Below are 222,277 nucleotides of genomic sequence, written 5' to 3'. Positions count from 1 at the left end.
CCCTCCCGCCCCCCGCCAAGGGAGGAGGCAAGGCATGGACCCCGTGACGCTCGCGGTGCTGGAGGCGCGACTCTCGGCCATCGTGGAGGAGATGGGCGAGGCGCTGCTGCGCACCGCCTACAGCCAGATTCTGAACTCCTCGCGCGACTTCTCCATCGCCGTGACGGACGGGGCGGGCCGCCTCGTGGCGCAGGCCGACCACATCCCCGTGCATGTCGGCGCCATGCCCTTCGCCGCGCGCGCGGTGCGCGAGGCCTTCGCCGGCGAGATGCGCCCGGGCGACGTGTTCCTGCTCAACGATCCCTGGCATGGCGGCTCCCACCTGCCCGATCTCACCCTCGTCCTGCCCGTCTTCGCGGAGGGCGAGCCGCTCTTCTTCGCCGTGGTGCGCGCGCATCAGAGCGACATCGGCGGCGCCACCCATGGCGGCTACAACCCGGGCGCGACCGAGATCTGGCAGGAGGGGCTGCGCATCCCGCCCATCCGGCTCGGTGAGAACGGCGCTCTGCGGCCCGATCTGGTGGCGATGCTGGCACTCAACACCCGCATCGGGCGGGATTTCGAGGGCGACCTCGCGGCCATGCTGGGCGCGGCGAAGCTGGGGGCGGAGCGGCTCTCCGCCCTGGCCGCGCAGCACGGCGCGGCGACGCTGATGCAGGCGGTGGAGGAGATTCTCGCCCTCTCCCACGCTCATGCCGCGCGCATCCTGCAGGGCTGGCCGGATGGCACCTGGAAGGGCGAGGCCTTCCTGGACGATGACGGGCATGGCCGCACCGACATCGCCATCCGCGCCACCTGCACCAAAGAGGGCGGCACGCTGACGGTGGACCTCTCGGACTCCGACGACCAGGTGGCGGGCTTCGTCAACTCCTCCTATCCGAACATGGTCAGCGCGGTGAGCATGGCCTTCGCCTACCTGCTCGATCCGGAGGTGGCGAAGAACGACGGCGCCTTCCGCGCGCTCAAGGTCGTCGCGCGCGAGGGCAGCGTGGTCTGGGCGCGCGAGGGCGCGGCGGTGACGCTCTGCACCAGCCATTGCAGCAACGAGATCGTGGAGGCGGTGATCCGGGCCATGCAGCACTGCTGCCCCGGGCGCGCGATGGGCGGCTGGGGCCGGCGCTTCCGCATCGCGCTGACGGGGCGCGACGCGCGGCGGCCGGGGCGGCGCTTCGTCTGGCACCTGTTCCACGCGCGCCCGGGCGGCGGCGGCCATGCGCGCGGCGATGGATGGTCCTGCGCGGGGGAATGGCACAGCGTGGGCGGGCTGAAATTCGGCAGCGTGGAGATGGCCGAGGCGCGCTTCCCGCTGCATTTCCGCCACCACGAGTTCCTGCCCGGCTCGGCCGGGCGCGGGGAGTTCCGCGGGGGCTTCGGCGCGCGGCTCGAACTGGTGGTGGAGAGCGACGGGCCCGCGCGCGCCAACACCGCGGGCGACGGCGCGCGCCACGGCAGCGCGGGCATCTGCGGCGGCGAGGACAGCCCGCCCCACCGCTACGCGCTGCGCCGGGCCGACGGGTCGGAGCGGGTGCTGCGCACCAAGGAGACGGGCGTGGTCATCCAGCCGGGCGAGGTGATCGAGGTGCGCTCGGCCGGCGGCGGCGGATGGGGCGATCCCGCGCGGCGCGACCCCGCGCGCATCGCGGAGGACGAGGCGGAGGGGCTGCTCTGATGCGCTATGTGATCGGTGTGGATGTGGGCGGCACCTTCACCGACGTGGTGGGGGTGGACGAGGAGGGGAACGAGCACCTCGCCAAGGCCGCGAGCACGCCCGAGGACCAGAGCCTGGGCGTGATGCAGGGCCTCGCCAACCTCGCGGCGGCGTTGCGCCTGACGCTGGGGGAGCTGCTCGACTCCACCGTGCGCATCGTGCACGGCACGACGGTGGCGACGAATGCGCTGCTGGAGCGGCGCGGCGCGCGCGCGGCGATGCTCACCACCGAGGGCCACCGCGACGTGATCGCCATGCGCGAGGGGCTGAAGCCCGCGCGCTACGACCTGCGCCTGCCCGCGCCGCCGCCGCTGATCCCGCGCCGGCTGCGCCTTCCCGTGCGCGAGCGGCTGCGCCCGGACGGGCGCGTCGAAATCCCGCTCGACCTCGCCAGCCTGGACGCCGCCATCGCGGCGCTGCGCGCGGCCGAGGTGGAGGCGGTGGCGATCTGCTTCCTGCATTCCTGGGCCGATCCGCGCCACGAGCACGCGGCGGCCGCGCGCGTGCGCGCCGCGCTGCCGGGCGCCTATGTCACCTGCTCGGCCGATGTGCTGCCGCAGATCAAGGAGTACGAGCGCTTCTCCACGGCGGCGGTGAACGCCTATGTGGGCCCGCCCGTGGCCCGCTACCTCGGGCGGCTGGAGGAGCGGCTGCGCGCGGCGGGCTGCGCCGCGCCGGTCTTCGTCATCCTCTCGCATGGCGGGGTGACGCCGATCGCCGAGGCGGCGCGGCTGGCGGCCGGCACCGCGCTCTCGGGCCCCGCGGGCGGGGTGGCGGCGGCAGTGGCGCTGGCGCGGCGCGGGCTGGGCGCGGCGGCGGCGGAGGGTCTGAATCGGACGGGCCAGCCCCCGTCCGATGACCGCAGCGCCGAAGGGCGCGAAGGTCTGAATCGGAGGGGCGAACACATCGTCACCTTCGACATGGGCGGCACCTCCACCGACATCGCCCTCGTCACCGATGGCGCGGCGGCGCTGGGGCGCGGGCGCGAGGTGGGGGGCGAGCGCATCGCGCTGGACAGCCTCGACATCATCACGCTGGGCGCGGGGGGCGGCTCCATCGCGCATCTGGGCGCCGGGGGCACGCTGCAGGTCGGCCCGCGCTCGGCGGGGGCGCGGCCGGGCCCCGCCTGCTACGGGCGCGGCGGCACGGAGCCCACGGTGACGGACGCGAATCTCGTCCTCGGCTATCTCGACCCCGCCTCCTTCCTCGGCGGGGCGCAGCGGCTCGACGAGGCGGCGGCCCGGGCCGCGGTGGGGCGGCTGGCGGCGCAGCTCGGGCTTTCCGCCGAGGCGGCGGCGCTCGGCATCCATCGCCTGGTGAACGCGCGCATGGCCGATGGGGTGCGGGTGGCGACGGTGCGGCGCGGGGTGGACCCGCGCGGGGCCACGCTGCTCGCCTTCGGCGGCGCGGCGGGGCTGCACGCCAGCGCCGTGGCGCGGGATCTCGGCATGGCGCGGGTGGCGGTGCCGCTCTTCGCCGCCGGGCTCTCGGCCTGGGGCATGCTGCAGACGGAGCTGCGCTTCGAGACGGCGCGCAGCGTGCTCGGCGCGGAAGCCCTGCCGGAGGACGCCGCCCTGGCCGCGCTCTTCGCCGGGCTGGAGGAGGAGGCGCGCGCCCGCGTGGCCGCCTGGCATGGCGGGGAGATCGCGCTGAGCCGCGCCGCCGACATGCGCTATGGCGAGCAGGTGTTCGAGGTGAGCGTGCCGCTGGACGGCGTGCCCGCCACGCGCGAGGGGCTGCGCGCCGCCTTCCATGCGCGGCACCGCGCCCTGTTCACCTATGACCTGCCGGGCGAAGAGGTGGTGCTGGTCACGGCGCGGGCGGCCGCGCGCGGGGTGTTGCCGCCCATGCCGCGCCGCGCCGCGGGGGCGGGGCTGCCCGCCTCGCCGCTGGGCGAGCGGCTGTGCCGGCTGGAGGAGGGCGAGCGCGGCCTGCCCGTGTTCGCCTTCGAGGCCCTGGCCGCGGGGCAGACGCTCACCGGCCCGGCCATCGTGGAGAGCGCGACGACGACCGTGCTGCTGCTGCCCGGAGATGAGGCGCGGATGCGCGCGGAGGGCTGGCTGGAGATCGCGCCCGGCGCGGGATGAGCCCGCGCCGGCCGGAGATCAGAGCCGCACGCCCGCGGTCTGGAAGCGCTGGTCGGCCGTCTGCTGCACGCGCGTGTCCAGGACGAAGGCGGCGGCGGCGGCGACGGCGGCGGCGGCGATGATCCCGGTGATGATGGCCTTCATGCGGGCCTCCCTTTGGCCTTGACTGACCCAACCCTGGGCGGAGGGTTACGGCCAAATGGCGTCCGCGCGCAAGATCGCCTCGGCCTCGGCCAGTTCCTCGGGCGTGTTGGCGTTGAAGAAGGGATCATGCGGCGCGGTGGGCCATTCCGCCAGGGCCACGCCGTGCCGGGCCGTCCAGCGGTCGATCTTGCGCTCGCCGGCGGCGATGGCCGCGCGCAGGTCGGCCGCCAGCGCGGTGGGCCAGAGCGCGATGGGCGGGTGGGCGAAGCCGCCCGAGGCGGCGCAGGCCAGCGGCGTGCGCGCCGCCTCGCGCGCCGCGTGCAGCCGCGCCACGAGGTCGCGCGGCAGGAAGGGGGAATCGCCCGGCACCGTCACCACCCAGGGCAGGGGCGAGGCCTCCATGGCCGCGAGGATGCCCGCCAGCGGCCCCGGGTGGCCGGGCAGCGTGTCGGGCCAGACGGGCAGCCCATAGGCGGCGAAGCGCGCCGCCTCGCCATTGGCGTTGAGCGCCACGGCGGCCACCTGCGGCGCGAGCCGCGCGAGCACGTGATCGAGCATCGGCCGCCCGCCCAGAAGGCGCAGCGGCTTGTCGCCCCCGCCCATGCGGCGCGCCAGGCCGCCGGCCAGCACCACGCCCTGGGTGAGATCCCTCATGCGCCGGCGTCCAGCGCCTCGGCGCTGTTCTTGCGCCAGTGCTTAGCGCTCTCCTCCGGCACATAGCGGGTGTCGGCGTCGAAGATCAGGCGGGATTCGCCGGCCAGCACGGTGAAGCGCTTGCCCTTGGCGCGGCCGATCAGCGTCAGGTTCGCCTCGCGCGCCAGATCCACCCCCCAGGCGGTGAAGCCCGAGCGCGAGAGCAGGATGGGAATGCCCATCCGCACCGTCTTGATCACCATCTCGGAGGTGAGGCGCCCGGTGGTGTAGAACAGCTTGTCCGCGCCGGAGACGCCCTCGCGGAACATCCAGCCCGCGATCTTGTCCACCGCGTTGTGGCGGCCGACATCCTCCATGTAAACGATGGGCTGGTCGGCGCGGCACAGGGCGCAGCCATGGATCGCCCCCGCCTCGAGGTAGAGCGAGGGGATGGTGTTGATCCGGTGCAGCAGCCGGTAGAGGTCGCTGGTGCGCAGCCGCGCCTCGGGGTCCAGCCGCACCTGCGCGAAGCCCTCCATCAGGTCGCCGAAGGCGGTGCCCTGGGCGCAGCCGCTGGTCAGCGTCTTCTTGCGCAGCTTCTCCTCGAAATCCGTGCGCGCCTCCGTGCGGACGACGACGACGCCGAGATCCTCGTCGTAGTCCACCGCGGTCAGGCGGTCCTCGGCGCGCAGCATGCCCTGGTTGAGCAGATAGCCGACGGCGAGATCCTCGGGCCGGTCGAGGATCGTCATCATCGTCACGATCTCCTGCCCGTTCAGGTAGAGCGTCAGCGGGCGCTCCATCGTCACGCTGGTCTCGACGGGGCGGCCGGCCTCGTCGAGGCCGGCGACCCGCCGCGTCAGGCGCGGGTCGGCGGGGTCGGGGGCGACGCGCAGCTCGGTCAGGTCCATGCGCGCGATATGGCGCGCGCGGCGCGGCCGCTCAATGCCCGCGGCGGACGGGGCGCTGGATGCCGAAGGGGCGCATCAAGAGCGCCGCGCCGAAGCCGAAACCGCCGTTCAGCACCAGGCAGCGCAGCAGGCTGTGTGCGTCCAGCGCCGGCTCCAGCCCCTCGGGCGCGAGGGGGCCGAGGCTGACGGCGAGGGTGGCGCCCAGCCCGCCCGCCAGCGCGCCGGTCAGCAGATCGGGCAGATGCGCCCAGCGGATCAGCGCCGCGATGAGCACGCCCCAGGCGCCGCCCCAGAGGAGCTGCGCCGCCAGCACGGGGATGCCGAACCCGGCGAGCGCCGGCGCGGCGACCGGCGCGAGGTTCCAGCCTGGGCCCGGCATGGGGCCGAGCGCCCCGGCCAGGGCGGGCCAGTTCTGCGCGTAGTTGTGCAGCACATGCTGCGTGCCCTGGTGGAAGGCGGCGAAGGCCAGCGCCCCGCAGGCGAAGCCGAGCACGCCCACCTTAACGAGAGGATGACGCATCGCCCGCCCCTGTCTTGCCGGGGCGCGATCTTCGGCCCAGGCTCCCGCCCGCGTAAAGACATGCGAGGGACGATCCCGTGAACGGCGCCGAAAGCCTGGTCCACACCCTTCTCAAGAGCGGGGTGGAGGTGTGCTTCTCCAACCCCGGCACCAGCGAGATGCATTTCGTCGCCGCGCTGGACCGGATTCCCGGCATGCGCTGCGTGCTGGGCCTGCAGGAGAATGTGGTGACCGGCTGCGCCGACGGCTACTGGCGCATGACGCGCAAGCCCGCGGTGACGCTGCTGCATTGCGGCCCGGGCCTCGCCAACGGCCTGGCCAACCTGCACAACGCCCGGCGCGCGCGTTCGGGCATCGTGAACTGCGTGGGCGACCAGGCCACCTATCACCGCCCCTATGACGCGCCGCTGACGGCCGACACGGAGGGCTGGGCGCGCGGCGTCTCGCACTGGGTCCGCACCTCGGCGCGCGCGCGGGAGGTGGGGGCGGATGCGGCGGTGGCGGTGCAGGCCGCGCGCACCGCGCCGGGGCAGATCGCGACCCTCGTCCTCCCCTCCGACACCTGCTGGGACGAGGGCGGGGTGGTGGCCGAGCCGCTGCCCGTGCCCGCCACCCCCCAGGCGGAGATGCACGCCATCCGCGCCTGCGCGCGCGTGCTCCGCGAGAAGAAGAACGTGCTGGTGCTGCTGGGCGGGGCCATGGCGCTGACCGAAGGCGCGCAGATCGAGGCGAACCGCATCGCGGCCCACACCGGGGCGAAGCTGCTGGCCGAGACCTCCAACAGCCGCTTCCAGCGCGGCCGCGGCCGGCTGCAGCTCGAGCGCGTGCCCTATCCGGCCGATGTGGCGATCGAGCGGCTGAAGGAGGTGGAGCACCTCATCCTCGTCGGCGCCAAGGCGCCCATCGGCTTCTTCGCCTATCCGAACATGCCCTCCAAGCACTACCCGGAGCACGCGAGCGTGACGGTGCTGACGCGCCCCGAGCAGGACGCCGAGGCCGCACTGCGCGCCCTGGCCGAGGAGCTGGGCGCGCCGAAGGCGGCGATGCCCGACGCCGGCCCGCGCCCCGAGGCGCCGCGCGGCGCGCCCTCGCCCGAGGGGCTGGCGCGGCTGGTCGGCGCGCTGATGCCGGAGGAGTGCATCGTGGTGGACGAATCCGTGAGCTACGGCCGCGGCTTCTTCCCCGCCACCCACGCCACGCCCCCGCATGACTGGCTGCAGATCACGGGCGGCGCCATCGGCTGCGGCCTGCCGCTGGCCACGGGCGCGGCCATCGGCGGCGGCGGGCGGCGCGTGCTGAACCTGCAGGCCGATGGCAGCGCCATGTACACGGTGCAGGCGCTCTGGACCCAGGCGCGCGAGCGGCTGCCGGTCACCACCCTCATTCTCTCCAACCGGAAATACCAGATCCTGCTGGGCGAATACCGCAATGTGGGGGCCAACCCGGGGCGGACGGCGCTCGACATGATGGATCTGGGCAACCCCGACATCGGCTGGGCGCAGCTCGCCCGCGCCCTGGGGGTGGAGGCCGCGACGGCCACCACGCTCGAGGAGGTGGGCGACCTGATGACCCAGAGCTTCGCCCGCCCCGCGCCCTTCCTGATCGAGCTGGTGATTTGACGCGCGGGAGGGGATTCTCGCGGGGCACGCTTGCGCGCCCCCGACATCGCCCCATCTGCCGACTCGCCATTGACGGCGCGCCCCGCCAGGGGGGCGCGCCCGAACCGAGGAACCCACCGCGTCATGAACATCCAGGTGCCCAAGACCCAGCCCGCGGAGCCGACGGCCAGCGCCCTGCCGCGCCCGACCCGCGAGGAGGCCGAGGCCGCCGTCCGCACCCTGCTGCTCTGGGCCGGCGACGACCCGGACCGCGAGGGGCTGGCGGACACGCCCGCCCGGGTGGTGCGCGCCTATGAGGAGTTCTTCGCCGGCTACGCGACGGACCCGGTCGAGATGCTCGCCCGCTCCTTCGAGGAGACGGACGGCTACGACGAGATGGTGGTGCTGCGCGACATCCGGCTGGAGAGCCATTGCGAGCACCACATGGTGCCCATCATCGGCCGCGCCCATGTCGCCTATCTGCCCAACGGGCGCGTGGTGGGCATCTCCAAGCTCGCGCGCGTCGTCGAGGCCTATGCGAAGCGGCTGCAGATCCAGGAGAAGCTGACGGCGCAGATCGCCAACACCATCGAGAGCGTGCTCAAGCCCAAGGGCGTCGCGGTGGTGATCGAGGCGGCGCACCAGTGCATGACCACGCGCGGCATCCACAAGCCGGGCGTGTCCATGGTCACCTCGCGCATGCTGGGGGCCTTCCGGACCAATGACGCCACCCGGCGCGAGTTCCTGGCGATGATCGGCGGCTCGCGCGGGGTGCTGGAGGGCTGATCCGGGCGGCCGCCGGCCGTATCAATGGGACATGAGCACCGGCAGCGTGGCCTCGCGCAGCAGGGTGCGGGTCGCGCCGCCCAGCACCCATTCGCGCAGGCGGGAATGGCCGTAGCCGCCCATCACCAGGAGATCCGCGCCGAGGTCCGCGGCGGCGTTCAGCAGCAGCTCGCCCGCGCCGAGCTCGCGATTCGTCACCACCTCCACCGCCACCGGCAGCCCGTGCCGCGCCAGGTGGCGCGCGATGTCCGCGCCCGGCTGCTCGCCATGCGCGCCGGGCGTGTCCTCGGGGTTGGCGACGAGCACGGTCACCGCCTCGGCGCCGGCCATCAGGGGCAGGGCGTCGTGCAGGGCGCGGGCGGCCTCGCGGCTGGCGTTCCAGCCGATCAGCACGCGGCGGCCCGTGCGGGCGGGCGCGCCGGCATGGGGGACGAGCAGAAGGGGCCGGCCGCTGGCGAAGAGGGTCGCCTCCAGCAGCGCCATCGCCGCCGCCTCCCCGGGGTGGGGCTGGCCCATCACCAGAAGATCGGCGTGGCGGGCGTGGCGGGGCAGGATGCCGAGGGCCGCGCCCTCCTCCTGCCGCCATTCCCCGGCGAGGCCGAGAGGGCCCAGCGCCGCCTCGAAGGCCTCGCGCCCGCGCGCGGCCTTCGCCAGCTCCTCCGCGCGAAGCTCCTCGAGCAGGGAGGCGAGGGCGAGCCCCCCGCCGCCATCCGCGGCCGCGATGACGGGCAGCGGCACGTCCACCACGAAAAGCCCGGCCAGATGTGCGCCGAGCCGCTGCGCCAGATCGGCCGCGAGCGCGAGCCGCGGCCCCGGCGCGGCGCCGTCGAGATGCACCAGGATGTCCTTCACGCCCATGGGCGGCCATGTCCTTTCATGCGCCGCCTCGTCCTGCGCCGCCGGGCGCGGCGGGGGCCGAGGCCGGCCGGGATCGCGTCATCGTCCAGTGTGGCCCCGCACCCTGCGCCCCGCCTTGCGCCGGCGCAAGGCGCCCGGGCGGCGGACATGCGGTTCTCAGCCGGATTCGCGAAGAAGGGAGGGTGGCGATGCGCGTGGGCGTTCCGCGCGAGGTGAAGGTGCACGAATACCGCGTGGGCCTCGTGCCCGCCGCGGTGCGGGAGCTGGTCGCGCACGGGCATGAGGTGCTGGTGGAGAGCGGGGCCGGCGCGGCCATCGGCTTCGAGGACGCGGCCTATCGCGCCGCCGGCGCCGCCATCACCGCCGACGCCGCCGAGGTCTTCGCCGCCGCGGAGCTGCTGGTGAAGGTGAAGGAGCCGCAGCCCCGGGAATGGGCGCGGCTGCGGCCGGGCCAGGTGCTCTTCGCCTATCTTCACCTCGCGCCCGATCCGGCCCAGGCGCGCGGGCTGATGGAGAGCGGCGCCACCGCCATCGCCTACGAGACGGTGACGGACGCGCGCGGCGGCCTGCCGCTGCTCGCGCCGATGAGCGAGGTGGCCGGGCGCATGGCCGTGCAGGTCGGCGCGCGCTGTCTGGAGAAGGAAATGGGCGGGGCGGGCGTGCTGCTTGGCGGCGTGCCGGGCGCGCCCCCGGCGCGGGTGGCGATCCTCGGCGGCGGGGTGGTGGGGGCGAACGCCGCGCGCATCGCCCATGGCATGCGCGCGCGCGTGACGGTGCTGGACCGCGCCCCCGCCGCGCTGCGCGCGCTGGACATCGAGTTCGGCGGCATGGTGGACACGCTCTTCGCCACCCGCGATTCCATCGAGCGCGCGGTGCTGGAGGCCGATCTGCTGATCGGCGCGGTGCTCGTGCCGGGGGCGGAGGCCCCGCGCCTCGTCCCGCGCGAGCTGGTGCGCCGGATGCGCCCGGGCAGCGTGATCGTGGATGTGGCGATAGACCAGGGCGGCTGCGTCGAGACCTCCCGCCCCACCACCCATGCCGACCCGACCTATGTGGAGGAGGGGGTGGTGCACTACTGCGTCACCAACATGCCGGGCGCGGTGGCGCGCACCTCGGCGGTGGCGCTGAACAACGCCACCCTGCCCTTCGTCCTCGCGCTCGCCGACCATGGCTGGCGCGCGGCGGCGGCGGCGGACCCGCATCTGGCGCGCGGCGTCAACGTGCATGCGGGGCGCGTGGTGCATCCCGCCGTGGCGGCGGCGCTGGGAGAGGCGGCGCTGCCGCTCGAGCAGGCGCTGGCTGGGTGATACGGGCGGCGGCTACGCCGGACGTGTCTCGCACGCCGGGTTGCCACCACCCAACGCGGCAAGCCGCGTTGGGACCCGGTGGGGCGGCGGCGTGCCAAAACAAAGACATACCAGCGGCCGCACCGGCTCCTCAGGAGTCGAAATCAGCGGCCGCTGGTATGAGCGGGGCCAGGGCCCGCCCCATCACCGCGGCGGCAGCAGCGGCGCGAGGCGCCACATGGCCAGCGCGCCGAGCAGCGGCCCCGCCGCGAGCAGCGCGAAGGCCCCGCCCCAGCCCAGCGCCGGCACCGCCCAGCCCATGAGCTGGATCACCGGCACCGTCAGCAGGAAGCCCGCGCAGGTCTGCACCGTGAGCATGGTGCCCGTCAGCTCCGGCGGGGCGCAGAGCGTGGTGCAGGCGCTGAACTGCGCCGAATCCGCCACGACCGTGACGCCCCAGAGGAAGGCGAGCGCCAGCGTCAGCGGCAGGAACAGCCCCGCCGAGGCGCCCAGCAGCAGCGCGCAGCTCCCGCTCGCCAGCATCGCGGCGGCGGCCATGCGGGCGCGGTTGAAACGGTCCGCCAGCAGGCCGAGGCCCACGCAGCCGATGGCCCCCGCCCCCACCACCAGCGTGGTCCAGACCCCCGCCTCGCCCGGCACGCCCTGTGCGGCCAGGAACAGGCCGATCCAGGCCCACATGGCGTAGAGCTCCCACATGTGGCCGAGATAGCCGAGGTTGGCGAGCCGCAGCCGCCGGTCGCGCAGCGCCAGCAGGGCGTGGCGCGGGTCGAAGGGCGGGCGGCGGGTGGGCTGCGGCCCCTCGCGGAAGGGCAGGATCAGCAGCCCCCCCAGCGCCGCCAGCGCCCCGGCCCAGAGATAGACGGCGCGCGGTTCCAGGCTGCCCAGCAGCGCGGGCAGCGCGTGCGGCGCGGCCGAGCCGAGGGTGAGCGCGCCCACAACGAGCCCGATCAGCAGCCCCAGATCCCCCTTCGCCCAGCCCGAGGCGAGCTTCATCCCCACGGGATAGACGCCCGCCATGGCCGCGCCCGCCAGGAAGCGCAACGCATAGGCCGCCGCCCCGGCGGGGGGCAGGAAGGCCTGCGCCGCGGTGGCCGCCCCCGCCAGCAGCGCGGAGGCGAGGAAGAGCCGCCGCGCCGGCAGCCTGTCGGCCAGGGAGAGCAGCGCCGAGGCCAGCGTCCCCGCCACGAAGCCGAGCTGCACCGCCGCCGTCAGCCATCCCGCCTGGCCGGGGCTCACGGCCCCCGCGGCCAGCAGGGGCGGTACCGTGGCCGCGCCGGCGAACCACACGGCGGGCGCGAGCCCCACCGCGGCGGTCAGAAGCGCGAGGTGAAGGCTCTTGCGCGGGGCGCTCACGCCTGGCGCGCGCCGTCGCGCTCCACCATCAGGCGGCGCGCCTCGTCGGGGATGGGAAGGCTCGCGCCGTCCTGCGCGCAGACCAGCAGCGCGGTGCAGGAGAAGACGAGCCCCTTCCGCCACACCGCGTATTCATGGACGAAGCTGGTGCGGCGCAGGCTCGGCACGCGCAGCGTCAGCAGCACCTCGTCCAGGAAGCCGATGGAGCGGTGGTAGCGCGCCTCCAGCTTGGCCACCACGGGCCCCGGCGCGTCCGGCCGCAGCGCCTGGCCGAGCGAGAGCCAGTGCTCGATGCGCAGATCCTCGAACATGACGAGGTAGGCGGCGTGGTTCACATGGCCGTAGAGGTCGCATTCCGCCCAGCGGACGACATGCCGCCGCGCGATGGTCCAATCCCCCTCCACGCCGAACTCGTCCGGCATCGAACCCGTCATGCCGCGCCCTCCTGCTTTGGCGGGAGGCTGGCCGAAAAGCGGCGCGGCATCCACCCCCGGGGCGGCGCATGCCAGCGGCCGCCGGGATGACGCGGGCGGCCTCTCCGGCCGCCCCGTCAGGGCGGGGCGTAGAGGCTCTTGAGCTGGAGCCGGCGGATGAGGTTGCGGCACAGCGCGTCCACCTCGCGCCGGTCGGTGGTTTCGGGATGGACGCTGGCCCAGGCGGCGGCGAGGCGCCGCCAGAACAGGCCGAGGTCCACCAGCCGGTCGCGGAGCTGCGCCTGGCGCTGCACCAGCGCCTCCACGGCGGCGAAGCTGGATTGCCCCTCGAGCTCCGCCGCCGCGGCGCGGCGCAGCGCCTCCGCCGTCTCGCGCGGGACGGCGGAGAGCGGGCAGGCCTGACGCACCGCGAGGCCGAGCAGATCGCCCGACCAGCCGGCATCGCGCAGCAGCACGCGGGCGGTGGCGTGCACCATGCGCTCCATGCCCGCATAGTCGGGCTGCTCGGCGTGGGCGGCCAGCACGCTGGCATGGGCGCGCGCAAGCCGCTGCAGCGAGCGCGCGAGCCGGGCCACGCGCTCCAGCTCCAGCCGCCCGTCGGTGACGCAGCGCGCCGCGGCCATCTCGAACATCTGGGGGCCGGGGGGGATGCGGCGCAGCGCGGCCATGAAGGCCTCGCTGGCGGGCCCGGAATCGCGCTCCAGCGCGCCGACCAGGGCGGTGGTGGCGGCATAGAGGTGATGCTCGCGCGGCGGGGGCGGCGGTTCGCCCCGCAGGGTGGGGGGCACCGGGTCGCGCGGGGCCACCACCTCGACCAGGCGCAGCGCCGAGGGGATCAGCCGCAGCAGGCGGAAATCCCGGCTGCCGGGGGCGAGGTCGAGGGCGGAATGGGCCGTCTCCACATCGAGGACGAGGCGCACCGCATCGCAGCGCCGCACGAAGACGATCTGCCCGTCGGGGCCGCGCTCGAAGCCGAGTTGCGGGTCGTTGAGCCAGGGGGCGTCGAAGTCGAAGGCGGGCGGCGGCCAGGGTTCCTCCTCGGTCTCGCCGGGGAAGCGGACGGGGTCGAACAGGGCGGGGTCGGGCAGGCTCACGCGTCTCATCTGGCGCGTGCCGCATGAAGACAGGGTTAAGCCTTCGCCAGGGTGGCGCTGTCGCGGTCGCGCCATGCTCTCTATATGAGACGGGCGGCGATGCGGCCGCGCCGACAGCCAGGAGCCCGACGGTGCCCGAGGACGTGGACCCCGAGGACGAGTTTGTCACCGACGACGCCTATGCGGCCGGCCGCCAGGCCTTCTATGCCGGCGCCTCGGTGCTGGAGAACCCGATGGCGCAGACCGGCAACTGGGGGAAGGCCTGGTTCGCCGGCTGGCTCGACGCGCTGGCCGATGCGGTGACGGGCCATGAGCGCCAGAAGGCCGGCTTCGCCCGGCTGCTGCGCGCCGACCGCGCCGAGCCCTTCTGACGGGCCGCCCCCTCGCCTCGCCCCCGCTTCGGGCGTAAGCATGCCGGCGGGAGGGATGCACCGATGACCCCGATCAGCCTGGAGGCCATGGCCGCCTCCATCCCGGATGGCGCGAGCCTCGCGCTGCCGCCCGACAACTCGCTGCCCTCCGTGGCGCTCGCCAAGGCGCTGATCCGCCGCGGCGCGAAGGGGCTTCGGCTGATCGGCGTGCCCATCTCGGGCTTCGCGACCGACATCCTGATCGGCGCGGGCTGCGTGGCCGAGGTGGAGACGAGCGCGGTGACGCTGGGCGAGGCGGGCTTCGCGCCCCGTTTCACCGCCGCGCTGAAGGAAGGGCGCATCCGCATCCGCGACGCCACCTGCCCCGCCATGCACACCATGCTGCAGGCGGCCGAGAAGGGCGTGCCCTTCATGCCGCTGCGCGGGCTGATCGGCAGCGACATCCTGGCCCACCGGCCGGACTGGAAGGTGGTGGAAAGCCCCTTCGGCACCGGCGAGAAGATCGCCCTGCTGCCCGCCCTGCAGCCCGATGTGGCGGCCTTCCACGCCGTGATGGCCGACAGCGCGGGCAATGTCTGGGTGGGGCGGCGGCGCGAATGCGCCACGCTGGCGCATGCCAGCCGCCGCGTGCTCGTCACCGTCGAGCGCGTGGTGGAGGGCAATTTCCTGGAGGATGAGCGCCTCTGCCCCGGCGCCATCAGCGCCACCTATGTCGAGGCGGTGGCCATCGCCGAGCGGGGCGCGCAGCCGGCCGCGCTGCTCGACGAATACGGCTTCGACACGGCCCATGTGCTGGACTACGCGCGCGCCGCCCGCACCGAGGCGGGCTTCGCCGAATGGTGCGCGCGCCATGTCTTCGACGGGCGCGCGGTGGCCGCGGAATGAGCGCGATGTTCAAGCCCGAGGAGCTGCTCGCCACCACCATCGCGCGGCTGATCCGCGAGGCGCCGACGCGCCACATCGCGGTGGGCGCCGCCTCGCCCATCCCGGCCGCGGCCTGCTGGCTCTGCGTGAAGCAGGGCGATCCGCTCCGCCTCTCCCTGCTGCACAAGCGCACGGGCAACCCCTTCACCGAGGGCTCGCGCGAGCTGTTCGACCTGACGGGCCAGGGCCGGGTGGACCTGTTCTTCCTTGGCGGCGGCGAGATCGACGGGCAGGCGAACCTGAACCTGATCGGCACCGGTGAGTGGCCCGGCATGGCGGTGCGCTTCCCGGGCAGCTTCGGCTCGGCCTTCATGTACTACATGGCCGGGCGCACCATCCTGTTCCGCGAGGAGCATTCGCCCCGCGTGCTGGTGGAGCGGGTGGCGCACATCTCCGCCCCCGGCGTGAGCGAGCCGGGCGTGTTCCGCCGCGGCCACGCCCAGGCGCTGGTGACGGGGCGCTGCGTCTTCCGCTTCCACCCGGAGCGTGCGCGCTTCTCCCTCGCCTCCGTGCATCCGGGAGAGAGCGTGGAGAGCGTGCGGGCGATGACGGGCTTCGCCTTCGACGTGGAGGGCGAGGTGCCCGAAACCCCCGCGCCGACCGAGGCCGAGCTGGCGCTGCTGCGCGGCGCGGTCTGCGACGAGATGCTGGAAACCTATCCCGAGTTCTGCGCCCGCGTGTTCGGGCGGAAGGCGGCTGCATGACCGACGCGATCCCGATGACCGAGGGCCGCGCCCTCGCCACCGGCCCCGGCGCCCTGGCCGGGCTGCGCGTGGTGGACCTGACGCGCGTGCTGGGCGGGCCCTACTGCACCATGATCCTCTCCGACCATGGCGCGGAGGTGATCAAGCTCGAACCCCCGCAGGGCGACGAGGTGCGCGACTGGGGCCCGCCCTTCGACGCGAACGGGGATGCGAGCTACTTCCTCGGCGTCAACCGCAACAAGCAGTCGGTGGGGCTCGATCTCTCGCGGCCCGAGGGGCGCGAGGTGCTGCTGCGCCTGCTGGACGGCGCGGATGTGCTGATCGAGAACTTCAAGCCCGGCAGCATGGAGAAATGGGGGCTCGGCTACGAGGAGGTGCTCTCGAAGCGCTTCCCACGCCTGATCCATTGCCGCGTCTCGGGCTTCGGCGCGGACGGCCCGCTCGGCGGCTTCCCGGGCTATGACGCCATCGTGCAGGCGATGGTGGGGCTGATGTCCATCAACGGCACCGAGGATTCCGGCCCCACGCGGCTCGGCACCCCCATCGTGGACCTCGCCACCGGGCTCTATTCGGCCATCGCCATCCTGATGGCGCTCTACGAGCGCGAGCGGTCGGGCCGCGGCCAGTATTGCGACATGACGCTGCACGATTGCGGCATGGCGCTGCTGCACCCGCATGCGGCCAACTACTTCCTGGGCGGCAAGCGGCCGGTGGCCACCGGCAACCCGCATCCCAACCTCGCGCCCTACGCGAAGTTCCGCACGCGGACCTGCGAGATCTTCGTCGGCTGCGGCAATGACCCGACCTTCCGGAAGTTCTGCGCCTTCCTCGGCCTCGACGAGGTGGCGCGCGACCCGCGCTTCGCCACCAACGGCCAGCGCGTGGTCAACCGCGCGGCGCTGACGGAAATCCTCGACGCGCGCTTCGCGGAGGAGGACGGGCATGAGCTGTGCCGGCGCATGCTCGCCGCCGGGCTGCCCGCCGGCCCCGTGCTGCATGTGGACGAGGCGATGGCCCAGCCGCACACCGCCCATCGCGCGATGATCACCGAGAAGGACGGCTTCGTGGGGCTGGGCACGCCCATCAAGCTCTCGCGCACGCCGGGGGGAACCCGCGCCGCGCCGCCGCGCTTCGCCGAGCACACGCGCAGCGCGCTGGCGGCCAAGGGGTTCTCCGAGGCCGAGATCGCGCGGCTGGAGGAGGCGGGGGTGCTGGTGGAGGCGCGGCGGAGGTAGTTTCGGGGCTTCCCGCCGCGCGGGCGGCGGGGTATCTACGGCCCTGACGGACCCGTAGCTCAGCTGGATAGAGCGTTGCCCTCCGAAGGCAAAGGTCGTGCGTTCGAATCGCGCCGGGTCCGCCAAGTTTTTCAAGGGTTTCCGGCCACTCCCACCCAGGTCCGAAGGCCCGTCTTCCGGAAAAGATGCCATCCAGCATCCGGACGCCTGACAGCCGCACCGGATCGCCGCCCACTGTTCTTGCCGGACGACTCCTTGCCTGGGCTGGCCGGCGTAGCCGCCGCCCGAATCACACCCTGAGCCGCGCCCCGTTGTCGAAGCCCCGCGCCAGCGCCTCGGCCAGCGCCTCGCCGGCGGAATCGGCCGTGCGCAGCGCCTCGGGCGGCTCGCCCGGGAAGGCGATGGCGCGCAGCCGCGAGCGCACCGGCCCCGGATCGGCCAGCGCGACGCGAAGCGGCGTGCGCGCCACCTCCGCCGCCCAGCACAGCGCCAGATGGGCCGCCGCCGCCTTGGGCGCGGCGTAGAGGCCCCAATAGGCGGTGGGCGTCTCGGCCATCGCGTCGGTGACGATCAGCGCCCGCCCGGCGGGCGCGGCGCGCAGCGGCGGGTCGCAGCTCCGGATCAGCCGCCACAGGGCGGAGGCGTTGACGGCCACGCTCTCCGCCCAGTCCTTCGGCATGATGTGCGCGGCGGGCGTGAGCTTCGCGAGCACGCCTGCGGCGTGCAGCAGCATGTCCAGCCGGCCGAAACGCTCCACGATGGAGGGGCCGATCGCGTCGATCTGCTCGGCCTCCTTCATCAGGTCGAGCGGCAGGAGGGTGGCGCTGCCGCCAAGGGCGCGGATCGCGTCGTCCGCCTCCTCGAGCCCGCCCTGGGTGCGCGCGGTGAGCACCACATGCGCCCCCCGCGCGGCGAGGGCGATGGCCGCGGCGCGCCCGATCCCGCGCGAGGCGCCGGTGACCAGGGCGACCTGCCCCGCAAGCGGCCCCTGCATCAGAGCGAGGCCTTGAGCAGGCTCGGCCGCGTGTCGGTGTTGTCCGTGCGGTCGGTGAGCGGGATGGCGTAGGCGCCGGTGAAGCAGGCGTCGCAATAGGCGGGGCTGAGGTCGTCGCGGCCCGGCTTGCCCAGCGCGCGATACAGCCCGTCGAGCGAGATGAAGGCCAGGCTGTCCACGCCGATCAGCCGCGCCATGGCCGCGAGGTCGTGCTGCGCGGCGAGGAGCTGCTCGCGCTCGGGCGTGTCGATCCCGTAGAAGCAGGAATGGGTGGTGGGCGGCGAGGAGACGCGCATGTGCACCTCCGCCGCGCCGGCGTTGCGCACCATCTCCACGATCTTCTTCGAGGTGGTGCCGCGCACGATGGAATCGTCCACCAGCACCACGCGCTTGCCCTCGATCATCGCGCGGTTCGCGCTGTGCTTGAGCTTGACGCCGAGGTGGCGGATCTGGTCCGTCGGCTCGATGAAGGTGCGGCCCACATAGTGGTTGCGGATGATGCCGAGCTCGAAGGGCACGCCGGCCTCGGCGGCGTAGCCCATCGCGGCCGGCACGCCGGAATCGGGCACGGGCACCACCACATCGGCCGGCACATGGCTTTCGCGCGCGAGCTCCGCGCCGATGCGCTTGCGGCTCTCGTAGACGGGCGTGCCCTCCACGACGGAATCGGGGCGGGCGAAGTAGATGTACTCGAAGATGCAGAAGCGTGGCGGCGCGGGCTGGAAGGGCTTGAGGCTGCGGATGCCCGCATCGTCGATCACGACGATCTCGCCCGCCTCGATGTCGCGCACGAACTCCGCGCCCACGATGTCGAGCGCGCAGGTCTCGGAGGCGAGCACCCAGCCCTCGTGCAGCCGCCCCAGCACCAGCGGGCGCACGCCCAGCGGATCGCGCGCGCCGATCAGCGCGCCGTTGTGCAGCGCCACCAGGCTGTAGGCGCCCTGCACCTGCTTCAGCGCGTCGATCAGCCGGTCCACCACGGTCGCGTAGAGGCTGATGGCGATGAGGTGGATGAACACCTCGGAATCCGTGGTGGACTGGAACAGGCAGCCCCGCCGCACCAGCGCCCGGCGGAGCTGCCCCGCGTTGGTGAGGTTGCCGTTGTGCGCCACCGCGAAGCCGCCGAACTCGAAATCGGCGTAGAGGGGCTGGACGTTGCGCAGCGCCGTCTCGCCCGTGGTGGCGTAGCGGTTGTGTCCCACCGCGGCGCGGCCGGGCAGGGCGGAGATCACCTTGGCGTCGCCGAAGATGTCGCCCACCAGCCCCAGCCCCTTGTGGGCGTGGAACAGCCCGCCCTCGTCGAGGCTGACGATGCCCGAGGCCTCCTGCCCGCGGTGCTGCAGCGCGTGCAGGCCGAGCGCGGTGAGCGCCGCGGCGTCCTTGCCGTTCCAGACGCCGAAGACGCCGCATTCCTCGTGGAACCTGTCGTCGTCGGACCAGGGCAGCGCCATGCGATGGGCCTTCAGCTTCGGCTGCGCGCGGGGGGGCGCAGCAGGTCTTCCTGCGTGGGCAGGCGCCGCTCGGGGGGGGCGGCGATGCGGGGGCGATACTCCTCCGGCAGCAGCTCCACAAGCCAGCGCGCGCCGTCCACCACATGGGGCAGGGCGCGCGCCTCGCGCACCGGCTCGGGCCACTGGTCCACCGCGGGGAAGAGGAGCCCGGCCAGCACATAGGCCAGCATGCCGATCACCGCCCCGCGCGCCAGGCCGAACAGCGCGCCGAGCGAGCGGTCCACCCCGCCCAGCGCGCTCTGCTGCACCCGCCCGGCCAGCGCGTGGATCAGCAGCTTGAGCACGACGAGGATGGCGAGGAAGAGCCCGCCGATCACCAGCGCCTCGGACAGCCAGCGCGGCTCGATCACCCCCTCGATCACGGCCGAGACGGGCTGCTCCAGCCAGAAGGCCGCCAGCGCCGCGCCGATCCAGGCGCCGATGCCCAGCACCTCCCGCACGAAGCCGCGCAGGAAGGCCAGGATGGCGGAGACCACCATCACGAAGAGCAGGACGCCATCGACCCAGGTCATGGTGCGGCGCGGTATAGCGGGGGCGTCAGGGGGCGTCACCCTTCGCGGCCGGGCCGCGCCGCCGCACCGTGGCCGCCGCGAAGGGCGCCACCAGATCCGCGAGGTGGCCGATCTCGACGAGGCGCAGCCCCTCGATGGCCGGGGGCGGCTTGTTCCCGCGCGCCACGCGGCGCGGCAGCACCGCCCGGCCGAAGCCGAGCTTCTGCGCCTCGCGCAGCCGCTGCTCGGCCTGCGCCACCTGGCGCACCTCGCCGGAGAGGCCGACCTCGCCGAAATACACCGCATCCGCCTCGGTCGGCCGGTCGGTCATGGCGGAGACGAGGGCCGCGGCCACGGCGAGGTCCGCCGCGGGCTCGTTGATGCGCAGCCCGCCGGCGATGTTCAGGTACACGTCGGCCTGGGCGAAGGTCAGGCCGCAGCGCGCCTCCAGCACGGCGAGCAGCATGGCCAGCCGCCCCCCGTCCCAGCCCACCACCTGCCGCCGGGGCGAGCCGCCGGAGGAGGGGGAGAGCAGCGCCTGCACCTCCACCAGCACGGGCCGCGTGCCCTCCAGCCCCGCGAAGACCGCGCTGCCCGAGATGTTGCCCCGCCGCTCGGCGAGGAAGAGCGCCGAGGGGTTGGGCACCTCCATCAGGCCCCCCTCGGTCATCTCGAAGACGCCGATCTCGTCGGTCGCGCCGAAGCGGTTCTTCACGGCGCGCAGGATGCGGAACTGGTGGCCGCGGTCGCCCTCGAAGTAGAGGGTGGCGTCCACCATGTGCTCCAGCACGCGGGGGCCGGCCAGCGTGCCCTCCTTCGTCACATGGCCGACCAGCACCAGCGCGAAGCCGCGCGACTTGGCCAGCCGGATCAGCTCCGCCGCGCAGGCGCGCACCTGGGCCACCGTGCCGGGGGCGGAATCCAGCGTGTCGAGCCAGAGGGTCTGGATGGAATCGATCACCACCAGCGCGGCGCCGCGCTCGGCCTCCAGCGTGGCCGCGATGTCGCGCAGCGCGCCGGCGGAGGCGAGGCCCATGGGCGAGGCGGTGAGCCCGAGCCGCTGCGCGCGCAGCCGCACCTGCGCCACCGCCTCCTCGCCCGAGATGTAGAGCACGCGCCGCCCGGCCTCGGCCATGCGGGCGGCGGCCTGCAGCAGCAGGGTGGATTTGCCGATGCCCGGATCGCCCCCCACCAGCACCGCCGAGGCCGGCACGAAGCCGCCCCCCAGCACGCGGTCGAGCTCGGCGATGCCGGTGCGGTGGCGCGGCGGGGGCGCGCCCTCCCCGGCGAGGCTCAGGATCTCGATGCCCTTGCCGGGCGGGGCCTTGGCGGCGGGGCCGGGGCCCTGGCGCGCCGCCTCCTCCACCAGCGTGTTCCACTCGCCGCAGCCATCGCAGCGGCCCTGCCACTTGGGATGCGCCGCCCCGCAGGACTGGCAGACGTAGCGCACGCGGTCCTTCGCCATGGCTCAGGCCCCGGCCGGCGCGGCGCGCCAGGCCATCGGCACATGGCGGAAGGGCAGGGCGGCGAGGTCGAGCGCCGCGGGCCCCGGCGCGTCGCACTCGATGATGGCGCTGCAGCGCCCGGCGAAGGCGGCGCGGAAATGGTTCTTCGCCTTGTTCGCCAGCAGCCGCACCTCGTCGAGCGCGATGCCATGCAGGGCGAAGAAGGCGGGGTCCACCACCGCCTCCTTGCGCGAGGTCAGCACCACGCGCAGCCGGCCGCGGCGGATCACGGCGGTGGGGCCGAAATCCACCGGCGCGCCGTGCTCCATGGGCCCGGTGTTGAGGAAGCGCCCCTGGGTGAGCGCCTCCACCCGGCCCTCGAAGGGCACGGGCGGGCCGAAATCGGGCGTGGTGCGCCCGCCCAGCGGCCGCGCGAAGGCCCCGCCCGGCCCGGCCGCCTGGGCGGCCTGCACGGCGTCCGGGTCGTGCAGGAAGCAGAACACCGTCTCGACATCGGGCGCGCGCGCCACCAGCGCGCGCAGCAGCCCGGGCGTGTCCGCCGCGCCGCCGGAGAGCGGGTTGTCCGCCGGGTCGAGCAGCGCGACGAGGCCGGGCGGGGCGGCCAGCGCCGCCTCCAGCGCCGCCTCGGGCGGGGGCAGCGAGACGGCGAAGCGCGCGCGGCGCGCGGCGATGGCCTCCGCGAGCCGCCGCGCCAGGGCGCGCGCCGCCGCGTGCTCCTCCGCCCAGACCATCGCCGAGGGGCCGGCCCAGGGCGAATCCCCCCAGGCGAAGCCGCCGAACAGCGAGGCGTCGAGGATGGGCGGGGTTTCCGCCGCCGCCGCCTCGGCCCAGACCTCGGCCATGGGGCCGGCCTCGTGGCGCATGTGGAAGCTGTGCAGCACCATGGGCAGCTTCGCCAGCGCGCCATGGACGGGGCGGCCGGCCAGCGCGCGCTCCAGCAGCGCCAGCGCCCGGGCCGCGGCGGCGTCCATGTCCACATGCGGATAGGTGCGATAGACCGAGGCGCCGTCGAGCAGCCCGATCATCTGCGGCGAGACGTTGCCGTGGAAGTCGAAGCTCGCCACCAGCTTCGCATCGGGCCCGAGCGCGGCGCGCACGCGGCGGATGATGGTGAGGTCGGCCTCCGGGTCGCTCTCGGTGACGCAGGCGCCGTGCAGGGAGAGGTAGCAGCCCTCGAAGCCGCCGCGCGCCAGCCCCTCCTCCACCTCCTCCATCCAGGTGGCGAAGGCGGCGTCGGTCATCGGCCCGCCGGGCTGGGCGGCGGCGCAGCGCAGCACCGTGGCCCGCCACTGCGGGCGCGCGGCCAGGAAGGCGTCCAGCGCGCCGAGCTCCGTGGCCGTGCCGCGATAGCGCGCCAGCGCCTCGGGCCCCGCCACCCATTCGCGGCCCTGGAAGGCCGGGAGCGGCGTGGGCGCGGGGGCGAAGCTGTTGCCTTCGAACCAGAGGCGGGCGACGGCGATCCTCGGCATGGCGCCGTGATGGCGGCAGCGGCCGCGCCGCGCAACCCGCCCCTTGCGGCGCGGCCCCGCGCGCTCGATCTGAGGCCGATGCCCGACAGCCTCGCCGGCCTGCGCCTCGGCCTCGATCACAGCTACGCCCGCCTGCCGGAGCGTTTCCACGCCCGCGTGGCGCCCACCCCGGTGGCGGCGCCGCGGCTGTTGCGCCTCAACGCGCCGCTGGCGGAGGAGCTGGGGCTCGACCCCGCCCTGCTCGCCAGCGAGGCCGGGGTGGCCATCCTCGCCGGCAACGCCCTGCCCGAGGATGCGCAGCCCATCGCCATGGCCTATGCGGGGCACCAGTTCGGCGGCTTCACCCCGCGGCTCGGCGACGGGCGGGCCATCCTGCTGGGCGAGCTCATCGGCCCGGACGGCGCGCGGCGGGACCTGCAGCTCAAGGGCGCGGGCCGCACCCCCTTCTCGCGCGGGGCGGATGGGCGGGCGGCGCTGGGCCCGGTGCTGCGCGAATACCTGATCAGCGAGGCGATGCACGCGCTGGGCATCCCCACCACCCGCAGCCTCGCCGCCGTCGCCACCGGCGAGCCGGTGTTCCGCGAGACGCCCCTGCCCGGGGCGGTGCTGGCGCGGGTGGCGGCGAGCCACATCCGGGTGGGCAGCTTCCAGTATTTCGCCGCGCGCGGCGACGCCGAGGCGCTGCGCCTGCTGGCCGACCACGCCATCGCCCGGCACGACCCCGCCGCGGCGGAGGCGCCGCAGCCTTATCGCGCCTTCTTCGAGGGGGTGATGGCCCGGCAGGCGGCGCTGGTGGCGCGCTGGATGCTGGTGGGCTTCATCCATGGCGTGATGAACACCGACAACACCACCATCAGCGGCGAGACCATCGACTACGGCCCCTGCGCCTTCATGGACGCCTACGACCCCGCGACGGTGTTCAGCTCCATCGACCATTATGGCCGCTACGCCTATGGCGCGCAGCCGCGCATCATCGCCTGGAACCTCGCCCGCCTCGCCGAGGCGCTGCTGCCGCTCTTCGACGCGCGCGAGGACGCCGCGCTGGAATGGGCGCGCGCGGCCATCGGCCGTTTCCCCGCCCTGTTCGAGGCCGCCTACGCCCAGGGCCTGCGCGCCAAGCTCGGCCTCGCCACGGCCGAGGAGGGCGACGACGCGCTGGTCGCCGCGCTGCTCGCGCGCATGGCCGAGGCGCGGCTCGACTTCACCGCGAGCTTCCGCGCCCTGGCCGATGCGGCCGAAGGCGCCGCGCCCGAGGCGCTGGCCCCGCTGGGCGACTGGCTGGGCGACTGGCGCGCGCGGCTGGCGCGCGAGCCGGGCCCGGCCGCGGAGAAGGCGGCGGCGCTGCGCCGCGCCAACCCCGCCGTCATCCCGCGCAACCATCTGGTGGAGGAGGCGCTCTCGGCCGCGGTGGAGCGCGAGGATCTCGCGCCCTTCGACGCGCTGCTCGCCGTGCTGCGCCGGCCCTTCGAGACGCCGCCGCCGCGCTACGCCGCCCCGCCGCCGCCGGGCGGGGCGCCCTACGTCACCTTCTGCGGCACCTGACAGGGGGCGCGCGCGCCTGCGAGAGCAGATCGCCCATGGCTGGAATCCGCCATGGCGTGAATCTGCTCGGAATGACGCGGCGAGAGCGGTTTCCGGTCGTCCGGAAACCGCTCTAGCATCCCGGTCCCACACAGGAAGGGGGAACGGGCCATGCCAGAAGGGAGCATGCCGGCCGGCGGGGAGCAGGACGTGCTGGTCATCGGCGCGGGCTTCTCCGGCCTCTACGCGCTGCACGCGCTGCGCGACCGGCTCGGGCTTTCCGTCACCGTGCTGGAGGCGGCCGATGGCGTGGGCGGCACCTGGCACTGGAACCGCTATCCCGGCGCGCGCTGCGACAGCGAGAGCCACTCCTACTGCTACGCCTTCTCCGAGGAGCTGTGGCGCGAGTGGGAATGGACCGAGCGCTACCCCGGCCATGAGGAAATCCGCCGCTACCTGAACTGGGTGGCGGACCGTCTCGACCTGCGGCGCGACATCCGCCTGGGCCGGCGCGTCACCGAGGCGCGCTGGGACGAGGCCGCCGGGCTCTGGCGCGTGGCGACCGAGCAGGGAGAGCGCCACGCCGCGCGCTTCCTCATCGCCGCGGTGGGCTGCCTCTCCAGCGCCAACATCCCCGCCATCGAGGGGCTGGAGAGCTTCCAGGGCCGGGTGGCGCACACCGGGGAATGGCCGCGGGAGGGGGTGGAGCTCGCGGGCCGCCGCGTGGGGCTGATCGGCACCGGCTCCACCGGCATCCAGGCCGCGCCGGTGATCGCGGAGCAGGCGGCGCATCTCACCGTGTTCCAGCGCACGCCCAACTACAGCGTGCCCGCGCGCAACGCCCCGCTCTCGCCCGAGTTCCGGCAATGGGTGCGCGAGAACCGCGCCGAAATCCTGCGCGTGATGCACGCGACACCCAACGGCCACCCCTTCGCTGCGCGCGACCAGTCGGCGCTGGAGGTCGAGCCCGCGGAGCGCGAGGCGCTCTACGAGGCCGCCTGGGCCAGGGGCGGCATGCAGTTCCGCGCCACCTTCCGCGACATCCTGACCGACAAGGCGGCGAACGACACCGCCTCCGACTTCATCCGCCGCAAGATCCGCGAGATCGTGCAGGACCCGGAGACGGCGCGGAAGCTCACCCCCACCGACCACCCCTACGCCGCCAAGCGCCCGCCCATCGACAGCGGCTATTTCGAGACCTTCAACCGCCCCAACGTCACGCTCGTGGATCTGCGCGAGGATCCCATCGAGCGCATCACGCCGCGCGGCGTGAGGACGCGCTCGGGCGAGCACGCGCTGGACGTGCTGGTCTTCGCCACCGGCTTCGACGCGCTGACGGGCCCGCTGCTGCGGCTGAACCTGACGGGGCGCGAGGGCCTGACGCTGGCCGAGGCCTGGCGCGAGGGGCCGCGGAGCTGGCTCGGCCTCGCCGTGCCGGGCTTTCCCAACCTGTTCACCGTCACCGGCCCCGGCAGCCCCTCGGTGCTGACCAACATGCCCGTGGCCATCGAGCAGCATGTGGAGTGGATCGAGCGCTGCCTGCGCGAGATGCGCGCGCGCGGGCTCGACCGCATCGAGGCGCGGGCGGAGGCGGCGGCCCGCTGGGGGGCGGAGGTGAACGCCGCCGCCCAGGCCACGCTGCTGCCGATGGCCGCGAGCTCCTGGTATCTCGGCGCGAATGTGCCGGGCAAGCCGCGCGTCTTCATGCCCTATGCCGGCGGCATGGCGCGCTATCGCGCCCTCTGCGAGGAGGTGGCGGCGAAGGGCTACGAGGGTTTCGCCCTCGCCCGCAGCGCGCGGATTGACGCAGGGCGCGGAGTGGTTCCCAATCCCGCGCATGGGCCGGACGCCGCATGATCCGGCCTGCGCGAGGAGACGCCGGAGCATGATCACCCGCCGCATCATCGGCCTGCGCGGCCTTGCCCTTGCGGGGCTCGGCGCGCTCGCCGCCCCCGCCGCGCTGCGCGCCCAGGCCTGGCAGCCCAGCGGGCCCATCCGCATCGTCGTGCCCTTCCCCGCCGGCGGCACGACCGACATCCTCGCCCGCCTCTTCGCCCAGCGCATGACGGAGACGATGGGCGTCTCGGTGGTGGTGGAGAACCGCGGCGGCGGCGGCGGCTCCATCGGCGCCGATGTGGTGGCCAAGGCCGCGCCGGACGGGCAGACGCTGCTGTTCCACAACCTCACCTTCTCGACCACCACGGCCGCGCTCGAGTTCGTGAACCGCGCGTGCACTCCATCGAGCGGGATTTCGCGCCGATCAGCCTCGGCGCGAATGTGCCGATGATCCTGCTGGTGAACGCGCAGGTGCCCGCGCGCAACCTGACGGAGTTCGTCGCCTGGGCGCGGGCGCAGAACCCGCCGCCCTTCTACGGCTCCACCGGGCCCGGCAGCACGATGAACCTGGTGGGCGAAATCCTGAAGCGCGACGGCCAGTTCCAGATGGAGCACGTGCCCTTCCGCGGCGCCGCGCCGCTGGTGCAGGACATGCTGGCCGGGCGCATCGCCTTCGGGGGCGACCAGCTCTCCTCCTCGCTGCAGCACATCCGCTCCGGCGCGCTCAAGCCCATCGCCACCCTGGCCAGCCAGCGCCCGCGCGTGCTGCCCGAGGTGCCGACGGTGCGCGAGCAGGGCTTCCCGAACGCGGAGCTGCTGGGCTGGAACGGCTTCTTCGCCCCCGCGCGCACGCCTGCGCCGGTGCTGGCGCGGCTGCACACGGAAATCGCGGCCGCCGCGCGCCACCCGGCGGTGGCGGGCCGCATCCTCGAACTCGGCGCGGAGCCCGGCGGCAACAGCCCCGAGGAGTTCGGCGCCTCCGTCCACGCGCAGATCGCCGCGGTGCGCCCGCTGGTCCAGGCGCTCCGGATGCAGGTGGAGTGAGCGGGATGCGCCTTTCGCGCCGCGCGCTCGGCGCCTCCGCCCTGCTCGCCGCGCCCGGCCTCGCGCGCGCCCAGGCCTGGCAGCCGAGCGGGCCCATCCGCGTCGTCGTGCCCTTCGCCGCGGGCGGCACGACCGACATCCTCGCCCGCCTCTACGCGCAGCGCCTCTCCGAGACGCTGGGCGTGCCCATGCTGGTGGAGAACCGCGGCGGCGGCGGCGGCTCCATCGGCGCGGACCTGGTGGCGAAATCCCCGCCCGACGGGCAGGTGCTGCTGTTCCACAACTCCACCTTCTCGGCCACCACGGCGGTGCTGGAGTTCAACAACCGCGCGCCGCACTCCATCGAGCGGGACTTCGCGCCGATCAGCCTCGGCGCGCTGGTGCCCACCGTCGTGCTCGTGCATCCCTCCGTGCCGGCGACGAACCTCGCGGAGTGGATTGCCTGGGCGCGCGCCCAGCCGCGCCCGCCCTTCTACGGCTCCACCGGGCCGGGCAGCGCGGGGCACCTGGTGGGCGAGGTGCTGAAGCGCGACGGCAACTTCGACATGGAGCATGTGCCCTTCCGCGGCGCCTCGCTGCTGGTGCAGGAGATGCTGGCCGGGCGCATCCCCTTCGGCGGGGACCAGCTTTCCTCCTCGCTGCCGCACATCCGCTCGGGCGCGCTGCGGCCCATCGCCATCCGCTCCACCAGCCGCTCGCGCATGCTGCCCGACATCCCGACGGTGGCGGAGCAAGGCTTCCCCAACGCGGGATTCCTCGGCTGGAACGGGTATTTCGCGCCGGCCCGCACGCCCGAGGCGGCGATCGTGCGGCTGCAGGCCGAGATCGCGGCCGCCGCGCGCCACCCGCCGCTCGCCGCGCGGATCGAGGAGCTGGGGGCGGACCCGGGCGGCAACAGCACGGCGGAGTTCCGGGAGATGGTCCACGCGCAGGTGGCCGCGTTGCGGCCGATCGTCGCCTCGATCGGGCTGCGCACGGAGTAGCGGGCGCGCCGGCCTCACCTCCGCGGTGAATCGGCCGCGCAGAAGCCTCCCGCCGCCTCGCCCGAGAGCCAGGCGCCCGCCACCGTGCCGGCGAAGCGGCTGTGCGTCGCCTCGCCGGCGAAGAGCAGCCGGCCCTCGCCCAGCGGCCGCGCCAGCAGCGCGCGCGAGGCGTGATGGCCCGGCCGCGCATGGCTGTAGCTGCCGAGGAAGCAGGGATCATCGCCCCAGCGGGTGACGAGGCCCTCGCCCAGCGCGCCCTCGCCGAACATGGCGGCGAAATCCGCGCGGGCGGCGGCCTCGGTGGCGGCCGGGCCCTCGCGCAGCAGCGCCCATGCGCGCGCGCCGCCGACGAAGCCGAACACGATGGGCTCGCCGAAGGGGCGGATGATCCAGGACATGGGCTGCGGCGCCTCGGCGCTCACGGCGCGGCGCGCGGAGTGGAAGGGGGCCACGCCGACATCGCGCGCCAGGCGGAAGGCGAATTTCGTCAGCAGCCCCATGGGCAGGCCATGGATCGCCTCCGCCACCTCCGGCGGCAGCTCCGGCACGAAACGCAGCCCGCCCGCCGCCAGCACGCCGGTCGAGGCGGTGACGATGGCGCGCCGCGCGCGCAGCGCGCCCCAGGGCCCTTCCAGCACCACGCCCGGCCCGCGCCAGTCGAGCCGCGTCACCGCATGGCCGAGGCGGATCGGCAGCCCCCGCGCCAGCCGCGCCACCAGCCCGCCCACCCCCTCGCGCGGCAGCAGGTTGGGGCCCTCGAGCCCGGTCTTCACGTAATCCTCGAGCGAGATGCGGCAGAGCTCCGCCGCGTTGATCTGGCTGCCCAGCCAATGCGCGATGGTCGCCTCCCATGGCCCGCCGCGCGGCGCGGCCTCGCTCACCGCGCGGTCGGGCGTGAGGGGGGCGGCGGCGAGCGCGGCCTCGAAGGCCTGGTGCGCGCGCCAGTATTCCGCCAGCTCCTCGGCCGTGGCGAAGCGCGCGCCGAGGTGCAGGTGGCGCTCGCGCAGCGTGTCATGGTCCACATGTGGGCCGATGTGCGCGGCGAGCGGGTTCTCGCGCGCCTGGTGCAGCCAGGTCGCGCCATGGTCGAACACCGCGCCGAGCGTGGTGCAGGCGAAGGCGCGGCCGCCCACCCGGTCCTTCGCCTCCAGCACCACGCAGCCTCGGCCCGCGGCGGCCAGGGCGCGCGCCGCGGCGATGCCCGCCACCCCCGCGCCGAGGATGGCGACCTCCACCTCTGGATCGCTTCGCGCCATGCCCGCATCATGCCGCGGATCGAGGAGGACGCCCATGCCGCAACCACCGCCCGCCGAGCCCGGAATGCGCGAGGAGGAGGTGGACACGCCCGCCCTGCTGCTCGATCTCGACGCCTTCGAGCACAACCTCGCCGCCATGGCCGCGCTGCTCGCGCCCACGGGGACGAAGCTGCGCCCCCACGCCAAGACGCACAAATCCCCCGTGATCGCGCTGCGGCAGATGGCGCATGGCGCCATCGGCCAATGCGTGCAGAAGGTGGCGGAGGCCGAAATCCTCGCCTGGGGCGGCGTGCCCGACGTGATGGTGACGAACGAGGTGGTGGGCGCGCGCAAGCTGGCGCGGCTCGCCGCCCTCGCGCGCATCGCGCGCGTCTCGGTCTGCGCGGACGATCCCGCGCAGGTGGCGGCCATCGAGGCGGCGGCCGAGGCGGCGGGGGTGCGCATCCCCGTGCTGGTGGAGATCGACGTGGGGGCGGCGCGCTGCGGCCTGCCGCCCGGCCCGCCCGCCGTGGCGCTGGCCGAGCGCATCGCCGCCTCGCGCCATCTCAGCTTCCACGGGCTGCAGGCCTATCACGGCAGCGCCCAGCACATCCGCGAGCCGGAGCGCCGCGCCGCCGCCATCGCCGCCGCGGCCGAGCACGCCCGCCGCACCGTGGAGCAGCTCCGCCAGCGCGGGCTCGACTGCCCCGTTGTGGGCGGGGCGGGCACCGGCACCTTCGCGCATGAGGCGGCGAGCGGCGTCTACACCGAGATCCAGGCCGGCTCCTACGCCTTCATGGACGCGGACTACGCGCGCAACGAGCAGGCGCCCCCCTTCCGCCATTCGCTGTTCGTGCTGGCCACGGTGATGAGCGCGGCGAGCCCGCACATCGCCGTGCTGGACGCGGGCCACAAGGCCGTGCCCACCGACAGCGGCCTGCCGCTGGTGCAGGGGCGCGAGCGGGTGCGCTACGTCTCCGCCTCCGACGAGCACGGCAAGCTGCTGGTGGAGGACCCCGCCGACCGCCCGCGGCTCGGCGAGAAGCTGCGCCTCATCCCCGGCCATTGCGACCCGACGGTGGACCGCTACGACTGGTATGTGGGCGTGCGGAAGGGGCGGGTGGAATGCCTCTGGCCCGTCGCCGCGCGCGGGGCGATGGCGTGACCGCCCGGGGCGGGCGCGCTACCGCTTGCGCCAGGCCTGGGTGGCGCGCTCGATGCGCCCCGCGCTCGCGAGGTGCAGGAGCTTCAGCGCGACATTGATGGCGAGGATGGCCACCGCCATCGCCGCCGCCGCGCTCACCTGCCCCGCCTCGTCCATGTGGATCACCGCCACCGAGGCGGGCTTGGTGTCCGGCCCGTAGAGGAAGACCACCGCGCTCACCGTCGTCATCGCGTTGACGAAGAGATAGACGAAGATGTCGAGGGTGGCGGGAAGGCAGATCGGCAGCGTCACGCGCCAGAAGGTGACCCAGGCGGGCACCTTGAGGCTCGCGCCCACGCTCTCGAACTCCGGGTCGAGCTGGCGGATCGCCGTCACCGCCGTCAGGTGGCAGATGGGGTGGATGCCCCCTGCTCTGCGGCATCGCAGTGCCATAGCGTGGATGGTGTCGAGCCACACCACGCTGGAGAGGAGGCATCCGTGGAGGAGGTTACTACGATCGGCCTGGACCTGGCCAAGAACGTGTTCCAGGTGCACGGCATTGACGCGGCCGGGAACGCCGTTGTCCGCCGCAAGCTGCGCCGCGGCGAGGTGCTCCAATTCTTCGCGTCTTCGCCGCCATCGCTCGTCGGCATGGAGGCCTGCTGCAGCGCGTACTATTGGGCGCGGGAGATCGCGAAGCTCGGCCATGAGGTTCGGCTGATGCCGCCAGCGTACGTGAAGCCGTATGTGAAGCGGGGCAAGACCGACGCGGCAGACGCTGAGGCGATCTGCGAGGCGGTCACACGGCCGACGATGCGCTTTGTGCCGGTCAAGACCGAGGAGCAGCAAGCAGCGGCGATTGAGCTGAACGCGCGTGACCTCCTGGTGCGGCAGCGGACCCAGACCGTGAACGCGCTGCGGGGCTACTTGGGCGAGTACGGGCTCGTTGCGGCTCAAGGGGCTGCGAAGCTGTCCGAACTCATCGATGCGCTGCGGCGGGGCGACGTCGATGGCCTGCCGATCATGGCCAGAGAAGCTCTGCTCGAACTGATCGAGCAGATCGACTCTTTGGAGGAGCGCATCGAACGGATGGAGCGGCGGATGGTCCGTCGGGCGCGACAGGACGAGACGGCAAAGCGTCTCACTGCCATCCCTGGCATCGGCGCCATCACGGCGGTCGCGCTGCAGGGCCTGGTCCCGGATCCAGGCGGATTCGCTTCGGCGCGCCATTTCGCCTCTTGGCTTGGCCTGACGCCCAAGTCCCGATCGAGCGGTGGCAAGGAACGGCTGGGGCGCATCTCCAAACAGGGCAACGGGATGCTGCGACGCCTCCTGATCCTCGGCGCTACCGCGCGCTTGCGATACGCCCGGCGCGGCCACCACGACGGCGACTGGGGTGAGCGGCTGCTGGCGCGACGCCCGTTCAAGGTCGCTGCCGTGGCGCTCGCCAACAAGATGGCTCGCATTGCGTGGGCGCTTCTGACCAAGGGAGGGACGTACCGGACTTCCGCGGCCGCCGCCTGAGGCGCCGGCTGCGGAGACGAACTCGCCAGGGACCGCAGCTGGCGGGAGGCAAGGTGCAAGCACCGTGATGACAGTGAGGGGACCGGCGACCCGGTTGCGAGAGAGGCCGATACACCGTCCGCGCCGCAGAGCGCGCTTGGTAGATACGCCACTCGCACCGCGAAGCTCATCAGGGCCCGCGGCCGTACCGGCCGCCTCAGGAGGCCGGATACAAGACCGCACCCCGTGCCTTTCGACTGTCAGCTGGCGCTTTCGCCCTTGTCCCGCGGGGGGCATCCATACAAGACGGTGTAGAAGTGGATGATCGAGTTCAGCACCAGTATGGCGAGGGTGCCGTAGAGGAAGCCCAGCGGGTTCGCCGGGTCGTTGAAGAACAGGATGTAGGCGAGGCCGAGCACCAGCCCCGGCACGGCCAGCGGCAGCGTGGCCGCGAGCGAGAGCAGCCGCGGCAGCGGGCCGCCGACGCGCCCGCGCTCGATCATGTAGGCCAGCAGGAACACCAGCGCGGTGCCGAGCAGCGCCGTCCAGAAGGCGAGACGCACCGAGGTCCAGAGGCTGCCCCAGCCCGCGGAATCGAAGCGCGCGAACTCGTAGTTGGCAAGGGTGAGCTCCAGGTTCCACGGCCAGAAGCGGATCAGGCTGCCCCAGACCGCGAGGCCGACGAGGCCGAGGAGCATGGCCGCGACGATGAGGCAGAAGAGGAGGAGCGGCGCATCGCGCCCCGCGCGGGGCTTCGGTTCCAGCGGCACGGCGCGGCCCGAGAAGACGCTGCCCTGCCGCCTCTGCGCCCAGAGATCGAGCGCGAAGGCCCCCACCGCCGGCAGCAGCAGCACGAGGCCCACCACCGCGCCCATGTTGAAGTTCTGCTGGCCGATGACCTGCTTGTAGATCTCGGTGGCGAGCACGGGGAACTGCCCGCCGATCACCTTGGGGATGCCGAAATCCGTCACCACCAGGGTGAACACGACGACGCTCGCCGAGACGAGCCCGCCCAGCGCGCCCGGCAGCGTGACGGTGGCGAAGATGCGCCCCCGCCCCGCCTTGAGCGCGGCCGCCGCCTCGTAGAGCCGCCCATCCGCCCCCGAGAGCGCGACGGAGAGGATCAGCGCCGCGTGCGGGAAGCAGTAGAACACCTGCGCCATGACGATGCCGATGGGGCCATAGACGCTCTCCCCCATCAGCAGCCCGCGCGCCATGCCCTGGTTGCCGAAGAGATAGACCAGCGCCAGCGCCGGCAGCAGCGAGGGCGCCAGCACCGGCAGCAGCATCACCGCCCGGAAGGCCGGCTTGAACGGGATGCAGGAGCGCGTGAGCGCATAGGCGTAGGCGAAGGCCGCCGGCACCACGAGCAGCGTGGTCAGCCCCGCCGTCCAGAGGCTGTTCCAGGCGGAGGCGGCGAGGCTCGGCGTCGTCGCATAGACGGCGAAGTTGGCGAGGCCCGCGAAACCGCCCTGCGCGTCCTGGAAGGCGCGCACCATCAGCCAGCCGAGCGGCAGGACGAGGGCCACCAGCATCAGCAGCCCCGCCGCCCCGAGCGCGAGCCCCATCAGCCGCTGGTCGGCGGAAAGGGCGGGGCGCAGGCCCCGGCCGAGAAGCGCCTCAGCCATCGGGATAGGTCATCACCCGGTCGGCCGGGATGGCGACGCGCAGCTTCGCCACCCGGCCGAGATCGAGGCGCGGAATCTGCTCGGAAGGCACATCGGCCTCCAGCCGCACGCCCTCGGCCAGCAGATGCACGCGGCAGACGGGGCCGAGGAACTCCACCCCCGTCACCAGCGCCTCGAAGGCGCCCGGATGGCCCTCCGCCTCGGGGCCGAGGCGCACGTCCTCGGGCCGGACGAAGGCGCGCGCCGCCTGGCCGGGGCTGAGGGAGGCCGCGCCGTCGGCCTCGATGGAGACGGGGCCGGCGCGCAGCCGGCGCGGCGCCTCCACCTCGGCGGCGAAGCTGCCCGAACGGCCGACGAAGCCCGCGACGAAGGCCGAGGCGGGGCGGCGATACACCTCCTCCGGCGTGCCGATCTGCTCGATGCGCCCCTCGTTCATCACCACGATGCGGTCGGAGACGGAGAGCGCCTCCTCCTGGTCATGCGTCACCATGATCGTGGTCACGCCGAGGGATTTCTGCAGCGCGCGGATCTCGGTGCGCAGACGCGCGCGCACGATGGCGTCGAGTGCGGAGAGCGGCTCGTCCAGCAGCAGCAGGCCCGGGTGGTTCGCCAGCGCGCGGGCCAGCGCCACGCGCTGCTGCTGCCCGCCCGAGAGCTGCGCGGGATATTTCCGCGCATGCTCCTGCAGCCCGACCATGGCGAGAAGCTCGGCCACCCGCGCCTCCACCTTCTCGCGCGGCCAGGCAGGCCCGCGCAGGCCATAGGCGATGTTCCGCCGCACATCGAGGTTGGGGAACAGCGCGTAGGACTGGAAGACGATGCCGAAATCCCGCTCGCCGGGCGGCAGCAGCGTGATGTCGCGCCCCGCCTGGACGATGCGCCCCTCGCTCGGCGGATCGAGGCCGGCGATGGCGCGCAGCAGCGTGGTCTTGCCGCAGCCCGAGGGGCCGAGGAAGGAGACGAACTCGCCCTCGCGGATCTCGAGCGAGACGCGGTCGAGCGCCACGAAGCGCCCGAAGCGCTTCGTCACCTCCTGCACGGTCAGATAGACCGGCCGGGGCTCGGCGCGCGCCGCGAGGTCGAACATCAGTTGCGCGGGGCGGATTTGCCGTCGAAGCGGCGCGTCCATTCGCGCAGGATTTCTTCGCGCCGGGCAGCGATGGCGGCGAAATCCTGGTTCACCAGGCGCTGGGCGAACTCGGCCGGGTAGTTCTGCACCGAGGGCGCGACATCGGGGTGCGCCACCAGCGCGTAGAAGCGGCCGTAGAGCTCGTTCGCCTCGCGGCTCACCGTCCAGTCCACCAGCCGCCGCGCGGCCTCGAGGTTGCGGGTGCCGCGCAGGATGGCGGTGGCCTCCAGGTCGAAGCCCACGCCGTCGGTCGGCACGATCACGTCGATCGGCGCGCCCTGGTTGCGCAGCGCCACCGAGCGCATGTCGAAGCTGAGGCCCACGGCGTATTCGCCGCGCGCGGCGTTGTTGCAGGGCGCGCTGCCCGAGTGGGTGTAGACCTGGATGTTCTCGTGCAGGCGCGTCATGTACTCCCAGGCGGCCGCCTCGCCCTGCGCGCCCATCCAGCCCGCCACGGTGAGGAAGCCCGTGCCGGAGGAGGCCGGGTTGGGCATCGCCACCTGGCCGCGGAAGGCGGGGTTCAGCAGATCGGCCCAGGTCGAGGGGCGCGGCAGGCCACGGCTCTGGGCCACCACGCGGTTGAAGCAGATGGCGGAGACGAAGGCGTCCATCCCCGTCCAGGTCATCGGGCTGCGCGGGCTGCGGAAATTGGGGCGCAGCGCCTCGGCCCCGCGCGGCGTGTAGGGCTCGAGCATGTCCTGCGCCTCCAGCGCGAGGAGGCTGAACACGCTGAGGCCCCAGATCACGTCGGCGCGCGGGTTGGCGCGCTCGGCGATCAGGCGGGCGGTGATCACGCCCGTGGAGTCGCGCACCCAGGCGATCTCGATGCCCGGCACGGCGCGTTCGGCGGCCGCCTTGAAGGGGGCGAGCTGCTCGTTCTCCAGCGCGGTGTAGACCGTCAGCCGGGTGCGTTGCTGAGCCTCCGCGGCCCCGGCGGAGAGCGTGAGCGCGGCGAGGCCGGCGAGCAGAAGGCGGCGCATGAAGGCGTCTCCCTGTTGGCGAGTGGCGCGCGAGGTTGACCGGGCCCGGTTCCGGAGGGAACGCGGAGTGTGTGACAATGGCGTGAAATCCTCCGGCGCGGGCGGCGGAGTCTGGCCCCGCGCGGCCGGGCGGCTAGCTTCATGGCGCGGAATCGGGCAGGCGGGATGGGCAAGGCTGCGGATGTGATCATCGTGGGCGCGGGCATCCTCGGCCTCGCCCATGCGCTGGCGGCGGCGCGGCGCGGGCTGAAGGCGCTGGTGCTGGACCGCGACGCGCAGGCCAATGGCGCCTCGGTGCGCAATTTCGGCTTCGTCACCGTCACCGGCCAGCAGGCGGGGGCCTGCTGGCGGCGCGCCATGCGCTCGCGCGATGTCTGGGAAGAGGTGGCGCCCCAGGCCGGCATCGAGGTGCTGCAGCACGGCCTTGCGGTGCTGGCGCGGCGCGCGGAATCGGCCGCGGTGCTGGAGGCCTTCGCGCGCACGGAGATGGGCGCGGGCTGCGCGCTGCTCGACGGCGCCGAGGCGGCGCGCCGCTTCCCCGATCTCGCGCGCGGCGCGCCCCGCGCCCTGCTCTGGAGCCCGCATGAGCGCCGGGTGGAGAGCCGCGAGGCCATCCCGCGCCTGGCGGCCTGGCTGGAAGCGACGCAGGGTGTCGCCATCCGCCGCAACATCCTGGTGCGCGGCGTGGACGAGGCGGGGGTGGACACCAGCGCGGGCCGCTTCGCCGCGCCGCGCATCGTCGTCTGCCCCGGCGACGACTTCCTGACGCTCTTTCCCGAGCGCATCGCCGCGCAGGGCGTGACGAAGTGCAAGCTGCACATGCTGCGCCTCGCCGATCCAGGCTTCCGCCTGCCCGCGGCGGTGATGAGCGACCTCGGCCTCGTGCGCTACCTCGGCTATGCGGAGCTGCCGCAGGCCGAGGCGCTGCGCCACGTGCTGCTGCGCGAACAGCGCGCGCAGCTCGACAACGGCGTGCACCTCATCGTCGTGCAGTCGGCCGACGGATCGCTCGTGGTGGGCGACAGCCACCATTACGGAACCACGCCCGATCCCTTCCAGCCCGAGGCGGTGGACGCGCTGATCCTGGAGGAGTTCCGGGCCGCGCTCGGCATCGCCCCGCCGCCGGTGATCGCGCGCTGGACGGGCATCTACGCCTCCGCGCCCGACAGGCTCATGTTCCGCGACGCGCCGGCGCCCAACATCCGCCTCGTGATGGTGACGAGCGGCACCGGCGCCTCCACCGCCTTCGCCATCGCGGAGGAGACGCTGGCCGAACTTCTGGGAGAGAGCGCATGAGCACGCTGAAGGCTGTCATCCTCGACTGGGCGGGCACGGTGCTCGACCACGGCAGCCGCGCGCCCATGGGCGCCTTCGTCGAGGTGTTCCGCCGCTTCGGCGTGGAGATCACCATCGCCGAGGCGCGCGGCCCCATGGGGCTGGCGAAATGGGACCACATCCGCGCGCTCGGCCGCATCCCGCGCATCGCCGACGCCTGGCGCGCCGCCCATGGGCGCGACTTCGGCGACGCCGATGCGGACGCCATCCATGAGGTGTTCGTGCCGCTCAACGCGCAGGTGGTGACGCTGCCCGAGCACGCCGCGCTCATTCCCGGCGCGGCCGAGACCGCGGCCTGGCTGCGCGCGCGCGGCCTCAGGATCGGCAGCACCACGGGCTACACGCGCGAGATCATGGCGCCGCTGCTGCCGCTCGCCGCCGCGCAGGGCTACGCGCCGGACAACCTGGTCTGCGCGGGGGATCTGCCGCGCGGGCGGCCCTCGGCGCTGATGATGTACCGCTGCTTCCTCGAGCTCGACGTGGACCCCGCATGGGCCTGCGTGAAGGTGGACGACACGCCCCCCGGCATCGCCGAGGGCGTGGCGGCGGGCTGCTGGACGGTGGGCGTGGCGCTGACGGGCAACGAGTGCGGCCTCTCGCTGGCGGAGCTGGCCGCCTGCACGGCGGAGGAGCGCGCCGCCCACCGCGCCCGCGCCGCCTGGGCGCTGCGCGCCGCCGGGGCGCACCATGTGGTGGACGGCATCGCCGATCTGCCGCCCGTGCTGGAGGAGATCGCCGCCCGTGTCGCGCGGGGCGAGCGGCCCTGATACGCCCGGCCTGGCCGCCGCCCGCACCCGTCTTTGCAAGGCCGCGCGCCTCCGCTAAAGCGCCAGAAGGGGAGATTGCGGGGAGTTCATCTCCGCATGGGGACGCGGGTCCGGCAGCCTCGGCCCATCCGGCCGGCTCTGCTTCCTCCGGCGTCACCCTTGGCCGAGCGAGACGATGAGCGCGCCCCCCGTCGGACCCCCCCTGGTCGAAGCCCGGCAGATCGTGAAGCGCTTCGGCGCGCTGCTCGCGAACGACCATGTGGACCTGCGCGTGATGCCCGGCGAGGTGCACGCGCTGCTGGGCGAGAACGGCGCGGGCAAGTCCACGCTGGTGAAGATGCTCTACGGGCTGCTGCAGCCCAATGAGGGGCGCATCCTCTGGCAGGGCGCGCCGGTCGTGCTCGCCAGCCCCAAGGCGGCGCGGCGGCTGGGCATCGGCATGGTGTTCCAGCACTTCTCGCTGTTCGAGAACCTGACGGTGGCGGAGAACGTGGCGCTCGCCCTCGACGACGCGGCGCCCGTGCCGCGGGTGGCGGCGCGGCTGGCCGAGCTGTCCGCCGCCTATGGCCTGCCGCTCGATCCCGCGCGGGAGGTGTGGCGGCTCTCGGTGGGCGAGCGGCAGCGCGTGGAGATCGTGCGCTGCCTGATGCAGGACCCCCGGCTGCTGATCCTGGACGAGCCCACCTCGGTGCTGACGCCGCAGGAATGCGAGGGCCTCTTCGCCACCATCGCGCGCATCCGGGCCGAGGGGCGTTCGGTGCTCTACATCTCGCACAAGCTCGAAGAGGTGCGCCGCATCTGCGAGACGGCGACCATCCTGCGCCACGGCCGCGTGGTGGCCGCGACCGACCCGCGCGCCGAGACGGCGGCGAGCCTGGCGCGCATGATGGTGGGCGGGGATGTGCCCGCGCTGCGCCACGCGCCGGCGGGCGAGAGCGACGCGCCGGTGCGGCTCTCGGTGCGCGGCCTCTCCCTGCCCGCGGAGGATTCGCACGGCACGGCGCTGCGCGATGTCTCGCTCGACCTGCGCCGGGGCGAGATCCTCGGCATCGCCGGCGTGGCGGGCAACGGGCAGGAGGAGCTGTTCGCCGCGCTCTCGGGCGAGCGGCTCGCGCCGCGCGCGGGGCAGATCGTGCTGGACGGCGCGCCGGTGGGGCGCGAGGACATCAACGCCCGCCGCCGGCGCGGCGCGGCCTTCGTGCCGGAGGAGCGGCTGGGCCACGCCGCCGCCCCGCGCCTGCCGCTGTCGGAGAATGCGCTGCTCTCCGGCCATGCGGCCAACGGCTTCGTGCGCGGCGGCTTCCTCGACCGCGGGAGGATGCTGGGCTGGGTGGATTCGGTGACGCGCGCCTTCGACGTGCGCAAGGGCCCGCGCGACCCGGAGGCGCGCGCGCTTTCGGGCGGGAACCTGCAGAAATTCGTGGTGGGCCGCGACATCCTGCGCCGGCCGGCGCTGCTCGTCGTCTCGCAGCCCACCTGGGGGGTGGATGCGGGCGCGGCGAGCCTGATCCGGCAGGCGCTGGTGGATCTGGCGAGGGAGGGGGCCTCGGTGCTGGTGATCAGCCAGGATCTGGACGAGCTGCTGGAGATCGCGGACCGGCTGGCGGTGATCTTCCACGGCCGCCTCTCGCCCGCGCGGCCCGTGGCGGGGCTGACGCGCGAGGAGATCGGCCTGCTGATGGGCGGGGCGGGCTTCGGCACGAACAGCGAGGCGGCGTGATGCGCGCCGCCGATTCACGCCTCCGGGCGCGCGCCCTCCGGCGATCGGAGCGGGATTTCCGCGCCGCCGATTCACGCCTCCGGGCTCGCGCCCTCCGGCGATCGGAGGCGGGGTGATGCGCTTCGTCCTCGAACGCCGGGCCGAGACGCCGCTCGCGCTGCAGATCGGCTCGCCGCTGCTGGCGGTGGCGCTGACGCTGCTCTCGGCCATCGTCATCTTCGCCGCGCTGGGCCATGACCCGTGGCGGGCGCTGCACATCTATTTCGTGATGCCGCTCTCCGACTCCTGGGGGCTGCAGGAAGTCGCGGTGAAGGCGACGCCGCTGGTGCTGATCGCCGTGGGCCTGTCGCTCTGCTACCGCTCGAACAACTGGAACATCGGCGCCGAGGGGCAGTTCCTCATGGGCGCGCTGGCCGGGAGCTGGCTGGCCATCGCCACCCATGGCGCGCCCGACGGCTGGTGGCTGCTGCCCGCCATGCTGGGCTGCGGGGCGGTGGGCGGCGCGCTCTTCGCGCTGATCCCCGCGCTGCTCAAGACGCGCTTCGGCGCGAACGAAATCCTGACCAGCCTCATGCTCGTCTATGTGGCCGAGCTGCTGATGGACTGGCTGGTGCGCGGCCCCTGGCGCGACCCGCACGGCTTCAACATGCCGCAGACCGTGATCTTCGAGCCCGAGGCCACCATCCCGCTGCTGATGGAGGGCGGGCGGCTGAACATCGGCACGCCCATCATGCTGCTGGTGGTGGCGCTGATGGCGGTGCTGGTGGCGCGCACGCTCAAGGGCTTCGAAATCCGCCTGGTGGGCGAGGCGCCGCGCGCCGCGCGCTTCGCCGGCTTTTCCGAGAAGAAACTGACCTGGACGGTCTTCGCCATCTCCGGCGCGCTGGCGGGGCTGGCGGGCATCCTGGAGGCGGCGGGCACGGTGCGGCAGCTTCAGCCCAGCATCTCGCCGGGCTACGGTTTCACCGCGATCATCGTGGCCTTCCTCGGGCGGCTGAACCCGCTGGGCTGCCTGATCGCGGGCGTCTTCCTCGCCATCACCTTCATCGGCGGCGAGAACGCGCAAATCCTTCTGCGCCTGCCGCTGGACGTGACGCGCGTGTTCCAGGGGCTGCTGCTGTTCTACGTGCTGGCCTGCGATACGCTGCTGCTCTACCGCCTGCGGCTTGTGCGGGGGGCCGCGGCGTGAGCGCCCAAACAGAAGCAGCGCCCCCTTGCGAAAATCCGGCGGCAAAGCCGCCGGCGCGCCCGGCGTGGAGGCCCGGACCGCCCCGCGAGGGGCAGCCCGGCCCTCCCCGCTTCCGGCCGCACGGCGGCCGGCGCCGCCCGCTCCACCGTGCCGCCCGGCCCGCCAGTGGCGCGGCGAAGCCAAGCGCGCGGAGCGCGCGCCCGGCGTTTGAGGGCCGGACCGTCCTTCGAGGCAGAGGCCGGCCCTCCCTGCTTTTCCGGCCGCACGGCGGCCGGCGCCGCCCGCTCCCCCGTGCCGCCCGGCCCGCCAGTGGCGCGGCGAAGCCCAGCGCGCGGCGCGCGCGCCCGGCGTTTGAGGGCCGGACCGTCCTTCGAGGCAGAGGCCGGCCCTCCCTGCTTTTCCGGCCGCACGGCGGCCGGCGCCGCCCGCTCCACCGTGCCGCCCGGCCCGCCAGTGGCGCGGCGAAGCCAAGCGCGCGGAGCGCGCGCCCGGCGCTTGAGGGCCGGACCGTCCTTCGAGGCAGAGGCCGGCCCTCCCTGCTTTTCCGGCCGCACGGCGGCCGGCGCCGCCCGCTCCCCCGTGCCGCCCGGCCCGCCAGTGGCGCGGCGAAGCCAAGCGCGCGGAGCGCGCGCCCGGCGCTTGAGGGCACAAAATGACTCTGCTGGAAGCCATCCTTCTCACCGTCATCACCGCCTCCACGCCGCTGCTCATCGCCGCGATCGGCGAGCTGGTGGTGGAGCGCGCGGGGGTGCTGAACCTCGGCGTCGAGGGGATGATGATCATGGGCGCGGCGGCGGGCATCGCCGCGGCCATCACCACGGGCAACTCGGCCTTCGGGGTGCTGGCGGCGGTGCTGGCGGGGATGGCGCTGGCGGCGGTCTTCGCCTTCCTCACGCTCGGGCTCGCCACGAATCAGGTGGCGGCGGGGCTCGCGCTCTCCATCTTCGGCCTCGGCCTATCGGGCGTGGTAGGCGCGCCCTTCGTGGGCGTGCAGCGCGCGGGCATCGGCAGGATCGAGATTCCCCTGCTGTCGGAGATCCCCTTCCTCGGCCCGGTGTTCTTCGCGCAGGATCCCTTCGTCTATGCCTCCTTCGCGCTGGTGGTGGGCGTGTCGTGGTTCCTCTGGCGCAGCAAGGCGGGGCTGGTGCTGCGCGCCTGCGGCGAGAACCACGCCTCGGCCCATGCGCTGGGCTATCCGGTGCTGCGAATCCGCTTCCTCGCCATCCTGTTCGGGGGCGCCTGCGCGGGGCTGGCGGGGGCCTATCTCTCGCTGGTCTACACCCCGTTCTGGACCTCGGGGATGACGGGCGGGCGCGGCTGGATCGCGCTGGCCATCGTGGTCTTCGCCTCCTGGCTGCCCTGGCGCGCGGCCATCGGCGCCTATCTGTTCGGCGGCATCACCATCCTGCAACTGCACGCGCAGGGGGCAGGCGTGCCCGTGCCCTCGCAGCTTCTCTCGGCGCTGCCCTACCTCATCACCATCCTCGTTCTGGTGCTGATCATGCGGCTGCGGCGCGGCGGGGCGGCGGGGCCGGCGGCGCTGGGCACGCCCTTCGTGCCGGATCGCTGATCGGGCATGACATTTGCTTAATCCGGGATTATGACATCGCGCCGCCGCTTCGGCCGCGCAACGAGGAGACCGCTCTCGATGACCCTGTCCCGCCGCTCCCTGATGGCCGGCGCCGGCGCGCTGGCCGGCGTCTCGGCGCTGACCGGCCCTGCCGTCGCGCAGGGCGGGCCGCTCAATGTCGGCTTCATCCTGATCGGCCCGGTGGGCGATTTCGGCTGGTCCACCATGCACGACCAGGGCCGCCGCCGGATGCTGGAGGTGCTGGGCAACCGCGTCACCGCCACCCAGGTCGAGAGCGTCGCGCCGCCGGATTTCGACCGCGTGGCCACGCAGCTCGTCCGCACCGGCTCGCGCCTGATCTTCACCACCAGCTTCTCCTACTTCGCGCCCACGCAGCGCATCGCGCCGCAGCACCCGAACGTGATGTGGGAGAGCGCGACGGGCACGGCCACGGGCCCCAACCTCGCCATCTACAACGCGCGCTTCTACGAGGGGCGCTACGTCCAGGGCGTGATCGCCGCGCGCAAGTCGCGCAGCAAGACCATCGGCTACGTCGCCTCCTTCCCGGTGCCGGAGGTGATCCACGCCATCAACACCGTGATGCGCGGCGCCTGGAGCGTGGACCCGCAGATGCGCATCCGCGTGGTGTGGGTGAACGCATGGTTCAACCCGGGCCGCGAGGCGGACGCCGCGCGCGCGCTGATGGACCAGGGCTGCGACGTGATCTGCCAGCACACCGACAGCCCCGCGCCGCTGCAGCTCGCCGAGCAGCGCGGCAACGTGTTCGGCTTCGGCCAGGCCAGCGACATGACGCGCTTCGCGCCGCGCGCGCACCTCACCTCCAGCGTGAACAACTGGGGCGACTACTACGCCGAGCGCGCGCGCGCCGTGCTGGAGGGCAACTGGCGCCCGGCCGACACCTGGGGCGGGCTGGGTTCGGGCATGTTCCGCCTCGCCCCCTTCACGAACATGACGCCCGAGGAGGCGAGCGAGGCCGCGCGCATCCGCGACGCGCTGGCCAGCGGCGCGCTGCACCCGTTCGACGGGCCGATCGTGCGGCAGGACGGCCAGACGGTGATCCCCGCCGGCCAGCGCCTGACGGACGACCAGATCCGCGCGATGAACTACTTCTACCAGGGCATCGACGTCGCGATGCCGTGACGCGGAGCGGGGGCGGGCGTCAGCCCGCCTCCACGCCGACGAGCCGAGCAAGGCCGGGCGGCAGCACCCGGGCCTCGCCGGTGAAGACGAAGCCGGGCAGCGCCGCCCCGGCCGCGCGCAGCGCCTCCACCGCGGCCCGGGCCGCGGGCAGGGTGGTGGTGGCGGCGTTCACCACCGGCACCGTCGCGTCCGCCAGCGCCGCGAGGCGGCGCAGCGCATAGCTCTCGCCCGGCGGGCCGCCCACCATCAGGATCAGCTCGAACTCCCGCCGCAGCAGGCCGAGCAGCCGCTCGGCCTCGGCCATGCCGGCATGCGGGTCGGTCAGATGGCTGTGCTGGGACTCATTGGCCACCCAGAGCGTCTCGCAGGCGGTGGGGAAGGCCAGCACATGGCCCGGCACGCGCTCCTCCACCGGCTCGGGCGCGCCGCCCAGGGCGCGCAGATGCGCCGCGCCGTCGCTCTCCAGGTCGAGCAGCAGGGTGGGGCGGCGGGCGCGGGCGCCGGCCTCGAGCGCCAGGGCGCGGGCGAGACCCTGGCGTTCGTCCGCCCCCGCGCCGGCGGGCAGCAGCAGCACCGCCGCGCCCTCGCCGCGCCCGCGCCGGGCGTCGAGCAGCAGCGCCGCGAGCTCGGCCAGGGCCGGCTCCTCGCGCGGGGCCGGGCCGAGCGGCGGGAAGCCGGCCAGCGCCGGCAGGCCGAGCGTCTCCCGCGCCTCGGCCCGGGTGACGAGGCTGCGCCGCGTCGCCGTCAGCAGCAGCAGCAGCCCGCCCGAGAGGGTCAGGCCCCCGCTGAGCCCCGCGGCGGCGAAGAGCGGCGCTCGGCTCTCGCCCGAGAGCGGCGCGGTGGCGGGCTGCACCACCTGCACCGCCGCGCCGCCCGAGCGGCGGGCGTCCTCCTCCAGCCGCACCCCGGCCTCGCGGGTGGTGAAGGTGCGCAGGATGCCCTCCAGCGCGTCGCGCCGCCGTGTCAGGTCGCGCAGCACCGTCTCGGCGGAGAGCAGCGTGGCGCGGCGCTGCTCGGCCTCGGCGCGCAGGCGGCGCACCTCCTCGAGCTGCCGGCCGAGCGATTCCGCCTCGATCTGGAGCTGCGCCACCCGGGCGTTGAGCTGGTCCCAGGCGGGGTTGCGCACCTCGCGCCGGGTGGCGAAGCCGCTCTGCGCCAGGGTCTGCCGGGCGATGGCGATGCGCCCCTCCAGGTCGCGCAGCAGCGGGTCGCCGGGCGCGTAGTGGCGCTGCAGGTGCTCGCGCTCCTGCAGCAGCCGGGCGAGGGTGTTGCGGATTTCGTCATTGGGGCCGGCGGTGGCGGCGTCGCTGCCGGCGAAGACGCGCTCGGGCATCGCGGCCAGCGCCTGGCGCCCGGCGGCGAGCTGCGCCTCGGCCGCGGCGCGCTGCTCGCGCAGCGCGTTCTCGCGCAGCAGCAGCCCGTCCAGCCGGTTGGCGGCGAGGGCGATGTCCTGCGCGAGGTCGGTCACCTCGAAGCGCAGCTTGGCGGCGGCGATCTCGCGCTCCAGCTCGCGCAGCTCGGCGCTCTGGCGGCTCAGATCCTCGCCCAGCAGCCGGGCCGCGCCCTCGGCCAGCACCGCCCCGCGCTGGCGCAGATAGGCCTCGCCCACCGCGCGCACCAGGGCGATGGCGCGCTCGCGCTCGCTGGCGCGGGCGGTGAGGCGCAGGATGTTGGTGGAGGGCTCCGTCTCGGCCTTCACCAGCCGGCCCAGCGCCTCGGCGGCGAGGGCGAGCCGCGCCTCCGGCGTGGGGGGCGGGCGCCGCCAGGGCCAGAGGGAGGGCGAATCGATCCCCGGCAGCACGGTGGCGGGGCCCAGCCGCTCGGCGGCGGCGCGCAGCACGGGGGCGCTGGTGGCGATCTCCATCTCCGCCCGCACCACCTTGAGCTGCTCGACCGACATGACCATGGGCCCGAGCCCCGCGATGTCCTGCCCGCCCAGCGCCTCGCGGCTGACCTGGACGAGCATCGCCATCTCCGCCTGGAACAGGGGCGGGCGCAGCAGGGCGAGGCCGAGCCCTGCCGCCGTCGGCAGCAGGAAGGCGAGCAGCAGCGCGCGCCGCCGCAGCCAGGCGGTGGTGAGAAGCTGGGCCGGCGTGATCCGCGCCGCGGCGAGGGCGAGCAGGCCCGGCGCGGGGGGCGGGGTGGCGGCGGGGGGCGGCGCAGGCCGGGGCGAGGGCGGTCGCGCCAGCCTCCCTGCCTCCTGCGCGAGTTCCGACATGCCGCCGAGCGCTCCCGATGGCCCCCATGGCCCTGGGCGCAACATGGCGGAAGCGGCGCGGCGGCGCAAAGCGCCCGGGGCCGGCGCTCTCGCCGGGCGCGGGGCGGCTGGTCTAGCCTCGGCGCGTGAGCCCGCCCGCCGCCCCGCGCCCGCCCGCCCGCCCCCCCCGGGGCTTCGCGCGCGTGAGCGGCTGGCGCGCGCGCCTCGCCCGGCTGCTGCCCGAGCGCGCCCTGGCGCGCGATGGGGGCATCCTGTTCGGCGGCTTCTCGGTGCAGCTCCTGCTGCAGGTGGGCTGGCTGCTGCTGGCGCTGCGCGTCCTGGGCCCGGAGGGCTATGGGCTCTTCGTCGGGCTGACGGCGGTGACCATCGCCGCCTCCTACCTCGCCGGGCCTGGCTGCGAGCAGTTGCTGATCCGCCGCGTCGCGGGCGATGCGACGGCGATGCCCCGGGCCTTCGGCGCGGGGCTCACCGCCATCATCCTCACCGGGCTGCCGCTCGGGGCGCTGTTCCTGTGGCTGCTGCCGGCCATCGGGCTCGCGGCGATCGGGCCGCTGGCGCTCGGCGCCATCCTGCTGGCGGATCTCCTGCTCGGCCGTGTGGCGAACCTCTGCGCGGCGGTGTATCTCGCCACCGGCGCGGCGCAGCGGCAGAGCCTCGCCATGGTGGCGCTGAGCGCCACGCGCTGCGCGGCCATCGCGCTGGCCGGGGCGCTGCCGGGGCCGCTCGACCTGCAGGCCTGGGCCTGGTGGTATGCGGCCTCGGCGCTGCTGGGCGCGGGGCTCTGCCTCGGGCTGGTGCTGCGCGACCACGGCGCGCCGGTCTTCCCCGCCCGCCCCGGGGAGTGGCGCGACGGCGCGGCCTTCGCCGCCGAGGCGAGCCTGACCGCGGCCGCGGCCGATCTCGACAAGCCGCTGGTGCTCGCCCTGGCCGGGCCCGTGGCGGCGGGGCATTACGCGGCGGCGGCGCGCATCATCGGCACGCTGCTGCTGCCCATGCGCGCGCTGGGCTATGCGGTCTATGGCCGGCTGTTCCGGCTGGGGGAGGCGGATCGTGGCGGCAGCCTGGACTATGCGCGGCGGGTGCGGCCGGTGACGCTGGGCCTCGGCCTCGCCGCGGCGCTGGGCGTGCTGGCCTTCGCCGATCTCGTGCCGCTGCTGCTCGGGCCCGGCTATGAGGATCTGCCGCTGCTGCTGCGGCTGTTCTGCCTCTTGCCGCTGGCGCAGGCGCTGTTCGCGCTCGGGGCGGATGTGCTGAGCGCCACCCGGCTGCAGCCGGTGCGCCTCGCCCTTGTCGGGGCCTCGCTGGCGATGACGCTGCTGCTGTGCTGGGCGGTGCTGCCCTGGGCGGGGGCGGAGGGGGCCGCCCTGGCGCGCAGCCTGGTGGCGCTGGCCGCGGCCGGGGCGGTGTGGCTCCTGCTGCGCCGGCTGCTGCCCGGGGGCGCGGCATGAGCGCCGCGCCCGAGCCGCCGCCCATCCTCAGCGTGGTGGTGCCCTGCTTCGACCGGATGGAGCTGCTCGCGCGCAGCCTCGCCGCCATCGCCGACCAGCGCCTGCCCGGGGGGCAGGGGTTCGAGATCGTCGTGGCCGACAACCACCCCGACTCCCCCGCCCGCGCCCTGGCGGCGCGCTTCGGGGCGGTGCATGTGGCCGCCGCCCCGCACCGCAACATCGCCGCCGCGCGCAACCGCGGCGTGGCGGCGGCGCGCGGCCGCTACATCGCCTTCATCGACGACGACGAGGCGCCCGAGCCAGGCTGCCTCGCCGCCCATCTCGCCCTGCTGGAGCGCAGCGGCGCCGATGCCAGCTTCGGCCCCAAGGAGCCCGCCTTCGAGACCGGCGCGCCGCCCGACTGGGACCCGGAGGGCCATTACTTCCGCACCGATCTCGGCCTGCCCGAGGGCGCGGTGCTGGACCCGCTGGCCTGGTGGCATGGCGGCGGGCGCGGCATGGGCGCGGGCAATTCCATGATGCGGCGCGCCACCTGCCTCGCCGGCCCCGCCCCCTTCGACGAGGTGCTGGGCCGCGCCGGCGGCGAGGACACGGAGCTGCTCTTCCGCCTGGCGCGGCAGGGGCGGCGCTTCCTCTGGTGCCCCGCGGCGCGGGTGGTGGAGATGAACCTCGCGGGCCGCCTCTCGGCCGACTATATGCGCGCGCGGCTGGGGCGCAGCGCGCGGCACGGCGCGATCCACCGGGTGCGCTCCGCGCGGTGGCCCTGGCTGACGCGGCTCGCGGTCTGGACGCTGGGGCTGGGGCAGGCGGCGGTGCATGGGGCGCTCTGGGCGCTCACCGCCGGCGGCCCGCCCGCGCGGCGGATGCGCCACCGCTTCGGCGTGGCGAAGGGGCTGGGCAAGCTCGGCCTCGGCACGGGGCTGGATTTCGTGCGCGAGGGGTAGGCGATGCGGGCGGCGGCCCCTCCCGTATCATACCAGCGGCCGCTGATTTCGACTCCTGAGGGGCCGGTGCAGCCGCTGGTATGCCTTTGTTTTGGCGCGCAGCCGCCACACCGGGTCCCATCGAAGCAAAGCTTCGATGGGTGCCCGCCAACCCTGCGCGCCATACGGTCGGCATGTCATGCCGACCGTATCACCACTCCCCCCGCGCCAGACGGTCCAGCTCCGCCGCGAGCGGCGCGGCGCTCGCCTCGAAGGTGAAATGCGCGAGCGCATGGGCGCGCGCGGCCTCCCCCAGCCGGCGGCGCAGCGCCGCATCCTCCCACAGCCGAAGAATGGCGGCCGCCAGCGCCGCCTCGTCGCGCGGCGGCACCAGCAGCCCGGTCTCGCCATCCGCCACGTAGTCTTCGCTGCCGATGCCGCGCGTGGCGACCACGGCGCGGCCCAGCATCATGGTCTCCACGATCGTCACCTGGCCCGAGGCGGTGCTGTCATTGTCCACCGGCACCACGTTCACCCGCGCGCGCTGCGCCAGGGCGTGGCATTCCTCGAGCGAGAGGTGGGAGCGCAGCGCCACATGCGCGGGAAGCTCGAGCCCCTCCAGCGCATGCGGCCCCGCCACGATCACCCCGGGCAGGCCGAGCCGCGCCAGGGCCCGCAGCAGCGTGGCGTAGTCGCGCCGCGCCGTGCCCATGGCGAGGACGAAGGGCGCTTCTTCTTCCTCGGGCAGGGAGGGCGCGAGGGGCCGCACCGAGAAGGGGAGGAAGACGAAGCGCTCCCGCGGCAGGCCGAGCAGCGCGGCGTAGCTCTCGACCTCGCGGCGCGAATGCACGACGAGCCGCCCCACCCCCGCGAGCCCCGCCCGCGCCAGCCGCGCGCGCCAGCCGCCATAGGCGCGGCCCAGGTTGAAGCTCCAGCACAGGATGGGCCGCCGCCCGCCGGTCAGCCGGTTGAACAGGCCGAGGAAGACCGGAAGCTGCGGGAAGGCCGTTACGATCCCCACCGGCTGGCGCGGATCGCGCGCCGCCGCCCGCCAGCCGCGCCAGGCATGGCGCAGATAGTCGAGCCATTGCCGCGCGCTGGTGCGCGGGCGCGAGCGGTCATGCGCGTAATCGGCCGGGATCAGGTCGAAGACGTGCCGCCCGGGCGGGATGTGGTCCGTCATCCAGGGCATGCGCGGGGCGCGCTGCGAGGGATAGACGATCTTCCAGCGCATCGCCCTCATTCCCGCGGCCGCAGCGCGGCCAGGCTTTCGGCCAGCCCCTCGTCGAGCCCGATGCGCGGCGCCCAGCCCAGCGCGGCCTCGGCCTTCTCCCAGGGGTAGCGGGCGCGGCGGCGGAAGAGCGCGAGCTCGCCCGCGCCCGGCGACTCGCGCAGCGCCGCCGGCAGCAGGGGCGCGAGCGGCGGCAGGGCGCGCGCCAGCGCCTTGACCGGCAGGGCGAGCCGCGCCCGCCAGGCGAGCTCGGCCGGCGAGAGCGGCCGCGGCGCGAGGCCGAGCCCGGCCGCCAGCCGCGCGAGATACTCGTTCCACGTCACCGGCGCCGGCCCGCCGAGGTTGTAGAGCCCGGGCGGGCCCGTCAGCGCCAGCGCGATGGCCTCGGCCACGTCGCGCACATGCACGAGGTCCGCGAGGCCCTCGCCCGCCGCGCCGAGGGGGCCCAGCGCGCCGAGCGCGAGCCGCCGCGCCATGCGGCCGATCCAGAGCGGGTCGCCGGGGCCATAGACCAGGGCGGGGCGCAGGATCACCACCTCGAAATCGGTCACGGCCTCCACCAGCGCCTCCGCCTCGGCCTTCCAGCGCCCATAGGCGGAATCGCCGGGAGCGCGGGGGGTGTCCTCGCGCACCGCGCCCTCGGCCGCGCCATAGACCGCGACGGAGCTGAGATGGACGAAGCGCCGCACCCCGGCGGCGCGGGCGGCGGCGAGGAGGTTGGCCGTGCCCTCCACGATGCTCGCCCGCCCCTCCACCGCGGCGTGCACCACCGCCTCCACCCCCGCCAGCGCCGGGGGCAGCGTCTCGGGCCGCGTCACGTCGAGGCCGCTGCGGCGCGAGGCGGCGCGGACGCTGTGCCCGGCGGCGAGGCGCGCGCAGGCGGCGCGGCCGATGAAGCCATGGCCCCCGGTGACGAGCACCCGCATCAGCCCGGCGCCCCGCGCAGGAAAAGCCGCCAGAGCGAGACGGGCCCGCCGCCCGCCGGCAGCGCGTAGAGCCCCGTCAGCGCGCGCCAGCGCAGCTTGCCCAGCGCCGAGGCGAGGGCGAGGCGCAGCGCCGGCCGCGCCTCGGCCCGCGCGAGGGCGAGGCGGAGCGCCCCCAGCGCCGCCTGGGCCGCGCCCAGGGCCAGCAGCCGCGCCTCGGTGCGCCAGGGCGCGGCGCTGTTCTTGCGCGTCACCGCCACGAAGACCTGCCCGCCGGTGAAGGCGCGCAGCAGCGCGTAGTCGAACCCCTGGCGCGAGGCCGGCACCCATTCGCCCACCGGGAAGCCGGTGCGCCAGAGGAAGCGCGCGCCGCGCCGCTCGGCGCGCAGGAACAGGTCGAGATCCTCGCCCCCGCTGCGGCCGAAGGCGGGGTCGAAGGGCTCGGGGTCCATCAGGCAGGCGGCGCGGCTCAGCACCGCGTTGGCCGCGCCCATCACGGCGCGGCGCGAGCGGCGCGGCCCGCCGATGAACAGGCGCGCCCCGTCCGGCTCCCCCGTCTCGCGCGAGAAGAAGCGGCCCTCGGGGTCGAAGGGCGGGGGCGCGCCGCCCTCGTAGCGCGCGCGGACGGGGCCGAAGAAACCCTCGGCCCCGCCGGCCGCGATGGCCTCCAGCACGCCGCCCACCCAGTCGTTCAGCAGCTCGGAATCATCGTCGAGGAAGGCCACCCAGGGGGCGCGGCTGGCCGCCACGCCGGCGTTGCGCGCCACCGAGATCGAGGCGGGCTGGGCGTGGCGCAGCACCAGCCCGGGCAGCAGCGCCGCGCGCAGCGCGGCGAGCAGGGGCAGCGCACCGGCCTCGGGGCTGTTGTCCACCACCACCACCTCCACCGGCCGCCCGGCGCAGAGCGGGGCCAGGGCGCGGAGCAGCGCCTCCAGCGGCGCGTTGCGGCGGAAGGTGCAGATCACGACGGAGAGCAGCGGCGGCGCCGCGTCGGTCATGGGGGAAGCGGGGCTCCAGGCGGGCGGCGAGGATCGCCGGGATGCGGCCGGGCTGGCAGCCATGGCTGGGCGGGCCGCGGGGCGCGCGGCATGATGCGGGCGGAGGCGATGGGGATGCTGGATCGGCTGCGGCGGCGATGGCGGGGGGAGCTGGCGAAGCGCGCCGCGCGCTTCCCGGCGAGGCTCGCGCTGGACCGGCCCACCCTCTCCCTCACCTTCGACGATTTCCACGTCACCGCCGCCGAGACCGGCGCGGCGGTGCTGGAGGCCGCGGGGGTGCGCGGCAGCTTCTACGTCAATGGCGGCACCATCGGCGGGATGGGCGAGCTCGGCCCCTCGGGCGACGAGGCGCGGCTGCGCGCCGTGCATGCGGCGGGGCACGAGATCGGCTGCCACAGCTTCTCCCACGCCGACCTGTTCCGGCTGGACGCCGCGGGAATCGGCGCGGAGATGGACCGCAACGCGCAATGGCTGGCCGCGCGGCTGGGTGCGCGGCCGGTGAGCTTCGCCTACCCCTATGGCCGCACGCCGCTGCGCGCCAAGCGGGCGGCCATGGCGGGCTATCGCGCCGCGCGCGGCGTGCAGCCGGGCCTCAACGCGGGCGAGATCGACCTCGCCTACATCCGCGCCGCGCCGCTGGAGAGCGCCCGACGCGACCGCGAGCTGCTGGCGCGCATGATCGCCGAGGCGGCGGAACGCCGCGCCTGGCTCGTGCTCTACACCCATGACGTGCAGCCCGCGCCCGGCCCCTATGGGGTGACGCCCGATGATCTCGACTGGGTGCTGCGCGCCGCGCTGGCCGCGGGCTGCGCGGTGCGGCCGCTCGGCGAGGTGGTGGCGGGGCCGTGAGCGGCGCGGCGGCGCTGGCGGCGCCCGCGGCGGGCGGGCTGCGTGCGCGGCTCGGCCTGCTCTTCTGCGGCTTCGGCATCTACTACTACCTCGACGCGCAGATCCCCTTCCTCCGCCAGGCGGAGGGGGTGACGGCGGGCTCCGATCCGGTGAACGCGGCCGTGCAGCTCCTGCTGCTGGCGGTGGGGCTCGGCTATGCGCTGCGCGAGCCGCGCGGCATGGCACGGACGCTGCGCGAGGCGCTGCCCTTCCTCGGGCTGCTCGCGCTCGCGCTGCTCTCGGTGCTGTGGTCGCAGGCGCCGGGCGCGACCTTCCGGCGCTGCGTGGGGCTGGCCACGCAGTTCCTCTTCGCCTTCCTGCTGTTCCGCCACCTCGGCTTCGCCGCCTTCCAGCGGCTGACGCTGATCGTGGTGCTGGTGGCGGGGGGCATGAGCCTCGCCACCGCCGCGCTCGATCCCGCCACCGGCTTCGACACGGGCGACTACGCGAACGCGGTGCGCGGCGTCTTCCTGCAGAAGAACAATTTCGGCGGGGCGCTGCTCGCGGGCGCCTTCGCGCTCTCCTACCTGGTGCTGCGGCGCGGCGCGCTGGCCTGGCGGGATGCGGCGGCGGCGCTGCTGCTGCTCGGGCTGCTCGCCCTCTCGCGCTCGGCCACCTCGGCGGTGCTGGCGCTGCTGGTGATGGGGCTCACCCTCGCGCTGCTCTGGCTGCGGCGGGGCGGGCTGGCGGCGGGGCTCGCGCTGCTGGGCGCGGGGGCGGCAGCCACGCTCGGGCTGGCGTTCGTCGCGGCCTTCGGCGAGGCGGGCGTGTTCGAACTGCTCGGCCGCGACGAGACGCTGACGGGGCGCACCGATGTCTGGCGGGCGGTGGACCGCGCCATCGCCGAGCGGCCCTGGCTCGGCCATGGCTTCGCCGCCTTCTGGGTGGCCGGCGCGCGGCCGATGGAGCTGATCTGGCTGGAGCTGGGCTGGCCCGCCCCCGACTCCCACCACGGGCTGCGCGACATCGCGCTGCAGCTCGGCCTGCTCGGGCAGGGGGCGGTGCTGCTGGTGGCCGGCGCCACCGCCGTGCTGGCCCTCGTGCGGCTCGGCGGGCCGCGGCGGGTGCTGGGCCTCTGGACGCTGATGGTGCTGCTGGCGGCCGCCATCCGCGCGCAGACCGAGGCGAATCTGCTGCGCGGGGATTTCCTGCTGCTCGTCTGGGTCATGGCCTGGCTTGCGCTCGTCAGCCGCCAGGGGGAGGGGGCAGGCGGCGCAACCCAGGGGCCGCTGGGATGATACGGGCGGCGTCGCCGCCGCCCGGATCACTCCAGCACCTCCTCCGCCTCCGGCGCCTCGCCGAACAGATAGACCTTGCGCGGGCGCGCGGGCGTCCAGTCCGGATCGTCCCAGGCGATCATCTTGCCCGGGTTGAGCAGGCCGAGCGGGTCCGCCTCGCGCTTGAAGGCGAGCTGCGTGGCGTCCACATGCTTCATCCCGCCCTCCTCCAGCGTGTAGGCGTGCGGGTTGAAGATGGGCGCGCCCGCCTCCTCATGGAGGCGGATGATCTCGGCCAGACGCTCCTCCGTGCTGAAGCGGACGAGCTGCAGGCCGAAGCAGCACACCTCCCCGCCGAAGCGCACGTATTCGAGGTGCATGGGCACCTCATCGCCGAACATCGCGTGCATCTTCTCGACCAGCGCGAGATGCCCGGGTGCGGCGAAGAGCGTCTGCAGATAGGTCACGCTGCGGTCGGTCTTGAGCACCTGCAGCGTGGTGTGGTTCCAGGAATGCTCGTAGGCGGGCACCGCGGCGTCCTCGGTGCGGATGCGCCATCGTTCCACGCCCTTGTGGCGGGCCAGAACGGGCGCCACCGTCTCGATGTAGGGCGGGGCGAGCATGGCGAGCACCACCGCCTCGCCCTCGGGAATCAGCCCCTCATAGGCCTTGAAGTGCCGCTGCGGGATGGGCGCGTCGAGCACGCAGACGAGCTTCTTCACCACCCCGTCCATGCGCGTCAGCGCGTCGCCGAAGCGCGCGGCGTCCATGAAGCTCGGGAAGCCGTAGATCAGGTCCACCCAGTCCTCGGCGGGGGCGAGCGGCAGCTCCACCTCGGTGATCACGCCGTTGGTGCCATAGGCGTGGTTGGCCTTCTCGACCTCCGTCCCGCGCAGCTCCAGCACGCGCGGCGCGGCCTCCATCGTCACCACGCGCAGGCCGAGCACATTGCCCGGCTCGCGCAGGATGCCCCAGGTGCAGGAGCCGATGCCCGAGCTGCCGCCGGCGATGAAGCCGCCGATGGTGGCGGTGCGCCGCGTCGAGGGATGGAAGCGCAGCTCCCCGCCCACCGCCGCGCGGGTGTGGCGGTCCATCTCCAGCAGCTTCGCCCCCGCCTGCGCGCGCACGAGCCCGGGCCTCGCCCAGAGCACCCGGTTCATCTCGGAGAGGTCGAGCACCACGCCGCCCTCCAGCGGCATGGCCTGGCCGTAGTTGCCCGTGCCCGCCCCGCGCGGCGTGACGGGGATGCGCCGGGCATGGCAGGCGGCGAGGATCGCGATCACCTCCTCCTCGCTGCGCGGCAGCGCCACCGCATCGCCCTTCGCGCCGTTCAACTGCCGCTTGAGCACCGGGCTGTACCAGAAGAAGTCGCGCGATTTCTGCCGCACCAGCGCCGGGTCGGTGATCCAGGCGATGTCGGGCAGCGCGGCCATCAGGCCGGCGATGTCGTGGCTCATGCGGCGTCGTCCTCGGCGGGCGTGAAGTCCCGCATCTTGCCGGGGTTGAGCAGGCCGAGCGGGTCCGTCCTCCGCTTGAAGCCGAGCTGGTCGCCCGGCACGCGGCGATAGCCGGAACCCTCCTCGATGGTGAAGACATGCGGGTTGGCGATGCCGATGCCGAGCGCCTCGAAGCCGGCCATGATCTCGGCCAGGCGCTCGGCCCCGCGCCAGCGGATCACGGGCAGCGCCGTCATGGTCAGCCGCCCGCCGAAGCGCACGCATTCGGCGTGCATCCACACCTCGTCGGGGAAGAGGGCGGTGGCGGCCTCCACCGCCTCGACGGTGCCCTCGAAGGGGAAGCGGCATTGCAGGTAGGTCACGCCGCGATCCTTCTTCAGCACCTGCAGCGTGGTGTGGTTCCAGCAGTATTCGTAGAAGGGCGTGGCGTCCGGATCGCGCTCGGCGGCCAGCGTGTCCTGCTCGGCCACCAGCGCGCCGCCGTGCTCGCGCGCCATGTCCCGCAGCGCGATCATGCCCGCGGACGTGACCATGGCGAGAACGAGGGCCCGGCCCTGCGGCACGCGCTCGGCGAGGCCGCGGAAGAAGGGCGCGAAGACCGGCTGGAAGGCCGCGCACATCTTCTTCGCGACGCCATCGGCCAGCGCCAGCGCATGGGCGAAGCGCAGCGCCGCGCCGAAATCGGGAAAGGCGAGGCCCACATCCCGCCAGGGCTGCGCGGGCGCGAGCGGAATCCGCACCCGCGTGATGACGCCCGTGGTGCCATAGGTGCGGTTCACCGGATTCGCCGCATCGCCCGAGAGATCGAGGATGGCCGGCGGATCCTGCATGGTGGCGACGCGCACGCCATTGAGGTTGCCGCGCTCGCGCATCGTGCCGTGCGCGATGCCGCCCACCCCCGCGCCGCCCCCGGCCACGAAGCCGCCGATGGTGGCGCTGCGCTTGGTGCTGGGCCAGAGCCGCAGCTCGAAGCCGCGCTCGCGCGCCCAGAGGTCGAGGTCGATCAGCCGCGCGCCGGCCTCCGCCTCCAGAACGCCGTCTTCCAGCGCGATCGGCGCCGTCATCGCCGTCATGTCGAGCAGCACGCCGCCCTCGAGCGGCACGCATTGCCCGTAGTTGCCCGTGGCGCCGCCGCGCACCGTCACCGGCACGCCCTGCGCGCGCGCCGCGGCCAGCACGCGCAGCACCTCCTCCTCGCTGCGCGGCTGGGCCCAGAGCTCGGCCGCCTTGCCGTCGAGGCGCTGCTTCAGGATGGGGCTGTACCAGTAGAAGTCGCGGCTCTTGAGGCGCAGCAGGGCGCGGTCGTCGTCGTGCGGCACATCGCCGAGCGCCGCCTTCAGCGCGGCGATGTCACGCATGGGGCGTGGCGCCGAGCCAGGCGGCGATGTCGAAGCGCCGCACCTCCTCCAGCATCGCGGCGATCCTGCCGGCCGCGTGGTCCAGGATGGCCTCGCCCGCCTCGGCCGTGGCGCGTCCGGCGTCGCCCACCGCGCCGGCGGCGTTGAGGTCCTGCGCCTGCCAGGCGATGGCCGCGCCGCCGCCGGGGATGAGGTGCGGCGCCGCGTTCTCCGCCACCATCCAGGCGGAGGGGAAATCCCGCGCCTTCGTCATGTCCACGAGATCGGGCCGCAGGGCGAGCATGGCGCTCGTTTCCACGAAGCCCGCGTGGATGCCGTAGCGCGCCTCCAGCGGCGGCACGAGCCCGGGCGGCATGCCGAAGCGCGACCACATGGCGCCGACGCAGAACAGCCCGCACTCGATGCGCAGCCGCCGCGCCACGATGTCCATGATCTGCAACTGCCCGCCATGGCTGTTCAGCAGCACCAGCCGCTTCACCCCCGCGCGCGCGACGGAATGGCCGATCTCTGTCCAGAGCGCGATCAGCGTCTCGGGCGTGGAGGTGAGCGTGCCGGGGAAGCGCAGATGCTCCACCGAGCAGCCCACCGCCTGGGTGGGCAGCACCAGCACGGGGAACTCGGCGGGCAGGCGGTCCAGCACGCGGGCGAGCACGCCCTCGTTCAGCACCGCATCCACCGCGACGGGCAGATGCGGGCCGTGCTGCTCGATGGCGGCCACGGGCAGCACGGCCACCGTGTCCTCCGGCAGGGCGGCGAAGGCGGTCCAGGGCAGGTCGCGCCAGAAGCGCGTGGGAAGGGTCATGCGGAGGTCAGGCCCTCAGGTCGGATGCCGGAGGGAGGTAGCGCGGATCGTAGATCTCGTTCCAGGCCATGGGGCGGGCGATGTTGAAGGCCTCGCGCACCATGTCGATGCCGCGCTGCAGCCGCGTCGTGTCCACCTGGCCGAAGCCGTTGGCGCGGACATGGGGGGTGAAGGTGAGCTGCTCCAGCGCCATGCGCAGACGCGCCGTCTCGAGCGGCACGTCGGTCAGCGGCTCGCGCCGGCGCAGCACCTCGATGGCGCCCGGCGTGTCGTTCAGCGATTCGTACTGCGCGCGCACCAGGCCGCGGATCAGCCCCGTCACGGCCTGCGGGTTCGCCTCGGCCCAGCGGCGGGTCGTCAGCAGCGAGGTGGCGAAGAAATCCGCGCCGTATTCGTTGTAGCGGAAGGTCACGATGTCCTGCTCGGGAATGCCGAGGCCGCGCAGCGAGAAGATGCCCGAGGTGATGAAGCCCGTGATCGCCTGGGCGCGGCCCTGCGCCAGCATCGGCTCGCGCAGCGGCGGCGCGACGGACATCCAGCGCACGCTCGCGGCGTCGAAGCCGGCGGCCTTGGCGAAGGCGGGGAAGAGCTGGCGGCCCGCATCGGCGTCCGGCGCGGCGATGGTCTTGCCCGCGAGGTCGCGCGGATGGGCGATGTTCTCGCGCCGCAGCGTCATCGCCGCCAGCGCCGTGGCGTCGTAGATCAGGAAGGGCGAGAAGATGTCCGCCTGCGGGTTCTCCAGCCGGATGCGGATGGAGGGGTTGATGTCGGCCACCCCCACGTCGAAGGCCCCGCCCAGGATCTTCACCGGCACGTCGCCGGAGCCGAAGCCGCGCTCCATCGTCACGTTCAGCCCCTCGCGCCGGAAATGCCCGCGCTCCAGCGCCACCAGGAAGGCCGCCTGCGGGCCCTGGAAGGCCCAGTCGAGGGAGAAGCGCACGTTCACGAGGTTCTGCGCGTGGACGGCGGGGGCGGCGAGGGGCGAGAGCGCGGCAAGGCGAAGGGCGGTGCGGCGATGCATGGCGGGGCCTCCTGTCACGCCGCGCTTCTAGCAGCGCGCGGGGGGCCCGCGCCCGGGCGCGAGGCGGCCGGTTGCGCGCGGCGCGGGCGGGGCTGCCCAAGGCGGCGGCAGAACCGGCCGCGCCCCGCCGAGTCCCGCGCCATTCTCCGCGCCGGAACCGCCGCGCCCGCGCTAGCCTTGCGCGAGAGGAGGCCACCCCATGCTCGCCACCGCCACGCCGCTGCTGCGCCGCTTCTGGTATCCGCTCATGCCGCTCGCGACGCTGGCCGACGGGCCCCGGCCCTTCCGCCTGCTCGGGCAGGATCTCGTGCTCTGGCTCGATGGCGACGGAGAACCCGCCGTGATGGAGGATCGCTGCTGCCACCGCACGGCGAAGCTCTCCAAGGGATTCTACCAGGATGGCCGCCTCGCCTGCGGCTATCATGGCTGGGAGTTCGGCCGCGACGGGCGGGTGCTGCGCATCCCCCAGCTTCCGCCCGAGCGGCAGAATGCGGGCCGCATGGGCAGCCGCGCCTATCGCGCCGCCGCGCGCTACGGCTACATCTGGGGCGCGCTGGAGGAGCCGCTCTTTCCCATCCCCGATTTCGAGGAGGAGGCCGAGGGCTTCCGCCGCATCGACGAGTTCTACGAGGTGTGGAACTGCGCCGGGCTGCGCGTGATGGAGAACAGCTTCGACAACGCGCACTTCTCCTTCGTGCATCGCGCGAGCTTCGGCGACCAGGGCCACCCCGAGCCCGCGAAGCTCGAGATCGAGGAACACCCCGACGGCTTCCTGATGCTGACCGAGGTGCCCGTCCGCAATCCCGAGATCCAGAAGAAAGTGCTGAAGATGGAGAGCGACACCACGGTGCGCTCCATGCGCGGCCGCTGGTACATGCCCTTCCTGCGCAAGCTGCGCATCCGCTACCCCAACGGGCTCTCGCACAGCATCGTCACCGCCGCGACGCCGATCGACGACCGCACGAGCCAGATCGTGCAGTTCGTCTATCGCAACGACACCGAGGCCGAGGCGAAGGCGGAGGATGTGATCGCCTTCGACCGGCTGGTGACGGAGGAGGACCGCGACATCCTCGAAAGCACCGACCCCGATGTGCCGCTCGAGCAGGCCGGGCGCGAATACAACATGCCGAGCGACCGGCCCGGCGTGCTGATGCGCCGCATGCTCTCCGCCCTGCTGGCGCGCGAGGGGGGCGCGCCGCTCCGCGCCTCGGCGTGATGCGGGCCGGGTTGGCGGGCGGCGGCGTGCGGACCGCGGCCACCCCGCCTTCCCCACCCGGCGAAGCCGGCAGCGCCCCGCGCGGCCTTCGCCCCGGCGCTTCCCGAACCGGCCCGACCACCCCCATATGGCGGGCATGAACCTCATCGCCCCCGCGGTGTTCCAGCCCATCCGCCAGCCCATGCCGCAGCATGGCGGGCGGCTTCGCGTCGTCAGCCCCTTCGCGCCCAATGGCGATCAGCCGCGCGCCATCGAGGAGCTGGTGCGCGGCATCGAGGCCGGCGAGCGCGACCAGGTGCTGCTCGGCGTCACCGGCTCGGGCAAGACCTTCACCATGGCGAAGGTGATCGAGGCGGTGCAGCGCCCCACCCTCATCCTCGCGCCCAACAAGACCCTGGCCGCGCAGCTCTACGGCGAGATGAAGAGCTTCTTCCCCGACAACGCGGTGGAGTACTTCGTCTCCTACTACGACTACTACCAGCCGGAGGCCTATGTCCCGCGCACCGACACCTACATAGAGAAGGACAGCCAGATCAACGAGCAGATCGACCGGATGCGCCACAGCGCCACCCAGGCGCTGCTCGAGCGGCGGGATGTGGTGATCGTCGCCTCCGTCTCCTGCATCTACGGCATCGGCTCGGTCGAGACCTACTCGAACATGGTGGTGAAGCTCGAACTGGGCGGGCGCATCGCGCGCGAGGCGCTGCTCAAGGGCCTCGTCGAGCAGCAGTATCGCCGCAACGACGCCGCCTTCCAGCGCGGCGCCTTCCGCGTGCGCGGCGAGACCATCGACATCTGGCCCGCGCATCTGGAGGACCGCGCCTGGCGCATCTCGCTCTTCGGCGACGAGGTGGAGTCCTTGCGCGAGTTCGATCCGCTGACGGGCGAGATCACCGGCCAGTTCGAGCGAGTCTCGATCTACGCGAACAGCCACTATGTGACGCCGCGGCCCACGCTCACCCAGGCCATCGGCCGCATCAAGGCGGAACTGAAGGAGCGCCTCGCCGAGCTGGAGCGCGAGGGGAAGCTGCTCGAGGCGCAGCGGCTCGAGCAGCGCACCACCTTCGACATCGAGATGATGGAGACGACGGGGAGCTGCAAGGGAATCGAGAACTACAGCCGCTACCTCTCCGGCCGGAACCCGGGCGAGCCGCCGCCCACCCTGTTCGAATACCTGCCCGAGGGCGCGCTGCTCATCGTGGACGAGAGCCACGTCACCGTGCCGCAGATCGGCGGCATGTTCCGCGGCGACTTCAACCGCAAGTCCATCCTCGCCGAATACGGCTTCCGCCTGCCCTCCTGCACCGACAACCGGCCGCTGAAGTTCGAGGAGTGGGACGCCTTCCGCCCGCAGACCATCTTCGTCAGCGCCACCCCCGGCCCCTGGGAGATGGAGCGCACCGGCGGCGTCTTCGCCGAGCAGGTGATCCGCCCGACCGGCCTCGTGGACCCCGTCTGCGAAATCCGCCCCGTCGAGGGCCAGGTGGACGACCTGCTGGCCGAGGTGAAGGCCGTGGCGGCGAAGGGCGGGCGCACCCTCGTCACCACGCTCACCAAGCGCATGGCCGAGCAGCTCACGGAATACCTCACCGAGATGGGCGTGCGCGTGCGCTACCTGCACTCCGACGTGGACACGCTGGAGCGCATCGAGATCATCCGCGACCTCCGCCGCGGCGTCTTCGACGTGCTGGTGGGCATCAACCTGCTGCGCGAGGGGCTCGACATCCCCGAATGCGCGCTGGTGGCGATCCTGGATGCCGACAAGGAGGGCTTCCTGCGCTCCACCACCTCGCTGATCCAGACCATCGGCCGCGCGGCGCGCAACGCCGAGGGCCGCGTGGTGCTCTACGCCGACCGCATGACCGACAGCCTGCGCCGCGCGCTGGAGGAGACGGAGCGCCGGCGCGCGAAGCAGATCGCCTGGAACGCGGCGCACGGCATCACGCCGAAGACGATCCAGCGCGAGATCGCCGATGTGCTGAAGGATGTCTCGCAGGGCGACTACGTGACGGTCGAGGCGGTGGAGGGCGACGCCGCCGCGCAGTTCGTCGGCAAGGATCTGCGCGCCACCATCGCCGAGCTCGAGCGCCAGATGCGCGCCGCCGCGGCCGATCTCGAGTTCGAGACGGCCGCGCGGCTGCGCGACGAGATCAAGCGGCTGGAGGCGCTCGATCTCGGCCTCCCCGGCCAGGCGCTCTCGCCCAACGCGGCCGGGCGCAGCCTGCGCGAGGCCACGCCGAGGAAGGACTGGGCGCCGAAGCCGCTCGGGCCCGGCGGCGGGGGCTATGACCCGAAGCCCAAGGGCCGCCGCCGCAAGGGCCCTTAACCGACGGCCAGCAGCTCCACCTCGAAGACCAGCGTGGCGTTGGGCGGGATCACCCCGCCCGCCCCGCGCGCGCCATAGCCCATCTCGGGCGGGATGGTCAGGCGGCGATGCCCGCCCACGCGCATGCCCGCCACGCCACGGTCCCAGCCGGCGATGACGCGCCCCTCGCCGAGCGGGAAGGCGAAGGGCTCGCCGCGATCGCGCGAACTGTCGAACTTGCGGCCCTTCGTCTCGGGCGCCTTGGGGTCGTGCAGCCAGCCCGTGTAGTGCACCTCCACCCGCTTGCCGGCCAGCGCCATCGCGCCCTCGCCCGTGGTGAGGTCTTCCATCTTCAGAGGCATGGTGCCGACTCCCTGGTTGCGGCGATGAGGAATTCGCGGTTGCCCTCGGGGCCCAGGATGGGCGAGGGCTCCACTCCCAGAACGCGCCAGCCGGGCTGCTCCGCCCACCAGGCGGCGATCTCGCGGCAGAGGCGCGCATGCACCGCGGCGTCGCGCACCACCCCGCCCTTGGCGATGGCCGGGCCCACCTCGAACTGCGGCTTGATGAGCGCCACCGCCCAGGCGCCGGGCGCGCAGAGCGCCATGGCGGCGGGCAGCACGATGCGCAGGCCGATGAAGCTCGCATCGCACACCAGCGCGGAAATGGGCTCGGGGATCAGGCGCGCGTCCAGGTAGCGGGCGTTCACCCGCTCCATCACCACCACGCGCGGGTCGTTGCGCAGCTTCCAGGCGAGCTGCCCATGCCCCACGTCCACCGCATAGACCCGCGCGGCGCCGTGATGCAGCAGCACATCCGTGAAACCGCCCGTGGAGGCGCCCACGTCCAGCGCCACGCGCCCCTCCGGCGAGAGCCCGAAATGCGCCAGCGCGTGCGCCAGCTTCACGCCGCCGCGCGAGACCCATGGGTGGTCCTGCCCGCGCAGCTCCAGCGGGCGGCCTTCGGCGATGGTCTCGCCCGGCTTGTCGATGCGCCGCCCGCCCGACCAGACGAGGCCCGCCATGATGAGCGCCTGCGCGCGGCTGCGCGATTCCGCGAGCCCGCGCTCGACCAGCGCGACGTCGGCGCGCTGCTTCACGCGCCCCTCGTCAGGCCGTGGCGGGCACCGCCAGCGCCTCCTTGCCGAGCGCCGAGAGCGCCATCGCCACGATGTGCGGCGCGTTCAGCCCCGCGATGTCGTACTGCTTCTTCGGGCTGTCGTGGTCTATCCAGATGTCGGGCAGCGTCATCGGGCGCAGCTTGAGCCCGCGGTCGAGCAGCCCCTTCAGCGCCAGGTGGTGCATCACCAGCCCGCCGAAGCCGTTCACGCTGCCCTCCTCGATGGTGATGAGCACCTCGTGATGCCGCGCGAGCTGCTCGACGAGCGCGGTGTCGAGCGGCTTGGCGAAGCGCGCATCGGCCACGGTGCAGGAGAGGCCGTAGGTGGCCAGCTCGTCCGCGGCCTTCAGGCATTCGGGCAGCCGCGCGCCGTAGCTGAGGATGGCGATGTTCGCGCCCTCGCGCAGCACGCGCCCCTTGCCCAGCGGCAGCACGCGCCCGCGCGCCGGCAGCGGCTCGAGCCCCAGCCCCTCGCCGCGGGGATAGCGCACGCCCGAGGGCGCGTCGTCGATCGCGGCCATGGTGGCGACCATGTGCGCGAGCTCGATCTCGTCCGCCGCCGCCATCAGCACGAAGCCGGGCAGGCAGCCGAGATAGGCGATGTCGAAGCTGCCCGCATGGGTCGCGCCGTCGGCCCCCACCAGCCCCGCGCGGTCCATCGCGAAGCGCACCGGCAGGCTCTGCAGCGCCACGTCGTGGACCACCTGGTCGTAGCCGCGCTGGAGGAAGGTGGAATAGATGGCGCAGAAGGGCTTGAGCCCCTCCGTCGCCATGCCCGCAGCGAAGGTGACGGCGTGCTGCTCGGCGATGCCCACGTCGAAGCAGCGCTTCGGGAAGCGCTTGGCGAAGAGGTCGAGCCCGGTGCCCGAGGGCATGGCGGCGTTCACGGCCACGATGCGCTCGTCCGCCTCGGCCTCGGCGATGAGGGACTGCGCGAAGACCTTGGTGTAGGTGGGCGGGCCGGGCGGGGCCTTCTGCTGCTCGCCGGTGACGACGTTGAACTTCACCACGCCGTGATACTTGTCGGCGCTCGCCTCGGCGGGGGCGTAGCCCTTGCCCTTCTGCGTCACCGCATGCAGCAGGAAGGGCCCCTCATGGCCGGAATCGCGCAGGTTGCGCAGCACCGGCAGCAGGTGGTCGAGGTTGTGCCCGTCCACCGGGCCCACGTAGTAGAAGCCCAGCTCCTCGAAGAGCGTGCCGCCGGTCAGCAGGCCGCGGGCGTATTCGTCCGCGCGCTCGGCGGCGCGCTTCAGCGGCGCGGGGAAGGCCTTGGCCATCTTGCCCATGAACTCGCGCACCGAGAGGAAGGGGCGCGAGGAGATGGTGCGCGAGAGATAGGCGCTCATCGCGCCCACGGGCGGCGCGATGGACATGTCGTTGTCGTTGAGGATGACGATGAGCTTCGACTTCAGCGCGCCCGCATTGTTCATCGCCTCATAGGCCATGCCCGCGGACATGGAGCCGTCGCCGATGATGGCGATCACGTGGTTGTCGCGCTTCTGCAGGTCCCGCGCCACCGCCATGCCGAGCCCGGCGGAGATGGAGGTGGAGGAGTGCGCGGCGCCGAAGGGGTCGTATTCGCTCTCGCTGCGCTTGGTGAAGCCGGAGAGGCCGCCGCCCTGGCGCAGGGTGCGGATGCGGTCGCGCCGGCCCGTCAGGATCTTGTGCGGGTAGGCTTGGTGGCCCACGTCCCAGATCAGCCGGTCGCGCGGGGTGTCGAAGATGGCGTGCACGGCCACCGTCAGCTCCACCACGCCGAGCGAGGCGCCCAGATGCCCGCCGGTGACCGAGACGGCGCTGATCGTCTCGGCGCGCAGCTCGTCCGCCACCTGCTTGAGCTGGTCGTGGGAGAGGTTCTTGAGGTCGGCGGGGGAGCGCACCCTGTCGAGCAGCGGGGTGGCGGGGCGGTCGGCCATGCGTCAGTGTCTCCGCGCGATCACGTAGTCGGCGAGCGCGCGCAGCAGCGCCGCGCGCTCGGAAAAACCATCGAGGTGGGTGCGCGCCTGGGCCACCAGGCGTTCGGCCTGCAGCCGCGCGCGCTCGATCCCGAGCAGGCTGACCAGCGTGGCCTTGCCCGCACCCGCATCCTTGGCGGTGGCCTTGCCCACCTCCTCGGCGCTGGCGGTGGCGTCCAGCAGGTCATCGGCGATCTGGAAGGCGGCGCCGAGCTCGCGCCCGTAGGCGGCTAGCGCGTGGCGCTGCGCGGGCGGCGCCTTGCCCAGCACCGCGCCCGCCTCGGCCGAGAACTCGATCAGCTTGCCCGTCTTGAGAAGCTGCAGCCGGCCGATGGCGGGCTCGTCCAGCGGGCGCGCCGCCTGTTCGGCCATCATGTCCAGCATCTGGCCGCCGCACATGCCGCGCGGGCCGGCGGCGCGCGCCAGCAGCCGCACCAGCTCCACCCGCACCGCGGGGTCGGAGTGCGTCGCCTCGCCGGCCAGCACGTAGAAGGCCTGGGCCTGCAGCGCATCGCCCGCCAGGATGGCGGTGGCCTCGTCGAAGGCCTTGTGGGCGGTGGGCTTGCCGCGGCGCAGGTCATCGTCATCCATCGCCGGCAGATCGTCGTGGATCAGGCTGTAGGCGTGGATCATCTCGATGGCGCAGGCCACGCGCAGCGCCGCCTCGCGCGAGACGCTGAACTGCCGCGCCCCCTCCAGCACCAGGAAGCCGCGCAGCCGCTTGCCCCCGCCGATGGTGGAGTAGCGCATCGCCTCATACAGCCGCGCCTCGTCGCCCTCCACCGCGGGCAGCAACTGGTCCAGCGCGTGGTCGATCTCCCGTGCCGCCGCCGCCATCGCATCGGCCAGCGCAGAGGCGGAGAGGCCCGCCGATCCCATGTCCATTCCGATCCGTTGTCCTATTCCACGGCCCTGACCGAGAGGCCGTTGCCGCCTTCCACCACCGCCCGCACCTTCGCCTCGGCCTCGGAGAGCTTGTCCTCGCAATAGCGCCGCAGCGCCGTGCCGCGCTCATAGGTCTCGATGGCCTGGGCCAGCGTGACGCTGCCGCTTTCCAGCACCTTCACGATCCCCTCCAGCTCCCCGAGGGCCTCCTCGAAGGAGAGCGAGGCGATCTCGCGCATCTCCGGGCCGCCGGGGGCGGAGGAACGCTGCACGGACATGGCTCTCTCCCAACCCTGTTGGACTATAGCGTTCCCCCGGCTGGAACCCAATCTTCTCCCACGAAACCACAAGACCTCGGAACATTCCAGAGTCGAATCGAACTGCTCAGGCGCGCATCAGGCTCCGCACATGGGCGGCCGCCGAGCTGGCAAGGGCCGGCAGGTCATAGCCGCCTTCCAGCAGGCTCACCACCCGGCCGCGGGCATGGCGCTCCGCCACCTCGCAGAGCCGGTCGGTGAGCCAGGCGAAATCCGCCTCCGTCACGCGCAACTGGGCGAGCGGGTCGCGCGCATGGGCGTCGAAGCCGGCGGAGATGACCAGGAGTTCCGGCGCGAAGGCGTCGAGCGCGGGCAGCAGCGCGTCCCGCCAGGCGGCGCGGAAGGCGGCGCCATCGGCGCCGGGCGGCAGGGGCGCGTTGAAGATGTTGCCCGCCCCGCGCTCCTCGGCCGCGCCGGTGCCGGGGTAGAGCGGCATCTGGTGCGAGGAGCAGAACAGGATCGAGGGGTCGTCCTGCGCGCAGTCCTGGCTGCCATTGCCGTGGTGCACGTCGAAGTCGCAGATCGCCACCCGCGCCAGACCATGCGCCGCCTGGGCGTGGCGCGCCGCCACCACGGCGTTGGAGAACAGGCAGAAGCCCATGGGCCGGCGGCGCTCGGCATGGTGGCCGGGCGGGCGGGTGGCGCAGAAGGCCCGCCGCGCCTGGCCGCCGCACACCTCGTCCACCGCGCGCACCGCCGCCCCGGCGGCCAGCAGCGCCGCGCGCGCGCTGGCGTGGTTCATCACCGTGTCGGCGTCCAGCGCGACCATCTCGCCCGGGGCGGGGCGGATGCCGAGAATCGCCTCCACATAGTCGGGCGGATGGACGCGGATCAGGTGCTCGCGCGCCGCCTCCTCCGGCCGGTCGCGCAGCAGGTCGGCGAACTCCTCCGCCTCGAGCGCGCGCAGCACGGCGCGCAGCCGGTCGGGACATTCCGGGTGGCCCTCGCCCATGTCATGGGCCAGGCAATCGGGGTGGGTGAGCAGCAGGACGCTCACGGCGCGGCCCGGCGCCGCAGCAGGAAGCGGAACACCCCGCCCTCCTCGGCGGTGCTGGAGAGCAGGGCGTGCCCCGTCTCCTCGGCATAGGCGGCGAAATCCTTCACCGCCGCGGGATCGGTGGCGAGCACCGCCAGCGTCGCGCCGGGCGGCAGGGCGCGCAGCGCCTTGTTCGCCTTGAGCACCGGCAGCGGGCAGGACAGGCCGCGCAGGTCGAGCAGGGTGGACGCATCCTCCATCCCGTCAGATCAACACCGGGCGGGGCTGGACGGCAAGGGCCGCGTCGCGCCAGCCTCGGCGCATGCGGATCGGCGTGGATGTGGGCGGCACCAAGATCGAGGTGGCGGCGCTGGACGCGGCGGGCCGGGTGGCGCTGCGCCGCCGCGCCCCCACCCCGCCGGACTATGCGGGCGTCATCGCCACCGTTGCCGCGCTGGTGGAGGGGGCGGAGCGCGATCTCGGCGCGCGCGGCACCGTGGGGGTGGGGATTCCGGGCAGCCTCTCGCCCGAGACGGGGCGGGTGCGCGGGGCCAATTCCACCTGGCTGAACGGCGGGCGGCTGGACGCCGACCTCGCCGCCGCGCTGGGGCGGGAGGTGCGGCTCTCCAACGACGCCAACTGCCTCGCCCTCTCCGAGGCGGCGGACGGCGCGGCGGCGGGGCTCTCGCACGTCTTCGCCGTCATCCTCGGCACGGGGGTGGGTGCGGGCGTGATCGTGCACGGCAGGCTGCTCGAAGGGCGCAACCGCATCGCCGGGGAATGGGGCCACAATCCCCTGCCCTGGATGACGGAGGCGGAGTTCCCCGGGCCCGCCTGCTGGTGCGGGCAGCGCGGCTGCATCGAGACCTTCCTCTCCGGCCCCGCCCTCGCCGCCGACGCCGACGGGCCGGGCGCGCGCGACGCGGCCGGCCTGCCCGCGCGGAGGGACGAGGCGGCGCGCGCCGCCCTCGCGCGCCACGCGGACCGGCTGGCCCGGGCGCTCGCGCATGTGATCAACATCCTCGACCCCGAGGCCATCGTGCTGGGCGGCGGGCTCTCCAACATGGCGCATCTCTACGAGGCCCTGCCGCGCCTCATCCCGCGCCATGTCTTTTCCGACGCGGTGCGCACGCGGGTGCTGCGCGCCGCCCATGGCGACAGCTCGGGGGTGCTCGGGGCGGCGCGGCTCTGGCCCTGACGCGGGCGGCATCGCATGCCGCCCGTCTCGCCGCAGGGGTGACGTGGCGGCCGCCCGCCACGCGCGCGACGCGGAAACGTCATTTGCCCCGGCCGGTGGCGCGCGCCAGGACTCCGCGCGCGGAGGGCCACCCCATGGACGAGATCGAGGACATCGGCAGCAACCCGCGCGTGCGGGAGAGCATCGAGGAGATCATCGCGCGGAGATTCTCGCGGCGCGGCGCGCTGCTCGCCGCCCTCGGAACCGTCGCGGCGGTCGAGGCGGCCGCCCAGGGGGCCGGGCAGGGCCGCGGCCCCACCCCCATGCGGGGCGGCCCCTCCACCACCAGCTTCCCCGAACTCCGCCAGCAGCTCGCCATGGACCACGCCGTGGCCGAGGATCACGAGGCGCATGTGGTGATCCGCTGGGGCGATCCGGTGGTGCCCGACGCGCCCCCCTTCGAGCCCGCGCAGCTCTCGGCCGAGGCGCAGGCCATGCAGTTCGGCTACAACAACGACTTCATCGCCGTGCTGCCCATGACGCCCGGCGCGCCGATCGGCGATCGCGCCCTGCTCTGGGCGAATCACGAATACACCAACACGAACCTGATGTTCCCCGGCCTCGGCGGCAATCCGCGCGAGGCGCGGGCGCGCGTGACCGCGGCGCAGGTGGCGGTGGAGATGGCCGCCCATGGCGGCAGCCTCGTCGAGATCGAGCGCGTCGATGGGCGCTGGCGCCCGGTGGCGACGCCCCGCCTCAACCGCCGGATCACGGCGGACACGCCGATGCGCATCTCCGGCCCCGCCGCCGGCCATCCGCTCCTGCGCACCCAGGCGGACCCGACGGGGCGGGCGGTGCGCGGCACGCTGAACAACTGCGCGGGCGGCACGACGCCCTGGGGGACGATCCTCACCTGCGAGGAGAACTTCAACTTCTACTTCGGCGGCCAGAACCCCGACGCCGCCCAGGCCGAGGCGCTGCGCCGCTACGGCATCCGCCCCGAGGGCGGCTACGCCTGGTTCCGGCATGTGGCGCGCTTCGACATGGCGCAGGAACCGAACGAGCCCAACCGCTTCGGCTGGGTGGTGGAGATCGACCCCTACGACCCCGACTCCGTGCCGGTGAAGCGCACCGCGCTCGGCCGCTTCAAGCACGAGGGCGCGGCCCATGCTCTCGCGCCCGACGGCCGCGTGGTGATCTACATGGGCGATGACGAGCGCTTCGACTACGTCTATCGCTTCGTCACCGCCCGCCCCTGGAACCCGAACGACCGCGCCGCGAATCGCGACCTGCTGGACGAGGGCGTGCTCAGCGTCGCCCGCTTCGAGGCGGACGGGACGATGCGCTGGCTGCCGCTCGTGCACGGCCAGGGCCCGCTGACCGAGGCCAACGGCTTCGCCAGCCAGGCGGATGTGCTCATCCACGCCCGCCGCGCCGCCGATCTCCTCGAGGCCACGCCGATGGACCGGCCGGAGGATGTGGAGGCCAACCCCGCCACCGGCCGCGTCTATGTGATGCTGACCAACAACGACCGCCGCACCGCCGCGCAGGTGAATGCCGCCAACCCGCGCCCGGCCAACGCGCACGGCCATGTGATCGAGCTCATCCCGCCCGGCGCGCCCGGCCGCCCCGACCACGCGGCCGAGACCATGCGCTGGGGCCTCTTCCTGCGCGCGGGCAAGCCGGGCCAGGATGCGGGGGCCGAGTATCACCGCGCCACCAGCCAGGACGGCTGGCTCTCCTGCCCCGACAACTGCGCCTTCGACAGCAAGGGCCGCATCTGGATCGCCACCGACGGCGCGAACACGGCGGCCGGCATCGCGGACGGCGTCTGGGTGGCGGACACCATGGGCCCCGGCCGGGCGCTCACGCGGCTCTTCTACCAGGCGCCGATCGGCGCCGAGGTCTGCGGCCCCTGGATCCTGCCCGACGACAGCGCGCTCTTCCTCGCCATCCAGCACCCGGGCGAGGGCGGGGACAGCCATTTCGAGGCCCCCTCGACCCGCTGGCCGGACTTCGCCGCGGGCATGCCGCCGCGCCCCTCGGTCATCGCCGTCACCAAGAAGGGCGGCGGGCCCATCGGCTGATCGTCTTGCCGGCGGGGCGGGCGGCGCCCACCCTGCCGGCACCATGGAGGCGCTCTGCCGCGACTGTTTCGCGACCGACCCGGGCGAGGGCCCCGCCTGCCGCCGCTGCGGCGGGCGACGCCTGCTGCGCCACCCCGCACTCTTCTCCCTCGCCATCGCGCATGTGGACTGCGACGCCTTCTACGCGAGCGTGGAGAAGCGCGACCGGCCGGAGCTGCGCGCCCGGCCCGTGATCGTGGGCGGCGGGGCGCGGGGCGTGGTCTCCGCCGCCTGCTATGTGGCGCGCACCCGGGGGGTGAAGAGCGCCATGCCCATGTTCAAGGCGCTCGCCGCCTGCCCCGACGCCGTCGTCATCAAGCCCGACATGGCGAAATACGCGGCCGAGGCCGCGCGCATCCGCGCCATGATGGAGGCGCTGACGCCGCTCGTGCAGCCGCTCTCCATCGACGAGGCGGTGCTCGACCTCTCCGGGACCGAGGCGCTGCACCGCGCCCCGCCCGCGGTGGTGCTGGCGCGCTTCGCGGCCGCGGTGGAGCGGGAGGTGGGGGTGACCGTCTCCATCGGCCTCGCCGCCAACCGGCTGATGGCCAAGCTCGCGGCCGAGCGGGACAAGCCGCGCGGCTTCGCGGTGATCGGCCCCGCGGAGGCGGCGGCTTTCCTCGCGCCCCAGCCGGTGGGCGTGCTGCCCGGCATCGGCCCCGCCGCGGCGAGGCGGCTGGCGGCGGCGGGCATCACGCGCCTCGGCCAGCTCGCCGCGCTCGACGAGCGCGCGGCGCTGGCGCGGCTGGGCGAGGAGGGGCCCGCCCTGGCCGCCCGCGCGCGCGGCGAGGATCCGCGCCCCGTCACCCCGGGGCGCGAGGCCCGGAGCGTGAGCGCCGAGACCACCTTCGAGGAGGATCTCCGCAGCCTGGCCGAGCTGGAGGCGGTGCTCTGGCGGATGGCGGAGAAGCTTGCGGCGCGGCTCGGCGCCAAGGGGCTGGCGGCGGGGGGCGTGGTGCTGAAGCTCAAGACCGCGCGCTTCGAGACGCGCACGCGGCAGGTGCGGCTTCCCACCCCCTCCCGCCTGCCGGAGACGCTGTTCGAGGCCGCGCGCCCCCTGCTGGCGCGCGAGGCGGAGGGAACCGCCTTCCGCCTGCTCGGCCTCGGCGCGCAGCCGCTGCTGCCCGGCGCCGAGGCGGACCGGGGCGACCTCGCCGACCCCGAGGCGCCGCGCCGCGCGGCCAAATGGCGGGCGGTGGAGGCGCTGCGCGCGCGGTTCGGCCAGGGCGCGGTCGGCCCGGGGCGGGGGCTGCGGCGGAGGTGAGGGGGCGGCGTGCGATGCCGCCCCTGTCAGAGCGGCTTCTGCGCCCGCTCCAGCAGGCGCTGGAAGAAGCCCGGCTTCTTCGCCGGCGCGGCCGCGGCCTGTTCGGCCTTGCGCGCCTCCTCGGCCTCGGCGCGGGCGCGGCGCTCCTTGTCCTTCAGCCAGGCCTCGAGGCTCATGCCCGCCTTGGCGGCGCGCTTCTCCTCATAGGCGCGCTGGCCGGGGGTGAGCTTGCTCGCGTCCATGGGCGGTCCTCGGGTGGCTCGTCTCGCCGCGCTATGTGCCGGGGCCGCCGCCGCCCCGCAAGCCGGGCTTGCCCTCGCCCCGCCGCCGCGCGAGAGGGGGCGCATGGACGCGAAGGTGAAGGCGCATATCTGGGTCTCCATGGCCCTGCGGCTTTCGGACATGGCGGGCCGCCCGGCCGCCGTGCTGCGCAAGGGCGATCCGGATTCCGGCGGCATTCTCTGCGTGCTGCGCGCGCGCGAGGGACAGGTGGTGCTCGCCCAGGCGCGGGACGCCGAGGGCCGCCCGGCCTGGCTGCGCGGCACCGGCCCCGCCCCGGTGAGCGAGGAGGCCGCGAACGCCTATGTCGAGCGCCAGGTGAAGCGCGACCCCGACCTCTGGGTGCTGGAGTTCGAGGCGCCCGACCTGATGCCGCCCTTCGAGGCCCGGCTGATCTGATTCCCCGCCCCGCCCGCGCATGAAGGGGCTTTCATTTCGCCGCCGCCCTCCCTAACTGCGCCGGGGCCGGCGCGGCGCGCGCTCCGGGCCGACCATGCTCCAGGGGAACACGACCCGCTTGGCTGATCCCTCGCCCATGCCCTCCGCCGCCGCCTCCTGGCGCATCACGGCGCGGCGCTTCTGGCGGCTGGCCGGCGGCTTCTGGAGCGAGCGCGGCACGCGCGGCGAGGCGCTCTCCATCGCCGCGCTTCTCGCCCTGCTCGCCGGGGCCGAGGTGGCGCTGATGCTGCGCTTCAACACCTGGAACCGCGACCTGTTCGACGCGCTGGAGCGGCGCGACGGCGAGGCCGTGCTGTGGGAATGCCTCGTCCTGCTGCTCATCGTGGCGGGGTTCTGCGTGGCCTCGGCGGGGCAGCTCCTCTGCCGGCGGCGGCTCGCGCTCGGCTGGCGCAACTGGCTGGGCGCGCGGCTCACCGGGCTGTGGGTGGCCGCGGGGCCCGCCCTCACGCCGCCCAATGTGGACGGGCGCATCGCCGAGGATGTGCGCGTCTCCACCGAGGAATGGGTGGAGCTCTCCGCCTCGCTGCTGCACGCCCTCATCACGCTGGCCAGCTTCGTGGGCGTGCTCTGGGTGCTCTCCAACCATCCGCCGATCACGCTGGGCGGGGTGGAGTTCGGCCTCCCGGGCTATCTGCTCTGGTTCGCCATCCTCTACGCGCTGCTCGGCATGTTCGTGGCCGTGGCGGCGGGCCGCACGCTGATCCGCACCACGGACGAGCGCCAGGCGAAGGAGGCGGAATACCGCGCCGCGCTGGTCCGCGCGCGCGACACGGCCGCCCATGGCGGTGTGGACGCGCCGCGCCTGCACGGGCTGTTCGGGCAGCTCGCCCAGGCCTTCGAGCGGCAGTCCCGCGCCTTCGCCAAGCTCGAGTTCTTCGTCTGCGCCGTGACGCGCGTGGGCTTCGGCCTGCCCTTCCTGGTCGCCACGCCCGCCTATCTCGCGGGCGCGGTCACGCTGGGCTGGGTGATGCAGGCGGCGCAGGCCTTCCAGACGGTGGCCGAGGCGCTCTCCTGGCCGGTGAAGCACATGCCGCGCCTCGCCCAGTGGCGCGCCTCGGCCGAGCGCGTGCTGGTGCTGGCGGACGCCGCCCAGGCGCAGGCCGCCGCACCCGCCCCGCGCGCCGCCGCCCTGCCGGCCGCGGCGCAACCGGCGCAGGGCTGAGCATCTCGGGAATGAAAGGGCGCGCCGCATGGCGGAAGGCATCGAGGCGAAGCGCATGGTCCTGGCCGGCCGCGAATGGCGGGTGGCCGGCGCGGCGGGCGACAGCTTCTTCGAGCACGCCGAGCATCACGCCGAGGGCATGGCGGCGCTGGCCGCCGTTGCCGCCGCCGCGGTGCCGGAGGAGGGCGTGATCCTCGACGTGGGCGCGAATATCGGGCTCTCGGTGCTCGCGCTCGCGCCGCTCGTGCCGCGCGGGCGCATCATCGCCGTGGAGCCCGGCCCGCGCACCGCCGCCGCGCTGGCCGAGACGGTGGCGCTGAACGGCCTCGGCGCGCGCGTCGCCTGCGCCGCCCTGGCCCTTTCCGACGTGCCGGGCGAGGCGCTGTTCCACGACGCCGAACATTCCGCCGGCGCGCATCTGATGGACCCCGCGACGCTGGACGCCGCGAGCCTCCCCACGCTGCGCGTGCCGGTGACCACGCTCGACGCGCTGGTGGCGGAGCACGGCCTCGCCCGGCTCGACTTCGTGAAGATCGACGTGGAGGGCTTCGAGAGCGAGGTGCTGGCGGGCGGCGCGGCCAGCCTCGCGCGGCACCGCCCGCTGGTCTTCGCCGAGTTCAACGCCTGGGTGCTGCAGTGCAACCGCAACGCCAACCCGCGTGCGACGCTGGAAGACTGGCTGGCGCGCTTCCCAGTGGTGCACGCGCTGCGCGGGCAGGAGCCGCCGCTGCGCGTGACCCGGGCGAACCTGCTCGCCTTCCTGCACGATCACCTGGTGTTGCGCGGCTGCGCCGACGATCTGGTGATGGGCTGGGACGAGGGCTGGGTCGCGCGCTGGCGGCCGCCCCAGGCCTGATCAGCGCCGCGGCGGGATTTCGCTGATCAGGAGCTGCGCGGGCACGCGGCGGCCGCGGTCGTAATGGCCGATCCAGATGTCGTACTGGCCGGACATAGGGTTGGTGAACACGATGCCGGGATTGAGCCCGTCGAAGTCGTCGTTGCAGATCCAGCGCCCGTTGGGGAGGTTGATCACAAGCGTGGTGTCGGCGTTGGACCGCACGGAGATGTAGAGCGGCAGCCCCTGCCCCGCGCGGTAGTTCAGCCGCACGTCGGGCGCGTCCGCGATGGTGCCCACGCAGTTCGCCCCGCCCAGCCGCTCGGCCGGGATGTTCCCTCCGGCGGTGACGTTCACCACCTGCGGGTCCGGCATGAAGTTCGCGCTGAGGTTCAGCGTGCCGAAGGAGGGGTTGCGGTTGTAGTTCTGCGCGAGGACGGGCCCCGCCATCAGGGCCGCCACGGTCGCGGCGGCGAAGATCGCCCGAGGGATCATGCCTTGCCTCCCCGCCGGAGAGCCCGCGCGCCGACATGGCGCGCTCGCAAGCCCTCCGGCCCGGCGGGCCCCGTCTCGCGCGGGGCGACGCCGGGCGTGACGCTAGGGCGGATCAATCCGCCGTTTCAAGGGCCTCCCAGCGCCCGGGGCCCTGGTAGCGGCGCAGCACCCGCCCCTGCTCCGCGATCTGGAACAGGTGCAGCCAGCCATTCTCCACCAGGTTCCGCACCGGCGCGTGCCGGGCGAGGATGGCCTCCATCGCCGCCTCCGGCGCCTCGATCAGCACGTGCAGGCGCAGCGGCTCGTGCATCCAGCGCCGCCCGTCGTGCAGCGACTGCATGGGCAGGCCGGGCCGCAGGTCGCCGCCCTGGCCCTCCAGCACGCCGAGCCGCCCCACCACGTTGTGCAGCGTCTTGTTGCCGCTGCCCATGGCGGCGTTGTCCACCACCGAGCCATAGTATTGCAGGTTGATCCAGTTCGCCACGACCATGGGCGCGGTCATGATCAGCTCCAGCACGCCGAAGCCCTTGTCCTCCTGCCAGACATAGCTGTGCAGGAAGGCCCGGCCCTCGAGGTCGAGGCCCTGGGTGCGCGCGCGCGGCGCGACGATGAAGGCCGCGTTGTTCGCCAGCGCCCATTCCGGCCGCACTTCCGACCAGTCGGCGCTGCGGCGGCGGATGTCGGGCGCGGGATCGGCCGCGGCGGCGAGGCCGAGGCGCGGGGCGCGCATCGCCCGCGTCCGGGCCGAGGCGGCCGCGAGCCAGCCGCGCAGCTCCGCAAGGCCCGGGTGGTTCTCCGGCGCGTCGAACAGCGTCACCTCGTCGGTGGTGGTGTCGTGCAGGCCGGCGACGAAGCGCGTCGCCTCGGGGATGACGATCCCGCGCGCGGCGAGGCCCGCGCGCACCTCGGGGTCGTTCAGCACCATGGCGGCGACGCGCGCGTTGCTCTCGCCCGTGTGGCCGCCGCAGGCGCCGCAATCGAGCCCGGCGGCGTGCGGGTTGTTCACCGTGCTGCTGCCATGGCCGCAGAGCAGCACGAGCGGCGCGAAGCCATGGGTGAGCGACATGGCGCGCAGCACCGCCTCGGCCGCCTCCAGCCGCTGCGCGGGGGCGAAGCCGTTGGGCCGGCCGTGCCAGGGGCGCGGCTCCAGGCTGGGCGCGAGCGCGTCCAGCAGGGCGGGGTCGAGCCCATCCGCATCGCGCCCCTTGCGCCGCAGCAGCCCCTTGAGCAGCCCGCCCGCGGCGAGGAAGCCCGCCGTCTCGACATAGGCGAAGGAGGAGACGGCGGAGGCGCGGAAGCTCGCCCAGAGATCGGCCACGCGCCGGGCGAGGCCGCGCCGCTCGGCGATCGCGGCCTCGTCGCGCCCCGGCAGGGCCTCGCAGATGGTCAGGCCCGGGCGGAGCAGCACGGGGCATTGCTCGGCCCCTCGCGCATCGCCCAGCCGCACATATTCGAGCGCGAAGCCGAAGAAGCCCGCGAAGCCCAGCGTGGCGACGCGCGGCGAGACGCCCTCCAGCGCGCGGCGATAGAGCTCCGAGCGCACGTCGATGCAGAAGGCGGCCTGCACGGCGGGCGCGGCCTCGGCCGCCGGGGCGGCGGCGGCGAAGCGGCGCGCGAGCGTGCGCTGGAAGCCCTTCTCCAGCGCCGCCTGCAGCGCGAGCTCGTCGGCCTCGGGCGCGGCGGCGAGCGGTGCGGCCGCCAGGCGCTCGGCCCAGGCGGCGCGGAAGCCCGGCGTCTCGCCATGGGCGGCGAGCAGCGCCACGTCCCAGGCGCAGCGGATGGCGAGCAGCTCCAGCGGCAGGTCATTCGCCTCGCCCGCCAGCTCGCCCTTCCAGCCGCGCTGCCGCAGGAAGCCGGCCCAGCCCGCGAGGTCGAGCAGGCAGCGGTGCAGATACTCCTCCGCCCGGGCGGGCGCGAGGCCGATGCGCGCGAGGCAGGCGGCGATGGCCGGGGCCGGCGCCTGGGGCAGCGCGGCGATGGTTGCGCGGAAGCCGCGCACGCCCATCGCCTCGGGCGTGCGGTCGTGCCGCATGGCGGCGCGCCAGGCGCCGTAGAGCGCCTCGCCCCGCCAGGGCATGGGCCAGGCGGCCTGGCCCTCGTCGCACCAGGCGGCGCACCACTTCGCGATCTCCTCGATGGCGAGCGCGCGCCAGCGCCCGCCCTGGGTGGCGTCGAGCACATCGGCCACGCTGCGCGCGGCGAGCGCCGGGGCGCGCGGCGGGAGGGGCGAGCGCGCGCGGGCGGCCAGCGCCTCGGGCGTCTCCGTCGCGCCCGTCTCGGCCGCCGCGGCGGCGAGATCCGCCTGCGTCACCCGGCCCTCGGCCAGCGCCTCGGCGATGATGGCGCGGGGAGGAAGCGTCTCCACCCCGCCGATGGCGGAGAGCCGCGCCAGCGCCGCGCCGAAGGGCTGCTCGGCCAGGCCGAAGAAGGGGTTCACCGCCACGAAGTCCTGCAGCGGCCAGAGCGGCGCGACGCGCCCCGCCACGCGGCGCAGCAGCGGCAGGAGGTCGGGCACGGCGGCTTCCGCCGGACGGTCGAGGATGTCGCTCATCTCAGCTCGCTCCTGTCACTTCGTCGCCGGGAGGGGCCAGAACCGCAGGAAGGCGCGGTTGGCCAGGGCGTTCACGTAGAGGCCGTTGTGCAGATGCACGTAGAGGGCGCGGATCGCGGGGTGCGGATCGGGCGCGCGGCGCAGCAGGTTCAGCACCAGCAGCGCGGCGAAGGCGGCCACCGTCAGCGCGCTCAGCAGCAGCGCGAAGGGGCCCCGCGCGGGCTCCTGCGCCGGCAGCACGGGGGCGAGCAGCGCCTGCGCCCCCGCCTGCAGCCCGAAATAGGCGACGCAGACCGCGAGCGCGATGGCCGAGACGCGCAGCGCCACGAAGCGCCCCGCCCCCGGCGCGAGCAGCGCCGAGGCGAGCATGGGCGCGAGCCCCAGCATCAGCGCCGCGCCCAGCACCGCCACCCCCGGATGCGTCCAGACCGGCATGTCGAAGGCGAGCGCGACCAGCGCGGTGAGGCCGAGCCCCGCGGCCAGCGCGGCCAGCAGCGCGGGCAGCGTCAGCGGCGCGTCCGTCTCGTGGCGGCGGCCCTGCGCCGCGCCGCCCGAGGTGAGGAAGGCGTGCGCCTTGTAGAGCCCGTGCGCGACGATGTGCAGCAGCGCCGCCGAGAAGGCGCCGAGCCCGCACTGCAGCACCATGAAGCCCATCTGCGCCACGGTGGACCAGGCGAGGCTCACCTTCACGCTCGTCTGCGTCAGCATCACCGCCGCGCCGAAGACGGCGGTGAAGGCCCCGACCACGACCAGCGCATCGAGGGTGGCGGCGGAGAGCGCCACCACCTCCGCCATCCGCACCAGCAGGAAGCCGCCCGCATTGATGATGCCCGCATGCAGCAGGGCGGAGACGGGGGTGGGCGTCTCCATCACCTCGGGCAGCCAGCCATGCACCGGGAACTGCGCGGATTTGAGCACCGCCGCCAGGGCCAGCGCGAAGGCGGCGAGATGCACGGAGGCCGGCGCGGCGCCCTCGGCCGCCATGGCCTTCGCACCGGCGAGGATGGCGCCGATCTCGAGGCTGCCGAACTGCCAGGCGAGCAGGGCGAGCGCGAGCACCAGCGCCGCATCGGCCGCGCGGGTGGCGACGAACTTCTTGCGCCAGGCGAGCTGCGCGCCCGGCCGCTCGGCGTAGAACAGCAGCAGCCGGTCGAGCGCGAGGCTCGTGCCGATCCAGGCCAGCGCGAAGAGCGGGAGGTTGCCCGCCAGCACCAGCGTGGTCACGGCCCCGAGCGTCAGCGCCAGCCATCTGGCGAAGCGCCCCTGCCCGGCGTCGCCGTCCAGGTAGCGGCGGCTGTAGGTGGTGACGACCACGCCGATGAAGCCGATCAGCAGCAGCATCACGGCCGAGACGGCGTCGTAGCGGATCCAGAAGCCGCTGTGCCCGCCGGCGAGGGCGAGATGCCCCGCCCCCAGCACGGCGACGACGAGCGCCAGCCCCGCGGCGGCGAGGGCGCCGCTGCGCATCAGCCGGGCGTGGCGGTTGGCGCAGCCATCGGGCGCGGCGGCGAAGCTGAGCAGGGCGAGGGGCGCGAGGGCGAGCAACCAGGGCAGCATGGCGATTCCGCAATGTTCGGGCGCGGTCTCCTACCGGGGCGGTTGGCTTCTGGAAAATTCAATTTCGGGAATCTATCGTTCTGTTCTGGAGAAGGGTTCCATGGCCGCGCTGAACTACCGCCACCTCCGCCAGTTCCACGCCATCGCGCAGGAGGGCTCGCTCACCCGCGCCGCGCGGCGGCTGAACGTGGCGCAATCCGCCCTCTCCACCCAGCTCCGGCAGCTCGAGGCGCAGCTCGGCCACGCCCTGTTCGAGCGCAAGGGACGGCGCATGGAGCTGACCGAGGCCGGGCGCATCGCCCTCGACCACGCGGAGACGATCTTCCGCACCGGGGCCGAGCTGCTCGACACGCTCAAGGGCCAGCGCGCGGCCATGCGGCGCGTGCTGCGCATCGGCGCCATCCCCACCCTCTCGCGCAACTTCCAGCTCGAGCTGCTGCGCCCTCTCATCGGCCGCGGCGATGTGGAGCTGGTGGTGCGCTCCGGCCCGCTGAGGGAGCTGCTCGCGCAGCTCGACGCGCTGACGCTGGATGCGGTGCTCTCCAACGAGCCGGTGCCGGGCGATGCGGAGAGCCCCTGGGTCAGCCGGCTGCTGGACGAGCAGCCGGTCAGCCTCGTCGCGCGCAAGGCGCGGGGCGCGCGCGCCTTCCGCTTCCCCGAGGCGCTGCGCGAGACGCCCGTGCTCCTCCCCGGCCGGCAGAGCCAGATCCGCCAGCGCTTCGACCTCATCATGCAGGAGGCGGGAATCCGCCCGCTCATCCTCGCCGAGGTGGACGACATGGCGATGCTGCGCCTCTTGGCGCGCGAAAGCCCGGGGGTGACGCTGGTGCCCCCCGTGGTGGTGCGCGACGAGCTCGCCGCCGGGGTGCTGGTGGAGCGCTGCCGCGTGCCCAACCTCGCCGAGGGATTCTACGCCATCACCCGCGCGCGCCGCTTCCCCAACCCGCTGCTGGCCGAGCTTCTGGGCGAGGGCTGACGCGCCGGCCGCGCTTGCCTATCGTCGCGTCCGCAGCATGGAGACTGGCCGATGGCGCAGGTGGACACCGACCGCTTCCTCAAGGACCTCAACGAGCTTCGCAAGATCGGCGCGTACAAGACGGGCGTGCACCGCCCCACCTACTCGCCCGAGGACATGGAAAGCCGCCGCTGGCTGATGGAGCGGATGCGCGAGGCGGGGCTGGAGCCGAGCATCGACGGCATCGGCAACGTCTTCGGCCGGCATCCGGGGCCGGGGCCGAAGCTGCTGGTCGGCAGCCACATCGAGACGCAGAACCACGCGGGCTGGCTGGACGGCGCGCTGGGCGTGGTGGCGGGCGTCGCGCTCGCCCGCGCCGGGCTGCCGGTGGACGTGGTGGCCTTCGCCGACGAGGAGGGCCACTACGGCAGCTTCATCGGCTCGCGCTCGCTCATCGGCCTGCTCGAGGAGAGCGAGATCGACAGCCTGAAGAACCGCTACCACGGCAAGCCGCTGCGCGAGGCGCTGCGCGAGGCCGGGCTCGAAGGGCTGCCGCGCCCGCGCCTCGACCCCGCCCGCTACAAGGGCTTCTTCGAGATGCACATCGAGCAGGGCACGCAGCTCGAATCCCAGGGGCTGCGCGCGGGCGTCGTCACCGGCATCGTCGCCATCTGGCAGTACCGGCTGATCATCGAGGGCATGCAGGACCACGCGGGCGGCACCACCATGGCCGAGCGCAAGGATGCGGGGCTGACGGCGGTGCGCCTGCTCGCGCGCATCGACCGCGAGTTCCCGATGCTCTGCGGCCCGCGCAGCACCTGGACCTGCGGGCGCATCGCGCTCGATCCCGGCGCGCCCTCCATCATCCCCGGCCGGGCGGAGGTGCTCTTCCAGTTCCGCGACATCGACACCGCGGTGCTGGAGCGGCTGCGCGAATGCCTGCAGCGCGTGGTGCAGGAGATGAACCGCACCGAGCGCACCCGCACCACGCTGGAGACGATGAGCGAATCCAGGCCCGCCCCGTGCGATCCCGCGATGCAGGCCGCACTCGCCGCCGCCGCGGAGCGGCACGCCAGCGGCCAGTGGCAGCACATGCCCTCCGGCGCGGGCCATGACGCGCAGTACATGGCGCGGGTGATGCCCGCCGCGATGCTGTTCACCCCCTCCATCGGCGGCATCAGCCACCACTGGAGCGAGGACACGAAGGAGGAGGATCTCGCCCTCAACCTGCGCATCCTCGCCGATGCGGCGGAGGCCTATCTCCGTGGCTGAGGTGGACACGGCCCGCTTCCTCGCCGATCTGCACGCGCTGCGCCGCATCGGCGCGTTCCGGACGGGCGTGCACCGCCCCACCTACTCGCCGCAGGACATGGAGAGCCGCCGCTGGCTGATGGCGCGGATGGAGGAGGTCGGCCTCGCGCCCGAGATGGACGGGCTCGGCAATGTGCTCGGCCGCCATCCGGGGCCGGGGCGCAAGCTGCTGGTGGGCAGCCACATCGAGACGCAGAACGAGGCGGGCTGGCTCGATGGCGCGCTCGGCGTGGTGGCGGGCCTGGCTCTCGCCCGCGCGGGGCTGGCGGTGGACGTGGCCGCCTTCGCCGACGAGGAGGGCCACTACGGCAACATGCTCGGCTCGCGCTCCATGACGGGCGCGTTGCCGGCGGAGGAGCTGGCGGCGGCGCGCCACGCCGTCACGGGCAGGCCGCTCGCCGAGGCGCTGGCCGAGGCGGGGCTCGCGGGGCGGCCGCTGCTGCGGCTCGATCCGGCGCGCTATCGGGGCTTCCTCGAGCTGCACATCGAGCAGGGCACGCAGCTCGAAAGCGCGGGCATGCGCAGCGGCGTCGTCACCGGCATCGTCGGCGCGCGGGTGTTCCGCATCACCGCCATCGGCCAGCAGGACCACACGGGCGGCACCACCATGGCCGAGCGCAAGGACGCGGTGGTGGCGGCGATGCGCGTGCTGGCGCTGATCGACGAGCGCTTCCCGATGCATGTCGGCCCGCGCACGGTCTGGACCTGCGGGCGCATCGCCATCGAGCCCAACCAGCCGCACATCATCGCCGGCCGCGCGGAGATGATCTTCCAGTTCCGCGACATCGACGAGGCGGTGCTCGACCGCCTCTCGGCGCTGCTCGCGCGCATCGTGCAGGAGGTGGGCCGGCGGGACCGCTGCACCCTCGCGCTCGAGGAGGCGAGCCGCTCGCCCGCCGCGCCGGCCGATCCGGCGCTGCACGCGGCGCTGCGGGCGGCGGCGGAGCGCCACGCCCCCGGGGCCTGGATGGCGATGCCCTCCGGGGCCATCCACGACGCGCAGGTGCTGGCGCGCGTCATGCCCATGGCGATGCTCTTCACCCCCTCCATCGGCGGCATCAGCCACCACTGGAGCGAGGACACGAAGGAGGAGGATCTCGCCCTCGCGCTCCGCATCCTGGCGGATGCGGCGGAGCAGGCGCTGCGGGAGTGATGCGGGCGGCGTGACCTGCCGCCCGTATCGGGAGGCGACATCAGCGGCCGCTGGTATGATTCACGCCATGGCTGATTCCGGCCATGTGCGATCTGCTCTAACCCCGCGCGCCGCCCTCGCCGCGCAGCGCCGCCACCTCCGCGCGCAGCGCGCGCAGCTCGGCCAGGATGGCGGCCAGATCCTCGCCCTGCCGGCGGATGCGCGCCTCCTCCGCCACCGCCTCGGCCCGCACCTCCTCGCGCTGGGCGCGCAGCGTCTGGATGCTGTCCACGATCACGCCGATGAAGAGGTTCAGCACCACGAAGGTGGCGATCAGGATGAAGGGCACGAAGAACATCCAGGCGAGCGGCTGGTGCTCCAGGATGGGGCGCACATTGGCCTCGGCCCAGGATTCCAGCGTCATCATCTGGAACAGGGTGAACAGGCTCTCGCCCAGCGTGCCGAAGCGCTCGGGCGCGATCTCGCCGTAGAGCTTGGTGGCCATCACGGCGAAGACGTAGAAGAGCAGCGCCATCAGCAGCACGATGGAGCCCATCCCGGGCAGGGCGTGCAGCATCGCCTCGACCACCACGCGCAGGCTGGGCACCACCGAGATGAGCCGCAGCACGCGCAGCACCCGCAGCGCGCGCAGCACCGACAGCGCCCCCGTGGCCGGCATCCAGGCGATGGCGACCACGGCGAGGTCGAACAGCCCCCAGGGGTCGCGGAAGAAACGGCCGCGGAAGGCGTAGATCCGGAGGCCGAGCTCCAGCGTGAAGAGCCAGAGCAGCACCGCATCCGCCGCGTGCAGCAGCCCGCCATGCGCGGCCATCAGGCTCTCGCTCGTCTCGAGGCCGAGCGTGACCGCGTTGAGCAGGATCAGCCCGATCACCACGCGCTGGAACAGGGTGGAGGAAACGAGCCGCGCCGCGCGCGCGCGCAGATCATCGCCCGAATCGGCGCCGGTCAGAACTTCCTGCATGCGGGATTCGCCCCTGGTCACGGTCCGGCCAGGGAATGGCGGCGCGGCCGGGCCCGATCAAGGGGGTGATGCGGGCGGCATGATCACGCCGTGCGCATCAGAACATCAAGGCCGGATAGCCGAACAGCCATGCATGCCCGATCAGGATTCCCGCCCAGGCGAGCCCCCCGATGATCCAGACCACGCGCGGGATTTCGCCGACGGCCAGCCGGTTCCGCCCCGCGAGGATGGCGGCGAAGGGGATGATGGAGGTGGCCGGCGCCAGCCGCGCCCAGAGCGCCGGATCGCGCGCCGCGAGCTTCCGGTCGATGGAGGGCATGCCCAGCAGCGCCGTCGCCAGGAAGGCGCCGAAGAAGAACAGCCCCGCCAGCGTGCCCTTGCCGATGAGATGCACGAGCGCCCAGAGCGCGAAGGCCCACAGCATCGGATGCCGCGTGATGCGCTGCACGCCCCGCGGCCCCGCCTCGTCCAGCTTCCCCGCCACGGCGGTGGGGTTGGGCGTCGCCACCGACGCGACGAAGAGCAGGAAGGCCGGCAGCATGACCAGCGCCAGCAGCCAGCGCAGCCAATCGGGCGCGAACCAGAGCGGCACCACCGGCGCCGCGCCCCAGGCCTGCACCAGCAGCAGGATGAGCAGCACGGACAGCAGCGAATAGCCGATGCGGAATCCCGCCTCGCCCGTGCGCGCCACGATGCGCCCGCGCAGCGCCGTGCCCGCGATCCCGACATGCGCCGCCACCCAGAGCGCCGCGGCCAGACCGAGAAAGACCATGCCGAGCATGAGGGGCCCCCGCCTTTCGTCGCGCCGAGGCTGCCCCGCCGCGCCCGGCGGCTGCAAGCGCGGGATGCGCCGCGTTGACTCCGCCCGGCGGGGCGGCTATCTCGCCGCCTCCCGGAGCGCGGGTGGCCGCGCCCCGCATTCCTTTTCGTCGGTCGGTGGGTTCCGCGCCATGAAGATCCGCAACAGCCTGAAGTCCGCCAAGGCGCGGGACAAGAACTGCGTCGTCGTCCGCCGCCGCGGCCGGCTCTATGTGCTCAACAAGAAGAACCCGCGGATGAAGGCCCGCCAGGGCTGACCGTCTCCGCGCCCCGCGCCCGGGGCGCCCGCAGGGTTCGACAGCGCCGCCTCCCGCCCCGGGGGGCGGCGCTTTCGTGCTGTCCGCCGCCGCGCCAGGATGGGCCGCGAGGAGGAAGACGGGCCCATGCGGATCGCGCTCTGCAACGAGGTGGTGCGGGAGCTTCCCTTTCCCCGCCAGGCGGCGCTGGCGGCGGCGCTCGGCTATGACGGGCTGGAACTCGCCCCCTTCACCCTGGACGCAGAGGCGCCCCAGCTTCTCCCAGCCGCCCGCCGGGCCGAGGCGCGGCGCATCGCCGGCGAGGAGGGCGCGCCCATCCTCGGCCTGCACTGGCTGCTGGTCGCGCCCGCCGGCCTCTCCATCACCCGGGCCGACCGCCATGCCGAAACGCTGGAGGTGATGCGCCGCCTCATCGGCCTCGCCGCCGATCTCGGCGCCCGCTACCTGGTGCACGGCTCGCCCGCCCAGCGCCGCCTCGAGGCGCCTGGGGATGCGGGGCGCGCCGAGGCCGCGCTGGCCGCCGCGGCGGAGGAGGCGGGGCGCGCCGGCCTCACCTACATCCTCGAACCGCTCGACCCGGGGCAGACCAACTGGGCCGCCAGCCTCGCCGAGGCGCTGGAGATCGTGCGGCGCATCGGCCACCCCGCGCTCGCCACCATGCTCGACGTCAGCGCCGCCGGGCGCGGCGAGGCCGAGACGGTCCCCGCGCTGCTGCGCCGCCACCTGCCCTCCGGCCTGATCGCGCACATCCATCTGAACGACCGCAACCGCCGCGCCCCCGGCCAGGGCGAGGACCGATTCGCCCCCATCCTGGCCGCGCTGCGGCAGGGCGGCTATGCCGGCGACGCGGCGGTGGAGCCCTTCGACTATCTGCCCGACGGCCCCGCCTGCGCCGCCCGCGCCATCGGCTATCTGCGCGGCATCCGGGAGGCCCTCGACGCATGAAGTTCCGCTTCCTCGCCCTCGACGCCTTTGAGTGGGACTTCACCCTGCGCCTGCCCTTCCGCTTCGGCGTGATCACGGTGCGCGACGGCGTCCAGTGCGTGCTGCGCGCGCGCATCCGCACCGAGGACGGGCGCGAGGCGGAGGGCATGGCCGCCGAGACGCTGGCCGCCAAATGGTTCGACAAGAACCCGGCGCTGAGCGACGCCGACAACCAGCACCAGCTCCGCCGCACCGTCGAGATCGCGATGGCCCAGGCGCTCGCCGCGCCTGCCGACACCGCCTTCGGCCATTTCGCCGCCGCCTATCCCGCGCATGTCGCGGCCTGCGGCGCGGAGGGGCTCGACCCGCTGGCGGCGAGCTTCGGCCGCGCGCTGGTGGACCGCGCGGGCTTCGACGCGCTGCTGCGCTGCGCGGGCCTCGCCTTCCACGAGGGGCTGCGCGCCGATCTCGGCGGCTTCGCCCCCGCGCGCCTCGCGCCCGAGCTCGCGGGCTTCGACGCGCGCGCCATGCTCGCGGCCACGCCCGCGCCGGCGCGGATTCACGCGCGCCACACGGTCGGGCTGCTCGACCCGATCACGGCGGACGACCTCGCGGAACGGGTGGCGGACGGGCTGCCCGAGACGCTGGAGGAGGTGGCCGCGACCTACCGCCACGCCTGGTGGAAGCTGAAGGTGGGCGGGAACATCCGCGCCGATGTGGACCGGCTCTGCCGCATCGCCTCGGTGCTCGACAGGCTGCACGGCTATCACGTGACGCTCGACGGCAACGAGCAGTACGAGGACGCGGAGGGCGCGCTGGCCCTCTGGCGCGCGATGCGGGAGGAGCCGCGCCTCGCGCGGCTCTGCGCCTCGGTGGCCTTCATCGAGCAGCCGGTGAAGCGCGCCCGCGCGCTGGAGGCGGGCATCGGCGCGCTGGCGGCGGAGCGCCCCGTCATCATCGACGAAAGCGACGGGCCGCTCGACGCCTTCGTCACGGCCCGCGGCCTCGGCTATGCGGGCGTCTCGACCAAGGCCTGCAAGGGGTTCTGGCGCTCGCTCATCAACCTCGCGCGCTGCCGGGCCTGGAACGCCGCCCTGCCCGCGCCGCGCCACTTCCTCTCGGCGGAGGATCTCACGACGCTCGCGGGGCTCTGCGTGCAGCAGGATCTGGCGCTGGTCAGTGCGCTCGGCCTGCCGCATGTGGAGCGCAACGGCCACCACTTCATCGCGGGCTTCGCGGGCCAGCCGAAGGCGGATGCGGTGCGCTTCCTCGAAGCGCACCCGGACCTCTACGCGGACACGCCGCGCGGCCCGCGCCTCGCCATCCGCGAGGGGATGCTCGAGATCGCGAGCCTCGCCGCGCCGGGCTTCGGCAGCGCGGTGCTGCCCGAGGTGGCGGCGATGCGGCCGATGGCCAAGGCCGCCTGGCCGCTCAGTTCAGGGTGATGCGCGCCTCGCGCACCACGCGGCCCCATTTCTCCGTCTCGGCCCGCAGATAGGCGGCGAGCTCCTGCGGCGTGGAGGTCACCGCCTCCGCACCCACCTGCGCCAGACGGTCCTTCACCGCCTGCAGGGCCAGCGCCTCGCGCAGCACGGCGTTGACGCGCTCGATCACCGGGGCGGGGGTGCCGGCCGGGGCCATCACCGCGCCCCAGGAGGAGGCCTCGGCCGCGGCCAGCCCGATCTCGCCGACCGTGGGCACATTGGGCAGGGCGGGGTGGCGGCGCGCCCCCGTCACCGCCAGCGCGCGCACGCGCCCGGCCTGGATCATCGGCAGGGCGCTCGCGATCTGGTCGAGCATCGCCTGCACATTGCCCGCCACCGTGTCGTTCAGCGCGGGGGCGGAGCCGCGATAGGGCACGTGCTGGATGTCCACCCGCGCCACGAGCTTGAACAGCTCGGCCACCGTGTGCGTCGAGGTGCCGTTGCCGCCCGAGCCGTAGGAGAGCCGCCCCGGCTGCGCCCGCGCCAGCGCCAGGAACTCCTGCGCCGTCTGCGCCGGCACGCTGGGATGGACGATCAGCACATGGTCCGTGCCGAACGCCAGCCCGACCGGCGCGAGGTCGGTCAGCGGGTTGAAGCTCATGTTGCTGTAGAGGTGCGGGTTGATGGTCAGCGTGCCGGTGGTGCCCATCAGCAGGGTGTGGCCGTCGGGCGCGCTGCGCACCACATTCTCCACGCCGACATTGCCGCCGGCGCCCGTGCGGTTCTCCACTGGCACGGGCTGGCCCAGCCGCTCGGCCATGGGTTCGGAGAGCACCCGGGCCACGATGTCCGTCGCGCCGCCGGGCGCGAAGGGCACCACGAAGCGGATGGGCCGCGTGGGGGCCCAGCCCTGCGCCCGCGCGGCGAAGGGCAAGGCCAGGGGCGCCAGGGCGAGGGCGGGCAGCGCGAGCGCACGCCGGCGGGAGAAGGGCATTGGCGGTTCCTCCATGTCTGCCCTCCATTCTGCCCGCCGCGCGGCCCGACTCAAGCCATGGCGGCGTGGCGCTCCTTGATCACGCGCAGCACATGGTCCGGATCCTCGGCCCACCAGCGGCGGGAGAGCAGCTCCACCTCGGTGAAGCCCCGGTAGCCTGCCGCCTCGGCCATGCGGCGGATGGCCGCGATGTCGATCACGCCATCGCCCGGCATGCCGCGGTCGAAGACGAGATCGGTGGTCGGCACCAGCCAGTCGCAGGCGTGGAAGGCGGCGATGCGGCCGGCCGCGCGGCGCATCTGCCCCTCCAGCGCGGGATCCCACCAGACGTGATAGACATCCACCGCCACGCCCACCCCCTCGCCGAGCGCCTCGCAGAGGTCGAGCGCCTGGGCGAGGGTGGAGAGCACGGAGCGGTCCGCGCAGGTCATCGGGTGGAGCGGTTCGAGCGCGAGGGTGACGCCGGCGGCCCGCGCCTCGGGCAGGATGGCCTCCAGCCCCTCGCGCACCATGGCGCGCGCGCCCGGAAGATCCTTCGAGCCAGGCGGCAGCCCGCCGCAGACCATGACGAGGCAGGCCGCGCCCAGCGCCGCGGCCTCCGCGATGGCGCGCCGGTTGTCCTCGATGGCCGCGCGGCGGCCGGCAGCGTCGGCCGCGGGGAACATGCCGCCGCGGCAGAGCCCGGTCACCGTGAGGCCGGCATCGCGGACATGGCGCGCGGCGGCCTCCACGCCCATGGCGTGCAGCACGTCCCGCCAGGGCGAGATGCCCGGGATGCCGTGCCGCGCGCAGCCCTCGATGCAGTCCGCGAGGCCCCAGCGCTCCTTCACCGTGACGGTGTTGAGCGAGAGGGGGATGGGGTTGTCCTGCGGGCGATTCACGTTCCGCTCCTCGCCGCGCCGCGGCTGCGGCGCTCCACGATCGCGCGCATCACGCCACGCCGTGCAGCGCGAGGAGCTGGCGCATCCGCGCCACGGCGAGCTCGGGGTCGCGCAGCAGCCCGGCGCGGTCGGCCAGGCGGAAGAGCTCGGCGAAGTGCTGGATGGAGCGCGTGCTCTGCTGCCCGCCCACCATCACGAAATGGTCCTGGTGGCCGTTGAGCCAGGCCATGAACACCACGCCCGTCTTGTAGAAGCGCGTGGGCGCCTTGAAGATGTGGCGCGAGAGCGGCACCGTCGGCGCCAGGATGTCGTGGAAGCTCGAGAGATCGTTGCGCGAGAGCGCGGCCAGCGCCCCGCCCACCGCCGGCGCGATGGGGTCGAAGATGCCGAGCAGCGCGTCCGAATGGCCGTGCTCGTCGCCCGCGATCAGCTCGGCGTAGTTGAAGTCGTCGCCGGTGTACATGCGCACGCCCTTGGGAAGGCGGCGGCGCATGGCGATCTCCTTCCTGTCGTCGAGCAGGGAGATCTTCACGCCGTCCACCTTGTCGGCATGGGCGGCGATGACCTCGAGCGCCACCTCCATCGCCTGCATGTGGTCGGCGTGGCCCCAGTAGCCCGCGAGGGCGGGGTCGAACATCTCGCCCAGCCAGTGGATGATCACCGGCTCCTTCACCTGGGAGAGGATGCGGTCATAGACCCGCACATAGTCGTCCGGGCCGCGCGCGGCCTTCGCCAGCGCGCGCGAGGCCATGAGGATGATGCGCCCGCCCATGCCCTCCACGGCGGCGCATTGCTCCTCATAGGCGCGGATCACGTCCTCCACCGTCACATCCGGGCCGGGGGCCAGGTGGTCGGTGCCCGCGCCGCTCGCCAGCACCGCGCCCGGCACGTCCTTCGCCGCATCCAGGCTCAGGCGGATGAGCTGCTGCGCCGCCGCCCAGTCGAGGCCCATGCCGCGCTGCGCCGTGTCCATCGCCTCGGCGACGCCCAGCCCCAGCGACCAGAGATGCTTGCGGAAGGCGATGGTCCGGTCCCAGTCGAGCTTCGCCTCCAGCCAGGGATCCTGCTCGGCCAGCGGGTCGGCCACCACATGCGCGGCGGCCAGCGCCACGCGCGGGAAGGGCGGCGTGGCGCGCGGGAAGTCGCGCGGGGCGGAGAGCGCGAAATCCTGCAGCCCATCGGGGGTGGGCAGGCGGATGCTCGGCATGCTCAGGCCTCCAGCTTCGGCAGGTCCACCCAGCGGCGCTCGCGCCAGGACTGCAGCCCGGCCATGGCGAGCTGCACGCCCTTCGCGCCGGCCAGCAGGTTCCAGGGATATTCCGCCACCTCGCCGGCCACATGGCGCAGGAAGATTTCCCACTGCGCGCGGAAGCCGTTGGGGTAGGCCTGGGTGTCGGGCACCTTCTGCCAGCCCTCGAAGAAGTTGATGGTCTGCGGCACGTCGGGGTTCCAGACGGGCTTGGGCGTGTTCACCCGCGCCTGGGTCCAGCACTCCGTCAGCCCCGCCACCGCGCTGCCATGCGTGCCGTCCACGTGGAAGGTCACGAGGTCGTCGCGCCGCACGCGGGTGCACCAGGAGGAGTTGATCTGCGCAATCACGCCGCCCGCGAGCTGGAAGGTGGCGTAGGCCGCGTCGTCCGCGTCGGCGTCGTAGAAGGTCCCATCCTCCTGCACGCGGCGCGGGATGTGCGTGGCGCCGAGGCAGGAGACGCTCTCGACCTCGCCGAAGAGGTTGTCGAGCACGTAGCGCCAGTGGCAGAGCATGTCGAGGATGATGCCCCCGCCCTCGGCCAGCTTGTAGTTCCAGGAGGGGCGCTGGGCGGGCTGCAGGTCGCCCTCGAAGACCCAGTAGCCGAACTCGCCGCGCACCGAGAGGATGCGGCCCAGGAAGCCGCTGTCGATCACCATCTTCAGCTTGCGAAGCCCGGGCAGGAAGAGCTTGTCCTGCACCACGCCGTGCTTGATGCCGGCCTGCCTGGCGAGGCGCGCCAGCTCCAGCGCGTCCTCCAGCGTGTCGGCGGTGGGCTTCTCGCAATAGACGTGCTTGCCCGCCGCGATGGCCTTGCGGATCAGGCCGGCGCGGAGCTGCGTGGTCGCGGCGTCGAAGAAGATCTCGTCCTTCGGGTCGGCGAGGCAGGCGTCGAGGTCGGTGCTGACGCGGGCGATGCCGTGCGCGCGGGCGAGGGCTTCGAGCTTGCCGCGGTTGCGGCCGGTCAGCACGGGGTCGGGCATCAGCACATCGCCGTCGGCGAGCCGGACGCCGCCCTCGGCGCGGATCGCCGCGATGGAGCGGATCAGGTGCTGGTTCATGCCCATGCGCCCGGTGACGCCGTTCATGATGATGCCGATGCGGCGTTCGGCCATGGCCGTTCCCTCCTGAAGTAACCGTCTGGTTACTTCGCGCGGCCCCGGGGCGGAGTCAAGCCCGTCAGGGCCGCAGATAGCCCAGCACCATGGCCACCGCATGCGCCTCGCGCGCGGCGAGCGCCGCCTCGCTGCCCAGATCCTCGCCGAACAGGGCGGAGAGGGTGTGGCGGTTCGCCACCGTGAAATGGCCGAGCGCGACGATGGAGAGGTAGAGCTGCAGCGGGTCCGCATCGGTGCGGAACAGCCCCTCCGCCGCGCCGCGGGCCAGCACCGCGCGCAGCGTCTCGGTCAGCGGCGAGTAGAGCGCCGGCACGTCGCGGCTGCGGCGCAGATGCGCGGCGCGGTGCAGGTTCTCCTCGTTCAGCAGCGCCACGAACTCGGGATGGGCGGCGGTGTAGCGGAGGTTGAAGGAGACGAGCCGCGCCATCGCCTCGCGCGGGGGAAGATGCGCGACGTCGAGCCGCTCCTCCTCCGCGCGCTTGGCAGCGTAGGCGGCCTCCAGCGCGGCGAGCCAGAGATCCTCCTTCGCGCCGAAATGCGCGTAGAGCATGCGCTTGTTCACGCCCGCCCGGGCGGCGATCTCGTCCACCCGCGCGCCGGCCAGGCCCTTGGCCGCGAACTCGGCCAGCGCGGCGTCGAGGATGCGCCGGCGCGTGGCGGCGGCGCGGGGCGAAAGGGGCGCATCGGGCGGCATGGCGCGATGTGAGCGCGCCGCCGGGCGCGCCGGAAGCCCCTGGCGGCCGTGATCCCGGCGGCCCGCCGCCTCAGCCGGGGGGGCGCGCCTCCAGGACGAAGAGGCGGTGGGTGGCGATGTCCACCTTGCGCCGCGTCTCGTCGCGCCAGGCGCGCTCGGCCGCCGCCAGGTCGTGGAAGGGGCCGTGCAGCTCCTCCGTCCCGGGCTCCAGCGCGGTGAAGCCCGTATCGGTGAAGACGCCGCCCCAGACCACCCAGATCCGCGGCCCGCCGCCGGGGTGCGCGGCCATGGGCGCTACTCCAGCGTGGCGCCGGAGGCGCGGACCAGCGCCTCCCACACCCGCTCCTGCGCGCGCAGATAGGCGCCGAAGGCGGCGGGCGTCTCGTCGGTGACGGGCTCGAAGCCGAGCGGCTCCAGCCGCGCGCGGAAATCGTCCGAGCGGGCGATCTGCACGATGGCGGCGTGCAGGCGGTTGATCGCCGCCTCCGGCGTGCGGGCCGGGGCCATGGTGGCGTACCAGGACTGCATGTCGATGCCCGACTGGGGCAGCAGCTCGCGCATGCCCGGCACCTCGCGCAGCTCGGGCACGAAGGTGATGCGCTCGGCGCTGCCCACGGCGAGCGGGCGGAAGCGGCCCGAGCGCACATGCGGCATCAGCGCCGGGATCACGTCGAACATCATGTCGATCGAGCCCGCCAGCAGGTCGGTGATGGCCGGGCCGCCGCCGCGATAGGGGACATGCGTGATCTCCATGTTCGCGGCGCGGTTGATGGAGGCGAGGGTGAGGTGGCTCACCGTGCCCGTGCCGGAGGAGCCCATGGTGATCCGCCCCGGGTTGGCGCGCGCCGCCGCCACCAGATCGGCGAAGCTGCGCCAGGGCCGGTCGGCGTTCACCACCAGGAGCACCGTGCCCGTCGAGACGCGGGTGATGGGCGCGAGGTCGCGCAGCGGGTCGAAGGGCATCTGGCGGCCGAAGAGGAACTTGTTGGCCGCGAGGATGGTGGCGGTGCCGAGCAGGAAGGTGTGGCCGTCGGGCTCGGCTTTGGCCACCGCATCCCCGCCCAGATTGCCGCCCGCGCCGCCGCGATTCTCGACGGTGACGGGCTGGCCGAGGAGGGGCTGCAGCCGCTCGGCCAGCAGCCGGCCGGTGATGTCCACCGCCCCGCCGGGGGCGAAGGGCACGATGAGGCGCAGCGGGCGGTTCGGAAAGCCCTGGGAGAAGGCGGGGGCGGCGAGCGGCGGCAGGGCGGCGGCGCCCAGGGCGGCGCGCAGCGCGGTGCGGCGGGAGAGGGGCATGGGATGGCTCCTGACCGCGCGGGAAGAGGCCCGCGCATGGTTCGCCCGATCTACCGGAAGCCCCCGGCCCGGCCAAGCGGCGGGGCGCGGAAACACCGCGTTAAGCACGCCGCCCATAAGCTTTGGCGCATGAGGATCGCCATCGCCGCCCTGGCCCTGTCCAGCCTGGGCCTGCTCGCCGCGGCGCTCTGGCCCGCCCCGGGGCGGGCGGTGCTGCTGGCGCTGGCGCCCGGGGCGCCGGTGGCCCATGCCTTCGGCGAGGAGGACTGGCGCGTGCAGCGGCTGTCCTCCTTCGGCCCCTTCACGCTCCTGCTGGCCGCGCCGGCGCGGCCGGAGGCCGATCCGCTCCGCCTCGCCCGCGCCAGCGGCGCGCTCTTCGCCACCCTCGCCGCCCCCTGGGCGGATTGCTCCTCCGACTGAAGGAACCCGCGTCGTGGATCTCTCCCTCATTCGCGCCCGCACCGGCCGCGCGCTGCTGATCCTGCTGGCCGTCCTGGTTGCGGCCGCGCCGCCGCTCGGCTGGCTCTCCGGCACCGGGCAGGGCGCGGTGATGCTGGGCGGGGGCATCGGGCTGGCCATGCTGGCGGCCGCGCTGCTGGCCGCCCGCCAGGGCCTGGGCGGCCCGGCGGCGGCGGCGAGCCTCGCGGTCGGGCTGATGGCGGCGATCTCCGTCCATGTCTGGTTCGCGCCCGCCTGGCTGCGGCCGGACATGCACATGGCCTATTTCGCGGGGCTGGCGCTGCTGGCGGGCTTCTGCGCCCCGGCGCCCATCCTCGTCGCCACCGTCACCGTGGCGCTGCACCACCTCGTGCTGAACTTCGCCGCCCCGATGGCCGTCTTCGGCGTGGCGGAGGGCAGCCTGGTGCGCGTCGCGCTGCATGCGGCCGTCCTGCTGGCGGAGGCCGGAGGGCTGCTGCTGCTGATCGGGCTTCTGCGCCGCGGCGCCGCCGCCGCCGATGCCGCGCTGGCCGAGGCGGAGCGCGCCCGCGCCGCCGAGGCCCAGGCGGCCGCCGCCCGGGCCGCGGCCGAGGCCGAGGCCGCGCGCGCCGCCCGCGAGGCGCGCCACGCCCTGGCCGACCGGGTGGAGCAGGAGATCGGCGGCGTCGCGGCCGGCGTCGAGCGCGCCTCCGACGCGCTGGAGGCCGCCTCCCGCCGCATCGCCGCCGGCGCGGCCGGGGCGCTGGAGGGGGCGCAGGCCGCCCGCCTCGCCGTGCAGGAGGCCTCGGCCGGGGTGCAGACGGTGGCCGCCGCCTCCGAGGAGCTGGCCGCCGCGGTGGCGGAGATCACCCGCCAGGTGGAGACGGCGAACGCCATCGCCGGCACGGCGGCCGAGCGCGCCGCCGGCACCCGGCGCAGCGTGCAGGGGCTGGCGGAAGGGGCCGCGCGCATCGGCGAGGTGCTGCGCCTGATCGGCGATGTCGCGGGCCGCACCAATCTGCTCGCGCTCAACGCCACCATCGAGGCCGCGCGGGCGGGCGAGGCCGGCAAGGGCTTCGCCGTGGTGGCGAGCGAGGTGAAGGATCTCGCGGGCCAGACGGCGAAGGCGACGGAGGAGATCGCCGCGCAGGTCCAGGGCATCCGCGCCGCGACCGAGGAGGCGATGGCGGCCATCGAGGGCATCGCCGCGGTGGTGGGCGAGGTGAACCAGGCCGCCGGGACCATCGCGGCGGCGGTGGCCCAGCAGGGCGCGGCCACGCGCGAGATCGCGGCCGCCAGCGCCCAGGTGGCGCGCGGCGCGGAGGCGGCCGCCGCCTCGGTGGGCCGGGCGCTCGACGAGGCGCAGCAGACGGCCGAGGCCACCGGCGAGGTCGAGCGCATGGCCGGCGCGCTGCGCGGCGATGCGGGCGCGCTGCGCGAGGCGCTGGCCGGCACGGTGGCGGGGCTGCGCGCGGCCTGATCCGTCGGGGGGCGCTGGCAGGGCCGGCGCGGGGTTGCGCCCGGCCCCGCCATCCCCTACACGCCGCGCCGAGGCGGCACCCCTGGAGGCCGCCTGCTTTCGTTTGGACGGAAGCGAAACACACCCGCTGTAGGAGCAAGTGGCATGGTCCAGACCATTCGGATCGAGGCCGCGGCGCGCGGGCGTGCCGGTAAGGGGGCGGCGCGCGCGACCCGGCGTGAGGGGCTCGTCCCCGGTGTCGTCTATGGGGCGAAGAAGGAGGCCACGCTGGTCGCCTTCGACCCGCGCGACATCATGAAGGAGCTGCACAAGGGCGGCTGGCAGTCGCACCTCTACGAGGTGGCGGTGAAGGACGGGCCCACCGAGCGCGCCCTGATGCGCGACGTGCAGTTCGACCCGGTGACCGACCGGCCCATCCATGTGGATTTCCAGCGCCTCGCGCCCGGCGCGCGCATCCGCGTGAAGGTGCCCGTCGCCTTCCTGCACGAGGAGAGCTGCCCCGGCCTGAAGCAGGGCGGCGTGCTCAACGTCGTCCGCCGCGAGCTGGAGGTGATGGCCGAGCCCGAGGCGGTGCCCGAGAAGTTCGAGATCGACCTCGCCGAGGCCAAGATCGGCGACAGCCTGCGCTGGTCGGCCGTGAAGGACAAGTTCGGCGCGAAGCCCGTGATCGCCAACCGCGACTTCGTGGTGGCGACCATCGCGGCGCCGACCGCGGCCGATGACGCCTCCGGCCCGGTGGCCGCGCCCGCCGCGCCCGAGGCGATCAAGCAGAAGGCCCCGCAGGCCGCTGCCGCCGCCAAGGCGCCCGCGAAGAAGAAGTAACCGGGGGGCGCGGCCGTGCTGCTCTGGGTCGGCCTCGGCAATCCGGGGCCGGAACACGCGCGGCAGCGCCACAACATCGGCTTCATGGCGCTCGACGCCATCGCCCGCCGCCACGGCTTCGCGCCGTGGCGGTCGAAGTTCAAGAGCGAGGTCAGCGACGGCACGCTCGGCGGCCGCAAGATCCTGCTGCTCAAGCCGATGACCTACATGAACCTCAGCGGCGATGCGGTGCAGGCCGCCGCCGCCTTCCACAAGCTGCCGCCCGCCGCCATCTGGGCTTGGCACGACGAGCTCGACCTCGCGCCCGGCAAGCTGCGGGTGAAGAAGGGCGGCGGCACGGCAGGGCACAACGGGCTGCGCGACATGCAGCGCGCCCTGGGCTCGGCCGATTTCTGGCGCGTGCGCCTGGGCATCGGCCATCCCGGCCAGAAGGAGAAGGTGACGGGCCATGTGCTCGGCGCCTTCGCCAAGGGCGAAACCTGGGTGGAGCCGCTGCTGGAGGCGCTGGCGGAGGCCGCGCCGCTGCTCGCCGCCGAGAAGCCGGAGGAGTTCATGACGCGCGTGGCCCTTCTGACGCAGGAGCAGGCGTGATGGAGCCGGTGGTGGTCGAGGAGATCTACGGCGGCCCGGGCCCGGAGGATCTGGCGAACGCGGCCGCGGCCATCGCCCAGGCGCTGCGCGCCTTCGCCGCGACCGAGGCGCAGGCGGCGGCCGGGCTGCGCGCCTGCCTGCCCACGCCCGCCGATGCCGGGCCGATCAGCGATGTGCGGCGGCTGCGCTCCGTGGCCGCCGCCGCGGCCGAGGCGGCCAGCCGCGCCGCCCTGCTGCTCGAGGCGGCCGATCTCGTCGCCCCCGGCGGCCCGGCGGGCGTGACGGCCGAGGCGCTGGCGGCGGCGGCGAAGCGCGCGGGGCTGCCGCCCGCCGTCCTCGTGCCGCTGCTGCGCGCCGCCGCGCTCAGCCTGCCGACGGACGACGCCTCGGCCCGCATCGCCGCGGCCATCCGCGTGCAGGAACTCGCGGCCAGCCTGACCGGATGACACGGCCCCTCTCCTCTATGGCGAGGGAGAGGGCGAGCGACACGGGCGCGCCGCGAGGGCCGGGTCTGGCGCGGCGGCGGGCCTGGAGCGGATCGCACATGGCTGGAATCGGCCATGGCGCGGCTCCTGCTCAGGATGATACGGGCGGCATCACATGCCGCCGGTATCGCGCGCAGGGTTGGTGTGGCGGCTGCGCGCCAAAACAAAGGCATACCAGCGGCCGCGCCGGCTTCTCAGGAGTCGAAATCAGCGGCCGCTGGTATGACGCGGAGGGAGCGGTTTCCGGTCATCCGGAAACCGCTCCAGGGGGCGAGGAGAGAGATGGGCTTCAACTGCGGAATCGTGGGCCTGCCGAATGTGGGCAAGTCCACGCTGTTCAACGCGCTGACGCAGACCGCGGCGGCGCAGGCGGCGAACTATCCCTTCTGCACCATCGAGCCCAATGTGGGCCGCGTGGCGGTGCCCGATCCGCGGCTCGAGACGCTCGCGCGCATCGCGAAGAGCGCGAAGCTGGTGCCCACCAGCCTCGAGTTCGTGGACATCGCGGGGCTGGTGCGCGGCGCCTCCAAGGGCGAGGGGCTGGGCAACCAGTTCCTCGGCAACATCCGCGAGGTGGACGCCATCGTGCATGTGCTGCGCTGCTTCGAGGACAGCGACGTGACGCATGTGGACGGCAGCGTGGACCCGATCCGCGACGCCGGCACGGTGGAGACGGAGCTGATGCTGGCCGATCTCGAATCGCTCGAGAAGCGCGTGCCGCAGCTCCAGAAGAAGGCCCGCGGCAACGACAAGGAGGCGCAGGCGCAGCTCGCGCTCATCGAGGCGCTGATCCCCGCGCTGCAGGCGGGCCGCGCCGCGCGCACCGTGATCCCCGCCGGCGAGGAGGAGGCCGCGCGCCGCCTCGGGCTGATGACGACGAAGCCCGTGCTCTACGTCTGCAACGTGGAGGAGGCGAGTGCCGCCACCGGCAACGCGCACAGCGCGCGGGTGATGGAATACGCCCGCGCCCAGGGCGCCCGCGCCGTGGTGGTGAGTGCCGCCATCGAGGCCGAGATCGCCCAGATGCCCGAGGCCGAGCGGGGCGATTTCCTCGCGAGCCTCGGCCTCTCCGATTCCGGGCTCGATCGCGTCATCCGCGCGGGCTACGAGCTGCTCGGCCTCATCACCTACTTCACCGCGGGCCCCAAGGAGGCGCGCGCCTGGACCATCGTGAAGGGCATGACCGCGCCCCAGGCCGCGGGCGTGATCCATGGCGATTTCGAGCGCGGCTTCATCGCGGCCGAGACCATCTCCTACGAGGACTACGTGGCCTGCGGCGGCGAGCAGGGCGCGCGCGAGGCGGGCAAGCTGCGCGTCGAGGGGAAATCCTACGTCGTGCGGGACGGCGACGTGATGCTCTTCCGCTTCAACGTGTAGCGGGCGGCGGCGCCGGGCGCGGCGGGTCGGGCGCGGGATAGACGCGCGGGAAGGTGATCCGCTCCGGCGGGCCGGGCGGGCGGGGCGGGCCATAGCGGCCGCAACCGGCCAGCAGGGCCAGCGCGAGCAGGCCGAGCAGCGCGCGCGTCATGCCAGGCGCTCCTTCCAGGCGGCGCAGGCGGCGCGGACATTCTCCGGCGCCGTGCCGCCATGGCTGCGGCGCGAGGCCACCGAGGCCTCGGGTGTGAGCACCTCGAAGACGGCGGCGGTGATGCGCGGCTCCACCGCCTGCATCTCGGCGAGCGACAGCCCCGCCAGATCCACGCCGAGCGATTCCGCCCGCGCCACCAGCCGGCCGGTGACGTGGTGCGCGTCGCGGAAGGGCAGGCGCAGCTCGCGCACCAGCCAGTCGGCGAGATCGGTGGCGGTGGAGAAGCCCGCCCCCGCGGCGGCCCTCATGCGCGCGGCGTCGGGCGTCATGTCGCGCACCATGGCGGCGGTGGCGGCGAGGCAGAGGGTGAGGCTCTCGGCGGCGTCGAACACGCCTTCCTTGTCCTCCTGCAGATCCTTCGCGTAGGTCATGGCGAGGCCCTTCACCACCGTCAGCAGCCCCACCAGCGCGCCGGTGATGCGCCCGGTCTTGCCGCGCACCAGCTCCGCCGCGTCGGGGTTGCGCTTCTGCGGCATGATGGAGCTGCCGGTGGTCAGGTTGTCGGGCAGCTTCACGAAGCCGAAGGCGGGGTTGGTCCAGATCACGATCTCCTCCGCGAGGCGCGAGAGATGCGTGGCGCAGATGGCGCAGGCGGCCAGGAACTCCATGGCGAAATCGCGCGAGCCGACCGAATCCAGGCTGTTGGCCGTGGGCCGGTCGAAGCCCAGCGCGCGCGCCGTCATGTGGCGGTCGATAGGAAAGCCCGTGCCGCACATGGCCGCCGCCCCCAGCGGGCATTCGTTGAGCCGCGCCCGGGCGTCCAGCATCCGCCCGCGGTCGCGCCAGAGCATCTCGGCGTAGGCGAGCAGGTGGTGGCCGAAGGTGGTGGGCTGGGCGGGCTGGAGATGGGTGTAGCCCGGCATGATGGTGGCGGCATGCTCCTCCGCCCGGCGCACCAGCACGCGGATGAGGTCCATCTGCTGCGCGGCGAGCCCGTCCATCGCATCCCGCACCCAGAGGCGGAAATCCGTCGCCACTTGGTCGTTGCGGGAGCGGGCGGTGTGCAGGCGCTTGCCGGCCTCGCCGATGCGCTCGGTCAGCCGCGCCTCGATGTTCATGTGCACGTCCTCCAGCGCCTCGGACCATTCGAAGCGGCCGGATTCGATCTCGCGCGCGATCTCGGCGAGGCCCTGGCGGATGGCGGCCTCGTCCTCGGCCGAGATGATGCCTACATGGGCCAGCATGGCGGCATGGGCGAGGCTTCCGCGGATGTCCTGCCGCCACATCTTGGCGTCGAAGCCGATGGAGGCGTTGATGGCCTGCATGATCGCCGAGGGGCCCTCGGCGAAGCGCCCGCCCCATTGCTGGTTGGCGCCGGTCTCGTTGGGGATGGACAAGGGAGGATCGCTCTCGTGCTGATGTCGCGCCGCCGGATGGGCCTTCTGCTTGTTGCCCCCGCGCTGCCGCCCGCGCAAGCGGCGGCGCGCGGGGACGGCAGCGAGAAGCTGCGCGAGGGCCGCCGCCCCGCCCCGGCCGTCACCTTCACCGACGCCGAGGGGCGCGAGCACGGGTTCCAGGACTTTCCGGGCGAGGGGCTGGTGGTGAACCTCTGGGCCACCTGGTGCCCGCCCTGCGTGGCCGAGATGCCCGCGCTTGACCGGCTGCAGGCCATGCTGCGGGGCGAGCGGGTGCGGGTGCTGGCGCTTTCCTCCGACCGCGGCGGGCGGGCGGTGGTGGAGGCCTTCTATCAGCGCCTCGGCCTGCGCGAACTCGGGCTCTGGCTCGATCCGCGCGGGGCGGCGGCGCGCGGCCTCGGGGCGCGCGGGCTGCCCACGACCGTGATCTTGGACCGCGCGGGCTTCGAGCGTGCGCGGCTGGAGGGCGAGGCGGAATGGGATTCGCCCGCCCTGGTGGCCGCGGTGCGCCGGCTGGTGGAGCCGCTGCCGGGCGAGGGGACGGGCCGGAGCTGAACGCCCGCATAAAAAACGCCCGCCGACCTGTTGGATTGGCGGGCCAGTCATCCAGGGAGGTCTCGCGTCCGGGAGGCATCGCAAGCGGCGATTCTCGCCGTTTTCCGGGCAGCCGGGACGTATCGGGAGCGTGGTATATCCTGCCACGACTTTGGCAGAAACATGCAGAGGGCTGCCGATTTCGAATACCCCCGTCGGCTTTTGCCTGCTTCATGAGGGATCGGCTTTGGGGAGCCGAGTGGGCCGCCATGTCGCGCCCGAGGCTGTGGCCCATCGCCATCCGGACCAGGGTCGTGTTGGTCGTCGGCAGGCGTTCCAGTGCCGTGTCGAAGGTGGTCCGCCGCGCGTGGAAGTCGTGGCGGTCGGAGAAGCCGAGCTCCCGCCGCAGCATCACGAAGCGGCGCGAGGAGTAGGCTTGGAGCGTGTCCCGCGGCTTGGTGCGCGGCAGTTCGGGAAACAGCACGCGCACGCCGCGCCTGCGCGCCTCCTCGGCGCAGTCGAGGAGCCCGATCTCGACAAGGTGCGGATGGATCGGCCCGATGCGCCGGGCGGAGCGGGACTTCCGCCTCTGGTCGTTGGACCACGCGACGCGCAGGAGCGGCAGGCCGTCCATCTGCGCGACGTCGGCGGTGCGGAGCTGGAGCGCCTCCTCCATTCGTGCGTCGCGGGTGTGGTCCGGATCGGCGGCGTCCTCCGCCCGGCGCAGGGCGCGCTTGGTGAAGCGGAGCGGAGCGAAGGGGTTCTCGCCGATGACCTCACCCTCCGCGATGAAGCGGCGAAACGCGGCGAAGAAGAACTCCAGGTGGATGTTGATGGTCTTGGGATGCATGGGCGCGGCCAGCAGCTCCGCGCGCGCGCGCTCGACCGTCGAGCCATCGGGGAGGGTGATCGGGCCGGCTGGGGTTCGCGCGAGCGTGGCGCGCAGCGTCTTGGCCGTCTCGATGACGGCGCCGAGATCCCCGGCCTTCGCTGCGTCCCGGTAGATGGCGGCCTGCGCCCATGTGGCCGGGAGCACCTCCAGCCGTTGCTTGAACGCGGCGGCGTCGCGTCGGGTGATGGCGCTGGCGGGCGGATCCCCGACCAGTCCCCGGAACAGGCGCAGCGCGACGGCGGCCTTTTGGGCGTTGGCGGGCCCCCAGCCCTGGCGCTCGGCGTGCTGGGCGAAGAGGCTGGGCCGGGACGCGCCCGCCTTGCCCTCCTCGGCGATCACAGAAGGGCCGGGCCAACCCTCATAGGGGAACACGGCGGGACGGGGAGTCCCCATCCGGTTGTGGGCCAGGATGGCGTGCGCCTCGGCGGCCACGCCTGCCGCCATCCGCAGGAAGGAGCGGTGCCGGTCCTCAGGCTCAGGCGTCGCCCGGTTGCGGCGCCGCAGGGCCGCCTGGGTGTAGGGGCGGATCTCCTCGAAGGCGTTCCGCACCAGCACCCCGCGCCAGTAGTGGGCCCGGTCCATTCGATCGTCCAGCGCCTTGGCTTCCGCCTCCTCCTCGGTGTCGTCGTCGGAGAGCGCGTCGGGGTCGTGGTTTTCTGGGCGGAACAGGTGCTCGCGCTCGCCGCGCGCGATGATGGCGCGGAACAGCTCGCGCAGGATCTCCATCAGCTCGGCGTCTGTGGGCTGGATCGGCTCCTGCGCGGACATCGCGACGGCTTCGGCGAGCCTCTCCACGGCGGCGGTGGCGCGAGCGGCGAGACGCCGCGCGACCGCCCGGTCGCTTGTCCTCAGGGCGATCCCGAAATGGCTGCGACCAATCCGGCTTGCCAGCACCAACGGCAAGCGCGCCCGCCAGTAGAACCGCGCCCGCCTTGCCAGAAGATGAACCCGGCCGCCCATGCCCGCGCCCTCGCGCTTGGCGGGCGCAGGTGTCGCACCCAGGTGCGCCAGTTCCGCCCGCCGCTGGATCGGCGGCCCGGAAGCCCTGGATCTGCTAAGTCTTTGTTAAGACTTGGCGGAGGGGATGGGATTCGAACCCACGAGACGGGTTATCCCCGTCTAACGGTTTAGCAAACCGCCGCCTTCGGCCACTCGGCCACCCCTCCGCAGGAGTGGAAAGTCACACGGCGTATGCTGGGTTCCGGATAGCGCGCCCCCCGCTGCCCGTCAAACCAACTCTGCGCCCGGGCGGCGGGAAGGCGCCGCCTCAGCTCATCGCCACCGCGAAGCCGCGCTGCACCGCCGGCCGGGCCATCATGCGCGCATACCAGGCCGCGACGTGGGGCAGGTCGTCGAAGGGCACCTGGTGGCGCTCATGCCGCCAGGCCCAGCCGAGGATGGCGAAGTCCGCGATGGAGGGCTCGCCCTCCGTCGCCACGAACTCCCGCCCCGCGAGCCGCCTGTCCAGCACGCCGTAGAGGCGCTTGGTCTCGGTGTGATAGCGCTTGAAGCCGTAGTCGCGCGCCGGGCCCTCGGGCTGCATCAGGAAGTGGTGCACCTGGCCGGGCATCGGGCCGAAGCCGCCCATCTGCCACATCAGCCACTCCATCACCGGCACGCGCGCGCGCAGGTCGCGCGGCAGGAACTTCCCGGTCTTCTCGGCGAGGTAATAGAGGATCGCGCCGCTCTCGAACACGGTGATGGGCTGCCGGCCCGGCCCATCGGGGTCGATGATCGCCGGGATGCGGTTGTTGGGCGCGAAGGCCAGGAAATCGGGGTTGAACTGCTCGCCCTTCGTGATGTCCACCACATGCACGCTGTAGGGCAGCCCCATCTCCTCCAGCGCCACGCTGATCTTGCGGCCATTGGGCGTGTTGTAGGTGTAGAGCGCGATGGTCATGCCGGGGCCTTCTTTCCGCCAGGGTCGCCGCCCCATATGCACGGCGCGCGCGGCACCCGCCAGCACCCCCGCGCGACGGAGACCGATGAGCCACCCCCGCCCCTCGCCCGACGCCATCGCGCGCATGCGCTACGACGCGGCCGCGAAATCGCCGCTGATCGCCTATCTGCTGTGGTTCTTTCTCGGCTATGGCGGGGTGCACCGGATGTATCTGGGCCGCTGGATTTCGGGCATCCTGATGCTGCTGCTCTTCGGCCTCTCGCTGCTGCTGACGCTGGTGCTGATCGGCTATCTGGGCCTCGGCCTCATCGCCCTGTGGTGGGTGATCGACGCGCTGCTCATCCCGGGCATGGCGCGGCGGGCCAATGAGCGGCTGATCGCGCGGCTCGCCGGTTGAAGGCCCGGGCGCGCGGCGCTACGCCTGCCGCCATGCGCGCCGCCATCCTCCTCGCCGCGGGTCAGGGCACCCGCATGAAGTCCGCCATGCCCAAGGCGATGCACCGGCTGGCCGGGCGGCCGATGGTGCAGCACCTGCTCGCCGCCTGCGCGCCGGTGTTCGAGCGCATCGTCGTGGTCGTCGGCCCCGGCATGGAGGTGCTGGAGCGCGCGGTCGCGCCCCACGCCACGGTGGTGCAGGCCGAACGCCTGGGCACCGGCCACGCCGCGCGCATGGCCGCGCCGCTGCTCGAGGAGTTCGCGGGCGACGTGGCGGTGCTCTACGCCGACAACCCGCTGATCAGCACCGCCACGCTCGAGCGCCTGCTGCTCGCCCGCACCCAGGCCGATCTCGCGCTGCTCGCCATGCGTCCCGCTCATCCCGGCCGCTACGGCCGCGTGGTGCTGGACGCCGAGGGCCAGGTGGCGCGCATCGTCGAATGGGCGGACGCGACCGAGGCCGAACGCGCCATCCCCCTGTGCAACGCCGGCGTGGTCTGCGCCGCGGCGCGCGACCTGTTCCGCTGGCTGGCCGATCTGCGCAACGACAACCGCCAGGGCGAATACTATCTGACCGACGTGGTGGCCGCCGCCCGCGCGGAAGGCCGCAGCGCGCGCGCCGTCGAGGCCCCGGAGGCGGAGCTGCGCGGCATCAACAGCCGCGCCGAACTTGCCGCCGCCGAAGCCGAGGTGCAGGCCGCCCTTCGCGCCGCCGCCATGGAGGGCGGCGCGACGCTGGTGATGCCCGAGACGGTGCACATGAGCTTCGACACGCGCCTCGGCCGCGACGTGGTGGTGGAGCCGCACGTCGTCTTCGCCCCGGGCGTAACGGTCGAGGAGGGCGCGACCATCCGCGCCTTCTCCCACCTCGAACACTGCGTGGTGCGCGCGGGCGCCGTCATCGGCCCCTATGCGCGGCTGCGCCCGGGCACCGAGGTGGGCGAGGGCGCGCATGTGGGCAATTTCGTGGAGCTGAAGGCCGCGCGGCTGGGCGCGCGGGCCAAGGCCAACCACCTCACCTATCTCGGCGACGTGACGGTGGGGGCCGAGGCCAATGTCGGCGCCGGCACCATCACCTGCAACTACGACGGCGTGAACAAGCACCGCACCGAGATCGGCGAGGGCGCCTTCATCGGCAGCGACACGGCGCTGGTCGCGCCCGTGCGGGTGGGTGCGCACGCCATCACGGCCGCGGGCTCCGTCATCACCGAGGATGTGCCGGAGGGGGCGCTCGCCATCGCGCGGGGCCGGCAGGTGGTGAAGCCGGGGCGCGGGGTGCGGCGCAAGCCGGGCTGATACTGCCCAAGGCGCGGGCAGTCTGGTTGGCGCGCGCGCAATCTCCGACCCCGCCGCACGGATTTCGTGCAAAGGGGCGCTATCCGCCCCCGCCCGGGCTTGGCATCCCCTCCGCCATCCATCGGGCCGGAGGCACCTCGCATGAACCGTCGCAGCATCATCGGCGCCGCCGCGGGCGGCCTGGCGGGCAGCCTCGCCATGCCCGCCGTCGTCACGGCGCAGACCACCTTCAACTGGCGCATGACGAGCTTCTACGGCCCGCAGGCCGCCTTCTATTCCGTCGGCCCCGGCTCGGCGCGCGACCTGATCGACCGGATCCAGCGCATGTCCAACAACCGGCTGCGCATCCAGTTCTTCGGCGCGGGCGAGCTCATCCCGGCCGCCGAGGGCTTCGACGCCGTCTCCTCCGGCGTGGTGCAGATGAACTACGCCAACGCCTATTTCTGGACGGGCAAGACCTTCGCCGCGCAATACTTCACCGCCGTGCCCTTCGGCCTGAACTTCCAGGGCACCAATGGCTGGATGTACGACGGCGGCGGGCTCGACCTCTGGCGCGAGGTGTATGACCGCTTCAACCTCGTGCCCTTCCTCTGCGGCAACACCGGCGTGCAGATGACGGGCTGGTTCCGCCGCCCCATCGAGCGCGTGGAGGATCTGCGCGGCCTCAAGATGCGCATCCCGGGCCTCGCGGGCCGCGTGATGCAGGCCTTCGGCGTGGATGTGCGGCTGCTGCCCGCGGGCGAGATCTTCCCCGCCCTGGAGCGCGGCGTGATCGACGCGGCCGAGTTCGTCGGGCCCTTCCTCGACCGCCAGCTCGGCCTGCACCGCGTGGCCAAGACCTACCACACCACCGGCTGGCACGAGCCCGCCACGGCGTCCGAGCTCATCATCAACAAGGCCGCCTGGAACAGCCTGCCCAACGAGCTCAAGGCCATCGTCGAGAACGCCTGCGCCGCCTGCAACGCGATCAGCGAGGGCTGGTGCCAGAAGAACAACGCCGATGCGATGGAGGACCTGATCCGCAACCACGGCGTCAACGCCATCCCGCTGCCCGACGAGGTGGTGGCGCGGCTGCGCGCCGAGACCACGCGGGTGCTGGAGGAGGCCGCCGCGCGCGATCCGCTGGTGCGGCGCGTGCACGACAGCTTCATGGCCTACAAGGCGCGCTTCGACGCCTGGGCGAACTACAGCGAGGGCGTCTATCACAACACGGTGCGCCGCGCGTGAGGCGCGCCGCCGCCGCCATCGACGCCGTGACCGAGGCCGTGGGCGCGCTCGCCGCGCTCGCGGTGCTCGCGCTCGTGGTCGTGATGTCCGCGAACGTGCTGCTGCGCTACGGCTTCTCCACGGGAAGCGTGTGGGCGCAGGAGCTGGAGTGGCACCTGCTCGTGCCCATCTCGCTGCTCGGCATGGTCTGGGCGCTGAAGCGGGGCGAGCATGTGCGCGTGGACGTGCTCTACGCCGCCTACGGGCCGCGTCTGAAGGCCTGGAGCGACCTGCTGGCCGCGCTGCTCGGCCTCGTGGTGCTGGCGGCGATGGCCTGGCTCTCCCTCGCCTATGTCGGCCAGTCCTGGCGCATCGGCGAGGGCTCGGCCAATCCCGGCGGCATCCCCTGGCGCTGGGCGCTGAAGGCCGTCATCCCCGTCGGCTGCGGGCTGATGGCGCTGCAATACCTGGCCGAGACGCTGCGCGCCGCCGCCCGCCTGAAGGACTGATCCATGCCCATCACCGAGGTCTACGCGCTGCTCATGCTGGGCAGCTTCTTCGTGCTGCTCATCCTCGGCGTGCCGGTGGCGCTCACCCTCGCCATCGCGGGCTTCATCTTCGGCTGGCTGGGCTTCGGCAGCTTCCTTTTCAACCTGCTGCCCGCGCGCATCTTCGGCGTGGTGACGAACTACACGCTGCTCGCCATCCCGCTCTTCGTCTTCATGGGCGTGATGCTCGAAAAGAGCCGCATGGCCGAGGATCTGATGGAGGTGGTGGGCCGCCTCGCGGGCGGCTTGCGCGGGGGGCTGGGCATCGGGCTCGTGCTGGTGGGCGTGCTGATGGGGGCCACCACGGGCATCGTCGGCGCCACGGTGGTCACGCTCGCGCTGCTGACCATGCCGGCGCTGCTGCGCGCGGGCTACGACAAGGGCGTGGCCTCGGGCGTGATCTGCGCCTCGGGCACGCTGGGGCAGATCATCCCGCCCTCGCTCATCCTCATCCTGCTGGCCGACATCATGAACCTCTCCGTCGGCACGCTCTTCGCCGCGGCGGTGTTTCCGGGGCTGCTGCTGGCGGCCTTCTACGTGATCTACCTGCTCGTGCTCGGCATGGTGCGGCCGGAGATGGTGCCGGCGGTGCCGGCCGAGCAGCGCGCCGCGATCTCGACGCGCGAGCTGTGGTGGCGGCTGCTGAAGGTGGTGGCCCCGCCGCTCGGCCTCGTCGTGGCGGTGCTCGGTTCCATCATCGGCGGCGTGGCCGCGCCGACCGAGGCGGCGGCGATGGGCGCGCTGGGCGCCATGGTGGTCTGCGCGCTGGGGCGGCGGCTGAGCCTCCGCCTGGTGTGGGAGACGGCGGGCGCCACGGCGCGCATCACCGCGATGATGATGTTCATCCTGGTCTGCGCGCAGGTCTTCGCGCTGGCCTTCCGCGGCCTGAACGGCGAGCAGCTCGTGCACGACCTGTTCGCCTTCCTGCCCGGCGGCATCGCGGCCGACATCTGGTTCCTGATGCTGCTGATCTTCGTGCTCGGCTTCTTCCTGGAGTGGATCGAGATCAGCTACATCGCGGTGCCGCTCTTCCTGCCCGTGTTCGTCGCGGCGGACGTGAACCTCGTCTGGCTCGCCATGCTCATCTGCGTGAACCTGCAGACGAGCTTCCTCACCCCGCCCTTCGGCTGGGCGCTGTTCTTTCTGCGCGGGGCCGCGCCGGCCGAGGTCCGCACCGGCGACATCTACCGCGGCGTGATCCCCTTCGTGCTCATGCAGGTGCTGGGGGTGGCGGCGGTGTTCTTCTTCCCGGCCCTGGCCACCTGGCTGCCGGCGGCGATCGGCTGGTGATACGGCCGGCAAGACATGCCGGCCGTATCGCGCGCAGGGTTGGTGTGGCGGCTGCGCGCCAGGACAAGGCCATTCCGGCAGCCGCTGGCATCAGGAAGGGGCCGGCCGGCCGCCGCTCAGCCCGCGTTGGCCTCCAGCAGCGCCACCAGCCCTTCCAGGATGTGCGTCGGCGTGGGCGGGCAGCCGGGGATCACGAGGTCGGGCATGATCGCCTCCTCCACCCCGCCCAGCACGGCGTAGCTGCCCTTGAACACCCCGCCATCCACCGCGCAGTCCCCGGCGGCGACGATCCAGGCGGGCTCGGGCGTGGCGGCGCGGCAGCGCAGCAGCGCCTCGGCCATGTTGCGCGTCAGCGGGCCCGTCACCAGCAGCACATCCGCATGGCGCGGCGAGGCGACGAAGCGCAGCCCGTAGCGCTCCAGGTCATGCGCCACATTGCCGAGCGCATGGCACTCCAGCTCGCAGCCGTTGCAGCTTCCCGCATCCACGTGCCGGATGGCGAGGGAACGGCCGAGCCGGCGCTGCCCCGCCTCGGCCAGCCTGTCGCGCAGCGCCGCCACCACCTCGGGGCGCGGCGTCACCGGCGGGTCGGTGCGCGGCCGGGAGAGCAGGTTGCGCGCGAGCTTCGGCCAGAGCATCAGAGATCCACCCCGCTGTAGCTGCCGTTGACGCTCTTGTTGATGAGCGGAAAGTCCGCGACGATGTTGCCGATCGCCGCGGCCTCCAGCAGCGGCCAGTGCAGCCAGGACGGGTCGCGCAGGTAGAGCGCCTCGATCAGCCCGCCATCGTCCAGCATCACCCAGGCGAGGCACTCGCCGCGGAACCCCTCCACCAGCGCCACGCCCTCGCCGCCCTGCGCGGGCAGGGGCAGGGCGAGCGGCCCCTCGGGCAGGGCGGCGAGCAGCGCCTCGGCGCGGGCGATGGCGATGCCGGCCTCGGCGTGGCGCTGACGCCAGCGCGCGTCCACGTCGCCGGCGGCGTGCAGCGGCATCGCCTCGGCCGCCATCTCGCCGTTCAGCACCCGCGCGTCGAAGGCCCGGCCCGCGGCGCGCCCCACCACGCCGCCGGGGGCGAAGGCGTCGCGCAGCGCGGGCGGGATGACGCCGGTGCCCACCATGCGGTCCTGCAGGCTCGCGTGGCTCTCGTAGATGCGCAGAAGCCCGGGCAGGGCGGCGGCGATGCGCGCCAGCGCCCCGCGCAGCGCCGCGACGCCCGCGGCGTCGAGATCCTGCGCCACCCCGCCGGGCAGCACGCGGTCCATCATCAGCCGATGGCCGAAGGCGGCGTGCTGGGCGCGCAGCAGCCCCTCGCGCAGCCAGCCGCATTCCGCGTGCAGCGCCGCGAAGGCCGCGTCATTGGCGATGAAGCCGAGGTCGTTGAGGTGGTTGTGCAGCCGCTCCAGCTCCAGCATGGCGGCGCGGATGGCCGCGGCGCGCGGCGGCGCGGGCACGCCGGCCGCCGCCTCGGCCGCGCGGGCGAAGGCCAGCGAATGGGCCACTGTGGAATCGCCCGAAAGCCGCGCGGCGAAGCGCGCCGCCGCGCGCGGCGATTTGCCGAGCATCAGCGAGAGCGTGCCCTTGTGCGTGTAGCCGAGCCGCGCCTCCAGCCGCACGATCGTCTCGCCCTGCACATGGAAGCGGAAATGCCCGGGCTCGATGATCCCGGCATGGATGGGCCCGACGGGGATCTGGTGCACGCCCTCGCCCTCGGCGGGCAGGAAGGCCATGGGCGGCGCCTCGGGCGCCTGCGGCGCGGGGCGGGCGGAGAGCGGCCCCGCCAGCGGCCAGCGCCCGTGATCCAGGAAGGGCCGCGCATCCACCGCCTCCTCGGGCGTCAGGCGCCAGAGATCGTGCAGCGCGCGCTCGAAGAGCACCGCGCCGGGCCGCCCGGGCGAGAGGGCGGGGAAGCGCCCCTCCGGCGCGGGCAGCGAGGCGAGCACCACGCGCAGCGCCGCACGGTCCAGGAAGGCCGCATGCGCGAAGCCCGGCGCGCCCCAGAGCGCGAGAAGATCGAGCCCCGGCGCGTCGCGCAGCGCGATCCAGGCGGCGCGGTCCAGCACCACGCGCGGCCAGGGCGCGCAGGCGGTGGGGGCGCCCGTCGTGAGAAGCGCCGCGGCGGTCATGGCAGCAGCCCCGCGCCCTCGCGCAGCAGCGCGGCCAGCGGCGCGGGCAGCGCCAGCGCGATGAGCAGCGCCAGCAGCAGGTTCGTCCACAGCGGCAGCAGCGCGGAAAGCCCGGCGGGGCCCGGCGCGGCGTCCGGCGTGGGGGGGCCGAGGCAGAGGCGCTGCATGGCGTGCAGCAGGGCGAGCCCCGCCACCAGCAGCCCCGGCAGCAGCAGCGCCAGCACCCAGGGCGCCGTCCGCGCCGCCGCCCCCGCCAGCCACCATTCCGAGACGAAGAGGCTGAAGGGCGGCAGCCCCGCCAGCCCGGCCATGGCCAGCACCAGCCCCCAGCCCAGCGGCGGGTGGCTGCGCGCGAGCCCGCCGATGGCGTCCATGCGCTGATCCCCCTTCAGCCGGGCGGCGCGGCCGATGGCGAAGAAGGCCGCGCTCTTGAGCAGCGCATGGCCCCAGAGGTGCAGAAGCCCCGCCGCATTGCCCGCCGGCCCGCCCAGGCCGAAGGCGATGGCGGCGAGCCCCATGTGCTCGATGCTGCTCCAGCCCAGCAGCCGCTTCGCGTCGCGCCGCCGCCACAGCGTCACGCCCGCGAGCAGCAGCGAGGCGAGGCCCATGGCCAGCAGGAATCCGCCGGGCGAGAGCGCCTCGCCATTCGCCGCCACGATGCCCTGCCCGCGCAGGATGGCGAGCATGGCCGCGTTCAGCAGCAGCCCCGAGAGCACGGCGGCGATGGGCGTGGGCCCCTCCGCATGCGCGTCGGGCAGCCAGGAATGCAGCGGCACGAGGCCCGCCTTGGTGCCGAAGCCCACCAGCAGGAAGACGAAGGCCAGGTTGAGCAGCGCGGGGTCCATGCGCGCCGCCACCTCGCGCAGCGCCGCCGCCGAGAGCCGCGCCTCGCCCCCGGGCAGATGCGGCGCGCCGGCCAGCGCCAGCACGATGATGCCGAACAGCGCCAGCGCGATGCCGAAGCCGCAGAGCACGAAGAACTTCCACGCCGCCTCGATGGCCGCGGGGGTGCGGTGCACCCCCACCATCACCACCGAGGCGAGCGTGCCCGCCTCGATGGCCACCCAGAGGATCCCCAGATTGTCCGACAGCAGCGCCACATGGTTCGCCGCCAGGAAGCCCTGGAAGGCGGCGTGGTAGGAGCGCAGCCGCCGCCCGTCGAAGCCCTCGCCGCGCACATCCTCGAGCGAGAAGAGGGCGGTGCCGAAGCCGACGATGGCCGACAGCATCACGAAGGGCGCGTTCAGCGCATCCGCCCGCAGCCAGCCCTCGCCGCCGGGCGCGGAGAGCAGCAGCGCCGCCGGAACCAGCGCCGCGCCGCACAGCAGCAGGTTCAGCAGCGCCGCGCGCGCCGGCCAGGCGGCCAGCAGCCCTGCGCCCAGCAGGTGCAGCAGCACCAGCGCGCCCGCCGGGCTCATCGCCGCTCTCCGCGGTGGCGGTCGAGCAGCGCCGTGTCCTGCGCGCCGAAGCGTTCGCCGAGCTGCCGGGCGAAGACGCCGGCGATGACGGCCACCACCAGCACCAGCCCGGCGGTGGAGAGCTCCACCACGAGCGGCATCCCGGCCACGCCGACGGCGGCGAGGATCAGCCCGTTCTCCATGGTCAGCAGCCCCGCCACCTGCGCGAGCGCGCCGCGGCGCGTCGCCATCATCAGCGCGCCCAGAAGCAGGATGGCCAGCGCGATGGCGATGTCCACCCGCGCCAGCACCGGCGCGCCGCGCGTCGCCGGCACCGCGACGAGGAAGGCGAGCGCCACCAGCCCCGCCGCGCCCAGCATGACGGGCGCGAGCGGCCCCGGCGCATCCGCGCGCTGCGCGGGCGGCAGCGCCGCGGCCATGCGCCGCAGCACCAGCGGGATGCCGAGCCCCTTCGCCGCCAGCGCGATGCCCGCGGTGAGGAGAAGCTGCCCCGCCCCCTGCACATGCCCCTGCCAGGCGGCGGCCAGCGCCAGCAGCACGCCCTGCAGCGCCAGCGCGCCCGTCACCGCCTCCAGCCGGCGCTGCGCCAGCAGCACGAAGGAGACGAGCAGCATCGCCCCGCCCAGCAGATGCGCTACGTCGTAGCCGATCTCGCCCAGCCCCATCACGCGAGCCCCGTGGAGACGAAGAGCAGCGCCGCCGCGAGCAGCGCCAGCAGCAGCGCCGCCCCCAGGAACTCCGGCACGCGGAAGACGCGCATCTTGGCGATGGCGCTCTCGAACGCCGCGAGCGCGAAGGCCAGCCCCGCCAGCTTCGCCCCCCACAGCGCCGCGCCGATCAGCCAGGAGAGCGGCCCCGCGCCCGCCGGCGCCATGCCGAATGGCAGGAACACCGCCGCCAGCAGAGCGAGCCAGACCGCGAGCTTGAGCGCCGCCTGCGCCTCCCACAGCGCGAGGTGGCGGCCGGAGGCCTCGAGCAGCATGGCCTCATGCACCATGGTCAGCTCGAGATGCGTCGCCGGGTTGTCCACCGGCACCCGCGCGTTCTCCGCGAGCGCGACGGCGCAGAGCGCGAGCGCGGCGAAGAGCAGCGAGACGCGCAGCCCCTGCCCGCCCTCGCGGAACAGGGCGGCGATGGCGTCCAGGTTCGCGCTGCCCGCGAGCAGCGCGAGCACCAGAACGGAGACGAGCAGCGCCGGTTCGGCGAAGGCGGCGAAGGCGGTCTCGCGCCCCGCGCCCAGCCCGCCGAAGGCGGTGCCCGCATCCAGCCCGGCCAGCACCAGCGCGGCCCGCGCGAGCCCGAGCAGCCCGGCGATGAGCAGCAGATCGGCGAAGGGCGCCAGGATCATGCCCTGCGCGAAGCCCGGCACCAGCAGCCCGGCCAGCAGCGTGGCCGAAAGGGCGAGATAGGGCGCCGCGCGCGTCGCGACGCTCGCGTGCTCGGCCAGGATGGGGCGCTTGCGCAGCAGGCGCAGCGCGTCGCGCCAGGGCTGCAGCAGGGGCGGGCCGCGCCGGCCCATCAGCCGGGCCTTCGCCGTGCGCGTGAGGCCGAGCAGCAGCGGCGCGGCGGCCAGCAGCAGCGCGCCGTGCAGAAGCTGCGTCAGCAGCGCGCCGAGCAGGGCCATCATGGCCGCCCCAGCCCCGCCAGAAGGGCGAGCAGCCCGACCAGCGTGCCGAAGGCCAGCGCGAGGCAGGCGCCGAGCGGCAGGTTGCGCAGGCGCTCGGCCTCATGCCCCGCGCGACGCCGTGCGCGGGCGAGCGGCGCCAGCAGCGCCCCGAATCCCCTGTCCCGCGCCGCCACCTGCAGCCGCGCGGGCGCCGCCGCCCCCGGCGCGGCCGGGCTCTGCGCCTCGCGCAGCGCCAGCGCCAGCGGGCCCAGCGCGCGCCGCAGCGGCTGGGCGGCGCCGGCCGCGCTGGGCTGGGTCAGCGGGTCGCCGAAGGGCAGATGCGCGGGCGGGGGCTGGAAGCCGCAATCCCAGGCGGGGCCGCGCTGCGCCGCCGGCGCGCCCGCGCGCCGCACCGCCCGCCACAGCAGCGCCGCCAGCAGCAGCAGCGCGCCCAGCACGGCGGCCGGCGCATAGCGCGCGCCCGCCTCGCCCAGGCTCAGGGAGAGGCCATGGACCGGCGCGCCCGCCGCCCCGCCCAGCAGCGCCGCCACCGCCCCGTCCGCGAGGCCGAGGAGCGGCCCCGCCAGCAGCGCCGCGGCCGCGCAGAACAGGGCGGCGAGCAGCAGGGCCACACGCGCCAGCCCCGCCGCGTCCCCGGCCCCCGCGGCGCGCGGCGTGCGCGGCCGGCCGAGGAAGACGAGGCCGATCAGGCGCAGCATCGCCGCCGCCGCCAGCGCCGCCGCCATGGCCGCCGCCGCCAGCGCCGCGGCGATCAGGAGCTGCGCGGCCAGATCGGCCAGCCGCCAGCCCTGCAGCAGCGCCTGCAGCAGCAGCCACTCGCCCGCGAAGCCCGCGAAGGGCGGCAGCGCCGCCGCCGAGGCCGCGCCCAGCAGCGCCGCGCCCGCGACCAGCGGCATGTTGTGGATCAGCCCGCCCAGCCGGTCGGGGTCGCGGCTGCCGGCGCGCTCGGCCACCGCCCCGGCGCAGAGGAAGAGCAGCCCCTTGAAGGCCCCGTGCGCCAGCGCATGCAGCAGCGCGGCAGAGAGCGCCACGGCCGCCAGCGGCGAGAGATCCGCACCGCGGAACAGCAGCGCGAGCCCGAGGGCGAGGGCGATCACGCCCAGATTGTCGAGGGTGGAGCAGGCCAGGATGGCCTTGATGTCGCGCTCCGTGTTCGCCCGCAGCGCGCCCCACAGCGCGGTGGCCGCGCCCAGCGCCATCAGCGGCGCGCCCCACCAGCCCGGCTGCGCCGGCCCCGCGAGGTCGAACAGCACCCGCGCCAGCACATAGAGCGCCACCTTCACCATCGCCCCCGACATCAGCGCCGAGACGGGCGTGGCGGCCGCCGGATGGGCGAGCGGCAGCCAGAGATGGAAGGGCAGCAGCCCCGCCTTGGAGCCGGCGCCCAGCAGCACCAGCGCCATCGCCGCGGCCGCCCGCCAGCCCTCGGGCGGCGCGGCGCGGATCGCGGCGAAACCCGCCCCCGGCGCCGCGAGCAGCGCCAGCCCGCCCAGCAGGCACAGCCCCGAGAAGGCGGCGAAGCCCAGATAGAGCCGCGCCGCCCGCCGCCCCGCCCCCGCCGGGTGGCGCGCCGCCACCAGCGCCCAGGAGGCGAGCGACATGGCCTCGAAGCCCAGCAGCAGCGTCAGCACATCCCCCGCCAGCAGCGCCAGCGCCATGCCCGCGAGGAAGAGCGGGAACCCCGCCGCCTCGGCGCGCCCGGCGATGCCGCCCGCCGCCGCCATCAGCGCCGCCGGCAGCGCCACCACGCCCAGCACCAGCAGGAACCAGGCGGAGAGCGGATCGAGCGAAAGCCGCAGCGCCGCCCCCGGCGGGCCGAGGGGCAGATCGAGCACGGCCGGCCCGCCCAGCAGCCCCGCCAGGGCGAAGAGCGCCGCCGCCGCCGCCGCGCCGAAGGCGGCCCAGCGCGCCGCGAGGCCCAGCGCCCCCGCGAGCCCGAGCCCGAGCAGCCCCCCGAGCGCAAGGCCGAGCGCGCTCAGCACCCGTCCCGCCCCCGCACCCGCACCGAATCCCCCTCGCCGCGCCGCATGGGGCGAGCTTAACACCCGCCGGCCCCCTGGCGAGGCTGGACAAGCGTGACGCATGGTTTACGGGGGCGGCTCTCTTCCCGAGGGGAGGCGGTGGCGATGGGGCTTCTGCTGGGCTTCAGCCGGGGCGTGGACTGGCTCAACGAGCGCTTCGGCCGGCTGGCCGACTGGTGCATCCTGCTCGCCTGCGCGATCAGCGCGGCGAACGCCTCGCTGCGCTACGGGTTCAACTTCTCCAGCAACGCCTGGCTCGAGGTGCAGTGGTATCTCTTCGCCGCCGTGGTGATGCTGGGCGCGAGCCACACCCTGTTCCGCAACGAGCATGTGCGGGTGGACATCCTCTACGGCCTGCTCGGCGAGCGCGGGCGGCTGTGGATGGACGTGTTCGGCTTCATCGCCTTCCTGCTGCCCGGCATGGCGCTGCTCGCCTGGATGACCTGGCCCTTCTTCTGGGAGAGCTTCCTGCGCGACGAGGGCTCGCCCGCGCCAGGGGGGCTGCTGCGCTGGCCGGTGAAGCTGCTGCTGCCGGTGGGCTTCTCGCTGATCGTGCTGCAGGGGCTGTCGGAGCTGATCAAGCGCATCGCCCTGCTGCGCGGCCTGGCGCTGCCGCCCGGGCGCGTCTTCACCTACCAGCGGCCCGAGCAGTGAGGACGCGCCGATGAGCATGGAGATCATGCCGCCCCTGATGTTCGGCGGCGTCGTGCTGTTCCTGCTGCTGGGCTTTCCGGTGGCCTTCTCGCTCTGCGCCGTGGGGCTGTTCTTCGGCTTCCTGTTCATCGAGCTGGGCTTCTTCACGCCGGCCTACCTCTACAACCTGCCGCTGCGCATCTTCGGCATCCTCTCCAACGACCTGCTGCTCGCCATCCCCTTCTTCACGCTGATGGGCGCGATCCTGGAGCGCTGCGGCCTGGCGGAGGATCTGCTGGAGGGCACGGGCCAGCTCTTCGGCAAGATCCCGGGCGGTCTCGCCTATGCCGTCATCATCGTCGGCGCGGTGCTGGGCGCGGTGACGGGCACGGTCGCCGCCTCGGTCATCGCCATGGGCATGATCAGCCTGCCCATCATGATGAAGTACGGCTACGACATGCGCATCGCCACGGGCGTGATCGCGGCCTCGGGCACCATCACGCAGCTCATCCCGCCCGCGCTGGTGCTGATCGTGCTGGGCGACCAGCTCGGCGTGCCGGTGGGGGACATGTATGCGGGGGCCATCGGCCCCTCCATCCTGCAGGTGCTGCTCTTCCTCGCCTTCATCATGCTGGTGGCGATCGTCGCGCCGCAGCGCGTGCCGCCGCTGCCGCCCGAGGCGCTGATGCGGCGCGACTGGCGCCTCTACTGGCGGGTGATCCGCGGCATCGTGCCCTCGCTGGCGCTGATGTTCCTGGTGCTCGGCACCATCTTCCTCGGCCTCGCCACGCCGACCGAGGCGGGGGCGATGGGCGCGGCCGGCGCGGTGCTGCTGGCGGCGATGAACGGGCGCTTCACCTGGCCCCTGCTGCGCGAGGCGATGGGCAACACCGCGCGCATCACCGCCATGGTGATCTACATCCTGATCGGCGCCACCGTCTTCTCGCTCGTGTTCCAGGGCGTGGAGGGGTCGCATTGGGTGGAGGGGCTGCTGACGCAGCTTCCGGGCGGGCAGACGGGCTTCCTGGTCTTCGTCAACGTCTTCGTCTTCCTGCTGGCCTTCTTCCTCGACTTCTTCGAGATCGCCTTCATCGTGGTGCCGCTGCTCGCCCCCGTGGCGGCGAAGCTCGACATCAATCTCGTCTGGTTCGGCGTGCTGCTCTGCATCAACCTGCAGACCAGCTTCATGCATCCGCCCTTCGGCTTCGCGCTGTTCTACCTGCGCTCCATCGCCCCGCCCGCGGTGCTGACGAAGGACATCTACCTCGGCGCCATCCCCTGGCTCGGGCTGCAGCTCCTGCTCGTCGCCATCGTGATCTTCTGGCCCGAGAGCGTGACCTATTTCATCGCGCCCGGCAGCGGGGTGGACCCCGCGACCGTCACCATCGAGCTGCCCCCGCCGCCGCAGATGGACGACGACGCCGTGCCGGTCTTCCGCTGAGGGGCGCGGCGCGGCACTCTCCCCGCAGAGGAGAGGGAGGACGCGCCATGCCCGCCAGCAACAAGGTCATCATCACCTGCGCCGTGACGGGGGCGATCCACACGCCCTCGATGTCGCCGCACCTGCCCATCACGCCGGCCGAGATCGCCCAGCAGTCCATCGCCGCGGCCGAGGCGGGGGCGGCCATCATCCACCTGCACGCGCGCGATCCCAACGACGGCCGCCCCACGCCGGACCCGGCCGTGTTCATGCAGTTCCTGCCGGTCATCAAGCAGTCCACCGACGCGGTGCTGAACATCACCACCGGCGGCGGCCTCGGCATGACGCTGGACGAGCGCCTCGCCGCGCCGCTGCGGGCGAGCCCCGAGATGTGCAGCCTCAACATGGGCTCGATGAACTTCAACATCGCGCCCAGCGCCGCGCGGGTGAAGCAGTGGAAGCACGAGTGGGAGAGGCCCTATCTCGAGGGCACCACCAACTACATCTTCCGCAACACCTTCCAGGACATCGAGCAGGTGGTGGAGCGGCTGGGCAAGGGCCACGGCACGCGCTTCGAGTTCGAGTGCTACGACGTGGGGCACCTCTACAACCTCGCGCACATGCTCGACCGCAAGGTGGTGGAGCCGCCGCTCTTCGTGCAGACCATCTTCGGCATCCTGGGCGGCATCGGCGCGGAGCCGCGCAACCTCCACTTCATGCGCGAGACGGCCGACCGCCTGTTCGGCGACGCCTATGTGTGGAGCGTGCTCGCCGCCGGCCGCCACCAGATGCCCTTCTGCACCATGGCCGGCATCCTCGGCGGCAATGTGCGCGTGGGGCTCGAGGACAGCCTCTGGATCGGCCCCGGCCGCCAGGCCACGAGCAACGCCGAGCAGGTGGCGAAGATCCGCCGCATCCTGGAGGAGCTGGGCCGCGAGATCGCCACGCCGGCCGAGGCGCGGGAGATGCTGAAGCTCAAGGGCGGGGACAGGGTGAGCTTCTGATCCCCCGGGACTCGCGCCCGCGCCGCAGCTCGGCCAAGCTGGGGGCGATGCGCGCCCCGCCGCCCCTTTCCTCCCTCCGCGCCGCGGGCCGCTGGCTCGCGGGCGTTCTGCTCGCGCTGGCCGGCGCCGTCTCGGTGGCGGCGGCGCAGCCCGCGACGGGGCTCCTGCCGGCCTGCCCGCGCGACGCGCTGGGCTTCATCGGCCGGGCCGAGCCCGTCACCTGCCTCTGCACCGATGGCGGGGCGCGCAGCGTCTGGGGCAGCCACCCCTATACGGCCGACAGCGACATCTGCCGCGCCGCGCGCCATGCGGGGCTGATCACCGAGCGCGGCGGCCCCGTCACGCTGCGCATGGGCGGGGCGGAGCCGCGCTTCGAGGGCAGCCGGCGCAACGGCGTCACCACCACCGAATACGGGCCCTTCCGCGCGAGCTTCCGCTTCGAGGGCGTCAGCGACGCGCCGCCCGCCGCCGCAGCCGCCGCGCCGGCCGCCCCGCCGCCCGTGCCGCCCTGCCCGGACACCATGCTCGCCCAGGCGCCCGACGCCCCGCCGCTGCGCTGCCGCTGCACGCCCGAGGCCACGCAGCGCGCCGCGACCATATGGGGCACCGACGCCTACACCTCCGACAGCGCCCTCTGCCGCGCCGCCCTGCACGCGGGGGCGGTGCGCCGGGCGGGCGGGGAGGTGCTGGTGCGCCTGCTCCCTGGCCTGCCGCGCTATCTGGGCACCACGCAGAACGGCGTCGCCTCGCAGAATTTCGGCCCCTGGCGCGCCAGCTTCCGCTTCGATCTGCCCGAGGCGCCGGGCCCGCGCCTCTGCCCCGACAACATGACCGCCTTCTCCGGCACGGAGGAGCGCCTGGACTGCGTCTGCACCGGCGAGGCGGTGCTGCGCAACGCCACCGTCTGGGGCAGCGGCCCCTACACGGCCGACAGCGCCACCTGCCGCGCGGCGCGCCATGCCGGGGTGGTCCCCGTCACCGGCGGGGCGGTGACGGTGCGGATGACGCCGGGCGCCAGCCGCTGGGCGGCCAGCACGCGCCACGGCGTGGAGACCCGCGCCTGGACCCAGCCCTACCCCTCCGGCTTCCGTTTCGAGGGGCCGCAGAACACCGAGCCGGGCCCGCCCGTGCAGCCGCCCATCGCCGACAGCCTGCGCCGCCTGGGGCGCGTCACGCTCTATGTGAACTTCCGCATCGGCTCCGCCGAGCTCGATCCGCCCGCGCTGGCGCTGCTCGCGCAGCTTCGCGCCGCGCTGGAGGCCGAGCCGGGGATGCGCCTCTCCCTGACCGGCCACACCGACAGCCAGGGCAGCCCCGCCATCAACGATCCGCTCAGCCGCCGCCGCGCCGAGGCGGTGCGGGACTGGCTGACGGCCAACGGCATCGCCGCCGAGCGCCTCGCGGCCGCGGGGCGCGGCGCGAACGAGCCCATCGCCGACAACGACACGGCCGCGGGGCGCGCGCTGAACCGCCGCGTGGAGGCGGAGAGGACCGACTGACCCATGACCAACCGCATGAAGGCGAAGATGGCGCGCGGCGAGGCGGCGCTGGGCTGTTCGCTCATGTTCCCCTCGCCGCAGCTCGTCGAGATGCTGGGCCATGCCGGCTTCGACTGGGTGCTGCTGGACACGGAGCACGGCTCGCTCTCGCCCGCCGATGTCGAGGTGATGGCGATGGCGGCCGATGCGGTCGGGATCACCGCCATCGCGCGGCCGCGCAGCAATGCGGCGGCCGACATCCAGGCGATGATGGACCGCGGCGTGGCGGGCGTGCAGGTGCCGCATGTGAACACGGCCGAGGAGGCGCGGCGCGCCGTCTCCGCCGTGAAGTTCGGCCCCGGGGCGGCGCGCGGCCTCGCCGCCGGCACGCGGCCGGACCGCTGGGGGCTGGGCGCGCGCATGGCCGACTTCGCTGCGCAGGCCAATGCGCATTCGCTCGTCTGCGTGCAGATCGAGCATGAGGAGGCGGTGGCGAACATCGAGGAGATCCTCGCCGTCGAGGGGGTGGACGTGTTCTTCATCGGCCCCTCCGATCTCTCGCAATCCATGGGCTTCCCGGGCGAGCCGAAGGCGCCGCCCGTGGCCGCGGCGATCGCCGGCACGCTCGCGCGCATCCGCGCCGCGGGGCGCACGCCCGGCATGCCCGCGACGGCGGAGAACCTGCCCGAGGTGATCGCCTCGGGCTGCCGCTACATCTACACGCATCTGCCGCGCCTGATCGGCGCGGGGGTGAGGGGTTTTCTCAGCCCGGCGCGGTGAGGGGGGCGGGCACGCGCGCCTCGGCCAGCGCGGCGGCCTGGCGCGCGGCCAGCTCCTCCTCCTGGAAGCCCTCGATCAGCTCCTGGAACATGCGGTGCCAGTTCAGCTCCGCCTTCAGGCGGAAGAACACGCTGCCGAGGCCGATGGCCGCGCGGTCCATCAGCGGGAATTCGCGCGGGATGCGCACGCCGCCCGTCTTCTTCAGCCCCGCATGCACGGCCTGCGCCACCTGCCGGCCATAGGTCGGGTCGTCGGATTGCTGGATGAGGCGCACGCGGTCCGTCAGCAGCGGCTCGTAGAGGAAATCGGCCCACTGCTTCAGCACCAGCATCGTCTCGCGCGAGAGGTTGCGGAAGCCCCAGATCTCGAAGGCGTGATGCGCCTTCTCGTCGTCGCCGTCGCGCACCGCCTCGTAGAGCGTGATCACGCCGGCGATGAACCGGGCGGGGAAGATCCGCACCACGCCGAAGTCGAGCAGATTGATCCCGCCATCGGCCCGCACCTGGTAGTTGCCGAGATGCGGATCCCCATGGATCACGCCGTAGCGATAGACCGGCTTGTACCAGGCGGCGAAGAGCGCCCGGGCATAGGCGTTGCGCTCCTCGAGCGGCGGGTTCTCGTCGAGGCGCTTGAGGATGGAGCCGCCATCGAGCCAGGTCATGGTCAGCAGGCGGGTGGTGGTCAGCGCGTCGATCGGCGCGGGCACATGCACCGCCGGCTCGTCCGCCAGCATCAGGCGGTAGAGGCGCTGGTGCGCCGCCTCGCGCGTGTAGTCGAGCTCCTCGCGCAGCCTCTCCGCGATCTCGGCGTAGGCGTCCTCGTTGTCCAGCGCGCTGTCCATGCGCTGGTAGAGCTGCAGGCCGAGCTTGAGCTGCTTGAGATCGGCCTCCACCACGCTCGGCATGTCGGGGTATTGCAGCTTGCAGGCCACCTCCGTGCCGTCGGTGAGGGTGGCGCGGTGCACCTGGCCGAGCGAGGCGGCCGCCGCCGCCTCCTGCCCGAAGCGGGAGAAATGCTTCTGCCAGTCCGGCCCCAGCTCGCTGCTCATGCGCCGGCGCACGAAGGCCCAGCCCATGGGCGGGGCGTTGGACTGCAGCGTCGCGAGCTCCTTCGCGTATTCCGCCGGCAGCGCGTCGGGGATGGTGGCGAGGAACTGCGCCACCTTCATCATCGGCCCCTTGAGCCCGCCGAGGATGGCCTTGAGATCCTCCGCGTGGCGGTCCTTGTTGGTCTTGATGCCGAGGTAGCGTTCGCCCGCCACGCGCGCGGCGATGCCCGTGACGGCGCCGGAGGTGCGGACCATGCGCCGCACCTCGCCGAACAGGGTGCTGCCCTTCTCCGCCATCAGCGGCGCACCGGCGCGAGGGGGGCGCGCATCACGCCGCCTCCAGCTCGTCGATGAAGCCCGCGATGACCTCGAGGCCGCGGTTCCAGAACTCGGGCTTCGAGGCGTCGAGGCCGAAGGGGGCGAGCAGCTCCTTGTGGCGCAGCGTGCCGCCGGCGCGCAGCATCTCCAGGTACTTCCGCTCGAAATCCGGCACGGCGCCGTCGCGGTACACGCCGTAGAGCGCGTTCACCAGGCAATCCCCGAAGGCGTAGGCATAGACGTAGAAGGGCGAGTGCACGAAGTGCGGGATGTAGGCCCAATACACGGCGTAGTCGGGCGTGAAGTCGAAGGCGGGGCCGAGGCTCTCGGTCTGCACCTGCATCCACAGCTCGCCGATGCGCTCGTGGCTGAGCTCGCCCTGGCGGCGCTCCTCGTGCAGCAGCGTCTCGAAGCGGTAGAAGGCGATCTGCCGCACCACCGTGTTCAGCATGTCCTCGACCTTGCCGGCCAGCAGCAGGCGGCGCTTCGCCGGGTCGGCCTCGGCGTCGAGCATGGCGCGGAAGGTGAGCATCTCGCCGAAGACGCTCGCCGTCTCGGCGAGGGTGAGCGGCGTGCCGCTCATCAGGTAGCCCTGGGAGGCGGCGAGGCGCTGGTGCACGCCATGGCCCAGCTCGTGCGCGAGGGTCATCACGTCGCGCGCCTTGCCGTGGTAATTCAGCAGCAGATAGGGGTGCGCCGAGGGCACGGTGGGGTGCGCGAAGGCGCCCGAGGCCTTGCCCGGGCGCAGCGCGGCGTCGATCCAGGGCTTCTCGAAGAAGGGCGCGGCCAGGCGCTCGAGCTCGGGCGAGAAGGCGGCATAGGCGGCGCGCACCCGCGCCACCGCCTCGCTCCAGGGGATCGTCGCGTCCTCGTCGCGCGGCAGCGGGGCGTTGCGGTCCCAGTGCTGCAGCTTCTCGAGGCCCAGCCACTTCGCCTTCATCGCGTAGTAGCGGTGCGACAGGCGCGGATAGGCGGCGCGCACCGCCTCCACCAGCGCGTCCACCACCTCGTCCTCGACCATGTTCGAAAGGTTGCGGGCGGAGCCCGGGCGCGGATGCTTGCGCCAGCGGTCCATCACCTCCTTGTCCTTCACCAGCGTGTTGGTGATGAGGGTGAAGAGGCGGATGCGGCTGCCGAAGGCCTCGGAGACGCCCTTCGCCGCGGCCTCGCGCACCGCGCGGTCGGGATCGGAGAGCTTGTTGAGCGCGGCGCTGACCGAGAGCTCCTCGCCCGAGACGGGCACCGTCATGGTCGCCAGCGTCTCGTCGAACAGCCGGTTCCAGGCGGCGCGGCCCGAGACGTCCTTCTCGTGCAGCAGCCGCTCCATCTCGTCGGAGAGCTGGTGCGGCAGCCACACCCGCAGGTCGCGCAGCCAGGGGCGGTAGCGCGCCAGCGCCGGGCTCGCCTTCAGCTTCGCCTCCAGCGCCGGCTCCTCGATGCGGTTCAGCTCCAGCGTGAAGAAGACGAGGTGCGAGGAGATGGCCGTCACCTTCTCCTGCATGGTGCCGTAGAAGCGGCCGTTCTCGGGATCCTTCGCGTCGCCGGAGAAGCGGAGCTGCGCGAAGCTCATGATGCGGCCGAGGATTTCCTCGATGCGCTCGTATTCCGCGATCGCCCCGGCCAGCGCCTCGCCCGAGAGCCCGGCGAGCCGGCCGGAGAACCGCTCCTGGAACGCCGCGGCATCGGCCTCGGCGCGCGCGAGGTCCGCCGCCAGGGCCGGATCGTCCGGCCCGGCGTAGAGATCGGAGAGATCCCAGGCGGGCAGCCCGCCCCCCCCTGCGGAGGCGTCGAGCGGGGCGAAAAGGGGCGAAGGACGGTCTTGCATGGCTCCCATATATGCGGCGAACACGGGGGGCCAAGCCAGCAGGGCCAGGTCAGGGGGGGATTTCCGGATGCCGGCGCGCGACACGTCCGTCTGGGGCAGCCTGCCCCACATGATGCTCGGCCTCGCCGCCTCGCGGCCGGAGCGCGTGCTGTTCCACCACTGGAAGGAGCAGGGCTGGGCGCGCATCGCCTGGGGCGAGTTCGCGCTGCGCGTGGCCGCCCTCGCCCGCGGCCTGCGCGCGGCCGGCGTGATGCCCGGCGACAGGGTGCTGCTGGTCAGCGAGAACCGGCCGGAGTTCCTGATCGCCGACGTCGCCATCATGGCGATCGGCGCCGTCACCGTGCCGACCTATGTGACGAACACCGTGGCGGACCACGCGCATATCCTGCGCGATTCCGGGGCGCGCGTGGCCATCGTCTCCACCGCCAACCTGGCGCAGACGGTGCAGGCCGCCGCGGCGCGCGTCGCGGGGCTCGAGCTGCTGGCCTGCATGGAGCCCATGCCCCCCGGCATGGCCGCCCGCCCCTTCGCCGAGCTGGAGGCCGTGCCGGGCGATGTCGCGGCGCTGCTGGCGGAGGTGGAGCAGATCCCGCCCGGCCGCCTCGCCTGCCTCATCTACACCTCGGGCACGGGCGGCGCGCCCAAGGGGGTGATGCTGCCGCACCGCGCCATGCTGGCGAACCGCGAAGGGGTGCGCCCGCTGATCGAGCGGCTGGGGGTGGAGGGCGAGCGCTACCTCTCCTTCCTGCCCATGTCGCACAGCTACGAGCACACGGTGGGCGGCTTCCTGCTGCCCTCCTTCGGCATGGAGCTGGTCTTCTCCCGCGGGGCCGACCGGCTGGCGGCCGAGATGGCGGAACACAGGCCCGCCGTCCTCACCGCCGTGCCGCGGCTCTTCGAGGTGCTGCGCGGGCGCATCGCCGCGCAGGTGGAGAAGGATGGCGGGCTGAAGAAGGCGCTGTTCGAGCGGGCCCTCGCTCTCGGCCTGCGCAAGCTCGACGGCCCGCCGCTCGGCCCGATGGAGCGCCTGCAGGACGCGGTGCTGGACCGGCTGGTGCGCGACAAGATCCGCGCCCGCTTCGGCGGCGGGGTGAAGGCGCTGGTCTCCGGCGGCGCGCGGCTCGATCCGGAGCTCTCGGGCTTCTTCCTCGCCCTCGGCCTGCCGGTGATCCAGGGCTACGGGCAGAGCGAGGCGGGGCCGGTGATCAGCGTGAACCTGCCCTGGGACAATGACCGGCGCACGGTAGGCCTGCCGCTGCCCGGCGTGCAGGTCCGCATCGCCGAGGATGGCGAAATCCTGGTGCGCGGCGGGCTGGTGATGGACGGCTACTGGAACAACCCCGAGGCCACCGCCGCCGCGCTGCGCCCCGACGCGGCGGGCGAGACCTGGCTGCACACCGGCGATGTGGGCCGGCTGGACGCGGCGGGCCGCCTCATCATCACCGACCGCAAGCGCGACTTCATCAAGCTGCTGGGCGGCGACATGATCGCCCCCTCCAAGATCGAGGCGCTGCTGGTGGGCGAGCCCGAGATCGCCCAGGCCGTGGCGGCGGGCGAAGGCATGGCCGGGGTGGTGGCGCTGCTCGTCGCCGCCGAGGGCCAGGCCGAGAGCATCGCCGCCGCCGTGGCCCGGGTGAACGCGAAGCTCTCGCCGGTGGAGCGCATCCGCCGCTGGGCCCTGCTGCCCGAGCCCTTCACGGTGGAGAACGGGCTGCTCACGCCGACCATGAAGGTCAAGCGCCGCCAGGTGCTGGAACGCCACCAGGAGACGGTGCAGGGCCTGGCGTAAGGCGCGGCCTCAGCCCAGCTCCACCAGCGTGATCTCCGGCGGCACGCCGAAGCGCACGGGGATGTTGGAGGTGCCGAGCCCACCCGAGACGATGAGATCCCGCCCCGCCTCGCGCACATGGCCATAGGCGTAGCGGTTGCCGTAGCGCGAGGGCACGCGCGGCGACCAGCCCAGCAGCCGCACCTGCCCGCCATGGGTGTGGCCGCAGAGCGTCAGCGTCGCGCGCGCCGGCGCCTCGGCGAAGATGTCGGGCTCATGGGCGAGCAGGATCAGCGGCGCCTCGTCCCGGGCCTGGGCCAGAGTGGCGGGCAGGTCGTCGGCGCCGATGCGCGGCCAGCCGCGCTTGGGCAGGAAGGCGATCTGGCTGTCCAGCCCGGCGATCCAGAAGCCGGCGGGGTGGCGCAGCGCCTCGTTCTGCAGCACGGTGAAGCCCGCGCGCTCCAGCGCGCGCAGCATGGCGGGGCGGCCGGCCTCGCGCGCCATCGCCGCCGCGTCCTCCCACCAGTCATGGTTGCCGGCGATGGCGAAGCGGCCCCAGCGCGCCCGCAGCCCGGCGAGCAGCTCCGCCACCGCCTCGTGCGGATAGGGCCGCGGCACGAGGCGGCTCACCGGCCCGTAATCGCCCAGCAGCACCACCATGTCGGGCGCGAGCGCATTCGTGGCGGCGACGATCTCGGCGATGCGCGAGAGCGTCATCAGCGGCGCGCCGGCGTGCAGATCGGCCAGCGCGGCGATGCGCAGGCGCAGCCCCGCGGGCCAGCCCCGCGGCGCCGGCCGATAGCGGGCGAGATGCAGGGGAAAGACGGGCTCATAGCCGAAGCCCCAGGCGCCGGCGGCCATCGCCGCCAGCCCCGCCCCGGCCAGCCCCGTCCTGACCAGCGCGCGGCGTGTCCACATGCGCGGGCGATAGCATCGCGGGGCTTGGCAGGCGAGGGCGCGGCGCCACCTCGCCGCCATGTCGCCCGAGCTTCCCGCCCCGAGCCGCGCCGCCGGCCTCGCGCGCCTCGCCGCCTTCGCCCCGCGCATGGGCCGCGCCTATGCGGCCGGGCGCAACACCGATCCGGGCCCGGGCCGCCGCGCCGATGTCTCGCGCCTCTCGGCCCATGTGCGCCACCGGCTGCTGCTGGAGGAGGAGCTGGTCGGCGCGGCGCTGGCCCGCCACCGCTTCGCCGAGGCGGAAAAGTTCGTGCAGGAGGTGTTCTGGCGCAGCTACTGGAAGGGCTTCCTGGCGCTGCGCCCCGCCATGTGGGCCGAATACCGCGCCCGCGTGGCCGAGGAGCAGGCGCGGCTCGCCATCCAGGGCGGGCTGCGCGCGGCGGTGGAGCGCGCCATGGCGGGGCGCACCGGCCTCGCCTGCTTCGACGCCTGGGCGCGCGAACTGGTGGAGACGGGCTGGCTGCACAACCACGCGCGCATGTGGTTCGCCAGCATCTGGATCTTCACGCTGCGCCTGCCCTGGCCGCTGGGGGCGGAGTTCTTCCGCCAGCACCTCTGCGACGCCGACGCCGCCTCCAACACCCTCTCCTGGCGCTGGGTGGCGGGCATCCAGACGCCGGGGAAGCACTACCTCGCGCGCGCCGAGAACATCGCGCGCCACACCGAGGGCCGCTTCGACCCGCGCGGCGAGCTGGATGAGGCCGCCGCGCCGCTGGACGAGCCCGGCCCCCCGCCCCCGGGCGCGCTGCCCCCGGCCGACCCGCCGCCCCGGGGCCCGGTGGCGCTGCTGCTGCACGAGGAGGATCTGCACCCGGAGAGCCTGCCGCCGCTGCGGCTCGCGGCGCTCGGCGCGGTGACGCCGCCGGAGGCGCGCGCCCCTCTGGCGCGCGGCTTCACCGAGGCGGCGCTGGCCGATGGGCTGGCCCGGGCCGAGGCGCGCTTCGGCCTGCCGGGCAGGCTGCTCGCGCCCGAGGCCGTGGCGGATTGGGCGGCGGAGAGCGGCGCGCCCGCCCTCGCCCTGCCCGAGCCCGCCATCGGCCCGCTGGCCGACTGGGCCGAGCAGGCGCTGCGCCCCTCCCTGGCGGCGCGCGGCCTCGCGCTGCACCGGCTGCGCCGGCCCTGGGACGCGGCCTGCTGGCCGCTGGCGCGCAAGGGCTTCTTTCCCTTCCGCGAGTCCATCCCCCGGCTGATCGCGGAGCTGTCGCCCCGCGCGCCGTGAGCGGGGCGTTCACCCCACCTGCTGGATGGCGCTGAGCATCCAGGGCCCGCCCTGCACGCGCACGAAGGTCCAGAGCTCGGTGCTCGTGGTGCGGGCGCTGGGGTCGCCCTCCACCACGCGGCCGGTGGCGACCTCGCGCGTCACGTCGATGTGCGAGAAGCGCATGGCGACGGTGGCGTAGTCCCGCGCGCCCTCGTTCCAGGCCTCGGCGAGGTCGCCTTTCTCGAGCACCACGTCGCGCGTCTCGTTCTTCCAGCCGCGGGCGGCCAGCGCCGCGTAGTCGTCGCGGAAATACTGCACCATCTCGGGCGTGGCGAGGCGCTGCAGCGTGGCCAGGTCCTCGCGCGTCCAGGCCTCCTGCACCGAAATCAGCAGGCGCTCGAAGGCCTGGTAGTCGGCGGGGCCGATGCCGATCTCGTCCACCGGCCGGCGGGGCGCGCCGGCCGACATCGGCATGGGGCCCTGCGCCTGGCGCGCCATCATCCCGGCCGGAACGCCCGCCGGCTGCGGCTGGGCGCGGCGGCGCAGCAGCGCCACGACGAGGAAGACGAGCCCCGCGATCAGCGCGATCTGCAGCAGGAAGCCGAGCAGCCCCGCGAGCGAGCCGAGCCCCGAGAAGAAGCCCGAGCCCGCGAGCAGCCCGAAGATGCCCGCGCCCAGCAGCCCGGCCATCAGCCCGCCCATGAAGGGGTTGCGCTGGAAGAATCCGGGGCGCGCGCCCGCGGCGGCCGGGGCGGGGGCCGGGCGCGCGGCGGGGTTGGCCATGCCGGGCTGCGGCGCGGCCGGCTGGGTCATGGTGCGCTCCATCGGGCGCGCGGGCTGCGGCGCCGTCTGGGTCGGCGGCGGGGCCGAGAAGGTGCGCGCGCCGCGGCTGCCGGCCGAGCCGCCGCCCCCCGCCTTGGCATGGGCGAGGGCGGGGGCGAGGGCGAGCGCGAGCGCGGCCAGCACGGTCAGCATTCGGGCAGTGCGGCGCATGGCTGTGGCGTCTCCGGAGGCAATCCTGTTCCGCCGCGAATATAGGAAGCCCCTGCATGAATTGCGAGGCGTTCACGCCCCCGCCAGAATCGCGGCCTGGACGACAATCTCCGGAATGGACCCATGGGCGCGATCCTCAAGCGCGGGGCCGAGCTGCGCGGCTTCCGCATTTCTCCGACCGACAGCAACTACTTCGCCTGCCTGCTCGACCCGATCGAGGACGGGGCGGGCTTCACCCTCGTCGTGGAGGTCTTCGCCCCCGGCGGGGCCACGCCGCCCAACACGCATCGCGCCGCGCAGGAGGCCTTCTTCGTGCTGAAGGGCCAGGGCCGCGCCCGCGCCGGCGAGGAGTGGTGCGAGATCGGCCCCGGCGACACGCTGATGCTGCAGCCGGGCACCGAGCACGTTGTGGAGAACACCGGCCCCGGCAAGCTCTATTGCCTGACGCTGATGGCCCCCGACGAGGATTTCGCCGCCCTGATCCGCGGCGGAACCCCGGTGGAGCTCGACGCCGAGGACCGCGCGGTGCTGGCGGGCGCGCGCTGATACGGCCGGCGGTCAGGCCGCGCTATCGCGCGCAGGCTTGGCGCCACCCGACGCGGCACGCCGCGTTGGGGCTCGGTGTGGGGGCTGCGCGCCAAGACGAGGGCTTCCCACCGCCCGCATCACCCCTCCGCCGGCCCGTAGCCGCCGCCGCCGCTGGTCATGATCCGCACCAGATCGCCCCGGCGCAGCCGCCGGTTCTCCTTGCCGCGCAGCTCCTCCACCGTGCCGTCGGGCCGATGCAGCTCGATGCGGAAGGGCGCGCCCGCCTGCCCGCCGGCCAGCCCCCAGGGCGGCACGAGGCGGCGCTCCACCATGGTGGTCAGCGAGAGCTCCTCGGCGAGCACGCGGTAGTCGCGCACCACCCCCTCGCCGCCGCGCCAGCGCCCCTCTCCGCCCGAGCCGCGGCGCAGCGCCATGCGCTCGATGCGCACCGGGAACTCGGCCTCGATCACCTCGGCCGGGGTGTTGTTGGTGTTGGTCAGGTGCACGCGGGTGGCGGCCGCGCCGTGCCGGCCGCTGCGCGCGCCCTCGCCGCCGCCATGCGGCTCGTAGAGCGTCTTCCACGCCCCGGCCGCATCGCGCCCGCCGAAGATGAGCAGGCCGGAGGTGGTGGGGCCGCCGGCCGAGAGCCGCTCGGGGATGGAAGGCGCGAAGGCGCGGAAGATCGCGTCCACCACCCGCTGCGAGGTCTCGTGGTTGCCGCCCACCAGCGGTTTCTCCGGCGGCGGGTCGAGCAGCGAGCCCGGCGGGATGGCGAGGCGCAGCGGCCGGTAGCAGCCGGCATTGGGCGGAATCTCGGGGCCGGCGATGGCCTTCATCGCGTAATAGACGGCCGCCGCGGCGACGGAGGGGGTGGTGTTGAGCGGCCCCGCCAGCGCCGCATCGGTGCCGGCGAAGTCGAAGAGCGCCTCGCCGCCCTCCAGCGCGATGCGCACATGGATGCGCGCGGGCGCCCCGCCCGGCCCGTCGTCGTCGAGCCAGTCCTCCCCCTCGTGCACCCCCTGGGGCAGCCCGGCCAGCGCCTCGCGCATCGCGGCCTCGGAGCGGTCGTGCAGGGCGGCCATCGCGGCCTCGACCGTGGCGGCGCCGTGCTCGGCGCAGAGCGCGGCGAAGCGCGCCTCGGCCGCGCGGGTGGCCGCCACCTGCGCCAGCATGTCGCCCTCGCGCTCCTCGGGGCCGCGGGTGTTGGCGAGCACCAGCGCGATCTTCTCGCGATCCGGCCCCTCGGCGGAGAAGAGGCGCAGAGGCGGGATGCGCAGCCCCTCCTGCAGCGCCTCCCTGGCCTCCGCGACATAGGAGCCCGGCCAGGCCCCGCCGATATCGGCCCAATGGGCGAGGCTGACGGCGAAGGCGAGGAGCCGCCCCTCGGCGAAGAGCGGGCGGATGGCCTTCACGTCCGGCAGATGGTTGCCGCCGAGCTCAGGCAGGTTGGTGAACCACACATCGCCCGGCCGCAGCCGCTCCGCCGGCACGCGCGCGAGGAAGGCGCCCACCGTGAAGGCCATCACGCCGAGATGCACGGGAATGTCCCGCCCCTGGGCCACCAGCCCGCCCGCGGCGTCGGTGAGGGCGGAGGAGAGATCCCCCGCCTCGCGCAGCAGGGGCGAGCGGGCGGCGCGCATCACCACATGGCTCATCTCCTCGGCGATGCCGGAGAGCGCGTGGCGCAGCACCTCGAGGCGGAAGGGATCGAGGCTCATGCGCCCGGCTCCAGCCGCAGATGGCCGTGCGCCTCGGGCGTCGCCGCCCAGCCTTCCGGCACCAGGATGGTGGACCACTCGTCCTCGATGACGGCGGGGCCCGCGATGCGGTGCGGCGGCGCCAGGGCGGCGCGCGCATAGCGCGGGGTGGGGGTGGGCGGGCCGGGGGCGAACCAGCAGGGGTCCACGGCGAAGGGCTCGGGAGGGCCGAGGGCCTCGGCGGGGGGCGGCGGAGGCGGCGTGCGCGGCAGGCGTGCGGTGACGCGCAGCCCCAGCACCTCCCAGGCCTCGCCGAGGGCGAAGCCGAAGACGGCCAGGTGGCGCGCGCGCAGGGCCGCGGCCAGGGCCGCGCCATCGCAGCGCCCCGGCGGCAGCGGAGTCTCCAGCGGCTGGGACTGGCCGCGGTAGCGCATCAGCGCCACCTCCTCGATGCGCGGGCCCGCGGGGCCGGCGGGCAGGGCGGCGGCGGCCTCCGCGGCCAGCGCCGCGCGCGCGGCGGCGAAGGCCTCCGCATCGAAGCCGGCGGCGTCGAGGCGCAGGGTGCGCTGGCGCAGCGCGCTCGTCTCCGCCGCCACGCAGCCCAGCGCGGAGAAGGCGGAAGAGGCGGCGGGCACGATCACCCGCGCGAGCCCATAGGCGCGCGCCAGCCCGGCGGCGTGCATCGGCCCCATCCCGCCATAGGCCAGCAGCGCCGCGCCGCGCCCGTCCACCCCGCGCTCCACCGTGATGCGGTTGAGCGCGCGCGCCATGGTCGCGTCCGCCACGCGCAGCACGCCCAGCGCCGTCTCCACCACGCCCAGGCCGAGCCGGGCCGCCAGGGGCGCGAGGGCGGCGCGCGCCGCCTCCGGGTCCAGCGCGATCCTGCCGCCGAGCCGCCGCCGCGGGTTGAGATAGCCGAGCGCCGCATGCGCGTCGCAGACCGTGGGCTCGCGCCCGCCGCGGCCATAGCAGGCCGGGCCCGGGTCCGCCCCGGCGCTCTGCGGGCCGATGGAGAGCCCGGCCGGGCCGAGCCGCACCAGCGAGCCGCCGCCCGCGCCGATGGACTCGATCGCCACCATGGGCTGGCGCAGCGGGTGGTCGGCGAGGCGCGCATCGGCCGTCACCTCGGGCCGCCCCTCCAGCACCAGCGCCACATCGGTGGTGGTGCCGCCCATGTCGAAGGTCAGCAGGGCGGGCTCGCCCAGGCTGCGCGCCACGGCCGCCGCCGCCGCCACCCCGGCCGCGGGCCCCGACAGCGCCATGGCCAGCGGGCGCGCCGCCGCCTCCTCGGGCCGCGCTAGGCCGCCGGCCGAGTGCATGACCGACAGCCGCACGGCGGGCGGCAGCCCGGCGCGCAGCTCGGCCAGGTAGTCGGCGGCGAGCGGCATCACCGCGGCGCTGAGCACCGTGGTCAGGGTGCGCTCGTATTCCCGCGCCTCCGGGTTGATGCGGTGCGACAGGGCGAGATGCCGCGCCCGCCCCGCGAGCCGCGCCGCCACCGCCTGTTCGTGCGCCGGGTTCGCATAGGCATGCAGCAGGCAGACGGCGATGGCCTCCGCCCCCGTGGCCAGCGCCGCCTCCGCCGCCGCCTCGGCCGCCCCCTCGGGCAGGGGGGCGAGCTCCGTCCCGTCATGCGCGAGGCGGCCGGGCAGGGCGAAGCGCCGTTCGCGCGGCACGGGCGCGGGCGGCTTGGGCGGGACGGCGAGGCGGTAGAGATCGCGGCGGGACTGCCGGCCGATCTCCACGATGTCCTCGAAGCCCGCCGTGGCGATGAGCGCGACGGGCGCGAGCCGGCCCTCCACCAGCGCGTTGGTGATGCGGGTGGTGCCGTGCGCCAGCTCCTCCACCTCCTCCGGGGCGAGGCCGACGGCGGCGAGGGCGGCCATGATGCCCGCCACCGGGTCGTCGGCCCGGGTGGGGGTCTTGGCGGTGCGCGGCGCCTCCTCGGGGTGCAGGGCGATCACGTCGGTGAAGGTGCCGCCCATGTCCATGCCCACGCGCCAGCGGCCGCTCACGCCGTCGCCTCCCGCCGCTCGGGCGCGAAATGCGGGATCGCGTCCAGCAGCTCGCGCGCATAGGCGCTCCTCGGCGCGGCGAAGAGCGCGTCGGAGGGGCCCTCCTCCTCGATGCGGCCCAGCCGCAGCACGATGGTGCGCTCGCACATCATCCGCACGACGTTGAGGTCGTGGCTCACGAAGAGATAGGCCATCCCGTCCTGCCGCCGCAGATCGTCGAGCAGCTTCAGCACCACCGCCTGCACCGAGACGTCGAGCGCGGCGGTCGGCTCGTCCAGCACCAGCAGCCGCGGGCGGGTGGCGATGGCGCGCGCGATGCCGACGCGCGCCTTCTGCCCGCCCGAGAGCTGGTGCGGGAAACGCGCGAGCAGATCGAGCGGCAGGCCGCAGCGCCGGGCCGCGGCCTCGACGCGGGCGCGCAGCGCGGGCCCCTCGCCCATCCCCTCCAGCCGCCGCAGCGGATGGGCGATGGCCTGGAAGGCGGTGAAGCGCGGATTGAGGCTGTCGTTCGGATCCTGGAAGACGATCTGGATGTCGCGCCGCTGCGGGGCGCGGTGGAAGCGCGATGCGGGGATGGCGCCGATGTCCTCGCCGTCGAAGAGGATGCGCCCCGCGCTCGCGTCCAGCAGCCGGCAGATCATGCGCGAGAGGGTGGTCTTGCCCGAGCCGCTCTCGCCCACCAGGCCGAGACTCTCCCCCGGCGCGAGGCGGAAGGAGACGTCGTCCACCGCCAGCACGCGGCCGAAGCTGCGGCGCAGCCCCTGCACCTCCAGCAGCGGCCCCTGGCCGCGCCGCGGCGCGGGCGGCGGCGCGGCCGGGGCGGGGGCCTCGCCCACCAGATCGGCCACGGTGGAATGGCGCGTGGGCGAGGCGGCGACGAGGCGGCGCGTGTAGGGGTGGCGCGGGGCGCGGAAGAGCGCGGCCGTGGGCCCCTCCTCCACCACGCGCCCCTGCTCCATCACCGCGACGCGGCGGCAATACTGCGCGGCGAGGCCGAGATCGTGGGTGATGAGCATCATCGCCATGCCGCGTTCGGCGATGAGGCCGGAGAGCAGGTCCATCACCGTCTTCTGCGTGGTCACGTCGAGGCCGGTGGTGGGCTCGTCGGCGATCAGCAGCCGCGGCGCGCAGGCGATGGCCATGGCGATCATCACGCGCTGGCACATGCCGCCCGAAAGCTCGTGCGGGTAGGCGTCGAGACGGGCCGCCGCGTCGCGGATGCGCACCGCCTCCAGCAGCTCCAGCGCGCGCTCCCGCGCCGCGCGCCGCGTCAGGCCGGTGTGCGCGCGCAGCGCGTCGCCGATCTGCTCGCCCACGCGGCGGATCGGGTTCAGCGCCGCGCGCGGGTTCTGGAACACCATGGAGATGGCGGCGCCGCGCAGCTCGCGCAGCTCGTGGCGGCCGGCGCGGGTGATGTCGCGCCCGGCGAAGAGGATGCGCCCCTCGGCGATGCGCCCCGCCCGGTCGAGCAGATGGGTGATGGCGTAGGCGGTGACGGATTTGCCCGAGCCGCTCTCGCCCACCACGCCGAGCGTCTCGCCCGCCGCGAGGTGGAGCGAGACGCCGCGCACCGCATGCACCTCGCCGCCCCGCGTGGCGAAGCGCACGTGCAGGTTCTCGACGGAGAGAAGGGGCTCGCTCACGTGCGCATGCGCGGGTCGAGGATGTCGCGCAGCCCGTCGCCCAGCAGGTTGAAGCACAGCACCGAAAGCATGAGCGCGAGGCCGGGGAAGGCGACCAGCCACCAGTGGCCGGCGGTGATGAAGCGCGCGCCCTCGGCCACCATGATGCCCCATTCCGGCGTGGGCGGCGTGATGCCGAGACCGATGAAGGAAAGCCCCGCCGCGTTCAGGATGGCCCAGCCGAGGTTCAGCGAAATCTGCACCGCCATGGCGGGCAGCACATTGGGCAGCAGGAAGCGCAGCACGAGGGAGAGATGCGGCTCGCCCGAGGCGCGCGCCGCCTCCACCCAGCCGAGGTTGCGCCGCACGTTCACCTCGGCCCGGGCGAAGCGGATGTAGAAGGGCAGGTTGATGAAGGCGGTGGCGATGACGATGTTCTGCACATGGTTGCCCAGCGCCGCGACCAGCGCCATGGCCAGCACGAAGAGCGGGAAGGCCATCAGCACATCCACCACCCGGCCCACCACGCGGTCCGTCATGCCGCCGAGATAGCCGCAGACCGCGCCGATCACGGCGCCCAGCAGGAAGGAGAGCGAGACGGCGGCGAAGGCGATGGCGAGGTCTATGCGCGCGGCGTGGATCAGCCGGCTCAGGATGTCGCGGCCGAGCTGGTCGGTGCCGGCCCAGTGCGCGGCCGAGGGCGGGCGCAGCGCGTTCGCCACGTTGGAGGCGACGGGATCGTGCGGCGCCAGCCAGTCCGCGAAGACCGCGACGAAAAGCAGCGCCAGCGCCCCCGCCGCCGCCAGCGCGGTGACCGGGTTGCCGCGCAGCACATAGCCGGCATGGCGCAGCGTGGAGGCGCTCATGCCACCGAGGCGCGCGGGTCGGCCACGCCGTAGAGCAGGTCCACCAGCAGGTTCACCGCCACGAAGATCGCCGCCATCAGCAGCACGAAGCCCTGCACCGGCGCGTAGTCCGAGGCGAGCAGCGCATCGAGCGCGTAGGAGGCGACGCCGGGCCAGGAGAACACCTTCTCCACCAGCACATTGGCGCCCAGCATGGTGGAGAAGACGATGCCCGAGATGGTCAGCACCGGAATCAGCGCATTGCGCAGCGCATAGACCAGCACCACCCGCCGCCCCGAAAGGCCCAGGCTGCGCGCGGTGCGGATGAACTCGCTGCCCAGCACGGCGAGCATGGAGGCGCGCGTCATCCGCGCCAGCGGTGCGAGGACGAAGAGCGCCATGGTCGAGGCGGGCAGCACGATCTGCGCCGCCGCCGCGCGCCAGCCCTCCCAGTCGCGCACCAGGGCGAAATCCACCAGCAGGAAGCCCGTGATGCCCGGCGGCGTCGCGGCGAAGACATCGAGCCGCCCGGTGGGGTCCGGCGCCCAGGCCAGCAGATAATAGAACACATAGACGAGCAGCAGGCCGGAGACGAAGGTGGGCACGCAGACGCCCAGCGTGCAGAGGAAGCGCACCAGATGATCCACCGGCGAGCCCGGCCGCAGCGCGGCGAGCACGCCGAGCGGCAGCGCGAGCCCGAGCGCGAGGAGCAGCGCGGCGAAGGTGAGCTCCAGCGAGGCCGGAAGCCGCTCGAGCAGATCGGTGCGCACGGGCTGGCCCGTGGTCATGGACATGCCGAGCTCGCCGCGCGCCACGTCCCACAGGTAGCGTAGGAGCTGCTCCGGCAGCGGGCGGTCCAGCCCCATCTGCTGGCGCACCATCTCGATCTCGGCCTGGCCGCCCGCCGCGCCGGCGGCGAAGAACACCGCCGGGTCTCCGGGCAGCACGCGCATCAGGATGAAGGTGAAGACCAGCACCCCGAACAGCGCGGGCAGGGCGGAGAGCAGCCGGATGCCCACCCGCCGCGCCGCGCGGCGCAGCGGGCCCTGCGCGCGCGCCTCAGACACGCCGCAGGTCGCGGAAATCGGCCTGGCGGTAGAACTGGTAGGTGTAGCCGTCCATGTTCTGCGCCATCACCGCCTCGTGCAGCGGCTGCCACATCAGCAGCAGCGGAACCTGCTCGTTGAGGATCTCGATCATGCGCTTCGCCTGGCGCTCATAGGCGGCCGGGTCGGTCTCGAACTGCGCCTGCTCCACCAGCGCGTTCATCTCGGCGTTGTCGAAGCTCGCGAAGTTCCAGCGCTGCGGCCGGGTGAAGTAGAGCCGGAAGAAGTAGTAGGTGGCGGGCAGCCAGGCCGTGCCGCCCTCGGTGTAGAAGGGCAGGGTGCGCTCGGCCTGGGCGGTGTTGAACTGCGCGTCCGGCAGCTTGCGGATTTCCACCTGGATGCCGATGCGGCCCAGCGCCTCGCGCACCAGCGCCGCCATGGGCTCGGCCCAGGGCGAGATGCCCACGCCGATGGTGAAGGTGGTGCTGAAGCCGTTGGGGTGGCCCGACTGGCGCAGCAGCTCCCGCGCGCCATCGAGATCCTGGCGCAGCGGCATGGGCTGCGGGAAATCCGAACTGGGCGGGCTGCCCGACCAGCCGGCGCCGAACAGCGCGCGCCCGCGGCCGAACAGCGCGGCCTGGAACAGATCCTGGTAGGGCAGGGCGGCGGCGATGGCCTGGCGCACGCGCAGGTCGTCGAAGGGCGCCATGCGGTTGTTCATCGAGATGTGCGTGAAGCCGTTGGTCTGCGGGATGGAGACCACCTTCACGCGGCCGCGCTGCGAGAGCGCCTGCACGTCGCTGGGGCTGAGGTCTATGCAGAGATCGGCGTCGCCGCGCTCGACGAGGCTCGCGCGGGTGGCGGGCTCGGGCACGGTCTGGATGATGATGCGCCGGAACTGCGGCAGCGGCCCGCCCTTCCAGGCATCGTTCCGGCGCAGCACGGTCTGCTGGCCCGGGCGGTGGGTCTCGACGATGTAGGCGCCGCCGGCGGCCGCATTGTCGCGCATCCAGTTCAGCGCCCAGGGGTCGTCGGCCGTGGCGTGGCGCTTCGCGAGCGTGCTGTTCACCATGATGGCGTAGGGCACGCAGGTGTTGGAAAGCGCCAGGCGGTCGGGCTTGTCGAGCAGCATCTCCACCGCCCGCGGCCCGAGGATGCGGAACTGCTCGGGCCGCGTGATGGAGCCGAGCTGCATCTGCGGCGGGGCGAGGGAACGGGCCGAGACGGTGCGGTCGAGCGACCACTTCACGTCCTCGGCGGTCACGGGCGTGCCGTCGTGCCAGGTCGCGCCCTCGCGCAGCACGAAGGTGAAGCGCAGCCCGTCGGGGCTGCGCTCGATGCGCTCGGCCAGCTCGCCGCGGATGCTGTTGTGGTCGAAGACCCAGTTGCCCTCGAACTGCCGGCGGCCGAAGGCGGCCAGCCGGTCATAGACGTTCATGCTGAGGCCGAAGGACTCGCGCGTCGCGCCCGGCACGGTGGGGTCGAGCGTGTTGATCACATTGCCCGTGACGTAGCGCAGCGTCTCGGCGCGGGTCTGCGCCCCCGCCTCCCGCGACGCCGCCAGCAGCGCGGCGGCCGAGCCGCCCGCCGCGAGAAGACCCCTGCGATTCACTTCCATGGTCGCCACCTCCGGTTGGTCCGCGGGCGCCTGGCGTCTCTTCCTCGGGCGGGACGATAGGGGGAATCCTCCGTCCCCGCCAAGCGGCGAGTCGCGCAGGGGCCCGGTTAAGAGACGTCCATCTGCAGGCCCTCGCGGCGCACCACCGCGCCCCATTTCTCGATCTCGTGGCGCACGAAGGCCGCGAACTCCTCCGGCGTGCCATAGGCGGCGACGCCGCCCATCTCCGCGAAGCGGCGCCGCGTGTCCTCGCGCGTCAGCAGCTCGCGCATCTCGAGGTTGATGGCGGTCAGCGCGGGGCGGGGGATGCCGGCGGGGGCGAAGATGCCGAACCAGGTGCTCACGTCGTAGTCGCGCAGCTCGGGCATCGTCTCGCGCAGGGCGGGAAGATCGGGGAGCTGGGCGCTGCGGTCCGCGCTGGTGACGGCGAGCGCGCGCACGCGCTCGGTGCGGATGTGCTGGATGGCGGTGGTCAGGTTGTCGAACATGAACTGGATGTTGCCCGCCAGCAGGTCGAGCATCGCCCGCGCCGAGCCGCGGTAATGCGCGGGCTGGGCCGATGTCCCGGTGAGCTGGTGGAACCAGGCGGCGGAGAGGTGCGGCGACTGGCCCACCCCGGCCGTGCCGTAGGTCAGCCGCCCCGGATGGGCGCGCAGATGCGCCACGAATTCGGGCACGCTGCGTGCCGGAATGGAGGGGTGGACGACCAGCACGTTCGGCCCGCGGATCATGTTGGAGACGGGCTGCAACTGCTCCGGCCGGTAGGGCAGGTTGCGGAACAGCGAATAGGCGATGGCCTGCGGGCCGATATTGCCCGTCAGCAGCGTGTGGCCATCGGGCGCGGCGCGCACCACGTCCAGTGTGGCGATGGTGCCGCCGCCCCCGCCCTTGTTCTCGACGACGACCGGGGCGCCCCAGCGCGCCTGCAGATGGGCGGCCAGCAGCCGGCCCATGATGTCGGTCGTGCCGCCCGGCGCGGCGGCCACGACCATGCGCATGGGCTGGCTCGGCCGCCATTCCTGCGCCCGCGCGGGGCGTGCGGCGAGGGCGGGCAGCGCCAGCGGCGCGGCGAGGGCGATGCGGCGGGTGATGGCGTTCATGCGTGACCTCCCTGTGTTCCTTCGTCCTGGGGCGATGGGCGCGGCGCGAGGAAGCGGCGCAGCAGGAGCTGGACGCCCGGCGCGGCGTACTGGCGCAGCAGCAGGGCGCGGGCCGCCGCCAGGTCGCGCTCCAGCAGCGCGGCGGCTTCGGGCCGGCCGGCCCGCGCCGCGGCGAGGGCGGGGGCGCGGGCGAGATGGAAGGCGAGGCGCTCCTCCGCGCGCGCGGCGAAGCCCCGGGCGGGCAGGATCTCGGTGACGAGCCCCATGGCCTGCGCCTCGGCCGCCGAGAGCAGCCGTCCGCCCAGGGTCAGCGAATGGACCAGCGCCTCGGGCAGGCGCCGGCGCAGCACCGCAGCCACCACGGCGGGGAAGAGGCCGAGATGGATTTCCGGCCAGCCGAAGGAGATGTCCTCGCTGGCGAGCACGAGGTCGGCCAGCGCCGCCATCGCCGCTCCGGCCCCGAGCGTCCGCCCATGCGCCAGCACCGCGACCGGCACGGCGGAACGCTCCAGCGCGAGCATCAGGGCGGAGAAGGCGAGAAGCTGCCGGCGCAGCGCCGCCTCGTCCGCGGCGAACTCGCGCACATCGGCGCCGCCGCAGAAGCCCCTGGGCCCGCACCCGGCGATCGCGATGAGATCGAGCCCCGCGCGCTGGCCCAGCGCGCCGAGGCGCTCCGCCATCTCCTCCATCATCGCCGCGGTCATCGCATTGACCTTGGCCGGCCGGTCGAGGGTGAGCCGCACGAGGCCCCCCTCCTCGGCGAGGAGGAGATGGCCCGTCATCCCCCCGGCTCCCCGGGCCAGGCGACGCCGCGGATCACCTCCTGCCCCGCCTCGTCGCGGACCCAGACATGGTAGCCGCCCTCGGCGCGCCGCTCGCCGCCGGCGGTCACGCGCGCGCCCTGCGGCACGGGGCGCAGGAAGCGCACCTCCAGCGTCACGGGCGCGGCGACGCCCAGACCCTGGCGCAGCGCCTGCCAGACCAGGCTCAGCGAGAGCATGCCGTGCGCGATGGGCCGGCCGAAGGGCGTTCCGGCGGCGAAGGCCTCGTCCACATGCAGCGGGTTGTGGTCGTCGGTGAGCCCGGCCCAGGCGAGGATGGCCGCGCGGTCCATGGTCATGGAGAGGCTGGGCAGGCGTTCCATCGCTCAGGCGGCCCAGAGCACGGTCATGCGGCTCAGGAAGGCGGGCGCGCCCCCCGCGCCGGTGGTGACGCCCTCGAGCGTCACCCAGCGGCGCTCGCCCTTCCGCTCCTTGCCCGCGCAGGCGATGCGCGTGGTCAGCGTCTCGCCCAGCCGGGGCAGGCGGATGATCTCGAAGCGCTGCGCCCCGTGCACATTGCCCGGCGGCCGCGGCTGCAGAAGGGCGGCGTAGGCGCGCATGAAGACGGGCGCGGTCATGCCCTGGGGCATGGCGTCGGTCGCCGGGTCATGCGGGAAAAGCGCGCTCCAGGCCGCGAAGAGGGGCCGATCGAGGGTGAGGGCGTGGGCGCCGAACTCCTGGCCGGGCTGGAAGGCGTCGAAGGTCAGCGTCATGGGGCGGCCTCCGCATGGGGCAGCGCGATGGCGTCCGGCCCCGCTGGCGGGTCGAAGCGGATGACCACCGGCGCGCCGATGCGCGGCGCGCGGGCCAGATCCCCGCGCAGCCGCACCAGCAGGCGCGGCCCCTCCTGCAGCGTGACGAGGGCGAGCGTGTAGGGAACCTCCTCCCGGAACGCGGCGGAGGGCGGCCGATGCACGGTGGTGTGGCTGGCGATGACGCCGCGGCCGCTGGCCTCCTCCCAGCGCGGCGGCGCGGGGGCGTGGCACCGGCCGCAGAGGGCGCGCGGCGGGAATTGCGCCGCCCCGCAGGCGGTGCAGCGCTGGATGCGCAGCACGCCGCGCGCCGCGCCCTCCCAGAAGGGCCGCGTCTCGGCGTTGGGGCGGGGCAGCGGCGTCTGCGCCATGCTCACGCCCTCCCCAGCACCAGCGCGGCATGGGCGGAGAGGATGCCGCCATCGCCATGCACATAGGCGAGGGCCGCGTCCTTCACCTGGCGCGCCTCGGCCTCGCCGCGAAGCTGGCGCACCGCCTCCACCACATGGAACAGCCCGCCCGCCGCGCCCGGATGGGCGTAGGAGAGAAGGCCCCCATGGGTGTTGCAGGGCAGCCGCCCGCCCAGATCCAGCGCGCCGGCCAGGGCGGCGGGGCCGGCCTCGCCCTTCTCGAAGAAGCCGATCGCCTCCAGCTCCAGCAGCAGGGTGATGGTGAAGCTGTCGTAGATCTCGGCCACATCGATGTCGGCCGGGCGCACGCCCGCCTGGCCGAAGGCCTGCTCGGCGGCCGCCTGGCAGCCGAAGGCGGTGAGCGAGGGCGCAGCGATCAGGTGCTCGTGCGTCGTCTTCTGGCCCGCGCCGAGCAGCCGCACGGGCCGGCGCGTGTCGCGCGCCGCATCGGCCGCGCTGACGATGACGGCCGCGCCGCCATCGGAGATCAGGCAGCAGTCGAGCAGCTTGAGCGGCGCGGCGATCACGCGCGAGCGCAGCACCTCCTCCACCGTGATCGGCGCGCGCATCTGCGCGCCGGGGTGGCGCGCGGCGTGGGTCCGGCAGGCCACGGCCATGGCGGCCAGATGCTCCTCCCTCACGCCGTATTCGTGCATGTAGGCCTGCGCGACGAGCGCGTAGAGCGCGGGAACGGTGACGCCCAGCGGGCGTTCGAACTGCGGGTGGCCGACCTCGGCCAGCGCCGCCACCGCCCTGTCCCGCGAGAGGCCGGAGAGGCGGTTGTCGCCCATCACCACCAGCACATGCCGGCACAGCCCGGCCTCGACCAGCGCCGCCGCCTGCATCACCGCCGCGCAGCCCGTCGCGCCGCCGCACTGGAGGGCGGCGGACCATGCGGGCTGGATGCCGAAGGATTCGCAGAAGACCGAGGCGAGCATCAGATGCGGCTCGGTGAAGGAATAGGCGCAGAGCACGCCGTCCAGCTCGCCCGGCGAGAGCCCCGCATCCCGCAGCGCGCGCAGCGCGGCCTCGCTGTGCAGCCCCATGCAGGAGGAGCCGGGAAGCTCGCCCACCGCGGTCTCTCCGATGCCGGTGATGGCGGCGCGCATCATGCCTCCTCCGCCCCGCCGGCCATGCGGTCCCAGTCGAAGGGCAGCGGCTGCTTGTCCAGGAAGCGCCGCACCGCCTCGCCATGCGCGGCGCTGGTGATGGCGAGCGCCTGGGCATAGGCCTCCAGCTCCGCCAGCGTGCGCTGGTCGAGGTTGTAGGACTGGTTCATCGCCGATTTCGCCATGCCGAGCGCGGCGGTGGAGGCGTGGCGGAAGCGCCCTGCGAACTCCATGGCGCGGGCGAGCAGCGCCTCCTCGGGGTGCAGCTCCAGCACGATGCCGAGGCGCCGGGCCTCCTCCGCCTCCACCGTGCGGCCGGTGAGGGCGAGCTCCTTCGCGCGCTGCAGCCCCACCACGCGCGGCAGCAGCCAGAAGCCGCCGAGATCGGGCACGAGGCCGATGCGCACGAAGACCGCGCAGAAGCGCGCGCGCGGGCTGGCGAGCACGAAATCGGCGCAGAGGGCCAGCATGAAGCCGGCGCCGAAGGCCGGGCCGTCCACCGCCGCGATGACGGGCTTCTCGAGGTTCACGAGTTCGGGGAACCAGAGATGGAGGTCGCGGATGCGCTGGCGCGCCGCCGCCGCGTCCATGCGCGCGGCGGCGAGCGCCGAGAGATCGCCCCCGGCGCAGAAGGCGCCGCCCGCACCGGCGATGACCAGCGCCTTCACCCCGGCGTCGCGACGGACGCGCAGCACCACGTCGGAGATTTCCTCGCGCATCGCGAGATCGAGCGCGTTGCGCTTCTCCGGGCGAGAGAGGGTGAGCAGGCCCACGCCGCGCTCGACGCTCCAGCGGATGGCGGAGTAGCCGCTCACATTCTCCATCCAGAATATCGTTCTCGGACGCAAAGGCAGGCTACCGGCGCGCCCGGCCGGAGTCAAAGCCGGATCGTGCCGGCCGCCGCCGTTTCCGAGGCGCGAGACGGGCGGCATGACATGCCGCCCTGGTCAGTCGCAGGGCAGCCCCATCTGTCGCGCGATGGCGCGGAGCTGGATCTCCCAGCTTCCCACCGTCACGGGCGCGACCAGCGCATCGAGCGCGTAGCGCATGGCCGGCAGCTCCTCCGTCAGCCCCCAGCCGCCGCCGACATGCAGCGCCGTCTGCGTCACCCGCACCACCGCCTGGGTGGCGAGCAGCTTGGCGGTGGAGACGTCGAGGATCACCTCGCCCAGAGGCAGCCCGGAATCCCAGCGCCGCGCGGCGTGATAGGTCAGGTGGCGCACCGCCTCGACATCGGCGTGCGCCTGCGCGAGCTGGAAGGCGATGGACTGGTTCGCGCCGATCGGCCGGCCGAAGGCGGTGCGCGTGCGGGCATACTCCACCGCCCAGCCCAGCGCCGTCTGCATGTGGCCGAGCCAGCGCGCGGCGACCATGATGCGCTCGCGGTTGAAGCCGGCCATGATCTCGCCGAAGCCGGCCTCCATCATCCGCCGCCCGGGCACGCGCACCTCGTCGAGCACGATGCGGTAGGTGGGGGCGGGACGGTTCACCTGCGTCTCGATACGCGTCGCCCTGAGCCCCGCGCTGCGCCGATCCACCGCGAAGAAGCGCATGCCGCGCCGCCCCGCCCCCGGCTCGGTCTGCGCCAGCAGCACGAGCACATCCGCCTCCGCCCCCAGCGTGATGAAGGATTTCATGCCGGAGAGCACCCAGTCCGCCCCGTCGCGGCGCGCATGGGTGCGCAGGTTCTGCACGTCGTTGCCCGCCTCGGGTTCCGTCACCGCGATGGCCAGCAGGCAATCGCCCGCGATGTTCGCCCGCGCGAGGTCGAGCTGCTCGCCCTGGCCGAACTCCGCAAGCAGCCCGCCCGCCACCTCCTGCACCAGCAGCGCCACGGCGAGGTTGGGGTTGGCCTTGGAGGCTTCCTCGAGAAGGATCGCCTCCTCCGTCGCGCCGAGATCGGCCCCGCCCACGGCCGCGGGCAGTGCGACGCCGACGAGGCCCGCGCGCGCCGCGGCCTGGTAGAACTCGCGGGGGAAGAGGCGCTCGCGGTCGGCCTGCTGCCAGCGCGGCGCGATCTCCCGCCGCGCGAAGGCGGCGCAGAGGTCGCGGAAGGCGCGCTCTTCTACGCTGTTGGCCGGCGCGCGCGGCCCGGCCATCAGGCCGCGGCCTTCGCCGCGGGCCGCGGCAGCAGCGCGAAGGCGGCCAGCACATCCTCGATCGCCGCGTCCGGAAGCGCGGCGACGAAGCCCTCCAGACAGTCATAGGCGGCGGCGGGCACACCCTCCTCCGCGCCGATGCGCCGCACCAGCGCGGAGACGCCGGCGCGGTCATAGGCGTAGTCGGCGGGCGTCATCATCTGCCGCTGCGTCAGCTCCTCGCCCTGCTCGAGCCGAACCGCGATGCTGGCGCAGAGGGTGGGCACGCTCTCGTCGGCGATCACCGCGATGCGCTCCATCAGCGCGGCGATGCCGGCGTCGTCGTAGCGCTGCATCAGCGCCATGGTGGGCGTGCCGTGCAGCAGCGCGGCCGCGATGCAGAAGGGGATGGACATCAGCGTGCCCGAGATGGTCGAGAAGGGGCCCTTGCTGTCCATCCCGGCGTAGCCGACCTCGTAGGGGTTCATCCGCACCGAGACGGCGGCGATGCGCCGGCCCGCTATGCGCTCGCGCAGCGCCAGCGCGGCCGTCACCGGCGTCTGGTTGAAGGCGCAGACGGGGAAGGGCTTGAAGGCCACGCGCAGCGTCGCCCACTCCGCGCCGAGCCGGCCGAGCAGCGCCGGGACATCCGCCGGGCAGCGGGCGAAGGCCGGCACGAAGCCCGCCGGCCCCTCGAAGGCGTGCGGCGCGGCGACGGCGCCCTGCCGCGCCAGCTCCGCCGCCGCGAGCCCGTTCGCCGCGGCCACGCCCACCTGGTAGCGCCACTCGTCCGTGCCATCCACGAAGGATTGCAGGATGCCGCCCGCCAGATGCGCGGCGGTGGAGAGGGCGGCGGCGGTGCGCTCCTCGTCGAGGGCGAGGGCGCGCGCCGCGGCGGCCGCCGCCGCGATGGTCCCGAAGAGCGGGCTGGCGCGGAAGCCGCCGGGCGTGGTGCGGCCGGCATAGGCGCGCTCGAACAGCCCGCCCGCCTCGTAGCCGGCGACCAGGGCGGGCAGCAGCCGCTCCATCGGCAGTCGCCGCGTCTCGAAGAGCCCGGTGAGCAGCGGGATCATCACCGCGCCCAGATGCGCCGCGCCGCAACTGTCCTCCTGCGCGCGGCCATGCGCCAGCGCGCCATTGGCGAGCGCGGCGCCCGCCACGCCGACGCGCCGCCCATCGCCCCAGAGCGTCGCGCCCCCCTCGCGCTCGCCCTCCATGGCCAGCGCGGCCGCCCGCGCCACGGGCGCGTAGGGCGTGGCGTGGCCGCCCAGCGCGATGCCGTAGCCGTTCAGCAGGCAGCAGCGCGCCTTTTCCTCCACCTCGGGCGGGATGTTCCCGGACCCGAGCCCGGAGAGGAAGCGCGCGAGCCCGCGCGCGAGGGGAAGCGCCTCCGTCATGGCTTGTCTCCTGCCGCCAGCTCCTCGCGCAGCACGCGCTTGAGCACCTTGCCCGAAGGGTTGCGCGGCAGCGCCTCGCGCAGCACCAGCCCCTTCGGGATCTTGAAGCCTGCGAGCCGCCCGCGGCAATGCGCCTGCAGCGTCTCGAGGTCGAGCGTCGCGCCCGCGCGCGGCACCACCACCGCGACGGGCCGTTCGCCCCAGCGCGCATCGGGCACGCCCACCACCGCGCATTCCGCCACCTGCGGCAGGGTGTAGAGCACGCGCTCCACCTCCGAGCTCGCGATGTTCTCGCCGCCGGAGATGATCATGTCCTTGCGCCGGTCGGTGAGGAACAGGAAGCCCTCGGCGTCGAGGTAGCCGACATCGCCGGTGCGGAACCAGCCGCCCGGGTGGAAGCTCGCCGCCGTCTTGGCGGGTTCCTTCCAGTAGCCGCGGAACAGCTTGGGCCCGCGCAGGCAGATTTCTCCCTCCTGCCCGGGCGGCAGAGGCCGGCCCGCGTCGTCGCAGATCGCGATCTCCACATGCGGGGTGGGGCGGCCGGTGGAGCCGATCTTCTCGATCTCGCGCCCCGCCTCCATCAGCGTGTCGCCCGAACAGCTCTCGGTCAGCCCATAGGCGTCTATGTAGCGGCCCGCCGGGAAGAGCGAGGCGAAGTCGCGGATGCGGCCCTCCGGCGTCTTCTCGCCGCCGCCGATGCACCATTCGAGCGAGGCGAGGTCGAGGCCTTCGGGATTGCCGTGCTCCAGCATGCGCGAGAGCATGACGGGCGCGAGCCAGGCCCCGGTCAGCCTTTCCCGCGCGATGGCGCGCAGCGCCTCCCGCGCGTCGAACTCGCGCAGGATGCAGAGCGTGCCGCCCATCCACAGCACGCCGAGACCGGGCAGGTCGAAGGCGCCGACGTGATAGAGGGGCCCGACGACGAGCAGCCTCTCCCGCCGGCCGAGGCCGAGCGCCACCGCGTGCTCCATGCACTTCCAGTAGAAGTTGCCGTAGCTGTGCATGACGCCCTTCGGCCGGTCCGTGGTGCCGGAGGTGTACATGAGCCGGAACAGGTCTCCCTCCTGCCGCGGCGCGGGGGCGGGGATGGGCGTGCCCTCGGCCACGAGGCGCGAGGAGTCCGACTGCGCCGCCTCGTCCAGCAGCAGCAGCCCCGGCAGCCCCTCCACGACGCCGCGCAGCTCCTCGTCGGCGAAGAGCAGCCTGGCCTCCGCATTGTCGAGGATCCAGGCCACCTCCTCGCGCGCCAGGCGGAAGTTGATGGGCAGGAAGACGGCGCCGATCCGGCTGACGGCGATGGCGAGGTCCACGAAGGCCGCGGAGTTCTTCATGAAGGCGGCCACCACCTGGCCCTCGCGCACGCCGCGGGCGGCGAGAAGCCCCGAGAGCGCCTCGGTGCGGGCCTGCAGCCCGGCCCAGGTCACGCGCTGGTCGCGGAACAGCAGCGCCTCCTCGCGCGGCCGCTGCCGGGCGTGGAAGGCGACGAAGGCGGAGAGATTCAGCATGCTCCCTCCCGACGCTCAGTAGCCGCGCGGCATGCCGAGATCGTGCTGCGCGATGAAGTTGAGGACCATCTCCTCCGAGACGGGGGCGAAGCGGAACAGCCGCGCGTCGCGCCACAGCCGCTCCGCGTCGAACTCCTTGGCGTAGCCCATGCCGCCCATGGTCTGCATGGCGCGCTCGGTGGCCTGGGCGGCGGCCTGCGCGGCGAGCAGCTTCGCCTGGTTCGCCGCCGAGCCGTAGGGCAGCCCGCGGTCGCACAGCGCGGCGGCCTTGTGGTTGAGCAGCGCGGCCGCCTCGTTCAGCGCATGCGCCTGGGCGAGCGGGAACTGCAGCCCCTGATAGGCGCCGATGGGCCTGTCGCCGAACACCTTGCGGGTGGCGGCGTAGTCCACCGCGAGGCGGAGGGCGAGGCGCACGGTGCCGACCAGCCCCGCGGTGGTGACGATGCGCTCGGTGTTGAGAACCTCGAGCAGCGCCGGCCAGCCCCGCCCCACCTCGCCCACCACGTCGGCGGCCTCGAGCCGCACCTCGTCGAAGAAGACGGAGGAGGAGGGAAGCGTGTGCGTGCCGAGCTTCTCGATGGGCGCATGGCTCACGCCGGGCCGGTCGGGCTCGATCAGGAAGAGGGTGATGCCCTCCGTCTTGCGCCGCACCTCCTCGATGCGGGCGGTGCGCGCGACGACCAGCATGCGCGTCGCCTGCGGCACGGCGGTGATCCAGACCTTGCGGCCATTGAGCCGCCAGCCATCCCCCTCGGCGCGGGCGAAGCTGCGCAGTTCGAGGCTGTTGGTGCCGGCGTCGGGCTCGGTCAGCGCCATGCAGAAGGTCGCCTCGCCCCGGATCAGCCCGGGCAGAAGATCGCGCTTCTGCGCGGCCGTGCCGAAGCGGGCGAGGCTCACTCCGCCGAAGATCGGGTTCAGCATGAACATCTGCGCGAGGGTCGCCCCCGCGCCGCCGGCGGCGAGCTGCTCGATGGCGAGCGCCATCTCCAGCATGCCGAGGCCCGCCCCGCCGTATTCCTCGGGCAGCGCGACGCCGCAGAGCCCGGCCTCGCAGATCGCGGCCCAGGCCTCGGCCGGATAGGCCTTGCGCGCATCCAGATCGCGCCAGTAGGCGGGGCCGAAGCGTTCGCCGATCCGGCGCGCGGTCTCCACCACCATGCGCTGCTCGTCGCTGAGCGAGAAATCCATGGATCAGCCCCCCGCCGCGGGCGCGCGCAGCAGCGCCAGCGGCTGTTCCAGAATCGCCGCCACCCGGCCGAGGAAGCGCGCGGCGGCCGCGCCGTCCAGCACGCGATGGTCCGCGGCGAGCACCAGCGTCGCCTCGCGCCGCAGCACGGGCGCGCCCTGCGCATCGGGGCGGAACACCGCCTCCACCGCGCCCACGCCGAGGATCATGGACTGGCCGGGATTGACGATGGGCACGAGGAAGCGCGCCCCGTGCATCCCGACATTGGAGAGGGTGAGGCTCGCCGGCGCCATGTCCTCATGCGTCAGCGCCCCGGCGCGGGCGCGCGCCACCAGCGCATCGGCGCGCGCGGCCAGCTCCTCGAGCGGCAGCGCCCCGGCGTCGCGCAGCACCGGGGCGAAGAGGCCCTGCGGCGTGTCCACCGCGAGGCCCACATGCGCCCCCGGCAGGGGCAGCCAGGCCTCCTCCGCCCAGACCCGGTTGAGCTCGGGCGCCTGCGCGAGGGCGCGGCCGCAGGCGGCGAGCAGCGCGTGGGTGAGGGTGAGGCGCGGCGCGCCGGGCAGCGCGTTCCACTCCTCGCGCAGCGCCAGCAGCCGCGTGAGGTCGGCCCCGGCGCCGACGTAGAAATGCGGGATCTCGCGCTTGGCCTGGGAGAGGCGGCGCGCCGCGGTGGCGCGGATGCGGTCGAGCGGCAGGGCGGCGGCCGGCGGCGCCGGCGCGGCGGGTGCGACGGCCTGCGGCAGATCGGCCGCCTTGATCCGCCCGCGCGGCCCGCTGCCGCGCAGCCCTGCGAGATCGAGCCCGCGTTCCCGCGCCAGCCGCCGCGCGAGGGGCGTGGCGAGGATGCGCGGCGGCGCGGGCGCGGCCGGGGCGGGCTGTTCCGGCGCGGCGGGCGCCTCGCGCGGGGCCGCGGCGGCCTCGCCGGTCCATCGCGCCACCGGCGCGCCCACCGGCACGGTCGCGCCCGCCGGTGCGAGGAGGTCGAGAATCTCGCCTTCGCCCGGGGCCTCGATCTCGGTGGCGATCTTCTCCGTCTCGACGACGAAGAGCACATCGCCCGCGCGCACCCGCATGCCCGGCGCGACCTTCCATTCCGCGAGCAGCCCCTCGGTCATGGTCAGGCCCAGCTTGGGCATGAGGATCTCGCCCGCCATGGCGCGCCTCAGCGGCCCGCGAAGCGGGCCGGGCGCTTCTCGGCGAAGGCGCGGCAGCCCTCATGGGCGTCGGCGCTGTCGAGCACGAGGCCGATCATCGCGTGCTCGTGCGCCAGCGCCTGGGGCAGCGGCATCTGCGCCCCCTCGCGCAGCGTGCGCTTGAGCAGCTTCAGCACCAGCGGCGATTTCCCCGCCAGCCGCTCGGCCAGGGCCAGCGCCTCGCGCACCACATCGCCGCGCGGCACGACGCGGTTGGCGAGGCCGAGCGCGAGCGCCTGCTCCGCGCCGATCTGCTCGCCCAGGAACATCAGCTCCCGCGCGCGGCAGGGCGCGATCTCCCGGATCAGGCGCTGGCTTCCGCCCGCGCCCGGGAACAGGCCGAGATTGATCTCGGGCAGGCCGAGCCGCGCCGTCTCGGCGAGGATGCGCAGATCGGTGCAGAGCAGCAGCTCCGTCCCTCCGCCCAGCGCGAAGCCGTTCACCGCGGCGATGGTGGGCTTGTCGCAGCGCTCCACGCGGTTGAACACGCGGTGCAGCGCCTCGCCGAGTTCGAGGTAGTGCGCGAGGCCCTGGCGGCTGTCGAGGTCGCGGATGTCGCCGCCCGCGACGAAGGCCCTCTCCCCCGCGCCGGTGATGACGATGACGCGCAGGGCGGGATCGGCCTCGGCGGCCTCGAAGGCGCGCTCGAAGGCCGCGAGGGTCGCGCCGTCGAGCGCGTTCAGCGCCGCGGGGCGATTGATGGTGAGCAGCGCCACCGCGCCATGCGTCTCGGAGAGGACGAGGTCGTCGGACATGCGCTTCTCCATCAGGCGAGGGTGCGGCGCACCGCCGCGGCGATGCGCGCCGCATCGGGCCGCCAGGCGGCCTCCAGCGGGTGGGCGAAGGGCACCGGGGTGAAGGGCGCGCCGACGCGCAGGATCGGCGCGTCCAGCTCGTCGAAGCCGATATCGGCCATGCGCGCGGCGATCTCGGCGCCGACGCCGAAGGCCTCCACCGCCTCATGCGCGATGACGAGGCGATGCGTGCGCGAGAGGCTCTCCAGCACCGCCGCCTCGTCCCAGGGCTGGAGGCTGCGCAGGTCCAGCACCTCCGCCTCGACGCCCTCGCGCGCCAGCTCCTCCGCCGCGGCGAGGGACCAGTGAAGGGCGGCGCCGTAGCAGAGGATGGTGGCGTCGCGCCCCGGCCGCGCGAGGCGGGCGCGGCCGATGGGCGTCCATTCCGGCGGGTCGGCCAGCTCGCCCTTCATGGCGTAGAGGCCCTTGTGTTCCACCACGATGACGGGATCGGGATCGGCGATGGCGCTGCGCAGAAGCCCGTAGGCGTCGGCCGGCGTGGCGGGGCAGACCACCTTCAGCCCCGGCACATGGCAGAGCCAGGCCTCCAGGCATTGCGAGTGCTGCGGCCCGGCCGAGAGGCCGCCGCCATGCGGGGTGCGCAGCACCATGGGCACGCCGCGCTGCCCGCCGAACATGAAGCGCGCCTTGGCCGCCTGGTTCACCAGCGCGTCCATGGCGAGGGTGATGAAGTCCATGAACATGATCTCGGCCACGGGCCGCAGCCCGGTCAGCGCCGCGCCCACCGCCGCGCCGGCCAGCGCCGCCTCGGCGATCGGCGTGTCGCGCACGCGCTCGGGGCCGAAGCGTTCCTGCAGGCCGCGGGTCGCGCCGAAGGGGCCGCCCGCCTGCCCGATGTCCTCGCCGAGCAGGATCACCGAGGGGTCGGCCTCCATCGCGTCGGCCAGGGCGCGGGTGATGGCCTGCAGGGTGCGCAGTTCCGGCATGGCTCAGCCCTCCGCCGGCGCATAGGCCCCGCTGCGCTCCTCCTCCCAGCGCGGTGCGGGGGCGGCGCGGGCGGCCTCGATGGCGGCGGCGATGGCGGCGCGGCATTCGGCCTCGATGGCGTCGAGCCGGGCCGCCTCGCCGCCGGCGGCGAGAAAGGCGGCGCGGGCGCGGGCGATGGGGTCATGCGCGGCGGCCTCGGCGGCCTCGGCGGGGTCGCGGTAGCGCTGGGGGTCGCCCTCGAAATGGCCGCGCCAGCGTCGCGTGCGCGCCTCGATGACGCGCGGCCCCTCGCCGCGGCGCAGCGCGGCGACGGCCTCCTCCGCGGCCTCGGCGAGGGCGAGCGCATCGGCGCCGTCCAGCTCGCGGTGCGGGATGCCGTGCGCGGCGGCCAGCGCCGAGAGGCGCGCGGCCACCTGCGTCTCGCTGCGGCTGAACTCCGCCCAGCCGTTGTTCTCGCAGGCGAGCAGAAGGGGCAGTCGCCACAGCGCGGCGATGTTCATCGTCTCGTGCATCACGCCCTCGGCCAGCGCGCCGTCGCCGAAGAAGGCGACGGCGACGCCGCCCGTGCCGCGCGTGCGGTGCGCCAGCGCCGCCCCCAGCGCGATGGGCGCGCCCGCGGCGACGATGCCGTTCGCGCCCAGCATGCCGATGGAGAGATCGGCCACATGCATGGAGCCGCCGCGCCCGCGGCAGACGCCGCTCGCCTTGCCCATCACCTCGGCGAAGAAGCCGTGCAGGTCGAGCCCGTGCGCCAGCGCATGGCCATGCCCGCGATGGGTGGAGGCCACGCTGTCGCGCGGGGTGAGGGCCGAGCAGACGCCCGCCGCCACCGCCTCCTGCCCCACCGAGAGGTGGATGAAGCCCGGCACCTCGCCGTCGGCGAAGAGGCGGGCGAGGGCCATCTCCGCCTCGCGGATGGTGAGCATGGTGCGGTAGAGGGCGAGCAGATCGGCCATGCCCGTCACACCTGGAGGTAGCGCGCCTGGATGTCCGGCTCGGCGCGGAACTGCGCCACGCTGCCGCGCCAGACGATCGCGCCCTTGTCGATCACCGCGACCTGGGTGGCGACGGCGAGGCAGAACCGGCTGTTCTGCTCGGCGAGGACGATGGTGGTGCCCATCTCGCGCAGGGTGCGGATCAGCGCGCCGATCTGCTGCACGATCAGCGGCGCGAGGCCCTCGGAGGGCTCGTCGAGCAGCAGCACGGCCGGGTTGCCCATCAGGCTGCGCGCGATGGTGAGCATCTGCTGCTCGCCCCCCGAAAGCCGCCCCGCGAGGCGCTTGCGGAGCGGCGCGAGCAGCGGCAGCACCTCGAAGGCGCGGCGGGCGTTCCATTCCCGCCCGGCCACGCCCGCGCGCTCGGCGATCTCGAGATTCTCCTCGACCGTGTGCTCGGGGAAGACCTGCCGGTCCTCGGGCACGAAGCCGAGGCCGGCGCGCGCGATGCGGTAGGGCGGCTGGCCCGTCACCTCCCGCCCGCGCACCATCACCCGGCCGGCGCGCGGCCTGAGCAGCCCCATGACGGCCTTGAAGGTGGAGCTCTTGCCCGCGCCGTTGCGGCCCATCAGCGCCAGCGTCTCGCCGCGCTCCACCGAGAGCCTGACGCCGAAGAGCACCTGGCTCGCGCCATAGGCGGCGTCGAGCCCCTCCACCTCCAGCTCGGGCGTGCTCACGGCGCCTCCTCCAGCGCGTGCTCCGCGCCGAGATAGGCCTCGATCACGGCGGGGTTGCGCCGCACCTCCTCGGGCGTTCCCTCGGCCAGCACCGCGCCGTAGCGCAGCACGCGCACGCTCTCGGCGATGCGGAAGACGATGTCCATGTCGTGCTCGATGAAGACGAGGGTGAGCCCTTTCGCCTGCCACAGCCGGTAGACGCGCTCGATCATGCGCCAGCGTTCCTCGGGGCCCATGCCGGCGGTCGGTTCGTCGAGCAGCAGCACCTTCGGATCGAGCGCCAGCGCCATGGCGACGTCGAGCAGCTTCTGGTCCCCGTGCGAGAGATGCCTCGCCGGCCGCCGCGCGAGCGGCGAGAGGCCGCAGAGCTCCATCACCTCCTCGGCGCGGCGGGCGATGTCGCGGGGAGGGAAGGCGCTGAACAGGCGCGCGGTGCGGCCCTCATGCGTCATGATCGCCGCGGCCAGGCTCTCGGCCACCGTGAAGCTCGGGAACAGGTTCGCCACCTGGAAGGCGCGGCCGATGCCCTTGCGCACGATGGCCTGGCGGTCGAGCCCGGTGATGTCCTCGCCGTCCAGCAGCACGCGGCCCGCGCTGGGCGGCAGCTTGCCGGTGACGAGGTGGAAGAGCGTCGTCTTGCCCGCGCCGTTCGGGCCGATGATCGCCGAGAGGGTGCCCGGCTCGAAGGTCAGCGTCACGTCGTCGGTGGCGACGACGCCGCCGAAGCTCTTGCGAAGTCCCTGGAGTTCGAGGCGCCCGCCGGTCACGGCGCATTCCCCCGCGGCCCGGGCAGGCCGCCATAGGTGGCCCATGAGCCCGCGACCAGCCAGCCGGCATCGACCGGCAGGTTGACGCCGGTGATGGCGCGCGCCGAGTCGGAGCAGAGGAAGCAGACGGCCTCGGCGATGTCCTCGGGCGTCACCATCTCGCCCAGGGCGCTGGTGCCCTCGAGCAGGGCGGCGTCGCGCTCGCCGGCCTCGATGGCGCGCTGCAGGGCGGGCGTGCGGGTGAAGCCGGGCGAGACGGCGTTGACCCGCACGCCGGAGCGGCCCCACTCGGCGGCGAGGCAGCGCGTCATCTCGATCACCGCGGCCTTGGCGGGCGAATAGGCGTGCAGCGGCATGGAGCGGATTCCGGCGATGGAGCCGATGGTGACGATGGCCCCGCGCCCGCGCAGCGCCATGCGCCGGCCGAAGGCGACGGCGGAGTTCCAGGTGCCGATCTGGTCGATGCGGACCACCTCCTCCACCACCTGCTCGGGCAGTTCTTCCGCGCGCAGCGGGCGCTGCAGCACGCCGGCGCTGGTCACCAGGATGTCCACCGGGCCGATCTCCGCCTCCACGGCGGCGGCGCAGGCCTCGTTGGCCGCCTGGGTGGCGACGTCGAGCGCCATGGCGGCGGCGCCGATGGCGCGGGCCAGCGCCTCGGCGCGCGCGGCGTCGCGGTCGGTGACGACGACGCGCGCGCCGCGGGCGGCGAGCATGCGGCAGCAGGCCTCGCCGATGCCGCTCGCGCCGCCGGTCACCACGGCCACCCGGCCTGCGAAGCTCTGCTCGATCATGAGCGCCGCTCCTTCCGCTCGCGCCACGCCTCCACCAGGAAATCGAGCAGCCCCTTGCGCAGCCCGAGCACGAGGACGAGCAGGATCGCCCCCATGTAGAGCCCGTGGTGATCGGTCAGCGCGGTGATGCGGTCGTTCAGCAGGATGAACAGGGCGGCGCCGACGATGGGGCCGAGGAAGACGGAGATGCCGCCCAGCATGATCATGAAGATCGCCTCGCCGGAGGTGGTCCAGAAGGCGAAGGAGGGGAAGGCGCCGGAGACGTAGAGGCTCATCAGCACCCCCGCCAGCCCCGCGAAGGTTCCGGCGATGACGAAGGCGCCGAGCCGGTAGCGGAACACGGAAAGCCCGAGGAAGGCGGCGCGGTCCGGGTTGTCGCGCAGCATGCGCAGCGCCGCGCCGAAGGGCGAGCGCACCACTTGGCGGAGGATCACCGCCGAGGCGATCAGGCAGAAGGCCGAGAAGAGCGCGAGATGGTCCTGCCGCGCGAGGTCTATGCCGAGGAAGGCGGGCTTCGGGATGCCCCCCATCAGCCCCTGGTCGCCGCCGGTGAGCGGGATCCAGGCGAGGATCACGGAATGCAGCAGCATCTGGAAGGCGAGGGTGAGGAAGGCGAAATAGATCTCGGTCAGCCGCACGCAGAGCGCGCCGACGACCAGCGCGAAGAGCGCCGAGGCGGCGAGCGCCGCGACCAGCGCCGCCGGGATGGACCAGGCGCCCGTCTGCATCAGCAGGCCGAAGGCGTAGGCCCCCATGGCGAAATAGGCCGCATGGCCGAAGGAGACGAGGCCGGTGACGCCGATCAGCAGGTTCAGCGACAGCGCGAGCAGCGCGAAGGTGGCGAAGCGGATGGTGAAGTCCAGCAGCCCGGGCGAGCCGAGGCCGAGATCCACCGCCGCCAGAAGCGCGAAGGCCAGCGCCCCGAAGAGGAGATCCCCGCGGAGGCTGTCGGCGAGACCCCTCACGCGCCGCGCCTCCCCGCCAGGCCGCTCGGCTTGAGCAGCAGCACCAGCGCCATGATGACGAACATCATCCCCTCGACGAAGAGCGGGAAGCCGATGGAGCCGAAGGAGCGGGTGAGGCCGATGATCAGCGAGGCGGCGAGCGCGCCGCCGATGGAGCCCATGCCGCCGATCACCGTCACGATGAAGCTCTCGATGAGGATCGAGACGCCCGCGCCGGGCACCACGGAGCGGATGGGCGCCGACAGCGCGCCCGCCGCGCCCGCGAGCATGGCGCCGATGGCGAAGACGACCGCGTAGAGCGCCGTCGTGTTCACGCCCAGCGCCGCGACCATGGCGGGATTCACCGCCGCCGCGCGCACCGTGCGGCCGAACCTGGTGCGGCCCATGCCCCAGGCGAGCAGCAGCGCGATCGCCGCGGTGACGAGGAAGAGGATCGCGTAGAAATAGGGAATGATGCCGCCCGCGACGATGAAGGGCGGCTGGCGCAGCGAGTCCGGCACCCCCATCGAGAGGAAATCCGCGCCCCAGACGATCTTCACGACGTCGTCGAGGATCAGCACGATGGCGTAGCAGACGAGAAGCTGCATCAGCACGTCGGCGCCGTAGATGCGGCTGAGCAGCAGCCTCTCGCAGAGCAGGCCCAGCACGGCCACGCCCAGCGCGCCGAAGGCCACCGCCACGATGAAGCTGCCCGTCGCGCCGTAGCCCGCCAGCGCGAGATAGGCCCCCACCATGTAGAAGGAGCCGTGCGCGAAGTTCACGAGGCCGAGCACGCCGAAGATCAGCGTGAGCCCCGAGGCGACGAGGAAAAGCAGCATGCCGATCGTCAGCCCGGCCGAGACCTGCGTCACGACGCAGGAGAGCGTGGAGACGCAGTCGAGGAGTTCGTTCAGCTCCATCGCGCGCGGACCTTCAGGCGAGGGGGGCGCGCGGAGGGCCCGCGCGCCGCGATGAGGATCACAGCCAGCCCTTGGCGCGCTTCCATTCGGCCTCGAGCCGGAAGATCGTGTTCCAGTCGGCCGTCTGCATGTTCTCGACGAAGGGATCGGCGCTGATGGTCGTGCCCCAGCCGATGGCGTAGCCCACCAGCGTCTGGTCCTCGGCGCGCATGGTCACGCGGCCGTCCGCGCCGAAGGGGCTTTCGATGGTCATGCCGCGCAGCTTCTCGGCCACCGCGCGCGGCGAGGTGCCGCCCACCTCGCGCAGCGCCGTGGTCAGCAGGCGCACGGCGGTCGCGGACTGCCAGGACCAGTTGGTCGGGAAGGTGTTGAAGCGGCGGTTGTACTCCGCCGCGAACTCGCGGTTGCCCGGCACGTCTGGGAAGTTGCGCAGGTAGCGGTTCCCCGAATGCGCCCCGCGCGGCAGGTTCCGGATCTGCTGCAGCGTCGTGTAGTCCGCGAGGTTCACGCCGAAGAACTGCGTGTTCGCCAGCAGCCCGAAGATGGAGGCCTGCTCCATGAAGGTCACGAGATCGCCGGCCCAGAGACAGGAGTAGATCGCCTGCGGCCGGCCCTGCGAGAGGCGGGTGATGTTCTCGGTGTAGTCGGGCTGGAAGAGGCGCGGCCAGGTCTCGCCCACCACCTGCACCTCGGGCACGAAGTGGCGGAGGTATTCCAGGAACTCGGCGGTGGTGTCGCGGCCATAGGCGTAATCGGGCGAGACGGTCATCCAGCGCCGCAGATTGCGCGCCCGCACCACGCTCGCGGCGTAGGCGCCGCCGGCGATGGAGTCGTGGATGCCCTGCCGCGCCACGCGGAAGGCGTTCCAGAAGCGCTGGCGCGGATCGGCGCTGAGCGAGGAGGTCTCCGAGTTCACGTGCAGGGTGACGGTGCCCGTCTCGCGCACCACCTCGTGCACCGCGAAGCCGCCGGAGGAGGGCTCGCAGTCCAGGATGAACTCGCAGCCGTCGCTGCTGATCATCTCGCGCGCGAGGCGCGCGGCCTCGGCGGGGGTGCCGCGGCTGTCGCGCACGATCAGCTCGATCATCCGCCCGTCCAGCCCGCCGGCGGCGTTGAAGCGCTCCACCTCCATCTGCATCGCGTTGCGCGAGGAGATGCCGAGCTGCGCGACGCGGCCCGAGAGGATGGTGGGCACCCCGACCTTGATGGGCTGGCGGGACTGGCCGAAGGCGATGTTGGGGCTGGCGAGTGCCGCGGCTCCCGCCGCGCCCAGAAGGGCGCGACGGCCCAAACCGGTGTTGCGTTGCTGCGCCATGGCGCGCTCCTCCCTCTTGGCTGCCGTGTGCCGGACGGGCTTTGCGCCTCGCTGCCGGATGCTCTTGGACGCGATGAGGCTAACGCCGGCCGGGCCGGGCGGTCAACAGAGCGCGCAAATCACGAATCGCCGTTCAGCTTTCTGCGGAAGCGGCGGGCGGATCGAGCCCCTGGCGCAGCAGCTTGAGGTAGGCGCTGACCAGTTCCTCCGGCGGGGGGCGCACCTTTCCGCCGGGCGCATAGGCGTAGCGCATGCTGGTGTAGCTGCGCGCCGCCATCAGCAGGAAGACGAGCGGCTCCACCTCCGCCTCGGTGAAATGCGCCAGCGCGCCGCGCGCGCGGGCGCGGTCGAGGGCCCGGCGGTAATCGGCCGCGATGTTCTCGATGTGGCGGCGGAAGCCGCGCGGGGCGAAGAACTCCGCCTCGTGCAGGATTCGGAAGAAGGCGGGGCGCCGCTGCAGGAACTCGAAGAAGGCGCGGAAACGGCGCTCCTCGCGCGCGATCTCGTCGCCCGCGCCGGAGACGGCGGCGGCGATGTGGGCCAGCATCTCCTCGCCCAGCTTGGGCAGCAGTTCGTCCAGCAGCGCCTGGCGGGAGGGGAAGTAGGTGTAGAAGCTGCCCTGCGCCATGCGCGCGGCGGCGGTGATGCGGGCGACGGACGCGCCGGCATAGCCGTGCCGCCCGACGACGCGCGCGGCCGCCTCGAACAGCGCGGCGCGCGCCTTCTCGCTGCGCTCGCGCCGCGCCGAGGGCCTGGAGCGCCTCGCCGAGGGCGCGCTCATCGCGCCCGGCCCGCCGTGTCGGGACCGCCGGCCAGCGCCCCGCTCAACTCCCGGGCGCGCGCCTTCAGCGCGCGCGCCAGCGCCTCGAGCCGCGCCTGGGTGAACTGCCCGCTGAAACCGATGGCGGAGAGCGCCATGACCGGCGCGCCGCCCTCGTCCAGAACCGGGGCGGAGACGGTGGTGACGCCGCGCACGTAGCGGTCGCGGTCGAGCGCGTAGCCCCTGCGGCGCGCCGCGCGGACCTCCGCGAGATAGGTCTCCACCGTCGGCGGGGCCTGCCAGCGCAGCGCCGGGAAACGCGCGCGGATTTCCTGCTCGCTGAGGTCGCCGAAGGCGGCGAAGCAGCGGCCGAGCGCGCCGATCAGCGAGGGCAGGCGCTGGCCGATGCTCATGTGCACGCGCATCGCCTCCTCGTTGTCGGCCCGCTCGACGAGCACCACGCGGTCCGGCCCCGCGCGCTGCCACAGCGTCATGGTCACGCGGAACTCGGAGGCGAGCGCCTCGAGGTGCGGCCGCGCGAGGCGGGCGATGGACGCCTTCTCGAGGGAGCCCTTGGCCATCTCGACGAAGCCGAGGCCGAGCGCGTAGGTCTTCGTCCGCTCGTCGAAGACGACGAGGCCCTCGTGCACCAGCGTCTTGAGCAGGTTGAAGGCGGTGCTGGGATTGAGAGCGAGATCGCGCGCGATCTGGCTGACGCCGAGAGGCCCGCGGGCGCGCGCCAAGTGGCGCAGGATCTGCAGCCCCGCGACCAGCGCCCCGACGAGCTTGGGCGGCGCGACCCCCGCCTCCCTGGTTGCTGCGGACCGGTTGCGCGGCCTGGGCGCCGAAGCCTTCTCCATGGGAAATGGGTGGAGACGGGTGCGGGCCCTGTCAAGCGCGGGAGGCGTTTGACGCCGCGCGCGTGCCGTCGCTATCTTCCGCATGAAGAAGGGTATTCCGTATGGAGAAGGGAGGGATCCGCTCGTGACGACGGCCATGGAGCTCGATCCCCATCCCGAAATCCGCGAGGCGGTGGCCCGCATCTGCGCGGGCTTCGACCTCGACTACTGGCGACGCTGCGACGAGGAGGGGCGTTTCGCGCGGGAGTTCTTCGAGGCGATCCGCGACGCCGGCTTCCTCTCCATCATCATGCCGGCCGAGCTCGGCGGCGCGGGGCTCGGCATGCAGGCGGCGGCCGTCATGGTGCGCACCATCGCCGAGGCCGGCGGCGGCTGGACCGCCGCGAGCACGGTGCACGCCTACATCTTCGGCCCCATGTCCATCGTGGCGCATGGCAGCCCGGAGAAGCGCGCGCGCATGCTGCCGCCGCTGATCAGCGGGCGCGAGCGCCCCTGCTTCGGCGTGACGGAGCCCAGCACCGGCCTCGACACCACGCGCATCAGGACGCGCGCGGTGCGGCGGGGCGACACCTACTACATCACCGGCCAGAAGGTCTGGACCACGGGCGCGGCCATCGCCGACCGGATTCTGCTGCTGGCCCGCACCACCCCGATCGAGGAGACGGCGCGGCCGGTGGACGGGCTCAGCCTCTTCTTCGCGCCGATGGACCCGCGCCATGTCACCGTGCGGCCGATTCCGAAGCACGGGCTCGGCTCCATCGCCTCCTGCGAGGTGTTCATCGAGGAGCTGCCCGTGCCCGTGCAGGACCGCATCGGCGAGGAAGGGCACGGCTTCCGCTGCCTGCTGGACAGCCTCAACCCCGAGCGCATCATGGTCGCGGCCGAGACGGTGGGCATCGGGCGCGCCGCGCTCGGCCTCGCCGCGCGCTACGCGAAGGAGCGCGAGGTGTTCGGCCGCAAGATCGGCCAGAACCAGGCGATCCAGCATCCGCTGGCGCAGGGCTGGATGGAGCTGGAGGCCGCGAACCTGATGACGATGAAGGCCGCCGCGCTCTACGACGCGAAGCAGCCCTGCGGGGCGGAGGCCAACGCCGCGAAGTTCCTCGCCGCAGAAGCCGCGAACAAGGCCTGCCGCCAGGCGATGATCACCCATGGCGGCTATGGCTATGCGAAGGAATACCATGTCGAGCGCCTGGCGCGGGAGAGCATGATCCCCGTGCTGGCGCCGGTGGGCCAGGCGCTGGTGCTCTCCTACATCGCCGAGCGCGTGCTCGACCTGCCGAAATCCTATTGAACGGAGGCCGCCGCGCGCTACGCGCGCAGGTGGCAGGCGACGAAATGGCCCGGGCTCGTCTCCCGCAGCTCAGGCACCTCGCTGCGGCAGCTTCCCTGGTTCGCGATGGGGCAGCGCGTGTGGAAGTTGCAGCCCGGCGGCGGGTTGAGCGGGCTCGGCACATCGCCCGCGAGGCGGATGCGCTCGCGCTTCAGCGTCGGGTCGGGGATGGGCACGGCCGAGAGCAGCGCCTCGGTGTAGGGATGGCGCGGGTTCGCGTAGAGCTCGCGCGAGGAGGCGATCTCCACGATGCGGCCGAGATACATCACCGCCACGCGGTCGCTGATGTGCTCCACCACGCTGAGGTCGTGCGCGATGAAGAGGTAGGTGAGGCCGAACTTCTCCTGCAGATCCTCCAGCAGGTTCACCACCTGCGCCTGGATCGAGACGTCGAGCGCGCTCACCGGCTCGTCGCAGATCACGAGCTTGGGCGAGACGGCCAGCGCGCGCGCGATGCCGATGCGCTGGCGCTGGCCGCCCGAGAACTCGTGCGGGAAGCGGCGCATGTGGTCGGCGCGCAGCCCCACCGTCTCCAGCAGTTCCACCACCCGGGCCTCGCGCTCGCGCGCGTTGGGCGCGAGGCCGTGGATGGTCAGCGCCTCGCCGATGATGCCGCCCACGGTCATGCGCGGGTTGAGCGAGGCGTAGGGATCCTGGAAGATGATCTGCATGTCGCGCCGCAGGGCGAGCATCTCGCGCTCGTTCAGCGCCGTGACGTCGCGGCCCTCGAACCACACATGGCCGGAGGTCGGCTCGATCAGCCGCAGGATCAGCCGGCCGGTGGTGGACTTGCCGCAGCCCGATTCGCCCACCAGCCCGAGCGTCTCGCCGCGCGCGAGGTCGAAGGAGACGCCGGAGACGGCATGCACCTGCCCCACCGTGCGGCGCAGCACGCCGCCCTTCACCGGGAAGCGCTTCACCAGCTTCTCGACGCGAAGCAGCGGGTCACTCATGCGGCGAGGCTTTCGGCATGGATGCAGGCCGCCTTGTGGCCGGGTGCCACCTCGCGCAGCGGGGGCTCGGCGGCGGTGCATTCGGGGGTCGCGTGGCGGCAGCGCGCGGCGAAGCGGCAGCCGGGCGGCGGGTTGAGCAGCGAGGGCACGGTGCCGGGGATGGCCTCCAGCCGCTTGTGCTCCGTCGCCGCCAGATCGAGGCGCGGGATGGAACGGATCAGCCCCTGCGTGTAGGGGTGGCGCGGCGCGGCGAAGAGCGAGCGCACCGGCGCCTCCTCCACCACCTTGCCGGCGTACATCACCACCACGCGCTGCGCGGTCTCCGCCACCACGCCCATCGCATGGGTGATGAGGAGCACGGCCATTCCCAGCCGCTCCTTCATCTCGTTCAGCAGGTCGAGGATCTGCGCCTGGATGGTGACGTCGAGCGCCGTGGTCGGCTCGTCGGCGATGACGAGCTTCGGGTTGCAGGCCAGCGCCATGGCGATCACCACGCGCTGGCGCATGCCGCCCGAGAACTGGTGCGGGTAGTCGTGGATGCGCTTGTGCGGGTTGGGGATGTGCACGAGGCGCAGCATCTCCGCCGCGCGCTCCAGCGCCGCGCGGCGCGAAAGGCCCTCGTGGTGGCGCAGCGTCTCGGCGATCTGCTCGCCCACCGTATAGACGGGGTTGAGCGAGGTCATCGGCTCCTGGAAGATGTAGCCGATCTCCTTGCTGCGGATGGCGCGCATTCCCTCGGGCGGCAGCGGCACCAGGTCGCGCCCCTGCCAGAGGATGCGCCCGCCCGCGATGCGCCCGGGCGGCATGGCGATGAGCTTGAGCACCGTCATCGCCGTCACGGTCTTGCCGCAGCCGGATTCGCCGACGACGCAGACCGTTTCGCCCGCGTCCACGCCGATGGAGACGCCGTCCACCGCGCGGACCATGCCGTCATCGGTGGAGAAATGGACCTGGAGGTTCTCGATCTCGAGAAGTCGGGGGGCGGGCGTCACGTCACCCGCCCCTACTTCACGCGGCGGGGATCGAAGGCGTCGCGCAAGCCATCCCCCACGAAGTTGATGGAAAGCACCGTCAGGAAGATCGCGAGCCCGGGGAAGATCGCCCAGTGCGGTGCGAAGTCGAGGTTGTCCTTCGCGTCGAAGAGCAGGCGCCCCCAGGTCGGAATGTCGGGCGGGAAGCCGAGGCCGAGGAAGGAGAGGGTGCTCTCCGCGATGATGGCGGCCGCGATGTCGATGGTGGCGGCGACCAGCACCGGCCCCAGCGAGTTGGGCAGGATGTGCACCATCACCATGCGGGTGCGCGTCGCGCCCAGCGCGCGGGCGGCCTCCACGAACTCCTTCTCGCGCAGCGAGAAGAACTGCGCGCGGACGAGCCGCGCCACCGGCATCCAGCGGAAGCCGCCGATGATGAGCACGATCAGGATGAACACGCCCATCTCCGGCCCCACGACGCCCACCAGCGAGTCGCGGAACAGGTAGATGATGAGCAGCAGCAGCGGCAGCTCGGGCAGGGAGAGGAAAAGGTCCGTCAGCCACATCAGCGCCGCATCCACGCGCCCGCCCGCCATGCCGGCGATGGCGCCCACGATCACCCCCACCAGGATGGCCACCGACATCGCCGCGAACCCGACCGCGAGCGAGATGCGCCCGCCATAGAGGATGCGCGCGAGGAGATCCTGCCCGAGATCGTCCGTGCCCAGCGGATGCTCCCAGGAGGGGCCCTGCAGCCGCTTGGAGAAGTCGATCTCGTCGATCGGCGCCGTCCAGATGAAGGGGCCGATCAGCACCGCGAGGACAAGGACGCCCAGCACGCACAGGCTCGCCATCGCGAGCCGGTGCTTGCGGAAGCGCCGCCAGGCCTCGCCCCAGGGGCCGGGCTGGGGGCGCTCCGCCGCCGCGCTAGCGGTAGCTGATGCGGGGGTCGAGCCAGCCATACAGAAGATCCGCGATCAGGTTGAACAGGATGACGAGGCAGGCGAACACGAAGGTGACGGCCATGATCACCGGCGTGTCGTTGGACAGCACCGCGCTGATCAGCAGCGAGCCGATGCCCGGCACGCGGAAGATCTGCTCGGTGACGATGGCCCCGCCGAAGATGATGGGCATCTGCAGCGCCACCAGCGTCACAACCGGGATCATCGCGTTGCGCACCACATGGCGCGTGATCACCGCCCGCTCCGGGATGCCCTTGGCGCGCGCGGTGGTGACGTGGTCGAGCCGGATCACGTCCAGCACCGCCGAGCGCACGAAGCGCACCAGCGCCGCCCCCTGGAACAGCCCCAGCACCGTCACCGGCATGATGGATTGCCGGAACTGGTCCCACCACCACTGCCAGCCCGTGGAGTCGAGCTGGGTGCGATAGACGAAGGGGAACCAGTCGAGATGGATGGAGAAGAGCAGGATCAGCAGCAGCCCGGTGAAGAACGTGGGCAGCGAGAAGCCCACGAAGGCGAGGGTGTTGGCGATCTGGTCGAAGATCGAATAGGGCCGGGTGGCGGCGTAGATGCCCACCGGCAGCGCCACCAGCAGCGCCAGCACCTGCGAGGCGCCGATCACCGCGATGGTCACCGGCAGGCGCTGCAGGATCAGATCGTCCACCGGGATGCGCGAGACGAAGGAGAAGCCCCAGTCGCCCTTCAGCATGGCGAAGAGCCAGTTGACGTAGCGGATGTGGATGGGGTCATCGAGCCCGAGGCTCGCGCGCAGGTTCGCGCGCACCTCGGGCGGCACGGCCGGGTTGGTGGCCAGCTCCTCGAAGGGGTCGCCCGGCGCCATCGCGAGCACGGTGAACAGCACCACGCTGATCCCGAGGATGCTCGGGATCATCAGCAGCAGGCGCCGGATCAGATAGCTGGTCACGCGCGGATCAGCCCTCGCGCCACCAGTCGGAGAGCAGCCAGACCGTGCTGTCCCAGGCGCTCAGCACCGGGCGCAGGTTGTTCAGGCTGGCGCTGACCAGCGGGCGCTGCACGATCGGGATGATGTGGTTGCTGCCCACGATCAGGTCGTTCATGCGGATGAACAGCGCGGCGCGCTTCACAGGGTCGAGCTCGCCCTCCGCCTCGCGGAAGATGCGGTCGTACTCCTCGTTGCGCCAGCGCACGATGTTGCGGCCCTGCCAGGAGTTGGCGCGGCTCGAAATCTCCCACGACACGTACTGGTTCATGAAGCGCTGCGGGTCCGCCTGCGTCATGGTCGTGGTGTACATCTGCATGTCGGCGTAGAACTTCGTGAAGGTGTCCGGGTTCGCCACGTCCGAGGAGAAGAACACCGACGCCGTCACGGTCTTCAGCTCGATCTCGATGCCCGCGCGCTGCGCCGCCTGGCGGATGATCTGCTGCGTGCGCTGGCGCGGCGCGTTCACCGAGGTCTGGAACACGAAGCGCAGCCGCACCCCGTCCTTCTGGCGGATGCCGCCCTGGCCGCGCGCCCAGCCGGCGCGGTCCAGGATTTCGTTCGCCCGCGCCACGTTGAACTCCATGCGCATGTTGGGCGAGCGGAAGCGCGGCGGGTTGTTGAGGAAGTTCGGCGTGGCCGGGCCGCCGCGGCCGTAGATGAAGCGGCTGATGCTCTCGCGGTCCACCAGCAGCGCCATCGCCTGGCGCACGGCGGGGTCGCGGAAGGCGGGGTGCTGGGTGGTGATGGAGCTGCGCTCGCCGTTCACCTCGACGTTCGGGTCGGTGGCGTTGAGCTGGATGAACTCGATGTTGCCGCCCTCGACGATGTTCACCTTGCCGCGGCCGGCCGCCTCCAGCCGCTGCAGGATTTCGTCCTCCACCTGCAGGTTCCAGGCGTAGTCGAAATCCGCCGTCTGCAGCACGGCGCGCGCGGCCGAAACGGCGTCGCCGCCGCCCTTGATCTCGACCGTGTCGAAGAAGGGGCGGTTGGGCTTGTGGTAGTTCGGGTTCGCCTCCGCGCGCAGCGTGTCGCCCGGCGCGAAGCTGACGAAGCGGTAGGCGCCGGTGCCCACGGGGCGCAGATTGGTGGGCGCGTCGCGCGAGTTGGGGCCGTTGAAGTTGGCGAAGAGGTGGCGCGGGATGATCACGCCCGCCGTGGCCACGAAGGCGTCCGCCCAGAAGGGGGTGGGGCGCTCGAACTCCACGCGCACCGTGTAGTCGTCCACCTTCACCACGTTCAGCCCCTGGTAGGAGCCGCTGGTGGTGGCCCCCACCTGCGGGTTGCGCGAATAGGCGGCGGTGAACACCACGTCGTCGGCCGAGAAGTCCTGGCCGTCATGCCACTTCACGCCGCGCTTCAGCTTCCAGGTCACGGAGCGCCCGTCGGGCGAGAGGCCGCCATTCTCAACGCTCGGGATTTCGGCGGCGAGCACGGGGTGCAGCGTGCCGTCGGTCGCCCAGCCGGCCAGCGGCTCGTAGAAGACGCGGCTCGAATCCTGGTTCGTCGTGCCCACCGCGAAATGCGGGTTCAGCAGCGTGGATGCCTGCCAGTACAGGATGCGCAGCGCCCCGCCGCCGCGCCGCGTGGGCGCGTAGGCGGGCACGCTCTGCGCCGCGGCCGGCGCCGCGCCCGTGACGGCGAGGAGCTGGGTCGCCATCGGCGCCGTCAGCCCCAGCGCCGCCACCCGCTTCACGAAACCGCGGCGCGAGAGGCTGCCGCGCTTCACCCGGCCGATCAGGTCCCGGAGCGTCTCTTCCATCATCCCTGCTCTCCCAAGCATCCCTGCGTCCCGGGTTCTGTCCCGGTCATGCACTCCACCAATAGCCGCGCGAAAGCGGGGCGGCCAAGAGAATGTCGCCGCGCCGCGCCCTCAGCCGCCCGGAGCGCCCAGTTCCTGTTCCACCACGCTCGCCCAATAGGCAACGCCGAGCGGAATGATCTCGTCGTTGAAGTCGAAATGCGGGGTGTGCAGGTTGGGCGAGCTGCCCTCCGGCCCCTTGCCGCCGCCGATGAACATGAAGGCGCCGGGGCGCGCCTCCAGCATCAGGCCGAAATCCTCCGCACCCGTCACGGGCGCGTGCTCGCGCACCGCCGCCTCGCCCACCACAGCAGCCGCGGCGGCGCGGGCCAGCTCCGTCTGCGCCGGGTGGTTCACCGTGGCGGGCACGCCGCGGCGATACGCGACCTCCGCCGCCACGCCGTAGGGGGCGGCGAGGCCGCGCGCGAGCTCGCCGATGCGCCGCTCCAAGAGGTCGCGCACCTCGGCCGTGTAGCTGCGCGCGGTGCCGGTGACGGTGAGCTCCGCCGGCATCACGTTGGGCGAGACGGGCGAGCCGCCCTGGATCGAGCCCACGCTCAGCACCGCCGCCTCCAGCGCCGGCACGTTGCGGCCGATGATGGTCTGCAGCGCCAGCACGAAATGCGCCTGCACCACCGTCACATCGGTGGCGAGATGGGGCGTGGAGCCGCCATGCCCGCCCGTGCCGCGGAAGGTCACGATGAACCGGTCCGCTGCCGCCAGCGCGGGGCCGGGGCGGATGGCGAAGCTGCCCGCGGGCAGTGTGGGCTTGTTGTGCAGCCCATAGACGGCATCGCAGGGGAAGCGTTCGAACAGCCCGTCCTGCAGCATGGCGCGCGCGCCGCCGCGCCCCTCCTCGGCGGGCTGGAAGATCAGGTGGACGGTGCCGGCGAAGTCGCGGTTGGCGGCCAGCCAGCGCGCGGCGCCGAGCAGCATCGTCGTGTGCCCGTCATGCCCGCAGGCGTGCATCAGGCCGGGATGCTTCGAGGCGTAGGGAAGGCCGGTCTGCTCGGGGATCTGCAGCGCGTCCATGTCCGCGCGCAGGCCGATGCTGCGGTTGCCCGGCCGGTTGCCGCGGATGGTGCCCACCACGCCGAGCCTGCCCACGCCCTCCGTCACCTCGATCCCCAGCGCGCGCAGCTCCCGCGCCACCAGGGCGGCGGTGCGGTGCTCCTCCATGCCGAGCTCGGGATGGGCGTGGATGTCCTGGCGGATGGCCGCCAGCTCCGGCTGCCAGGCCCTGACCGCCTCGACCACGCGCTGATCCATCCGCTTCGCCCTCCGTCAACGGGCGGTCACATGCCACGCGCGGGCCCGGGCGCGAAGGGGGGGCGTCTCATGCCGGCAGCCGCCGCGCCAACTCCGGGCGCCTGAGACGGGCGGCGCGTGATGCCGCCCGCATCAGCGCCCCAGCCACCAGCCCAGGGCGAAGCCCGCGAGGCCGAGGCCGAGGCTCGCCGCCACATAGAGCGCGCCCATCCAGGGCGCGCGCTCCCACAGCAGTGCCGCCTCCAGGCTGAAGGCGCTGAAGGTGGTGAAGCCGCCCAGCACGCCGGTGACGAGGAAGAGCCGCGCCGCCCCCTCGATCTCCTGCGCGGCCAGCACGCCGATGGCGGTGCTGCCCAGGATGTTCACCGCCAGCGTGCCCCAGGGATAGGCCGCCCCGAACAGCCAGAGCGCGAGCAGCGAGACGCCATAGCGCCCCATCGAGCCGAGCGCCCCGCCCAGCGCCACCCATGCGAAGTTCATCGCCGCCGCTTCTCCCATTCCGCGAGGCGGCGCGCGATCGCCGCCTCCGCCCCGCGCTCCGTCGGGCGGTAGAAGCGCTGCCGCTCCATCGCCTCCGGGAAGCAATCCTGGCCGCTGAAGGCGTCCTCCGCCTCATGGTCGTAGATGTAGCCCTGGCCGTAGCCGAGCTCCCGCATCAGCTTCGTCGGCGCGTTGAGGATGTGCGCGGGCGGCATGAGGCTGCCCGTCTCGGCCGCCGCGCGCCGCGCCGCGCCCCAGGCCTTGTACACCGCGTTGGATTTCGGCGCGGTGGCGAGATGCACCACGAGCTGCGCGAGCGCGAGCTCCCCCTCCGGCGAGCCGAGCCGCTCGTAGCACTCCCAGGCGGCGATGGCGGCCGGCAGGGCGGAGGGGTCCGCGAGCCCCACATCCTCCGCCGCGAAGCGCGCCAGCCGCCGCGCGACATAGCGCGGATCCTCCCCGCCGCCGATCATCCGCGCGAGCCAGTAGAGCCCCGCATCGGGATCGGAGGCGCGCAGCGACTTGTGCAGCGCGGAGATGAGGTTGAAGTGCTCCTCCCGGTCCTTGTCGTAGAGCGCGGCGCGGCGCGCCAGCAGCGCGGCGAGGGCGCCCGCGTCCAGCGGCGCCGTCTCGCCCAGCGCCTGGATCTGCTCGACCATGTTGAGCAGGTAGCGCCCGTCGCCATCGGCCATGGCGAGCAGCGCGGCCCGCGCCTCGGGCGTGAGCGGCAGCGGGCGGCCGCCCTCGGCGCGGGCGAGCAGGGCGGCGAGCGCCGCCTCGTCGAGCCGCCGCAGCACCAGCACCTGGCAGCGCGAGAGCAGCGCGCCGTTCAGCTCGAAGCTCGGATTCTCGGTGGTGGCGCCGACCAGCACCACCGTTCCGTCCTCCACCACGGGCAGGAAGCCGTCCTGCTGGGCGCGGTTGAAGCGGTGGATCTCGTCCACGAAGAGCAGCGTGCGCCGGCCCGCGCGGCGGCGCGCCCGCGCCTCCTCGAAGGCGCGCTTGAGATCGGCCACCCCCGAGAACACGGCCGAGAGCGGCACGAAGGCGAGGCCCGCGGCCTCGGCCAGCAGCCGCGCGATGGTCGTCTTGCCCACGCCCGGCGGGCCCCAGAGGATGAGCGAGGCGAGGCTGCCGCGCGCGAGCATGCGCGCGATCGCGCCCTCGGGGCCGAGCAGATGGTCCTGCCCCACCACCTCCGACAGCGCGCGCGGCCGCAGCCGCTCGGCCAGCGGCGCGTCCCCGGCCGGCGGCGGAGGGGGCGGCGCCTCGGGCGGGCCGAACAGGTCGGGCGCGGTTTCGGGCTGACGGCGCGGGGCCATGCTGGCAGGATAGCCGCAAAGACAAGGGAGGACACGATGACCCCACGCCGCCTTCTCCTGGCGGGCGCCGGCGCGCTGCTCGCCGCCCCGGCCCTGGCGCAGACCCGCAGCATCCGCCTGATCGTCACCTTTCCGCCTGGCGGCAGCACGGACATCCTGGCGCGCCTGATCGCGCCCGTGCTGGAGCGGCGGCTCGGCGCGAACCTCGTCATCGAGAACCGGGGCGGGGCGAACGGGGCGGTGGGGATGGGCGCGCTGGCCCAGGCCGCGCCGGACGGCGCCAGCTTCGCCCTGGATGCGGGCGGGGCGACGACCAACCCTCATCTGATGCGCGGCCTCGGCTTCGACTACGCCACGGCCTTCGCCCCGGTGACGCAGGCCACCATCCTGCCCTCGCTGCTGATCCTGCGGGGCGAGAGCCCGATCCGCGACTTCCAGGGCTTCCTCGCGCATCTGCGGGCGAATCCGGGGCGCGAGAGCTATGGCAGCTCCGGCGTGGGCACGGGCTCGCACCTCGCGGGGGCGCTGCTGATGCGCCGGGCGGGGCTGCAGGCCACCCATGTGCCCTATCGCGGCGGGGCCGATCAGCTCACCTCCATCCGGCGCGGGGACACGCTGTTCACCTTCTCCACCATCCCCACCATCGCCGCGCTGATCCGCGACGGGGCGGTGCGGCCGCTCGTCGCCTCGACCCCGACGCGGGCCAGCGCCTATCCCGATGTGCCCACCGTGGCCGAGAGCGGCTTTCCCGGCTTCTCCATCTACGACTTCCACGCGGTCTACGCCCCCGCCGGCACCCCGGCCGAGCCCATCGCGCGCATGGCCGCGGCCGTGCAGGAGGCGATGGGCGATGCGGAGCTGCGCGGGCGCTTCCACCAGCTCGGGCTGGAGCCGGCGGCGCAGGGCAGCGAGGCCTTCGCCCGCTTCCTCGCGGCGCGCCGGGCGGAGATGGGGGCGCTGATCGCCGCGGAGGGCATCCGCCTCGACGGGTAACACAGGCGTCGCTTGACGCGCGGCGGCGGCGGCTCCAGCCCGGGCCCATGCGCCGCCGCCCGCTGCTCGCCGCCGCCTTCGCCGCCCTTCCGGCCCGCGCCCAGGAGCGCGCGATCCGCCTCGTCATCGCCTTCCCGCCCGGCGGCAGCACGGATCTGCTGGCGCGCCTCGTCACGCCCGGCCTCGCCGCGCGGCTGGGCGTGGCGGTGACGCCCGAGAACCGCAGCGGCGCCTCGGGGGCGGTGGCGGCGGGGCATGTCGCGCTCTCCCCGCCCGATGGCGCCACCCTGCTGATGGACAGCGGCGGCCAGGCGGTGAATCCGCATCTGCTGCGCGGCCTCGCCTTCGACTATGCGCGCGATCTCGCGCCCGTCGCGCTGCTCGCGCGGCTGCCGCTCGTGCTGGTGGCGCGGGCGGGGCTGCCGGTGCGCGACCTCGCGGGGCTGCTCGCCTGGCTGCGCGCGCATCCGGCCGAGGCGCGCTACGGCAGCGTGGGCATCGGCGCGCGCACCCACCTCGCCATGGCGGCGCTGCTGCGCCGCGCCGGCATCGCGGCCGAGCACATCCCCTATCGCGGCGGCGCGGAGCAGATCCAGGGGCTGCTGCGCGGCGACGCGCCGATGGGCTTCACCTCGCCCGCCCTCGCCCTGCCCCTGCTGCGCGAGGGGCGGCTCCTCGCCCTCGCCGTCTCCGGCGCCGCGCGCAGCCCGCTGCTGCCCGGGGTGCCGAGCCTCGCCGAGCAGGGCGTCCCGGGCGTCGAGATCGGCGACTGGATCGGGCTGCTCGCGCGCGCCGGCACGCCCGCCTCCTGGATCGCGCGCGTGGCGGCGGCGGCGCTGGAGGCGGTGGCCGCCCCCGACATCGCCCCGCGCCTCGCCGCGCTCGGGCTCGAGCCGGCCGCCGAGGGACCGGAGGGCTTCGCCCGCTTCCTCGCCGCCGAGCGCGAGGCCATGGGCGCGCTGATCGCCGCCGAGGGCATCCGCCTCGACGGATAGCGCCCCGCGCGGCAGAGTGCGGCCAGACAGGAGACTTCGCCATGCACCGCCGCGCCCTGCTCGCCGCCCCCCTCGCCGTCCTCGCCGCTCCTGCCCTGGCGCAGGGCTGGTCGCCCACGCGCCCGGTGCGCGTGATCGCCGCCTGGCCGGCGGGCGGCAGCGCGGACGCCTCCATCCGCCTCGTCGCGCCGCACATGCAGCAGGTGCTGGGCCAGCCCGTGGTGATCGAGAACCGCGGCGGCGCCTCGGGCTCCATCGGCGCGGGGGTGGCGGCGCAGGCGCCGGCGGATGGCCACACGCTGCTCTTCGACGCGGCGGGCCAGGTGAGCAACCCGCTGCTGATGCGCGGCCTCGCCTTCGACTACGCCACGGCCTTCATCCCCGTCACGCTCTTCGCGCTGCTGCCCAATGTGCTGGTGGTGCGCGCAGACGCCCCGGTGCGCAGCGTGGCCGATCTGGTGGCCTATCTGCGCGCGAACCGGGGCACGCCCTACGCCTCCACCGGCATCGGGCTGATGAGCCATCTCGCCGCCGTGATGTTCACCCAGCAGGAGCGGCTGGAGGCGACGCATGTCCCCTATCGCGCCAGCGCGCAGTCCATCCCCGCCCTGCTGGCGGGCGAGACCTTCTTCACCTTCAACACCACGCCGCTCGTCGTGCCGCTGATCCGCGACAACCGGCTGCGCGCCCTTGCCGTCGCCACGCCCGCGCGCATCCCCGCCCTGCCCGATGTGCCGACCATGGCGGAGCTCGGCTATGCCGGCTTCTCGCTGAACGAGTGGCTGGGCATGTTCGCCCCCGCCGGCACGCCGCCCGCCGCCATCGCGCGCCATGTGGAGGCCTGCCACGCCGGCCTCGCCGACCCCACGGTGCGCGAGCGCCACGCCGCGCTGGGGATGGAGATCATGGCCACGGGCACCGAGCGCTTCGCCGCCTTCCTCGCCGAGCAGCGCGCGCAGATCGGCGCGCTGATCCGCGACAACAACATCCGCCTGGAGAGCTGAGCCATGCGCCGCCGTTCGCTGATCCTCGCGGCCCCGCTGCTGGCCACGCCGGCGCTGGCGCAGGGCTGGGCGCCCAGCCGGGCCATCCGGCTCGTCGCGCCCTATGCGCCGGGCGGGGGCGTGGACACGGCCTCGCGGCTGCTGGCCGTGCCCATGTCCGCCCATCTCGGGCAGAACGTGGTGGTGGAGAACCGCGGCGGCGCGGGCGGCTCCATCGGCGCGGCGGAGGTGGCGCGCGCCGCGCCCGACGGCCACACCGTGATGGTGGACGCCATGGCGCACACGGTGAACCCGGCGCTGATGCGCGGCCTGCCCTTCGACTACGCCACCGCCTTCACGCCGATCAGCCAGGTGCTGATCTGGCCGCAGATCCTGCTGGTGCATCCCTCGCTGCCGGTGCGCAACCTCGCGGAGTTCGTGGCGCATGTGCGGGCGCGGCCGGGGCAGCTCTCCTACGGCTCCTCGGGCAACGCCACGGCGGCGCATCTCGCCTCGGTGCTGCTGCTGAACCGCGCGGGGCTGGACATGATCCATGTGCCCTATCGCGGCGGCGCCCCGGCGCTGCAGGATCTGATCGCGGGCAATGTGGCCTTCGTGTTCGGCACCGTCGCCTCCTCGCTGCAGCTCGCCCAGGAGGGGCGGGTGCGGGCGCTGGCCGTCACCACCGCGCAGCGGCTTTCCGTGCTGCCCGATGTGGGCACCGTCGCCGAGCAGGGCTTCCCGGGCTATGAGCTGAACGAGTGGAACGGGCTCTACGCCCCGGCCGGCCTGCCCGCGGCGGCAGTGGAGCGCTGGCACGGGGCGGTGCGCCACGCGCTGGCCGATGCGGCCGTGCGCGCGCGGCTGGACGCGCTGGGGGCCATCCCGCTCGGCACGGACCCCGAGAGCTTCGCCCGCTATGTGCGCGAGCAGCGCGAGGCTATGGCGCGGCTGGTGCGCGAGGCGCGGATCGAGCTGGGCTGACACGGCCGGCCGAATGGCCGGCCCGTCACGCCCCGAAGGCGGCCGCGAGCTCGTGCAGCACCGCGCGCTCGGCGGCCGAGACCCGGTTGCCCACGCCGAGGCCGAGGAAGCCGCCCGCCGCATCGGCCACCTGTTCCGCCTGGCCCAGCACCGCCTCGCGCAGCGCGTGGCGCTCGGCCTCCGGCATGGAGGCGGTGAGGGCCCGGATATAGGCCTTCCAGGCCTCGGCGATCTCGGGGCCCGGGGCCTGGCTCATCCAGTGTTCCAGCAGCGCATGCCCCGGCCCGCCCGGCTGCAGGCCGCGCTTGTGGGCGGCGGAGAGGATGGCCGACTGCTCCTCCTTCGACATCGCGCCATCGGCCCAGGCGACGAGCACCAGGGGCGCGAGCGCCAGGGCGGCCACGGTGGCCGCGCCGATCCCGAGGCCGAGAAGCTGCTTCAGCACGGCCGGATCGGTGATGCCGGAGGCGGCGGAGAGCGCCCCCTCGTCCGTCGCCTGCCGGTCGCGCTCGCGCAGCCGCGCCAGCAGTTCCTGGTTGTGCTTGGCGAAGAACGCCTCTTCCAGCGCCGCGCGGCGATCCTCGAAGACCCGGTCCGACATGCCATCCTCATCTGCTTCTGCGCCGCCTCATGCCATCGGGCGGCGTCGGCGTCGAGGAGAATGCCATGACAAGCGGGGCGGTTACACCACCCCCGTCCAGTCGGCCGGGACGAAGCGGAAGCCATCCCCTTCCCGGGCGATGAAGCCCGTGCCGGGGAAGTTGAAGTGGTAGGCGGCCATGCGCGCGCGCTCGGCGGCGATCCGGCCGAACAGGCGGCGGCGGCTCTGCTCCGCCATCACCGGGTCGAAGTCGAAGACGGAATGCCAGCCGGGGTGGCGCAGGAAGAGCTCGGGCCGGCCGGCCGCATCGGCGGTGACGAACAACTGCTCGCCCCCGCTGCTGACATGGAAGGCGCAATGGCCGGGCGTATGGCCGGGGGTGGCGATGGCGCGGATTCCCGGGGCGATCTCCTGCCCGTCCTCGAACATCCTCAGCCGCGCGCGCAGCGGGCCGAAGCGGCGCGCCGTATTGGCGAAATTCCCGCGCTGGAACTGCGGGCTGCGCGCGGCGTTGGCCTCCTCGCTCCACCAGGCCCATTCGGCGGCGGGAACCGCGACCTCGGCATTCGGATAGAAGGGGCGGTTGTCGGCGGTGGTGAGGCCGGTGATGTGGTCGCCATGGAAATGGCTGACGCAGATCAGCGTCACGTCCTCGGGGCGGATGCCCGCGGCGGCCAGGTTCTGCGGCAGAAGGCCGGTGCCGGCCGGCAACTGGCCCGCGCCGGTGCCCGCGTCGAAGGCCACCACGCCGCGCGGGGTTTCGAGGAAGGTGACGATATAGGGGTTCACGAGGTTGCGCGTGGGCAGCATCGCCGCCTCCAGGGCCGCCTGCACGGCGCTGGCGGGCTGGTTCACCACCAGCCCTTCCAGCGGGTTGGCGCGGAACACCATGCCGTCATGGATCATGACGACGGTGATCTCGCCCAGGCGGAAACGGTAGAAGCCGGGGGCCTGGGGCGAGGGCGGAACGGGCGCAGGCGCGGTCTGCGCCGCGGCGGGGCGCAGGGCGAGCAGCGCCGGGGCGGCGAGGGCCGCACCGAGCGCGAGGCGGCGGGCGATCATGGCGCTTTCTCCCCGGGGTATGGTTCCATGATCCACCCCGCCCCGCGCCGGCGCAACACCAGCGTCGCCCAGGGGCCGATCTGCAGGCGCCGTTCCAGCACCAGACCCTGGCGGCGGTGCGCGGCCAGCACCATCCGCACCTGGCGGTCGAGCAGCCCCGCCAGGATCGCCACGCCGCCCGGCGTCAGGTGGTCCGCGAGGTCGCGCGCCATGGCGCAGAGCGGCCGGGCGAGGATATTGGCGAAGACGAGGTCATAGGGCCCGCCCGCGCGCACGGCGCGGTGCTTCCAGCCATCGGCGAGGATGGCGCGCACCCGGCCCTTGAGGCCGTTCATCGCCGCGTTCTCCTCCGCGATGCGCACCGACCAGGGCTCGATGTCGGTCGCCAGCACCTTCACGCGCGCGAGCTTCGCCGCCGCCATGGCGAGGATGCCGCTGCCCGCGCCGAGGTCGAGCACCCGCGCGCCGGGGCGCAGCCGGATGCGCTCCAGCGCCGTCAGGCACCCGCGGGTGGAGGCATGCTCGCCCGAGCCGAAGGCGAGGCCCGCGTCGAGCAGCAGCACATGCCGCCCGTGCACGGCGCGCCGCTGCGCATGGGTGGGGCGGATGAGAAAGCGCCGCGCGATGGGCTGCTCGGGGAAGGCCTCGATGGTGCGCGCGAGCCAGCCATCGGCCTCGGTGGGGGCGCGCGTCATCGCCGCCTCCACGCCCGAGAGGCCGGCGGCCAGCGCCAGCGCCGAGGCCAGCGCATCGGGGTCCGCGCCCTGCTCGCGCACGGCCTCCACGCGCCAGGTGTCGGTCGCCTCGTCGCGGAACAGCGCGACGGCGAGGCTCACGCTGCCCAGCGCCGCCTCATAGGCCGGCACGGCGGCCTCGGGCAGCGCCTCGACGGCGAGGGTCTCCAGCGGGGTGGGGTGCTTCTTCACGCGGCCTGCCTCATGCGGGCTCGACGAAACGGTCGAGCACGCGCTTCGGATCGCCCTTCTCGAAGGCGATGTCGAGGCGGTCCTCCTCGATGGCGGTGATGCGGCCGTAGCCGAACTTCTGGTGGAAGACGCGCTGCCCCACGGCGAAGGGGGCGGCGCGCGCAGGGCGCTCGGCCACTTCCCAGGGCCCGGCCTCGATCACGCGCGGGCGGCGAGAGGCGATCAGCGGCCCGCCGCCGAAGACGGAATGGGGCAGGTGCGGCGCAGGCGCCTCGCCCTCGCGCACCACCTCCTCGGGCGGCAGCTCGTCGAGGAAGCGCGAGGGGATGGTGCTGGTCCAGTTGCCGTAGATGCGGCGGTTCGCGGCGTGGCTGATGATGCAGCGCCGCCGCGCGCGCGTGATGCCGACATAGGCGAGGCGGCGCTCCTCCTCCAGCGCCTTCGCGCCGCCCTCGTCGAGGCTGCGCTGCGAGGGGAAAAGCCCTTCCTCCCAGCCCGGGAGGAACACCATGTCGAACTCGAGGCCCTTGGCGGCGTGCAGCGTCATCAGCGAGACGCGTGCGCCCTCGGCCGCCTCGTCGTTCTCCATCACCAGCGCGATGTGTTCGAGGAAGGCGGCCATGCTGCCGAACTCGGCCATGGCGCGCAGCAGCTCCTTGAGGTTGTCCAGCCGGCCCGCGGCCTCGGGGCTGCGGTCCTGCTTCCACATCTCGGTGTAGCCGCTCTCCTCCAGCACCTGCTGCGCCACCACCACATGGCCCTCGCCATCGAGGCCGGCGCGCCAGCGCTCGAGCCCCTCCAGCAGCTCGCGCAGCGCGGCGCGCGGCTTGGGGCGCAGCGCCTCGGACTGCAGCAGCCCCTGCGCGGCGAGGCGCAGCGGCACGCCCTGCTCGCGCGCTGCGCGGTGCAGCGCGGCGAGCGCCGTCTCGCCCAGCCCGCGCTTGGGCACGTTGACGATGCGCTCGAAGGCGAGGTCGTCCGCGGGGTTCATCATGGCGCGGAAATAGGCCACCGCGTCGCGGATTTCCAGGCGCTCGTAGAACTTCGCGCCGCCGAAGACGCGATAGGGGATGCCGAGCGCGATCAGCCGCTCCTCGAAGCTGCGCGTCTGGAAGCCGGCGCGCACGAGGATGGCGATCTCGCCCAGGTCCTGCCCCTCGCGCCGCGCCGCCTCGATGCGCGCGCCCACCATGCGCGCCTCCTCCTCGCTGTCCCACAGCGAGACGACGCGGATCTTCTCGCCCTCCGCATCGCCGCGCCCGGGGCGCAGCGTCTTGCCGAGGCGGCCTTCGTTGCGCGCGATGAGCCCCGAGGCGGCGGCGAGGATGGGGCGCGTGGAGCGGTAGTTGCTCTCCAGCCGCACGATGCGCGCGCCGGGGAAATCCTTCTCGAAGCGCAGGATGTTCTCGATCTCCGCGCCGCGCCAGGAGTAGATGGACTGGTCGTCGTCGCCCACGCAGCAGATGTTGCGGTGGCCCTGCGCGAGCAGCCTGAGCCAGAGATACTGCACGAGGTTCGTGTCCTGGTACTCGTCCACCAGGATGTAGCGGAACAGCCGGTGGTAGCGCGCCAGCACCTCGGCGTCCCCGCGCAGGATCTCGGTCATGTGCAGCAGCAGGTCGCCGAAATCCGCGGCGTTGAGCGCGGCGAGCCGCGCCTGGTAGGCGGCGTAGAGGGCCTCGGCGCGGTGGTTCGCGTAGTCGCTGCTCTCGGCGGCGGGGATGCGCCCGGGCGGCAGGCCGCGATCCTTCCAGCGCTGGATGATGCCCATCAGCCCGTTCACCGGCCAGCGCTTGAGGTCCACGCCCTCGGCCTCCATCACCTGCTTCAGCAGCCGGGCCTGGTCGTCGGGGTCGAGGATGGTGAAGTCGGGCCTGAGGCCCGCGAGCTCCGCGTGCCGGCGCAGCATGCGCGCGGCGAGCGCGTGGAAGGTGCCGAGCCACAGCCCCTCCACCGGCCGGCCGAGGATGGCGCCCACGCGCTCGCGCATCTCCCGCGCCGCCTTGTTGGTGAAGGTGACGGCGAGCACCTGGTGCGGCTGGGCGCGGCCCGTCATGAGCAGATGCGCGAAGCGCGTGGTCAGCACGCGCGTCTTGCCGGTGCCCGCGCCGGCGAGCACCAGCAGCGGGCCGTCGAGCGTTTCGACCGCCGCGCGCTGCTCGGCGTTGAGGCGGGCGAGGTAGTCGGGGGCGGGGGTTGCCGTCACGCCCCGCCCTATAGAACATCGCGACGAGCCTCACCACACGCGCGCCGCCTTGCTCCTTCCGCTTCGCCTCTTCCTCGAATGGTCGGCCCGCCATGGCGCCGCGCTGCTCGCCATCGGCATCTTCGTGGGGCTGCTGCTGCCGCCGCTCGCCGCCCTGCTGCGCGACGTGATGACGCCGACGGTGGTGGTGCTGATGACGCTGGTGCTGCTGCGGGTGGACCCGGTGCAGGTGCTCTCTTACCTGCGGCGGCCGCTGCTGGTTCTGACGCTGCTGCTCTGGCTGCTGCTGGCCTGCCCGATGCTGGCCTGGGCGGCGGTGAGGGCGGCGGGGCTGGAGGGGCCGCTCGCGGCGGGGCTGGTCATCATGGCCACAGGCTGCGCCGCCACCTCTTCTCCGGCCTTCGCGCGGCTGGTGGGGCTGGATGGCGAGATCGCGCTGGTCGCGGCCGTGCTCTCCACGCTGCTGGTGCCCTTCACCGCGCCGCCGCTGGCGCTCGGGCTGATGGGGATCGACCTCGCCATCTCCCTGCAGGGGCTGATGATCCGCCTCGCCCTGGTGGTGGGGCTGCCCCTGCTGCTCTCCATCCTGCTGCGCCGCGCGCTGGGGCCGGGGCGGCTGGCGGCCTGGGGCCCTTCGGTGGACGGGGCGGTGGTGCTGGTCGTGGTGCTCTACGGCTTCGGCGTGATGGACGGGATGCAGGCGAAGCTGCTGGCCGAGCCGGGCTTCGTGCTGGCGGGCCTCGCGCTCGCCTTCCTGGGCAGCTTCGCGCTGAATCTCGCCACCGCGCTCGCTCTCTGGCCGGCGGGGGCGCGGGTGGCGCTCTCGGCGGGGCTGCTCTCGGGCAACCGCAACATGGCGCTCTACCTCGCCGTGCTGCCCGCGGCGACGGACCGGGACATCCTGCTCTTCTTCGCGCTGTGCCAGTTCCCGCTCTTCCTCAGCCCCTTCCTGCTGCGGCCGGTGTATCGGCGCATCGGCGCGCGTCTCGCTTGACCGGGGCGCGGGGCGGGCCGCAGGCTTGCCTCCGGCCATCAGAGGATGCCCGCCATGCGCCTGACCCGCCGCGCCGCCGCCCTGCTGCCGCTCGCCCTTCCCGCCATGGCGCAGTCCTGGTCGCCCAGCCAGCCGGTGCGCGTCATCATCCCCTTCCCGCCGGGCGGCACCATGGACCCGGTGGTGCGCCTCGCGCAGAACTTCCTGCAGCAGGATCTGGGCCAGCCCGTGGTGATCGACCATCGTCCGGGCGGCGCGACGGTGGTGGGCACGGTGGAGCTGCAGCGCGCGGCGCCGGACGGCCACACGCTGCTGATGATCGCCAACAGTTTCGCGGCGAACGTCACGCTGCGGCCCAACACGCCCTACAACGCGCTGCGGGACTTCGCGCCGATCATCATGGCGACCGTGGTGCCCCATGTGCTGGCGGTGCACCCCTCGGTGGCGCGGGATTTCCCGGCCTTCCTGGAGGCGGGGCGGCGGCCGGGGGCGGGGCTCTCCTTCGGTTCCTACGGCATCGGCACCTCGAACCATCTCGGCGGCGAGCAGTTCCGGGAGATGGCGCGCCTCAACGCCGTGCATGTGCCCTACACGGGCAGCGCCCAGGCGAACACGGACCTCATCGGCGGGCGCATCCAGTTCATGTTCGCCAACCTGCCGGACATGATCCAGCCCGCGCAGCTCGGCCAGATCGCGCCCGTCGCCATCTCCAACGAGACGCGGGTGCGCGAGCTGCCGCAGACGCCGACCATGACGGAGGTGGGCTTCCCGCTCGTGCTCTCGGATTCGTGGTTCGGCCTGATCACCCGCGCCGAGGTGCCCGCGCCGGCGCGCGCGCGGCTGGAAGCGGCCTGGGCCGCCGCCCTCGCGCGGCCCGAGGTGCGCGGAAGGCTGGAGGAGCAGGGCTTCACCGTGCTCGCGCGCCCCTCGGCGGCCTTCGGCGCCGAAATCCGCCGCTATGCCGAGACCTACGCGCAGGTGATACGCGCCAACAACATCACGGTGAACTGAGCGATGACGCCGCTCGAGCACATCCAGCCGGCCGACCAGTTCAAGGTGCAGGCCCCGCTCTCGCCCGCGGTGAAGTGCGGCAACCTGCTCTGGATCTCCGGCATCCCCGCCTATGACGCGGAAGGCCGGCTCGCGGTGGGCGACTTCACCGCCCAGATGAACCAGGTGATGGCGAACATCACCGGCATCCTGAAGGAGGCCGGCGGGGACTGGAGCCGGGTGACGAAGGTGAACGTGTTCCTCACGCGGCGCGAGGATTTCGAGGAGATGAACCGCATCTACGCGGCGCATTTCCCCGATGGGAAATACCCCGCGCGCACCACCTGCATCGTCTATTCCCTGCCGCGCCCGAACTTCCTGCTGGAGATCGAGTGCGTGGCGGTGCTGGGCTGATCCGCCCGGCTTTCACCCCTGCTTCGGCCGGGCGCCCAGGATGTGGGCGATGGCGTAGGTCAGGTCCGGGCGGTTGAGCGTGTAGAAGTGGAACTCGTCCACGCCGTTCGCCTGCAGCAGGCGCACCTGCTCTGCGGCGACGGTGGCGGCCACCATGCGGCGCGTGCCCTCGTCCTCCTCCAGCCCCTCGAACAGCTTCTCGAGCCAGGCGGGCACGCTCGCGCCGCACATGGCCGAGAAGCGCTTCACCTGCGCGAAGTTCGAGACGGGCAGGATGCCCGGCACGATCGGCACCGTGATGCCCTTGGCCAGGCAGCGGTCGAGGAAGCGCAGATACACGTCCGTGTCGAAGAAATACTGGGTGATGGCGCGCGTGGCGCCCGCGTCGATCTTGCGCTTCAGGAAGTCGAGGTCGGAGTCCGGGGAGAGCGCGGCCGGATGCGTCTCGGGATAGGCGCCCACGCTGATGTCGAAATCGGCGATGCGGCGCAGGCCGCGCACCAGATCCTCCGCCTGGGCGTAGCCGCCGGGGTGCGGCTCGTAGCGCGCCGCGCCGGCCGGCGGGTCGCCGCGCAGGGCGACGATGTGGCGCACGCCGGCCGCCCAGTAGTCGCGCGCCACCTCGTCCACCTCCTCGCGCGTCGCGCCCACGCAGGTGAGGTGGGCGGCGGGGGTGAGCGAGGTCTCCTTGACGATGCGCGCCACCGTCTCATGGGTGCGCGCCCGGGTGGAGCCGCCCGCCCCGTAGGTGACCGAGACGAAGCGCGGCCCGAGCGGTTCGAGCCGCCGGATGCAGGCCCAGAGATCCTGCTCCAGCTTCTCGTTCTTCGGCGGGAAGAACTCGAAGGAGAGCTTGGGCGGGGGCATCTCGGCGTGGCTGGGCAGCGGGCCCACGCGGGGGCCGGTGAGCCAGCGCTGGAGGGTGTTGGGCGGCGGCGTGTCCATGCGCGGGGAATGGGGCCGGCGGGGCGGGAAGGCAAGGGGCGCGGGCCGCAACCGTTCCGCCCCTTGCGGTGCGCCGCGCCCGGGGGTGTAAGGTGGGGCCGAGCGATTCGCCCCGAAGGCGGGCCCGCCCGCCCCCGGGCCGGCGGCCCCAGGACAAGGTCTCGACGCGCCCATGCGCTTTTCACCCGCCCTTGCGGCCCTGCTTCTCCTGTTCACGCTCGGCGCCTGCGCCACGCGCCCGCCGGCGAGCGACCCCGAGGCGCTGGCCGAGTTCCTCGAGACGAACGACCCGCTGGAGCCCGCCAACCGCGCCGTCTATGCGGTGAACGGGGTGCTGGATGCCGCGGTGCTGCGGCCCGTCGCCGTCGCCTACCGATGGGTGCTGCCCCAGCCCGTCCGCACCGGGGTGCGCAACGTGCTGGGCAATCTGCGCGGGCCCACCATCCTCGCCAATGACCTGATGCAGGGCGAGATGCAGCGCGCCGGCATCACCGGCGCGCGCTTCCTCATCAACTCCACCCTCGGCGTGGCCGGCGTGTTCGACGTGGCGGAGCGTCACTTCGGCCTGCGCGGCCACAGCGAGGATTTCGGCCAGACCCTGGCCGTCTGGGGCGTGCCCGAGGGGCATTACCTCTACGTGCCCGTGCTCGGCCCCACCAACTCGCGCGACCTGATCGGCTTCGGCGTGGATTCGGTGCTGAGCCCCTGGTTCTGGTTCGGCCAGGGCGCGGCGGTGGAGGCGCTGCGCTACAGCCGCGTGGGCGTGACGGTGGTGGACGCGCGCGAAGGCGTGCTCGACACGCTCGACCAGATCGAGCGCACCTCGCTCGACCCCTACGCCGTGATCCGCAGCGGCTACCGCCAGCGCCGCGCCGCCGAGATCGCCAACACCGGCTTCCAGGCCCCGGAGGCCGCCTTCGGCACCGGCATCGGCGTCGGCCCCGGCCTTCCCTCCCCCCGCAGAGAGGGCGCCCCCGCCCGATGACCGCCCGCCATCGCCTCTCCCGCCGCGCCCTGCTGGCGCTGCCCGCCGCGCTCGCGCCCCTCGCCGCCCGCGCGCAGCACATGGACGCGCAGCGCGCCACGGCCTTCATCCAGAGCACGGGCGAGGAGCTCGTCGCCGTGCTCAACAGCAACGCCCCGGTCGCCGAGCGCCGGGAACAGGTGGCCGCCATCCTGCGCCGGGCGGTGGACATTGAGGGGACGGGCCGCTTCATCCTCGGCCGCTGGTGGCGCGTCGCCACCCCGGCCGAGCAGCAGGAATATCTGCGCCTGTTCGAGGAGAGCCTGATCCGCAACCTCGCCTCGCGCTTCGGCGAGTTCCAGGGCGTGCGCTTCTCCATCGGCCGCAGCCAGGCGCGCACCGAGGAGGATGTGCTCGTCACCACCCTGGTCGAGCGGCCCAACACCGCGCCCCTGACGCTGGACTGGCGCGTGGCGGAGGTGGGCGGCCAGCCGAAGATCGTGGACCTGGTGGCGGAGGGCAGCTCGCTGCGCCTCACCCAGCGCAGCGAATACAGCAGCGTGATCCAGCGCGGCGGCAACCAGGTCTCGGCGCTGCTCGCCGCCATGCGGGCGCAGAACGAGCGGCTGCGGTGACCGGGCCGGCGCGCCACGGCGCGCTTCCGGTCGGGAACGATTTCGGGGAGAACGGACGGCGCCGCGCCCTGGGATAGCCCCATGACCCTCGCCGCCCCGCTCGCCGCCGCCCGCCGCGCGCTGCTCGACCTCTCCACGCGCAACCGGCTGCTGGCGCTGCCCGCCACGCGCCGGGCGCGCGGCGTGATCCGCCTGGCGGACGAGGAGGCGGGCTTCGTGGTGGCGCAACTTGCCGCCGGCAGGGCCTTCGGCTTCGAGGCCGCGGGCGCCGAGGAGGCGGCGAAGCCCCGGCGCGGCCGCGCCAGGGCCGAGGGCGTGGCCACCGCCAGCGCCAGCGCCACGCCCGAGCAGTGGCGGCGCGATTCCAACCTGCGCAGCGCCCTGCCCCCGGAGGAGCTGGCCCGCCGCCTGCGCGAGCTGGTGAACGACGCGCGCAGCGCCCGCGAGGAGAGCGGCGTGGCCGCGCTCTTCCTCGCCGTGGGCATCCTCACCTGGTTCGATCCGGCCACCCCCGGCACGCCGCGCGAGGCGCCGCTCGCCCTCATCCCCGCCACGCTGGAGCGCGAGGGCGTCTCCAACCGCTACCGCCTGCGCGCGAACCCGGAGGAGGCGGTGGAGAACCTCTCGCTGCGCGAGAAGCTCGCCGTCGAGTTCCGCATCGCGCTGCCCGAGTTCGGCGAGCACGACCCCGCGCGCTGGGCCGAGGCGGTGGCGGCGGCGGTGGCCGGGCGCGAGGGGTGGTCGGTGGATGCGGACGGGCTGGCGCTCGGCCTCTTCGCCTTCTCGGAATTCCTGATGTGGCGGGATCTCGATCCCGAGACCCATCCGGGCCTGCTCGCGCACCCGCTGCTGCGCCGCCTGCTCGACCCCGCCCCGCCGCCGCCCGAGCCGCCGCCCTTCGCCGACGACGCGGATGTGGACGCGGAAATCCCCGTCGAGCGGCTCGATCACGTGCTGGAGGTGGACGGCAGCCAGGCCCTGGCCGCCGAGGCGGTGCGGCGCGGCCATTCCCTGGTGATCCAGGGCCCGCCCGGCACGGGCAAGAGCCAGACCATCGTGAACATCCTCGCCCAGGCGGTGCTGGACGGGCGCAGCGTGCTCTTCGTGGCCGAGAAGGCCGCCGCGCTGGAGGTGGTGAAGCGCCGGCTCGAAACGCTCGGGCTCGGCGCGGCGGTGCTGGAGCTGCACAGCGAGAAGACCGGCAAGCGCGCCGTGCTGGACGATCTGCGCGCCACCCTCGCCCTGCCCCCGCCGCCGCCCCGCGCGCGCGAGGAGGCGATCCAGCGGCTCGGCGATCTGCGCGGCCGGCTCAACCGCCACGCGGCGGCGATGCGCGCGCGCGTGGGCGCCTCCGGACTGGCGGCGCAGGAGGTGATCGCCCGGCTCGCGCGGCTGCGCGCGGCGGGCGAGGCGCCGCCGCCCTTCACGCTGAACGCCGCCGGCTGGGACGGGGCGCGCATCCGCGCCCTGCGCGCGGCGGCGCGGGAGCTGGGCGCGCAATCCGCCGGCGCGCGCAGCCCCTGGCGCGGCGTGCGCGCCGATCTCGACGCGCTGGCCGCCGACCGGCTGCTGGCGGCGCTGCCCCGTGCGCTTCGCGTGCTCGCCGCCGCCCCAGGTACCCTGGCCGAGGCGCGCGCGGCCGTGGCCGCCGAGGCCTTGCGCGCCGAGGCCCCGATGCGCGTGAAGGATCTCCCCGCCGCCCGCGCGCGCCTTGCGGATCTGCGGCTGGTCGAGGCCGCGCGGCAGGATCCGCGCTTCCTGCCCGGCGCGCTGGAGGTGGCGGGGCTCGCCGAGGCGCGCGCCACCCTGGCCAGGCCGGGCGGGCTGCTCGGCTTCCTCGACGGCGCGCGGCGCGCGGCGCAGGCGCGGCTCGCCGCCGCCCTGCGCGACCCCGCGGACGACGCGGCGCTCGAGGCGCTGCTCGCCGCCCAGGCCGCCGCGGCGCGGCTCGGCCCCGGGCCGGACGCGGAAGCCCTGGCGCGCGACATCGCCTGGATGGAGGAGCACGCCGCCGCCCTCGCCACCCCGCCGCCGAGCGAGGCGCAGCGCGCCGCCCTCGCCGCCTGGGCCCCGCTGGCCGAAGCGAGCGGCCACGCCTTCGACGGGCCCTGGGGCGCGCTGGCCGAGACCCTCGCCGCCTGGGCCGCCGCGCCCGAGGCGCTGGCCGAGTGGCAGGGCTGGGCGCGCGCGGTGGCGGCCGCGCCCGAGCTCGCCCCGCTCGCCGAGGCGCTGGAGCGCGGCGCCCTCCCGCCCGAGCGCGCCGAGGCCGCCTTCGACTTCGCCCTGCACGAATCCCTGCTGCGCCTCCTGTTCCGCGAGCAGCCGAGCCTCGCCGCCTTCGACGGCGCGGAGGCCGACCGTCTGGTGGCCGATTTCCGCGCCGCCGACGCGGCCCGCGTGCGCCTCGCGCGGGCGGAGGCGGCGGCCGTGCTCGCCCATCGCGTGAAGGCGCTGCGCGAGGGCGAGGCCCCCGCCGCGCTCGCCTTCCTGCGCGGCGAGTTCGAGAGGAAGCGCGGCCACGCGCCGGTGCGCACCCTGCTCTCCCGCGCCGCGCCGCTCATCCGCAAGGCCAAGCCGATCTTCATGATGAGCCCGCTCAGCGTCGCGCAGTTCCTCGCCAACCCGCACCACGCCACCCAGCCCGGCTTCCCGGAGTTCGACCTGCTGGTGATGGACGAGGCCAGCCAGATCGAGCCGGTGGACGCGCTCGGGGCCATCGCGCGGGCGAAGCAGCTGGTGGTGGTGGGCGATGACCGGCAGATGCCGCCCACCCGCTTCTTCCAGCGCATGACGGAGGAGGCGGAGGAGGCGCCCGAGGAGGAGGAGAAGGCGCTGGAGGCGCGCGACGTGGAGAGCATCCTCGGCCTCGCCAACGCCCGCGGCATCCCGCGCCTGATGCTGCGCTGGCACTACCGCAGCCGGCACGAGAGCCTGATCGCCACCTCCAACCGCGAGTTCTACGAGGACCGGCTGCTGGTGCTCCCCTCGCCGCGCCCGCGCAGCCCCGCCCTCGGCCTCTCGCTGGTGCGCGTGAACGGGCGTTTCGTGGGCAGCGCCAACGCCGAGGAGGCGCGCGCGGTCGCCGAGGCCGTGCTGCGCCACGCGCGCGAGACGCCGGGCGACACGCTCGGCGTCGCCGCCTTCTCGGTGACGCAACGCGACGCCATCCTCGAGGCGGTGGAGCGGCTGCGCCGCGACAGCCCCGACACGGAGGCGTTCTTCGCCGCCCACCCGGCCGAGCCCTTCTTCGTGAAGAACCTCGAGAACGTGCAGGGCGACGAGCGCGACGCCATCATGATCTCCGTGGGCTACGGGCGCGGGCCGGACGGCAAGCTCGCCATGCGCTTCGGCCCGCTCTCCAACGAGGGCGGCGAACGGCGGCTCAACGTGCTCATCACCCGCGCGAAGAAGCGCTGCATCGTGTTCAGCGGCATCGGCGCGGAGGAGGTGGACACGGAGCGCGCGAAGGGCCGCGGCGTGGCCGCCCTCAAGACCTTCCTCGCCTTCGCCGCGGGGGAGGAGGCGCGACGCCTGGCGGGCGAGGAGGCCACGCCCCTCGCCGCGCTGATCGGGGAGCTGGTGGCCGAGGCGGGGCGCGAGCCGGTGGCGCGGGTGGGCCTCTCGGGCCTCTTCCTCGACGTGGCGGCGCGCGGCCCCGAGGGCTTCGAGCTCGGCGTGGAGCTGGACGGGCTCGACTGGGCCGCGCTGCGCTGCGCGCGCGACCGCGACCGCGGCCGGCAGATGGCGCTGGAGGGGATGGGCTGGCGGCTCGCGCGCTCCTGGTCGCTCGACTGGCTGAACCGGCCCGAGGCCGCGCGCGCCGCGCTGCGCGCCGCGCTGGGCGTGGCGGCGCCGCCCGCCCCCGCCGGCCCGGCCGTGCCGGAGACGGGCCTCGCCGCGCCCTATGCGGAAGCCGTCTGGGAAACCCCGCCGCGCAGGCGCGCCGAGTGGACGGAGATGATGCTCGCCATCCTGCGCACCGAGGCCCCGGTGCACCGCGAGGCGATCCTGGAACGCGCGAAGCTGCTCGCGGGCGCCGCCTTCGACGCCGCCGAGGCGCAGGGCGCGCTGCGCGAAGCGCAGCTCCTGCACGGCGCGCTGGAGGAGGGCGGCTTCTGGCGGCTGGAGGACACGCCGCCCGCAACGCCGCGCGACCGCCGCGCCGCCGCCGCCCATCTGCGCCGCCCCGCCATGGTGCCGCCCGCCGAGATCGAGGCCGCCGCGCGCGCCCTGCTTGCGCTCACGCCGCGCGCGAGCGAGGAGGAGCTGGCCGCCGGCGTGGCGCGCCTGCTCGGCCTCGAGGCCAACGCCCACCCCGCCATCGCCGCCCGCCTCGCCGTGCTCGCCGCCCAGGGACGCCTCACCGCATGAACCGCCCCGCCCCCGCCCAGCAGGTCACCTTCCTCTACGCCGAGGATCCCGCCCCCTCCTGGCGCTTCTACGAGGAGGTGCTGGAACTGCCCCTGGTGCAGGACCAGGGCACCTGCCGGATCTACGCCGCGGCCGAGGGCGATCGCGCCTTCCTCGGCGTCTGCCGGGCCCGCGCGCCGCGGGCCTCCGACAATCCGCGCGTGCAGGGGGGCGTGGTGTTCACCTTCGTGACACCGGAGGTCGAGGGCTGGCACGCCTTCCTCAAGGCGAGGGGCGTGGCGGTTCCGCCCGCGCCCGAGTATTCCGAGACCTATCGCGTGACGCATTTCTTCGTCACCGACCCGGCCGGCTATCTCATCGAGTTCCAGCGCTTCGAGCGGCCGGACTGGCCGGCGCCGCGCTGAGGCGGGAGGATCCCATGGGCTTCTACGATTTCACCGCCACGCGCAACGATGGCAGCACCCAGTCGCTGGCGGATTACCGCGGCAAGGTGGTGCTGGTGGTGAACACCGCCTCGAAATGCGGCTTCACGCCGCAGTACAAGGGCCTGCAGGCGCTCTACGAAAGCCACGGCCCGCGCGGGCTCGAAATCCTCGCCTTCCCCTGCGACCAGTTCGGCCACCAGGAGCCGGGGACGGATGCCGAGATCGCCGCCTTCTGCGAGAAGAATTTCGGCGTCACCTTCCCGCTCTTCGCCAAGATCGAGGTGAACGGCCCGCGCGCGCACCCGCTCTACGCCTGGCTGAAGGCCGAGAAGGGCGGGCTGCTCACCAGCGGCATCAAGTGGAACTTCACCAAGTTCCTGCTCGACCGCGAGGGAAGGGTGCGCGGCCGCTTCCCCCCCACCACCACCCCCGCGGCGCTCGCGAAGGAGGTCGAGGCGCTGCTGTAGCCGCGTCTGGACCGCGCCCGCGCCCGGGCCTACCCTCCGGCCCGTCCGGAGGAGATCGCCATGACGCCCTTTTCCCGCGCCCAGATGGCCGCAAAGGCCGCCGCCGACATCCCCGAGGGCTGGGTGGTCAATCTCGGCATCGGCATCCCCACCCTGATCGCCGACCATGTGCCGCTGGAGCGCGAGGTGATCTTCCAGTCGGAGAACGGCGTGCTCGGCATGGGCCCCGCGCCGGAGAAGGGCCGCGAGGATCCCTGGCTGATCAACGCCGGCAAGCAGATGGTGACGCTGCGCCCCGGCGGCTCCTTCTGCCACCACGCCGACAGCTTCGCGATGATCCGCGGCGGGCACATCGACCTCTGCGTGCTCGGCGGCTTCGAGGTGGCCGAGAACGGCGACCTCGCGAACTGGGCCACCAGCGAGAACGACACCGCCCCCGCCGTGGGCGGCGCGATGGACCTCGCGGCCGGCGCGAAGCGCCTGTGGGTGGTGATGGAGCACACGACGAAGGACGGCCGCCCCAAGCTCGTGCGGCGCTGCGGCTATCCGCTCACCGCGCTCGGCAACGTCTCGCGCGTGTACACCAACCTCGCGGTGCTCGACATCGTGCCCGGCCTCGGCTTCGTGGTGCGCGACATCGTGGAGGGCATGAGCCTCGAGGAGCTGCAGGCGAAGACCGAAGCGCGGCTGCACACGGCATGAGCGCCGCCGGCATCGCGCCCTTCGACGAGGAGCGCCTCGAGAGCATCTCCATGATCCGCGACAGCGCGCGCGGCCTGCTGGGGGCGGACCTCGCCCGCGTGCGCGCGCTGCGTTTCACCGAGCCGGGCTTCGACCCCGCGAAGCTGGCCGAGATGGGCCAGGCGGGCTGGATCGGCCTCGCCGTGCCGGAGCAGGCGGGCGGCGCGGGGCTCGGCATGGGCGAGGCGGTGGCGCTGGCCGAGGAGCTGGGCCGCGCCCTCGCGCCCGAGCCGGTGATCCCGCTCATGCTGTCCGCGCATCTGCTGGCGGCGGCGGGCGAGGAGACGGTGCTGCCGCTGGTGCTGGCCGGGGAGGCGGTGGCGCTCACCGCCTGGCAGGACCGCGCGAACACGCTCGAGCCCGCGGCCAGCGCGGACGGCGCGCGGCGCTTCGTGCCGATGGGCGCGGGCGCCAGCCATTTCCTCTGGCCCGTGCGCGAGGGCGGGCGCGTGGCGCTGCACCTTCTGGTGCGCGACATGACGGAGGTGACGAACGAGACGACGCAGGATGGCGGGCACCTCTCCACCGTGCGGCCGGAACCCTTCGTGGGCCACGGCCCGGGCAGCCACATCGCCGACGACATCGGCGAGGCGCTCGCCGAGGGGCTGGACCGCGCCGCGCTGCTGACGGCGGCGGCGCTGCTCGGCGGCATGGAGGCCGCCTTCGCCATGACGCTCGACTACCTCCGCACGCGCCAGCAGTTCGGCAGGGTGATCGGCAGCTTCCAGGCGCTGCAGCACAAGGCGGCGGATGCGAAGATGCAGGTGGCGCTGACCCGCGCGGCGGTGGAGCAGGCGGCGGCCGCGCTGGACGCGGGCGCGACGGGCGATGCGGCGCGCGCCCTTGTCTCCCGCGCCAAGGCGCGGGCGAGCGAGGCGGGGATGCTGGTGCAGCAGGCCTGCCTGCAGCTTCACGGCGGCATCGGCTACACCGACCAGTACGATGTGGGGCTCTACCTGCGCCGGGCCATGGTGCTGGCCCCGGCCTTCGGCGGCGCGGCGCTGCACCGCCGCCGCTTCCACGCCCTCACCCCCGAGACGGAGGACGCCTGATGGACGGCGCGGAGAGCACGGCGCGCATGCGCATCATCGAGGAACGGGACGGGCCCGTCATGGTCCTCACCCTCGACTACCCGGCGCGGCGCAACGCGCTCGCCGTTCCGCTGCGCGTGGAGCTCGAACAGGCGCTGGAGCGCGCCTCGGCCGATGGCAGCACGCGCGCCATCGTGCTGACGGGCAGCGAGGGCGTCTTCTCCGCGGGCGGCGACATCTCGGGCATGAACATCGCCACCGCCCATGAGGGGCGCGAGCGCATGCGCCGCACGCATCGCCTGGTGCGGCTGCTGGCGCGCGGCAACCTGCCCGTGGTGGCGGCGGTGGAGGGCTGGGCGGTGGGCGCGGGGCTCTCGCTCGCGCTGCTCTGCGACACCATCGTGGCGGCGGACGACGCGCGCTTCATGGCCGGTTTCCACAAGATCGGCCTGATGGCCGATATGGGGCTCCCCGCCACCCTGCCCGCGCGCATCGGCGCGGGCCGCGCGCGCGACATGCTGCTGCACCACACGCAGTATCTCGGCACCGAGGCGCAGCGCATCGGCCTCGTGGACTATGTGGTGCCGAAGGGGAAGGCGCTGGAGGTGGCGCTCGAAAAGGCGCGCTTCCTCGCGCAGGAGGCGCCGCTGCCCATCGCCTACACGAGGCAGTGGTTCGCCGAGGAGCTGGAGCGGGCGCTCGCGCGCGAGGCGGATTGGCAGGCCGCGCTCTTCGTCACCGAGGACCACAAGGAAGGCCGCGAGGCCTTCCTCTCCAAGCGCAAGCCGGTGTTCCGGGGGCGCTGACGCCATGAACGCCATCACCCCCCGCGAACCGCTCGACCTCGACGCCATGCCGGACGAGGCCTTCCGCCTGCACATCCGCGCCTGGATCGAGGAGAACTATCCGCCGGAGCTGCGCAACCCTCCGAAGCGCCTGCACTGGGAGGAGAACAAGGTCTGGTATCTCAAGCTGGCCGAGAAGGGCTGGCTCTGCCCCGGCTGGCCGCGGGAATACGGGGGCCTCGGCCTCTCGCCCGCCAAGCAGATCATCTTCACCGAGGAGCTCGAGCGCTGGGGCTGCGCCCGCTGCAACGACCACGGCATCATCATGCTGGGCCCGCTGGTCATCCGCTACGGCACGGAGGAGCAGAAGCAACGCTTCCTGCCGAAGATCCTGACCGGCGAGCACATCTGGTGCCAGGGCTATTCCGAGCCCAACAGCGGCTCCGACCTCGCCTCGCTGCGCACCGAGGCGGTGGACATGGGCGACCACTACCTCGTCAACGGCCAGAAGATCTGGACCACGCTGGCGCAGGACGCGAACTGGATCTTCCTGCTCGTGCGCACCGACAAGACGGCGAAGAAGCAGGAGGGGATCTCCTTCCTGCTGGCCGACATGACCTCGCCCGGCATCACCGTGCGGCCGATCGTCAACCTCGAGATGCACGACGAGTTCTGCGAGGTGTTCCTCGACAACGTGAAGGTGCCGAAGGAGAATCTCGTCGGCCAGCTCAACAAGGGCTGGGACATGGCGAAGGCGCTGCTCTCCTTCGAGCGCATCTACCTCGGCTCGCCCCGCCAGTCGGCCTATGCGCTCGCCAGGCTGCGCCAGCTCGCGGAGAAGATGGGCGTGGCGGATGATCCGCTCTTCGCCGAGCGCTACGCCCGCCACCGCGCCGATCTCGAGGATCTCAAGGCGCTCTACGCGCGCTATGTGGCGGTGCTGAAGCAGGGGCGGCCGCTGGGCGCGGATGTCTCGCAGCTCAAGGTGATCCAGTCCGAGCTGTTCCAGCGCATCACCGAGACGGCGCTGGAGGTGGCGGGCGAGAACGCCGCGCTGTTCGGCCCGATGGAGGGCAACCGCCACCTCAACCCCGGCGCGCTCTACATCCAGGCGCGGCCCACCTCCATCTACGGCGGCACCAACGAGATCCAGCGCAACATCCTGGCGAAGAACGTGCTGGAGCTGCCCTGAACCGGCCGGCGGTCACGCCGGGCGGATCAGGCGAAGATGAGCTGGTCCACCAGCGCGGCGGCCGTCATGTTGAAGACGATGACGCCGCCATTCCCGCCCTGGGCGAGGGTGGAGATCTGCACGTAGTCCGCGTGGTCGGTGAAGACGAGCTGATCCGGGCGCAGGCCCTCGAAGCGCAGGTAGTCGAAGTTCCACGGCCGGTAGGCCAAAGGCACGTCGGAGACGGCGACCTGCTTGCCGAAATCCATCACGTAGTCGAAGACGCCGATCTCGAAATCCTCCGCGCGGAACCAGAACACGTCATTGCCCATGCCGCCGTAGAGGATGTCGCTGCCGCGCCCGCCGAGAAGCTGGTCGTTGGATTGCGGCCAGCCATGCCAGGGATCGCCGCCGGAGCGGTCGCCGCGGAGGATGTCGTTGCCGTCCATCCCGAAGAGCCAGTCGTCGCCGTCCAGGCCGCGCAGCTCGTTCGCGCCGTCGTCGCCCACCAGCCAGTCGGCGAAGCGGCTGCCCTCGATCTTCTCGACGGAAACGAGGCGGTCGCCCTCCGCATCCCCGCCGAAGCCGAGGCCGTGGTTGAGGAACACGACCACCGCCGCCGGGGAATCATACCAGGAGGCGGTGTCGATTCCCGCGCCGCCGTCCAGCCAGTCCATCCCGCCGCCGCCGTGCAGGTAGTCGTCGCCCGCGCCGCCGAACAGCGCGTCGTTTCCCGCCACGCCGGCGAAGGCGGGCCAGCTTCCGGGCACGCCATCGCCCCAGAGGCGGTCATCGCCATCCTCGCCGAACAGCACGTCGTCCCCGCCCTCGCCGACCGCGAAATCATCGCCGGCGCCGCCGTAGAGCCAGTCCCGCGCGTTGTCGTCGCCATAGCTGCCTGGCGTGATGGTCTCCGAGACGGGCACATCCTCGCCATCCACGCGCGGCAGGCCGATGTAGGTGTCGGTCGTGCCGTCCCAGGCGTAGCGCACGGTGAAGCTGCCGCCGTTGTTGCCGTTGCCCCACAGGATGTCGTTGCCCGCGCCGCCCACCAGCACATCCGCCCCGAGGCCGCCGTGCAGCTCGTCGTCGCCGCTGCCGCCGTCGAGACTGTCGCCGCCGCTGCCGCCGAAGAGCGCGTCCCGGCCGCCGCTGCCGAACAGGCTGTCATTCCCCGAGCCGCCGAAGAGGCGGTCGTTGCCGTCCTGCGCGCCTTCCGTGCCGGCGTCGTCGCCGTGCAGCACGTCATCGCCCGCATCGCCGATCAGCACATCCGCGCCGCCGCCGCCCACCAGCGTGTCGTCGCCCGTGTTGCCCAGCGCGTAGTCGTCGCCGAGGCCCGCCTCCACCAGGAAGGGGCCGAGGCCGAGCGTGCCGGTGTTCAGCCGGAACACCTCGCTGCGCGCGCCGACTCCGACGAAATGCGTGGCGCTGAGGGCCGTCATTGCCTGCCTGTCCCCGTTCGATTCCTTTCCATGGGCAGCTTGGATCGCGCGGTGGGGGGGGGATCAAGCGCGGCCCGGTTCCCCCGCGCCTGGCGCTCGACTAGGCTCCGCCGCGAAGGGCGCGCCAGCCGCCCGCACCGAGGGGAGGCCCGCCATGTCCGTCGCCGCGTTCCAGCAGGCCCGCGACCTGCTCTTCGCCTGCCGGGGCGACTACCCGCGCGCGAAGGCCGCCTTCCGCTGGCCGGAGATGGCGGAGTTCAACTACGCGCTGGACTGGTTCGACGGCGTGCTGGCGCAGGGCGAACAGGGCGGGCGCGAGGCGCTGCGCATCGCGGGCCCGGGCGCGGCGCGGCGCAGCTTCGCCGAACTCTCGGCGGATTCGAACCGCGTGGCGAACGGGCTGCGCGCGCTCGGCGTGCGGCGGGGGGACCGCATCCTGCTCATGCTCGGCAATGTCGTGCCGATGTGGGAGGCGATGCTGGCCGCGATGAAGCTCGGCGCGGTGGTGATCCCGGCCGCCACGCTCCTCACCCCGGCCGACCTCGCCGACCGTTTCGCGCGCGGGCGCGTGCGCCACGTCATCGCCGCCGCCGGCGAGGCGCAGAAGTTCGAGGGGCTCGATCCGGGCGTGACGCGCATCGCGGTGGGCGGCGCGCCGGGCTGGCACGACTACGACGCGCTGCGCGCGCATCCGGCGGAGTTCCTCCCCGACGGGCCGACCCCGGCGCGCGACCCGCTGCTGCTCTATTTCACCTCCGGCACCACGGCGAAGCCCAAGCTCGTGCTGCACGACCAGTGCTCCTACCCCGTCGGGCATCTCGTCACGATGTACTGGCTCGGGCTGCGGCCGGGGGATCTGCACCTGAACATCTCCTCGCCCGGCTGGGCGAAGCACGCCTGGTCCTGCCTGTTCGCGCCGTGGAACGCGGGGGCGGCGGTGTTCATCAACAATCAGCCGCGCTTCGACGCGGCCGGCACGCTGGAGGCGATCGCGCGCGAGGGCGTGACCACCTTCTGCGCCCCGCCCACCGTCTGGCGCATGCTGGTGCAGCAGGAGATGGGGCCCTTCCGCGGCGCGCTGCGCGAGCTCTGCTCGGCCGGGGAGCCGCTGAACCCCGAGATCATCGCGCAGGTGGAGAAGGCCTGGGGCCTGACCATCCGCGAGGGCTACGGCCAGACCGAGACGACGCTGCAGGTGGGCTATTTCCCCGGCATGGCGGTGAAGCCCGGCAGCATGGGCCTGCCCGCGCCGGGCTACGACATCCGCCTCCTTGGCCCCGACGGCGCGGAGGCGGAGAGCGGCGAGCTCGCCCTCGCGCTCGCCCCGCCCCCGCTCGGCCTCATGCGCGGCTACCAGCAGGAGGATGGCGGCATCGCGCCCCCCGGCGACGGCCGCTTCTACCGCACCGGCGACGTCGCCGAGCGCGACTCGGAGGGCCATCTCAGCTACGTCGGCCGCGCGGACGACGTGTTCAAGGCGAGCGACTACCGCATCTCGCCCTTCGAGCTGGAAAGCGTCCTGATCGAGCACCCGCAGGTGATCGAGGCCGCGGTGGTGCCCGCGCCCGATCCGGTGCGGCTCGCCGTGCCCAAGGCCTTCCTCGTGCTCGCCCCCGGCGTGAACGATGAGCGCGCGGCCATGCTCTCGGTGTTCCGGCACCTGCGCGCGCGCCTCGCCCCCTTCAAGCGCCCGCGCCGGCTGGAGGTGATGGAGCTGCCCAAGACCATCTCGGGCAAGATCCGCCGCGTGGAGCTGCGCCAGATGGAGGAGCGCCGCTTCCGGGCCGGCGAGCGCCCCGCCGCCGAGCACCGGGAGGAGGATTTCCCCGAACTGACGTGACGCGCCGCATGGACGCCGTGCAAGAAGCCTGCTTTCGTCAGGGCAATGGGGAATCGCCCGTTCCGGGCGGCTTCCGCAACAGGGAGACGTGGCTGATGACGATGATGCGCGCGGCGCCGCTCGCCGCGATCCTGGCGCTGGGCGCCGCCTCCTCCTCCGCCCGCGCGGCGGCGAACGACTTCGACGGAACCTGGCAGTTCACCCTGACCTGCTCGGCCAACACCATCACCCGCCAGCCCGGCTACACCGAGCGCTTCACCGCCGAGGTGAACGAGGGCGCCTTTCGCCACTCCCGCGCCACGCGCCCGGCCGAGGGCCCGCCGCAGCTCGACCGCTGGCAGGGCAGCGTGCAGAACGGCCGCATGGCCGTGCTGGTGGAATCGCAGCGCGGCAGCCAGCGCTGGATGACGCGGCTGGAGGGCGCGGCCGTCAGCCCCGTGCAGTTCGAGCTGCAGGGCGGCACCTTCGTCTCCGAGGACCGCCAGGTGCGAAGCTGCCAGCTCAGCGCCAGCCTCACCCGGCCCGCGCCGCAGAGCCTCGCCGCCACGGCGCTGACCCGCATGGCCCAGGTGGCCGCGGTGGTGCAGGAGCTGACGAACCGCCTCGCCGTCGCGCAGCAGGACATGGAGCGCCTGCGCGCCGAGGCGCAACAGACCGAGGACCGGCTGCAGACCGAGCTCGACTTCGCCCGCTTCGAGGGCAACGCCATGCGCACCGAGCTCGACCAGCGGGCGCAGCAGGCGGCCCAGGCGGCGCAGCAGATCGCCGCGCTGACCGCCCGCGCCACCCAGGCAGAGCAGGCGGCGCAGGCCGCCGCCGCCCGCGCCGCCCAGGCCGAGGCCGCCGCCACCGCCGCCCGCGCCGAGGCCGCCCAGGTCGCCCAGGCGCGCGACGCTGCCGCCGCCCGCGCCGCCCAGGCCGAGGCCGCCGCCGCCGCCGCCCGCGCCGAGGCGGCCCAGGCCGCCCAGGCGCGCGACGCCGCCGCCGCCCGCGCCGCCCAGGCCGAGGCCGCCGCCGCCGCCGCCCGCGCCGAGGCCGCCCAGGCCGCCCAGGCGCGCGACGCCGCCGCCGCCCGCGCCGCCCAGGCCGAGGCCGCCGCCGCCGCCGCCCGCACCGAGGCCGCCCAGGCGGCCGCCCAGGCGCGCGAGGCGGCCGAGCGCGCGGCCCGCGCCGAAGCCGCCGCGGCCACGCTGCGCGCCGAGCTCGAACAGGCCCGCCGCGCGCTGGCGGAAGCCCAGGCCGCGCCGCCCGCGCCGCGCCAGTAACCCGCCCAGGGAAGAGGGAGGACACAAGAAGATGACGACGCTCCACCGCCGCCTGCTGCTGGGGGGCGCCGCGGCCGCCCTCGCCGCGCCCGCGCTGCGCGCGCAGGGAAGCTGGAACCCCACCCGCCCCATCACCCTCGTCGTCGGCTTCCCCCCCGGGGGGCAGACGGATTTCGCCGCCCGCGTGATCCAGAACGGCATGCAGAACGCGCTCGGCGTGCCGGTGGTGATCGACAACCGCGGCGGCGCGGGCGGCAACATCGGCACCGAGGCGGTGATGCGCGCCCGGCCGGACGGCTACACCATCCTGGCCGGCAACTCCTCGCCCATGACGATCAACCCGCACACCATGGACGGGATGACGATCGACCCGCGCGAGATGGTGGCCATCGGCCTCGCGCTGCAATCCTCGCTCATCCTCTGCGCCCATCCCTCGATGAACGTGCGCAACCTCGCGGAGCTGCGCGCCTGGATCGCGCGGCAGCCGCGCGGCTCCATCAACTACGGTTCGGCCAGCGCGGGCAGCCTGACGCACATCGCCATGGAGCTGTTCCGCGAGCGGATCGGCCGGCCGGAGATGACGCACATCCCCTATCGCGGCTCCGGCCCCGCCATGCAGGACTTCATCGCCGGCCGCTTCTCGCTGATGTTCGACGGCGCCTCGGTCGTCGCGCCCTTCCTGCAGGACAACCGCCTGCGCGGCGTGCTGGCGACGGGGCGCGAGCGCAGCCCCGCCTTCCCCGACATCGCCACCGCCGCCCAGCAGGGGCTGACGGAGTTCACCTTCTACGCCTGGATCGGCCTCTTCGCGCCGCGCGGCACGCCGCCCGAGGTGGTGGCGCGCCTCAACGCCGCGCTCAACGCCGCGCTTGCCGACCCCGCGACGCGCGAGCGCATGACGAGCCGCGGCGACGAGCCGGGCGGCGGCACGCCCGAGCAGATGGCGCAGATGATGGCCGAGGACTACGCGCGCTGGCAGCGCGTGGTGCGCGAGAACAACATCCGCGCGGAGAGCTGAGGCGCCGTTTTCTTCTTATACGCGCGGCATCGCATGCCGCCCGGATCAGTGCAGCCCGCCCGACTGGTGCGGGCTGTCGAGGGAGAAGGCCGGCACCTCGGCGTCGAAGGCCTCGCCCGTGCCGGTCACCACCATGTGGTAGGCGCCGCGCATGAAGCCCGAGGGCGTGGGCAGCGGCGTGCCCGAGGTGTATTCGAAGCTCTCGCCCGGTTCGAGCACCGGCTGCTCGCCCACCACCCCCTCGCCGTGCACGCGCAGCGTCCGGCCCTGCGCGTCGGTGATCAGCCAGGTGCGCTTGAGAAGCTGCACCGTCTCGCGCCCCTCGTTCGCGATCTCGACCTTGTAGGCCCAGACGTAGCGGCCTTCCTCCGGGTCCGACTGGTCGGCCAGGTAGAAGCTGCGCACCGTGACGCGCACGCCGCGCGTGGTGGCGCTGTAGGGCGTCATGCCCGGCGCATCGCCGCGGTGGCGAGGCCCGCGCCGATCAGCACGCCCCCGCCCAGCCGGTTCACGCCGCGCCGCAGCGCGGGCCGCGCCACCGCGCCGGAAAGCCGGCCCGCCAGCAGCGCATAGGCCAGGGCGTTCAGCGCGGCGAGGGTGACGAAGCTCGCCACCAGCACCAGGGCCTGCGGCGCGAAGGGCGCGGCGGGGCTGACGAACTGCGGCACGAAGGCCACGAAGAAGGCGATGCTCTTGGGGTTCAGCGCCGTCACCACATAGGCGTCGCGCAACGCGCGGCGCGCGATGAGCGGCGGCGCGGCGGCCGCCTCCACCGGCGCGCGCCACAGCCTCACGCCCAGCCAGACGAGATAGGCCGCCCCCGCCCATTTCAGCACCGTGAAGGCGGTGGCCGAGGCGGCGAGCAGCGCCCCGAGCCCGGCCAGCGAGAGGCTCATCGCCGTCAGGTCGCCCAGCGCGACGCCGGCCACCAGCGGCAGCGCCCGCCCCCGCCCCGCGCCCAGCGACTGGCCGATGACGAGCAGGATGGTCGGCCCCGGGATGACGAGCATCGCGGCGGAGGCGAGGAGGAAGGCGATCCAGGTCTCGAGGCTCATGGCGCGGAGATCACCACAGCCCCGCGCCGCGCGCCACTACTCCGCCGCGCGCGCCGCACCCGCGGGAATCGCCTCCAGCGCCTGGGCGAGATCCTCGATCAGGTCCGCAACGTCCTCGAGCCCGACGGAGAGCCGCACCGTGCCGTCGGTGATGCCGAGCCGCGCGCGCTCCTCCGCGCCGATGCGCATGTGCGTCGTCGTCGCGGGATGGGTGGCGAGGGATTTGGAATCGCCCAGGTTGTTCGAGACATCCACGAGCCGCAGCGCGTTCATGAAGGCGAAGCAGGCGCCCTTGCCGCCATGGATGTCGAAGGTGACGAGCGTGCCGCCCGCGCCCATCTGGCGCAGCGCCAGCGCGTGCTGGGGATGGTCGGCCCGGAAGGGGTAGAGCACGCGCGCCACCTCCGGCCGCTCGGCCAGGAAATCGGCGATGGCGGCGGCGTTGCGGCACATCTGGTCCACCCGCAGCTTCAGCGTCTCCAGCCCCTTCAGGATCACCCAGGCGTTGAAGGGCGACATGGCGGGGCCGGTGTTGCGGATGAAGGGCTGCAGCACCTCGTCCACCCACTTCCGCGTGCCGAGCACCGCCCCGCCCAGCACACGGCCCTGCCCGTCCATGTGCTTGGTGCAGGAATAGACGACGACATCGGCGCCCTGCTCCAGCGGGCGCTGCAGCAGCGGCGTGGCGAAGACGTTGTCCACCACCACCATCGCCCCCGCCCGCTTCGCCAGGCGGCAGACCGCCCCCACGTCCACCAGCTCGAGCATGGGGTTGGAGGGGCTCTCCAGCAGCACCATGGTGGCGGGGCGGCTCAGCGCCGCCTCCCACTGCGCGAGGTCCGCGCCGTCCACGAAGACGCTCTCGATGCCGTAGCGCGGCAGCAGGGTGGAGACGATCCAGTGGCAGGAGCCGAACAGGGCGCGGCTGGCCACCAGCCTGTCCCCCACCTTGAGGTGGGAGAGCAGCGCGGCATGGACGGCGGCCATGCCCGTGGCCGTGAGGCGGCAGGCCTCCGCGCCCTCCAGCGCGGCCAGCCGCTCCTCCAGCATGGTGAGGGTGGGGTTGCCGAAGCGGCTGTACTGGTAGCGGGCGATCTCGTTCCGGAAGGTCGCCTCCGCCTGCTCGGCGCTGTCATAGACGAAGCCCGAGGTGAGAAAGAGCGCCTCGGCCGTCTCGCCGAAGGGGGTGCGGTTCAGCCCCCCGCGCACGAGCAGCGTGGCGGGGCGGTGGCGGCGGGTCTCGGACATGTGAACACCTCGAATCGCACGGGCGTCCGGCACCCTGGCCCGGGTGCGGCGGCCCTTCGCCGATTCGCGGCGGCGCGGGCGCCCTCAGCCGTTTAGCGCGCTTGTTTTCCGCCCCCCTCCATCGCCGATGGAGCAGGAACGGCCCGACGACCGGGACCTCGCCGCAAGCTGGCCGGACAAATCACGAGGGTGCGCCCCGTTAGTCCCGCCTCCGCGCCGGGTCAAGCCGCGCGGCGATTGACGCGGCGCGGAGGCGGTGGGAACCCTTGCGGCGATGAGCAGCCTCGACCCCCAGATCTCCCGGCAGTTGCGCGAGGATCTCGCGCCCTCGGTGCTGCGCAGCGTGGTGCAGACCTTCGAGCGCGATGTCGGCCGGCTGGCGCAGGAGCTTCTGGCCGCCGCCCGCGCCGGCGACGCCGCGGCCTATCAGCGCGCGGCGCACAGCATCGCGGGCGCGGCGTCGGCCGTGGGCGCGAGGGCGCTGGAGCGCGAGGCGCGCCTCGCCATGGACCCTGCCCAGCCCGAGCCGCCCAACATCCTTCTGCCGCGCCTGATGCGCGAGGCGCAGGCGGCCATCGCGGCGCTGAAACAGATGCTCGGCTGATGCGCGCGCGGGTTCTCCTCGTCGAGGACACGCCGACCGAGGCGGAGATCGCCAAGGCCCATCTCGCCGCCTTCGGCCATGAGTGCCGCCACGCCGCCACGGTGGCCGAGGCGCTGCGCATCGCCGCCGAATGGCCCTGCGACGCGGTGCTGATCGACCTCCAGCTTCCCGACGGCACGGGCTTCGAGCTGATGCGCGCCCTGCGCGCGGCGGGCCACGGGGCGGTGCTGATCGTGATCACCGTCAACGCCTCGCTCAACACGGCGGTGGAGGCGATGCGCGGCGGCGCCTTCGACTTCATCGCCAAGCCCTACACCCGCGCGCGCCTGCAGGTGACGCTCGACAACGCGCTGGAGACGCGCCGCCTGCGCGCCGAGCTGGAGGAGGCGCGCGCGCAGCTCGGCCGCGGCAGCTTCTTCGGCTTCGTCGGCGCCTCGCCGGCCATGCAGGCGGTCTATCGCACCATCGAGAGCGTCGCCGCCTCCAAGGCCAGCGTCTTCATCACGGGCGAGAGCGGCACCGGCAAGGAGCTGGCGGCCGACGCCATTCACCGCGCCAGCCCCCGCGCCCGCGGGCCCTTTGTGGCGCTGAACTGCGCCGCCATCCCGAAGGATCTGCTGGAGAGCGAGATCTTCGGCCATGTGAAGGGCGCCTTCACCGGCGCGACCGAGAATCGCGCGGGCGCTGCGAAGCAGGCCGATGGCGGCACGCTGTTCCTGGACGAGATCGGCGAGATGCCGATGGACATGCAGGTGAAGCTGCTGCGCTTCCTCCAGCTCGGCACCTTCACCCCCGTCGGCGGCACGCGGGCCGAGAAGGTGGATGTGCGCATCATCGCGGCCACCAACCGCGACATCCGAGCCGAGGTCGAGGCCGGCCGCTTCCGCGAGGATCTGTTCTACCGCCTCTATGTGGTGCCCATCGAGATGCCGCCGCTGCGCGAGCGCGGCGAGGACGTGCTGCTGCTGGCGCGCCATTTCCTCGAGCTGTTCAGCCGCGAGGAGGGCAAATCCTTCCGCGACTTCGACGAGGAAGCCGCGGCCGCCATCGCGCGCGACCCCTGGCCCGGCAATGTGCGCCAGCTCCAGAACGTGATCCGCAACGTGGTGGTGCTGCATGACGGGCCGCTGGTCACGCGCGCCATGCTGCCCGCGCGCCTGTTCCAGCCCCCGCCGCGCGAGGCCGCGCCGCGCGAGGCCCCGCTCCCCGCGCCAGGCCCGGTGGAGCCGCTCGCCGTGGTGGAGAAGAAGGCCATCCTGGCCGCGCTGGAGCACACCGGCCAGGACGTGCCGCGCGCTGCGGCGCTGCTGGACGTGAACCCCAGCACCATCTACCGCAAGCTCGCCGCCTGGAAGAAGGCGGGCTGAGCGCCGCTGCCCGTATCACTCCACCCGGATGTTGGCGGCGCGGATCACCTCGCCCCAGCGCGCCGTGTCGGCGGCCAGGGTGTCGCGCAGCACCCGCGCGTCGCCGGTGACGAGCTCCACCCCCTGCTCCTGCATCCGCGCGCGCAGCTCTGCATCGCGGGTGGCGATGGCCAGCGCCTCGCCGACGCGCGCGAGGATGGGCTGCGGCGTGCCGGCCGGCGCGAAGAGGCCCATCCAGAACACCACCTCGAAGCCCGGCAGGTCGTTGGCGATGGGCGGCAGCTCGGGCGCCTGGGGGATCGGCCCCAGCGTCGAGACGGCCAGCGCCCGGGTGGCGCCTTCGCGGATGGCGGGCAGCGCCTCCTGCACGCCCTGGAACACCGCCTGCACGCGGTTCTGGCGCAGGTCGATCAGCGCCGGGATGCCGCCGCGATAGGGCACATGCACGATGTCGATGCCGGCCCGGGCGCGGAACAGCTCCAGGCAGAGATGGCTGACCGAGCCCGTGCCCGGCGAGCCGAAGGAGAGCTGGCCGGGGCGTGCGCGCGCCAGCGCGATCAGCTCCGCCACGCTGCGCACGGGCAGCGAGGGATGCACGTGCAGGATGAAGGGCGTGCGGAACATCATTCCCACGGGCGCGAGCTCGTTCAGCGGGTCGCGCGGCGTGAGCGTCGGCTGCAGGGTCTGGTTGATGGCGAGCGTGGTGGTGCCCGCGCCGAAGGTGTAGCCGTCCGGCCGCGCGCGGGAGAGCGCGGTCAGCGCCACCGAGGTCGCCGCACCCGGGCGGTTGTCCACCACCATGTTCTGCCCCAGCTCCCGCCCCATGCGCTCGGCGAGGGTGCGCGAGACGAGGTCCGTCACGCCGCCGGGCGGGAAGCCCTCGATCAGGGTGATGGCGCGGCTGGGCCAGCGCTCCTGTGCGAAAGCCGGCGAGGCGGCCGCGAGGGCGGGCAGGGCCAGCAGGGTGCGGCGTGGTGTCATGGCGTTGTCCTCCGGGCGCGGAGCATGCCCGCGGGCGGCCGGGCGCAAAAGGGGAGGCGCCACATAAAGACATGTTTATGCCTCTTGGCGGGGTGCGGGGGCCGTGCTACCGCCCCGCGCATCGCAGAGCCCGTGAGGACGCCGCCTGATGCCCGTTGCCGCCGAATATGTCGTGAAGGATCTCTCGCTCGCCGAGTGGGGCCGCAAGGAGATCAACATGGCCGAGGACGAGATGCCCGGCCTGATGGCCACCCGCGCGGAATACGGCCCGCAGAAGCCGCTCAAGGGCGCGCGCATCGCCGGCTGCCTGCACATGACGATCCAGACCGCCGTGCTGATCGAGACGCTGGTGCATCTCGGCGCCGAGGTCCGCTGGTCCTCCTGCAACATCTTCTCGACGCAGGACCATGCCGCCGCCGCCATCGCCGCGGCCGGCGTGCCGGTCTTCGCCAAGAAGGGCGAGACGCTCGAAGAGTACTGGGAGTTCGTGAAGCGCACCCTGGAGTGGGGCGACGGCGGCACGCCCAACATGCTGCTGGACGACGGCGGCGACATGACGCTGCTCGTCCACTACGGGCTGCGCGCCGAGCAGGGCGACACCGCCTTCCTCGACAAGCCGACGAACGAGGAGGAGACGGTCTTCTTCGCCCTCATCAAGCGCTGCCTCGCGGAGAAGCCGGGCTGGTTCGCGAAGCTCGCCGCGAACATCAAGGGCGTCTCGGAGGAGACGACGACCGGCGTGCACCGCCTCTACGCCATGGCGAAGGAGGGGCGGCTGCTCTTCCCCGCCATCAACGTGAATGACTCGGTGACCAAGTCGAAGTTCGACAACCTCTACGGCTGCCGCGAGAGCCTGGTGGACGCGATCCGGCGGGGAACCGACGTGATGATGGCCGGCAAGGTCGCGGTGGTGTGCGGCTTCGGCGATGTGGGCAAGGGCAGCGCCGCCAGCCTGCGCAACGCCGGCTGCCGCGTGATGGTGACCGAGATCGACCCGATCTGCGCCCTGCAGGCGGCGATGGAGGGCTACCAGGTGGTCACGATGGAGGATGCGGCCCCCGTCGCCGACATCTTCGTCACCGCCACCGGCAATGTGGACGTGATCACGCTCGACCACATGCGCGCGATGAAGCACCGCGCCATCGTCTGCAACATCGGCCACTTCGATTCCGAAATCCAGGTGGCCGCGCTGCGCAACTTCAAGTGGGACAACGTGAAGCCGCAGGTGGACGAGATCGAGTTCCCGGACGGCAAGCGCATCATCCTGCTCTCCGAGGGGCGGCTCGTGAACCTCGGCAACGCGACGGGGCACCCCTCCTTCGTGATGTCGGCCTCCTTCACCAACCAGACGCTCGCGCAGATCGAGCTCTGGGCGCATGGCGAGAAGTACGAGAAGAAGGTCTATGTGCTGCCCAAGCACCTGGACGAGAAGGTGGCCCGCCTGCACCTCGAGAAGGTCGGCGCGAAGCTGACGCAGCTTCGCCCCGAGCAGGCGGCCTATATCGGCGTTTCGCCGCAGGGGCCCTTCAAGGCCGAGGCCTACCGCTACTGATCGTCTTCCCGCGCGCGGCCGGTCACCCCGGCCGCGTGCGGAACAGCAGGGCGAGGCCCAACAGCGTCATCGCCCCGCCGAGCAGGTCGGTGGCGTAGAGCCGCTCGCCGAAACCGGCCCAGCCGATCGCCACCGCCACCGGCGGCGCCAGCAGTTGCAGCGCCGCCGCGCGCGCCGCGCCGAAGCGCCCGATCACCACGAAGAACAGCGCGTAGCCGGCGACACCCACCAGCACCACCGAATAGGCCATGCCGCCGATCGCCGCCGCGCTCGCGCCCTCCGGCGGCGGCACGGCGAAGGCGAGCGCCAGCACCAGCGTCACCGCCGCCGCGGCGCAGGACTGCACGAGGTTCGCCGTCCAGGGGTCCACCCGGGCGCGGGCCGGGGCATAGACCAGCAGCCCGAGGGCCTGCACCGCCGCCCCGCCGAGCGCGATGCCCAGTGCCTCGGCCTCGGCCAGCCCATCGGCCGCGCGGAAGCCGCCCAGCACACAGACCCCGCCCCAGGCGAGCGCGAGGCCGAGCCAGCCGCGCGCCGGCAGCCGCCGGCCCTGCGCCGCCTCGCCCAGCGCCACGAAGAGCGGCGCCGCTGCGGCGAGCAGCGAGACGAGCCCCGCCGGGATGAAGGCCGCCGCACCCCAGGAGAGCGAGAGATACACCCCCACCCCCACGCCGCCCATGAACAGCACGCGCCAGCGGTCGCCGCCCCGCGGCCAGGGGGCGCGCAGCGCGCGCCAGACGAGCCAGACCAGCGGCGCCGTCAGCGCGAAGCGCAGCGCGAGCGACCACAGCACCGGCCACTCCAGCACCACCAGCCGCGCCGCGTTGAAGGCCGAGCCCCAGATGAGCACATAGGCCGCGGCCAGCAGCAGGTTCACCGGCCGCGCCTCACCGCCGGGCGCGCAGCTCCGCCTCGATGCGCGTGAGCGCGGCCTGCATCTCGCGCGCCCGCGCCTCGGCCCGGCGCAGCGCGAGGCCGAGCCCGCCGATGGCGATGAGCGCCAGCGCCGAAACCCCGCCCGCCCCCGCGTAGAGCAGCCGCGCGCGCGACCATCCCTCGCCGCCCAGCGGCGTGGCGCCCCAGGCGAGATTCAGGCACATCAGCAGCGCCAGCGCCCCCACCACCTGCAGGGTGCGGTGCAGGATCACGCCCGCCCCGAGAGCGCCGGCCCGGACCGGCGCGCCAGCGCCGCATCCAGGGTGTTCTCCAGCAGGCAGGCGATGGTCATGGGGCCCACCCCGCCCGGCACGGGCGTGATGGCCCCGGCATGGGGCAGCGCCTCCGCGAAGGCCACATCGCCCACCAGCCGCCCATCGGGCAGCCGGTTGATGCCCACGTCGATCACCGTGGCACCGGGCTTGATCCAGCCCCCGCGCACCATCTCGGGCCGGCCCACCGCCGCCACCACGATGTCCGCGCGGCGGCATTCGCCCGGCAGGTCATCGGTGCGGGAATGGGCGATGGTCACGGTGCAGTCGGCGGCGAGGAGGAGCTGCGCCATGGGCCGCCCCACGATCTGGCTGCGGCCGATGACGATGGCGCGCGCCCCGCGCAGCCGCACCCCCGCCTCGGCCAGCAGATGCATCGCCCCGCGCGGCGTGCAGGGCACGAGGCCCGGAAGGCCCGAGGCGAGGCGCCCCGCATTCATCGGGTGGAAGCCGTCCACGTCCTTCGCCGGGTCCACCGCCGCGATGGCGGCCTCGGCCCGGATATGGGCGGGCAGGGGAAGCTGCACCAGGATGCCGTCCACCTCCGCGTCCGCGTTGAGGGCGGCGATCTCGGCCAGCAGCGCGGCCTCGCTGGTGGCCTCGGGCAGGTGCAGGGTGCGGGAGGCGAAGCCCGCCTCGCGCGCCGCCTTGTCCTTGTTGCGGACATAGACGCCGCTGGCGGGGTCCTCGCCCACGCGCACCACCACGAGGCCGGGGCGGAAGGGCAGGGCGGCGATGCGTTCGGCCAGCCCGGCGCGCAGCCGCGCGGCCAGCGCCTTGCCGTCGAGGAGGCGGGCGGTCATGCGGCGCTCAGAAATAGAGGCCGCCGCGGATCATGTAGCCCTGCACCGCGCGCACCAGGATCATGCAGGCCTGGATCACGAGCAGCAGGATGAGCGGCGAGATGTCCACCCCGCCGAGCTGCGGCAGCCGGGCGCGGATGGGGCGCAGCGCCGGCTCCGTCACGCGGTAGAAGAAGTCCGAGAGGGTCCAGACCAGGCGGTTGCGCGTGTCCAGAACGTTGAAGCCGATCAGCAGCGAGAGGATCGCCGCGATGACCACGGCCCAGAAGAAGAGGCTCAGCCCGGCCTGGAGGAGGAAGAACAGAGCGTCGAGGATCATGCGCGGCACGGCTCCCGGGTCTTGCCCGCGCTTGTCGCGGATGACGGGCGCGCAAGCAAGGGGGAGGATTGACTCGGCCGGCCGCGTGGGCGAAACAGCGCGCCCGCGGCGTGCCCCATCACGTCGCCCTGGTCCGGGGCTGTAGCTCAGTTGGGAGAGCGCGTCGTTCGCAATGACGAGGTCAGGGGTTCGATTCCCCTCAGCTCCACCACTTCGCCCCTGGTTTCCTCCCGTCAGGCCGCCTTCCGCGCCTCGCTCCGCGTGGTCCGCACCAGGGTGACGCCCACCACCTGCCCGAGATTGCCGGCCACCAGCGGCACCGCCTCCTCCGGCATCGCCGTCATGCCGAGCTGCACGCGCAGCCGCTCCCCCTCGCGCCGCGCCAGCAGATGGTCTGGCACCAGATCCCGCTTGGCGAAGGGTTGCAGCAGGCGGGGCAGAAGGCCGGGCTCGGCGAAGGCCTCGACGGTGAACAGCACGGAGGTGGTGGCGGTCATGGCGCGGATCCTGGCGTGTCGAGAGGGGAACGGGCCCGGCCGGAAGGCCGCGCCGCCCCATGCGGCGCGGATCAACCGGCCGGGGCGGTAATTCGGGAAAGGCGGAACGCCGGAACGCGCATGGGCGGAGATTAGGCCCGCGCGCTCAGCGCAGCAAGACGGGCAGCAGCGCGTCCAGCCGCACGCGCCCTTCCGCGGTGGCCAGCAGCCGCCCACCCTGCCAGGCGAGATAGCCTTCGTCGAGCAGCGCGGCGAGCATGGCCGCGTCCACCACCTCCGCGAAGGGGCGGCCGGCGCGCGCCGCGATGCGCGCGGGGTCCACGCCCTCGGCGAGACGCAGCCCCATCAGCATGGCCTCGCGCCCGCGCTGCTCGGGGGAGAGGATCGTCTCCTCCACCGCCGCATGGCCCTCGCGCTCCACCCGGGCGGCCCATTCCTCGGGCGCGCGGTGGCGGCGGGTGGCCACCATGCCCTGCGGGCCCAGCACGCGCTGGTGCGCGCCGGGGCCGATGCCGAGGTAGTCCCCATAGCGCCAGTAGGCGAGGTTGTGGCGGCTCTCCGCGCCGGGCCTCGCGTAGTTGCTCACCTCATAGGGCGCGAGGCCGAAGCGCGCCGCCTCCTCGGCCGTGGCGTGGTAGAGGCGCGCGGCCTCGGGCTCGGGCGGCAGGGCGAAATCGCCGCGCGCGTGCTGCGTCTCGAAGCGCGTGCCGGGCTCGATGGTGAGCTGGTAGAGGCTGAGATGGTCGGCCGCCAGCGCCAGCGCCGCGCGCAGCTCGGTCCGCCAGGCGGCCTCCTGCTGGCCGGGGCGGGCGTAGATCAGGTCGAAGGAGAGGCGCGGGAAGATGGCGCGCGCCGCCTCCAGCGCCGCCACTGCCTCGCGCGCGTCGTGCCGGCGGCCGAGGAAGCGCAGCGCCGCCTCGTCCAGCGCCTGCACGCCGAGCGAGGCGCGGTTCACCCCCGCCTCGGCGAAGGCGCGCAGCCGGCCCGTCTCCACGCTGGTCGGGTTCGCCTCCAGCGTGATCTCGCAGCCGGGCAGCGGGTCGAAATGGCGCTGCGCGTCCGCGATCAGCGCCGCCGCCGTCTCGGGTTCCATCAGCGAGGGAGTGCCGCCGCCGAAGAAGATGGAGGCGAGCGGCCGCCGCCCCAGCCGCGCCGCCTCATGCGCCAGCTCGGCGCGCAGCGCGGCGCGGAAGCGCGCGTGGTCCACGCCGCCCTCGCGCACATGGGAGTTGAAGTCGCAATAGGGGCACTTCGACGCGCAGAAGGGCCAGTGGATGTAGAGGGCGAGGGGCTCGGTCACGCGGGGGCATATGGCGCGCGGGCGCAGCGCGCGCCATCCTCGCCGCCATGGCCGCGCCCATCGAACTGCGCCTCGCCCGCGTGGCGCAGCTCTACCACACGCTGGACCCCACGCCCTTCCGCCAGGGCGACCTGGACGCCACGGCCGAGGCCTACATCGTGGACTGGGCGCAGGAGCTGCCGCGCGAGGCGCCGCTCGCCATCCTCGTGCACCTGCCGCGCGCGGAGCGCGAGAGCCCCGCCGCGGCGGGCATCCCGGACTCCATCCGCGCCTATTTCGCCGGCCGCGCGGAGGCCGAGCGCCGCGCCCTGCGCGAGCTGTTCCGCTTCGGGCGGATGGCGCTCGCGCTCGGCCTGCTGGTGCTGGCGGCCTGCCTCGGCGCGGCGGTGCTGGCGGCGCGGCTGCCGCTGGAGGGGGTGCTGGCGCGGCTGCTGCCCGAAAGCCTCGTCATCGTGGGCTGGGTGGCGCTGTGGCGGCCGGCGGAGGTGTTCCTCTACGACTGGATCCCGCACCGGCGGCGGCTGCGCCTCTACCGGCGCCTCGCCGCCGCCGAGGTGGCGCTGGTGGAGGGGTAGCTCACCCTCAGCGCCCGAGCGCGGCGCGGATGCCGTCCAGCAGCCGGTCCATGGCGGCCTGGAAATCGGGGCCGTTCGCGTAGCCGTCGGGCTCGCCGGCGCGCTCGAGGAAGCGCTGCCAGACGGGGGTGGCGATGCCCTGGCGCATGCGGTCGTGGTGGTAGGCCACCATCTCCGGCGTCATGCCCGCGGGGCCCACCCAGCCCTTCATGTTCTCGGCGATCACCTCCCAGCCCAGCTCGCGCAGGGTGGGCGCCTGCGGGTAGAGGGGCGCGCGGGTCTCGCTCGCCACCGCCAGCACGCGCAGCTCGCCCGCATCCACCAGGCCGCGCATCTCCTCGGGCGCGGCCACGCTGCAATCCACCGTGCCGGCGATGACGGCCTGCAGCGAGGGGCCGCCGCCGGTGAAGGGCACATGCAGCATCTGCGCCCCCGCCGCGCGGCCGAGCAGCAGGAAGATGGAGTGGCTGAGCGTGCCCACCCCGGCCGAGGCGTGGCTGACGGCCTCGGGCCGCGCGCGGGCGGCGGCCATCAGCTCCTGCATGGAGGAGAAGCGCCCGCCGCGCCCTTTCACCACGATGAACTGCCCGTGCCGGGTGAGGCGGATCACCGGCGAGAAGCTGCGCTTGGGGTCGTAGGGCAGCTCGCGGTGCGCGGGCACGGAGGTGGATTCCGAGCCGCCGGCCAGCAGCAGCGCGTGGCCGTCGGGCGGCATGCGCGCCACCTGCTCGGCGGCCAGCGCCCCGCCCGCGCCGGGCCGGTTCACCACCACGAGCGGCACGGGGTAGAGGCCGGCCACCGCCTCGGCGATGGTGCGGGCGATCACGTCGCTGCCGCCGCCCGGCGCGAAGCCGACGATGAGCTGGATGGGCCGCGTGGGCGCCCAGCCCGGCTGGGCGCGGGCGGGGCCGATGAGGGCGGGGGTGGCGAGCAGCGCGAGGGCGGCGCGGCGTGTGGGCATGGACGTTCTCTCCCTGTGCTCTCGCATCATAGCCGCGGCCGCGCGCCCCGACTCCAGAGATGCCTGGTCTTGACGCGCCGCCGCCGCGCCGGGCCCCGACGCGAGGCGGGCGGGCGGGTGCAACCGGTGCTTGCAATTTCCTGAGGCAATCGTAACTATTTCGTATCGTTGCTGGGAGAGATCGAATGCCCCGCTTCGGACTCGCCGCCCTGGCGCTCGCCGGCGCCCTCGTCGCCGCGCCCCTCGTCCCGCAGCCCGCCGCCCGCGCGGAGGGGCTGCCGCCGGGCCTGCGGGCGGCGCTCGACCACTCGCCCTGTTTCCAGCGCCCCACCCGCCCGGCCGCCCTGCGGGGCGAGGCGGCCGCCCTGCTCGGCCGCAGCGACGGGCCGAGCCTCTACCGCCTCGCCGAAGCGCATATGGCCCTGCCCGGCGGCGTGGACCGGATGCATGTGGCCGAAAGCTACCTCGCGCGCGCCGTCGCCGCCGGCATGACGGGCGCGGCGCTGGAGCTCGGCGCCATCCGCTTCGCCGTGCACCGCGACGCGGCGGGCGCCTTCGCCACCTGGCTGCATGCGGCGAGCCTGGGCGATCCGCGCAGCATGGCCTGCGTGGCGGCGGCGCTGCTGACCGGCCAGGGCGCGGCGGTGGATCGCGCCGAGGCCATGCGCTGGCTGACGCTGCGCGACGAGGCCACGCGCGGGCGCGCCGTGCTCGGCCCCGTCACGGCCGAGGTGGCGCGCGCCCTCACGCCGCGCGAGGTGGACGAGGGGCGGCTTCGGGCCCGCCAGCCGCCGCTTCCCGTCGCTCCGCCCGGAAGCGCCTTGCCCGGCATCGTGCTGACGCGCGAGGCGGCCGCGCCCCCGCCCTGGCTGAGCGGCGTGGCCGCACCGCCCCGCCCCCCGGCCCCGCCGCCGGAGAGCCAGGCCACCAGCACGACGGGCTTCGTCATCGCGCCGGGCGGCCTGGTCATGACCGCCGAGCACGGCGTGAGCGCCTGTGCGGAGATCGAGGTCGTGGCCGGCCTCGCGCGGCTGGGCGGCGCGCGGCTCGTCGCGCGCAACGAGGATCTGGACATCGCCCTGCTGGCGGTTCCCGGGCTGGAGCGCCGCGCCCTTCCGGTGGCCGCGCAGCTTCGCCTGGGCGAGGAGGTGGTCGCGATCGGCTTTCCCGGCCGCGGCGTGGCGAGCGACCGGCCCACCGCCACGCTCGGCAATGTCAGCGCCGAGGGGGCGGGCCGCGCGGCCCATGTCCTGCAGTACACGGCGCCCACCCAGCCGGGCAAAAGCGGCGGCCCGCTGCTCGACCGGCGCGGCCAGGTGGTGGGCATGGTCTTCGCCGTGCGCGACACGCGGCGCGAGCAGTTGGCGGGGCTTCTGCCCTCGCAGAACGTGAACTTCGCCGTGGCCGGGCCGACCCTGCACCGCTTCCTGCTGGACCACGCCATCACCCCCGCCCAGGCGCCCGCCACGGGCGCGGCCATGGATGCGGCGCAGATCGTGGATCAGGTGGAGCGGTCGGTCGTGCAGATCATCTGCCACGCGCCGCGCGCAGGCGTGACGCCCGCCCGCGCGGCGCGCTGATACGGCCGGCGCCCGCGCCGCCGCGGCTCAGCGCGTCGGCGCCGGCGGATCCTGCCCGTAGTCGTAGAAGCCCTTGCCCGTCTTGCGGCCGTACCAGCCGGCCTCGACGTATTTCACCAGCAGCGGGCAGGGGCGGTACTTGGAGTCCGACAGCCCGTCATAGAGCACCTGCATGATGGAGAGGCAGGTGTCCAACCCGATGAAATCCGCGAGCTCCAGCGGCCCCATCGGGTGGTTCGCGCCGAGCTTCATCGCGGTGTCGATGGAGCGGATGTCGCCCACCCCCTCGTAGAGGGCATAGACGGCCTCGTTGATCATCGGCACCAGGATGCGGTTGACGATGAAGGCCGGGAAATCCTCCGCCGTCGCCGTCTGCTTGCCCAGCCGGTGCGCGAGGCGCTCCACCGCGCGGAAGGTGGGCTCGTCGGTGGCGATGCCGCGGATGATCTCCACGAGCTTCATCACCGGCACCGGGTTCATGAAGTGCATCCCGATGAACTTCGCCGGCCGGTCCGTGACGGCGGCCAGCCGCGTGATCGAGATGGAGGAGGTGTTGGAGGCCAGCATGGCCGAGGGCTTCAGGTGCGGGCAGAGCGCCTTGAAGATCTCGACCTTCACGGATTCGCGCTCGGTGGCCGCCTCCACCACGAAATCCGCCCCGCCGAGCAGCGCGTAGTCCGTGCCGGTGGCGATGCGCGCCAGCGCGGCGTCGCGCTCCTCCTCGGTGATCAGCTTGCGGCCGATCTGGCGGTCCATGTTGCGGGCGATGGTGGCCATCGCCGTCTCCAGCGCCTCGGGGCGGATGTCGATCATCGTCACCGGCAGGCCGGCCAGCGCGCAGACATGGGCGATGCCGTTGCCCATCTGCCCCGCGCCGACGATGCCGATGCTCTCGATGGCCGGCGCCTCCACCGGCGCCTCCAGCCCTTCCGCGCCGGCGGCGATGCGCAGGCTCATCCCCTCAGCCCTTCGCCAGCTCGGCCTCGAGCTCGGGCAGCGCCTTGAACAGGTCCGCCACCAGCCCGTAATCGGCCACCTGGAAGATCGGCGCCTCCTCGTCCTTGTTGATGGCGACGATCACCTTGCTGTCCTTCATGCCGGCGAGGTGCTGGATGGCGCCCGAGATGCCCACCGCGATGTAGAGCTCGGGCGCGACGATCTTGCCCGTCTGGCCCACCTGCATGTCGTTGGGCGCGTAGCCTGCGTCCACCGCGGCGCGCGAGGCGCCCACCGCCGCGCCGAGCCGGTCGGCCAGCTTCTCGATGAGGTGGAAGTTCTCGGCCGAACCCATGGCCCGCCCGCCCGAGACCACGACGCGCGCGGCGGTGAGCTCGGGCCGCTCGCTCTTCTGCACCTCGGCGCCGACGAAGCGCGAGAGGCCGGGATCGGCCACCGCCGCGCCCACCGCCTCGATGGGGGCCGCGCCGCCCGTGGCGGGCACCGGGTCGAAGCTCGCGGCACGGATGGTCATGACCTTCTTCGCATCGCCGCTCCTCACCGTGGCCAGCGCGTTGCCGGCGTAGATGGGGCGGATGAAGGTGTCCGCGTCCACCACCCCCGCCACGTCGCTGATGGGCTGCACGTCGAGCAGCGCGGCCACGCGCGGCATCACGTTCTTGCCGGCCGCCGAGGCGGGGGCGAGCAGATGCGTGTAGCCTGGCGCCAGCGCCGCCAGCAGCGCGGCCACCGGCTCGGCCAGGCGGTGGGCGAAGGCCGGATCCTCGGCCAGCAGCACCTTCGCCACACCGGGCAGCGCGGCGGCGGCGGCGGCGGCCGCGGCCGCGCCCTCGCCCAGCACCAGCACATGCACCTCGCCCAGCTTCAGGGCGGCGGCGACCGCGCTGCGCGTGGGCTGCGAGACGGCCGAACCGTCGTGGTCGGCGAGGATCAGGACCGTCATGTCAGATCACCTTCGCTTCGTTGCGCAGCTTCTCGACGAGTTCCTGCACGGAGGCGACCTTCGCGCCCGCCTGGCGCTTCGGCGGCTCCTCCACGCGCAGCACGGTCAGCCGCGGCGCGGGGTCCACGCCGAGATCGGCGGGCTTGACCACCTCGATGGGCTTCTTGCGCGCCTTCATGATGTTGGGCAGCGAGGCGTAGCGCGGCTCGTTCAGCCGCAGATCGGCGGTGACGACGGCGGGGAGCTTCAGCGTCACCGTCTCGAGGCCGCCATCCACCTCGCGCGTCACGGTCGCCTCGCCGTTCGCCACCTCCACCCGGGAGGCGAAGGTGCCCTGCGCCCAGCCGAGCAGCGCGGCCAGCATCTGGCCGGTGGCGTTCATGTCGTCGTCGATGGCCTGCTTGCCCATCACGACCAGGTCCGGCGCTTCCTTCGCCACCAGCGCCTTGAGGATCTTGGCCACGGCGAGCGGCTCCAGCACCCCGTCATGCTCGACGAGGATGCCGCGATCCGCGCCCATGGCGAGGGCGGTGCGGATCTGCTCCTGCGCCGCCGAGGGGCCGGCCGAGACGGCGACGATCTCGCTCGCCACGCCCTTCTCCTTCAGCCGCACCGCCTCCTCGACGGCGATCTCGTCGAAGGGGTTCATGGACATCTTGACGTTCGCCGTCTCGACGCCCGTGTTGTCGGCCTTCACGCGGACCTTGACGTTGTAGTCCACCACCCGCTTGACGGGGACGAGGAGTTTCATGGGGCGGGGCGCCTTCCTTGCTGCACTGCCGTGAACCGTGGCGGACCCTAGCCACGCCCCCCCGGCCGGGCAAGCCTCGCGGGGCGTCCGGCGGCGGGCCGCCCCCGCCGCCGCGAGGGGATGGCCTCAGAGCTTCCCGAACAGGGCCGCAGTGTCGCTCATGCGGTTGGAGAAGCCCCACTCGTTGTCGTACCAGCCCATCACGCGGATGAGCCTGCCGCCGTCCAGGCTCTGCGTCTGCGTCGCGTCGAAGGTGCAGGAGTGCGGGTTGGTGTTGAAGTCCACCGACACCAGCGGCTCCGTCTCGTAGCCCAGGATGCCCTTGAGGCCGCCCATCGCGGCCTCGTGCATCGCCTGGTTCACCATCTCCTTCGTCACGCCGTCGGTGGCGAGGTTCACGTCCAGCGAGACGAGCGAGACGTTGGGCGTGGGCACGCGGATGGCCGTGCCGTCCAGCTTGCCCTTCAGTTCGGGCAGCACGAGGCCCACCGCCTTCGCCGCGCCCGTGCTGGTCGGGATCATCGAGACGGCCGCCGCGCGCGCGCGCCGCAGGTCCTTGTGCAGCGTGTCCACCGTGTTCTGGTCGCCGGTGTAGGCGTGGATCGTCACCATGTAGCCGCGCAGCACGCCCCACTTGCCGTGCAGCACATGCACCATGGGCGCGAGGCAGTTGGTGGTGCAGGAGGCGTTGGAGACGACCGTCATCTCCTTCGTCAGCGTCTGGTGGTTCACGCCATAGACGATGGTGGCGTCCACCTCGTCGGCCGGCGCCGAGATCAGCACCTTCCGCGCCCCGGCCGCCATCAGCGGCGCGGCCTTGGCCTTGGAGGTGAAGATGCCGGTGCACTCCATCGCCACGTCCACGCCCTGGAAGGGCACCTGCGAGGGGTCGCGCTGGGCGCTGACGCGGATCGGCCCGTAGGTCCGCCCGCCATGGTGGATGATGAGGGAATCGCCCGCCACATGCACCTCGCCCGGGAAGCGTCCGTGCACGCTGTCGTACTTGAACAGGTGCGCGTTCGCCTCGACCGAGCCGAGGTCGTTGATCGCCACGCACTCCACATCCGTCCGGCCGCTCTGGATCATCGCGCGCAGCACCAGCCGCCCGATGCGCCCGAAGCCGTTGATCGCCACCTTCACCGTCATGGTCACGTTCCCCCTGCCAGCAGCCTGCGCGCCGCCGCGACCACCGCGGCCGGCGTGATCCCGAAATGGGCGAAGAGATGCTCGGCCGGCGCCGAGGCGCCGAAGCCCGTCATGCCGACGAAGGCCGAGCGCGCGCCGAGCCAGCGCTCCCAGCCGAAGGAAAGGGCCGCCTCCACGCCCAGGCGCGGCGCCTCCCCCAGCACCGCGGCCCGGTAGGAGGGATCCTGCAGCGCGAACAGCTCCCAGCAGGGCAGCGAGACGACCGCCGCGCGCACGCCCTCCGCCGCCAGTTCCGCCCGCGCCGCCACGGCGAGCTGGACCTCGCTGCCGGTGGCGATCAGCGTCACGTCGCGCGGGCCATCGGCCTCGATCAGCACATAGCCGCCGCGCGCGCAGCGGTTCTCGCCGGCCTCCTCGCGCAGCGCCGGCACCGCCTGGCGCGTGAGCGCGAGCACCGAGGGGCCATCGGCGCGGCGCAGCGCCATCTCCCAGCACTCGGCCGTCTCCATCGCATCCGCCGGGCGGAAGACGAAGAGGTTCGGGATGGCGCGCAGCGAGGCCAGGGTCTCCACCGGCTGGTGCGTCGGCCCGTCCTCGCCGAGCCCGATGCTGTCATGCGTCAGCACATGGATCACCCGCTGGCGCATCAGCGCCGCAAGGCGCAGCGCGGGGCGCATGTAGTCGGCGAAGACCAGGAAGGTGCCGGAATAGGGGATGACGCCGCCGTGCAGCGCCATGCCGTTCATCGCGGCCGCCATGCCGTGCTCGCGCACGCCCCAGTGGACGTAGCGGCCCGCATAGTCGCCCGGGCGGATGGCCGCGACGCCCTTCACATCCGTGTTGTTGGAGCCCGTGAGGTCCGCGCTGCCGCCGACCATTTCCGGGATCTGCGGCACCAGGGCCGAGAGCGCCCGCTGCGAGGCGACGCGGGTGGCGAGCTTGGGCTTCTCGGCGGCGTGCCGGGCGCGCAGCGCCGCGAGCGCCTCGTTCCAGTTGTCGGGCAGGCGGCCCGCCATGGCGCGCTCGAACTCCGCGCGCATCGGATGCTTGGCGAGGCGCTTGAGCCAGGAGCGGCGGGCGCCGGCGCCGCGCCGCCCCGCCTCCTCCCAGCGCGCCTTGAGCGCCTCGGGGATGGCGAAGGGCTCGGCCTCCCAGCCCAGGGCGGCCTTGGCGGCGGCCACCTCCTCCGCGCCCAGCGGCGCGCCGTGGCTCGCCGCCGTGCCGGCCTTGCTCGGCGCGGCGAAGCCGATGATGGTGCGGCAGGCGATGAGCGTGGGCCGCGCGCTGCGCGTGGCCGCGGCCATGGCGGCGGCGAGCTGCGCGTGGTCGTGCCCGTCCACGCGCTTCACCGCCCAGCCATAGGCCTGGAAGCGCTTCAGCACATCCTCGCTGAAGGAGAGCGCCGTGTCGCCGTCGATGGAGATGCGGTTGTCGTCCCACAGCACCGTCAGCCTGGAGAGCCTCAGATGCCCCGCGAGGGCGGCGGCCTCGTGGCTCACGCCCTCCTGCAGGTCGCCGTCCGAGGCGATGACCCAGGTGCGGTGGTCCACCAGCGATTTGCCGAAGCGCGCGGCGAGGTGGCGTTCGGCCAGCGCCATGCCGACGGCGGTGGAGATGCCCTGGCCGAGCGGCCCGGTGGTGACCTCGATGGCCGGGTGCTCGCCGTATTCCGGATGGCCGGCGGCGGCGGAATGGAGCTGGCGGAAGTTCCGCAGCACCTCCATCTCCATGCCGGCATGGCCCGTCAGGTGCAGAAGCCCGTAGAGCAGCATGGAGCCATGGCCGGCGCTCAGCACGAAGCGGTCGCGGTCGTGCCAGCGGGGGTCGGCGGCGTCGTATTTCAGGAAGCGGGTGAACAGCACCGTGGCCGCGTCCGCCATGCCCATGGGCATGCCGGGATGGCCGGATTTCGCGCGCTCCACCGCGTCCATCGCCAGCACGCGCAGGCAGTCGGCGAGGCGGCGCTCCTCGGTGGCGGGCCGGGCGAGCAGCGCGGCCTGGGCGGCGAGGGCGGGGTTGGGGGCGTTGGGGTCTTGCGCGGTGCTGGCCAAAATGGGGGCGCCTTCCGGTTCGGCGCGCTTCTAGAGGGGGGGCGCGAGGGGGGCAAGGTGAGCGCCGCCCGGGCGGGGGATGGCAGGGTTGCGGCCCGCAGCGGGGTCACCCCTCGTCGAGCAGGGCTTGCAGCCTGTCGCGCAGGGCCGGGAGCTCCCGCGTGGCGGTGCGCCAGACCAGGACGTCGTCCACCACGGCATAGCCGTGGATCAGGAGGTTCCGAAAGGCGACCACGCGCGGAAGCTCCGGGATCCTGGCCGCGAGTTCGGGCGCCGTCCGCGCCAGCCGCCCCAGCGCCTCTCCGATCACCTCGCATTTGCGCTCCACCGCCGCGCGCCGCAGCGGATCGGCGAGGTAGCCGGCCTCGGTCTGGCCCTCGAGGAAGCCGGCCACGGCCCGGGCGGCATCCAGCGCATCCCACAGCAGCGCGCGCGGATCACGCGACAAAGAGGGGCGTCCGGGCGGCGTCGATGCTTCTCCGCAGGTAGGGGTTGCGGATGGCCGAGGCCATGGCGAGGTCCACGGGCCTGCCGAACAGGGCCGCAAGCTCCTCGCGCAGCGCGAGGAAATCGAAGGCGGAGGGAGCGGCCTCGGGCGCGTAGTCGACGAGCAGATCGATGTCGGAGCGCGCGGGGTCGAACCGCTCCGGCTGCGTGGCAGAGCCGAAGACATCGAGGCGGCGCACCCCGTGGCGCCGGCAGAGCTGCGCCAGCGGGCCATCCGGCGCCAGCCACTCCAGGCGCCCGCCCGGCAGCGCCGCGGCCAGGGCATCCGATCCTTCGCTCATGCCGGCATTATAGGAAGCCGGAGGGGGCGATGGCAGGGGATGGCCGCGCCCGCCTCACAGGAACCCCACCGGGTCCACATCCACCTGCACGCGCACCTCGCGCGGCAGGGGCACGCGCGCGAGCCACTCCCGCAGCAGGGGCTGCACGCGCAGCCCGCGCTCGGCCTTCAGCAGCAGCCGGTGGCGGTGCCGCCCGCGCAGCACGGCGAGCGGCGCGGGGGCGGGGCCCAGCACCTCCACCCCGGGCGCGGCGGGCGCGGCGAGGCCGAGGTCGCGCGCCGCGCGCTCGGCGGCGCGGGCGTCCTCGCTCGAGACGATCAGCGCGGCCAGCCGGCCGAAGGGCGGCCAGTGGCCGGGCGCGCGCTGAGCCGCCTCGGCGCGGAGGAAGCCGGGCAGGTCATCGGCCACCAGCGCGGCCATCACCGGGTGCTCGGGCGCGAAGCTCTGCAGCACCACCTCGCCCGGCGCGCTCTCGCGCCCCGCCCGCCCCGCCACCTGGTGCAGGAGCTGCATGGTGCGCTCCGCGGCGCGCAGATCGCCGCCGGCGAGGCCGAGATCGGCGTCCACCACCCCCACCAGGGTCAGATGGGGGAAATGCCAGCCCTTGGCGACCACCTGGGTGCCGATGATCAGGTCCACCTCGCGCGCGGCGATGCGCCGGGCCGCCTCGGCCGCCGCCGCCGGGCCGGGCAGCGTGTCGCTCGCCATGACGAGGCGCCGCGCCTCGGGGAAGAGCTCCGCCGCCTCCTCCTGGATGCGCTCCACGCCGGGGCCGATGGGCACGAGGCTGTGCTCCGCCCCGCATTCCGGGCAGGCGGGCGGGGTGGGCGCGGTGTGGCCGCAGTGGTGGCACATCAGCCGGCGCTGGGCGCGGTGCTCCACCAGCCAGGCGGTGCAGTGGGGGCACTGCATCCGGTGGCCGCAGGCGCGGCAGAGGGTGAGCGGCGCATAGCCGCGCCGGTTGAGGAAGAGCATCGCCTGCTCGCCGCGCGCGAGGGTGGCGCGCACCGCCTTCACCAGCGGCGGGGCCAGGAAGCGCCCGCGCTCGGGCGGGCTCGCGCGCAGGTCGAGCGCGCGCACGCGCGGCATCTCCGCCCCGCCATGCCGGCGCGGCAGGCAGAGCCGCGCATAGCGCCCCGTCTCGGCGTTGTGGACCGTCTCCAGCGAGGGGGTGGCGCTGACCAGCACGCAGGCCGCCCCCTCCAGCCGCGCGCGCACCACCGCCATGTCGCGCGCGTGGTAGATCACGCCCTCCTCCTGCTTGAAGGCGGTCTCGTGCTCCTCGTCCACCACGATGAGGCCGAGCCGCGGGAAGGGCAGGAACAGGGCCGAGCGCGCGCCCACCAGCACCCGCGCCTCGCCCTGCGCCACCGCGCGCCAGGTGACGCGCCGCGTGCGCGGGGAGAGCTCGGAATGCCACAGCGCGGGCGGCGCGCCGAAGCGCCGGGCGAAGCGGTCGAGCCACTGCGCGGAGAGCGCGATCTCGGGCAGCAGCACCAGCGCCTGGCGGCCCTGGCGCAGGCACTCGGCGATGGCCTCCAGATACACCTCGGTCTTGCCCGAGCCGGTCACGCCCTCGAGCAGCGTCACGCCGAAGGCGCGGGCGGCCACCGCCCCGGCCAGGCTGGCGGCGGCGGCCTGCTGCTCGGGGCCGAAGCGGGTGGGGGCGAAGCCGGGATCGGGCGCGGGGAAGGCCGGGGCGCGGGGCAGCAGGGCCGGGGCGAGCAGCCCCGCCGCCGCCATGCCGCGCAGCACCCCGGGCGAGACGCCGGCGCGCCGCTGGATTTCGGCCGCGGCCAGCACCTCGCCGCCCAGCGCCTCCAGGGCGCGGGCGCGCTCGGGCGTGAGGCGCGCGCCCGCGGGGGGCGGCGTCACCGCGCGCCAGCCGGCGCTCGCGGCGGGCTCCTCCAGCGCGGCGGGGGCGCTCAGCACCATGCGCAGCACCGCGCCCGGGGGCGAGAGGGTGTAGTCCGCCACCCAGTCCACGAAGCGGCGCAGCGCGGCGGGAAGGGGCGGGGCGGGCTTGGCGGCGATGACGGGGCGCAGCCGCGCCTCGGGCAGGGGCGCGCGCCCCGGCGCCTCCTCCCACACCACGCCGAGGCTGGTGCGCCCGCCCAGCGGCGCCTCCACCACGCTGCCGGGGCCGGCCGGCACATCCTCCGGCAGCCAGTAGTCATAGGCCTCGCCGAGCGGCAGCGGCAGCAGCACAGACACGCGCCGTCCGGCCTTTCGGGGAGGGGGGGGCATCGGCTATTCCCTGGGCGAGAGGGCCGGGGCCGGTCAATCCCGCCCGCCCGATTCGCCGCTTCAAGGACCATCCTCGCATGAAGTTCTTCGTGGACACCGCCGATGTGGCGGAGATCCGTTCCCTCGCCGGCACCGGGCTGCTCGACGGCGTGACCACCAACCCGAGCCTCATCGCCAAGTCCGGCCGGAAGATGAGCGAGGTGATCGCCGAGATCTGCGCCCTGGTGCCCGGCCCCGTCTCCGCCGAGGTGACGGCGACGGACCACGAGACGATGCTGAAGGAGGGCCGCTACCTGCGCGCCATCGCGCCGAACGTGGCGGTGAAGGTGCCGCTGACCGAGGCGGGGCTGCGCACCTGCAAGGTGCTGGCCGAGGAGGGCACGCCGGTCAACGTCACGCTCTGCTTCTCGGCCAATCAGGCGCTGCTGGCGGCCAAGGCGGGAGCGGCCTTCATCTCGCCCTTCGTCGGTCGGCTGGACGACATCGGCCAGGACGGCATGGGGCTGATCGCCGACGTGGTACAGATCTACCGCAACTACGCGTTCAAGACCGAGGTGCTCGTCGCCTCCATCCGCCACCCGGTGCATGTGCTGCAGGCGGCCAGGCTCGGGGCCCATGTGGGCACCATGCCGCCGGCCGTGATCCGCGCCCTGTTCCGCCACCCGCTGACCGACAAGGGGCTGGAGGCCTTCCTGGCGGACTGGGCGAAGACCGGCCAGAGCATCCTGTGACCGGCCCGGCCCGCCCGGCGCGGGGGGCCGCGTGATCCCCGCCGCGCGCGACGAGGAGGCCGCGCGCGTCGAGGCCTATCTGCGCGCGCATCCGGGCTTCCTCGCCGCCCGGCCGGAGCTCTACGCGCTGCTCGCCCCGCCGCGCCGCGTGCATGGCGAGAACCTCGCCGACCACATGGCCGCGATGATCGAGGCCGGGCGCGCGCAGTGGCGCGGGCTGCTCGCCTCGGGCCGGGCGCGCGGGCGCCTCGCCGCCCGGGTGGCCGAGGCGGTGCTGGCCCTCATCCCCTCCCCCGATCCGCGCGCGACGGTGCGCGAGGAATGGCCGACCCTGCTGGGGCTGGAGGCCGCGGCCCTCCGCCCCTTGCCCCCCGCCGCGCCCCTGCGGCTGCGCGACGTGCCCCGCGGCGAGCCGGCCCTGCACGGGGAGGCGGCCCCCCTGATCCGCCGCGAGGCGCTGCTGGCCGTGGGGGAGGAGACGCTCGCGCTCGGCGCGCGCGAGGCCGCCGCCCTGCCGCAGGAGCCCGAGGCGCTGATCTTCCTGGCCCGCGCCCTGGCCGCGGCGCTGGCGCGATGACGGGCGAGGAGGCCCGCGCCGCCTTCCTCGCCTGGCTCGCGGCCGAGCGCCGCGCCTCGCCCCACACCATCGAGGCCTATGGGCGGGACGTGGCGGACCTTCTGGGCTTCCTCACCCGCCATCTCGGCCACCCGCCCGGGGCGGAGGAACTGCTGGCCCTGCCGCTCGCCGATCTGCGCGCCTTCCTCGCCGCCCGGGCGGCCGAGGGGGCGGGGAACAGCACCCGCGCCCGGCAGCTTGCCGCGGTGCGCGGCTTCCTGCGCTTCCTCGCGCGGCGGCGGGGGGCGGCGCCCACGGCGCTGGCCGGGCTGCGCGGCCCGCGCCGCCGCCCGCCCCTGCCCCGCGCCCTTACGCCCGAGGAGGCGCGCGCCTTCGGCACCGGGATCGGCGCGGTGCGGATGACCGAGCGCACCCCCCTTCCCGCCTGGCAGGCGGCGCGGGATGCGGCGCTGTTCACCCTGCTCTACGGCTGCGGGCTGCGCATCGCCGAGGCGCTGGCGCTGACCGTGGGCGAGGCCCCGCTGCCGGGGCGGGATGAGGCGCTGCGCATCACCGGCAAGGGCGGCAAGACGCGCCTCGTGCCCGTGCTGCCCGTGGTGCGGGAGGCCATCGCCGCCTGGCTCGCCCAGCGCCCCGGGGCGGGGCCGGAGGAGCCCCTGTTCACCGGCGTGCGCGGCGGGCGCCTCGACCCGGCCGTGGCGCAGCGCACGATGCGCGACTATCGCCGCCTCGCCGGCCTGCCCGAGCACGCCACCCCGCACGCCCTGCGCCACAGCTTCGCCACCCATCTGCTGGCCGGCGGGGCCGATCTGCGCGCCATCCAGGAGCTGCTGGGCCATGCCAGCCTCTCCACCACCCAGCGCTACACCGCGCTGGACACGGAGGGGCTGCTGGCCACCTGGCGGATGGCCCACCCGCGGGCGGAGTGATACGGCCGGCGGCTAAGAGTCTGTCTCGAAACGCATTCGATATGAGCCTGTGGGGCTGGATGGCCGGGCTGCATCGTGATTCGACCGGGTTGCGACACCTTGGACGAACGACGCG

At 73.8% G+C, this 222,277-nt stretch carries 209 protein-coding genes, 3 tRNA genes and 1 pseudogene; 90 read left to right on the top strand and 123 right to left on the bottom strand.

Features of this window, described 5'->3' with window-relative positions; genetic code table 11:
* Positions 1-34 precede the first annotated feature (34 nt).
* Together H596_RS0101070 and H596_RS0101065 are read left to right on the top strand one after the other, a co-directional pair.
* The gene (locus tag H596_RS0101070; RefSeq protein WP_027283313.1) at positions 35-1,669 is read left to right on the top strand and encodes a hydantoinase B/oxoprolinase family protein; all 1,635 of its coding nucleotides are present in this window, start codon (positions 35-37) and stop codon (positions 1,667-1,669) included.
* Positions 1,669-3,795: a hydantoinase/oxoprolinase family protein gene (locus tag H596_RS0101065; protein ID WP_027283312.1), complete on the top strand. Its 2,127-nt coding sequence runs from the start codon at positions 1,669-1,671 to the stop codon at positions 3,793-3,795. The genes H596_RS0101070 and H596_RS0101065 overlap by 1 nt, the downstream gene beginning before the upstream one ends.
* Before the next feature lie 18 nt (positions 3,796-3,813).
* Here the strand turns inward: H596_RS0101065 and H596_RS24820 are convergent, their stop codons facing one another.
* The 4 genes from H596_RS24820 to H596_RS0101045 are packed head-to-tail and all read right to left on the bottom strand — an operon-like array spanning position 3,814 to position 6,003.
* Positions 3,814-3,939, bottom strand: coding sequence for a hypothetical protein (locus H596_RS24820; RefSeq protein WP_281168357.1), 126 nt, complete (start codon positions 3,937-3,939; stop codon positions 3,814-3,816).
* Positions 3,940-3,984: 45 nt separating this feature from the next.
* Positions 3,985-4,593, bottom strand: a complete 609-nt coding sequence (mobA, locus tag H596_RS0101055) for a molybdenum cofactor guanylyltransferase MobA (protein ID WP_027283311.1) — start codon at positions 4,591-4,593, stop codon at positions 3,985-3,987.
* Complete coding sequence (gene fdhD, locus H596_RS0101050; protein ID WP_027283310.1) at positions 4,590-5,483, bottom strand: formate dehydrogenase accessory sulfurtransferase FdhD; 894 nt, start codon at positions 5,481-5,483, stop codon at positions 4,590-4,592. The genes mobA and fdhD overlap by 4 nt, the downstream gene beginning before the upstream one ends.
* Positions 5,484-5,514: 31 nt before the next feature.
* Entirely contained in the window at positions 5,515-6,003 is a 489-nt protein-coding gene (locus tag H596_RS0101045) for a hypothetical protein (protein ID WP_156909987.1), read from the bottom strand.
* 77 nt (positions 6,004-6,080) lie between these two features.
* Between H596_RS0101045 and H596_RS0101040 the strand changes: the two genes are divergently transcribed.
* Positions 6,081-7,622 (top strand): acetolactate synthase large subunit, encoded by a 1,542-nt coding sequence (locus H596_RS0101040; protein WP_027283308.1) that lies wholly within the window; start codon positions 6,081-6,083, stop codon positions 7,620-7,622.
* Between the two features lie 123 nt (positions 7,623-7,745).
* Positions 7,746-8,387 carry a GTP cyclohydrolase I FolE gene (folE, locus tag H596_RS0101035; RefSeq protein ID WP_027283307.1) on the top strand — a complete coding sequence of 214 codons (642 nt, stop codon included), beginning with the start codon at positions 7,746-7,748 and terminating at the stop codon, positions 8,385-8,387.
* Between the two features lie 21 nt (positions 8,388-8,408).
* Here the strand turns inward: folE and H596_RS0101030 are convergent, their stop codons facing one another.
* A complete protein-coding gene (locus H596_RS0101030) occupies positions 8,409-9,245 on the bottom strand; it encodes a universal stress protein (RefSeq protein WP_027283306.1) in 837 nt (278 codons plus the stop codon).
* 188 nt (positions 9,246-9,433) lie between these two features.
* Between H596_RS0101030 and ald the strand changes: the two genes are divergently transcribed.
* Positions 9,434-10,552 (top strand): alanine dehydrogenase, encoded by a 1,119-nt coding sequence (ald, locus tag H596_RS0101025; protein ID WP_027283305.1) that lies wholly within the window; start codon positions 9,434-9,436, stop codon positions 10,550-10,552.
* 183 nt (positions 10,553-10,735) lie between these two features.
* Here ald and H596_RS0101020 read toward each other — a convergent pair whose 3' ends face one another.
* From H596_RS0101020 to H596_RS0101010, 3 genes are all read right to left on the bottom strand, one after another.
* A complete protein-coding gene (locus H596_RS0101020) occupies positions 10,736-11,905 on the bottom strand; it encodes an MFS transporter (RefSeq protein WP_027283304.1) in 1,170 nt (389 codons plus the stop codon).
* Complete coding sequence (locus H596_RS19500; protein ID WP_051212218.1) at positions 11,902-12,339, bottom strand: acyl-CoA thioesterase; 438 nt, start codon at positions 12,337-12,339, stop codon at positions 11,902-11,904. Before H596_RS19500 ends, H596_RS0101020 begins: the two co-directional genes overlap by 4 nt.
* Before the next feature lie 116 nt (positions 12,340-12,455).
* Positions 12,456-13,433, bottom strand: coding sequence for a hypothetical protein (locus H596_RS0101010; protein WP_027283303.1), 978 nt, complete (start codon positions 13,431-13,433; stop codon positions 12,456-12,458).
* Between the two features lie 131 nt (positions 13,434-13,564).
* Here H596_RS0101010 and H596_RS19495 point away from each other — a divergent pair, with 131 nt between their 5' ends.
* The 5 genes from H596_RS19495 to H596_RS0100985 all read left to right on the top strand — a co-directional run bounded on the left by H596_RS19495 (position 13,565) and on the right by H596_RS0100985 (position 16,792).
* Positions 13,565-13,804: a hypothetical protein gene (locus tag H596_RS19495; protein WP_037299473.1), complete on the top strand. Its 240-nt coding sequence runs from the start codon at positions 13,565-13,567 to the stop codon at positions 13,802-13,804.
* A 63-nt stretch (positions 13,805-13,867) separates the two neighbouring features.
* Positions 13,868-14,689 (top strand): CoA transferase subunit A, encoded by an 822-nt coding sequence (locus tag H596_RS0101000; RefSeq protein WP_027283302.1) that lies wholly within the window; start codon positions 13,868-13,870, stop codon positions 14,687-14,689.
* On the top strand, positions 14,686-15,432 hold the full coding sequence (locus tag H596_RS0100995; RefSeq protein ID WP_027283301.1) for a CoA-transferase: 747 nt from the start codon (positions 14,686-14,688) through the stop codon (positions 15,430-15,432). The genes H596_RS0101000 and H596_RS0100995 overlap by 4 nt, the downstream gene beginning before the upstream one ends.
* A complete protein-coding gene (locus tag H596_RS0100990) occupies positions 15,429-16,667 on the top strand; it encodes a CaiB/BaiF CoA transferase family protein (protein ID WP_156909986.1) in 1,239 nt (412 codons plus the stop codon). Before H596_RS0100995 ends, H596_RS0100990 begins: the two co-directional genes overlap by 4 nt.
* 48 nt (positions 16,668-16,715) lie before the next feature.
* Positions 16,716-16,792 (top strand) — tRNA-Arg (locus H596_RS0100985).
* A 164-nt stretch (positions 16,793-16,956) separates the two neighbouring features.
* Here the strand turns inward: H596_RS0100985 and H596_RS0100980 are convergent.
* From H596_RS0100980 to H596_RS0100960, 5 genes are read right to left on the bottom strand one after another with little or no spacing between them, the layout of a single operon-like run.
* Complete coding sequence (locus tag H596_RS0100980) at positions 16,957-17,661, bottom strand: SDR family NAD(P)-dependent oxidoreductase (protein WP_027283299.1); 705 nt, start codon at positions 17,659-17,661, stop codon at positions 16,957-16,959.
* Complete coding sequence (purF, locus tag H596_RS0100975; RefSeq protein WP_037299470.1) at positions 17,661-19,112, bottom strand: amidophosphoribosyltransferase; 1,452 nt, start codon at positions 19,110-19,112, stop codon at positions 17,661-17,663. The genes H596_RS0100980 and purF overlap by 1 nt, the downstream gene beginning before the upstream one ends.
* A gap of 11 nt (positions 19,113-19,123) precedes the next feature.
* Positions 19,124-19,684: a CvpA family protein gene (locus tag H596_RS0100970; protein ID WP_027283297.1), complete on the bottom strand. Its 561-nt coding sequence runs from the start codon at positions 19,682-19,684 to the stop codon at positions 19,124-19,126.
* A 25-nt stretch (positions 19,685-19,709) separates the two neighbouring features.
* A complete protein-coding gene (gene radA / locus H596_RS19490; protein WP_051212217.1) occupies positions 19,710-21,128 on the bottom strand; it encodes a DNA repair protein RadA in 1,419 nt (472 codons plus the stop codon).
* A gap of 3 nt (positions 21,129-21,131) precedes the next feature.
* On the bottom strand, positions 21,132-22,598 hold the full coding sequence (locus H596_RS0100960) for a M81 family metallopeptidase (RefSeq protein WP_027283296.1): 1,467 nt from the start codon (positions 22,596-22,598) through the stop codon (positions 21,132-21,134).
* Between the two features lie 78 nt (positions 22,599-22,676).
* Here H596_RS0100960 and H596_RS0100955 point away from each other — a divergent pair, with 78 nt between their 5' ends.
* The 5 genes from H596_RS0100955 to H596_RS0100940 all read left to right on the top strand — a co-directional run bounded on the left by H596_RS0100955 (position 22,677) and on the right by H596_RS0100940 (position 27,982).
* The gene (locus H596_RS0100955; RefSeq protein ID WP_051212215.1) at positions 22,677-24,140 is read left to right on the top strand and encodes a protein adenylyltransferase SelO; all 1,464 of its coding nucleotides are present in this window, start codon (positions 22,677-22,679) and stop codon (positions 24,138-24,140) included.
* Positions 24,141-24,290: 150 nt separating this feature from the next.
* Positions 24,291-25,976, top strand: a complete 1,686-nt coding sequence (locus H596_RS19485; RefSeq protein ID WP_051212214.1) for a flavin-containing monooxygenase — start codon at positions 24,291-24,293, stop codon at positions 25,974-25,976.
* 28 nt (positions 25,977-26,004) lie between these two features.
* Positions 26,005-26,406 carry a tripartite tricarboxylate transporter substrate-binding protein gene (locus tag H596_RS24815; RefSeq protein ID WP_211225231.1) on the top strand — a complete coding sequence of 134 codons (402 nt, stop codon included), beginning with the start codon at positions 26,005-26,007 and terminating at the stop codon, positions 26,404-26,406.
* Positions 26,349-26,999, top strand: a complete 651-nt coding sequence (locus tag H596_RS19480; RefSeq protein WP_211225230.1) for a Bug family tripartite tricarboxylate transporter substrate binding protein — start codon at positions 26,349-26,351, stop codon at positions 26,997-26,999. The genes H596_RS24815 and H596_RS19480 overlap by 58 nt, the downstream gene beginning before the upstream one ends.
* A gap of 5 nt (positions 27,000-27,004) precedes the next feature.
* Positions 27,005-27,982: a Bug family tripartite tricarboxylate transporter substrate binding protein gene (locus H596_RS0100940; protein WP_027283294.1), complete on the top strand. Its 978-nt coding sequence runs from the start codon at positions 27,005-27,007 to the stop codon at positions 27,980-27,982.
* 14 nt (positions 27,983-27,996) lie between these two features.
* Here the strand turns inward: H596_RS0100940 and H596_RS24810 are convergent, their stop codons facing one another.
* Entirely contained in the window at positions 27,997-29,238 is a 1,242-nt protein-coding gene (locus H596_RS24810) for a flavin monoamine oxidase family protein (RefSeq protein WP_051212213.1), read from the bottom strand.
* Between the two features lie 34 nt (positions 29,239-29,272).
* Between H596_RS24810 and H596_RS0100930 the strand changes: the two genes are divergently transcribed.
* Complete coding sequence (locus H596_RS0100930) at positions 29,273-30,382, top strand: DSD1 family PLP-dependent enzyme (RefSeq protein WP_027283293.1); 1,110 nt, start codon at positions 29,273-29,275, stop codon at positions 30,380-30,382.
* A gap of 18 nt (positions 30,383-30,400) precedes the next feature.
* Here the strand turns inward: H596_RS0100930 and H596_RS0100925 are convergent, their stop codons facing one another.
* Positions 30,401-30,814, bottom strand: a complete 414-nt coding sequence (locus H596_RS0100925; protein WP_084602484.1) for an ABC transporter permease subunit — start codon at positions 30,812-30,814, stop codon at positions 30,401-30,403.
* Positions 30,815-30,859: 45 nt separating this feature from the next.
* On the opposite strand from H596_RS0100925, the gene H596_RS0100920 reads away from it, so the two are divergent.
* Positions 30,860-31,885: an IS110 family RNA-guided transposase gene (locus H596_RS0100920; RefSeq protein ID WP_027283291.1), complete on the top strand. Its 1,026-nt coding sequence runs from the start codon at positions 30,860-30,862 to the stop codon at positions 31,883-31,885.
* A 239-nt stretch (positions 31,886-32,124) separates the two neighbouring features.
* Here the strand turns inward: H596_RS0100920 and H596_RS19470 are convergent, their stop codons facing one another.
* From H596_RS19470 to H596_RS0100905, 3 genes are read right to left on the bottom strand one after another with little or no spacing between them, the layout of a single operon-like run.
* A complete protein-coding gene (locus tag H596_RS19470; RefSeq protein WP_051212212.1) occupies positions 32,125-33,492 on the bottom strand; it encodes an ABC transporter permease subunit in 1,368 nt (455 codons plus the stop codon).
* Positions 33,485-34,621, bottom strand: coding sequence for a putative 2-aminoethylphosphonate ABC transporter ATP-binding protein (locus tag H596_RS0100910; protein ID WP_084602480.1), 1,137 nt, complete (start codon positions 34,619-34,621; stop codon positions 33,485-33,487). Before H596_RS0100910 ends, H596_RS19470 begins: the two co-directional genes overlap by 8 nt.
* The gene (locus H596_RS0100905) at positions 34,579-35,601 is read right to left on the bottom strand and encodes a putative 2-aminoethylphosphonate ABC transporter substrate-binding protein (protein ID WP_027283289.1); all 1,023 of its coding nucleotides are present in this window, start codon (positions 35,599-35,601) and stop codon (positions 34,579-34,581) included. Before H596_RS0100905 ends, H596_RS0100910 begins: the two co-directional genes overlap by 43 nt.
* 183 nt (positions 35,602-35,784) lie before the next feature.
* Between H596_RS0100905 and H596_RS0100900 the strand changes: the two genes are divergently transcribed.
* The 6 genes from H596_RS0100900 (at position 35,785) to H596_RS0100875 (ending at position 43,343) form a co-directional block, all read left to right on the top strand.
* Positions 35,785-36,897: a TIGR03364 family FAD-dependent oxidoreductase gene (locus tag H596_RS0100900; RefSeq protein ID WP_245583922.1), complete on the top strand. Its 1,113-nt coding sequence runs from the start codon at positions 35,785-35,787 to the stop codon at positions 36,895-36,897.
* Positions 36,894-37,703 (top strand): phosphonoacetaldehyde hydrolase, encoded by an 810-nt coding sequence (phnX, locus tag H596_RS0100895; protein WP_027283287.1) that lies wholly within the window; start codon positions 36,894-36,896, stop codon positions 37,701-37,703. Before H596_RS0100900 ends, phnX begins: the two co-directional genes overlap by 4 nt.
* Positions 37,704-37,878: 175 nt before the next feature.
* On the top strand, positions 37,879-39,423 hold the full coding sequence (locus H596_RS0100890; RefSeq protein ID WP_027283286.1) for an ABC transporter ATP-binding protein: 1,545 nt from the start codon (positions 37,879-37,881) through the stop codon (positions 39,421-39,423).
* A gap of 115 nt (positions 39,424-39,538) precedes the next feature.
* Positions 39,539-40,612 carry an ABC transporter permease gene (locus H596_RS0100885; RefSeq protein ID WP_027283285.1) on the top strand — a complete coding sequence of 358 codons (1,074 nt, stop codon included), beginning with the start codon at positions 39,539-39,541 and terminating at the stop codon, positions 40,610-40,612.
* Positions 40,613-41,264: 652 nt separating this feature from the next.
* Positions 41,265-42,182, top strand: coding sequence for an ABC transporter permease (locus H596_RS0100880; protein WP_027283284.1), 918 nt, complete (start codon positions 41,265-41,267; stop codon positions 42,180-42,182).
* A 78-nt stretch (positions 42,183-42,260) separates the two neighbouring features.
* Positions 42,261-43,343: a BMP family ABC transporter substrate-binding protein gene (locus H596_RS0100875; RefSeq protein WP_037299466.1), complete on the top strand. Its 1,083-nt coding sequence runs from the start codon at positions 42,261-42,263 to the stop codon at positions 43,341-43,343.
* 19 nt (positions 43,344-43,362) lie between these two features.
* On the opposite strand, the gene H596_RS0100870 is transcribed toward H596_RS0100875, so the two are convergent.
* Positions 43,363-45,561, bottom strand: a complete 2,199-nt coding sequence (locus H596_RS0100870; RefSeq protein ID WP_027283282.1) for a GumC domain-containing protein — start codon at positions 45,559-45,561, stop codon at positions 43,363-43,365.
* A 125-nt stretch (positions 45,562-45,686) separates the two neighbouring features.
* On the opposite strand from H596_RS0100870, the gene H596_RS0100865 reads away from it, so the two are divergent.
* Both H596_RS0100865 and H596_RS19465 read left to right on the top strand, forming a co-directional pair.
* Positions 45,687-47,009, top strand: a complete 1,323-nt coding sequence (locus tag H596_RS0100865; protein WP_027283281.1) for a lipopolysaccharide biosynthesis protein — start codon at positions 45,687-45,689, stop codon at positions 47,007-47,009.
* Positions 47,006-47,953, top strand: coding sequence for a glycosyltransferase family 2 protein (locus H596_RS19465; protein WP_051212211.1), 948 nt, complete (start codon positions 47,006-47,008; stop codon positions 47,951-47,953). Before H596_RS0100865 ends, H596_RS19465 begins: the two co-directional genes overlap by 4 nt.
* Before the next feature lie 190 nt (positions 47,954-48,143).
* Here the strand turns inward: H596_RS19465 and H596_RS19460 are convergent, their stop codons facing one another.
* Genes H596_RS19460 through H596_RS19450 form a run of 3 tightly spaced genes read right to left on the bottom strand, consistent with a single transcriptional unit; the run spans position 48,144 to position 51,084 of the window.
* Positions 48,144-49,166 carry a glycosyltransferase gene (locus tag H596_RS19460; protein ID WP_051212210.1) on the bottom strand — a complete coding sequence of 341 codons (1,023 nt, stop codon included), beginning with the start codon at positions 49,164-49,166 and terminating at the stop codon, positions 48,144-48,146.
* A 5-nt stretch (positions 49,167-49,171) separates the two neighbouring features.
* The gene (locus H596_RS22655) at positions 49,172-50,089 is read right to left on the bottom strand and encodes an NAD-dependent epimerase/dehydratase family protein (RefSeq protein ID WP_051212209.1); all 918 of its coding nucleotides are present in this window, start codon (positions 50,087-50,089) and stop codon (positions 49,172-49,174) included.
* Positions 50,089-51,084 carry a glycosyltransferase family 2 protein gene (locus H596_RS19450; protein WP_051212208.1) on the bottom strand — a complete coding sequence of 332 codons (996 nt, stop codon included), beginning with the start codon at positions 51,082-51,084 and terminating at the stop codon, positions 50,089-50,091. The genes H596_RS22655 and H596_RS19450 overlap by 1 nt, the downstream gene beginning before the upstream one ends.
* A 114-nt stretch (positions 51,085-51,198) precedes the next feature.
* Here H596_RS19450 and H596_RS0100840 point away from each other — a divergent pair, with 114 nt between their 5' ends.
* Positions 51,199-51,933, top strand: coding sequence for a polysaccharide deacetylase family protein (locus tag H596_RS0100840; protein WP_169579838.1), 735 nt, complete (start codon positions 51,199-51,201; stop codon positions 51,931-51,933).
* Positions 51,930-53,210, top strand: coding sequence for an O-antigen ligase family protein (locus H596_RS0100835; RefSeq protein ID WP_027283279.1), 1,281 nt, complete (start codon positions 51,930-51,932; stop codon positions 53,208-53,210). Before H596_RS0100840 ends, H596_RS0100835 begins: the two co-directional genes overlap by 4 nt.
* 26 nt (positions 53,211-53,236) lie before the next feature.
* Here H596_RS0100835 and H596_RS19445 read toward each other — a convergent pair whose 3' ends face one another.
* The 4 genes from H596_RS19445 to H596_RS0100815 are packed head-to-tail and all read right to left on the bottom strand — an operon-like array spanning position 53,237 to position 57,827.
* Entirely contained in the window at positions 53,237-54,646 is a 1,410-nt protein-coding gene (locus H596_RS19445; RefSeq protein ID WP_084602473.1) for an FAD-binding oxidoreductase, read from the bottom strand.
* A complete protein-coding gene (locus tag H596_RS0100825) occupies positions 54,643-56,004 on the bottom strand; it encodes an FAD-binding oxidoreductase (protein ID WP_027283278.1) in 1,362 nt (453 codons plus the stop codon). The genes H596_RS19445 and H596_RS0100825 overlap by 4 nt, the downstream gene beginning before the upstream one ends.
* Positions 55,997-56,806, bottom strand: coding sequence for a creatininase family protein (locus tag H596_RS0100820; protein WP_027283277.1), 810 nt, complete (start codon positions 56,804-56,806; stop codon positions 55,997-55,999). Before H596_RS0100820 ends, H596_RS0100825 begins: the two co-directional genes overlap by 8 nt.
* A 7-nt stretch (positions 56,807-56,813) precedes the next feature.
* Complete coding sequence (locus H596_RS0100815) at positions 56,814-57,827, bottom strand: ABC transporter substrate-binding protein (RefSeq protein WP_037299464.1); 1,014 nt, start codon at positions 57,825-57,827, stop codon at positions 56,814-56,816.
* A 199-nt stretch (positions 57,828-58,026) separates the two neighbouring features.
* Between H596_RS0100815 and H596_RS0100810 the strand changes: the two genes are divergently transcribed.
* Both H596_RS0100810 and uvrB read left to right on the top strand, forming a co-directional pair.
* Positions 58,027-59,043 (top strand): aromatic ring-hydroxylating dioxygenase subunit alpha, encoded by a 1,017-nt coding sequence (locus tag H596_RS0100810; RefSeq protein WP_027283275.1) that lies wholly within the window; start codon positions 58,027-58,029, stop codon positions 59,041-59,043.
* Positions 59,044-59,179: 136 nt separating this feature from the next.
* The gene (gene uvrB / locus H596_RS0100805; RefSeq protein WP_084602472.1) at positions 59,180-61,369 is read left to right on the top strand and encodes an excinuclease ABC subunit UvrB; all 2,190 of its coding nucleotides are present in this window, start codon (positions 59,180-59,182) and stop codon (positions 61,367-61,369) included.
* Here the strand turns inward: uvrB and H596_RS0100800 are convergent.
* The 7 genes from H596_RS0100800 to H596_RS0100770 all read right to left on the bottom strand — a co-directional run bounded on the left by H596_RS0100800 (position 61,366) and on the right by H596_RS0100770 (position 66,860).
* Positions 61,366-61,698, bottom strand: coding sequence for an FKBP-type peptidyl-prolyl cis-trans isomerase (locus tag H596_RS0100800; protein WP_245583921.1), 333 nt, complete (start codon positions 61,696-61,698; stop codon positions 61,366-61,368). The two genes, uvrB and H596_RS0100800, sit on opposite strands and share 4 nt — an antisense overlap.
* A 2-nt stretch (positions 61,699-61,700) precedes the next feature.
* Positions 61,701-62,447, bottom strand: coding sequence for a TlyA family RNA methyltransferase (locus H596_RS0100795; protein WP_027283272.1), 747 nt, complete (start codon positions 62,445-62,447; stop codon positions 61,701-61,703).
* A gap of 10 nt (positions 62,448-62,457) precedes the next feature.
* Entirely contained in the window at positions 62,458-64,383 is a 1,926-nt protein-coding gene (dxs, locus tag H596_RS0100790) for a 1-deoxy-D-xylulose-5-phosphate synthase (protein ID WP_027283271.1), read from the bottom strand.
* Positions 64,384-64,386: 3 nt separating this feature from the next.
* Complete coding sequence (locus H596_RS0100785; protein ID WP_456307579.1) at positions 64,387-65,307, bottom strand: polyprenyl synthetase family protein; 921 nt, start codon at positions 65,305-65,307, stop codon at positions 64,387-64,389.
* A gap of 14 nt (positions 65,308-65,321) precedes the next feature.
* Positions 65,322-65,585 carry an exodeoxyribonuclease VII small subunit gene (locus H596_RS0100780; RefSeq protein ID WP_084602471.1) on the bottom strand — a complete coding sequence of 88 codons (264 nt, stop codon included), beginning with the start codon at positions 65,583-65,585 and terminating at the stop codon, positions 65,322-65,324.
* A gap of 106 nt (positions 65,586-65,691) precedes the next feature.
* Positions 65,692-66,621, bottom strand: a complete 930-nt coding sequence (locus tag H596_RS0100775; RefSeq protein ID WP_027283268.1) for a histone deacetylase family protein — start codon at positions 66,619-66,621, stop codon at positions 65,692-65,694.
* Positions 66,618-66,860 carry a sulfurtransferase TusA family protein gene (locus tag H596_RS0100770; protein WP_027283267.1) on the bottom strand — a complete coding sequence of 81 codons (243 nt, stop codon included), beginning with the start codon at positions 66,858-66,860 and terminating at the stop codon, positions 66,618-66,620. Before H596_RS0100770 ends, H596_RS0100775 begins: the two co-directional genes overlap by 4 nt.
* A gap of 62 nt (positions 66,861-66,922) precedes the next feature.
* Between H596_RS0100770 and H596_RS0100765 the strand changes: the two genes are divergently transcribed.
* The 3 genes from H596_RS0100765 (at position 66,923) to H596_RS0100755 (ending at position 71,167) form a co-directional block, all read left to right on the top strand.
* Positions 66,923-67,798: an ROK family protein gene (locus H596_RS0100765; protein WP_027283266.1), complete on the top strand. Its 876-nt coding sequence runs from the start codon at positions 66,923-66,925 to the stop codon at positions 67,796-67,798.
* A gap of 134 nt (positions 67,799-67,932) precedes the next feature.
* Positions 67,933-69,864, top strand: coding sequence for a PhoX family protein (locus H596_RS19440; RefSeq protein ID WP_037299461.1), 1,932 nt, complete (start codon positions 67,933-67,935; stop codon positions 69,862-69,864).
* Between the two features lie 43 nt (positions 69,865-69,907).
* Positions 69,908-71,167, top strand: coding sequence for a DNA polymerase IV (locus tag H596_RS0100755; protein ID WP_027283265.1), 1,260 nt, complete (start codon positions 69,908-69,910; stop codon positions 71,165-71,167).
* A 26-nt stretch (positions 71,168-71,193) separates the two neighbouring features.
* On the opposite strand, the gene H596_RS0100750 is transcribed toward H596_RS0100755, so the two are convergent.
* Positions 71,194-71,409, bottom strand: coding sequence for a hypothetical protein (locus H596_RS0100750; protein WP_027283264.1), 216 nt, complete (start codon positions 71,407-71,409; stop codon positions 71,194-71,196).
* 103 nt (positions 71,410-71,512) lie between these two features.
* On the opposite strand from H596_RS0100750, the gene H596_RS0100745 reads away from it, so the two are divergent.
* The 3 genes from H596_RS0100745 to H596_RS22650 all read left to right on the top strand — a co-directional run bounded on the left by H596_RS0100745 (position 71,513) and on the right by H596_RS22650 (position 73,923).
* Positions 71,513-71,845 (top strand): DUF1491 family protein, encoded by a 333-nt coding sequence (locus H596_RS0100745; RefSeq protein ID WP_027283263.1) that lies wholly within the window; start codon positions 71,513-71,515, stop codon positions 71,843-71,845.
* A gap of 136 nt (positions 71,846-71,981) precedes the next feature.
* Positions 71,982-73,067, top strand: coding sequence for an SbmA/BacA-like family transporter (locus H596_RS19435; protein ID WP_051212206.1), 1,086 nt, complete (start codon positions 71,982-71,984; stop codon positions 73,065-73,067).
* 28 nt (positions 73,068-73,095) lie between these two features.
* Positions 73,096-73,923, top strand: a complete 828-nt coding sequence (locus H596_RS22650; RefSeq protein WP_051212205.1) for an FkbM family methyltransferase — start codon at positions 73,096-73,098, stop codon at positions 73,921-73,923.
* Here the strand turns inward: H596_RS22650 and H596_RS0100730 are convergent, their stop codons facing one another.
* The 3 genes from H596_RS0100730 to H596_RS0100720 form a co-directional block, all read right to left on the bottom strand.
* On the bottom strand, positions 73,924-74,397 hold the full coding sequence (locus H596_RS0100730) for a hypothetical protein (RefSeq protein ID WP_027283262.1): 474 nt from the start codon (positions 74,395-74,397) through the stop codon (positions 73,924-73,926).
* A 112-nt stretch (positions 74,398-74,509) separates the two neighbouring features.
* Positions 74,510-76,948 carry a YbcC family protein gene (locus tag H596_RS0100725; protein ID WP_027283261.1) on the bottom strand — a complete coding sequence of 813 codons (2,439 nt, stop codon included), beginning with the start codon at positions 76,946-76,948 and terminating at the stop codon, positions 74,510-74,512.
* 15 nt (positions 76,949-76,963) lie between these two features.
* Complete coding sequence (locus tag H596_RS0100720) at positions 76,964-78,505, bottom strand: NADH-quinone oxidoreductase subunit L (protein WP_027283260.1); 1,542 nt, start codon at positions 78,503-78,505, stop codon at positions 76,964-76,966.
* Between the two features lie 100 nt (positions 78,506-78,605).
* On the opposite strand from H596_RS0100720, the gene H596_RS0100715 reads away from it, so the two are divergent.
* Genes H596_RS0100715 through H596_RS0100705 form a run of 3 tightly spaced genes read left to right on the top strand, consistent with a single transcriptional unit; the run spans position 78,606 to position 81,924 of the window.
* The gene (locus tag H596_RS0100715) at positions 78,606-79,481 is read left to right on the top strand and encodes a LysR family transcriptional regulator (RefSeq protein WP_027283259.1); all 876 of its coding nucleotides are present in this window, start codon (positions 78,606-78,608) and stop codon (positions 79,479-79,481) included.
* A 51-nt stretch (positions 79,482-79,532) separates the two neighbouring features.
* Entirely contained in the window at positions 79,533-80,732 is a 1,200-nt protein-coding gene (locus H596_RS0100710; RefSeq protein WP_027283258.1) for a Zn-dependent hydrolase, read from the top strand.
* A complete protein-coding gene (locus H596_RS0100705; protein ID WP_027283257.1) occupies positions 80,725-81,924 on the top strand; it encodes a hydantoinase/carbamoylase family amidase in 1,200 nt (399 codons plus the stop codon). Before H596_RS0100710 ends, H596_RS0100705 begins: the two co-directional genes overlap by 8 nt.
* Positions 81,925-82,021: 97 nt before the next feature.
* On the opposite strand, the gene H596_RS0100700 is transcribed toward H596_RS0100705, so the two are convergent.
* Positions 82,022-82,885, bottom strand: coding sequence for an ion transporter (locus H596_RS0100700; protein WP_084602469.1), 864 nt, complete (start codon positions 82,883-82,885; stop codon positions 82,022-82,024).
* A 97-nt stretch (positions 82,886-82,982) separates the two neighbouring features.
* On the bottom strand, positions 82,983-83,657 hold the full coding sequence (locus tag H596_RS22645; protein ID WP_169579837.1) for an NnrU family protein: 675 nt from the start codon (positions 83,655-83,657) through the stop codon (positions 82,983-82,985).
* Between the two features lie 178 nt (positions 83,658-83,835).
* Between H596_RS22645 and ykgO the strand changes: the two genes are divergently transcribed.
* From ykgO to H596_RS0100680, 3 genes are all read left to right on the top strand, one after another.
* Positions 83,836-83,961, top strand: a complete 126-nt coding sequence (gene ykgO, locus H596_RS0100690; RefSeq protein ID WP_027283255.1) for a type B 50S ribosomal protein L36 — start codon at positions 83,836-83,838, stop codon at positions 83,959-83,961.
* A gap of 126 nt (positions 83,962-84,087) precedes the next feature.
* Positions 84,088-84,906 carry a sugar phosphate isomerase/epimerase family protein gene (locus tag H596_RS0100685; protein ID WP_027283254.1) on the top strand — a complete coding sequence of 273 codons (819 nt, stop codon included), beginning with the start codon at positions 84,088-84,090 and terminating at the stop codon, positions 84,904-84,906.
* Entirely contained in the window at positions 84,903-86,330 is a 1,428-nt protein-coding gene (locus H596_RS0100680) for an enolase-like domain-containing protein (RefSeq protein WP_027283253.1), read from the top strand. The genes H596_RS0100685 and H596_RS0100680 overlap by 4 nt, the downstream gene beginning before the upstream one ends.
* On the opposite strand, the gene H596_RS0100675 is transcribed toward H596_RS0100680, so the two are convergent.
* From H596_RS0100675 to H596_RS0100645, 7 genes are all read right to left on the bottom strand, one after another.
* On the bottom strand, positions 86,317-87,318 hold the full coding sequence (locus H596_RS0100675; protein ID WP_245583920.1) for a Bug family tripartite tricarboxylate transporter substrate binding protein: 1,002 nt from the start codon (positions 87,316-87,318) through the stop codon (positions 86,317-86,319). The two genes, H596_RS0100680 and H596_RS0100675, sit on opposite strands and share 14 nt — an antisense overlap.
* A gap of 35 nt (positions 87,319-87,353) precedes the next feature.
* On the bottom strand, positions 87,354-88,184 hold the full coding sequence (locus H596_RS0100670; RefSeq protein ID WP_027283251.1) for a sugar phosphate isomerase/epimerase family protein: 831 nt from the start codon (positions 88,182-88,184) through the stop codon (positions 87,354-87,356).
* Positions 88,185-88,233: 49 nt separating this feature from the next.
* Positions 88,234-89,391 (bottom strand): dihydrodipicolinate synthase family protein, encoded by a 1,158-nt coding sequence (locus H596_RS0100665; RefSeq protein WP_027283250.1) that lies wholly within the window; start codon positions 89,389-89,391, stop codon positions 88,234-88,236.
* 2 nt (positions 89,392-89,393) lie between these two features.
* The gene (locus H596_RS0100660) at positions 89,394-90,548 is read right to left on the bottom strand and encodes a Gfo/Idh/MocA family protein (protein ID WP_027283249.1); all 1,155 of its coding nucleotides are present in this window, start codon (positions 90,546-90,548) and stop codon (positions 89,394-89,396) included.
* A gap of 64 nt (positions 90,549-90,612) precedes the next feature.
* Complete coding sequence (locus tag H596_RS0100655) at positions 90,613-91,245, bottom strand: TetR/AcrR family transcriptional regulator (RefSeq protein WP_027283248.1); 633 nt, start codon at positions 91,243-91,245, stop codon at positions 90,613-90,615.
* A 70-nt stretch (positions 91,246-91,315) separates the two neighbouring features.
* Positions 91,316-91,534, bottom strand: coding sequence for a DUF4170 domain-containing protein (locus tag H596_RS0100650; RefSeq protein WP_027283247.1), 219 nt, complete (start codon positions 91,532-91,534; stop codon positions 91,316-91,318).
* Positions 91,535-91,539: 5 nt separating this feature from the next.
* On the bottom strand, positions 91,540-92,541 hold the full coding sequence (locus H596_RS0100645) for a Bug family tripartite tricarboxylate transporter substrate binding protein (RefSeq protein WP_027283246.1): 1,002 nt from the start codon (positions 92,539-92,541) through the stop codon (positions 91,540-91,542).
* Between the two features lie 129 nt (positions 92,542-92,670).
* Here H596_RS0100645 and H596_RS24480 point away from each other — a divergent pair, with 129 nt between their 5' ends.
* The 6 genes from H596_RS24480 (at position 92,671) to ychF (ending at position 97,713) form a co-directional block, all read left to right on the top strand.
* Positions 92,671-92,961: a hypothetical protein gene (locus tag H596_RS24480; protein WP_027283245.1), complete on the top strand. Its 291-nt coding sequence runs from the start codon at positions 92,671-92,673 to the stop codon at positions 92,959-92,961.
* A 13-nt stretch (positions 92,962-92,974) separates the two neighbouring features.
* Positions 92,975-94,438 (top strand): methyl-accepting chemotaxis protein, encoded by a 1,464-nt coding sequence (locus tag H596_RS0100635; RefSeq protein ID WP_027283244.1) that lies wholly within the window; start codon positions 92,975-92,977, stop codon positions 94,436-94,438.
* Positions 94,439-94,582: 144 nt separating this feature from the next.
* Entirely contained in the window at positions 94,583-95,260 is a 678-nt protein-coding gene (locus tag H596_RS0100630; RefSeq protein ID WP_027283243.1) for a 50S ribosomal protein L25/general stress protein Ctc, read from the top strand.
* Positions 95,261-95,275: 15 nt separating this feature from the next.
* Positions 95,276-95,851 (top strand): aminoacyl-tRNA hydrolase, encoded by a 576-nt coding sequence (gene pth / locus H596_RS0100625; protein WP_027283242.1) that lies wholly within the window; start codon positions 95,276-95,278, stop codon positions 95,849-95,851.
* Positions 95,851-96,297: a hypothetical protein gene (locus H596_RS0100620; protein ID WP_027283241.1), complete on the top strand. Its 447-nt coding sequence runs from the start codon at positions 95,851-95,853 to the stop codon at positions 96,295-96,297. Before pth ends, H596_RS0100620 begins: the two co-directional genes overlap by 1 nt.
* Before the next feature lie 321 nt (positions 96,298-96,618).
* Positions 96,619-97,713, top strand: coding sequence for a redox-regulated ATPase YchF (gene ychF / locus H596_RS0100615; RefSeq protein WP_027283240.1), 1,095 nt, complete (start codon positions 96,619-96,621; stop codon positions 97,711-97,713).
* Here ychF and H596_RS23220 read toward each other — a convergent pair.
* Together H596_RS23220 and argH are read right to left on the bottom strand one after the other, a co-directional pair.
* Positions 97,703-97,864 carry a hypothetical protein gene (locus H596_RS23220; RefSeq protein WP_211225228.1) on the bottom strand — a complete coding sequence of 54 codons (162 nt, stop codon included), beginning with the start codon at positions 97,862-97,864 and terminating at the stop codon, positions 97,703-97,705. The genes ychF and H596_RS23220 overlap by 11 nt on opposite strands.
* Positions 97,861-99,261 carry an argininosuccinate lyase gene (gene argH / locus H596_RS0100605; protein ID WP_027283239.1) on the bottom strand — a complete coding sequence of 467 codons (1,401 nt, stop codon included), beginning with the start codon at positions 99,259-99,261 and terminating at the stop codon, positions 97,861-97,863. Before argH ends, H596_RS23220 begins: the two co-directional genes overlap by 4 nt.
* Positions 99,262-99,282: 21 nt before the next feature.
* On the opposite strand from argH, the gene H596_RS24315 reads away from it, so the two are divergent.
* A complete protein-coding gene (locus H596_RS24315; protein ID WP_027283238.1) occupies positions 99,283-99,834 on the top strand; it encodes a TlpA family protein disulfide reductase in 552 nt (183 codons plus the stop codon).
* A 1,663-nt stretch (positions 99,835-101,497) separates the two neighbouring features.
* Here H596_RS24315 and H596_RS24950 read toward each other — a convergent pair.
* The 3 genes and pseudogenes from H596_RS24950 to H596_RS0100580 all read right to left on the bottom strand — a co-directional run.
* Positions 101,498-101,665 (bottom strand): annotated as a pseudogene (locus H596_RS24950) (DUF6538 domain-containing protein); the annotation flags it as partial.
* A 113-nt stretch (positions 101,666-101,778) separates the two neighbouring features.
* A tRNA-Ser gene (locus H596_RS0100585) sits at positions 101,779-101,871 on the bottom strand.
* A gap of 101 nt (positions 101,872-101,972) precedes the next feature.
* On the bottom strand, positions 101,973-102,605 hold the full coding sequence (locus H596_RS0100580) for a glutathione S-transferase family protein (RefSeq protein WP_027283236.1): 633 nt from the start codon (positions 102,603-102,605) through the stop codon (positions 101,973-101,975).
* Positions 102,606-102,690: 85 nt separating this feature from the next.
* Here H596_RS0100580 and H596_RS0100575 point away from each other — a divergent pair, with 85 nt between their 5' ends.
* From H596_RS0100575 to H596_RS0100555, 5 genes are all read left to right on the top strand, one after another.
* On the top strand, positions 102,691-103,002 hold the full coding sequence (locus H596_RS0100575) for a TM2 domain-containing protein (RefSeq protein WP_051212203.1): 312 nt from the start codon (positions 102,691-102,693) through the stop codon (positions 103,000-103,002).
* Positions 103,003-103,034: 32 nt separating this feature from the next.
* Positions 103,035-104,336 carry a bifunctional UDP-N-acetylglucosamine diphosphorylase/glucosamine-1-phosphate N-acetyltransferase GlmU gene (gene glmU, locus H596_RS0100570; RefSeq protein WP_027283234.1) on the top strand — a complete coding sequence of 434 codons (1,302 nt, stop codon included), beginning with the start codon at positions 103,035-103,037 and terminating at the stop codon, positions 104,334-104,336.
* Between the two features lie 141 nt (positions 104,337-104,477).
* Entirely contained in the window at positions 104,478-105,563 is a 1,086-nt protein-coding gene (locus H596_RS0100565) for a TRAP transporter substrate-binding protein (protein WP_027283233.1), read from the top strand.
* Complete coding sequence (locus H596_RS0100560) at positions 105,560-106,051, top strand: TRAP transporter small permease subunit (protein ID WP_027283232.1); 492 nt, start codon at positions 105,560-105,562, stop codon at positions 106,049-106,051. Before H596_RS0100565 ends, H596_RS0100560 begins: the two co-directional genes overlap by 4 nt.
* A gap of 3 nt (positions 106,052-106,054) precedes the next feature.
* Positions 106,055-107,380 carry a TRAP transporter large permease gene (locus H596_RS0100555; RefSeq protein ID WP_027283231.1) on the top strand — a complete coding sequence of 442 codons (1,326 nt, stop codon included), beginning with the start codon at positions 106,055-106,057 and terminating at the stop codon, positions 107,378-107,380.
* A gap of 116 nt (positions 107,381-107,496) precedes the next feature.
* Here H596_RS0100555 and H596_RS0100550 read toward each other — a convergent pair whose 3' ends face one another.
* The 6 genes from H596_RS0100550 to H596_RS0100525 are packed head-to-tail and all read right to left on the bottom strand — an operon-like array spanning position 107,497 to position 114,529.
* Complete coding sequence (locus H596_RS0100550; RefSeq protein ID WP_051212202.1) at positions 107,497-108,018, bottom strand: NADH-quinone oxidoreductase subunit B family protein; 522 nt, start codon at positions 108,016-108,018, stop codon at positions 107,497-107,499.
* Positions 108,018-109,502, bottom strand: a complete 1,485-nt coding sequence (locus H596_RS19415) for a hydrogenase large subunit (protein ID WP_051212201.1) — start codon at positions 109,500-109,502, stop codon at positions 108,018-108,020. The genes H596_RS0100550 and H596_RS19415 overlap by 1 nt, the downstream gene beginning before the upstream one ends.
* A complete protein-coding gene (locus H596_RS0100540) occupies positions 109,499-110,920 on the bottom strand; it encodes a proton-conducting transporter transmembrane domain-containing protein (protein WP_027283229.1) in 1,422 nt (473 codons plus the stop codon). Before H596_RS0100540 ends, H596_RS19415 begins: the two co-directional genes overlap by 4 nt.
* The gene (locus tag H596_RS24310; protein WP_037299450.1) at positions 110,917-111,585 is read right to left on the bottom strand and encodes a hypothetical protein; all 669 of its coding nucleotides are present in this window, start codon (positions 111,583-111,585) and stop codon (positions 110,917-110,919) included. The genes H596_RS0100540 and H596_RS24310 overlap by 4 nt, the downstream gene beginning before the upstream one ends.
* Positions 111,585-112,547, bottom strand: coding sequence for a respiratory chain complex I subunit 1 family protein (locus H596_RS0100530; RefSeq protein ID WP_245583919.1), 963 nt, complete (start codon positions 112,545-112,547; stop codon positions 111,585-111,587). The genes H596_RS24310 and H596_RS0100530 overlap by 1 nt, the downstream gene beginning before the upstream one ends.
* Positions 112,544-114,529, bottom strand: a complete 1,986-nt coding sequence (locus tag H596_RS0100525) for a proton-conducting transporter transmembrane domain-containing protein (RefSeq protein ID WP_027283226.1) — start codon at positions 114,527-114,529, stop codon at positions 112,544-112,546. Before H596_RS0100525 ends, H596_RS0100530 begins: the two co-directional genes overlap by 4 nt.
* Before the next feature lie 144 nt (positions 114,530-114,673).
* Between H596_RS0100525 and H596_RS0100520 the strand changes: the two genes are divergently transcribed.
* The 5 genes from H596_RS0100520 to H596_RS19405 are packed head-to-tail and all read left to right on the top strand — an operon-like array spanning position 114,674 to position 119,883.
* On the top strand, positions 114,674-115,222 hold the full coding sequence (locus H596_RS0100520) for a TRAP transporter small permease subunit (protein ID WP_027283225.1): 549 nt from the start codon (positions 114,674-114,676) through the stop codon (positions 115,220-115,222).
* 10 nt (positions 115,223-115,232) lie between these two features.
* A complete protein-coding gene (locus H596_RS0100515) occupies positions 115,233-116,642 on the top strand; it encodes a TRAP transporter large permease (RefSeq protein WP_027283224.1) in 1,410 nt (469 codons plus the stop codon).
* Positions 116,643-116,689: 47 nt separating this feature from the next.
* Positions 116,690-117,625, top strand: a complete 936-nt coding sequence (locus tag H596_RS0100510; RefSeq protein ID WP_027283223.1) for a BKACE family enzyme — start codon at positions 116,690-116,692, stop codon at positions 117,623-117,625.
* A gap of 47 nt (positions 117,626-117,672) precedes the next feature.
* Entirely contained in the window at positions 117,673-119,124 is a 1,452-nt protein-coding gene (locus H596_RS22640) for an LCCL domain-containing protein (protein ID WP_051212200.1), read from the top strand.
* A gap of 3 nt (positions 119,125-119,127) precedes the next feature.
* Positions 119,128-119,883 carry an HpcH/HpaI aldolase family protein gene (locus tag H596_RS19405; RefSeq protein WP_051212199.1) on the top strand — a complete coding sequence of 252 codons (756 nt, stop codon included), beginning with the start codon at positions 119,128-119,130 and terminating at the stop codon, positions 119,881-119,883.
* On the opposite strand, the gene H596_RS0100495 is transcribed toward H596_RS19405, so the two are convergent.
* A complete protein-coding gene (locus tag H596_RS0100495) occupies positions 119,867-121,228 on the bottom strand; it encodes an ABC1 kinase family protein (RefSeq protein ID WP_027283222.1) in 1,362 nt (453 codons plus the stop codon). The genes H596_RS19405 and H596_RS0100495 overlap by 17 nt on opposite strands.
* Before the next feature lie 31 nt (positions 121,229-121,259).
* Complete coding sequence (locus H596_RS0100490; protein ID WP_027283221.1) at positions 121,260-123,074, bottom strand: M3 family oligoendopeptidase; 1,815 nt, start codon at positions 123,072-123,074, stop codon at positions 121,260-121,262.
* Between the two features lie 67 nt (positions 123,075-123,141).
* On the opposite strand from H596_RS0100490, the gene H596_RS0100480 reads away from it, so the two are divergent.
* The gene (locus H596_RS0100480; protein ID WP_027283220.1) at positions 123,142-124,863 is read left to right on the top strand and encodes an AMP-dependent synthetase/ligase; all 1,722 of its coding nucleotides are present in this window, start codon (positions 123,142-123,144) and stop codon (positions 124,861-124,863) included.
* 9 nt (positions 124,864-124,872) lie between these two features.
* Here the strand turns inward: H596_RS0100480 and H596_RS0100475 are convergent, their stop codons facing one another.
* The gene (locus H596_RS0100475; protein WP_027283219.1) at positions 124,873-125,760 is read right to left on the bottom strand and encodes a metallophosphoesterase; all 888 of its coding nucleotides are present in this window, start codon (positions 125,758-125,760) and stop codon (positions 124,873-124,875) included.
* 58 nt (positions 125,761-125,818) lie between these two features.
* On the opposite strand from H596_RS0100475, the gene H596_RS0100470 reads away from it, so the two are divergent.
* Entirely contained in the window at positions 125,819-127,018 is a 1,200-nt protein-coding gene (locus tag H596_RS0100470) for an FAD-binding domain-containing protein (RefSeq protein WP_027283218.1), read from the top strand.
* Between the two features lie 9 nt (positions 127,019-127,027).
* Here the strand turns inward: H596_RS0100470 and H596_RS0100465 are convergent, their stop codons facing one another.
* A complete protein-coding gene (locus H596_RS0100465) occupies positions 127,028-127,993 on the bottom strand; it encodes a Tim44 domain-containing protein (protein WP_027283217.1) in 966 nt (321 codons plus the stop codon).
* Positions 127,994-128,116: 123 nt separating this feature from the next.
* Here H596_RS0100465 and H596_RS0100460 point away from each other — a divergent pair, with 123 nt between their 5' ends.
* Complete coding sequence (locus H596_RS0100460) at positions 128,117-128,539, top strand: cupin domain-containing protein (protein ID WP_037299448.1); 423 nt, start codon at positions 128,117-128,119, stop codon at positions 128,537-128,539.
* Positions 128,540-128,658: 119 nt separating this feature from the next.
* Here the strand turns inward: H596_RS0100460 and H596_RS0100455 are convergent, their stop codons facing one another.
* The 29 genes from H596_RS0100455 to H596_RS19390 form a co-directional block, all read right to left on the bottom strand.
* Positions 128,659-130,239 (bottom strand): hydantoinase B/oxoprolinase family protein, encoded by a 1,581-nt coding sequence (locus H596_RS0100455; protein WP_027283215.1) that lies wholly within the window; start codon positions 130,237-130,239, stop codon positions 128,659-128,661.
* Positions 130,236-132,233, bottom strand: a complete 1,998-nt coding sequence (locus H596_RS0100450; RefSeq protein ID WP_027283214.1) for a hydantoinase/oxoprolinase family protein — start codon at positions 132,231-132,233, stop codon at positions 130,236-130,238. Before H596_RS0100450 ends, H596_RS0100455 begins: the two co-directional genes overlap by 4 nt.
* Entirely contained in the window at positions 132,230-133,876 is a 1,647-nt protein-coding gene (locus H596_RS0100445) for a dipeptide ABC transporter ATP-binding protein (protein WP_027283213.1), read from the bottom strand. The genes H596_RS0100450 and H596_RS0100445 overlap by 4 nt, the downstream gene beginning before the upstream one ends.
* Complete coding sequence (locus H596_RS24305; protein ID WP_027283212.1) at positions 133,873-134,721, bottom strand: ABC transporter permease; 849 nt, start codon at positions 134,719-134,721, stop codon at positions 133,873-133,875. The genes H596_RS0100445 and H596_RS24305 overlap by 4 nt, the downstream gene beginning before the upstream one ends.
* Positions 134,718-135,767: an ABC transporter permease gene (locus H596_RS0100435; protein ID WP_245583918.1), complete on the bottom strand. Its 1,050-nt coding sequence runs from the start codon at positions 135,765-135,767 to the stop codon at positions 134,718-134,720. The genes H596_RS24305 and H596_RS0100435 overlap by 4 nt, the downstream gene beginning before the upstream one ends.
* Positions 135,760-137,364 carry an ABC transporter substrate-binding protein gene (locus H596_RS0100430; protein ID WP_037299605.1) on the bottom strand — a complete coding sequence of 535 codons (1,605 nt, stop codon included), beginning with the start codon at positions 137,362-137,364 and terminating at the stop codon, positions 135,760-135,762. The genes H596_RS0100435 and H596_RS0100430 overlap by 8 nt, the downstream gene beginning before the upstream one ends.
* A gap of 107 nt (positions 137,365-137,471) precedes the next feature.
* Positions 137,472-138,464 (bottom strand): Bug family tripartite tricarboxylate transporter substrate binding protein, encoded by a 993-nt coding sequence (locus tag H596_RS0100425; RefSeq protein ID WP_027283209.1) that lies wholly within the window; start codon positions 138,462-138,464, stop codon positions 137,472-137,474.
* Positions 138,461-139,246, bottom strand: coding sequence for an enoyl-CoA hydratase/isomerase family protein (locus H596_RS0100420; RefSeq protein WP_027283208.1), 786 nt, complete (start codon positions 139,244-139,246; stop codon positions 138,461-138,463). The genes H596_RS0100425 and H596_RS0100420 overlap by 4 nt, the downstream gene beginning before the upstream one ends.
* Positions 139,243-139,608, bottom strand: a complete 366-nt coding sequence (locus tag H596_RS0100415; RefSeq protein WP_027283207.1) for a MaoC family dehydratase — start codon at positions 139,606-139,608, stop codon at positions 139,243-139,245. The genes H596_RS0100420 and H596_RS0100415 overlap by 4 nt, the downstream gene beginning before the upstream one ends.
* 3 nt (positions 139,609-139,611) lie before the next feature.
* Positions 139,612-139,998, bottom strand: a complete 387-nt coding sequence (locus H596_RS19400; protein WP_051212198.1) for a hypothetical protein — start codon at positions 139,996-139,998, stop codon at positions 139,612-139,614.
* Positions 139,995-140,408 carry a Zn-ribbon domain-containing OB-fold protein gene (locus H596_RS0100405; RefSeq protein ID WP_027283206.1) on the bottom strand — a complete coding sequence of 138 codons (414 nt, stop codon included), beginning with the start codon at positions 140,406-140,408 and terminating at the stop codon, positions 139,995-139,997. Before H596_RS0100405 ends, H596_RS19400 begins: the two co-directional genes overlap by 4 nt.
* Before the next feature lie 2 nt (positions 140,409-140,410).
* On the bottom strand, positions 140,411-141,559 hold the full coding sequence (locus tag H596_RS0100400) for a thiolase family protein (RefSeq protein WP_027283205.1): 1,149 nt from the start codon (positions 141,557-141,559) through the stop codon (positions 140,411-140,413).
* On the bottom strand, positions 141,556-142,380 hold the full coding sequence (locus tag H596_RS0100395; RefSeq protein WP_037299445.1) for an enoyl-CoA hydratase/isomerase family protein: 825 nt from the start codon (positions 142,378-142,380) through the stop codon (positions 141,556-141,558). The genes H596_RS0100400 and H596_RS0100395 overlap by 4 nt, the downstream gene beginning before the upstream one ends.
* 123 nt (positions 142,381-142,503) lie before the next feature.
* Positions 142,504-143,655, bottom strand: coding sequence for an acyl-CoA dehydrogenase family protein (locus tag H596_RS0100390; protein WP_027283203.1), 1,152 nt, complete (start codon positions 143,653-143,655; stop codon positions 142,504-142,506).
* Positions 143,655-145,031 carry an MmgE/PrpD family protein gene (locus H596_RS19395; RefSeq protein ID WP_084602460.1) on the bottom strand — a complete coding sequence of 459 codons (1,377 nt, stop codon included), beginning with the start codon at positions 145,029-145,031 and terminating at the stop codon, positions 143,655-143,657. The genes H596_RS0100390 and H596_RS19395 overlap by 1 nt, the downstream gene beginning before the upstream one ends.
* Positions 145,028-146,536: an AMP-binding protein gene (locus H596_RS0100380; protein ID WP_027283202.1), complete on the bottom strand. Its 1,509-nt coding sequence runs from the start codon at positions 146,534-146,536 to the stop codon at positions 145,028-145,030. The genes H596_RS19395 and H596_RS0100380 overlap by 4 nt, the downstream gene beginning before the upstream one ends.
* 15 nt (positions 146,537-146,551) lie before the next feature.
* Complete coding sequence (locus H596_RS0100375) at positions 146,552-147,724, bottom strand: acyl-CoA dehydrogenase family protein (RefSeq protein WP_027283201.1); 1,173 nt, start codon at positions 147,722-147,724, stop codon at positions 146,552-146,554.
* A gap of 3 nt (positions 147,725-147,727) precedes the next feature.
* A complete protein-coding gene (locus tag H596_RS0100370; RefSeq protein WP_027283200.1) occupies positions 147,728-148,876 on the bottom strand; it encodes a dihydrolipoamide acetyltransferase family protein in 1,149 nt (382 codons plus the stop codon).
* 8 nt (positions 148,877-148,884) lie between these two features.
* Positions 148,885-149,682, bottom strand: coding sequence for an enoyl-CoA hydratase/isomerase family protein (locus H596_RS0100365; protein ID WP_245583917.1), 798 nt, complete (start codon positions 149,680-149,682; stop codon positions 148,885-148,887).
* Positions 149,682-150,656 (bottom strand): alpha-ketoacid dehydrogenase subunit beta, encoded by a 975-nt coding sequence (locus H596_RS0100360; protein ID WP_027283198.1) that lies wholly within the window; start codon positions 150,654-150,656, stop codon positions 149,682-149,684. Before H596_RS0100360 ends, H596_RS0100365 begins: the two co-directional genes overlap by 1 nt.
* 3 nt (positions 150,657-150,659) lie before the next feature.
* A complete protein-coding gene (locus tag H596_RS0100355) occupies positions 150,660-151,613 on the bottom strand; it encodes a thiamine pyrophosphate-dependent dehydrogenase E1 component subunit alpha (protein ID WP_027283197.1) in 954 nt (317 codons plus the stop codon).
* A gap of 5 nt (positions 151,614-151,618) precedes the next feature.
* The gene (locus H596_RS0100350) at positions 151,619-152,329 is read right to left on the bottom strand and encodes an ABC transporter ATP-binding protein (protein ID WP_027283196.1); all 711 of its coding nucleotides are present in this window, start codon (positions 152,327-152,329) and stop codon (positions 151,619-151,621) included.
* Positions 152,326-153,096, bottom strand: coding sequence for an ABC transporter ATP-binding protein (locus tag H596_RS0100345; RefSeq protein WP_027283195.1), 771 nt, complete (start codon positions 153,094-153,096; stop codon positions 152,326-152,328). Before H596_RS0100345 ends, H596_RS0100350 begins: the two co-directional genes overlap by 4 nt.
* Positions 153,093-153,890, bottom strand: coding sequence for an SDR family NAD(P)-dependent oxidoreductase (locus H596_RS0100340; protein WP_027283194.1), 798 nt, complete (start codon positions 153,888-153,890; stop codon positions 153,093-153,095). The genes H596_RS0100345 and H596_RS0100340 overlap by 4 nt, the downstream gene beginning before the upstream one ends.
* Entirely contained in the window at positions 153,887-154,855 is a 969-nt protein-coding gene (locus H596_RS0100335) for a branched-chain amino acid ABC transporter permease (protein ID WP_027283193.1), read from the bottom strand. Before H596_RS0100335 ends, H596_RS0100340 begins: the two co-directional genes overlap by 4 nt.
* A complete protein-coding gene (locus H596_RS0100330; RefSeq protein WP_027283192.1) occupies positions 154,852-155,754 on the bottom strand; it encodes a branched-chain amino acid ABC transporter permease in 903 nt (300 codons plus the stop codon). The genes H596_RS0100335 and H596_RS0100330 overlap by 4 nt, the downstream gene beginning before the upstream one ends.
* 58 nt (positions 155,755-155,812) lie before the next feature.
* Complete coding sequence (locus tag H596_RS0100325) at positions 155,813-157,069, bottom strand: ABC transporter substrate-binding protein (protein WP_027283191.1); 1,257 nt, start codon at positions 157,067-157,069, stop codon at positions 155,813-155,815.
* A 133-nt stretch (positions 157,070-157,202) separates the two neighbouring features.
* Positions 157,203-157,850: a TetR/AcrR family transcriptional regulator gene (locus H596_RS0100320; RefSeq protein WP_027283190.1), complete on the bottom strand. Its 648-nt coding sequence runs from the start codon at positions 157,848-157,850 to the stop codon at positions 157,203-157,205.
* The gene (locus tag H596_RS19390) at positions 157,847-158,689 is read right to left on the bottom strand and encodes an IclR family transcriptional regulator (protein WP_084602452.1); all 843 of its coding nucleotides are present in this window, start codon (positions 158,687-158,689) and stop codon (positions 157,847-157,849) included. The genes H596_RS0100320 and H596_RS19390 overlap by 4 nt, the downstream gene beginning before the upstream one ends.
* A gap of 124 nt (positions 158,690-158,813) precedes the next feature.
* On the opposite strand from H596_RS19390, the gene H596_RS0100310 reads away from it, so the two are divergent.
* Positions 158,814-159,983, top strand: coding sequence for an acyl-CoA dehydrogenase family protein (locus tag H596_RS0100310; protein ID WP_245583916.1), 1,170 nt, complete (start codon positions 158,814-158,816; stop codon positions 159,981-159,983).
* A gap of 17 nt (positions 159,984-160,000) precedes the next feature.
* Here the strand turns inward: H596_RS0100310 and H596_RS0100305 are convergent, their stop codons facing one another.
* From H596_RS0100305 to H596_RS0100270, 8 genes are all read right to left on the bottom strand, one after another.
* A complete protein-coding gene (locus H596_RS0100305) occupies positions 160,001-160,975 on the bottom strand; it encodes an ABC transporter ATP-binding protein (RefSeq protein ID WP_027283188.1) in 975 nt (324 codons plus the stop codon).
* Positions 160,972-161,901, bottom strand: a complete 930-nt coding sequence (locus tag H596_RS0100300) for an ABC transporter ATP-binding protein (RefSeq protein ID WP_084602518.1) — start codon at positions 161,899-161,901, stop codon at positions 160,972-160,974. The genes H596_RS0100305 and H596_RS0100300 overlap by 4 nt, the downstream gene beginning before the upstream one ends.
* 77 nt (positions 161,902-161,978) lie before the next feature.
* Complete coding sequence (locus tag H596_RS0100295; RefSeq protein WP_027283186.1) at positions 161,979-162,908, bottom strand: ABC transporter permease; 930 nt, start codon at positions 162,906-162,908, stop codon at positions 161,979-161,981.
* Positions 162,874-163,833: an ABC transporter permease gene (locus tag H596_RS0100290; RefSeq protein WP_027283185.1), complete on the bottom strand. Its 960-nt coding sequence runs from the start codon at positions 163,831-163,833 to the stop codon at positions 162,874-162,876. Before H596_RS0100290 ends, H596_RS0100295 begins: the two co-directional genes overlap by 35 nt.
* A 7-nt stretch (positions 163,834-163,840) precedes the next feature.
* The gene (locus tag H596_RS0100285; RefSeq protein WP_245583915.1) at positions 163,841-165,631 is read right to left on the bottom strand and encodes a peptide ABC transporter substrate-binding protein; all 1,791 of its coding nucleotides are present in this window, start codon (positions 165,629-165,631) and stop codon (positions 163,841-163,843) included.
* Positions 165,632-165,742: 111 nt separating this feature from the next.
* Positions 165,743-166,939 (bottom strand): M20 aminoacylase family protein, encoded by a 1,197-nt coding sequence (locus tag H596_RS0100280; RefSeq protein ID WP_027283183.1) that lies wholly within the window; start codon positions 166,937-166,939, stop codon positions 165,743-165,745.
* Positions 166,940-167,071: 132 nt separating this feature from the next.
* Complete coding sequence (gene crcB, locus H596_RS0100275; protein ID WP_037299439.1) at positions 167,072-167,419, bottom strand: fluoride efflux transporter CrcB; 348 nt, start codon at positions 167,417-167,419, stop codon at positions 167,072-167,074.
* On the bottom strand, positions 167,416-168,741 hold the full coding sequence (locus H596_RS0100270) for a replication-associated recombination protein A (protein WP_027283181.1): 1,326 nt from the start codon (positions 168,739-168,741) through the stop codon (positions 167,416-167,418). Before H596_RS0100270 ends, crcB begins: the two co-directional genes overlap by 4 nt.
* Positions 168,742-168,777: 36 nt before the next feature.
* On the opposite strand from H596_RS0100270, the gene H596_RS0100265 reads away from it, so the two are divergent.
* The 4 genes from H596_RS0100265 to H596_RS0100250 are packed head-to-tail and all read left to right on the top strand — an operon-like array spanning position 168,778 to position 172,696.
* Positions 168,778-169,734, top strand: coding sequence for a Bug family tripartite tricarboxylate transporter substrate binding protein (locus tag H596_RS0100265; protein ID WP_027283180.1), 957 nt, complete (start codon positions 168,778-168,780; stop codon positions 169,732-169,734).
* 47 nt (positions 169,735-169,781) lie between these two features.
* Positions 169,782-170,729, top strand: coding sequence for a Bug family tripartite tricarboxylate transporter substrate binding protein (locus tag H596_RS0100260; RefSeq protein ID WP_027283179.1), 948 nt, complete (start codon positions 169,782-169,784; stop codon positions 170,727-170,729).
* Positions 170,730-170,770: 41 nt separating this feature from the next.
* Positions 170,771-171,733 (top strand): Bug family tripartite tricarboxylate transporter substrate binding protein, encoded by a 963-nt coding sequence (locus H596_RS0100255; protein ID WP_027283178.1) that lies wholly within the window; start codon positions 170,771-170,773, stop codon positions 171,731-171,733.
* 3 nt (positions 171,734-171,736) lie between these two features.
* The gene (locus tag H596_RS0100250; RefSeq protein WP_027283177.1) at positions 171,737-172,696 is read left to right on the top strand and encodes a Bug family tripartite tricarboxylate transporter substrate binding protein; all 960 of its coding nucleotides are present in this window, start codon (positions 171,737-171,739) and stop codon (positions 172,694-172,696) included.
* Positions 172,697-172,721: 25 nt separating this feature from the next.
* Here the strand turns inward: H596_RS0100250 and H596_RS0100245 are convergent, their stop codons facing one another.
* The 4 genes from H596_RS0100245 to H596_RS0100230 form a co-directional block, all read right to left on the bottom strand.
* On the bottom strand, positions 172,722-173,297 hold the full coding sequence (locus H596_RS0100245) for a hypothetical protein (RefSeq protein WP_027283176.1): 576 nt from the start codon (positions 173,295-173,297) through the stop codon (positions 172,722-172,724).
* An 81-nt stretch (positions 173,298-173,378) separates the two neighbouring features.
* On the bottom strand, positions 173,379-174,359 hold the full coding sequence (locus H596_RS0100240; RefSeq protein ID WP_027283175.1) for an MBL fold metallo-hydrolase: 981 nt from the start codon (positions 174,357-174,359) through the stop codon (positions 173,379-173,381).
* Positions 174,356-175,285, bottom strand: coding sequence for a 50S ribosomal protein L11 methyltransferase (locus H596_RS19385; protein ID WP_051212196.1), 930 nt, complete (start codon positions 175,283-175,285; stop codon positions 174,356-174,358). Before H596_RS19385 ends, H596_RS0100240 begins: the two co-directional genes overlap by 4 nt.
* A gap of 10 nt (positions 175,286-175,295) precedes the next feature.
* On the bottom strand, positions 175,296-177,491 hold the full coding sequence (locus tag H596_RS0100230) for an ATP-dependent helicase (protein ID WP_027283174.1): 2,196 nt from the start codon (positions 177,489-177,491) through the stop codon (positions 175,296-175,298).
* A gap of 49 nt (positions 177,492-177,540) precedes the next feature.
* On the opposite strand from H596_RS0100230, the gene H596_RS0100225 reads away from it, so the two are divergent.
* Genes H596_RS0100225 through H596_RS0100215 form a run of 3 tightly spaced genes read left to right on the top strand, consistent with a single transcriptional unit; the run spans position 177,541 to position 179,889 of the window.
* Positions 177,541-178,485: a hypothetical protein gene (locus H596_RS0100225; protein ID WP_027283173.1), complete on the top strand. Its 945-nt coding sequence runs from the start codon at positions 177,541-177,543 to the stop codon at positions 178,483-178,485.
* Between the two features lie 54 nt (positions 178,486-178,539).
* Positions 178,540-179,496 carry a tripartite tricarboxylate transporter substrate-binding protein gene (locus H596_RS0100220; RefSeq protein ID WP_051212195.1) on the top strand — a complete coding sequence of 319 codons (957 nt, stop codon included), beginning with the start codon at positions 178,540-178,542 and terminating at the stop codon, positions 179,494-179,496.
* A gap of 3 nt (positions 179,497-179,499) precedes the next feature.
* Entirely contained in the window at positions 179,500-179,889 is a 390-nt protein-coding gene (locus H596_RS0100215; protein WP_027283171.1) for a RidA family protein, read from the top strand.
* Positions 179,890-179,901: 12 nt separating this feature from the next.
* On the opposite strand, the gene metF is transcribed toward H596_RS0100215, so the two are convergent.
* The gene (gene metF, locus H596_RS0100210; RefSeq protein WP_027283170.1) at positions 179,902-180,834 is read right to left on the bottom strand and encodes a methylenetetrahydrofolate reductase [NAD(P)H]; all 933 of its coding nucleotides are present in this window, start codon (positions 180,832-180,834) and stop codon (positions 179,902-179,904) included.
* 172 nt (positions 180,835-181,006) lie between these two features.
* Here metF and H596_RS0100205 point away from each other — a divergent pair, with 172 nt between their 5' ends.
* From H596_RS0100205 to H596_RS0100165, 9 genes are all read left to right on the top strand, one after another.
* Positions 181,007-181,819 carry an MlaA family lipoprotein gene (locus H596_RS0100205; protein ID WP_027283169.1) on the top strand — a complete coding sequence of 271 codons (813 nt, stop codon included), beginning with the start codon at positions 181,007-181,009 and terminating at the stop codon, positions 181,817-181,819.
* Positions 181,816-182,433, top strand: a complete 618-nt coding sequence (locus H596_RS0100200; protein WP_027283168.1) for an MlaC/ttg2D family ABC transporter substrate-binding protein — start codon at positions 181,816-181,818, stop codon at positions 182,431-182,433. The genes H596_RS0100205 and H596_RS0100200 overlap by 4 nt, the downstream gene beginning before the upstream one ends.
* Before the next feature lie 81 nt (positions 182,434-182,514).
* The gene (locus tag H596_RS19380; RefSeq protein ID WP_051212194.1) at positions 182,515-186,804 is read left to right on the top strand and encodes a DUF4011 domain-containing protein; all 4,290 of its coding nucleotides are present in this window, start codon (positions 182,515-182,517) and stop codon (positions 186,802-186,804) included.
* Positions 186,801-187,208, top strand: coding sequence for a VOC family protein (locus tag H596_RS0100190; protein ID WP_027283167.1), 408 nt, complete (start codon positions 186,801-186,803; stop codon positions 187,206-187,208). The genes H596_RS19380 and H596_RS0100190 overlap by 4 nt, the downstream gene beginning before the upstream one ends.
* A 14-nt stretch (positions 187,209-187,222) precedes the next feature.
* Positions 187,223-187,696 (top strand): glutathione peroxidase, encoded by a 474-nt coding sequence (locus H596_RS0100185; protein ID WP_027283166.1) that lies wholly within the window; start codon positions 187,223-187,225, stop codon positions 187,694-187,696.
* A 60-nt stretch (positions 187,697-187,756) separates the two neighbouring features.
* Positions 187,757-188,398, top strand: a complete 642-nt coding sequence (locus tag H596_RS0100180; protein WP_027283165.1) for a 3-oxoacid CoA-transferase subunit B — start codon at positions 187,757-187,759, stop codon at positions 188,396-188,398.
* Complete coding sequence (locus H596_RS0100175) at positions 188,395-189,489, top strand: acyl-CoA dehydrogenase family protein (protein ID WP_027283164.1); 1,095 nt, start codon at positions 188,395-188,397, stop codon at positions 189,487-189,489. Before H596_RS0100180 ends, H596_RS0100175 begins: the two co-directional genes overlap by 4 nt.
* Positions 189,489-190,274, top strand: coding sequence for an enoyl-CoA hydratase/isomerase family protein (locus H596_RS0100170; protein ID WP_156909981.1), 786 nt, complete (start codon positions 189,489-189,491; stop codon positions 190,272-190,274). Before H596_RS0100175 ends, H596_RS0100170 begins: the two co-directional genes overlap by 1 nt.
* A 4-nt stretch (positions 190,275-190,278) precedes the next feature.
* Positions 190,279-191,445 carry an acyl-CoA dehydrogenase family protein gene (locus H596_RS0100165; RefSeq protein ID WP_027283162.1) on the top strand — a complete coding sequence of 389 codons (1,167 nt, stop codon included), beginning with the start codon at positions 190,279-190,281 and terminating at the stop codon, positions 191,443-191,445.
* Between the two features lie 26 nt (positions 191,446-191,471).
* On the opposite strand, the gene H596_RS19375 is transcribed toward H596_RS0100165, so the two are convergent.
* Positions 191,472-192,869 carry a calcium-binding protein gene (locus H596_RS19375; protein WP_051212193.1) on the bottom strand — a complete coding sequence of 466 codons (1,398 nt, stop codon included), beginning with the start codon at positions 192,867-192,869 and terminating at the stop codon, positions 191,472-191,474.
* Between the two features lie 154 nt (positions 192,870-193,023).
* On the opposite strand from H596_RS19375, the gene H596_RS0100155 reads away from it, so the two are divergent.
* The 3 genes from H596_RS0100155 (at position 193,024) to H596_RS0100145 (ending at position 196,992) form a co-directional block, all read left to right on the top strand.
* A complete protein-coding gene (locus H596_RS0100155) occupies positions 193,024-194,709 on the top strand; it encodes an AMP-binding protein (protein WP_027283161.1) in 1,686 nt (561 codons plus the stop codon).
* A gap of 95 nt (positions 194,710-194,804) precedes the next feature.
* Positions 194,805-195,974, top strand: a complete 1,170-nt coding sequence (locus H596_RS22635; RefSeq protein ID WP_051212192.1) for a hypothetical protein — start codon at positions 194,805-194,807, stop codon at positions 195,972-195,974.
* A gap of 31 nt (positions 195,975-196,005) precedes the next feature.
* A complete protein-coding gene (locus H596_RS0100145) occupies positions 196,006-196,992 on the top strand; it encodes a Bug family tripartite tricarboxylate transporter substrate binding protein (RefSeq protein ID WP_027283160.1) in 987 nt (328 codons plus the stop codon).
* Positions 196,993-197,037: 45 nt separating this feature from the next.
* On the opposite strand, the gene apaG is transcribed toward H596_RS0100145, so the two are convergent.
* The 3 genes from apaG to metZ are packed head-to-tail and all read right to left on the bottom strand — an operon-like array spanning position 197,038 to position 199,295.
* On the bottom strand, positions 197,038-197,439 hold the full coding sequence (gene apaG / locus H596_RS0100140; protein WP_027283159.1) for a Co2+/Mg2+ efflux protein ApaG: 402 nt from the start codon (positions 197,437-197,439) through the stop codon (positions 197,038-197,040).
* Positions 197,436-198,047 carry a LysE family translocator gene (locus H596_RS0100135; protein WP_027283158.1) on the bottom strand — a complete coding sequence of 204 codons (612 nt, stop codon included), beginning with the start codon at positions 198,045-198,047 and terminating at the stop codon, positions 197,436-197,438. The genes apaG and H596_RS0100135 overlap by 4 nt, the downstream gene beginning before the upstream one ends.
* Positions 198,048-198,083: 36 nt before the next feature.
* A complete protein-coding gene (metZ, locus tag H596_RS0100130; protein WP_027283157.1) occupies positions 198,084-199,295 on the bottom strand; it encodes an O-succinylhomoserine sulfhydrylase in 1,212 nt (403 codons plus the stop codon).
* A gap of 274 nt (positions 199,296-199,569) precedes the next feature.
* On the opposite strand from metZ, the gene H596_RS0100125 reads away from it, so the two are divergent.
* Together H596_RS0100125 and H596_RS0100120 are read left to right on the top strand one after the other, a co-directional pair.
* On the top strand, positions 199,570-199,899 hold the full coding sequence (locus tag H596_RS0100125) for an Hpt domain-containing protein (RefSeq protein ID WP_027283156.1): 330 nt from the start codon (positions 199,570-199,572) through the stop codon (positions 199,897-199,899).
* Entirely contained in the window at positions 199,899-201,266 is a 1,368-nt protein-coding gene (locus H596_RS0100120) for a sigma-54-dependent transcriptional regulator (protein WP_027283155.1), read from the top strand. Before H596_RS0100125 ends, H596_RS0100120 begins: the two co-directional genes overlap by 1 nt.
* A 15-nt stretch (positions 201,267-201,281) precedes the next feature.
* Here H596_RS0100120 and H596_RS0100115 read toward each other — a convergent pair whose 3' ends face one another.
* Positions 201,282-202,247, bottom strand: coding sequence for a Bug family tripartite tricarboxylate transporter substrate binding protein (locus H596_RS0100115; protein ID WP_027283154.1), 966 nt, complete (start codon positions 202,245-202,247; stop codon positions 201,282-201,284).
* 148 nt (positions 202,248-202,395) lie between these two features.
* Here H596_RS0100115 and ahcY point away from each other — a divergent pair, with 148 nt between their 5' ends.
* Positions 202,396-203,799 (top strand): adenosylhomocysteinase, encoded by a 1,404-nt coding sequence (gene ahcY / locus H596_RS0100110; RefSeq protein WP_027283153.1) that lies wholly within the window; start codon positions 202,396-202,398, stop codon positions 203,797-203,799.
* Between the two features lie 22 nt (positions 203,800-203,821).
* On the opposite strand, the gene H596_RS0100105 is transcribed toward ahcY, so the two are convergent.
* Genes H596_RS0100105 through H596_RS19365 form a run of 4 tightly spaced genes read right to left on the bottom strand, consistent with a single transcriptional unit; the run spans position 203,822 to position 206,129 of the window.
* Positions 203,822-204,676: a DMT family transporter gene (locus H596_RS0100105; RefSeq protein WP_027283152.1), complete on the bottom strand. Its 855-nt coding sequence runs from the start codon at positions 204,674-204,676 to the stop codon at positions 203,822-203,824.
* A 10-nt stretch (positions 204,677-204,686) separates the two neighbouring features.
* Entirely contained in the window at positions 204,687-204,947 is a 261-nt protein-coding gene (locus H596_RS0100100; RefSeq protein WP_027283151.1) for a hypothetical protein, read from the bottom strand.
* Entirely contained in the window at positions 204,944-205,810 is an 867-nt protein-coding gene (gene folD / locus H596_RS0100095) for a bifunctional methylenetetrahydrofolate dehydrogenase/methenyltetrahydrofolate cyclohydrolase FolD (protein ID WP_027283150.1), read from the bottom strand. The genes H596_RS0100100 and folD overlap by 4 nt, the downstream gene beginning before the upstream one ends.
* A gap of 7 nt (positions 205,811-205,817) precedes the next feature.
* Entirely contained in the window at positions 205,818-206,129 is a 312-nt protein-coding gene (locus H596_RS19365; protein ID WP_037299432.1) for a YggT family protein, read from the bottom strand.
* Between the two features lie 135 nt (positions 206,130-206,264).
* Here H596_RS19365 and H596_RS0100085 point away from each other — a divergent pair.
* Positions 206,265-206,340 (top strand) — tRNA-Ala (locus H596_RS0100085).
* Positions 206,341-206,362: 22 nt separating this feature from the next.
* Here the strand turns inward: H596_RS0100085 and H596_RS19360 are convergent.
* Together H596_RS19360 and hemW are read right to left on the bottom strand one after the other, a co-directional pair.
* Complete coding sequence (locus H596_RS19360; RefSeq protein ID WP_037299429.1) at positions 206,363-206,626, bottom strand: ACT domain-containing protein; 264 nt, start codon at positions 206,624-206,626, stop codon at positions 206,363-206,365.
* Between the two features lie 145 nt (positions 206,627-206,771).
* Positions 206,772-207,926 carry a radical SAM family heme chaperone HemW gene (gene hemW, locus H596_RS0100075; RefSeq protein WP_027283149.1) on the bottom strand — a complete coding sequence of 385 codons (1,155 nt, stop codon included), beginning with the start codon at positions 207,924-207,926 and terminating at the stop codon, positions 206,772-206,774.
* Between the two features lie 47 nt (positions 207,927-207,973).
* On the opposite strand from hemW, the gene H596_RS0100070 reads away from it, so the two are divergent.
* Positions 207,974-208,501 carry a hypothetical protein gene (locus tag H596_RS0100070; RefSeq protein WP_037299426.1) on the top strand — a complete coding sequence of 176 codons (528 nt, stop codon included), beginning with the start codon at positions 207,974-207,976 and terminating at the stop codon, positions 208,499-208,501.
* Between the two features lie 7 nt (positions 208,502-208,508).
* Here the strand turns inward: H596_RS0100070 and H596_RS19355 are convergent, their stop codons facing one another.
* Positions 208,509-209,462, bottom strand: coding sequence for a tripartite tricarboxylate transporter substrate binding protein (locus H596_RS19355; protein ID WP_037299423.1), 954 nt, complete (start codon positions 209,460-209,462; stop codon positions 208,509-208,511).
* Positions 209,463-209,647: 185 nt separating this feature from the next.
* Here H596_RS19355 and H596_RS22630 point away from each other — a divergent pair, with 185 nt between their 5' ends.
* Entirely contained in the window at positions 209,648-211,042 is a 1,395-nt protein-coding gene (locus H596_RS22630; RefSeq protein ID WP_051212191.1) for a trypsin-like peptidase domain-containing protein, read from the top strand.
* A 27-nt stretch (positions 211,043-211,069) separates the two neighbouring features.
* On the opposite strand, the gene H596_RS0100055 is transcribed toward H596_RS22630, so the two are convergent.
* The 8 genes from H596_RS0100055 to H596_RS0100020 form a co-directional block, all read right to left on the bottom strand.
* On the bottom strand, positions 211,070-211,999 hold the full coding sequence (locus H596_RS0100055; RefSeq protein WP_051212190.1) for a 3-hydroxybutyryl-CoA dehydrogenase: 930 nt from the start codon (positions 211,997-211,999) through the stop codon (positions 211,070-211,072).
* Positions 212,000-212,003: 4 nt separating this feature from the next.
* A complete protein-coding gene (locus H596_RS0100050) occupies positions 212,004-212,942 on the bottom strand; it encodes an FAD-binding protein (protein WP_027283146.1) in 939 nt (312 codons plus the stop codon).
* 1 nt (position 212,943) lies between these two features.
* On the bottom strand, positions 212,944-213,693 hold the full coding sequence (locus H596_RS0100045) for an electron transfer flavoprotein subunit beta/FixA family protein (protein ID WP_027283145.1): 750 nt from the start codon (positions 213,691-213,693) through the stop codon (positions 212,944-212,946).
* A 126-nt stretch (positions 213,694-213,819) separates the two neighbouring features.
* Entirely contained in the window at positions 213,820-214,839 is a 1,020-nt protein-coding gene (gap, locus tag H596_RS0100040; RefSeq protein WP_027283144.1) for a type I glyceraldehyde-3-phosphate dehydrogenase, read from the bottom strand.
* Positions 214,840-214,841: 2 nt separating this feature from the next.
* Positions 214,842-216,890 (bottom strand): transketolase, encoded by a 2,049-nt coding sequence (tkt, locus tag H596_RS0100035; protein ID WP_027283143.1) that lies wholly within the window; start codon positions 216,888-216,890, stop codon positions 214,842-214,844.
* A gap of 106 nt (positions 216,891-216,996) precedes the next feature.
* Complete coding sequence (locus H596_RS0100030) at positions 216,997-217,338, bottom strand: HepT-like ribonuclease domain-containing protein (protein ID WP_027283142.1); 342 nt, start codon at positions 217,336-217,338, stop codon at positions 216,997-216,999.
* On the bottom strand, positions 217,328-217,678 hold the full coding sequence (locus tag H596_RS0100025) for a nucleotidyltransferase family protein (RefSeq protein ID WP_156909980.1): 351 nt from the start codon (positions 217,676-217,678) through the stop codon (positions 217,328-217,330). Before H596_RS0100025 ends, H596_RS0100030 begins: the two co-directional genes overlap by 11 nt.
* Positions 217,679-217,732: 54 nt before the next feature.
* The gene (locus H596_RS0100020) at positions 217,733-219,925 is read right to left on the bottom strand and encodes a primosomal protein N' (protein ID WP_084602449.1); all 2,193 of its coding nucleotides are present in this window, start codon (positions 219,923-219,925) and stop codon (positions 217,733-217,735) included.
* Positions 219,926-220,002: 77 nt separating this feature from the next.
* Here H596_RS0100020 and fsa point away from each other — a divergent pair, with 77 nt between their 5' ends.
* The 3 genes from fsa to H596_RS0100005 are packed head-to-tail and all read left to right on the top strand — an operon-like array spanning position 220,003 to position 222,162.
* The gene (gene fsa / locus H596_RS0100015) at positions 220,003-220,656 is read left to right on the top strand and encodes a fructose-6-phosphate aldolase (protein WP_027283139.1); all 654 of its coding nucleotides are present in this window, start codon (positions 220,003-220,005) and stop codon (positions 220,654-220,656) included.
* A 31-nt stretch (positions 220,657-220,687) separates the two neighbouring features.
* Positions 220,688-221,233 (top strand): hypothetical protein, encoded by a 546-nt coding sequence (locus H596_RS0100010; RefSeq protein ID WP_027283138.1) that lies wholly within the window; start codon positions 220,688-220,690, stop codon positions 221,231-221,233.
* Complete coding sequence (locus H596_RS0100005; RefSeq protein ID WP_027283137.1) at positions 221,230-222,162, top strand: tyrosine recombinase XerC; 933 nt, start codon at positions 221,230-221,232, stop codon at positions 222,160-222,162. Before H596_RS0100010 ends, H596_RS0100005 begins: the two co-directional genes overlap by 4 nt.
* The last annotated feature ends 115 nt before the right edge of the window (positions 222,163-222,277 follow it).

This window comes from Rubritepida flocculans DSM 14296 (assembly GCF_000425365.1).
GTDB lineage: Bacteria > Pseudomonadota > Alphaproteobacteria > Acetobacterales > Acetobacteraceae > Roseococcus > Roseococcus flocculans.
Note: the sequence above shows the minus strand (reverse complement) of the source record. Positions and strands in the feature narration are given on the sequence as shown.

Bases quoted from the DNA above. Each gene is read 5' to 3' on its own strand.
- H596_RS19485 (WP_051212214.1), top strand. From the start codon at position 24,291: ATGCCAGAAGGGAGCATGCCGGCCGGCGGGGAGCAGGACGTGCTGGTC.
- H596_RS0100515 (WP_027283224.1), top strand. From the start codon at position 115,233: ATGAGCATGGAGATCATGCCGCCCCTGATGTTCGGCGGCGTCGTGCTG.
- H596_RS19500 (WP_051212218.1), bottom strand. From the start codon at position 12,339: ATGACGGGTTCGATGCCGGACGAGTTCGGCGTGGAGGGGGATTGGACC.
- H596_RS0100180 (WP_027283165.1), top strand. From the start codon at position 187,757: ATGACGCCCTTTTCCCGCGCCCAGATGGCCGCAAAGGCCGCCGCCGAC.
- H596_RS0100125 (WP_027283156.1), top strand. From the start codon at position 199,570: ATGAGCAGCCTCGACCCCCAGATCTCCCGGCAGTTGCGCGAGGATCTC.
- H596_RS24810 (WP_051212213.1), bottom strand. From the start codon at position 29,238: ATGGCGCGAAGCGATCCAGAGGTGGAGGTCGCCATCCTCGGCGCGGGG.
- H596_RS0100325 (WP_027283191.1), bottom strand. From the start codon at position 157,069: ATGGCGCAGCAACGCAACACCGGTTTGGGCCGTCGCGCCCTTCTGGGC.
- H596_RS24480 (WP_027283245.1), top strand. From the start codon at position 92,671: ATGAGGATCGCCATCGCCGCCCTGGCCCTGTCCAGCCTGGGCCTGCTC.
- H596_RS0100870 (WP_027283282.1), bottom strand. From the start codon at position 45,561: ATGTCGGAACTCGCGCAGGAGGCAGGGAGGCTGGCGCGACCGCCCTCG.
- H596_RS0100645 (WP_027283246.1), bottom strand. From the start codon at position 92,541: ATGCCCCTCTCCCGCCGCACCGCGCTGCGCGCCGCCCTGGGCGCCGCC.
- H596_RS0100565 (WP_027283233.1), top strand. From the start codon at position 104,478: ATGAACCGTCGCAGCATCATCGGCGCCGCCGCGGGCGGCCTGGCGGGC.
- H596_RS0100340 (WP_027283194.1), bottom strand. From the start codon at position 153,890: ATGATCGAGCAGAGCTTCGCAGGCCGGGTGGCCGTGGTGACCGGCGGC.
- H596_RS0100880 (WP_027283284.1), top strand. From the start codon at position 41,265: ATGACTCTGCTGGAAGCCATCCTTCTCACCGTCATCACCGCCTCCACG.
- gap (WP_027283144.1), bottom strand. From the start codon at position 214,839: ATGACGGTGAAGGTGGCGATCAACGGCTTCGGGCGCATCGGGCGGCTG.
- H596_RS19435 (WP_051212206.1), top strand. From the start codon at position 71,982: ATGCCCTCCGCCGCCGCCTCCTGGCGCATCACGGCGCGGCGCTTCTGG.
- H596_RS19445 (WP_084602473.1), bottom strand. From the start codon at position 54,646: ATGAGCCACGACATCGCCGGCCTGATGGCCGCGCTGCCCGACATCGCC.
- H596_RS0100990 (WP_156909986.1), top strand. From the start codon at position 15,429: ATGACCGACGCGATCCCGATGACCGAGGGCCGCGCCCTCGCCACCGGC.
- H596_RS0100465 (WP_027283217.1), bottom strand. From the start codon at position 127,993: ATGCGCCGCACTGCCCGAATGCTGACCGTGCTGGCCGCGCTCGCGCTC.
- H596_RS0100980 (WP_027283299.1), bottom strand. From the start codon at position 17,661: ATGCAGGGGCCGCTTGCGGGGCAGGTCGCCCTGGTCACCGGCGCCTCG.
- H596_RS0100320 (WP_027283190.1), bottom strand. From the start codon at position 157,850: ATGAGCGCGCCCTCGGCGAGGCGCTCCAGGCCCTCGGCGCGGCGCGAG.
- H596_RS0100245 (WP_027283176.1), bottom strand. From the start codon at position 173,297: ATGTCGGACCGGGTCTTCGAGGATCGCCGCGCGGCGCTGGAAGAGGCG.
- H596_RS0100875 (WP_037299466.1), top strand. From the start codon at position 42,261: ATGACCCTGTCCCGCCGCTCCCTGATGGCCGGCGCCGGCGCGCTGGCC.
- ald (WP_027283305.1), top strand. From the start codon at position 9,434: ATGCGCGTGGGCGTTCCGCGCGAGGTGAAGGTGCACGAATACCGCGTG.
- H596_RS24820 (WP_281168357.1), bottom strand. From the start codon at position 3,939: ATGAAGGCCATCATCACCGGGATCATCGCCGCCGCCGCCGTCGCCGCC.
- H596_RS19415 (WP_051212201.1), bottom strand. From the start codon at position 109,502: ATGACCGCCGCGGCGCTTCTCACGACGGGCGCCCCCACCGCCTGCGCG.
- H596_RS0100575 (WP_051212203.1), top strand. From the start codon at position 102,691: ATGAGCCACCCCCGCCCCTCGCCCGACGCCATCGCGCGCATGCGCTAC.
- H596_RS0100910 (WP_084602480.1), bottom strand. From the start codon at position 34,621: ATGGACGCGCCGCTTCGACGGCAAATCCGCCCCGCGCAACTGATGTTC.
- apaG (WP_027283159.1), bottom strand. From the start codon at position 197,439: ATGACGCCCTACAGCGCCACCACGCGCGGCGTGCGCGTCACGGTGCGC.
- H596_RS0100055 (WP_051212190.1), bottom strand. From the start codon at position 211,999: ATGAGCCTGCGCATCGCCGCCGGCGCGGAAGGGCTGGAGGCGCCGGTG.
- H596_RS24305 (WP_027283212.1), bottom strand. From the start codon at position 134,721: ATGAGCGCCTCCACGCTGCGCCATGCCGGCTATGTGCTGCGCGGCAAC.
- H596_RS0100155 (WP_027283161.1), top strand. From the start codon at position 193,024: ATGTCCGTCGCCGCGTTCCAGCAGGCCCGCGACCTGCTCTTCGCCTGC.
- H596_RS0100675 (WP_245583920.1), bottom strand. From the start codon at position 87,318: ATGGAGGAACCGCCAATGCCCTTCTCCCGCCGGCGTGCGCTCGCGCTG.
- H596_RS22650 (WP_051212205.1), top strand. From the start codon at position 73,096: ATGGCGGAAGGCATCGAGGCGAAGCGCATGGTCCTGGCCGGCCGCGAA.
- radA (WP_051212217.1), bottom strand. From the start codon at position 21,128: ATGGCGAAGGACCGCGTGCGCTACGTCTGCCAGTCCTGCGGGGCGGCG.
- H596_RS0100580 (WP_027283236.1), bottom strand. From the start codon at position 102,605: ATGACCATCGCGCTCTACACCTACAACACGCCCAATGGCCGCAAGATC.
- H596_RS0100555 (WP_027283231.1), top strand. From the start codon at position 106,055: ATGCCCATCACCGAGGTCTACGCGCTGCTCATGCTGGGCAGCTTCTTC.
- H596_RS0100020 (WP_084602449.1), bottom strand. From the start codon at position 219,925: ATGCCCCCCCCTCCCCGAAAGGCCGGACGGCGCGTGTCTGTGCTGCTG.
- H596_RS0101070 (WP_027283313.1), top strand. From the start codon at position 35: ATGGACCCCGTGACGCTCGCGGTGCTGGAGGCGCGACTCTCGGCCATC.
- H596_RS0100750 (WP_027283264.1), bottom strand. From the start codon at position 71,409: ATGGACGCGAGCAAGCTCACCCCCGGCCAGCGCGCCTATGAGGAGAAG.
- H596_RS0100725 (WP_027283261.1), bottom strand. From the start codon at position 76,948: ATGAGCGACATCCTCGACCGTCCGGCGGAAGCCGCCGTGCCCGACCTC.
- H596_RS0100425 (WP_027283209.1), bottom strand. From the start codon at position 138,464: ATGAACGCCATCACCCGCCGCATCGCCCTCGCCGCGCCGCTGGCGCTG.
- H596_RS0100730 (WP_027283262.1), bottom strand. From the start codon at position 74,397: ATGATCCCTCGGGCGATCTTCGCCGCCGCGACCGTGGCGGCCCTGATG.
- H596_RS0100970 (WP_027283297.1), bottom strand. From the start codon at position 19,684: ATGACCTGGGTCGATGGCGTCCTGCTCTTCGTGATGGTGGTCTCCGCC.
- H596_RS0100295 (WP_027283186.1), bottom strand. From the start codon at position 162,908: ATGGCTGGCTCGACCCCCGCATCAGCTACCGCTAGCGCGGCGGCGGAG.
- mobA (WP_027283311.1), bottom strand. From the start codon at position 4,593: ATGAGGGATCTCACCCAGGGCGTGGTGCTGGCCGGCGGCCTGGCGCGC.
- H596_RS0100800 (WP_245583921.1), bottom strand. From the start codon at position 61,698: ATGGAAGACCTCACCACGGGCGAGGGCGCGATGGCGCTGGCCGGCAAG.
- ykgO (WP_027283255.1), top strand. From the start codon at position 83,836: ATGAAGATCCGCAACAGCCTGAAGTCCGCCAAGGCGCGGGACAAGAAC.
- H596_RS0100490 (WP_027283221.1), bottom strand. From the start codon at position 123,074: ATGCAAGACCGTCCTTCGCCCCTTTTCGCCCCGCTCGACGCCTCCGCA.
- H596_RS0100045 (WP_027283145.1), bottom strand. From the start codon at position 213,693: ATGAAACTCCTCGTCCCCGTCAAGCGGGTGGTGGACTACAACGTCAAG.
- H596_RS0100495 (WP_027283222.1), bottom strand. From the start codon at position 121,228: ATGGCGGAGAAGGGCAGCACCCTGTTCGGCGAGGTGCGGCGCATGGTC.
- H596_RS19460 (WP_051212210.1), bottom strand. From the start codon at position 49,166: ATGCGCTGGAAGATCGTCTATCCCTCGCAGCGCGCCCCGCGCATGCCC.
- H596_RS0100825 (WP_027283278.1), bottom strand. From the start codon at position 56,004: ATGCGTGACATCGCCGCGCTGAAGGCGGCGCTCGGCGATGTGCCGCAC.
- H596_RS0100810 (WP_027283275.1), top strand. From the start codon at position 58,027: ATGCTCGCCACCGCCACGCCGCTGCTGCGCCGCTTCTGGTATCCGCTC.
- H596_RS0100780 (WP_084602471.1), bottom strand. From the start codon at position 65,585: ATGTCCGTGCAGCGTTCCTCCGCCCCCGGCGGCCCGGAGATGCGCGAG.
- H596_RS0100700 (WP_084602469.1), bottom strand. From the start codon at position 82,885: ATGCAGGAAGTTCTGACCGGCGCCGATTCGGGCGATGATCTGCGCGCG.
- H596_RS0100630 (WP_027283243.1), top strand. From the start codon at position 94,583: ATGGTCCAGACCATTCGGATCGAGGCCGCGGCGCGCGGGCGTGCCGGT.
- H596_RS0100185 (WP_027283166.1), top strand. From the start codon at position 187,223: ATGGGCTTCTACGATTTCACCGCCACGCGCAACGATGGCAGCACCCAG.
- H596_RS19440 (WP_037299461.1), top strand. From the start codon at position 67,933: ATGGACGAGATCGAGGACATCGGCAGCAACCCGCGCGTGCGGGAGAGC.
- H596_RS0101045 (WP_156909987.1), bottom strand. From the start codon at position 6,003: ATGCGTCATCCTCTCGTTAAGGTGGGCGTGCTCGGCTTCGCCTGCGGG.
- H596_RS0100280 (WP_027283183.1), bottom strand. From the start codon at position 166,939: ATGGATCAGCGCGTGGTCGAGGCGGTCAGGGCCTGGCAGCCGGAGCTG.
- H596_RS19465 (WP_051212211.1), top strand. From the start codon at position 47,006: ATGAGCGCCGCGCCCGAGCCGCCGCCCATCCTCAGCGTGGTGGTGCCC.
- H596_RS0100995 (WP_027283301.1), top strand. From the start codon at position 14,686: ATGAGCGCGATGTTCAAGCCCGAGGAGCTGCTCGCCACCACCATCGCG.
- H596_RS0100360 (WP_027283198.1), bottom strand. From the start codon at position 150,656: ATGCCGGAACTGCGCACCCTGCAGGCCATCACCCGCGCCCTGGCCGAC.
- H596_RS0100715 (WP_027283259.1), top strand. From the start codon at position 78,606: ATGGCCGCGCTGAACTACCGCCACCTCCGCCAGTTCCACGCCATCGCG.
- H596_RS0100270 (WP_027283181.1), bottom strand. From the start codon at position 168,741: ATGGCCCCGCGCCGTCAGCCCGAAACCGCGCCCGACCTGTTCGGCCCG.
- H596_RS0100265 (WP_027283180.1), top strand. From the start codon at position 168,778: ATGACCCCACGCCGCCTTCTCCTGGCGGGCGCCGGCGCGCTGCTCGCC.
- H596_RS0100520 (WP_027283225.1), top strand. From the start codon at position 114,674: ATGGGGCTTCTGCTGGGCTTCAGCCGGGGCGTGGACTGGCTCAACGAG.
- H596_RS0100710 (WP_027283258.1), top strand. From the start codon at position 79,533: ATGGCGCAGGTGGACACCGACCGCTTCCTCAAGGACCTCAACGAGCTT.
- folD (WP_027283150.1), bottom strand. From the start codon at position 205,810: ATGACCGCCCGCCTCCTCGACGGCAAGGCGCTGGCCGCGCGGCTGCGC.
- H596_RS24815 (WP_211225231.1), top strand. From the start codon at position 26,005: ATGATCACCCGCCGCATCATCGGCCTGCGCGGCCTTGCCCTTGCGGGG.
- H596_RS19375 (WP_051212193.1), bottom strand. From the start codon at position 192,869: ATGACGGCCCTCAGCGCCACGCATTTCGTCGGAGTCGGCGCGCGCAGC.
- H596_RS19380 (WP_051212194.1), top strand. From the start codon at position 182,515: ATGACCCTCGCCGCCCCGCTCGCCGCCGCCCGCCGCGCGCTGCTCGAC.
- H596_RS0100480 (WP_027283220.1), top strand. From the start codon at position 123,142: ATGCCGGCGCGCGACACGTCCGTCTGGGGCAGCCTGCCCCACATGATG.
- H596_RS0100250 (WP_027283177.1), top strand. From the start codon at position 171,737: ATGCGCCGCCGTTCGCTGATCCTCGCGGCCCCGCTGCTGGCCACGCCG.
- H596_RS19450 (WP_051212208.1), bottom strand. From the start codon at position 51,084: ATGACCGACGCGGCGCCGCCGCTGCTCTCCGTCGTGATCTGCACCTTC.
- H596_RS0100650 (WP_027283247.1), bottom strand. From the start codon at position 91,534: ATGGCCGCGCACCCCGGCGGCGGGCCGCGGATCTGGGTGGTCTGGGGC.
- H596_RS0100660 (WP_027283249.1), bottom strand. From the start codon at position 90,548: ATGGCCGAACGCCGCATCGGCATCATCATGAACGGCGTCACCGGGCGC.
- H596_RS0101000 (WP_027283302.1), top strand. From the start codon at position 13,868: ATGACCCCGATCAGCCTGGAGGCCATGGCCGCCTCCATCCCGGATGGC.
- H596_RS0100940 (WP_027283294.1), top strand. From the start codon at position 27,005: ATGCGCCTTTCGCGCCGCGCGCTCGGCGCCTCCGCCCTGCTCGCCGCG.
- H596_RS0100070 (WP_037299426.1), top strand. From the start codon at position 207,974: ATGGCCGCGCCCATCGAACTGCGCCTCGCCCGCGTGGCGCAGCTCTAC.
- H596_RS0100955 (WP_051212215.1), top strand. From the start codon at position 22,677: ATGCCCGACAGCCTCGCCGGCCTGCGCCTCGGCCTCGATCACAGCTAC.
- H596_RS19365 (WP_037299432.1), bottom strand. From the start codon at position 206,129: ATGATCCTCGACGCTCTGTTCTTCCTCCTCCAGGCCGGGCTGAGCCTC.
- H596_RS0100285 (WP_245583915.1), bottom strand. From the start codon at position 165,631: ATGGAAGAGACGCTCCGGGACCTGATCGGCCGGGTGAAGCGCGGCAGC.
- H596_RS0100550 (WP_051212202.1), bottom strand. From the start codon at position 108,018: ATGCTCTGGCCGAAGCTCGCGCGCAACCTGCTCTCCCGGCCGCGCACC.
- phnX (WP_027283287.1), top strand. From the start codon at position 36,894: ATGAGCACGCTGAAGGCTGTCATCCTCGACTGGGCGGGCACGGTGCTC.
- H596_RS22645 (WP_169579837.1), bottom strand. From the start codon at position 83,657: ATGGTCTTTCTCGGTCTGGCCGCGGCGCTCTGGGTGGCGGCGCATGTC.
- H596_RS0100370 (WP_027283200.1), bottom strand. From the start codon at position 148,876: ATGGCGGGCGAGATCCTCATGCCCAAGCTGGGCCTGACCATGACCGAG.
- H596_RS0100430 (WP_037299605.1), bottom strand. From the start codon at position 137,364: ATGGAAGTGAATCGCAGGGGTCTTCTCGCGGCGGGCGGCTCGGCCGCC.
- H596_RS0100365 (WP_245583917.1), bottom strand. From the start codon at position 149,682: ATGGAGAAGCGCATGTCCGACGACCTCGTCCTCTCCGAGACGCATGGC.
- H596_RS0100305 (WP_027283188.1), bottom strand. From the start codon at position 160,975: ATGAGTGACCCGCTGCTTCGCGTCGAGAAGCTGGTGAAGCGCTTCCCG.
- H596_RS0100755 (WP_027283265.1), top strand. From the start codon at position 69,908: ATGGAGGCGCTCTGCCGCGACTGTTTCGCGACCGACCCGGGCGAGGGC.
- H596_RS0100890 (WP_027283286.1), top strand. From the start codon at position 37,879: ATGAGCGCGCCCCCCGTCGGACCCCCCCTGGTCGAAGCCCGGCAGATC.
- metZ (WP_027283157.1), bottom strand. From the start codon at position 199,295: ATGTCCGAGACCCGCCGCCACCGCCCCGCCACGCTGCTCGTGCGCGGG.
- H596_RS19390 (WP_084602452.1), bottom strand. From the start codon at position 158,689: ATGGAGAAGGCTTCGGCGCCCAGGCCGCGCAACCGGTCCGCAGCAACC.
- H596_RS22655 (WP_051212209.1), bottom strand. From the start codon at position 50,089: ATGCGGGTGCTCGTCACCGGGGGCCATGGCTTCATCGGCCGCGCCGCC.
- H596_RS0100530 (WP_245583919.1), bottom strand. From the start codon at position 112,547: ATGATGGCCCTGCTCGGCGCGCTGCTGACGCAGCTTCTGCACGGCGCG.
- H596_RS0100400 (WP_027283205.1), bottom strand. From the start codon at position 141,559: ATGATGCGCGCCGCCATCACCGGCATCGGAGAGACCGCGGTGGGCGAG.
- uvrB (WP_084602472.1), top strand. From the start codon at position 59,180: ATGAACCTCATCGCCCCCGCGGTGTTCCAGCCCATCCGCCAGCCCATG.
- H596_RS0100930 (WP_027283293.1), top strand. From the start codon at position 29,273: ATGCCGCAACCACCGCCCGCCGAGCCCGGAATGCGCGAGGAGGAGGTG.
- H596_RS0100665 (WP_027283250.1), bottom strand. From the start codon at position 89,391: ATGCCGAGCATCCGCCTGCCCACCCCCGATGGGCTGCAGGATTTCGCG.
- H596_RS0100510 (WP_027283223.1), top strand. From the start codon at position 116,690: ATGCCCGCCAGCAACAAGGTCATCATCACCTGCGCCGTGACGGGGGCG.
- H596_RS0100770 (WP_027283267.1), bottom strand. From the start codon at position 66,860: ATGGAGGATGCGTCCACCCTGCTCGACCTGCGCGGCCTGTCCTGCCCG.
- H596_RS0100240 (WP_027283175.1), bottom strand. From the start codon at position 174,359: ATGATCGCCCGCCGCCTCGCGCTCGGTGCGGCCCTCGCCGCCCCGGCG.
- H596_RS0100840 (WP_169579838.1), top strand. From the start codon at position 51,199: ATGCTGGATCGGCTGCGGCGGCGATGGCGGGGGGAGCTGGCGAAGCGC.
- H596_RS0100330 (WP_027283192.1), bottom strand. From the start codon at position 155,754: ATGGAGCTGAACGAACTCCTCGACTGCGTCTCCACGCTCTCCTGCGTC.
- glmU (WP_027283234.1), top strand. From the start codon at position 103,035: ATGCGCGCCGCCATCCTCCTCGCCGCGGGTCAGGGCACCCGCATGAAG.
- ahcY (WP_027283153.1), top strand. From the start codon at position 202,396: ATGCCCGTTGCCGCCGAATATGTCGTGAAGGATCTCTCGCTCGCCGAG.
- H596_RS0100025 (WP_156909980.1), bottom strand. From the start codon at position 217,678: ATGAGCGAAGGATCGGATGCCCTGGCCGCGGCGCTGCCGGGCGGGCGC.
- H596_RS24310 (WP_037299450.1), bottom strand. From the start codon at position 111,585: ATGGGGCTGGGCGAGATCGGCTACGACGTAGCGCATCTGCTGGGCGGG.
- H596_RS19395 (WP_084602460.1), bottom strand. From the start codon at position 145,031: ATGACGGAGGCGCTTCCCCTCGCGCGCGGGCTCGCGCGCTTCCTCTCC.
- H596_RS0100925 (WP_084602484.1), bottom strand. From the start codon at position 30,814: ATGGCACTGCGATGCCGCAGAGCAGGGGGCATCCACCCCATCTGCCAC.
- H596_RS0100255 (WP_027283178.1), top strand. From the start codon at position 170,771: ATGCACCGCCGCGCCCTGCTCGCCGCCCCCCTCGCCGTCCTCGCCGCT.
- H596_RS23220 (WP_211225228.1), bottom strand. From the start codon at position 97,864: ATGACGCGCGCGCTGCTCGGCCTGCTCGCGCTGGCCCTGCTGGCCGGT.
- H596_RS0100620 (WP_027283241.1), top strand. From the start codon at position 95,851: ATGGAGCCGGTGGTGGTCGAGGAGATCTACGGCGGCCCGGGCCCGGAG.
- H596_RS0100260 (WP_027283179.1), top strand. From the start codon at position 169,782: ATGCGCCGCCGCCCGCTGCTCGCCGCCGCCTTCGCCGCCCTTCCGGCC.
- fdhD (WP_027283310.1), bottom strand. From the start codon at position 5,483: ATGGACCTGACCGAGCTGCGCGTCGCCCCCGACCCCGCCGACCCGCGC.
- H596_RS0101030 (WP_027283306.1), bottom strand. From the start codon at position 9,245: ATGGGCGTGAAGGACATCCTGGTGCATCTCGACGGCGCCGCGCCGGGG.
- H596_RS22630 (WP_051212191.1), top strand. From the start codon at position 209,648: ATGCCCCGCTTCGGACTCGCCGCCCTGGCGCTCGCCGGCGCCCTCGTC.
- H596_RS0100460 (WP_037299448.1), top strand. From the start codon at position 128,117: ATGGGCGCGATCCTCAAGCGCGGGGCCGAGCTGCGCGGCTTCCGCATT.
- H596_RS0100885 (WP_027283285.1), top strand. From the start codon at position 39,539: ATGCGCTTCGTCCTCGAACGCCGGGCCGAGACGCCGCTCGCGCTGCAG.
- H596_RS0101065 (WP_027283312.1), top strand. From the start codon at position 1,669: ATGCGCTATGTGATCGGTGTGGATGTGGGCGGCACCTTCACCGACGTG.
- H596_RS0100215 (WP_027283171.1), top strand. From the start codon at position 179,500: ATGACGCCGCTCGAGCACATCCAGCCGGCCGACCAGTTCAAGGTGCAG.
- H596_RS0100420 (WP_027283208.1), bottom strand. From the start codon at position 139,246: ATGACGGGCCATCTCCTCCTCGCCGAGGAGGGGGGCCTCGTGCGGCTC.
- crcB (WP_037299439.1), bottom strand. From the start codon at position 167,419: ATGAACTTCGCATGGGTGGCGCTGGGCGGGGCGCTCGGCTCGATGGGG.
- H596_RS22635 (WP_051212192.1), top strand. From the start codon at position 194,805: ATGACGATGATGCGCGCGGCGCCGCTCGCCGCGATCCTGGCGCTGGGC.
- folE (WP_027283307.1), top strand. From the start codon at position 7,746: ATGAACATCCAGGTGCCCAAGACCCAGCCCGCGGAGCCGACGGCCAGC.
- H596_RS0100685 (WP_027283254.1), top strand. From the start codon at position 84,088: ATGCGGATCGCGCTCTGCAACGAGGTGGTGCGGGAGCTTCCCTTTCCC.
- H596_RS0100115 (WP_027283154.1), bottom strand. From the start codon at position 202,247: ATGACACCACGCCGCACCCTGCTGGCCCTGCCCGCCCTCGCGGCCGCC.
- H596_RS19405 (WP_051212199.1), top strand. From the start codon at position 119,128: ATGACCAACCGCATGAAGGCGAAGATGGCGCGCGGCGAGGCGGCGCTG.
- fsa (WP_027283139.1), top strand. From the start codon at position 220,003: ATGAAGTTCTTCGTGGACACCGCCGATGTGGCGGAGATCCGTTCCCTC.
- H596_RS19360 (WP_037299429.1), bottom strand. From the start codon at position 206,626: ATGACCGCCACCACCTCCGTGCTGTTCACCGTCGAGGCCTTCGCCGAG.
- H596_RS0100175 (WP_027283164.1), top strand. From the start codon at position 188,395: ATGAGCGCCGCCGGCATCGCGCCCTTCGACGAGGAGCGCCTCGAGAGC.
- H596_RS24315 (WP_027283238.1), top strand. From the start codon at position 99,283: ATGTCGCGCCGCCGGATGGGCCTTCTGCTTGTTGCCCCCGCGCTGCCG.
- H596_RS0100220 (WP_051212195.1), top strand. From the start codon at position 178,540: ATGCGCCTGACCCGCCGCGCCGCCGCCCTGCTGCCGCTCGCCCTTCCC.
- H596_RS0100785 (WP_456307579.1), bottom strand. From the start codon at position 65,307: ATGGACATGGGATCGGCGGGCCTCTCCGCCTCTGCGCTGGCCGATGCG.
- H596_RS0100165 (WP_027283162.1), top strand. From the start codon at position 190,279: ATGAACGCCATCACCCCCCGCGAACCGCTCGACCTCGACGCCATGCCG.
- H596_RS0100120 (WP_027283155.1), top strand. From the start codon at position 199,899: ATGCGCGCGCGGGTTCTCCTCGTCGAGGACACGCCGACCGAGGCGGAG.
- H596_RS19355 (WP_037299423.1), bottom strand. From the start codon at position 209,462: ATGCCCACACGCCGCGCCGCCCTCGCGCTGCTCGCCACCCCCGCCCTC.
- H596_RS0100200 (WP_027283168.1), top strand. From the start codon at position 181,816: ATGACCGCCCGCCATCGCCTCTCCCGCCGCGCCCTGCTGGCGCTGCCC.
- H596_RS0100355 (WP_027283197.1), bottom strand. From the start codon at position 151,613: ATGGCCGATCTGCTCGCCCTCTACCGCACCATGCTCACCATCCGCGAG.
- H596_RS0100815 (WP_037299464.1), bottom strand. From the start codon at position 57,827: ATGCATCGCCGCACCGCCCTTCGCCTTGCCGCGCTCTCGCCCCTCGCC.
- ychF (WP_027283240.1), top strand. From the start codon at position 96,619: ATGGGCTTCAACTGCGGAATCGTGGGCCTGCCGAATGTGGGCAAGTCC.
- H596_RS0100415 (WP_027283207.1), bottom strand. From the start codon at position 139,608: ATGGAACGCCTGCCCAGCCTCTCCATGACCATGGACCGCGCGGCCATC.
- purF (WP_037299470.1), bottom strand. From the start codon at position 19,112: ATGGCGCTGCCCTGGTCCGACGACGACAGGTTCCACGAGGAATGCGGC.
- H596_RS0100680 (WP_027283253.1), top strand. From the start codon at position 84,903: ATGAAGTTCCGCTTCCTCGCCCTCGACGCCTTTGAGTGGGACTTCACC.
- H596_RS19470 (WP_051212212.1), bottom strand. From the start codon at position 33,492: ATGGCTGAGGCGCTTCTCGGCCGGGGCCTGCGCCCCGCCCTTTCCGCC.
- H596_RS0100820 (WP_027283277.1), bottom strand. From the start codon at position 56,806: ATGACCCTTCCCACGCGCTTCTGGCGCGACCTGCCCTGGACCGCCTTC.
- H596_RS19400 (WP_051212198.1), bottom strand. From the start codon at position 139,998: ATGACGCTGACCTTCGACGCCTTCCAGCCCGGCCAGGAGTTCGGCGCC.
- H596_RS0100475 (WP_027283219.1), bottom strand. From the start codon at position 125,760: ATGTGGACACGCCGCGCGCTGGTCAGGACGGGGCTGGCCGGGGCGGGG.
- H596_RS0100960 (WP_027283296.1), bottom strand. From the start codon at position 22,598: ATGCCGAGGATCGCCGTCGCCCGCCTCTGGTTCGAAGGCAACAGCTTC.
- H596_RS0100395 (WP_037299445.1), bottom strand. From the start codon at position 142,380: ATGGAGAATGTGAGCGGCTACTCCGCCATCCGCTGGAGCGTCGAGCGC.
- H596_RS0100135 (WP_027283158.1), bottom strand. From the start codon at position 198,047: ATGAGCCTCGAGACCTGGATCGCCTTCCTCCTCGCCTCCGCCGCGATG.
- H596_RS0100300 (WP_084602518.1), bottom strand. From the start codon at position 161,901: ATGGTCCGCGCGGTGGACGGCGTCTCCATCGGCGTGGACGCGGGCGAA.
- H596_RS0100190 (WP_027283167.1), top strand. From the start codon at position 186,801: ATGAACCGCCCCGCCCCCGCCCAGCAGGTCACCTTCCTCTACGCCGAG.
- H596_RS0100540 (WP_027283229.1), bottom strand. From the start codon at position 110,920: ATGAGCCCGGCGGGCGCGCTGGTGCTGCTGCACCTGCTGGGCGCAGGG.
- H596_RS22640 (WP_051212200.1), top strand. From the start codon at position 117,673: ATGCGCGCCCCGCCGCCCCTTTCCTCCCTCCGCGCCGCGGGCCGCTGG.
- H596_RS0100455 (WP_027283215.1), bottom strand. From the start codon at position 130,239: ATGAGCCTCGATCCCTTCCGCCTCGAGGTGCTGCGCCACGCGCTCTCC.
- H596_RS0100205 (WP_027283169.1), top strand. From the start codon at position 181,007: ATGCGCTTTTCACCCGCCCTTGCGGCCCTGCTTCTCCTGTTCACGCTC.
- H596_RS0100405 (WP_027283206.1), bottom strand. From the start codon at position 140,408: ATGGCGCAGACGCCGCTGCCCCGCCCCAACGCCGAGACGCGGCCCTTC.
- H596_RS0100905 (WP_027283289.1), bottom strand. From the start codon at position 35,601: ATGCGCCGCCTTCTGCTCGCCGGCCTCGCCGCGCTCACGCTCTCCGCC.
- H596_RS0100745 (WP_027283263.1), top strand. From the start codon at position 71,513: ATGGACGCGAAGGTGAAGGCGCATATCTGGGTCTCCATGGCCCTGCGG.
- H596_RS0100380 (WP_027283202.1), bottom strand. From the start codon at position 146,536: ATGCTGAATCTCTCCGCCTTCGTCGCCTTCCACGCCCGGCAGCGGCCG.
- H596_RS0100720 (WP_027283260.1), bottom strand. From the start codon at position 78,505: ATGCTGCCCTGGTTGCTCGCCCTCGCGCCCCTCGCCCTGCTCAGCTTC.
- H596_RS0100470 (WP_027283218.1), top strand. From the start codon at position 125,819: ATGTCGCCCGAGCTTCCCGCCCCGAGCCGCGCCGCCGGCCTCGCGCGC.
- H596_RS0100390 (WP_027283203.1), bottom strand. From the start codon at position 143,655: ATGGCCGGGCCGCGCGCGCCGGCCAACAGCGTAGAAGAGCGCGCCTTC.
- H596_RS0100145 (WP_027283160.1), top strand. From the start codon at position 196,006: ATGACGACGCTCCACCGCCGCCTGCTGCTGGGGGGCGCCGCGGCCGCC.
- H596_RS0100375 (WP_027283201.1), bottom strand. From the start codon at position 147,724: ATGGATTTCTCGCTCAGCGACGAGCAGCGCATGGTGGTGGAGACCGCG.
- H596_RS0100655 (WP_027283248.1), bottom strand. From the start codon at position 91,245: ATGCCGCCCGATGCGCCCCTTTCGCCCCGCGCCGCCGCCACGCGCCGG.
- H596_RS0100765 (WP_027283266.1), top strand. From the start codon at position 66,923: ATGCGGATCGGCGTGGATGTGGGCGGCACCAAGATCGAGGTGGCGGCG.
- H596_RS0100050 (WP_027283146.1), bottom strand. From the start codon at position 212,942: ATGACGGTCCTGATCCTCGCCGACCACGACGGTTCGGCCGTCTCGCAG.
- H596_RS0100170 (WP_156909981.1), top strand. From the start codon at position 189,489: ATGGACGGCGCGGAGAGCACGGCGCGCATGCGCATCATCGAGGAACGG.
- dxs (WP_027283271.1), bottom strand. From the start codon at position 64,383: ATGGCCGACCGCCCCGCCACCCCGCTGCTCGACAGGGTGCGCTCCCCC.
- metF (WP_027283170.1), bottom strand. From the start codon at position 180,834: ATGGACACGCCGCCGCCCAACACCCTCCAGCGCTGGCTCACCGGCCCC.
- H596_RS0100005 (WP_027283137.1), top strand. From the start codon at position 221,230: ATGACGGGCGAGGAGGCCCGCGCCGCCTTCCTCGCCTGGCTCGCGGCC.